This is a genomic window from Ditibartonella apis (assembly GCF_001952075.1).
GTDB lineage: Bacteria > Pseudomonadota > Alphaproteobacteria > Rhizobiales > Rhizobiaceae > Bartonella > Bartonella apis.
Genome location: NZ_LXYU01000003.1, coordinates 57672 through 288357, shown reverse-complemented (window position 1 = coordinate 288357; position 230686 = coordinate 57672). Strand labels below are relative to the sequence as shown.

The window sequence follows — 230686 nt, the reverse complement described above, 5'->3', positions numbered from 1 at the left end:
TATTGTTGTCGCGCGGAAAACGGTTATTGCCGCTTGTCAGAGTTGAAACAGCACTTATCGGGAAACAAGCCGAAACTGCCAGTCTTTCTGCTTTTTAACATCCAGCAGTTAAAAGCACCTGCGTACCGTTATTTTCTTTGGAAGTTTAACTGGAAATAGTCCCGTTTACTATCTCTCACTGACAAAAAGAAAATCTCATGCAGACCAGCCGAAAGAATAAAACAGAAAAAGCAAAAAAAAAGCCGGACAAATGTCCGGCTGAAGTTTGAAGGTTTCAGAGACTAAAGTCGATCTGACAAAACCTCCAGAGGGGAACACTCAAGAAACGCAATGGGAGGAGACGTCTTCTTGAGATGCGTGTAATATGCACTTTTTTTAGGCATTCAACAACCAAATTTTAAGCACGACAGCTATGCATTGAGTGCATAGCTCAGCCTTGAAAATGCCACAAAAAAGCAAACCTCTATTTTTTATTATTGAAAAACAACAGTTTATTAAATCACATTCATTGATGTGATCACAAATGGCATAAACAGTGCGGCTAGACGTCCGACACAAAAATATTCAGAATATTGCATAGAAAACAATCAATTCAAGCTTAAAGAAGCAGCACGTATCAGAACGGGTTCATTGCTATTTTTATTCAAGCCACGCTGATTTTAGTTAAAACGCACTTTCCAAATAACATGACCGCCCCCTCTTCCAAAACCGAAACACTTCAAAGTCGAAAATGATTGCAAGTCGCGAAACTATCCTCGTACTTTGTATGAAGATGTGGAATTTCCAAGAAAACATCAGGTGGTTTTTCTTGGAACACATGTCTTATTATGGAATTCGGGTTGCCCGATTAAAATGACCAGTTACGCGATTTTGCAAAGATGTAATCGCGAAATGCGTTAAGCTTGGCCGAGTTTTTGAGCGCTTCCGGATAGCAGAAAAACGTGTCAAAGGAAGGTATTTCTGTCAGATCGGGGAAAAGCCTTATCAACCCGTCATCAGGCGCAATGATATAATCCGGTAAAACGGCGATACCAAGATTTTTCATAGCCGCTTTTTTAATAGAAATCACATTATTGATTTGTAAAGACGGAATACGTTGTGACCCGTCGTTACGGCCGGCACTTTCCAACCAGTTCAAACCGGCAAGATAACTCGGCGCCGATTCACCAAACGACAGAATACGATGATTATCAAGTTCTTCCAACTGTGTCGGTTTGCCGTGATTGGCCAGATAATTGGCCGATGCATAGACATGCATATGAACGGTAAAAAGCCGTCTCTGGATGAGGTCTGGCTGCTGGGGCTGGCGCAAACGCAAGGCGCAATCTGCGTGGCGCATTGTTAAATCGAGTTCCTCGTCATCCAGCAAAAGCTGAATCTGGATATCGGGATAAAGATTGACAAATTCCGGTATACGCTGGACAAGCCATCCGGAGCCCAAGCCGAATGTCGTTGTCACACATAAGTGGCCTGTCGGCTTTTCGCGACTTTCACTCAACTTGGAGCGGACATTTTCAAGTTTCATCAACACATCATGGGCGGTGCGATAAAGAATTTCGCCCTGCTCTGTCATGATAAGTCCGCGTGCGTGGCGCTGGAAAAGCGGAACGCCAACATCCTGTTCAAGCGCCGAAACTTGCCGCGAGATTGCCGATTGAGACATATGCAGCGTTTGCGCAGCATGTGTAAACGAACCCGCTTCGGCGGCGGCGTGGAAAATTCTTAACTTGTCCCAATCCAACGGCGCAGCCACCGGCATATCTCCTCAATTGTTAAAACCGCTTCTCAATGTTTTAACGGTTACATCTGCTAATCTTAACGGCGTGAGCGTGACTACCACTCACCCGACCAGAGCTATTTTCCGGCCACTTTCAAATCGGCTTTCCCGACCGCCTTCAAATCGGCCTGTTCATCCAGAAAACGTTCCGCTTCAATGGCAGCCATTGCCCCGCGGCCGGCAGCTGTCACCGCCTGACGGAATGTATCATCGGCAACATCGCCGGCGGCAAAAATGCCTTCGACACTGGTTGCCGTTGAATCCGGTGCTGTCCATAAATAACCACCGGGTTTCTGGCGCAATTGTCCTTCGAAAAGCTCGACCGCCGGAGCGTGACCGATAGCAATAAAGACACCTTGCGCTTCAATTTCGCTGAATTTTCCGGTCAAAGTGTCTTTAAGACGCACACCGGTAACTGTTGCCCCCATAGGTGGTTTTGGCGGATTACCGACAATTTCGTCGACCACATGATTCCAGATCACCCGTACATTATCACGTTTTAACAAACGCTCCTGCATAATTTTTTCAGCACGGAAAAAATCCCGCCGGTGCACCACAGTTACGGTTTTTGCAAGGTTTGCAAGATAAAGCGCTTCTTCAACGGCTGTGTTGCCCCCACCGACGACAACCACATCCTTACCGCGATAGAAAAAACCGTCACATGTTGCACAGGCTGAAACACCACCACCCATAAAAGTTTTTTCGCTTTCGAGCCCCAGCCAACGGGCTTGTGCACCGGTTGCAATGATGAGCGCGTCACAGGTGTAGACAGCGCCTGAATCACCATGAAGAGTAAAAGGACGCCTTGAAAGATCGGCCTTGGTGATAATGTCATAAACAAGCTCTGTTCCCATTTTTACTGCCTGTTTGGCCATTTTCTCGACAAGGTCGGGCCCGCCAATCGGATCGACAAAACCGGGGTAGTTTTCAACCTCGTCGGTAATGGTCAATTGGCCACCCTGTTGCAGACCGGTGACAATGACAGGTTTAAGCATGGCACGTGCCGCATAAATTGCAGCCGTATAACCGGCAGGGCCTGAACCGACGATCAAAACAGGAATATGGCGCGCTGACATGAAACTCCACTTTCATAAATCGATTTAGGAAAAAGCCGGGAACTAGCGTTTCTCCGAAGTTGTTTCTGCCAATTGATTTATGGTTTAAAATCGACTTTTGCAAGGCGGTCGAGAAGATTGACGAATTAAATCACAACGCATGACATTTTGTGAAACTTAGCGATTGTCAGTCGGGGTAAAGTTTATATAAAATAGTAGACGATTGCATAACACACTTACTTAAGCTTCATTTCAGTCCCGAGGTTCGCCATTTTTCGATTTGTCAGCAATGTCTGCGCACGTTTTGCGCTGATCCTGGGTATAACCATGTTACTCCCTGCTCTCGCCGATTTGCGGGCAGGAAACAGCGACTGGGTTGTATTCATCCGGTCGGCTGCAACAACCATTGCCTTTGCAACGCTGATCCTGCTTGCAACCAATGGAGCGAATTGCCGCTTTTCGGCACGACTCGGATTTTTGCTGACAGTCTGCTTGTGGGTTACCGGCTGTGTGCTCGGTGCGATGCCACTTTATTTTTCTCGACTGCCCTTGTCACTTGCAGCAGCCATTTTTGAAGGCGTTTCCGGCATTACCACCACCGGTGCTACTGTGCTTACCGGACTTGACCGGTTGCCGCGGGGTATTCTTCTATGGCGTTCACTTTTATGCTGGATTGGCGGCATCGGGTTTATCGCCTTGGCCTTACTGCTTTTACCTTCGCTCAGAGTTGGCGGTATCCAGCTTTTCAATATGGAGTCATCCGACCGTGCAGAAAAAGTTTTGCCACGCGTCAACCAGATCGCCAATGGCATTATCATTGCCTATCTCGGGCTCACGCTTTTATGCATGCTATCTTATTTTGCAGTCGGCATGACTATGTTCGACGCGGTCAATCACGCAATGACAACAATTGCGACGGCCGGTTTTTCAACCCACGATGCGTCTCTCGGCTATTTTTCCAAAACGCCTTCGGTGCTGGTCATTGCGACAATTTTTATGTTGCTCGCCTCGCTCCCCTTTATTCTTTATGTCAAACTCGTTTTGCCTGAACGTTCAAGGCGTTTGGCCGACCCGCAGGTTGTTGTTTTTCTGGTCATCGTTCTTGTCGCCAGTTTTGCGCTCGCAATCTGGCTGCGCTTCCAGTTCGGATTTTCGTTTCATCACGCATTTCTTGATGCGATTTTCCATTTCGTTTCGGTGATTACCACCACCGGTTACGCTGCTGAAGACTACCTGTTGTGGGGCCCCTTCGCTATCGGTCTTTTCTTCATTGCATCATTTATTGGCGGTTGTGCGGGTTCAACATCGGGTGGCATCAAAATTAACCGTCTTATAATTCTTTGGCGTTTCACACGCGTTGCCATGACGCGGCTTCTCTCACCGAACACAGTTGTCAAAGTGCGCTATGGCGGGACCGATATTTCCGGTGACCTTGCCCAGACGGTTTTACTTTTTTTAAGCCTCTATATGGCTTCACTTGTGATCGGAGCCATGTTGCTTTCTTTCACCGGCCTTGATTTTGTTTCGGCTTTTACCGGTGCATTGACCGCCCTTTCCAATGTCGGCCCCGGTTTTGGTGATAGAATTGGCCCCGACGGGAATTTTTCCACAGTCGGAGACGCCGCATTGTGGATTTTAAGTGCTCTTATGTTTGCAGGACGCCTCGAAATTGTTACGGTTATTATTCTTTTCACGCCGGCATTCTGGAGAAAATAATTTTACCACGTGACGTTTTTCCTAACCGGTGATAGACAGACACTCAATTGAACAATAGTGAAGTAACGCCCAATGCAGATTAAAGCCGATCTCGATTCAATCGATTGGAAAATACTCAAAGAACTCCAGAGCAATGGCCGCATGACAAATGTCGAGCTTGCTTCGAAAGTCGGTATTTCGGCACCGCCATGTCTGCGTCGTGTCAGACGCCTTGAGCAGGACGGCATTATCAAAGGCTATCAGGCTATTCTGAATGGTGCCATGATCGGTCAGGATCTCGTGGCTTTTTGCTTTGTCGGTTTGCACCGCCAGTCCGATGCGGATTTACGTGGTTTTGCGGCAATGGTCTATAAGTGGCCACTCGTTAGAAAAGCATGGATGGTGTCAGGAGAATCGGATTTTCTGCTCCACTGTGTGGCACCCGATCTTAAAAGCTTCCAGACTTTTGTCATTGAACAACTGACAGCTGCCTCCAATGTCGGTTCAGTGCGCACTGCACTTACCATTCGCGTGATCAAAGACGAGCCACCGCTTATTCTTTAAAAAACGCCAAGCGACACACGAAAAACATCACTTTTCTTTCTCATGCAGCGCTCGAGGCTATTTTTAAGCTATAGTCCCGTGAATTTCAGCGCGAACTAAAGAACTATTGCATTATTTTTGCGTGAAAACTTCCTGATAAACTTCGTCTATCGAGCTTGCTTCTTTATTAAGCGGAAAATCTTTTTGCACATGCTCTAAGGCTTTTTCACCCATAGCAATTGTCTTTTCAGGGTTTGCCAGATAGGGCTTTATCGCTTCTGTCAAAGCTTTTCCATCACCGGCCGGAACGACTGTTCCCGTGCCTTCTGTGACAAGTTCCTGATAAGCCCCCGCATCGCTTGCCACAACAGCGGTTTTGGAAGCCATAGCTTCAAGCGGTGTCAGCCCGAACCCTTCGTTCCTTGATGGTGCAACGTAAAGCGTTACGCGCCGGTACCAGACGCGGATATCATCAACCTCGCCCAATATGAGAATGCGCTTTTGAAGACCGGCGGCGGCAATTTTACGTTCCAGCTCTTTTTCAAAATCTTTGTGCTCGGCAGTGGTACGGCCGGTAATAATGGCTGTCCAGTCAGGATAATGGGGCAATAACGCAATCATCGCATCAACAAAAAGATCGGTTCCTTTCTGGTGGCGTACGCGCCCGAAACAACCGACTGCATATTTGCCGGGAAGTTTTGTCGATTGGAATGTATCTTCAAATGTTGCAGGCGGGGTAAACCGGTCAAGGTCTATGCCATGCATGATGACCCGATAGGGCACTTCAAGAAACGAGCCGGAACGGGCACTTGTCGCGATAACCCTGTCCATTCTTCTGATAAGCCAATTGGTAAAGGGCTTATGATGGCGTTGCGCGGCAGAAGTAAAAATAAGCTTCAGCTTCATGCGCAAAAGATCGCGCAGCAGAATACCCGCCACCATTTCGACATTGCGCCGCGCATGCCAGATGCGAAACGGTTTGCCATCAGGCCGTTTCCAGAGTTTCAGTAAGCTTGAATAGCCAAGAGATGGCAAACTATCCGGCAGACCGGGTCCAATGGTAGAAATGCGTATGCCTTTTTTGCGCTGCAAGGGAATGAGTTGCACAATTGTCGATGTCACACCCGACAAACGCTTTTTGAAATTGGGCGCAATAACGTCCGTTTCGTCAATCGACACACGCATTGAACAACCGATCAGATAAACTCAATGGATAAAATCTCGTAAGAGCGTGAACCACCCGGTGCATTCACTTCTATAGAATCGCCTTTTTCCTTGCCGATCAATGCACGGGCAATCGGCGAAGAAATAGAGATTTTGCCCAATTTTACTTCGGCTTCCTGTTCACCGACGATCTGGTAGGTTTTTTCCTCTTCAGTGTCTTCATCAATCAATTTGACAGTTGCACCGAATTTGACTTTGTCTCCGGTGAGTTTTGAAACGTCGATCACTTCGGCACATGTCACATAGTCTTCAAGTTCTGCTATGCGGCCTTCGTTATGGCTTTGGGCTTCTTTTGCAGCATGATATTCGGCGTTTTCCGAAAGATCGCCATGGCCCCTCGCTTCGGCGATTGCTTCAATGATACGGGGGCGTTCTTCATGTTGACGCCAGTGAAGCTCTTTTTTCAACTTTTCGTAGCTTCCGGTCGTCATCGGATATTTTTCCATTATCGTATCCTTTCCTTCCCGCGTTTTCGCGTCGAAAACAAAAAGAAACGGCCTCCGGAACTCCTCCCGGAACCCGTCTCTAAACTTTTAGCTTCTCATTATATAGCATAGGAAAAAGATTTTTCATCCAAAAATTTCTTTTGATTGTGCCCTGATTATTGCCTCGCCCGACACCATATAAAACAGCTATCGCTTGCGGCGGAATAAACATTTCTTAACAAAACTTGATTTTCGGATTTCCTGTCGGGCACTTTCTCTTCGCTACAATTTTGCTTAAATTACCCTATAATAGTCGGCGAAGAAAACGCCATGACAAATTCACCCCTTGAACGTGAGGGTAAAATGCGAAAAATACTCGGTTCCTTGCTGTTTGGTACTTTCTTGTTGACGACACAGGCAGCGCAGGCATTGGATGCGCTTGTAACCGCGCCTTTGAATTTCAGAGATGGACCAAGCACAGCCTATGCTATCCGCGGCACAATTCCGCCGGGTGAAATCGTCGGCGTGCGCGGATGTTCGGGCAATTGGTGTGAAATCAATTATGGCCCGCGTATCGGTTGGGCTTCTGCCTCATATCTTGCGTTCCGCAATGGCGAGGCTGTTTATAACAGCTATAATCGTCCTTCTCCGACATATAATGTCATTATCGGTGGTGGTTATTTTGACGACGATGATGACTGGTATTACCGTCATTATCGCAGGCATCACTGGCATGGAGATCATCGTCCGCCGCCACCACCTCCTCCACATTGGGGATTTGACAGGCCGCACCGCCCGCCTCCGGGCATGCGCCCGCCACCTTTCAGACCGGGACCGGGGATGCCGCCCCCGCCTCCTCATGGCGGTCCAGGTGGGCATTACCCCGGTAGCAGACCGGGAGGCCACTTTCCGGCAGGTGGGCCTAGTGGTGGCTCCGGTGGACCAGGCTTCCCGCCGCCTTCTCATGGTGGATCCGGTGGTGGTTTTCCCGATATCAAACCCGGTGGGGGTAGACCGGCAACTCCACCGCCTTCTCATGGCGGAGGCTTCCCCGATATCAAACCTGGTGGGGGTAGACCGGCAACTCCACCGCCTTCTCATGGCGGAGGCTTCCCCGATATCAGACCCGGCGGGGGCGCACCTGGTGGCGGGTTCGGGGAAGATTTTCCCGATATCAAACGCTAGGTTTATCCGTTACGTTGATTATACCGGCCGTTTTGGTGACAAACGGCCGGTTTTGTTGGCGACCGGTTTTTTACCGGCCGATTTTTGGCGACCTGATTTTCCGTGTGGGGCATTGTTTACCCTCATGTCAAACACTTTGGCGCTTATCGTCATTCAACATCCGATCTTGAAAACACCTGTTTTGACCATCTTACCTAAGCCCGACACAGTAAACCGGAGCGTGGAAAAGAAGCCCCTTTATGGTTCCATCCTTTATCGTTACCTCTTTGAGAGCAGCAGATATCCCACTTACCAAGCGCGGTCTGCACCAAGCGCGGTCTGAAGGAATTCTAATTAAACTTTACTATGGCTGCGCTTTACCCAAGCCGCATTTTACAGGACTATTCAAAGTTTATTGTTACACCTTGTCCTGCAACATCCGGTTTTGGCAAAATTCGGGTTCTTATGAACCGTGTTCAATTTTGATGGAAGTGAAATAAGTCGTCTGAAAACTTTACGGCGCAGAAACATGGAACGGAATTTCTTTTTGCTTTACGAAAACAAAACATCTTCCAGCCCACTTTTGATTGTTAAATATCAAGAAAATCAAAAGGTAAAAAATCGTATGAACATAACAAACAAAATTAAGCTTTTACCTTTTATTTTCCGGCTGAAATACCATATTGTTCTATCATGACGTCATCAGCTAAAAACCATCAATCCGCAGGGGCAAAAAAGTCCCCCACGAAAGCCGGCAAGCAAAATATTGCAGCGGCAGCAACCGGGTCTATAGCAGACTGGGCAGCCGATATTGATAAGGCTGCCGAAAAGCCAGTCAAAAAACCGGTAAAGGCCAAAAAAGCCTCGACAAAGGGGGCTCGTACAGCGCGCGGCACTTCGATTGGTGGCAAAGCGACAGCCAAGCAGCGTGCTGCGGCCGGCCTTAACCCCGTGGCCGGACTTGATGTCGGGCTTGAAGACGCGTCAAAAATTTCCACCGGCGGTGCAACGGCGACCGTCGAGGCATTGTCCAAGCTCATTTCTTCAGGAAATCCGCTGTTTAAAAACGGCAAATTGTGGACGCCGCATCGCCCTGTCCGTCCGGAAAAATCGGAAGGCGGGATTCCGTTCAAAATGGAGACATCGTTTCTTCCTTCCGGCGATCAGCCGACCGCGATCAAAGACCTTGTGGAAGGCATCAAAAATGGTGACCGCACACAGGTTTTACTCGGTGTGACCGGCTCGGGTAAAACTTATACAATGGCGAAAGTCATCGAAGAAACACAACGCCCTGCCCTTATCCTTGCACCGAACAAAACTCTGGCAGCACAACTTTATGGCGAGTTCAAGAATTTCTTCCCGCACAATGCCGTAGAATATTTCGTTTCCTATTATGATTATTATCAGCCGGAAGCCTATGTGCCGCGTTCCGACACCTATATCGAAAAGGAATCGTCGATCAATGAACAGATAGACCGGATGCGCCATGCGGCAACCCGTGCGGTTCTTGAACGTGATGATGTTATTATCGTCGCGTCTGTTTCCTGCATTTATGGTATCGGTTCGGTCGAGACCTATACGGCAATGACATTCCAGATGCAGGTGGGCGACCATCTCGACCAGCGCCAGCTTCTCGCTGACCTTGTTGCGCAGCAATATCGCCGGCAGGATATCAATTTCGTGCGCGGCTCGTTCCGTGTGAGAGGCGACACAATCGAGATTTTCCCTGCCCACCTGGAAGATCGCGCATGGCGCATTTCCTTGTTTGGTGACGAGATTGATGCAATTACCGAATTCGACCCGTTGACGGGGCAAAAAACCGGTGATCTGAAATCGGTTAAAATTTACGCCAATTCGCACTATGTTACGCCGCGTCCGACACTTAATCAGGCCATCAAATCCATAAAAGTAGAGCTTCGTGACCGTCTGGCCGAATTGAACAAGGCAGGACGTCTACTTGAAGCCCAAAGGCTTGAGCAGCGCACCACATTCGATCTTGAAATGCTGGAAGCAACCGGTAGTTGTGCGGGCATTGAAAATTATTCGCGTTATTTGACAGGTCGGCAACCGGGTGAACCGCCGCCAACCATGTTTGAATATATCCCCGATAATGCCATAATCTTTACCGATGAAAGCCATGTCACCATTCCACAAATCGGTGGCATGTATCGCGGTGACTTCCGCCGTAAAGCAACATTGGCCGAATATGGTTTCAGGCTACCTTCCTGCATGGATAACCGCCCGTTACGTTTCGAGGAATGGGACGCCATGCGCCCCCAAACCATTGCTGTTTCGGCAACGCCGGGGGCTTGGGAAATGGAACAGGCTGGCGGCGTTTTTGCCGAACAGGTCATTCGCCCGACAGGGTTGATAGACCCTCCGGTAGAAGTGCGCCCTGCCCGCAATCAGGTTGACGATGTGCTTGGTGAAATCCGCAAAACCACAGAACAAGGCTACCGTAGTCTGGTAACGGTTCTTACCAAACGTATGGCGGAAGATTTGACCGAATATCTCCATGAACAGGGTATCCGTGTTCGTTATATGCATTCCGACATTGATACATTGGAAAGAATCGAGATTATCCGCGATTTGCGTCTGGGCGCATTCGATGTGCTTGTGGGCATCAACCTGTTGCGTGAAGGCCTTGATATTCCGGAATGCGGGTTTGTTGCCATTCTTGACGCCGACAAGGAAGGGTTTTTGCGTTCGGAAACGTCGCTTATCCAGACTATCGGCCGTGCTGCAAGAAATGTCGATGGCCGTGTTATCCTTTATGCCGATAACAAAACCGGCTCGATGGAAAGAGCGCTGGCGGAAACAGAACGCCGTCGCGAGAAACAGCAGGCTTATAATATCGAACACCACATTACGCCATCAAGCGTGAAGAAGAACATTGCCGATATTCTCGACTCGGTTTACGAGCGCGACCATGTTCGTGCAGATATTTCCGAATTTGCCGAGGCTGGCAATATGGTTGGCAACAACCTTGCTGCCCATATCGAACATCTGGAAAAATTGATGCGCGACGCGGCTGCCGATCTTGATTTCGAGGAAGCGGCAAAATTGCGCGACGAGATCAAGCGCTTGCAGCAGACGGAGCTTGCTATTTCAGATGATCCGTTGACCCGCAATGTCGAAAAGACTATCGAAAGTGGCCAACTGTCGCGAGACAAAGCCAATAAAAAGGGGCTCTTTGCCAAACCCGACCTTGACCATATGGGGCCGAATATGGATGTCGGAATTCTCCAACCAAACCCGAAAAGCGGAAAATTCAGAAAAAATACGCTTGATGAAATGACGGTAAAACGTACGGAAGTCCCGCTCGGTGAAAGTGCAAAACCGATCAAGCGCGAACGTATTGGTTTGGGCTCTTTCGAAGACCCTGTGGAAGTTGCACGCAAACGGCGTCGTCCCGGAAAAACCGGAAGGCCGGGGCGTTAAGCGCCCTTGGCCTCTTCTCCTACACGAATAGGCATAGTACCGAGAGGGTGAATTCTTGTGTAAATCTTTCCTTTTGCCACTTTGAACAGCCGCTTACCGTAAAAAATATTTTAAAAAAAGATGAAAAAACGCATTTATCGTATAATTAGATCGATTTAAAGAATTGGATAATTCTTCATAAGAAAAGGCATAATTATACTTATTTTTTATCAATTTTGATTGGGACGTTTTTGATCTCCCGCGCTTTTTCATGTGAAAAATATAATTATCCGGCTGATTTCATTATATATTTTATTCTGTTCAAAAATTCCGGAAATAAAAACAATTATTTGAAATTGATTTCGGTCTGGCATCATCGCTGTTGATACGGGTTTTTAGAAAAGCGCTCAGATTAAAACGCTTCTTTTTTCCTGTTTCAGCGCTCAAAAAGCGCAATTATCGGTAAAATAAGTGGATAAAACCGGACAAGCTTTACGACTTTTAAAAAGGGCAAATCGCCTCTCTTGATGGTTTTATAACGATTTAAAAAACTGGTATGGAACTGCGTCTCTTTATGTTTAGACAAAATTTAAACTGTTAATTTCAATCAATTTAAAGAATAAATTCAAAAAACTCTTGCAAATTTCAAGAATTTAATACAATCTATGCGGGTTCGGGCATTTTACGAACATTGGAAGACTATTAACAGGCGTGCCAAAACCGCTATAAGTTTTGGGCTGGTAACAACCGGATTTCCGGTAAAACCGGAGCCACTTTGCCAATAGAAATATTGGTTTCAATTGGTAACCGTCGGTTGCAAGCTGGTAAATAGAGTGCTTTCCAGACTTCAAGAACTGCCTGCATGAGCCGTTTTGCGCATGGTGTGTGGGGCGGCGTTTATTATGAAACCTGTTGCGACAGGTAACTGAATGAGGAAACATTCTATGGCACAGACCGGGGAAGTAAAGTTTTTTAACAACGATAAAGGTTTCGGGTTCATCAAGCCGGATGATGGTGGCGCTGATATTTTCGTGCACATCTCGGCCGTTCAGGCTTCGGGTTTGACTGGACTTACCGACGCACAGAAAGTGTCATTCGACACCGAGCCTGACCGTCGTGGCAAAGGTCCGAAAGCGGTCAATATCACAGTTATCGGATGAACCCGGACCGTTCATCCATTAAACCGGGTCTCGCGATCCGGTTTTTTTTTGACAAATTTTCTGTAACAAAAAAATATAAATTGTGATGGAAAAAAATGTTAAATATCTTATTTACCATAAGAAAGTCACAAGCAGCGTTCAGGCTGCGTTCAGAAAATGAGAGATAGAATTGTTTTCATGAACCGAATTCAAAGGAGTTCAACCATGAAAAATTTTGCAAAATTGGCAATGCTTTCTGCCGTATCGGCAGTGATGGTTGTGGCCCCGCTTGCTGGCGCATCAGCACATGACCACTATTGGGGTGGTCCGGGTTATTGGGGTGGTCCGCGTTATTGGGATCACCACCATCATCATCACGATCACGGAGACGCAGTTGCTGCCGGTGTCGTCGGCCTTGCAGCCGGTGCGCTGATTGGCAGCGCCTTGTCGCAACCGTCACAACCTCAGGTCATTTATCAGGCTCCGCCCCCGCCTCCGGCCTATTATCCGGCAGCACCAAGATATTATGCACCTGCCCGTCCCTATTATCCGCCGGCACCTGCCGCTTACAAACCGATTTATCAGCCTTGGACACCAGGTTGGCGCGCCTATTGCTCGCACAAATACCGCTCGTTCAATCCGCGGACAGGAACATATCGTGGCGTTGATGGTCTCAACCATTTTTGTAACGCCAATTGATTTGAAGGCATCCGATTAAAAGAAAATACCCGGCCTCGCGTCGGGTATTTTTTTACCCCTCTTCGAAACAATGCTTGATCTCAAAATAGTGCCTGAAAAACAATATCAATTCGACCTTACCTCCCAAGCAGATGAAGTTATAATTTTTAAACGAAAAGGCATCAACCGTTCAATCAATCGTTGGAAGGCCTCTGGAATGATTGAATGCGGGCGCGAGTAAACGCGGGATATTTTCCGCCATCAAATGATTACGGATGCTATCTGCCGGGGAAAGCTACGAGACTCGCCGATTTTTATAAGTCCGGTGTCAGCAGAGGACATAGCAAGTGCAAAAGCACTTGCTATTTGATCTTGAAGCGAGGACTGTTTCACATCTCACATATCTTGTAAGAACGGATTATGGCGTTTTTCTTCGCCGATCGTGCCCATTTCACCGTGCCCGCTGATGAACACAACATCATCCCCCAATCGCAAAACCTTTTCTTTCAACGAGCGCATAAGATCCGGATAGGAACAAAAGGGAAAATCTGTCCTGCCGATCGAATTATGAAAAAGCACATCGCCGACGAAGGCCAATTTTGCTTCTTTATTGAAATAGATGACGTGACCGGGTGCATGACCGGGTGTGTGGAAGACTTCGAATTTATGGTCACCACAATCCACAACATCACCTTCTTCAAGCCAATGGTCGGGAACACAATTACGCACGTCTTTCATTCCATAATCCCGCGCTGTGATAACCAGATTTTCCATGAGCGGTTTATCGGCAATATTGGAACCGTAGATTTGAACACCAAGAGCTTCCTTGGCCTCCATCGCGCCACCTGCATGGTCGACATGGGCGTGGGTGATCCATATGGCTTCAACATGGACGCCAGTCTCTTTTATTGCTTGGGCGACATTCGGCCAATCACCACCGGGATCAACAAGCACGCCACGCATTGTTTCACCATCATAAAGGAGAGTGCAATTTTGCCGGAACACAGTGACCGGTATGATTGTTGCTTTCAAGTTTCCCATTCAATTACTTTCGACAATCGGTTGCAGGAAATTTAAATTTATATCGACTTCAAGCTTTAGAATATCAAGAGCTATAACGGGACAGTCCGAAACACCTCTCGCCCGTCTTCCCGAGCGATTACCTATATTTTGCCTTTAACAGTACCGTGCGGGCGCTTCACAGTTTCGAGCCTTTCCAAACCTGACAAAAGCGATTTTAAAAGCCAAAGGCGAATGGTAGGTGAAGACATAATCATCGTTTTTTGAAATTCGTTACTGAACAGCCCTCTTTCCCGCCCCCTTACCAAAGAAATTCACATAGAAAAGAAGTCGGACCACGCAACGTAAAATTAACAGACTTGCAATCGTTTTTGGCCTGTCACGTAAAAGCCTAAAATTGGGAGCAATAAAAAGCCGGTTCTCTCGACAGAGGCGGATTCTTCCGATAAACTCTTTTCAATTCGGATAGGTAAAAATGACAGAACAAACAACAAAGCTTTCTGATGACGCCCCCCATCTTCTGGTTATTGATGATGATACGCGTATACGCAGCCTTTTGTCGCAATATCTTGTCCAGAACGGTTTTCGTGTCTCGGTTGCTGCAAACGCTGATGACGCACGCCGCAAATTGGCCGGACTTGATTTTGACCTTTTGATTGTCGATGTCATGATGCCGGGTGAAAACGGCATTTCGCTGACGCGGTCACTACGCGAGACAAAAACCGTGCCCATTCTTATGCTTACAGCTTTGTCTGAAACTGATAGCCGTATTGACGGGCTTGAGGCGGGTGCTGATGATTATCTGCCGAAACCGTTCGACCCGCGCGAACTTTTGCTGCGCGTCAATGCAATTTTGCGTCGCGGTAATACCCATGGACAGCCGAAGATAGAGCAACTGGTTTTCGGCCCCTATACATTTTCGATTGCCAAGAAAGAACTGAAAAAATCCGGCGAAGTCATAAAGCTCACAGATCGCGAACAGGAAATTATGTCAATCTTTGCCGAACATGCGGGCACAACCATTCCGCGCCACAAACTCGCCACCGGTGAAGGGGAAGTTGGTGAACGCACAATTGACGTGCAGATCAACCGGTTGCGCCGCAAAATCGAAAAAGACCCTGCCAATCCGGTTTATTTGCAAACGGTGCGCGGCGTCGGTTATAAACTTTCAATCGAGTAGGATGATCAATGGCCGGGCCTATCAATAGTTTTGGGCGTTGGCTGGCAAAAAAAATGCCAAAGCGCCTTTATGCGCGCTCGCTCATCATCATCATTGCGCCAATGGTGTTGTTGCAATCGGTTATTGCCTATGTTTTCATGGAACGGCATTGGCAGATGGTAACCGAACGCCTGTCTACGGCCGTTGTTCGTGATATTTCCGCCATTATCGACATTATCGAAACCTATCCGCAAGACGATAATTACAACAATATTACGCGCATTGCCCAGCAACGCATGGGGCTTAACATATCAATATTGCCGCCTGAACCATTACCACCCCCCGGCCCGAAACCTTTCTTTGCTATTCTCGATTATTTCTTAAGTGAAGAAATCACCCGCCAGATCAACCGCCCGTTCTGGATTGACACAGTGGGAGATTCCGACCTTGTGGAAATCCGCATCCGGCTTGATAACCATGTCTTGCGCGTATTTGCCATGCGCTCGCAAGCCTATGCATCAAACACCGGTATTTTCTTGAGCTGGATGGTTGGCACAGCGCTTGTTTTATTGATTATTGCTATTTTCTTTTTAAGAAACCAGATCAAACCGATCCAGCAGCTGGCCGCTGCGGCCGACAGTTTCGGGCGAGGCTTGCCTTTACCGGAAGGGTTCGAACCGAGAGGTGCCGAAGAAGTCCGCCGTGCAGGCACTGCATTTTTGCGCATGCGCAAGCGCATTGAACGCCAGATCGAGCAACGCACAATGATGCTTTCCGGTGTCAGCCATGATTTGCGCACCATTTTAACCCGCTTCAAATTGCAACTGGCTTTGGCAAAGGGAAGCTTCGATACAACACCCCTTGAACAGGACGTGGCCGACATGCAGAACATGCTGGAAGGTTATCTTGCCTTTGCTCGTGGCGAGGGAACCGAAAATGTCGGCGAGCTCGACTTGAGCGAATTGATGAAGACCCTTCAAAAGGATGCGAAACTGCGCGATCGCGGCTTTGTCTATCACATAGAAGGATCGCCTCTCGTGCAATTGAAGCCGAAGGCTTTTTCAAGGCTTGTCAGCAATCTTGTCTCGAACAGTTTCCGTTATGCCAAAAACGTCGATGTGGCCATCGTTCATGGTGACGATGACCTCGTCATCATTATCGACGATGATGGGCCGGGAATTCCTGCCAATATGCGGGACGAAGTGTTCAAGCCGTTCTTCCGGCTTGACGAAGCACGCAATCAGGATGCCAGTGGCACAGGCCTTGGCCTTTCGATTGCACAGGATATTGCCCGCAGCCACGGCGGCAATATTGTACTGGATGATAGCCCGACTGGCGGCTTGCGCGTCATTGTTGAAATTCCTCTCTAGCGCCCGATATGAACAAGAACAGGCATTTCATTTCGAAACAGTTTTGAAGAAAGTGAGATCGGCTTTCTTGTACTGTTTCAATCTCATGTATCTGTTCTTTTCAGAAAGGAAATCATCATGCCAGCACGTTCCAAAGTCCAACAGAAGGCAGCCGGAGCAGCCCTCGCGGCCAAACGCGGCAAAACACCGGTCAGCTCTTTGCAGGGGGCTTCCAAAAAAATGGAGCAATCCATGACAGAAGACGAGCTTGAAGATTTTGCTTCGACCAAGCGCAAGGATTTGCCTGATAACATCGGCAAAAAATCAAAAAAATAAGAGGCGGCACTTCGTTGCACGCTTTGGCTCGAGCTTATCAGGAAATAATGGCTATCAGAGAATAGAAGCTCGGGCTTGGCTTCAGCTTAACGGGCAAAAAACCGTTTGCGCAACTATTTCCTGTTACCCGCTTGTGACCACGTGATGGCAAGCGGTGTCGGGAAGAACTGTCGCACCAGCAACTAAAATTATTCCCTGACGACCAAATTAATATTTTTATGAATGACGAAGGCCGTTTGCCCCTGTCATTAAACGTTCCTTGTTAATATCAGGCCACGCGTGCCATGAAGAGCAGTTCGTATGCCGTTCGGCAGTGGTTACCGATGGCGGGCTTGTTTGGCAATGACGAGAACCGTTTGCCCGCAAACCACTTATCCTTGCGCCACTCATCCTTACATTCGAATGTTATTTCGGATAGTGAAAACTGTTATTTTCGAAGCGCTGATAGAAAAAATTGGCAACTGGAAAATGTAGCGACCGATTTTTTAAGCACCCCAAAGACACAAGACCACCACCGCTTAGATCAATCGTTGTGCTATGCCGATCATTGACCTTCGACTATCATCACAAAGTGTAATCGGTTCACTCGGTCACAAGCAAAATGCTAGTGGTTCAAGTGTTGGTCATTCAAGTGGCACGGTTGGCTGGATTAACCCGCTTTGCATTGCAAAAATCCGATGCATTGCTGTTTCTAGAATATGCGCCCGCCAACGGGAACTTCTTTTGACGGTTCAAGAAGCACAACAGCGCCATTTTCATCAGGCAGACCAAGAGTGAGAACTTCCGACATGAACGGGCCGATCTGGCGCGGCGGAAAATTGACAACACATAGAACTTCACGACCGACAAGCTCGTCGAGCTTGTAATGCACAGTTATCTGAGCTGATGAAAGTTTGACGCCGATCTCTTTGCCGAAATCGATTTTGAGTTTGTAGGCAGGTTTACGTGCTTCAGGAAAAGCCTTCGCTTCGATAATTTTCCCGACACGGATATCAACCTTTAAAAAATCATCAAAACTGATTTCTGCCACCTTACAAACTCCTTGTATTGCCTGCCAAACACTTTATCCGATCAAGCATTTCCCTTTGTTTCAAACAAAGCAAATTGCAGTGCATTTTCTGCCGAAAGCGAAGACCACGCCACCATCTGGAAAGCGCTATAATGCGTTTCACAAACATCAAGAGCATTGACAAGCAGGTTTTCCACTTGTGCGTTCGACGGATGCAAGCCACCCGAAAGCAACAATGCCTGCCGGAAAATGACCGACGAAGAATCTTCCCAGAAATCAAAATGCCCCATCAGCAATTTTTCGTTGATTGCCAGAACCAGTTTGAGAAGTTCTTTTCGTCTTTGTTGCGAAACAGACATATCGAATGCACAGGCAAGATGCAGTGCTTCCTGATTTTCCATCCACGAGAACGCAATATGGTAAGTCGCCCAATGGCCCTCGACACAAATTGTTATTTCGTCTTCGGCCGTTCTTTCAAATGACCAATCATGACCATTGGCTACCTGCTCGATCAAATCGACAGGGTGGCGATCCCGTTCCAAGTTGCCTACGGCAAGCCTCATTTCATTCCTCAATTCCAAAAGCGCATTTCCGCAAGAAAAATTCCGGCGAAAAATACCACCCGTGCGTTGCCACACGGTTCAAGTTACCCGCAAAAATCATAAACGCATAAAACGCACAACAACTGCATAAAACGCAAATATTGCCATTTGTTCTGTTTCGGCTTCTTTGCGAATCATCTTTAATTTTCAGTGTATTGATCTAAATTGCGAACGCTAGTCCCCCTGATTCAAAAAGCTGTTCAAGAATAAAAAAACGGGCCGGAAACAAAAGTCCGACCCGTCCTAACAGATTCTGGATTAAGCGTTTTTCTGACTTATTCACAGCCAATAAAAACTGGGGATTATTTTTTCTTTTCGTGCTCTTCTTGTGAAGTCGAAGCGGTTTTTGCCTTCGAACCCGATTTGTTTTCCTGTTTATCCAGACGTTTTTTCAGTTCCTCGACTTCTTCGCGTGCTTTGGCGGCCATTTCCTTGACAACCTCGAACTCGTCACGATGAACAAAATCAAATTTATTGAGAACACGTTCCGCCTGGGCACGAAAAGCGGTTTCGGCTTCTTTGCGCACACCTTGTGCAGCACCGGCTGCATCGGTCATCAACTTTGCAAGTTCATCAAGAACACGATTGGGTCCATTATTCATTTGGCCTATCCTTTTTAAAACTGTTTAGACGCCCATTAAAAAATCAATTCAGGCTAACATATAGAACATTTTTTAAAAATGAGGATAGGCGATTTGTCATCTCTTTGTCCCCACATCACGAAACATAAACATAAAAACACTTTTTAGCTAAAAAACATAAAAGCTTTTAACCACATAATTTTAGAGCCTAAGTTGCAACTGTCCTTTATGCCACTTCCTATGGTTTCAGATTTTTTTTAAAAGCTGACAATTGACTTTACAAGCAATAGAGGGTTGACCGGAACCCGTTCCTCGGTCATCTTCGGCTGCAAAAATTCAGGATTGAATAGTTTGTCATGAACGATTTGCCCAACTGTCCCGCCATTGCATTTCCCGATTTTCTCAATCCAATCATTGTAGAAATCGGACCTGTTGCACTTCATTGGTACGGCCTTGGCTATGTTATCGGCATCCTTTTTGCCTGGTGGTATGGCACCTTTTTGTTAAAACACAAATCGCTCTGGTACAATGAAACCCCGCCAATGACCCCGCAATTATTGGGTGATTTTGTGGTTTGGGCAGCTATCGGCGTTGTCGTTGGCGGGCGTCTCGGGCAGGTTTTATTCTGGGATCCGCAATATTATTTCAGCCATCCGGCTGAAATCATTGCCGTCTGGGACGGCGGCATGGCCTTTCATGGTGGGCTGATCGGCACCATTATCGCCATGATCTGGTTTGCCGTAAAACACAAAATCGGCATTTGGACGATGTTTGATACAATCGCTGCGGGTGTGCCTGTCGGCCTTGGTGTGGTGCGCATTTGTAACTTTATCAATCAGGAGCTATGGGGCAACGTGACAAATGTTGCGTGGGCGGTGTGTTTTCCGCGTGATCCCGATTATCTTCCCCGCCACCCGAGCCAGATTTATGAAGCGCTGATGGAAGGGCTCATATTGTTCATCGTGCTTGCCATTCTTGTTTTTGCATTCAAAGCCTTGCGCAAGCCCGGCATTGTTTCAGGCACCTTCATTTTCGGCTATGGTATAGCACGCATGATTTCGGAAATATTCCGCGTACCCGGTGAAGATCCGGAATGGTTCAGCAGTGTTTTTTCCAACACCGGCTTTACCTATGGCATGGCATTGTCGCTTCCCATGGTGCTATTCGGCCTTTATGCCATTTGGCGGGCTTTCAAATACGCTCCAAAAAACAAGGCCGATCTTCATTCGATAAAAAACGATGGCTGATCTTAAAACAAAAATTTGCGAGTTGATTGCCCTTCAGGGACCGATGCGGGTGAGTACCTTCATGACGCTGGCCTTGAGCGACGATCAAAACGGCTATTACAAACATGAAACACCGTTCGGTAAAGAAGGTGATTTTATTACCGCACCTGAAATAAGCCAGATGTTTGGCGAACTTATCGGTGTCTGGGTGATTGAAACTTTCAATCGGTTGAACAAACCGTCATCCTTCAGCCTTTGCGAGTTGGGACCGGGGCGCGGCACACTCATGCAGGATTTGTTGCGTGTTGTTGCAAAACTTTCGCCCGAATGTTTTAAAGCGTCGAAAGTATTCATGGTCGAAACCTCCGACAAGCTTGTAGAAGCACAAAAACAGGCTCTTTCTTCTTATGATGATAAAATCCATTGGCTAAAGGATTTCAATAAACTCCCCGACGATCCGCTCATCCTTGTAGCAAACGAATTTCTTGATGCTTTGCCGATAGACCAATTCGTCAAAATCGACAGTCAATGGCACGAACGGCTTATTGGAATAGACGACAACGATCAACTGGAGTTTGCCGTCGGTAGCAATGTGCTTGATCAAACAAGCTTGCCGAAGAAATATCAGGATTTGCCGGATGGTTCGGTCTTGGAACTTTCGCCTGCAAGAATGCAATTTGTGGAACAGGTTTTAAAACACATTTCAACGGCGCGTGGCTCGGCACTGTTTATTGATTATGGCAGCACCGGTCTTCCCTATGGGGATACGTTACAGGCTATATCCCGTCACAAATTCAAAAATGTTTTTTCCGCTCCGGGAAAAGATGATTTGACCAGCCATGTCGATTTTTCTTCGCTAGAAATAGTTGCAAAACGCCACGGCATTCTATCGGGCGTCATCACACAAGGCGCATTTCTGACAGGCATGGGACTGATCGAGCGTGCAGGCCAGCTCGGCGCGAATAAAAGCCCGATCGTACAGGAAAAAATTCGCCTTGATGTTGAAAGATTGGCAGCCCCCGAAGAAATGGGAACACTTTTCAAAGTACTTTCCTTAAGCGACAGTAAAACAGGTCTTCACCGGTTGTTTACTGCCAATAATACTTCCCATAATTGACAACCGGTTTTGAAAACGCCACGATAAGCCGACGAAATAACAATGGTCGCTCACATGTTACTATCACCATCGCCTGTTTTTTCACCATCCCTTAAAGTCTTGGAAAAAGAAGGCATCCGCCACGCTTTTTTTACCCGTCAGGGCGGTGTATCACGCGGCATTTACGAGAGCTTGAACCTCGGGCGCGGCTCTAATGACGATAAAGAAAACATCGAAAAAAATCGCGCTATTGTTGCCGACTATATGGGGGTGAAACCGGAAAACCTCGTTAATCTCTATCAAATCCATTCCCCGCATGCCTTGATCGTCAATGAACCGATAAAAGGCGAACGCCCCCGTGCCGATGCATTGGTGACCAACAAAAAGGGACTGGCGCTCGGCATTTTATCGGCAGATTGCGGGCCGGTGCTGTTTGCCGACCCGAAAGCCCATGTGATCGGTGCTGCCCATGCCGGTTGGCGGGGTGCTCTTGCCGGCGTTGTCGAAAACACCGTTGCGGCAATGGAAACATTGGGTGCAAAACGGAATGATATTGTTGCAACATTAGGGCCGTCGATTGGCCCGAAACATTATGAAGTTGGCAAAGAATTTTATGAGACTTTTGTCAATGAACATGCTTCTTACGAGAAATTCTTTGTTCCATCCGGCCGTTTCGAGCATTTTTTCTTCAACCTTTGGGACTTCGTTCAAAACCGTCTTGATGATGCCGGCGTTCATGGCAATTGCCTGAAGCTTTGTACTTATGGTGACGAGAAAAGGTTTTTCTCCTATCGTCGCAAGACACATCGTGACGAGCCGGATTATGGCCGCCAGATATCGGTCATCACACTCGAATAAACTTGTTCCTTGTTGAGCCTGTGTTCATTCGTTGGTGCGGGTTCAACGAATTCCAATTTTGCATCAACCCCATTCCGGATCTTGTCTGGCTATTCCGTTTTTTCAGCCTCTGATGAAACGTCAGCATTCAACAATCAATTTTGCATCATTCGGACAAAGATTGGATAATGAAATTCCGTCGTTGGTTCCGGCCATTTTTCTGCTATGAGGCACCGGAAAAATAAAGCAAGGCCTTTAGCCGGCCTCAATGGCGACCAATCAAAAGCCGATTATTGGCACGGTCACGCCTCATCTTTATGATCGGGTTCGTTTTTAATGGTTGCATCGGTTCAAATCTTTTGTCTTTAAAGAAAATCCGTTTTTTAAAAATTCCGCGGTAAAACGCATCCGTTTTTCCTCTCAAGCCGTTTAATGCGGATAATAACAGTTTGCTTTTCTACAGTTGATTATTCAATCATCATAGAAGTGAAGATTGTTTGCAACTTGTGAATATCATTTGATAAACGGTGCAAAAACAAAACAGTCAAATAGAAAAAGGCCGAAGTGACAATTTGAACCCTTGCAATCTGATAACAAAAAGTTAAAACCGCACGCAGAAAGTCTGTTTTCTTTAGAGCCAGAGGCCAAGCCATGAAACTTTTCTGCGGCAATTCCAACCCACGCCTTGCCGAAGACGTAACAAAATATCTCAACATTCCCATGGGTAAAGCAACGGTGAGACGCTTTGCCGATCAGGAAATTTTTGTTGAACTCCACGAAAATGTTCGCGGTGAAGATGTGTTCCTCATCCAGTCGACATCCTATCCCGCCAATGACCATTTGATGGAACTGCTCATTATGATTGATGCGGTTCGTCGTGCATCGGCACGCCGTATTACAGCCGTTATTCCTTATTTCGGTTACGCAAGACAAGACCGCAAACCCGGCCCCAGAACACCGATTTCGGCCAAACTGGTTGCCAATCTTTTGACAGAAGCCGGTGCAAGCCGCGTTTTGACGCTTGATCTTCATGCCGGCCAGATACAAGGCTTTTTCGATATTCCGACCGATAATCTTTATGCGGTTCCCGTCATTGCACGCGATGTCAAAAACAACTATTCCCTCAAAAATGTTATGGTTGTGTCGCCGGATGTCGGTGGCGTGGTTCGCGCCCGTTCTCTTGCCAAACGTCTGGATTGCTTGCTTGCCATCGTCGACAAACGCCGCGAACGGCCGGGCGAATCGGAAGTTATGAATGTTATCGGTGACGTTTCAGGAAAAGATTGTCTTTTGCTTGATGATATTGTCGATTCCGGCGGCACGCTTTGCAATGCAGCCGAAGCCCTTTTGAAAAAAGGCGCAAAAAGCGTCACCGCCTATATAACTCACGGCGTTCTTTCGGGCGGGGCTATTGCCCGCATCACTGCTTCAAAGCTTAAAGAACTGGTCATTACCAATTCTATTATGCCGACCCCCGCGGTCGAGCAGGCACCCAATATCCGTGTTCTGCCCATTTCTGACCTTATCGGCGAGGCTATTTCGCGCACAGCAGCCGAACAATCGGTTTCAAGCCTGTTTGATTAAAAGTTTCATTTGTTAACGAAAAAAAGGGTCGCAGAGATTTTGTTTCTGCGGCCTTTTATCAACACCGGACTGTTTTATCAGCTGAACTTTTTCCGGTTCATTAGCACTCTTTTTTCCGGCTCATTGTTACATTTTGTTAAACCGGTTTTGCCGGATAGTCCGGATATTCTTGCTTTGTCTCCAACCTCTTCATAATTTTGTTAAAATGCCTAAACTTTCTCCGATAAGTCAAAAAGCTTGAAGAAAACCTCTTCCCTTTTATCTCTTCCCTTTTATCTCTTCCCCAATTATCTCTTCTCCCCAAGCCTCCCGCCATTTTTTTTAAATTTCAATTTTTCATCCGTTAAAAGCTTTTTACGTGATAAAAAACAAACATCTGACGATATGCGACGCTGCTTCAAATAGAGTCCGTCATCATTGAAAAATTTTTTCAGCCTCTTTTTGCCCTCAGTCATCAAGACCAGATAATCGGCAAACATTATTCCCGATTTTCCCCACGACAAAACTTTGCTTATCACCGCATTTTTTTTACAGTGTTATCATGATTGCGCCTATCGTGCCCGTTTCCGAAAAAACGAACAACCGGAATAGCAACCAGAAATTTCTTCAAAAATCCTCGTCCTGAACTACAAAAAAATTGTCGACTGATTATCAGCTTAAAAAATTGCTATTCTGCCGCATCTTCCCTGCTGACGAGATTATCGGGGGCTTCGGGATCTCCCGGCAATGTTTCAAGTCCGAGTTCGGGAAAAGCAGCAATGCGTTTACCGCCGAAATCGGTTCTTACCACCAAAAGCCCGCGTTCTTCGAAATAGGTCAGAAGATGACGGGCGCGGCTTAGCGAATGGGTACCATAAAGGCGGGCAAGCGTTGCATCGGAGGGGCAAGGCTTGCCGCTTACCGCAGCTTCAGCGACATTCAAAAATACACCCTGAATATCATCCGTCAGCGTTTCGGAAAGTTGCAAAGCCTTTTGCCAGGTTTCACTTGCAGCCATATCTTCGTCAATAGCAGCCTGTGCAACAGCAAGCTTGCGCCTGAATTGGGCAAGATCAAGCGGTTCACCCTGAACACGATGAATTCGACAACGCACCAGAAAATCCTGATAAAGCACTGCAATCGAGCGGAAAGAGGCATCCTTGTCATCAACGATTTCGCGCAGCACCACATCAAGTTCGGCTTCGCGTTCCTTTTCGTCAATTTCAGGAAAGAGGCTTTGCGGTTCTTGCGGCTCTTCCTGTTTCTGGCGCACCAGCTCTTCCAATAATTCATTGGTGGGTTTGGGAGGTGTCGGCGGCGGTGTACGGCGCACCGGCATAATCATTTCTTCAGGTGAAGGCGTAAAAATCAGGTCTTCGGCGTCAACCGGCGCTTGCGGCAAAGGAACAAGCTTCGGACTTGTCGAACGGGCAGCCGTTTCCACGGGGCCAATGACCACATGAAGCGGGCGACGCGACAAGGCCGGACCGAGCGCTACAAAATGACCGCGTTCAAGATCGCGGAACATTTCCGCCTGACGGCGCTCCATACCTAAAAGATCGGCAGCACGCGCCATATCAATGTCAAGAAATGTGCGCCCCATCAAAAAGTTGGAAGCTTCGGCAGCAACATTTTTTGCAAGCTTTGCAAGACGCTGGGTGGCAATAACACCGGCAAGTCCGCGTTTTCTGCCACGACACATGAGATTGGTCATAGCACCAAGCGAAAGCTTGCGCGCTTCGTCCGAGACGTCACCAGCGGCAGCGGGTGCAAACAATTGCGCCTCGTCAACCACCACCAGAAGCGGATACCAATAATCGCGTTCAGCATCAAAAAGCCCGCCAAGAAAGGCCGCAGCAGCGCGCATTTGCTGCTCGGTATCAAGCCCTTCCAGATTCAAAATGGCGGACACGCGATGCTGGCGCACACGCGCGGCAATACGTGTTAATTCAAGTTCGGTGCGTTGTGCTTCAACAACCACATGACCGAACTTGTCGGCAAGCGTAACAAAATCGCCTTCAGGGTCGATCACGCATTGCTGAACCCAATGGGCACTTTGTTCAAGAAGCCTGCGCAACAAATGCGATTTTCCCGAGCCGGAATTGCCCTGTACCAATAAGCGGGTTGCCAATAATTCTTCCAGATCAAGGCTCGCCACTTTCGAGCCCTTGAGCGCTCCGCGTTCAAAGATGGTTCCGAGATTGATATCGACCGTCATTGCCGACCCATCACATGACAAATGGGATTTTGAAACAGAAATAGACCCGCTTTAAAAAATGTGGTTGATTCTTTTCGCATGGTTCCTTTTACCATTTCCTTGCCGAAAGGTGGAAAAAACGTCATTTTTTCCCACAACTCTTGCAAGCTCGCAATCTTTCCATTATAGCACCCCAATCCGCGTCGACACCCTTGGAGGCAACGCGGAATGGATTAAGGGATAATCTTTGCCTTTTTCCATATTCATGTCCGGAGCTGTTGAAAGTTCCCCGCATGGATCTCCAATTTTTGAAAAGGACTTAAGCCATGAGTAAAGTTTACACACTCAAGGCCGAAGCACGCGAACGGGTTGGTAAGGGGTCCTCTCGTCACCTTCGCCGCAACGGTCTTGTTCCAGCAGTTATTTACGGCGACAAAAAGCCGGCACTTTCTATTGCTCTTCCCTATAAGGATATCTTTTACAAGATCCATGGTGGCGCATTCTTCACAACGATTGCCACAATCGAAGTCGGCAACGAGAAGATTGAAGTTTTGCCGACCGATTTCCAGCTTGATCCGGTTCGTGACTTCCCGATGCACGTCGATTTCTTGCGTGTTACAGAGAAATCGGTTGTTCACGTCAATGTTCCTGTTCACTTCCTCAACGAGGAAGAAGCTCCCGGCATCAAGACCGGTGGCGTTTTGAACATTGTTCGCCACGAAGTCGAACTTGCAGTTCCGGCTCACCACATTCCGGAAGCTATCAAGGTTGATCTTACCGGTTTGGAAGTTGGTGATTCCGTCCACATTTCCGACATCAAATTGCCGGAAGGTGTTACGCCGCTCATCAAAGACCGCGATTTCACCATTGCAACCATTGCAGCTCCTGTTGCATTGCCTGTTGAAGATGAAACACCGGCAACTGATGAAGCCACAGCAGCAACAGAAGAAACACCTGCTGAGACAACTGAAGAAAAAGCTGAATAATTTTTTTAAAAAAGGCGGGAAAATTTTTTCCGCCTTTTCTTTCCAAGTGAGGTTTATCCATGTTGCTCATTGCCGGTCTCGGCAATCCCGGTATCGAATATCAGGATAACCGGCACAATATCGGTTTTATGGCGGTTGACGAAATCAATCGCAAATACAAGTTCTCATCGTGGAATAAAAAGTTTAACGCACTTATTTCCAGTGGAACGATAGAAGGCGAAAAAGTCCTTCTTCTCAAACCTCAAACCTATATGAATCTTTCCGGTCAGGCTGTTGGCGAAGCGATGCGCTTTTATAAGCTGCAACCGGAAAACATCATTGTCATTCACGATGAACTCGACCTTGTGCCGGGCAAATTGCGTGTCAAAACCGGTGGCTCCAGCGGCGGCCACAACGGCATCAAATCGATTGACGCCCATTGCGGCAATAATTACCGCCGCATTCGTATCGGCATCGGCCATCCCCCATCAAAGGAACAAGTGACAAACCATGTGCTCGGCAATTTCTCCAAAACCGATCATGAATGGCTTGATCCCCTTCTCCAATCGCTTGCTGACAATCTCGGCTTGCTCGTAAACGGCAAAGACAGCCTGTTTATGAACCGTATATCATTGGCTCACGAGAGTGAAACAATAAACGAGCACAAAACTGGAAACGAGCACAAAACTGGCGGCGACAAGCCCAAAAGCCAGAGCCACATCCGGCAAGCCCGCCCGCACAAGGCAAAAGAGCTTCCTGCCACCGGCCCGATGGCCGACATGTTGAAAAAACTGTTCAAAAATAACGACTAGATCAATTCGCTTCACTCATCTAAAAGCGAATACACCCGATAAAATGTGCGGCTTGGCTTTATCCAAAACTAAGCCAGTGACTCTGTTCAAGCAAATAATCCCACCGACCATCAACGAATGTATCCGGCCTGTCATACTCAAGCCGGATAATCTTTTATCCGGATAATCTTACGCTGCGAGAGGAACACTCTTTTAAACGCAAAGTGCCGATTTTTCAGGTTCTTATAGGTGCAAGGTGCAGGTTTTCCGGCACCATTTCAGGAAAGCCCCTGCTCGTTATGTTGCAGAACAATAACATGGGTGCCTTCGGGTACCCGGCCATAAAGATCGATAATATCCTGATTGAGCAAACGGATACACCCGCTCGAAACTGCCTTGCCGATTGACCATTCTTCATGGGAACCATGAATTCTGAACAATGTGTCCCGACCATCTTTGAAAAGGTAAAGTGCGCGGGCACCCAATGGATTATCGGGGCCTGCGGGCATGCCATCGCCGAGATGTCCGTAACGGTCGGGTTCGCGCTCCATCATATCCTGTGTCGGATGCCATATCGGCCACATGCGTTTATATTGAACGACGGCTTCACCTTCGAGTGCCAGACCGGCTTTTCCGACGCCGACGCCGTAACGCAGTGCACGCCCGTTTTCCTGAACGAGATAGAGGAAACGGGCCTGCGTATCAACAACCAGCGTTCCGGGTGAATAAGGCCCGTTAAATGCCACTTCCTGGCGCCAGTATTTCGGGTTGATCTTGCTCATATCAACAGCCGGAAGCGGATAAGGTTCGTTCATCACCGGACCATAGAGCGCTTTGATATCGGCCGGAACCGGCCATGACTGTTCAACTTGAGGTTGATTGCTTACGCAGCCCACAAGAGCCAAAGGTGCTGCAATGATGAATGTACGCCGAGACAGTTGCCTCATGATAACTCCATACAAAATATCGGATTGTTGCTAACACTGAAAGTTTAGCCAATGGTTAAAATAGGCAAGTTTTTGGCAAAAACGAGAAGCCTTGGAAAAATCTATGAGCTGTATCTTTTTCGCATCATAATCGGCTCTTTAACTGGTTTCTGTTAAAAAACGTGCTATAGAACCAGTCATGTTGAAAAGCTTACCGGATTGCGAGAATTTCCATGGGTTTTAAATGTGGTATCGTCGGATTACCCAATGTGGGCAAATCCACACTGTTTAACGCTTTGACAAAAACGGCTGCGGCTCAGGCTGCCAATTATCCTTTTTGCACAATCGAACCGAATACCGGCGAAGTTGCTGTACCCGATCCGCGGTTAAAAAAGCTTGCAGCGATTGCCGGTTCAAAAGAAATTATCCCGACGCGCATCAGCTTTGTCGATATTGCCGGCCTTGTTCGCGGCGCTTCCAAGGGCGAAGGACTAGGCAACCAGTTTTTGGCCAATATTCGCGAAGTCGATGCCATTGTGCATGTGCTGCGCTGTTTTATTGATGAAGATATCACCCATGTCGAAGGCCGGATTGATCCGGTGTCGGATGCAGCAACCGTCGAAACAGAATTGATGCTTGCCGATCTTGAAAGTCTCGAGCGGCGTATTGTGCAAATGAGAAAACGCGCAACCGGCAAAGACAAGGAAGCTTTGACTGTTCTTCCGATGATGGAAGCGGCTTTGAAGCTTTTACAGAATGGCAAGCCGGTGCGGCTCCTTATCAAAGACATTTCCGCCGATGATAGGCAAATTCTTGATTCCTTCAATTTGTTGACTTCAAAACCGGTGCTTTATGTTTGCAACGTTGCCGAAAGCGATGCTGCAACAGGCAATGATTTTTCGAAAGCTGTCGAAAAAATGGCCGCCGAACAAGGCGCTGAAAGTGTTATTATTTCGGCTGAAATCGAGGCAGAAGTTGCCCAGTTGCCGGAAGAGGAAGCCAAAGAATATCTCGAAGAGTTGGGGTTACATGAACCGGGGCTCGACCGGTTGATCCGCGCGGGCTATCATCTCCTTGATCTTATTACCTATTTTACCTGTGGCCCCAAAGAAACCCGCGCATGGACCATCAAACGTGGTACCAAAGCCCCGCAGGCGGCGGGTGTCATCCATTCCGATTTTGAACGCGGTTTTATCCGTGCGCAAACGATTGCCTATCAGGACTATGTCGATCTTGGTGGTGAAGTTGCGGCAAAAGAAGCAGGCAAGGCACGCGACGAAGGCAAGGATTATGTTGTTGAAGATGGCGATGTCATGCTTTTCAAGCATAATTCCTGATCTCCTGACAACCAATCGCACCTGTTTTGCTCATTTTCCAGCCGGTTTTTGATAAACAATCCGGTTTTAATATTTTCGGGAGAATTTCGAAAACTGATAATATAAAAGCCGTCCGGAAACTTTTCCGGACGGCTTTTATTCAACTCTTGGCCATAGAAAACCGATAGGCTTTCGATAGAAAAATAACCTTTCGATGAAGATAGCGTTCTCGCCTATCGAACTGTTATTTGTAATCAGAGCTTCTTATGCTCTTCATATTTGAATTCGGGAGCAGCCATCAGACTTTCTTTGGTAACGTTCACGACAACCTTCCATGCCCCGTTCTCGTGGCGCATGTAAATGCTTGTCGGGTCAACCACAACATAACGTTCACCAACACCAAGGAAACCACCAACACCCACAACGATGCCAGCAACATTATTCTGGCGAATGATAATGTCCTTGATCTGGCCGATTGCCTGATCTTGCTTGTTCAAAACTTTTGTATCAATCAAGCTCGAAGCAATAAAATCTGTTTCGGTCGGTGTGACATAACGCACAACGACGTCACCATTCGGCAGCTTGACTTCCGAAGCCGGTTCTTTCGGTGCTTCGATTGTAATTTTTGGAGATTGTGCAAATGCAGTTCCAGCGAGTGTTGCAGCCAAAACAGTGATAAGTGCCAGTCTTTTCATTTAATACGCCTCATTAAAAAATTGAATTACTTTAATGAAACGTATAAAAATTCGAATGGTTCCAATTTTTATTTATTTTTTGATTTATTTTTCATTATAATAATTCTTTTAATGAGTATTTCATTGTCTATTCAAGTATATTTTATGTATTTTTAATAATGTTCTACTCAAATGAAGTTTTAGTCTTTTTCTTGATTTAGTTTCTGTATTTTTGGATAATTTGTGTTTAAAAAAACAAGCTCCGCAAACGTTTTCTGTTTTGAACGTTATATCTTTTTAAGACCGTCCGGCTTGAAACGTCCGTTTCTCTCACCGTTTGATTTTTTGAATCCCACCGGTAAACATTGCAAAAGAGCTTCAAAGCGAAGCCAAAAACACATCGAATGTGCGGCGAGAATGAAAAACCGGCATTATTTGATTGCTCTATTGGATTTGATTGTTCTGTTGGTGACCGGCCGTTAGCCACCCACGAATAGAAATTCAAAACCGGTTTGAAAGAAATAAAATCAAAACCAATCAGGCGTTTTAAAAAACGCCTGCTCTATGAAATTGATTTATTTGAAAGGATCGAAGCAAAAAACAGCTCTCGTTGAAAACATCTGTGGTTACTTTTAAATGCGCCCCCACATTTTAAAAGCGAACTACATTTTCAAGAGGTGAAGCTTCAATCGCCTTCATAAGAAACGAGTGTATGGACATCAACCCCCAATTGGCGAAGCTTGTCGGCGCCACCATGGTCGGGCAGATTGATGACAAAACAGGCTGCAACGATTTCCGCATCTATCTGGTGCAACAGCTCGGCTGCAGCAATGGCCGTTCCACCGGTGGCGATAAGATCATCAACCAGTACCACGCGTTCACCCGGTTTCACCGCATCGCGGTGCATTTCCATTTCGTCAATGCCATATTCAAGGCTATAGGCAATACGCACCGTGTCATAAGGCAATTTGCCTTTTTTCCTGATTGGCACGAAGCCTGCCGAAAGCTGGTGGGCAACAGCCCCGCCCAGAATGAAACCGCGTGCTTCCACACCGGCAATTTTATCGACTTTAAGCCCTATATAGGGGTAAACCAGCGCATCAATGGTGCGCCGGAAAGCACCGGCATTGCCCATCAACGTTGTAATATCGCGAAATTTAACTCCCGGTTTCGGATAATCCGAAATCGTGCGGATCGCTTTTTTCAGTGTTTCTTCAAGAGTTTCATTTGTCATCAATTTTCAATCCAATTCATTCCATATGCGTCTTTTCACGGCATAGGTAAGGCCGGCAAAAACTATCAAGAACAAGATGACACGAAAACCGGTCTTCTTGCGTGTTTCCATATGCGGATCGGCAGTCCACATCAAAAAGGCCGATACGTCACGGGCGTAATTTTCAGTTGTTTCCTCTGTACCATCATTATACGCCACCATGCCATCACTTAAAGGGGGCGGCATGGCAAGCGCATTTCCCGAATTGAAATAAGGGTTGTACCAATTATTTTCCGCTACTTCCGTCCCCTCCGGCGCGTCGCTATAACCGGTAAGAAGTGCGGTAATATAATCAGGCCCTGCTTCGTTATAATTGGTGAAAATATCGGCAATGAAGGAAGGGAAAGGCAACGACACCGCGCGGGCTTTTGCCATTAGCGAAAGGTCGCTCGGATTGGCACCATTATTGGCAAATTTTGCCGCCTCGACGTTCGGAAACGGTGAAGGAAAATAATCGGTCGGCAAGCCTTTTCGAACAAACATTTCCCCTTCGCTGTTCGGCCCGTCCTGAATATCATAGGTTTTGGCAAAAGCTTTTATTTGTTCGTCGCTATAGCCAAGTGCCTTAAGATCGCGAAAAGAAACATATTTCAAGGAATGGCAGGTCGAGCAAACTTCTTTATAAACCTTGAGGCCGCGTTGCAATTGCTGAAGATCATAAGTACCAAAGGGGCCGGAAAAGCTCCAGTTCTGTTTTTCGGGAAGCTTCAACGGGTAATGCGCCTCGCCGCCCTCTTCGGCAAAAACAGCAAAAGGCGAAAGAATAAAGGCGATAACAACAAGGCAAAAGAGAGAGAGTTTTCTTACCATAGCCGCCACCCCTCTTTGGCCTTTGCTTCTTTTTTTTCGAGATCTTCGCTAATGGAAGAAGGAACCGGCAAAGTTTTTTCAAACTTTGGCAAGAACGGCATGATGACGAGGAAAAACACAAAATAATAAAGTGTGGCAATTTGCGACCAGAATACGCTACTTTCTGTAATCGGGGATGCCCCCAATATTCCAAGTGCCACCACATCGACAATAAACAGCCAATAAAACAGTTTGAAAGCCGGACGATAGCGCGCAGAACGCACTTTCGAGCGGTCAAGCCATGGCACGAATAACCAGATGAGAACCGCCGCCATCAATATCAGTACACCGCCGAATGTCGAGCTGATCGGCCCGAAATCGAATGTAATTGCGCGCAGCATCGCATAGAAGGGCAGAAAATACCATTCCGGCACAATATGCGGTGAGGTGGTCATAGTGTCACCGACAATATAATTATCGGGGTGGCCCATATAATCGGGCATAAAAAACAAAAACCATGCAAAAAAAATCAGAAACACGCTGATTGCAAAAATATCTTTGATCGTTGCATAGGGCGTGAAAGGTACAGTTTCCGAGGACGATTTCACCTCTACCCCTGTCGGGTTGTTCTGCCCGACATGGTGGACAGCCCAGATATGCAAACCGACAAGAAAAACCAGAATGAAAGGAAAAAGATAATGCAAAGAATAAAAGCGGTTGAGTGTCGGCTGGCCGACATTGAAACCGCCCAATAATGTTTCATGAAGCCAGGGGCCGATAACCGGAATGGCCTTGAAAAGGCCGGAAATGACCGAAGCTGCCGAGGTCGACATCATGCCCCAGACAAGTGTATAGCCCAGAAATGCGGTTGCCATCATCACCAGATAGATCAGCACACCGATGATCCAGATGAGTTCGCGCGGCTTTTTATAAGAGCCATAATAAAGGCCACGGCCGAGATGGATATAGGCAGCAATAAAAAAGAATGACGAGCCGACAGCATGCCATGGCTCGAAGAGCCAACCGAATTGGCCATCGCGCATGAAACGTTCGCGCGCATCGAAAGCCAATGTCACATCCGGTATATAATGCATCGACATGACAATGCCGGTTAGAATTTGCGATACCAGCATCAATGTGAGGATGCCGCCAAACGTATAGAAATAATTGAGATTTCTCGGCACCGGAAAAGATACACCGAGATTATAGAGAAAACGCAAAATCGGAAGCCTTGCGTCAAGCCAGCGTGTCAGAGCATATTTCGGATTATAGGATGAAGGCTTTGTCATCATATCTATCCGATCTGCAACAGACTGTCAGACAAAAAACGGTAAGGCGGTATTTCAAGATTGCGATTGGCAGGGCCTGAACGCACCCTTCCGGCCGTGTCATAGACCGAACCATGACAGGGGCAGAACCATCCGCCAAAAGCACCCGACTGCCCGAGCGGCACACAACCAAGATGTGTGCATATATTAATGAGAACAAGCCATTGTTCTCGCCCCTTCCCCGCCGAGCGGGCAAGATCGGTTGCCGGCTGCTTCCCTTCAAGATTGGGATTTGCCGCATCCTTATCCTTGAGCTTTTCCAAATCGACATTTTGCGCATCGGCAATTTCTTTTTCGGTACGGTGGCGAATGACCACCGGCTGCCCGCGCCATTTGACAGTAACCGACATTCCCTCTTCAATGCCGGAAATATCAACCTCGATTGTGGCACTTGCCAGAACCTTTTGATCAGGGCGCAATTGGTCGATAAATGGCCAGGCTACCGAACCGACGCCGAGCGCACCGGCAACGCCGGTCGCAAGAAAAAGAAAATCGCGTCGTGTTTTTTCGCTGCTCATTGTAAAAGGTTTTGAACCTGTCGGAAAAGGTTGGTGCCTGTTGGTCAAACGTATGTTTTTTAACACACAGCACCAATTTGTCCACGCTTTAAAATAATGATAGCCGGAACGCGACTGTTTTTGCAACTTTAACGGCCAATTGCTGCACGATTATGAGTAACTTTTCTTCAATTGTTTCAAATAACGGCAGCTTGTTGTTTGTCGCCCATAAAACGCTGCAATGTTTTGAAAACATGGGCTTTTTAAATATGGCTCGCATTTCTAACATATGCGGCATATTTCGGCTTTCTTTTTCTTCGCTTTTGCAGCGCTCTTCACTATTTCCGGCAATGAAAAAGCTTTGTTAGAACCGGTTTTTTGTGATGGAGCAAGCTTAAAAACCCCAAAAAGCCCGTGCGGCAAATTTCATCCGAAAATTCCATGCGAGAAAAAGACATTAAAAGCATAAACTTCAAACGGGTTGGACAGAGCTTCATTGACAAAACCGTGGGCAAAGACACTATGCTCTTTTGCCACCCGCAACGAAACGCTTGTTTTCCTGCGGATAGCTATTTTCAAAGTGATTTCAACCTTTTCGAAACCGGATATGCTTTTTTAAGCCTCTTCATCAAGATCGAGATGTCCGCCAACCTGCCGGTTCCACAAATGGGCATAAATACCATGTTTCGAAAGCAATTCTTCATGCGTGCCATCTTCGACAATTTTTCCCTTATCCATCACGATCAAGCGGTCCATTTCGGCAATGGTCGACAAGCGGTGGGCAATGGCAAGAACGGTTTTTCCTTTCATCAAGCGCGCGAGATTTTCCTGAATGGCAGCTTCGACTTCCGAATCGAGTGCCGAGGTTGCCTCGTCAAGAATAAGGATCGGCGCATCTTTAAGCATGACCCGCGAAATGGCGATGCGCTGGCGCTGACCACCAGAAAGGCGCGCGCCGCGTTCGCCGACAAAGGCATCATATCCCGTTTTGCCATTCTGGTCGCGCAGACTGTCGATAAAATCGGCAGCTTCGGCATCCCTCACCGCTTCAAACAGTTCGCGATTGCTGGCATCAGGACGGCCGTAGAGAATATTGTCTTTAAGCGAACGGTGTAAAAGCGAAGTATCCTGTGTCACCACGCCAATGGCCGCGCGCAAGCTTTCCTGTGTGACATCGGCAATATTTTGCCCGTCAATCAATATGGCGCCCTCTTCGACATCGTGAAAACGCAAAAGAAGATTGACAAGGGTCGATTTACCGGCGCCGGAGCGCCCGACAACGCCGACTTTTTGCCCGGGCTCGATATGAAGGTTGAAATCTTTCAAGATTCCTTTGCCCTTGCCATAATGGAAGCCAACATTTTCAAACCGGATATCACCCTTTTTGACGACAAGTTTTTTGGCATTTTTCTTGTCTTCGACCATTCTTTCCTGTGCAATGGAATGCATCCCGTCTTCGACAATGCCGATATTTTCAAAAAGTGCGGCCATTTCCCACATAATCCATTGTGCCATGCCGTTAAGTCGCAAAACAAGGCCGATGCCAACTGCTACAGCGCCGACAAGGATTGCTTGCTGTTGCCACAGCCAGATGCCAAGTGCTCCCACAACAAACAATAAAATACAGTTCGACACATAAACGCTGATCGAAAATTTCGAGATGAGCCGCATCTGTTTGTAAACAGTGCCTTGAAAATGCTCGAATCCTTCGCGCGCAAAGCTTTCCTCCCTCGCATGGTGGGAAAAGAGTTTGACGGTTGCGATATTGGTATAAGAATCAACAACCCGTCCTGTCATAAGAGAACGTGCATCGGCTTGCGCTTCGGATGCGTCGCGCAATTTCGGGATAAAATATTTAAGTAGCCCGATATAGCTGATGATCCACAAAAGAAACGGTACCATCAACCGCCAGTCGGATGAGGCGGCGATCACCAGCGTGCCAAGGAAATAGACAATCACATAATTTAAAACGTCAAAAAGCTTCATCACCGTTTCGCGCACCGACAAGGCCGTTTGCATGACTTTCGCCGATATGCGACCGGAAAATTCGTTCTGGAAAAAGCTCATGGATTGGCCAAGCAGATAACGATGCACAAGCCAGCGTATCCGCATCGGATAATTGCCAAGCAATGTCTGATGCATGACCATACTGTGCATGGTGACAAAAAATGGCAGGATGAGAACGACCAGCACACCGATGAGTGCAAGTTTTACGCCTTGCGTTTCAAAAAATGTTGCCCGCGAATTGGCATTGAGCCAATCGACAATACTGCCCAGAAACCCGAAAAGCGAAACTTCTGTGACAGCGATCAAGGCCGTAAAAACCGCCATGAAGATCAACCACGGCCAAACGCCTTCCGTATAATAAAGGCAAAATCCCAAAAGGTTTTGTGGCGGCCTTTTGAGCTCCTTTTCGGGAAAAGCGTTCAATCTTCGTTCAAACCATCCAAACATGGTCGAGCTCCTCGTTATTGCTTTTTAGCTGTCCAGTATTGTCGGTCCGGTAAAACCGGAACGCGTCATAAATGCAACGATTTTGACGTTAATGTGTTGCATCCGATAGAATGCGGCATTTCTTTTCTGCCATAAGAGGGCAAATTTTTCAAAGTTCGCGCCTTACCTGTTTACGACTTTTGTCCAATTGCGACTTTTGTTGAGGGCAAAGATATTTTTTCAAAAAAAGACATACGAAAACCGGTTTGATGACAACAACAAAACCGGATGCCTCACTCAAGTTCGCTCCCCCAAGATAATTTATCATTTTCCCGCTTCAATAGCGGAAACAAGCACATAAGACTTATGCCATTCACAATTTTGCGTTTCAAAAAATATCGAATATCGTTTGCAAAGAAAGACGTTTGCGCGCTTCGCGACAGAAGACAATTTGCAAAGAAAGATGATGTGCAAAAGAATATAAATCGACGGGAAGTCCAATTTTTTGAGGATTGATAGAATCGTTCACGTTTTGAATGCCCGCTCCCCCTTTACAACGGCAGGGTGACAAGCCTATTCAACAGGCATGACACTTCATATTGCACTTTTCCAGCCTGATATTGCCGGAAATACCGGAACGATTTTGCGTTTGGGCGCCTGTTTCGGCGTACCTGTCGACATTATCGAACCGGCAGGTTTTGACCTTTCCGACCGCCATTTGAAGCGTGCGGGAATGGATTATCTCGAAATTGCAACATTGAAGCGGCACATTGACTGGCAGCATTTTCTGGCTGAACAGAAGGCTGAAAACCGCCGTCTTATCCTTTTTACGACCAAGACAGATGCTCCCTATACCGATTTTTCTTTTCAAGACAATGACGTGCTTCTTTTCGGGCGGGAATCAGCGGGTGCACCCGATTATGTCCATGAAACGGTGGACGCCGAAGTGACGATTCCAATGGTCAAAGTTGCGCGTTCTCTCAACCTTGCGGTCAGCGTTGCAATCGGCATCAGCGAAGCATTGCGCCAACTAACGCGGCATAAGGTGGTTAATTTGTCATCTCGTGATTAAGAGGTAGACAAAGCGGTCTTCACCCCTTATCTCTTTTCTAGAGTTATTCTAAACGAGTTTACAGATTTAAGACGGATTATGACGAATAGAGATATTCCCGATGACATGCCTTCCGATCTCGAAGACAAGAAAAAACGGGCAGAAGAGTGGTTCCAATCATTACGCGATAGAATTTGTAATTCACTGGAAAAACTTGAAAGGGAACTGACGGGCCAATTTTCCAATTTTTCTGCCGGATCATTTGTCAGAACACCTTGGGAAAAACCTGGTGGCATGAATGGCGGCGGTGTCATGTCGGTGTTGAAGGGACGGGTTTTTGAAAAAGCTGCTGTCCAGACATCAACCATTTATGGTGAATTTTCGCCCGAATTCAGAAGAGAAATTCCCGGTGCGGAAGATGACCCTCGCTTTTGGGCAAGCGGCATCTCGCTTATTGTGCACCCGCAAAGCCCGCATGTACCGACAGTTCATTTCAATACACGTATGATCGTTACAACCCGCCAATGGTTTGGTGGTGGTGCCGATCTGACACCGATGCTTGCCGAACGGCGCACCCAGTCGGATGTTGATACTCAAACTTTCCATAAGGCGTTCCAATATGTCTGTGAACGCCACCAGACTGTTGCCGATTATCCGAAATTCAAAAAATGGTGCGACGAATATTTTTATTTGAAACACCGCAAAGAACCGCGTGGCGTTGGCGGCATATTTTACGATTGGCTCCACAGCAGCAAGGAAGCTGGTGGTTGGGAAGCCGATTTCAGCTTTACGCAGGATGTCGGACGCGCTTTCGACATTGTTTATCCCTCTATTGTGCGTGAAAATTTCAATAAGCCATGGACGGACAAACAAAGAAATGCCCAGCTTGTCCAGCGTGGCCGCTATGTCGAATTCAACCTTATTTATGACAGGGGCACCATCTTCGGGCTCAAAACCGGCGGAAATATCGAGAGCATTCTCTCTTCCCTGCCGCCGACCGTTAAATGGCTTTAGCCATTTAACCAAATAAAAACGCTAAGTGTCTTTAGTCATTTAACAAAATGAAAACCCGAAATGGCTTTAGTCATTTAACCGAACAAAACCAAATCGGTTTAGCCACAAATAAACAAAACGACCTGAACGGCTTTCACTATTTTATAAAACAACACGCTTGAAATGCATTGTCATCACATCAAGCATGAAAGCAAGCTTCATGACAATTGCGCAATAGCCGGTCAGGCTGTTGCCAAATCAAGGAGCGCTTTCCGGTCCAGTAAAAAGCCGCTTTCCACCCAACGTTTTTCCAGCGCTTTAAGTTTGTGTCCGATAGCCGGCCCCTCGGTAATGCCAAGAGGTAACAGATCCTTTCCTGTTAACGGAAAAACCGGAACCTCATAATGCTCGGCCAATTTTCTAAGCCGTGTATAATGGCTGGCCTCGACAAGTGCATTATCATTACTCAAAGCATGGGCACGTGCATTGGAAAGCGCCAATGTCAATTCATCAAGAACGGCCTGTTTGCCATGATGATAGACAAGTTTTTTAATTTCGATATCGGAAGAATTATATTTGATCGGAGAAATACGGGCAAAATCCATCAATCGCGTTTTTTCTAACTTGGAAAAACGCAAGCGCTCGGCCATTTTTTTCAAACGCACTTCATCGCGCGGCACAATGGAAAAAAGCCGCAATAACGGGTCGGGCGGAAGCCTCATAACACGTTCGGTTTCAATCAGCGGGCGGAACGCATCAATCCCCCATTTTTCTGTTTCAGGAAGAATAATTCCCAAAATCGCAGCTTGCCGCATCCATAAAAGCGCTCGCGTCGGGTCGGGAGCGGAAAGCATTTTTTTAACTTCCGACCACACCCGTTCGGCCGATAATTGCAAAAGTCCATCTTTTAGGCGTGCGCATGCTTTGATAGCCTCGGCATCGGGACGCCCCTTACCAACCCACGCATAAAGGCGGAAAAACCTTAAAATGCGCAAATAATCCTCGCGAATACGTTCCTCGGCCGTGCCAATAAAACGCAATGTCTCGGTTTCAATGTCGGCAAGCCCGTTGACATCATCATAAATTTTACCGTTGGCATCGGCATAAATGGCATTGATTGTAAAATCGCGCCTTTTAGCATCGGTTTTCCAGTCGCGACCGAATATGACCTTCGCCCGACGCCCGTCGGGTTCGATATCGGCTCGAAGTGCCGTCACCTCATAGGAGTGGCCATTCACCACCACCGTGATTGTGCCGTGTTCATAGCCTGTGGGCACCGCTTTGAAACCTTTTTCGCTTACCCGCTTGATAATTTCATCGGGCACACAGGTTGTTGCAATATCAATGTCGTTCACCGGATAGCCCAAAAGCTGGTTGCGCACAGCACCGCCGACTACGCGCGCTTCCTCGCCATTTTCCGAAAGACAATGAAGCAGTTGTTGCAGCCCCTCATCGTGAAGCCACAAGGCTTTTTTGGCGATATTAAGCGTAGTCACCGGGATAACCTTTCTGCGAGCGAACGAATCATTGCAGCCGTCGCACCCCATATATAATGGTTCTCGTAGGAAAGTGCATAGAAGCTCCGCTTTTCAGCGCCAGCCGTCTTTGAAACGATCACATAATTTTTTAAATCAAGTACAAAAGATAACTGAACAGTAAATATTTCATCAACCTCGTTATCATTTTTAACAAATTGTGCCCCTTGCCCGATTAAACCGACGACCGGACGGATCTCGAATCCTGTCGAAGTATAATGGAAGCAAAGTTCACCGAGTTTTGTAAAATAATCCGGTTGAAGGCCGATTTCTTCGCGCGCTTCGCGCAGTGCGGTCATCTCGTCGCTTTTATCCTGATCTTCTCTTTTGCCACCGGGAAAAGCAATTTGGCCTGCATGGTTATGAAGTTTCGATGTTCGTCTCGTCAAAACAAGATGCGGGGCATTCGACTTTTCAATAATGCCGATAAGGACAGCCGAGCGCTGCCATGACGGGCGATCGGATTTTTGGCGCAGAATAAGCGAATTTGAAAATGGCCGGTTCAAGTTTTGATCGCCGTTCAAAGCCTCTGGTGCTGGCGACAGAACTTCCGGTTCATTGAATTTTTTGACAATGTCAGCAATTTGAATTGCTATGCTTTCGGCCACCAATTTTAAAAAACCTTTTCTTCAAATTGTCTGTGAGGACCGTTTAAACGCTTCATTTCTGTTATTTTTCTGTTACAAGCCATGAAATAGTCATTGTTCAGAGATGAAGGTGGTGACAAATTCTCTCACCGTCAATCGCATTTGGCCACGTAGCCAAAAAGTTCTGGGGAAAAGCCATGAGAAGCGCTTCTAAAACAACAGCCGGGCTGGAAAAGAATAAAACAGGCGCATCCGCCCTCAAGCCTCGAAAGAAAGTAGCTCCCAAACCGGTTGCAGCGAAAAAGACTGCAACTGAAGATGCGGCAGAGATAGTCGCCGATTTTGACAATGTCGGAAAGCTTTTTGAAACTTTGCGCGCCACCATCGACAAAGTGGTTTTTGGTCAAAGCGATGTTGTCGAAAACAGCATTATTGCCATTCTTTCCGGAGGGCACGCACTTCTTGTTGGTGTGCCGGGGCTTGCAAAAACCCGCCTTGTCGAAACATTGGGCACTGTTTTAGGACTGGATGAAAAACGCATCCAGTTTACCCCCGACCTGATGCCATCCGATATTATCGGTTCGGAAGTCATGGATACCGACAAAAATGGTAAACGTTCTTTCCGCTATATCAAGGGTCCGGTGTTTAGCCAGCTTTTGATGGCTGATGAAATCAACCGTGCCTCACCCAGAACCCAATCGGCACTTTTACAGGCCATGCAGGAATATCATGTCACGGTTGCCGGTGAACAATATGATTTGCCGAGCCCCTTTCATGTGCTTGCAACACAGAACCCGCTTGAACAGGAAGGAACCTATCCGCTTCCGGAAGCCCAGCTTGACCGTTTTCTGATGCAGATCAATGTCGATTACCCCGATATTGATACCGAACGGCGTATTATCATCGAAACAACCGGCGCCGGACAAGAAACTGTCAAACCGGTGCTTGATGGCAAAAAGCTAAAAGTCATTCAGAACATGGTACGGCAAATGCCGATTTCCGAAAATGTCGTCAATGCCATTTTGAAACTGGTGCGTTCTGCCCGTCCCGATGCCGATAACGAGCATGCCAAAAAGCATATTGCATGGGGACCGGGGCCACGTGCCTCGCAGGCGCTTTCCTTGTGCACAAGGGCACGCGCGCTTTATCAGGGAAGGCTCGCCCCTTCGGTTGATGATGTCAAAGCGCTGGCACTTCCGATTTTACAACACCGTATGGCCTTGAATTTCACAGCACGTGCCGACGGGCTTACAATTTTTGAAGTGATCGACGATCTTGTTAAAAACATCGAATAACAGGAATAGAAGATAACGGGACACATTACCCCCCGAAAAGAACGGACAGCGAAAACAAATAATGGCTATTGCTCGCGACATCAATGTGGAAGCACCAACCGACCTTGCGGTGAAAGCCCGCATCCAGTCAGCGAGATTGCCTGATCTGCTTGTCGAGGCACGCCACATCGCCAATACACTGATGAGCGGCTATCATGGCAGAAAAAAACGCGGCAACGGCGATAATTTCTGGCAGTTCCGCCCCTATGTGGAAGGCGAACCGGTTTCACGCATTGACTGGCGCCGTTCGGCGCGCGACGATCATATCTATCTTCGCGATCAGGAATGGGCCGCAGCTCAAACCGTGTGGATATTGCCTGACCAATCACCATCAATGCACTATCAATCACGCTTTTCCGACATGCCCAAGGATAGTTATGCCATGTTGATGGCGCTGACTCTTTGCGAGCTTTTTGCCCGCTCCGGCGAACGTGTTGCCGTGCCCGGTCTCATGGCACCGACACGCTCGCGCAATGCAGCCGAGGAAATGGCACTCAACTTTACAACGCTCAAAACGCAATTGACATTTGGCAATTTTCCGGACGTAAGCCGCCATTCGCATATTATCATATTAAGCGATTTTCTGGATGATCCGGTAAAAATTGCCGGAAATTTTGCAAAACTTGCAAGCGCCAATGTCACTGCACATTTTGTCGAAGTCTGCGACCCTGCCGAAGAACGTTTTCCCTATCATGGACGGGTCGAATTCATTGATCCGGAAAGCCACCAGCGTTTCCTTGCAGGGCGTGCGGAAACATTTCACGACGCTTATTTGCTGAGTTATAAAGCGCGCCGCCAGAGTTTTGCCGATCTCGCTAAAAACACCGGTGCAAGCTATCATGTCGCGCCAACCGACAAAAAACCGAGTTCAGTCATTCTGGCGCTTGCCACCATGATCGGTCAGGCTTCCGGCTACAGGAGAGGATAGGCATGGGCTTTGCTGCACCGTTTCTCCTGCTTTTTCTGATTGCTCTACCGGCAATCTGGTGGCTTCTTCATGTCACACCACCGGCTCCGACGGAGGAAAAATTTCCGCCGCTTCAGCTTTTGTTAAAAATTGCCAATAAACAGGAAACACCGAACCGCACGCCATGGTGGTTGCTTTTGTTGCGCCTTTTGATGGTAGCGATTGTTATTTTTGCCTTTGCCGACCCGATCTGGCGTCCGTCAACAACTGTTTTGAAAGGCAATGCCCCCCTTGTTGTTGTTATTGATAATGGCTGGTCATCGGTTCACGACTGGGAAAAACGCGTCAATGCTGCACTTGATCTTGTAAAACAGGCGGAAGCGGCAAAAAAGACAATCTACATTGCGGCGACTGCCGACAATGACAATCAGGATATCCGCCCTCTCAATAGCGAAGAATCAACAAAACGCATTTACACAATGCGCCCGCTCCCCTTACCCACCCACCGGTTATCTGTCATCAAGCGGCTTGAAGCCGCGCTTAAGGGTGAAAAAGCCGATATTGCCTATCTGTCGGACGGATTGCGCATGGTTGAAGATGGCGATGCGTTTCACAAACTTCTGGCCAATGCCGAAAGCAATATCTTGCTTTATGAGGAAAGCATTTCAAACCTTGTCGGTGTTACATCAGCCAAGAACGAAAGCGGATCATTGTCTGTCGACCTTGTGCGCGGAAAAGCGGATGGTGAAAAAATTCTCTCTCTTGGCGCCTTTGACCGTGAAGGGCGGATGATTGCAGACACAGAATCCCGTTTTGAAGACGGAGAAACCTCAACTGTTTCGGCTTTCAATTTACCGCTTGAAATGAAAAACGATATCGCTGCAATCAAGGTAAACGGCCAACAGGACGTTGCAAGCACATTCCTTTCCGATACAAGAAACCACGTCTATCGGGTGGGAATGGTTGCCCCTTCTTTAAATGAATTGACACAACCCTTGCTATCGCCGCTCTATTATGTCGATAAAGCCCTTCAGGGACATGTCGATATTGTTGCGGTCAATAGCGCCAGTTTCGACGAGGCTATAAATAAACTTACGCTCCAGCATCCCTCGACAATTATTCTGGGTGATGTTGTCAATATGCCCGAAGCGGCACAGCAAAAACTGAACCGATTTGTCGAAGACGGTGGCGCGCTTATCCGCTTTGCCGGTCAAAATCTTGCAAGCAACGATAATGAAGACATATTGCTGCCGGTAAAATTGCGCCATGGTGAGAGGCAATTGGGCGGGGTGATGTCTTGGGCAACACCACAAAAACTTGCGCCTTTGCCGAAAAAAGGCATTTTTGCCGATCTTGCCTATCCGGAGGATGTTACTGTTTCGCGGCAAATTCTCGCCGAACCAAGCCCCGAACTTTTTGATCATACATGGCTCAGTCTTGCCGACGGCACGCCTCTTGTTACCGCTCGCGCGCGCGGTAAAGGTATGTTGATTTTTATTCATACTTCAGCCGATCCGACATGGTCAACGCTGCCGCTTTCCGGCTTTTTTGTCGATATGATGCAGCGACTTACAGAAACCGGCGGTCATACCGGTGACGACAACAGTGCCAAGAAAAACGATGAAAATATCGCGCGTGAACCGTGGCAGGTGATTGATATAAACGGCGAACTTGTTCCCGCACCCTCGACAGTCTCTCCGCTTACTTTGAATGATAAAACGGAAGCTCTCCCCTCTTTCAACCATCCCCCCGGTTTTTATGGGCAGAAAGACAATCTCTATGCGGTTAATCTCCTTGATAAAGAAGACAGTTTCATGCCGCTTGAAACCGAAATTTTTGCTGGAAAAGTACGTTTGATGGACTATTCGGATGATGTTGAAAAACACCTGACCGGTCCGCTTTTGGCAATTGCTATTGCGCTTTTTGCACTTGATACGCTTGTCACGCTCGGTGCTTCGAGACTGTTTAGCCCGAAATCGGGCTTGCGCTTTAGCAAAGGCAAATTTCTTGTTCTTGCTCTTGCCGTAACAGTTCTTTTTGCGATCGGCCAAATGTTTGTTTCCAAACCGGTCTTTGCCGAAAAGCTTTCTGCCAATGATGCGGCCATGGTGCAATCGGCAGGCAAAACCCGCCTTGCTTACGTCATAACCGGCCTTGATGAAATTGACGACACAAGCAAAACCGGTCTTGAAGCGTTGAGCCAATTTCTCCAAACGCGTACCACAATTGATCCGGGGCCTGTTGCCGGTCTTGATCTTGATAAGGATGAGCTTGCCTTTTATCCACTCATCTATTGGCCGGTCGACGCAAATTCGCCAATGCCGACACAAAGAGCCGTCGACAAAATCAACACTTATATGCGTCAGGGCGGCACAGTTTTGTTTGACACCCATGACCAGATTGAAACCGGCATGGATTTGAGTGGTAAAACCACCGCCAATAACCAGCGCCTGCGCGATGTTCTCAATGGTCTCAACATTCCCGAACTCGAACAGGCCCCGCCCGACCATGTAATTTCGCGCTCGTTTTTCATTATGCCGGATTTTCCCGGTCGTTACAGGGGCTCGCCTTTGTGGATTCTATCATCGGCGCTCGGAGGCAACGACAAGCGCCCGATCCATGCAGGCGATGGCGTAAGCTCGATTCTTATCACCGCCAATGATTTTGCCGGTGCCTGGGCACATGATGGCAAAGGCGCATGGAAATACCCGCTTGTACCCGATGATGAAATGCAACGCGTCTGGGCTTTCCGCGGGGGGCTCAATATTGTTATGTATATTCTTACCGGAAACTACAAAGCCGATCAGGTGCACGTGCCGGCACTTCTTGAACGTTTGGGACAGGAAAAATCACAATGAACCAGTCACTTGCGTTTGAACCGTTTTTATCCTGGACATCAAGTCTCGCACTGATCGGCGTGGCATTTTTATTTGTCGTTGTGGCACTTGTTTTGCGTAAACGCGGTGCAATTTTGCGAACTCTTGCGCTTGCGGTTCTTGCACTTGCCCTCCTCAACCCTGTCATGGTCGAAGAACAAAGAGAGCCACTAACAAGCATTGTCGGCGTGGTGGTGGACAAGAGCCAGAGCCAGAATTTCGGCAACCGCACCAAAGATAGCGAAGAGGCACTCGAAGCATTAAAACAAGAATTTTCAAAACATCCGGAATTCGAACCGCGTTACATTGATACAAAAACCGTTTCCGACAATAGTAACGGTGGTGAAACAAGGTTGTTCACACCGTTAAACGAGGCAATTTCCGATGTACCACCTGCCCGTTATGCAGGCACAATCCTGATTACTGACGGACAAGTCCACGACATAGAGGCGGCAAATGCCAATACGTCGGGTGAAAAACCTGTCAACGCCCTTATTACCGGTGAACCCGACGAATATGACCGGCAGATCAGGTTTGTCGATCCGCCACGTTTCGGAATTACCAACAAACCGTTCAAAATCAGGTTTGAAATAGACGATAAAGGGAAGGTCCCCTCTTCCGCCGATAAGGCAATGGTGGAACTTAAAGTCAACGGCAATGTTGTTCTCCATCAAGCCCAAGAAACAAACAGGGAAATTGAAACCGAAATTACGCTCCCCCATGCCGGAAAGAACATTGTCGAAGTTTCAACATCTCCGCTTGAAGGCGAGCTCACCAATGTCAACAATGCGGCAGTTACAATTATTGACGGCGTGCGCGAAAATTTGCGCGTCCTCCTTGTCTCGGGGGAACCGCATAATGGCGAACGCACATGGCGCGACCTGTTAAAAAGCGACCCCAGTATCGACCTTGTGCATTTCACAATTTTGCGCCCGCCGGAAAAAGCCGACAACACGCCGCTAAGCCAACTTTCCCTGATTGTCTTTCCGACGACCGAACTTTTTGTCGACAAAATCAACGATTTTGATCTGGTAATTTTCGACCGTTACCAGCACTATAATGTATTGCCTTTGATCTATTACGACTATGTCGCCCAATATGTGAAAAATGGCGGTGCACTGCTGATGGCAACAGGGCCTGAATTTGCCGGCGAAAATTCTCTTGCCCGTACACCACTGTTGAGCGTTTTACCGGCATTGCCGAGCGGCGAGGTGATAGAAAAACCGTTTACTCCGGCCGTTACCAAAGCCGGAATGCGCCACCCTGTTACACGCGGTCTCACCGGCATAACGGCAAAAGACGAATCTTCCAAAACGCAGGATGCCATAAAGGGCAATTGGGGGCGCTGGTTACGCCAGCTTGCTGTCCAGGACACCTCGAAAAGCACTGTTGTCATGAATGGCGCGGATAACCGCCCGCTTATGTTGCTTTCCCATATGGGAAAGGGACGCGTTGGTATGTTGCTATCGGATGAAGGGTGGCTATGGGCACGCGGTTTTGAAGGTGGTGGCCCCTATGCTGCGCTTTATAGACGCATGGCCCATTGGTTGATGAAAGAACCGGAGCTTGAGGAAGAAGCGCTGACAGCATCGGGTGAAGAAAACCGCCTTACCATTCGCCGTCAGACCATGGCTGACAAACCGGAAATTGCAAAAGTCTATTTTCCCTCAGGAAAAACTGTCGACGTTACTTTGAATAAAGTCGAGCCGGGCGTATTTGAAGCAAACCTCGACACGGATGAAACCGGATTGTTCAAGGTTACCAATGGCGACAAGGAAGCTTTGACACATATTGGCCCGATCAACTCGCCCGAATATGCCGAATTGATTTCGACAGGCGAAAAGCTTTCACCCCTTGCCGAAACAACCGGTGGCGCAATCACGCGACTCCACCAGAAAGCGGGTGCCACAATCAAACTGCCCACCATCGACATTATAAAGGGTAAAAGCATTGAATCCGCAAATAAGCAAAACCGCATTTTGCTCAATGCGCCGACGGAAACGAGGCTTACCAACACATCTGCCTTCCCGCTTTTTAATGGTGTTCTGGCACTTGTCGCTTCGCTGCTTTTGCTCGCAAGTCTCTGGTATAGAGAAGGCCGCTAGGGGCTCATCCCACCCGCCTTCTCTCCTCAGCCTGATAAAACTTGAAACAATGATTTTTAAAACACACCCCATGGTCTTGAAGGCCAAGACAATTAAAAATTGCTCTTATGCTTTTTGAATAAGCACGCGTTATAGTTGCAAATAATGCCTTTTTCTAACGATCAAATGAAAGCAATATCTCTCGAAAATTTGCTCTTTTAATCAAGGTCAAAATAGTCGACACCAAGAAAACTTTTCTTGCAAGGTCATACAAAACGTAACTTAGGATTTCTTCGTGCCTTAAAAATATCAGCCTTTCCGCTTTGCCTGACTTTTATGACATACAAGACCTTTTACACCGGCAATTGTTCCATCAACGAGTTCAAGAGCCAATAAACGTTCAGGATTGACCGGACGAGGCATAACAAAATCGGCAGCCGACACTTTGGAAAAACCGAAACGGCGGTAATAGGGCTCATCCCCTACAAGCAGAATAAATGGCACACCCGCTTTTCTAGTCTGCTCTATTGTGTGGTTCATGAGCAGGCTTCCGAGCCCGAGACTTCTGAATTTCGGTGAAACAACAATTGGCCCCAGAAGATAGGCATCAATCTCTCCCACTGCAATCGGCGTCATGCGGATTGTTCCGACAAGTTTACTATTTATGAGTGCAATGAACGAAAGAGCCATGTCGTGCCCCCCTTCCTCACGAATAAGATGGGCAGCACGCGTAAAACGGGCAGGGCCGAAAGCCTCGCTATTCATAGTTTCGATAATGTCCTGATAATCCGGAGTCTCGGAAATGATCGTAATATCATTTCGAGACATCGGGGACGAGGATGAAACTGTGCAAACGTTTGAATGTTTTTCCATTTTTGTTACCGGCAAAAAAACGCGAACAAAATCAATAGGGCGAGAAGCAGAAATCAAAACTTGTTCATCGTCGTTGAACCGGAAAAAACATAAATTTCAACCTGTTTTTATGAAGCCCGTTCGGGCAGTTGTGTTATCGTCAGCTTCTTTGACGTCTTTTGAAAATTGACATCTTAAGCCCGATCCAATTGAAAGAAGTGAAGCAAAATATGCAACAATAAAATTATTGAAAGAGGAGAAAAAGTAAAAAAATTCGTTTTATTGTGGGTATTGCGTGTCGGTTCCCCGCTCGAACACAATGATATATTTTTAAACTGTCACATTTGTTCAAAGTTGGAACAGAAAAATTCTTTTAAAAACCGGTTTTATAACTTGGCGTTGATTCGACTTGGTTAATAATGACTTAAAATGAACCGCGGTTTTCGCCGTTGTTTTTCCACAGGTAGCGGTTTTTGTTGCAATAATGATACAGTGGGCCTTCAAACAAGGCGATAAAGCGGCAAAAAGGCGATTGTTTGATTCAAATCAATGGATATTTCGGCTTAAATGGTTTTGAAAGTAATCCAACTACTGATGTGAATAACGCACCACTTATTGATTTAGGAGACGTAAATATGAAGAAATTGATCGGTAGCAGTATCGTTGCGATCGCTGCAGCACTCAGCTTCTCAGGTTCAGCTTCGGCTGCCGATGTTCAGAGTGCCAAGCCTGTTGTTCAGGAAGCCCAAAGCCCATGGCAGATCCGCGTTCGCGCTCTTGGCGTTGTTCCGCGTGACAAAGGCCGTGTTCACCAGATCCCTGGCTCTGAAATGGATTTCTCGAGCACTGTCATTCCTGAACTCGACATCACCTACTATTTCACCAACAACATCGCTGCCGAATTGATTTTGGGCACAACCTATTCGTCAATCGATGGTAAAGGTTCGTTGCATGCAGCAGGTGCCGGCAAGCTTGGTAAAACATGGCTCTTGCCTCCGACACTTACTGTTCAATACCACTTCACAAACTTCGGCGCATTCAAGCCGTATGTTGGTGCCGGTGTTAACTACACAATCTTCTACAATCAGGACGCTGACCACAACTCCGCTGGCGTTGGTTTGAAAGACCTCGACATCGACAATACATGGGGTGGCGCTCTTCAAGTTGGTTTCGACTACATGCTCGACCAACACTGGGGCTTCAACTTTGATGTCAAGAAACTCTACCTCCGTCCGGATTTCGATGCCAAGCTGAACAATGCAACTTCTGCCGCTTTGGGTATGGATGAGCACATCAGCGGTAAAGCAAAGCTTGATCCGTGGCTGATCGGCGCTGGTGTAACCTATCGCTTCTAATAAAGGCGGGGGCTTGAAAAAGTAAATTGAGGGGGCTTGGTTTACTTTTCACAAAAAAAGGACGCTTTTTAGCGTCCTTTTTTGTTACTTGAACCTTTGGTGCCCGAGCCTTTTGTTGCTTGTTCGATTATTGCCCTTTCGATTTTCGCCTGTTCTGGCGTTGTCTGTTCTCTAGTGTTGTCTGATCTTTTTTTGTTACCTTTTGAATGCCTAATCAGCCTTGAGCGGGATTAGAGGTGAATCACATTCCGGTTTTAGCCAATTGCTTTTTCCATCTCGATAAAGCAGCTTTTATCCGTGTAGAATGGCGACACTATATGGCATAAATTTACGCACTCTTCTCCGATAGGTTGCCCCTTTATCTGCTCCGTCATGTGCATTGATAATCGGAAAGCGAAGCGTTACTTGGTGTAAAAGCAACGTTTAGGCTCCTATTTTCCTTCGCTACCCCGCTTGGCGTCGGTTGTTGCCCAACGTTCCCCTCTTCCTGATAAACCTTGCCGTTTCATGTTATAAGTCGCCTCTATCTTTGTTTGGTCGGCTGTGTCGCGATGCTCGATCCGCAGATTGAATAGGAAGATTGCTTCATTTCCTGAAGTCCAGTCGGTCATTGACCTCATCAACCGACTAAAGCTGATTTTAACCACTTATCTTCTTGTGTCAGGCACAGAATGATGACCTTGCTTTATGGTCGCGAATGCATGTATTTGCATAAAAGCGTGCTCCAATGCGCTTTATCCGGTGCTTGCAAAAACACTTGGGCACCCCCCTTCGCTTGGGCGTGCCCCTTGTGCCTCTTCGCTTGGGTCAAGTTTTCAGGAAAATGCTTGAGCCAGTTTTGGCAACCCGTTTTGTTTTGTAGGATATGTTTCCCACCCATTGCTTTCACCGGTTTACCCTTCACCTTTGATTGTTTCATCCATCCGAATGGTATCGTGATTTCTTGACAGTCGAAAAACTTGGCTCTTTTTTGGTATTTTTCCCGTTTTTTTACAAAACTTTACAATAAATTTGCCATTTTTCCCTTCCTATCCTTTTGTTTTTCAAGCTCTTTTGTTTTTTTGTTGCCTATTTTTATTGTCTCGCTATGTTCTGTGGGATGTTTCAGTTGGCTCATATATCCGACATTCATTTGTCGCCGCTACCTACCCCTCGTCTCTACGAGCTCATGGGCAAGCGTTTAACCGGTTATATAAACTGGAAGAAAAACCGCACCGGTGAAATGGGAAGGCAAACGCTTGATGCTTTGATGGAAAGTCTCAAACAGAAGCAAGCCGACCATCTTGTTATTTCGGGTGATCTTGTCAATCTTTCTTTGCCACGGGAATTTGCTGCGGCAACAGATTGGCTTGTAGCGCAAGGTCCTGCAAGCGATATCTCGCTTACATTCGGCAATCACGATGCCTATGTCGGGGGTGCATTCAAAAAAGCTTGCAAAACTTTCCGCCCCTGGATTACGAGCGAAGAAGCGCATGCTTGGAATGCTGTTTTTCCCTATATGCGCATTCGCGGTCAAGTTGCCATTATTGCTGTTTCTTCGGCAATCGCCACGCCACCTTTTTTTGCTACCGGCCGTTTCGACAGCGCGCAAGCCTATCATCTGTCCGACCTTTTACGCGAAGCCAAGGAACGCAATCTTTTCAGATTGGTGATGATTCATCATCCGCCATACAAGAATGCAACCTATTGGTATAAAAAATTATGGGGTATTGAACGTTTCCAGCGCGTCATCAAGCAACATGGTGCCGAGCTTATTCTTCACGGTCATACCCATGTTCCGTCTCTTGAACATATAGATGGTAAAGACCGTGATGTGCCGGTGGTTGGCGTTGCTTCTGCCTCGCAAGCTTTCGGAGGCAAAAAGCCACCAGCAAATTACAACTGGTTTACGATCGACGGTGACTGCGAGAGTTGGCATTGCGGGCTTGAGCGTTATACGGTGGTAAACAGCGAAAACGAAATCAACTGCACTGAAAATATCCCGCTTTTTTAAAGCGAAGGTAAAAATATCAGCGTTTCATTTTTCTGCTAAGCGCTTCTCCGAAAGACATGAATTATAAGGTTTGTTGACATAAAAAATCGGGCTTGGTGTTTCCCACCTCACCCGATTTTTAAATTTTCAACAATTCGCGTTGAAGGTTTTTTAAAAATCTTCAACTTTGTTAAAAGGCTCAGCGTTCCAACCGGTTTACTGCCGAAACAATGGCATCAAGCGATGCGGTTGCGATGTTTTCATCAATGGCAACACCGAAGATTTTGCCTTCCGGATAGGCTATTTCCATATAGCAAATGGCTTTGGCATCCGAACCACGTTGCAATGAATGTTCCGAATAATCGACAACCGAAAGTTTTTCGTTCAGATATTTGGAAAAAGCGTCGATAAAGCCATCAACCAGACCGGTACCCGTTCCTTTAATGGTTTGTTCTTTTCCATGATCGGTAATCGTTGCCGTCACATTAATGCGTCCTTTTTCCTTCGGATCTGCTTTGGTTTTATAGTCGACAAAGCCGAAGCGCCCATTATTCTGTTTGACATAAGTTTTGACAAACTCGTCATAAATCCGCTTGGAAGGCAGTTCCTTACCTTCTTTATCGGTGATGTGCTGGATGACATCACGAAATTCGATTTGCAAGGCGCGTGGCAGATTAAGACCGTAATCGGATTGCAGAATATAGGCGATGCCACCTTTACCCGACTGCGAATTGATGCGGATAATGGCTTCATAACTTCTGCCGACATCTTGCGGATCAATCGGCAGATAAGGCACTTCCCACAAAGTCTTGTTCGACTTTTTCATTGCCTTCATGCCTTTATTGATCGCATCCTGATGCGAACCCGAAAAAGCGGTATAAACCAATTCACCGACATAGGGGTGGCGTTCCGGAATTTTGAGCTGGTTGCAATATTCGTAAACTTCCTTGATCTTTTCTATATTCGAGCAATCAAGTTCAGGGTCGACACCTTGCGTAAACATATTCAACGCAAGAGCGACAACATCAACATTACCTGTGCGTTCACCATTGCCGAACAGTGTGCCTTCCACGCGGTCGGCACCGGCAAGCAGGCCCAATTCGGTGGCCGCAATGCCACAACCGCGGTCATTATGCGGGTGCAAGGAAATCAGAACACTGTCACGGCGATCAATATTGCGCCCCATCCATTCGATCTCGTCGGCATAGATATTGGGAGTGGACATTTCCACTGTCGAAGGCAGGTTCAAAATCATTTTGTTGTCAGGCGTCGGATTGACAATTTCGATCACTGCATTCGAAATTTCCAGCGCAACTTCGAGTTCGGTACCGGTGAAACTTTCCGGCGAATATTCAAAACGGTAATGTTTGCCGGCTTTTGAAGCCATATCCATGACCATTTTTGCCGCATCGGTTGCTATTTTCTTGATACCGGCAACATCTTTGCCAAACACCACCCTCCGCTGTAATTCGCTTGTCGAATTATAAAAATGCACAATAGGATGATTGGCGCCCTCCAATGCTTCGAATGTACGGGTAATCAATTCCGGACGACATTGCACCAGCACCTGCAAACTTACATTTTCCGGAACATTGCCTTGTTCGATACACCAGCGCGCAAAGTCGAAATCGGTTTGCGAGGCTGATGGAAAACCTATCTCGATTTCCGGAAAGCCCATTTCAAGAAGCATGCGGAACATACGCTCCTTGCGGTCCTGCCCCATCGGGTCAATCAAAGCCTGATTGCCATCGCGCAGATCCACCGAACACCAGATTGGTGCCTTTTCAATACGCTTGTCAGGCCACGTGCGGTCTTTCAATGAAACTTGCGGGTAAGGTTGATATTTTTGCGATGCTGTCGGCATGCCTTTTTGTGAAAATTCTGGTGAAATACTCATGGTTTATGCTCGTCTGAAATACCGGTTACCGGTTGATATTTTAAAATGATGATTGTTGAAGAGGAGCATTTACGCCGGCGGGAAACGACCGCCGGGCGCCCCTCACCGGCCCCGGCAGTCGCTCATAAGCCCGAGAAGAAGCAAGTTTGATGGCAAAGCACAAAAGCCCGCATCCGTGACGCGGCAAAAATCAAACAGCTTTTGTGAATCAAACTTTTCCATGGTCGAAAATATGACATAGCTTTTTTTCAAGCGCAACCCGTTTTATAAAACACGCACATGCTCTTCATCAAGAGCCTTGGTAACCCTTGTCTTAAAAGGTTCGTTACCCTTGTCAGGATGGCAAGATTTTGGCAATCAAGGTTCGTATTCATAAGCGTGGCGCTAGACGACAGTCATGCCGACGCTGGTTCAAAGCCCTGATAACCTTTATTACCCTTATCCGGATGATTACACTTTTCTTGATATCCCGCTTGTGGCAATCAAGGCTTTGTCGGCTCTTATTGAAAAGTTGTGCCCACGCGGCTTCAAAGACGAGCAATTGACCTTATTGAATAGCCTCGTCCCCCTTCCTTTAAGGCTCGAAAAGCCTTGTGACCGATCAAAGTTTCAAGCGGTGGCGCAGCAGGTTTATAAGCAGAGCTGTTTTCATGTCGTTGATCTGTCCTTTGTCGTTAAGCTTTATTGCCTCTTCAACGGACATTTCGACAATTTCGAGATTTTCGCCTTCCTGAACAAGCCCGCCGCCAGCAAAATGGTGATCCTGCGGGCGGTAACGCGCAAGGTAAAGCCAAAGCTGTTCGGTTGAAAACCCCGGAGTTGTAAAGCCTTTGAAAACAAGTTCGAGATTGTGGATTTGGTAGCCTAATTCCTCTTTTGCCTCGCGCAGCATGGTGTCATCGGCCGACTCGTCTTTTTCAATGTGACCGGCGCAGGCTTCCAGAACATACATGGCACCTGTTGCAAGGAAGACAGGCGCACGAAACTGCTTGACAAAAAGCACAGTTTTTCTTTCCGCGTCATAGGGCAGAACCGCAGCGCCATTACGATTATGATAGGTTTCGCGCTTTAGCGTTTTCCACGTGCCATCCGCATCCTGCTGCTCATAGGAAACGGCTGTCAGTTTTGTCCAATGATCGGACAAAACAGTTTCTTTCAAATTTCTGATTTTTAACATAATGCTCCTCATGCAATGGGAACGGCAGTCGTCCCCTTTGGCAGTTTTGCCTCCTCTTCCGGCTCGATGTGAATAACGATACGTGCGTTTTCGACTTCTTTTTTAAGAGCATCTTCGATTCTGTTGCATATATCGTGGGCATCTCCCACCGTCATTTTGGAAGGAACCACCAGATGAAATTCTATAAAGGTGACCTGACCGGCCACACGTGTGCGCAAATCATGCGCTTCGATGGCACCGGCCGCATGGCTTGAAATAGTGTCTCTGATGCGCATCGTCTCTTCAAGCTCGACGCCGACATCCATCAGCCCTTGTACCGAATTGTTGATGACTTTCCACCCTTGCCAGAGAATATTCAAGGCCACAATAATGGCAAGCACCGGATCAAGAATGGCCCACCCTGTCAGAATCGCCGCAAGAAGGCCTGCAAGCACGCCGAAAGAAGTAAAAACATCGGTCATCAAATGCATACCGTCGGCTTTCAATGCCGGAGAATGCGAAATCTTACCCTGCTTTATCAGAATAAAAGCCCAGATTGCATTGATGGCACTCGCTGCAAGGTTGATCGCCAGCCCATATCCGGGTTGTTCCGGCAAATGGCTGGACGTCAGTAAAGGCCATGATTCACGCAAGATCATGATGGCCGCGACAAAAATCATCGCACCTTCAAGAATTGCCGAAAAATATTCTGCCTTGGTGTGGCCGAACGGGTGATCATTATCGGCCGGTTTCATGCTGATGATAATAGCGATGTAAGCGGCGATTGCCGCAATGACATTGACAATCGATTCCAGTGCATCCGAATAGAGAGCTACAGAACCGGTTACATAATACGCGAAATATTTGAGTGCAAAAACAACAATGGCAACAGGGATAGACCATATTGCCAATTGTTTCAGCCTTGAATCCGCATCTGTCATCGCCATGCTTTCCTGACCAATTTTGAAACGACATTTTCAATGATTGCCATACCGACATTGCCACCAAGACTCATGATTGATTCAGGATGGAACTGGACAGCCGCAATCGGCAGGCTTTTGTGTTCGATTGCCATAATAACACCATCAGCGGTTTCTGCTGTCACATCGAATTCGGCAGGCAAACGGCTCGGGTCGGCAAAAATCGAATGATAGCGTCCAACCGTTATTTCTTTTGGCATATCCTTGAACAACAAGCTTTTGCCAATGATATGGATGCGCGAGGGTTTGCCATGCATCGGTTTATCAAGAACACGAAGGCTTCCACCGAACGCTTCTGTCAAAGCTTGCAGTCCCAGACAAACTCCGAAAATCGGAATTTTACGCGCCCTTGCTTTATTGATTGTGTCTTCGCAGTGGAAATCTTTTGGCGTTCCCGGTCCCGGTGACAAAACAACGAGATCGGGATTGACCGTTTCAAACACTTTGTCATCGACAGGGCTTCTCACCGTTGTCACTTTCGCGCCTGTCTCGCGGAAATAATTGGCAAGCGTATGCACAAATGAATCCTCATGGTCGACAAGCAGAATATTGACACCAGTACCTGGCTTTTCTTTTTCCTGCCTTACGGCTTTCGGTAACGGTTTGGCGCTGTCACGAATAGCAGCAATCATGGCAGACGCTTTCAATTCTGTCTCTTTTTCTTCGTCTTCCGGATTGGAATCGTAAAGTAAAGTTGCGCCTGCTCTTACCGATGCCACGCCATCCTTGATGCGCACAGTGCGAAGTGTTAGCCCCGTATTCATGTCGCCATTAAAGAAGATCATACCGATAGCGCCGGCATACCATGCGCGCGCACTTTTTTCATGATTTTCGATAAAACGCATTGCCCACAATTTCGGTGCACCGGTCACAGTCACTGCCCATGCATGCGACAGAAAAGCATCGAATGCATCAAGGCCATTCCGCAAGCGTCCCTCAATATGATCAACCGTGTGAATAAGGCGCGAATACATTTCAATTTGCCGACGCCCGATGACCCTGACCGAGCCCGGTTCACAGACCCGGCTTTTATCATTGCGGTCAACATCCGAGCACATAGTCAATTCCGATTCATCCTTTTTGGAATTGAGCAATGTCAAAATTTGCTCGGAATCGGCAATGGCATCCTGCCCGCGTTTGATTGTTCCGGAAATCGGGCAGGTTTCAACCCGCCTTCCGGTCACGCGAACATACATTTCAGGCGAAGCACCGACGAGATATTCTTCCTGCCCCAGATTGATAAAAAACGAATAGGGCGAAGGATTGGTGAGTTTCAGCCTTTTGCTGATTGCCGAAGGACTTGCCGGACATGGCTCGTAAAATGTCTGCCCCGGTACCACTTCAAAAAGATCGCCGCGCTTGAAACTTTCCTTGGCTTCTCTGACCAAAGCGGCATATTCGCCCTTTTTGTGATCGCCTTTTTGCGGAATGGTGTTTGCCGCTTTGAATGGTTGTTCAACAGTTTTGCGGCTTAAACCTGCAGTCGACATATCGGAAAAAGAAAAATCGTAATTCTCTATCCATGCGCGCGCCGAATAATGGTCAACAATGAGAATGGAATCAGGCAGGTAAAGCACCAGATCGCGCTGATCTTCAGGCCGTTTGATTTTAAATTCGATGGGTTCGAACTGGAACGCAAGGTCATAACCGAAGGCTCCGTAAAGCCCGAGGCTCTGATCTTCCGTTGAATGAAAAATATCGCAAATTGCCCGCAAAAGAGAAAAAACCGACGGCATACGGGAACGTTCTTCCTCGTTGAAGACGCGCCCCGATTTTTTGACCGTAAGTGTCAATTTGTTGCCAGTGCGTTCGGTTGCTTCCACCGCGTCAAGAATCTCGAGGCGCGGCTCGATCATATCAAGAATGACTTTGCCGCGCTCGTTCAGCGCCTCGATTTTCATAACCCGCCCGCGCGACGTAATAGCAATTGGTGGGTCGATAATGCCCGAATCCCACCGCGTATAGCGCCCCGGATATTCATAGTTTGAAGAAAAAATGGCCCCGCGGCGGCTATCAAGTGCTTCAACCATTTTGTCGATTGCACCCTCATAGGCAATATCCTTGCACGAACGGCGAACCTTTATGTCCCCTTTCGTGAGATATTCAAAAGTTTTTCCACCAACCATGTTTTTATCCATTTTTAAACTCCGCTCTGTTTTTAAGGTCACCACCGGAACGGAGTATATAAAAAAGGCCGCCCGGTTTTTCCGTCGCGACCTCGTCTTGAATTTTACGCACAAGCAATCAGGGCCGCTAGAAGCAACCCCACCACCAGATCATGAATGTGCGTTTATTGTTCATAAGAATTCTTTTAACCTGTCCGTCATATCAAGGCAACAGAAAACATTATGATGAAAAACGCTTATTCTTTTCTGCAACCGAAACGGGCATGGCAATTTTCGTGGTGCTCCAACCTATTTGTCATAAATGAAACGAAAAACCGGACTGTTTTTTCCAAAACCGCATAACCCGACGACTTGCTTTGATACGTCCTTGACTTACCCGACAAACACATCAAACACCACTTTCCGAACTACCCTCGTTGTTTTATGCCCCTTATTATATTCAAATAGAGTTTTAGTAAATAAAAATTCTTACTTCGATTTTTTGGTAAAAATAATTCTTAAAAAAAATTTTAATGTTTAACGACGACTTTTATTGAGCTGAGCATCCAATCTTGAAATTTTTATGGATTTATCAAGACTATAAAAATTCGATTCGTTTTTATGATTCCACTAAAACACTTGAAAAGCGTAAATTCTGAAGTTTTCAAAACTTGGATATACTCGATATCAGAACAATAGATCAAATTGTTTAAAATATTGAAAGATAAAGAAAAGTCCGGGCATTGGGAACCCGGACTTTTCTCCCCCTCTTAAGAAAGGGGGCACAGGTGTAGGAAATAGCGGGGGACCTAGACACCTGTCGCCTGCACTGCAAGAACCGAAGTTCTGTTGTGCGGCAACCACGAATATAGGTGAGGGTTTATAATAGTCAACAAAATTCTACAACCTTAGGTTTTAGATTTTTAGGCTGTCGCCCCAATCCGAACGCCGCATCACAGAATAATTTTTTTTGTCTTTGCGCGTGGAAGTGACGGCTTCCTTTTGCCCCGCAGGGGTGCAAAGGTAGCAGCTTATTTTGCCGCTCGAGCGTAGCGGACGCGAAAGGATGCGACAATATTGCACATCTGGCTTTTCATGAGCGCAAGCAAGATAACAGAATTTTTCGTCTTCAAACGGAACAATCGCCTGTTTGGCAAGCCGGTGGGTGCGCGAGCGTTCGACTCTTACCGAAAAATGGCACCAGTCAGGAGGCACGACCGGACAAGCCAATTCATGCGGGCAAGGTGCAACAATATGGGCGCCTTTTTCAATTAGCCTGTCACGTTGGCGGATCAATCTTTGAAAACCGGCAGGCGTACCCGGTTCAACGAGGAAAAGTATGTCTCCGGTCTTGTTCCATAGGCCATCAACAAGGCGGTCCTGTATTTTTTCAGAAAGTTCATCCAGCACGTAACTTGCTGTGACAAGATCCGCTTTGCCGAAATCTTCAAAATAAGCAGAAGAAATATCCATATTCTGCCAATCTGTTGTCACCTGTTTTTTCTCGGACGGGTTGCTATCGTCATGGGCAAGGGTCGCTGAAAACAGTTTTTTACCGATAGCGATAATATCATTGCTTTGTTCAATGAGCGTTGCATTTTCAAGTGCAGGAAAAAGTCTTGTAGCCGCAAAAACTGCTGTTCCCGGACCGGCACCGACATCAAGCTGGCTTGATGGTGAAAAGGATGGAACAATATCCCGAACTTGTTGGAGTGCTGAAAACACGGCGGCATAAGTTGCCGGAAAACGCGCAGCAACATAACCGAGAGCCGCATTTTTGTTACCAATATGCATTTTCCCGTCGCGCACTTCATCGCGGTAACGTTTGGTAAGACGGCTTGAAGCTTTTTCGAGGTCGGCCGTATTTGTCGTTTGAAAAATTTCGTCGAGCGCACTTTTTAATTGAGCAGGAAGTTGCATGGCAGGATTCCATTATACAAGGCTTTTCTTGTGAACCTTATTTCATTCTTTGTTGAAATAGTCTAACCCCGTCCTTAAGCTGGATGATGTGTAATCATGGAGTAGCCCGAAACTTTGTCAGGCATTTTAAAAAACATAGCGATTTTTTTCTTAAGCCTGTTTCTCACAATAGAGGCAGGAATTGCTCCTTCGCATGCAGCAGAACCGCAAGCTTGTAAAACGGTCCGTTTTGCCGATACCGGATGGACCGACATTTCCATTACAACAGCCATAGCAACCACGCTTCTTGAAGCGTTGGGTTATGAAACAGAAACGCGCATTTTATCGGTTCCGGTTACCTATGCCTCGCTTTCCAATGGCGATATCGACGTTTTTCTCGGCTATTGGAATCCTTCCATGACACCGGATTTTACCCCCTATCGGGATGACGGCAGTGTCGAACTTTTAGGCTATAATCTTGAAGGCGCCAAATATACCTTGGCTGTGCCACAATTTGCCTATGAGAAAGGCTTGAAAACTTTTGAGGATATCAAGAAGTTCGGGCCCGAGCTTGGTTACGCCATTTATGGTGTTGAACCCGGAAATGATGGTAACAGGCTTATCCTGTCGCTCCTTGATGACAAAGATTTAGGGCTTAAAGATTTCCACATTGTCGAAACCTCCGAACAGGCTATGCTTGCCGAAGTAGAGGCGCGTATTCACGAAAACCGGCCAATCGTATTTTTGGGCTGGGAACCGCACCCGATGAATTTGCGCTTCAAAATGGCCTATCTTTCCGGTGGTGACAAATATTTCGGGAAAAATTTCGGCAATGCCAAAGTTGGCACCAATATCCGCCGCAATTACAGTCGGGAATGCCCGAATGTAACGCGCTTTCTTGGCAATCTTGCTTTCGATGTCGACATGGAAAACCGGTTGATGGATAATGTTCTTGACCGTGGTGAAGATCCTGAACACGCTGCCCGTTCATGGCTTTCAGCCAATAGGGAGAAAGTTGCAACCTGGCTTTCGGGTGTTACCGCTTTTAACGGAGGCAATGCAGGCGAAGCTGTCGACAATGCATTAAAACTACAAAACGAGAACACGGGTTTTTCCTATAAAATTCCTATCGGAAAAGGCGCAAATACAATCGTCGAATTTTTGAAAGAGCATGGCGGGCTCTTTTTTACGGCTGTCCGTTTGGGGCTGGATAGCCTTCTTAAAGGAACACTGGCGCTGTTACTATGGCCAAATCCTTTGTTGCTCATCGGTTTTTTATGCGTTCTTGCTTTTGCCATCCAGAGAAACTGGCGCGTCGTGGTGCTCACAGCACTAGGCTTTCTTTTCGTCATCAATCAGGGTTATTGGATTGATACGATGGAAACAATAACCTTGTTGTTCTGGTCGTGCATTCTTTGCATGGGAATAGGTGTTCCCGTTGGCATTGCCTGTGCCCACCGACCAAAAATCTATCGTGTAATCGAGCCGATTCTCGACCTCATGCAAACATTGCCGACCTTTGTCTATCTGATACCGGCGATCATTTTCTTCCGTATCGGCATGGTACCGGGGTTGATTGCAACGATTATCTTTGTGCTTCCCGCCCCTATAAGATTAACCCAACAGGGTATCGTTTCGACGCCGAAAGCGCTGATCGAGGCAGGCAAGGCATTCGGCTCCAACCGGCGGCAGATATTGTGGAAAATCGAATTTCCCCACGCTATGCCGGAAATACGTGCGGGCATGACACAAACCATTATGCTATCGCTTTCCATGGTGGTTATTGCAGCAACTGTTGGCGGCAACGGACTTGGCGTAAAAGTTTACCGTGCGCTCCAACAACATGATGCTGCCATGGGCTTTGAAGCGGGCTGCGTCATTGTGGTGGTGGCCATTGTCCTTGACCGCCTGTTCCGTCCGGGAAAGGCACGCTAATGGCCAGAGTGATTATCGATCATGTGAGTGTGGTTTTTGGCAATCGGCGCAAGCAGGCGCTTGAGCTTGCTGCTCAGGGGGCATCACGGGCAGAAATCAAGGATTTAACCAATACGGTGCTTGGTGTCCATGAATGTTCACTCGACATTGCCGAGGGTGAAACGCTGGTTTTAATGGGATTGTCCGGTTCGGGAAAATCGACTTTGCTGCGCACCATCAACCGTTTGATAAAGCCGGTTGAAGGCAATATTTATGTTGGTGATGTCGGAAACGAAATCAACGTTACCACCGCTTCCAGCGAAGAATTGCGTTATGTGCGCACCCGCCTTGTTTCCATGGTGTTCCAGCAATTTGGCCTCTTTCCTTGGCGTACAGTTGCCGATAATATCGGTTTTGGCCTCGAAGTGGCGGGAGTACCAAAGAAGCAACGTCAGGCCATTATTGCCGAACAGCTTGATCTTGTCGGACTGAATGAATGGGCAAACCGCATGGTGACCGAGCTTTCCGGCGGTATGCAACAAAGAATCGGCCTTGCCCGTGCTTTCGCAACCGGTGCACCGGTGCTGTTGATGGACGAGCCGTTTTCCGCCCTTGACCCGCTTATTCGCAACCATCTACAGGACGAGCTTCTGGAACTGCAAAAGCGGCTCAATAAAACCTTGGTATTTGTGAGCCATGACCTTGATGAAGCCATCAAAATGGGCAACCGCATTGCTATTATGGAAGACGGGCGAATCTTACAATGCGGCACAGCGCAGGAAATTGTGCTCACGCCAGCCAATGAACATGTGGCCAACTTTGTGCGCCACATCAATCCTTTAAGCTTCTTGACGGCAAGACAGGTTATGCGCCCCTATAATTATGAAAATAGCGATATTTCTGTTGCAGCCATGGCAAAACCTGATACCAGTTTACCTGATCTCATCAGTGCTTGCGACCGCAAAAACGGCGCCATAGGCGTTGCCGAAAACGGACGTGTCATCGGTGTGATAACCGGGGAAGACATTATCCACCATCTGGCAGAACACCAGAAACGGTGATAGGTGTGTTTTATGAGTTTGGATATTACGACAATCAGCGATGTTGATGACCCGCGGCTGCTCCCTTATCGGGATATTCGCGAACGGGATCTGGTCGGCCGCGAACATCATTTTATCGCCGAAGGCAAGGTTGTGCTTTCGGTGCTTTTGCGTTCGGACCGTTTTCAGGCTCAATCACTGCTTGTTGCCGCAGCCAAGCTTTTGGGGTTAATGCCGGTATTGGAAGCAACAAAGCCCACCTGCCCGATCTATTGTGTACCGCAAAAGATTATGGACGATATTGCAGGCTTCAATGTGCACCGCGGAATTCTTGGCATCGGAGAACGGATAAGCACCCCGACACTTGATGAATTTCTGGCAAGTTTACCGGAAAAAGCATTGGTTCCGGTTTTATGCGGCATTTCCAACCATGATAATATGGGCTCGATCTTCCGCAATGCTGCGGCTTTTGCGGCCGACGGTATTATCATTGATAAAACAAGTTGTGATCCGCTTTATCGCAAAGCCATTCGCGTGTCGGTGGGGGCGGCACTGAAAGTGCCCTATACTCAAGGTGAGGATATCAAGCATATTCTGGATGCGCTCGAAAAAGCCGATTTCCGGATCTACTCGCTTTCGCCATCAGCACCGAACTATTTGAAAGATGCGGAAGTGGCAAAAAGAACTGCTCTCGTTTTCGGAACAGAAGGTGAAGGCCTTCCTGAATTCGTGCTTAAAGATACCGAGACCTTACGCATTCCCATTGCATATGATTTCGACAGCCTGAACGTTGCTACAGCAACAGGATTGGCACTTGAACATTTTGCCGACTTTGACAAACTGAATTGAGAGCTTCGGGAAAATATTGTTTTTCTACTCCTGAAACGCAATTGTTCTTCATCAAAAGATAAAAAGCAGCTTCGACTATTTTTTTCGGCAACAACGGCTGAAAAATAAAAATAACCCGAAACATTCAGGCAAAATCACGAGAGACAGCCAAGGCTTTCTTCAGACACAACCGACGAGGTTTTCTCGAACATAGCCAATAGGGTTTTCTCTTGAACACAAGCCGGACGGGCTAAGCTGAACAAAGTCCACAAGCCATTCGTAAGCACAAGCAACAAGACCTTTCTTGAAAACTTTCGTCAAACCTTCCTCAGACACAGCCGGTAAGATTTTCCTGAACAACGCCACACGGTTTTCCGTAAACACCGATAACAAAGTTTATTCGGACACGGCGGGCTTTCTTCCTATACAATCGACTATGCTTTCTTGATAAGAGTCGGGAAGGCTCGCATCAATACATCTTGGTGAAAACTTGCATTGTGAAAAGCAGATATGTTTCGCTATGACAAATGCAAAGAGCCTTAAGCCTGGAGATGCAAAAATATTGCCGTGGGCAAATGGTTTTGCCAGCGGTTTTTTATCTGTTATTTTGAAACGCCTTGAGTTATCAGGCTGCGGTGTTTTCACGTGTTTGATTGAGCAGGTTTTTAAGCATTGCCTCGGCACGTGCATCCCGTTCGGAACGGGTGATAAAGCCGCCACCAAGAACCCGTGCGTCATTGCTGTCATTATCATAAAGAACACAAGCTTGTCCGGGGGCAACGCCGGTTTCGCCTTCCAGCAGTTCAACCGTCAACACACCGTCTTCGACTTTCAAAATTGCTGGACGTGGCGGGCGTGTGGAGCGTACTTTTGCAGCAACAACGATACCATCCTTCGGAAATTCGTCGATATTTTCGTCGCCCAGCCAATTGGTATCACGCAAAAACAATTTGCGGGTTTCAAGTGCTTCTCTCGGGCCGACAATGACGCGCGCATTTTCCGCATCAAGATAGACAACATAGAGGGCTTCGCCGGTTGCAATACCGATGCCCCGCCTCTGGCCAATGGTAAAATTGACAATTCCTTCATGGCGACCAAGAATGCGCCCGTCAATATGGACAATATCACCCGGATTGGCAGCTTCGGGACGCAATTTGGCAATCACATCCGAGTAACGCCCCTGAGGAACAAAGCAAATATCCTGACTGTCATGCTTGGAAGCAACAGACAAACCCATTTCGGCGGCAATTTCACGAACATGGGGTTTTGCAAGATTGCCAAGCGGAAAACGCAGATAATCAATCTGCTCCTGCGTTGTGGCAAAAAGGAAATAGCTCTGGTCACGATTGGCATCAACAGGCCGGTATAATGCACGGTGTGCACCATTCGGACGGCTTCTTATATAGTGACCTGTTGCCAATGCATCAGCACCGAGATTTTTCGCCGTTACAAGAAGATCGGCAAACTTCACTGTCTGGTTGCAGGCAACACAGGGAATCGGTGTTTCACCATGGGCATAGCTATCGGCAAAGGGATTGATGACGGCTTCACGGAAACGGGCCTCATAATCCAACACATAATGGGGAATACCCAAAGTTTCCGAAACACGGCGCGCATCCTCGATATCCTGACCGGCACAGCAAGAGCCAACGCGATGGGTTGCCGCACCATGATCGTAAAGTTGAAGGGTGACGCCGACCACATCATAGCCTTCTTTTTTCAACAATCCTGCAACAACGGACGAATCGACACCACCCGACATGGCAACGACCACGCGTGTGTCTTCAGGACGTTTTGGAAGATCAAGACTGTTGAGAGACATAAGCTTACCTTCTAACCCATTGGCGGCTTGTTGAAATTATATTGTGTTTTGAAACGCACAACACAACCGCCGCTTCGAAAAAGAAACTCTAAAACGGGGCAATTTATGAAAACCCGTTTTCTCCAGTTTATAAAAAAACAAAAAAAAATAAAGTAGCGTTTTGTGTTCAAGTTTGTTTGATTACCGCATTTTTTAGTTAACCTACTGATATTTATCAATTTTAAATAAAAAACACAATTTCGCGCCTCGCTATTTGTTAAATTTCCGTTTCCACCTGTTTAGCTCTTTTTTAAAGCTCGGCGTTTATTGTCGCTTCAGGTCCTTGAATAAGAGTAGAGAGTACAATGACCGAGTTAGTAAGAACACGAGTAAAATACGTTATTGGCCCAGATGGGAGTCCGCTTACGATCACCGACCTGCCGCCAAGCAATACAAGGCGCTGGGTTATCCGTCGCAAAGCCGAAGTTGTTGCCGCTGTCAGAGGTGGCCTGCTGAGTTTGGATGAAGCTTGCCAACGTTATACTTTGACGGTGGAAGAGTTTTTATCCTGGCAATGCTCGATTGATGAACATGGTCTTGCGGGCTTACGCACAACGCGTATTCAGCAATACCGGCATTGATATGCTTGACCCTTCTTGCCTTGAAATATCAATAAGACAACCGTTTCTTTCATTTTAAGAAACGGTTGTTTTATATTAAGGCGAATTCAAGAATGCGGGATAAAAATTTTTCCTGAAAATGAACACATGCGGAAAAGCGGTTTCAAGTTCCAAACCTTGTTTTAAGACTCGCTACCACATTTTAAAAAACGCTTTTTGCAAGACGCAATTCTGAAGAAAATTACACGCCTTGTAAAATTCAATTGTTGCAGCACTGAAATCGCCTGTTTTTCCGACTTTTTAAAAATTTAACTCTTCTTTTGTTTTTACAGTTTCTTTTCGTTCTTAACTTTTAGAATTCGGATATCATTCCCTGCCTGCTTGATGACTCTTTGTCATTATTGCGGTCATTATTGCGCAAGTTTTCTCTGCCGGCTTTGGAACCAAAGAAAAGACCATTCTGGCAGATTGCAGTTCTTCACTTTTTTTAAAACTTTTTTTAAAGCCCCTCCGGACGGGTGAGCGGTTCTTTTCCATCTTAGGGTCGTCCCCTCCTCCTCTTTTTGCTGCTTAAGACTCATTTTCTTCTCAAGCCTGTTTGGCAGGCGAAAGGGATTCCAAGGCTCTATTTCCGGTCAAGTATGAGGCTCCCGCAACAAAGAAGTGATTTCAAAACTTCTTCTTAATTTAAGTGCGAGGCTTGTCTTCAACCTTGCACATCAAGCAGGCAATCATGTGTTTGAGCTTAATGCCTGGCGGGTAAAATCCTCAGCGCAAAATCGAAATAAATTCCCTGCTGATCGGCTGATTTTTGAGAATGACACGTTGATATAATCGGAAAAATCGCGCGACATGACCGGAAGGATGATGTTCGAGTGCTCACAAAGCCCGCCTAAAGGTGAGAAACTGTTGCGAGGAACAATCCGGATGTAATGGGCAAAGATCAGAAAAAGCATAAAGATAAGGAAAGCACGAAAAAAATGGCCGGTTCTTCAACCGACCATTTCATGCCCGCCATCAGTAGGCACTGGAGAATAGTTTCGGGTTTTGTCCACGCTGTGTTGAAAGCGCGTTTTCATGAAAAATTAGTGCTTTGCTGGAGGTCCCGATTTTTAAATATCGTCAAAGAAACGGGAAAAACCGTTTTCCGTTAAAACGCTCTGTGCCCTTAACGACCGAAAGGTCAAAATATCCGCAACGTGTTTCCTTGAAGATGTTTATTTTCGCCCACGACCGTCGAATTGGCGTCGAGGTGGAATTTAAAACCGCGGTCTTAACCGATCATCGAGCGGCTTTGGACAAACACTGCATCTTCATCGGGCAATGCCTTGCCGTCGCGTTCTTCCAAAGCTTTTGCACGCTCAAGTTCGGCTTCGAGCTCATGCAGCTTCATTTCGCCGGATGCTTTCTGGATTTGCAAATCACGAATGGAATTCATGAGGTTTTCGCGCCGTTGACGGGCAGCACGTGCAAAAGTGGGATAGGCAAAATGGTTGACATCGGTAATACCGGATTTGCGCTCTTCATTAACAATCTGCGCTTCCAACTCGCTTGCCATACGATTGAACTCGCCCATCATCATATCAAGTTGAGAAATCTGGCGACGTTTTTCGCGCACCTGGAACATCTTCAACCGAACCACACTTTCACGCGGTTTCATACGCAATACTCCTTGACTACCGTGAACAAAAACACGTTCACACCTTGATACTCATACACTCACCGGACAAACGGTTTATCTCCTTTTGTTAAAGGAACCATGAACGCTCCCCGAAGAGATGGCAGGTTTGTTCACGGCGTTCCCCACCCGACGCTTATAACGAACGAAATCGGGCAGGATTTTTAACCATTTGTTTACGGTCTTTGAGCACTATAGCGGATGTCCCTTAAAGCTCGGTAAACAAAAGGCCATTTTCCAACACAAAAAAGCCTTTTTTGAAACCGGAAACAGTGAGTCTGTTGAATCGGTTAGAGCAATTTCTTAAAGTAAAAATTAAGCATATCTGTTCAGTTTTTATCACCTTGAATCAAGGTAATACAAGGTTTTTTTCATAAAATTTTATTAACTTCTTGCCAACGAGAATCATATTTTGTTAACCATTTTGATGCAGATTGGTTAAAGAGGCAACGAATTGTTCTGAGTGCTGCCGAAATGTAAAATCATGGTTTCGGTTAAAATCATGATTTTATGGTGTTTTTTAAATCAACTGTGCACGTTCATGGCGCAGTTGTTTGCATTGACCGCGATAACGCCTGATTCGGCTAGTGGAAAGGGGATATAGGATATGCGCGTTTTATTGATTGAAGATGACCACGCGACAGCGACAAGCATCGAGCTTATGCTCAAATCGGAAAGCTTTAACGTCTACACAACAGACCTTGGAGAGGAAGGTGTAGACCTAGGCAAATTATATGATTACGATATCATTTTGTTAGACCTCAACCTGCCTGATATGTCGGGTTACGAAGTTTTGCGCACTTTGCGTCTTTCCAAAGTCAAAACGCCAATCCTCATTCTTTCCGGCATGGGCGGCATTGAAGATAAAGTGCGCGGCCTTGGCTTTGGCGCCGATGATTATATGACCAAGCCATTTCATAAAGATGAATTGGTTGCCCGCATTCATGCTATTGTTCGCCGTTCGAAGGGACATGCCCAATCGGTGATTGCGACCGGTGACCTTGTTGTCAATCTTGATGCAAAAACCGTTGAAATCGGCGGTCATCCCGTTCATTTGACCGGCAAAGAATACCAGATGCTCGAACTTCTCTCCCTGCGCAAGGGAACAACTTTGACCAAGGAAATGTTCTTGAACCATCTTTATGGTGGCATGGACGAGCCGGAACTAAAAATTATCGACGTTTTCATCTGCAAACTGCGCAAGAAGCTGGATGCTGTTTCCGGTGGCGTCAATTACATCGAAACTGTTTGGGGTCGCGGTTATGTGCTGCGTGAACCGACAGAAGAACCGATGCGCGAAACTGCTTGATTTTTCTTAAAAATTTGGTTTCACGACAGATGATTTGAATAAATGCGCCGGAGACTTTTCCGTTTGGAAAAAAGTCTTCGGCTTTCTTTTTTGCTTCACCTCTAATGTTTCACCTATCATATTGGTGCACCATCATTTTTGTCGGTGTTAAGGCACTGTTTTCCGGCACCCGGGTTTCTGCCTTTGCTTCAAGTTCCCGGCTATAAATTTTGCGGTTTTTATCACTCATTATCAATCCTGCTAATCAATAAGGTGATCTTCCGCCTAAAGAAGGAAAATCCCTTTAAACAATTCTTATAAAAACCCAGAGTTTGTTTAACGACCGGGCATTTTCAAACTGGAGTTTTAAAAAATGCGTGAAAGCACTCTTCAAAGCATTTTTTAAATGACAATTGTTTAACGGGTGGAAATTGCTTGGCTGTTCCAACTTTTAAAACGCACGTTTTAATACTGGAAAAGAAAAATGCTTGAAGCTTTTTATTCATTCGTAAGCGCGGCTTTGGAGATCGAACCAAAAGAAAAATTTGATAGGCAAAGCAAAAACCATTCGGCACGGGAAAATTATTTCGCCCTCGCCCGGCTTAGCGTCCGTTAACATCCGCGTTTTTTCTACAAGAAAAGGGGAATGATAGCATGAGAGAAAAACGTTTTGCGCATGCCGATTTTTTAACCGGCATGTTTTTTTAAAAAAACCAAGTATTTTGCAAAAACAATGCAAAATGCGATACAGAAATGACCAAACAGTTCTCTTATCAGCTGGCTGTAAAAGTGATGATTTCCGGCTGGGCCTGAACACCGATTGTCATATTGGCCATTTGTGCCAAAAGCAAAGTGTAATAAAATTGTACGCTATGGGCATCAATCGGTTCTTCAGGAACCTGACCATTATATAATTCAAGGAATTTCGGCGGCACACGCAACATTTTTCCGCTTACCTTGAGTTGGAAAGCGCGTTTACCATTTTCTTCACCGATCTCGACGACAATATCGCCACCGCGTGGAATGGAAAGGTTTGCCACCAGAACAAGATTGAGCAACAGCTTCACTTCATTCTTTGGCAAAAGCAGACGCGGTGCCTTCCAATCAAGATTGCCTTTTTCGTTTTCCATGTAATTTTTGGCAACTGTTTCGGCATCACCGCTATCAATCTCGCTTCCGGCTGATCCGGCCGCACCGAAAGCAATGCGGGCAAACTGCAGTTTTGACGATGCATTGACCGCCGACATGCGGATGAGTTCTATGGCATCTTCCTGTGCGTCACTTTCGTCATAAAGTTCGACACCGTTATTGATTGCCCCGACAGGCGAAATAAGGTCGTGGCAAATGCGGCTGCATAACAATGCGGCAAGATCGGCGGGGCTCAAAGTGACAGCTAAAGGCATAATGAAAAACTCCAAAAACTACGTTTTGGCCTTGCTCTAAATCAAAACCCTTAAGATTCCATGGACAGAACTCAAAAAATATGAACAGTTGGAAATTACATTTATCCCCGCTTTCTCCGGCTTTTTGCAAATTATCCCGCCTATTTTTAAGCGTTTTTATGGTTTTTAAGAATTTAAACAACTTTGCCCGTTAGAATCAGAAGAAACCGGGTCTTTACATCATGAAAGACCCAACCATTGAGTGACCAGAAGAGGTGAAACACTATGACCGGTTCCATCCGTATTCAGTGGCGTAAAGTCGTTTTTCTCTTTGCGTTGGCTTTGTTTACAACATTGTTCGCAATTGGCGGATTGACCCCGTTGCAAGCTCAGCCCCAACAGCAAAACGGGCGCTATACTGCTCAGGAAATTATCGATTCCGGACATCGCTTTTTCGGCGATGCTGCCGGCAGTATGGCCACCGCAATTGAAAAAGTATTTGCCAAATATGGATTGCCGAACGGTTATATCCTCGGCGAAGAAGGTTCCGGCGCTATTATCGGCGGGCTTACCTATGGTGAAGGCACGCTTTACACAAAAAATGTCGGCGATCACAAGGTTTTCTGGCAGGGGCCGACAATCGGTTGGGATATTGGCGGCCAAGGCTCGCGCTTGATGATTCTTGTTTACGAGCTTGACAGTGTCAACAATCTTTGGGGACGTTATGCCGGTATTTCCGGCTCTGCTTATTTTGTTGCAGGTGTGGGCTTTCATGTGCTTAAGAAAGGAAATATCCTTCTGGTACCGGTCAGAACCGGTGTTGGCGCACGTTTGGGTGTCAATATCGGTTACCTGAAATTGACACCGGCAGCCACCTGGAATCCGTTTTAAACATTTGTCGGGCATCCGAGGCCTTTTATGCTTATCCAGTCGGTACTGTTTTTCATTCTTGGCATAGCTGCCACGACACTCGTTCTTATCCTGCTTGCTCCGGCAATCTGGCGGCGCGCGCTTTATCTTGCCCGCAAACAGATCGCGCAGGGTGTGCCGCTTTCGCTCACCGAAATCGAAGCAGATAGAGATTTTTTGCGTGCAAAACAGGCAGTAGAACTCGTCAAGCGCGACGAAAAATTCGAGCGTCTTAGCGAAAAATATGCAAGCCAAAAGCGCGAACTCGATCACGCAAAAGAAGAGCTTTGGCGCCTGAGCGGTGCCGATGAACGCGCAAACTTGTTGTCGGAACAATTGGCAGACGGGCAAGAGGAACTTGAAACCGAAAAACAGCTTGTTGCCACACTCGAAAGTAATAAGGGAAAGACCGTGGAGGAAATTCGCGACCAATTGATTGAAGAGCGTAAAGCCCGAGCGGCAAACCGTGTCGAGGCCAACGAAATCAAACGTCTGGAAGATGAAGTTGCAACTTTGAAAAGCAAGCTTGCCGAAGCAACACAAGACTTGCAACAAAACAAAATCACCAAAGCCGATATGGATAAGCTGCGCGAAGAGATCATGGATACTGCGGCAAAATTTACTGCCAACGTTGCAATATCCGAAGGTGCATCTTCTCCCATTCCCGACCTTGTCAAACAGGCTCGCGGCAAAAAAAGCCTTGCAGCCCGCATCAAAAACGATTTGAAGGCAGAAAAACAAAAACAGAATAAAACATCTGCCCCCAAAAAGCCTGCAAAACGCAAAACTGCAACAAAAGCCAATAAAATCTGAAAGCCCGAGAAGCCCCAAGCAAATAGTATGGAACAGCCAAACACAATTGTTTCAGAAAGATAGCGCCTCATCGCGCATCTGAAGCTGAGTTTGTTCGCCAAGCCTTAAGACTATTTTGTTTTTGGTTTCCAAACCGAAAGCTCGAGTTCTGCGAGAAGCCTTAAAATCTTTGCTTGAAACAATTCCAGGCTTGAATTCCGGTTGCGCTCGATGATTTCCGGCACGCTCCCCAATTTTATTGTTGTGGCCTTTTCGTTGTTAAAAACTGTTGTTACGCTATTTTGGAAAACCGGCTTTCCGTCAGCAGAAAGCCTTCAATTCTTTGTTCGTAAGGGTTTTGAACTAAAACCCACCCCGACTGATGTTTAAAAGTGTCCAATTGCCGAAAAAACAAAGCACAGCGCTTTGAAAACGTCATGGCGTAAGCTTTTTTTGATTTGCCGAAAAAGCCCGAAGGTTTGTTTTAAAAAACCGGAAGAAGCAGTTTTTTCTGATAATGAAGCCTTTTATTGCTCTTCGAGGAAGTCTGCATCTAAAAATTACAAAGATCCGGATTTTAAAATATCAGAACCTTCTGTTCAGCTAACCGGCTTTAAACTTTGGCGAACTGTTTTGAAAAAAAATGCGTTGGCCACAACTGATACGCATGCAGCCGCATTTTTGTGAGGAGATGTTCTTCCCCGCCCGAAACCGGCAATGATTGGCGAGAAAACTGTGAATCAAAGTCGATATGTTTGCCTTGAACACTTTTCCCCTTATAGCCTAAGGCCGACAAAATGGTATAAACGTAAAGCCGGACAGGTAGCGGCAATAAAACGGCAAAACCACCTTTAAAAGGTGTTCAAATAGGGATCGGCAGGATGCTTGAGAAACTATTTCACTTGAAAGCAAACAATACGCGCATCGGCATTGAAATCGGCGCTGGTCTTACAACCTTCCTCACTATGTCCTACATCCTTGCGGTTAACCCCACCATTCTGGGGGCTGCCGGAATGGATAAAGGGGCGGTTTTTGTTGCAACCTGTATTGCTGCCGCAGTCGGCTGTTTCATCATGGGGTTGCTTGCCAATTGGCCGATCGGCATGGCGCCCGGTATGGGGCTCAATGCATTTTTTGCCTATTCGGTTGTCATTACTATGGGCTATAGCTGGCAACAGGCTTTGGGGGCAGTTTTCCTTTCGGGCGTTGTCTTTCTTGTTTTAACAGCAACCGGCGTCAGGCAATGGCTGATTGCCGGCGTGCCGAAGTCGTTGCGCAGTGCCATCGGCGCCGGTATCGGCATGTTTCTTTCTATTGTGGCGTTCCAGAGTGCGGGCATTATCATCAATAACGATGCCACTCTTGTGGGGCTCGGCGATGTAACCAAAGCGGGGCCGGTCCTCGCCGGTATCGGGCTTTTTATTATTGTTGCGCTTGATGCTTTCAAAATACGCGGCGGCATTCTGATCGGCATTATCGCGGTGACAATTCTCTCTTTCATCTTTACCGATGACGGCTACAAGAGTTTCCAGTCACTGGTAAATTCCGGCGGAATTGCACTTCCCCCCTCTGTTGCACCGACCTTTTTAAAGCTCGATATTGTGGGCGTATTACATACCGGCATTTTCCATGTGCTTCTGGTTTTTGTACTGGTTGAAATATTCGATGCCACCGGCACACTTGTGGGCGTTGGCAAACGCGCCGGTCTTATTCCCGACGATAAACCTAATAATCTCGGACGCGCACTTTTTGCCGATAGCACGGCCATTCTTGCCGGTTCCCTTATCGGCACCAGTTCGACCACCGCATTTGTTGAAAGTGCCTCCGGCGTTGCTGCCGGCGGGCGCACAGGGCTCACGGCAATAACCGTCGGTGTGTTCTTCCTGCTCGCTCTGTTTTTTGCGCCTATCGCGCTTTCTATCCCCGCCTATGCCACCGCTCCGGCATTGATTTTTGTTGCCTGTCTGATGATGCGCGAATTTGCCGAAATCAACTGGGACGACATTGTCGAGGCAGTTCCGGCAGCACTCACTGCACTTTTGATGCCGTTTACCTATTCCATCGCCAATGGCCTTGCCTTCGGCTTCATAAGCTATGCTATTTTGAAAACAATTACCGGTAAATGGCGCGAGGTGCACCCGGCAACGTGGATTATCGCTTTCCTCTTCATCATACGTTTTTTGATTGAAGGCGGAGTGTTCTAGAAAGGCTGTGCCGTTCTTCCCTTATCAAGGCAAGAAGATTCAAGAGCGGATATGCCGTTCATCCCTTATTGAAACGAGGGATTCCAGAAGGCTGATACCCTCTCCCATTCTTTGCAATAGAACACTTGCCGATTGTAGCCTGTTCAGCATTTCCGGTTGTCAGGCAGATAGCGCGGTTTTTATTCGAGTGCTTGGTCTTTTCTTTTCCAAGCTTTTACCTTTCATCCATTCATTGAACAGCTTGCCCGAATTCTGAATTCAATAAAGCTGAACAAATTTTTTTGGGACCAAAAGCCGAGGCTTGAGATTTGCGGCCAATGTTTTGTTGAATAAGCGATCTCGTCCCCTTTCCTTTCACACTGGATAAAGACATGCGTGAGGATAAAATCATCAAGCGGAATTGAAAAGATAAGCTCAATCAGAAAGACGTTTTTGAGACGAATAAATTTCTTACTCTATAAATTTGTTACCTGATAAATTTGCTACGTTTTAAATTTGCAGTCCGATAAATTTTTTTCAGGCAAAAAAAGACCGGCACGAAAACCGGTCTTCTTCTTTATTTCTGATTGCTATTGCCGATCGTCTGGTTGGCAGTAGCAAAGCTTTTCTCACTTGCCACAAAATTCTCTGATCAAGCCGATAATTTTATCCTGATCGCTTTCCGGCAAATAGGGATGCATCGGCAAGCTCAAAACGTGATCGGCTGCATGTTCGGAAACCGGCAGGCCACCTTTGGCTTGCGGAAAATGACGGTAAGCAGTCTGCAAATGCAACGGCTTGATGTAATAGATCATGGATGGAATACCGGCATTTTTCAGATGCGCCTGAAGCCCATTACGGTCTTCGACAACGATTGTGTATTGGGCAAAGGCCGAGCGTGACCCTTTTTCGATTTTCGGAGTTTTAACAACGTCTTTCAAACCGTCGCTATAACGTTTGCCGATAACGGCGCGTTTTTCCATCTCGTCTTCAAGAATATCGAGTTTTTGCAACAAAATAGCAGCCTGAATGGTATCAAGACGCGAGTTCAAGCCGATGCGGACATTGTCATATTGGGATGAACCTTTGCCGTGGAAATAGATTGAACGCAGACGTTCGGCAAGGTCATCATCATCGGTAAACATTGCGCCACCATCACCATAGCAGCCGAGCGGCTTTGCCGGATAGAAGCTGGTTGCACCAACATTGCCGAAAGCGCCGCACATGGCATTTTCATGTTTTCCGCCAATGGCTTGCGCGGCATCTTCAATGATAAACAGGTTTTCTTTGGCGGCAATTGCCGAAATTCTGTTATAGTCGGCAGGAAGACCGAAGAGATCAACCGGAATGATCGCCCGAGGTGTCAGGCGGCCTTCTTTTTTGATCATTGCAATGGCTTCTTCAAGTTTTGCCGGATCCATATTGAAAGTATCGGGCAGGATATCGACAAAAACCGGTTCTGCACCGGTTAATGCAACAACTTCGGCGGTTGCAGCAAATGTAAAGCTTGGGCAGAAAACAGCATCTCCCGGTCCGATATTTTCAGCCATAAGCGGCATCAACAATGCGTCAGTGCCGTTCGAGCAGCCTATCACATGTTTGACGCCGATATAATCGGCCATACGTTTTTCGAATTCTTCGACTTCCGGCCCGAGAATATATTTGCCACTTTCAATCACATGGGCAATAGCCGTATTGATTTTATCTTTAATACGCGCCCTTTGCGCTCCAAGATCTATAAATTGCATATTCACTCCGTTGCTATCAATTGTTTAGCTGGCCGAATCATTCACTGGCACGGCTTGCCTAACATAACGCCTTAGACGAACAATATGTAATCAAAGTTCTATGACGCATGTAACAGCTTTTTACATTATTTCTTCGCCGTATCTTTATTTTTTGCCTGCGTTTTACCGGCAATTTCCTTTGCTTTATGGTGGACACTGCCGGCCGTCAGAATACGCAGAACGGCAATGGCTTCATCGCCATTGGTGCGGGGTTCCTCACGGGTTTCGATGCAGTGCAGGAAATGCTGCAATTCGCGGGTGAGCGGCATTGCTTCCTCAACCGGAATATATTCCGGCTCATCCGCAGTAAATGCCCATTGATTATTATCCTGCCAAACCTCGAAACGATAAATGGCAAGCTTTCTCCCCCACGGCTCGACATCATCAAACACGGCCATGGCTTTGGTACCAACCACCGTCAAACGACGTTCGCGATAGGGATTGAGGCGGGAAGCAAAAAGGTGGCTACGCATGCCATTGGGAAACTTCATATGGACATGGGCAAAATCGGACAAGTTGTCGATGATCGCCGCGCCCTCGCCATGAATTTCCGACGGTTCGCATTTTGTTATAGCCAGAATCATTGAAAGGTCGTGGGGCGCAAGATCCCAAAGTGCATCACTTTCGGTATGGAATTTGCCAAGCCCGAGACGGTGGGCATGAATATAGCGCACTTCGCCCAATGCCCCTTCATTGACAAGTTCAAGCAATTTTTCAAATGCCGGATGGTAGCGCAAAACATGCCCCACCATAAAAATACGCTTATGTTCCTTTGCAATGCGCACTTCGCGCTCTGCATCCTCGACATTGAGCGCAATCGGTTTTTCAACCAGCACATCCTTGCCGCCTTCTATCGCTCTGATAGCGTTTTCCGCGTGAAACTGCGGCGGCAGTGCCAGAACCATTGCATCTATATCTTTACGGGTAAAAATCTCGTCAACGGGGATTGCCTCGACATCGTGTTCTGCTGCAAACCCTTCCGCACGATGAACATTCACGTCGGAAACGGCTGCGAGCGCTCCCAGACTTTTCAAGGTACGTATGTGATTGCTCCCCCAATAACCACATCCCAAAACTGCTACGCGTGGAGCCATTGTCTATGCCTTATCCTTATTGCTGAACTAAAAAGCAATATCTTATCTGTTCAATATCGGTCATGAACGCCATTGACAAGAGAAAAGCTCAAAAACGATGCTTGACAGAGTGGGATTGAACCCCTTATATCGCCGCCACGGCTAAATGTTTTTTAAAAAGACATTTTTTGTGGCGGAGTAGCTCAGTAGGTCAGAGCAGAGGAATCATAATCCTTGTGTCGGGGGTTCAAATCCCTCCTCCGCTACCAAAGCCGCCGTTTTTCCCCTTTTTTGATCGCTTCCCGCATAATCGCTTTTAATAGCTATCCGCTTGATCGCTTCCTTCATAACGATAAAGTCTCTGGTGACGGCTTTCGTTTCGGGAAACAGGGTTTTTTGATTTTTTAAAAAATTTGGTCCCGAGGTGCTGCCTCCAAGTCTTGCTGTTTCATCTTAAAAAATGCCGCGCCACCGTACTTTTTGCTGATTAAAAGCACAAAACCGGTCGCCGTGGCGCATCAATATTTCATCGGCTTTATGGGGAAAGCAGCACGTTTAGCGCAAAAACAGCACGTTAAGCGAAAAAGCAGCGCGATTATTTGTATCCTGCACGAGAAAGTCTATTAAATCCGGCTAAAACGTCCTTTTAAAAACTCTCTTAAAAAATCCGTTCAACTATTCAAAAAAGCGGTATTCTTTTTTGAATGGAAAAATTGCCTATTTTTCTTTCCTCATCAATTTTAAGTAATCTCTGTATCATTATGGGACAAAACAGCCGGTTTTGATATTTCCCGCTTGAAGCGTTCAACCATTTGCGCATTGCGGCGCTGTTCACCGCTTGTCTTGTGATTATCAGATTTCCGACTTGTTGCCCTTTTTCTCCACCTCACTTTTGATACATTTCCAAGGCAGGCTGATCCGGTTTTATTAAAACAAGCTTGTTTTATCCCCGAGCTTGAAACGCTAAGTTCAAGATTTTGGAGACTATGCCTGTAAAAACGCCGGCAAAATGGATCAACAATCCGGATGGCCTTGTTTCTCGATTCGTACTGCCCCTTTTTGCGGCTGTACTGATGTGACGGATTGTGATTCGCTTTACTTTCCTCGTCTGTCGTCAAAAATATGCGCTTCGGGGTGGAAACCTTTGACCTTTCATTTTCTCACCATTACTCTTCATTTTCTCCCTCCACCGATTTCCAGCTATTTTTTGACCTGTTTCCGTCTGGCATATGATTCTTCCAGAGAGAGGCTTCCTTCAAAAATAAATTGTCAGAAAAGAACAGTGCCACTGCGGAGTTAAATTTTTGGCAGTCGAAATATCAAAGCGGTTTTCGCGCAATTTTGCTGTTTTCTTGCGGTTTTTGTTTAAAATTATTTCCATTCAATAATTTTGCGGAATTAAGCTTGGTCCGGCCGATCAAGCCCTGTAAAGGCAATTTGTCTTGATTAAAGCCCAAGAGAAAAGACAATTTTTATTGGAGTGTCATGTTTATTGCCGGTTAAAAATGGCATTATTGTTAAATGTGGGGTAAAAAGCCCCCATTGATTGACAAAATGGCGATCATTTTGCCAAGGCGAAAAGAATGACCGCAATTTTTACCTGTTGCGCCTGATAATAGAGAATATTGATGAATCTTTCAGATATTGAAATAGCCCGTCAAGCAACCAAACTGCCTATTCGTGACATTGCCGCCAAGCTTGATATTCCTTACGAGGATATTGTTCCTTATGGTCATGACAAAGCAAAAATCAGCGCAAAATACATCGAGACGCTCAAAAACAATAAAAACGGCAAACTCATTCTGGTGACTGCCATTAACCCGACACCGGCAGGTGAAGGAAAAACCACAACAACAATCGGTCTTACCGATGCACTCAACCACATCGGCAAAAAGGCTGTCGCATCGTTACGCGAACCATCCTTGGGCCCGAATTTCGGACAAAAAGGTGGAGCCGCCGGTGGCGGACGTTCTCAAGTCATTCCGATGGAAGACATCAATTTGCATTTTACCGGTGACTTTCATGCGATCACATCGGCCAATAATCTTCTTGCTGCAATGGTAGACAACCACATTTATTGGGGCAATGAACAGAATATCGACTCCCGCAGGATTACATGGAAACGCGTTGTCGACATGAATGACCGCGCGCTTCGTGACATTGTTCTTTCCCTTGGCGGGGTCAAAAACGGGTTTTGCCGCCAAAGCGGTTTCGATATTACGGTAGCGTCCGAAATCATGGCAATCTTCTGCCTTTCCGAAAACCTCGCCGATCTCACAAAGCGTCTCGGTAAAATTATTATCGGTTACCGTTACGATAAAACGCCGGTCACCGCTTCCGATATTCATGCAGAAGGCGCAATGGCGGTTTTGTTGCGCGATGCATTGGCGCCCAATCTGGTGCAGACAATCGAACACAATCCCGCTTTTATCCATGGTGGTCCTTTTGCCAATATTGCCCATGGCTGCAACTCGGTCATTGCCACCAAAACGGCATTGAAGCTTGCCAATTATGTGGTCACGGAAGCGGGTTTCGGTGCTGATCTCGGAGCTGAAAAATTTTTCGATATCAAATGCCGAAAAGCCGGATTGAAACCCGACGCAACGGTGATTGTTGCAACAATCCGTGCATTGAAAATGAATGGCGGCGTTGCAAAAGGCGATCTTGCCCATGAAAACGTTGCGGCATTGAAAAAAGGCACCGCCAATTTGTTGCGCCATATTTCGAATATGGAAAAATATGGTGTGCCGGTCATTGTGGCAATTAATCATTTCAATTCCGATACCGACGCGGAAATAGACGTTTTAAAGAAAGCCGTTGCTGAAACCCACCATCAGGCCATTATTTGCCGCCATTGGGAAAAAGGTGGTGAAGGTGCCGAGGAGCTGGCGCGCGCTGTCGTGCAGTTGATTTCAGAAAATAAAAGCAACTTCCACCCTCTCTATGCCGACGACTTGCCATTGGAAGAGAAGATCAACACCATCGTGCGCGAGATTTATGGCGGGCGCGGTGCCGATATTCCGACCAATATTCTGAACCAATTGAAGGCCTGGGACGAGGAAGGCTATGGAACTTTACCGGTCTGCATGGCAAAAACGCAATATTCATTTTCTGCCGACCCGAAATTGTTGGGCGCACCGGAAAATTTCACTATTCCTGTACGCGAGGTCAAATTGAGTGCCGGTGCCGGATTTGTTGTGGTGATTTGCGGTGATATCATGACCATGCCGGGGCTTCCCCGCCACCCTATGGCCGAAAAAATCCATCTTGATGAAAACGGGAATATTGAAGGTCTTTCATAACCCCCTCAACCATTTTCATAAAAACTTTCAAACCATCGGCTTATATGTTTGGCTGACGGTTTTCATATTTTTATAGAACACGATTGCTCAAGGCTTTAAAACGCTCAAACGCTTTAGATTTTTTGGATTCACCTGATTTCGGGCTGCCTTTCCTCATTTCAACTCAAAACTTTCAGGTTTTTGCCTGATTTTCGGCTGCCTTTGCCTTCTATAGCTTCTATAAATGCCATCGCGCGGGTCTCATGGCGTTGCGTTCCCGTGTCTTATTCTTCCGTTCCTTCGCTTTTCTATTCGTTCTCCTTCCCGTTCCTTCATTCGTCAGTTTTCACCTTTTCGTTTCTCCCCTATCAAGCCGTACCTGTCCCGAACGGCTTTTGCCTTTTTCTGCCTCCCCTTCTGTTCGACACTTTCAAATTTTCCCCTCAGGACTTTGCCTTTGTCCTGCACTTTTCTTTGTTCCATTCGCTGTTTTTAGACCATGGGAACGATTGCAACACTTTAACCGGATAATAAAAAACCCCGGTTGGAGACCGGGGTTTTGTTTTTGGCTTTGTCAACAAGCAATCATGCTTGCTGGACATTATTGCCGGACTGTTTGTCGGGTGCGGATTGAGCTTCCGGTGCATCGCCGCCATTTGTCGGCTCTCCACCAGCAGTTCTTCCGGCACGGTTTCCGCTAAACAGCCTGTAGAACATCGGGATAAAGAAGGTTGCAATACATGTTGCAGCCAACATACCGCCGATAACACCGGTACCAATTGCGTGACGGCTAGCGGAACCGGCACCGGTGGATCTTGCCAAGGGGACAACACCAAGGATAAACGCCAAAGATGTCATCACAATCGGACGGAAACGAAGACGAGCTGCAGAAATCGCCGCATCAATGGCCGATTTGCCGCTTTCACGCTCGAGCACAGCAAATTCGACAATCAAAATAGCGTTTTTCGCAGCCAGCCCCACAAGTGTAACGAGGCCGATCTGGAAATAGACGTCGTTGCTGAGGCCCCTTAAATAGGTGAATGTCAACGCGCCGGCAATCGCAAATGGCACAGCCGTCACAACTGCGAAAGGCAGGCTCCAGCGTTCATATTGCGCAGCCAAAATCAGGAACACCATAATGATACCGAAGATCATAGCAGTTGAACCGGCACCACCGGCCACAACTTCCTGATAGGCCGAACCTGTCCAGGCGATCTGGTAGGTATTGGGCAAAACCTTGCCGGCAATTTCAGTCATAGCCTTGATCGCATCACCGGAGGTAAAGCCGGTACCCGGATCACCCATGATCTTGGTGGCATAGAAAGCGTTGAAGCGTTCAAGCTGATCCGAACCGGTAATACGCGTTGTTTGAACCAGCGTGTTCAACGGGATCATGCTGCCGGAATTCGACCGCACAAAGACCTGCTTGATGTCTTCTGCACTTTTACGGAACTCGCCTTCAGACTGGATTTTAACCTGATAGTTACGTCCATAAAGGGTGAAGTCGTTGATATAGATGTTACCGAATGTTGCCGAAAGGGCATCATAAATCGAGTTGATCGGCACATCCATCGCACGGGCTTTGACACGGTCGACATGGAAGTCATACTTCGGCACATTCGGGTCAAAGGTTGTGCGGACATTCTTCAATTCCGGACGCTGGTTGGCAGCCTGAACGAGTTTCATCGTCATTTTATAGAGGTCGTCAATCGAGCCACCGGCGCGGTCCTGCAGATACATTTCAAAACCGCCGGTTGTCGAAAGGCCGGTAATCGGAGGCGGGTTGAAAGCAACGGTGACACCGTCCTTGATGCCTGATGTCATACCGATCACTTGCGGGGCAATCACACGCGCATCATCCTTCGGATCGGGTCTGTCTTTCCAATCCTTGAACATGACGAACATGGCGCCCGAACTTGTCTTCAAACCACCTGAAAGCAGGTCATAACCGGCAAGCTCTGCAATGTTTTCGACCGCAGGGTTCTGCTTGAGAATTTTATAGGCCTTGTCAACCACACCTTGTGTTCTTTCAAGCGAAGAAGCCGAAGGCAGGAACGAAACCGCAAGCACATAGCCCTGATCTTCATCCGGAACGAGGGAGGAAGGAACCTTCTCGAACATGAAGACGGCAAAGACACAAACCAGCACGAAACAGACAATGCCGTACCAGAATTTATGGACGAAGAAGCTGACGCCCGAAACATAAAGATTGGTGATCTTCTGGAATGTTTCGTTAAACCAGCGGAACGGTGCAATCGGTTCGCTATGGCGCGGCTTCAACAACAGCGAGCACAAAGCCGGTGTCAGTGTCAAAGCAACAGTACCGGAGATGACGACCGAAATCGCAATAGTAACAGCAAATTGCTGATACATAACACCGGCCATACCGCCCATGAACGACACAGGAATAAACACGGCGCACAGAACGAGCACAATAGCAACAACCGGCCCTGTAACCTCGCTCATCGACTTGATAGCAGCATCATGAGGCGAAAGTTTTTCTTCCGACATAACGCGTTCGACGTTTTCCAACACCACAATCGCGTCATCAACCACAATACCGATGGCAAGCACCAGCCCGAACAGTGTCAACATATTGATCGAGAAGCCGAGCACGTAAATGCCCGCAAACGTCCCGATAATAGAGATTGGCACCGCGATAATCGGAATAAGCGTCGCTCGCCAGTTCTGCAGGAAGATGAACACAACAACGATAACAAGCAGAATAGCTTCGATGAAGGTGTGGACAACTTCCTCGACGGAAACCTGAATGAACTTGGTGGTATCGTAAGGTACCGAATATTCGATCCCCGGAGGGAAGGCAACTTTCAATTCATCCATACGTTTCTTGATCGACTGCATGGTGGCAAGCGCGTTGGCCCCAGGTTGCAGGAAGATCAGGATCGGCACCATCGGGTTGCCGTTCAAATTGGATTCAATGAAATATTGCTGGGTACCGAGTTCGATACGCGCAACATCTTTCAGACGCAGAGAAGCACCTGTGTCATCCGAACGCAGAATAATTTCGCCGAATTCTTCTTTCGTTACAAGACGACCTTGCGTCGTTGCCGAATAGGTGAAAGCACCATTGATATCCGGCTGCTCACCGATACGACCGACAGGATACTGGTTATTCTGTTCCTTGACCGCATTGATAACATCGGTCGGCGTCATGTTATATTGGGCAAGCTTGTCAGGCCGCAACCAGATACGCATCGAATAATCGACGTGTCCGAGAACCTGCGCATCGCCGACACCGGGAATACGTTTCAAATCGTCAACAACGTTAAGCAATGCATAGTTGCCGACATAAATCCGGTCATAAGCACTTGTTGTCGAACGCATGGCAACAAGGCCAAGGATGGATGAAGAGCGTTTATCGGCAACAACACCCAGACGTTGCACTTCTTGTGGCAAAGTTGTCAAAGCACGCTGAACGCGGTTATTGACGTTAATGGTTGCCTGATCAGGATCGGTTCCGAGCGCAAAAGTAACAGTAATCTGCAATGTACCGGACGCATTGCTGGTCGATTGCATATAGATCATGTCTTCAACGCCGTTGATCTGCTGTTCGAGAGGAACAGCCACGGTCTGGGCAACTGTTTCGGCACTGGCACCGGGGTACTGCGCCGAAACGACCACCTGCGGTGGCAACAGGTCAGGATATTGGGCAATCGGCAATATGCGCATACACATAAAGCCGGCCAATACGATGATAATGGATATAACCGACGCGAAAACCGGTCGGTTAATGAAGAAACTATAGCTCATTGTGCGGGCCCCGAAGCTTTTGCATTGCCCCCGTCAGGTGCCTGTTGTGGCGCATCGTCGGTGACATTGACCATCAGGCTTTGCCCCTGAGGAATACGCATCAGACCCTGTTCGATATAAACCTGGCCTTCGGTGACAACTTCCTCTCCGTCACGAAGCCCCTGAACAACCTTGTTTTTGTCTTTTTCATCGAATTTGACGCTGTCAATCAGCCAGTCGCCGTTTTGCATTTTACGCACGGCTTTGACCGGACGTTGCTCGACAACCATCAAACGGCCAGCCACCTTTTGCGGCTGTCCATTAGCGGCGGCCGGTGCGGCAGGTTGTGCACCTTGCGGAGCATTCTCGCCGGCTTTCGGTGCCTCGGGCTTTTTCAACAGATAGACAAACTGGCCACCACTGTTTTGGACCAGAGCGGATTCCGGAATGGTCATGGCATTGGCCATTTTGATACCGGTAACTGTTACGCGTACAAACATACCCGGAACCAAACGACGATCGGGATTGGCGATAACCGCACGTGCACCCAAGGTTCCTGTCTGCTTGTCAATTGTCGGTGAGGTAAAATCGACCGTACCTTGTTCGGGATAATCAACCCCTTCACCAAGACGGACGGTAACTTTCAGATTATCAATCTTTTCGCCGCGTTGCTGCATTTCGTCCATCAAATGGCGAATCTGGTCATATTCACCATCGGCAAACGAGAAGTTGACATAGATCGGGTCAAACTGAGTGATTGTGGTGAGCAGGCTTGAAGACGGGTCGGTTCCGATAAGAGAACCTTCCGAAACAGCCTCGCGACTTGTCAGTCCACTGATTGGCGCTGCCACTTTTGTATATTCGAGATTGAGTTCGGCGGTGCGCAACTCGGCTTTTGTCTGCATCAATGTTGCTTCGTCGGCATCGCGCTTGGCAAAAGCCTGATCGCGCAATGAAGTTGACTGGACTTTTTGCTTGACCAGTTCCTCGGCACGGTCGGCATCACGAACCGACTGGTCGTAATTGGCTTGCGCCTGCGCGACCTGTGCGCGTGCCGAAGCGACAGCAGCCTCGTATTTGTCCGGATCAATCTCGAACAATATTTCGCCCTGCTTGACTTCCGAGCCTTCAACAAAGTTGCGGTGCAAGAGAATACCACCGACACGGGCACGGACTTCGGTTTCACGATAGGCAACAACACGGGCTGCATATTCGTAATTTAACGGAACCTCTGCCTGATGAATAACCTTGCCGCTTGCCTGCGATGGAGGCGGCATATGCTTTTCCTGTTTGCCACAGGCAACGAGTCCAAAAGACAGCACGCCGACAACAAGAGCGGCCGATAATTTCCTTAATAGTGTCATAGGATGTCAGACCTTGATATTTTTTTCGTGTCCGGTAAAATATACATACATGGATGTTTGTAAATAGCCAATCAGCTAATAACCACTTAATAGCAGCAATAATAAGGCGTCACAACCGGCAGAAAACACTTAATTGAACATTTTCCAATCAAGATTTCGCGTTTTTCAAGACAGGATTTCGTGTTTTTTTAAAACAGAATTTTATGTTTATGGTGTCATGACGGGACAAAAAGGGGAAATAATATGCGCCGGACAAAAGCCGAAGCGAGCGAAACACGTGAATCGATCCTTGATGCGGCAGAAATGGCTTTTTTAACCAAAGGTGTTTCCAAAACTTCGCTCAATGAAATTGCCGAACGGGCTGGCGTCACGCGCGGCGCAATCTATTTCCATTTTCGTGATAAACCGGCCATTTACAATGCAATTATCGACCGCATCAAATTTCCGCAAGAAGACCTTATTGATGAAGTAAGCCGCAATGATTCGATCAATCCGATTGATGTATTGGAAAAATCGGCTTGTGCTTCGCTCAGCCGTTTTGCCGAAGACGAGCACCAGCAGCGTGTCATGACAATTATTACTTTGCGTTGCGAATATGTCGATGATTTTTCGCAAATGATATTACGCTTGAGGGAAGCCCATGACAGCATGCTCGACCTTTTTACGCGCATGCTCTACGTGGCGCGAAGCCGCGACATGCTTTCCGAAGACTGGGAACCGGAAGATGGCGCGCGTGTGCTTGTGTGTGTGGTGGGCGGCATCCTTCATGAATGGTTGAATTCGGCAAAAAATTTCGATCTTAATGCGCTTGGTACAAGATTGATTCTAAGCCAGACAAAATCTTTCCGGAAAGATTCCCGACAGCTTATGGGATGAAGCGCTTTTACCCCTTGAGCCTCCTGCCCTCAAAACAAATGTGCCACGCCATCAAAATTTCCAACTTCAAAACAATTCCCCTGCTCTATAGATAAATTACCGCGCTTTTTAAAAATCATACTGGCTTATAAAAATCTCTGCGCTTTTTAAAAAGTAAAGCAATCACCCCATTTCCCGTTTTTTGCCACCCCCCCGTTTCCGGCTGTTTCACTCGACACTTTTTTCCAGTGCCCCTTAGTTTTCGGCTTTGCCATCAAAAAAGGGATAATCGGAAAAACACTTTTCTACTTTTTCCTTTACTTAAACCCCGCTGCATCGAAATGTGACAAAACAAAAATACCGCTCTTTGGGCGAGATTTGTTCACATGGCTTTCAAGTTTTCTCTGAACCGGAGTTTTTCAAAACCGGAATTTTAAAAATATACGCCGATCACGACTGTCGGCCATTTGCAGACCATTTTTTGCCTAACCTAAAAACGGGAAAAAGCCCTCGCGGGAAACAGCTTTGGCAAAAGTCATCTTTGTTCATTGCACAATCACGTGGCTCTTTCAAAGGCCGGATGAGTTCATTTTGTAAAGCGTGATCGCCAACTCGCGAAACGCAACCGGAAAGCCGATCTGTCAGATAGGCCGACATATCGACAAAACGAAATATCGCAAAAGGCTTATTGGACAAAACGGGATGTAGGCGTGAGCGGGATGTCACAAATGAAAGTAAAATGTGACGGAAAAGAAAAATAGGATTTATAGACAAACCCGATTTAAAGGCAGCGCCTTCTTGGATACGCTGCTTTCTATCTTTTCAGATTCTCGTTTTCAGCGCGTGCGACGCTCTTTGACATAAGCAATCAAACCGCTTGTCGAACTATCGTGGCCGTCGGCACTTTCATGTCCGGAAACCATGGGTAACAATTCATTTGCGAGTTCCTTACCCAATTCCACACCCCATTGGTCGAAGGAATTGATGTTCATGAGTGTGCCTTCAACAAAAACCCTGTGTTCATAAAGTGCAATCAACCGCCCCAATGTGAAGGGGGTGAGTTTGTCGTGAACAAGCGTCAATGTCGGACGGTTGCCGACAAAGCTTTTGTGCGGGGCTAGCCTTTCGGCTTCCGCTTCACTCATACCGCCTTTCATTAACATTGCTTTTGCTGCTTCTTTGCTGCGACCACGCATCAGTGCTTCCGATTGGGCAAAGCAGTTGGCAAGAAGCATATCATGCTGGTGACGCAAGTTTTCTTCGTGCCCGTTCACAGCAACAATGAATTCGACCGGAATAATATCGGTTCCCTGATGCAAAAGCTGGAAGAAAGCATGTTGCCCATTGGTTCCGGGCTCTCCCCAGACAACAGGGCCTGTCGGCATTGTAACCGGTTTGCCGTCAATGGTCACATGTTTGCCGTTCGATTCCATGTCGAGTTGCTGGAGATAGGCGGGTAGACGCGACAAACGATCCTCATAGGGAATGACAGCGCGTGTCGGATAGCCGCAGATGACGCGATTATAAAAGCCGATAAGCCCCAGCCGGACGGCAAGGTTTTCAGAATAAGGTGCTGTGCGGAAATGTTCGTCCATTGCATGGCCGCCAGCGAGAAACTTTCTGAAATTTTCCGGTCCGATTGCCATCATCACCGAAAGGCCGATTGCCGACCAGACGGAATAACGCCCGCCAACCCAGTTCCAGAAGCCGAAAACACGCGACGGGTCAATGCCGAAATCAGCCACCTTATCAAGCGCAGTCGAAACTGCGGCAAAATGTTTTGAAACGGCCATCTCGCCCAGTTTTTCAGCAATCCACTGGCGCGCAATATGCGCATTGGTCATGGTTTCGGCTGTGGTAAAGGTTTTTGAAGAAACGATAATCAGTGTTGTTGCGGGGTTAAGCCCCGACAATGTATCGGCAATATCGGCGCCATCAACATTGGAAACAAAATGGCTATCCGGCCCGTCGTGATAGGGCTTCAAAGCAAGCGTTGCCATTTTGGGCCCAAGATCGGAACCGCCAATGCCAATATTGACAACATCGGTAATTTTACCACCATGTTCGCCTTTGAAGGCACCGGAGCGCACCCCTTCACAGAATTTTTCCATATGCGAGAGAACCGATTGCACATCCTCGACGACATTTTTGTCGCCAAGCATGATTGTGCTCCCCTTCGGCGCCCGCAAAGCAACATGAAGAACCGCACGATTTTCGGTCAAATTGATCGGCTCGCCGGAAAACATCGCCTCTCGCCGCTCCTTCAAACCGGCAGCATCGGCAAGATTATCAAGAAGCTCCAAGGTTTTCGCCGTAACCCCGCATTTGGAAAAATCGAACAGCAAATCGTTAAGCCGCAATGAAAAGTGCTCGAAACGCTGCGGGTCATTTTTAAAAAGTGAGCGAATATCGCCAAGCTCCGGATCTTTTGCATGGGTTTTCAATGCGTTAAAAGCGGCGCGGAATTTTTCTTCGTTGCGGAACATGGCAAGCTACCCTCCATTGTGTAAATAGAATTTAAGATGAAACACATTGAAGTGAAAGAGGTAAAATTGCCTTTATCCATTTCGCTCATAAGAAAGTTAAACGAGGCCTTATATCACGGCATTATTATCGGCTTTTCTTGAGGCTTGTGAGAAATCGCATGCCGCCAATAGATTAGCAAAATGGCTTATCACTTGCGGCTATTCTCTTGACCGCGCAAATTTTGTTTTTTCGTATGACGCTCATATGTCATCCGGTTGTTTTGGCATTTTGTGCGGCATTGAGTTCTTCTTCCAGTTCGGAATCTTCTTCGGCTTTCGGGCGGATAAAGCGACCAAGCAAGAGATAGGTAACCGGTGTGACATAAAGCGTTGCAATGGTTGCAAGGCCAAGCCCGCCGACGATGACAAAGCCCAAAGAAATTCTGGCTTCCGCACCCGCACCGCTTGCAAGAATAAGCGGTACACCGCCAAGAATGGCGCAGATCATTGTCATTGATACCGGCCGCAAACGTATATTGGCAGCATTTTCCACCGCCTCGCGCAAAGTCTGGCTGCGGTTTCTGAGCTGGTCGGCAAATTCGACAATCAGAATGCCGTTTTTGGCCATAATACCGACAAGCAGCACAAGCCCGATCTCGCTATAGACATTCAGGCTTACCCCGCTCACCATCATGGCAAAAACGGCACTGCCAAGGCCAAGCGGCACTGTAGCCATAACAATGAGGCCGGAAATGAAACTTTCAAACTGTGCGGCAAGAACAAGAAGAATAATGACCAGAGCAAAGCCGAAGACGATAATGAGACCGGAAGAGGTTTCGCTCAATGTGGCAGCCTCGGCAAGCGGGATGATATAGCTTCCCGCCGGCAATATGGGTTTTGCAAGTTCAAGCGCCTGCTGATAGGCTTCACCGAGGGCAAAACCCGGTGCAAGACTTGCCGTCAAGGCAATAGAGCGCATACGCGATTCCCGTCCGAGTTCCGGCGGAACCGGCTTTTCTTTAACTGTTGTTACCACAGACATCGGCACAAAACGGTCATCTGCCGTTTTCATGAAAATATTTTCAAGATCGGTCGGATCATTGACGGGTGTGCTATTCGACACAAGCTTCACATCATAGGAACGGTCGCCAATATAGACCGAGCCGATTTTGCGCCCGTCAAGCATGGATTGCACGGCATTGGCAAGGCCGGTAATGTCAATACCGAGATCGGTTGCCCTTTCGCGATTAATGTCGATGAACAATTGCGGCTGCGTTGCTTCAACACTCAAGCGCGGCTGCACAAAACGCGGGTCTTCCTGCATTTTTCTGACAAGTTGATCGGCAACCGGCTGGAGTTTGGCATAATCGGTGCCGAGAATTGCAAATTGCAAGCCTTGTCCTGCCCCCCTGATGCCGAGCGAATTACCTTCCGCCGCAATGACACGCACAGCCGGAAAACCCTTCATAATTTGATTGATTTCCTGAACAATTTCCTGCTGGCTACGGTTGCGTTCCCCCCAGGGAGCAAGATTGAGCATAAGAAAACCGTTATTGGACGAGCCGAAAGTGCCCGATACCGCATAGGTATTGATGATTTCGCCCCTTTCTTTGAAGGGCAAAAGCGCATCCTCGATTTTGCGCATTTCATCATTGAGATAATCGACAGAAATTCCTTGTGGCCCGTTGATGCGCAAAAACACCTGTGCGCGGTCTTCCGACGGGGTCAGTTCCTGCCGCAAGGTGAGGTATCCACCCGCACTTAGGATAACAAAGCCGATCGAAAGCAAAACCACAATCCACGGATGGTCAAGAGCACGGTGCAAGCTGCGGGCATAGAAATTTTGTAATATATGGGCAAATTTCAAAAGCAATGCCGGTTTGGAATGCCCGTCGCTTAAGCCCTCCTGCCCGTTATTTTCCTGAATGCGCCCGTTTTCCTCACCGTTTAAATTTTCCTCATTATCGGCAATGGCTCCGGCAGACTTTTTGACATCTTTCAGAAATCTTGAAGCAAGCATCGGGCAAAGTGTCAAAGCCACAATTGCCGAAAGCAGAATGGCAATTGCCAGCACAAAACCGAATTCGCGGAAAAGCCCGCCTGCTTGTCCCGGCAAAAAGGAAATCGGCACAAAAACCGCAACAAGGGTGAGCGTTGTGGCAATCACGGCAAAAAACACTTCTCTTGTGCCGATAACAGCCGCAGCCCTCGGCCCTGCGCCAAGATTGCGGTGACGTACGATATTTTCCAGAACGACAATCGCATCATCGACCACCAGACCGGTTGCAAGAACAAGCGCAAGGAGAGTCAGAATATTGACTGAAAAACCGGCAAGATAAATGGCGGCAAATGTGCCGATCAAGGCGACGGGAATAGAAAGTGCGGGAATGAAAGTGGCGCGCAAATCCCACAAAAACAGAAAAATGATCACCACAACGCTTAAAACCGCAACAATAAGCGCCACCTCGACTTCGTGAATAGCGCCTTTGATAAAGCTTGCATCATCACTTGTAATGGTAATATGCACACCTTCAGGAAGCGTTTTGTTGAGATTGTCAACGGCAGATCTTATCCCTTCGGAAATATCGAGTGTGTTTGATTGTGCCTGCCGCACAATACCAAGCCCGACACCGGGTTTACCATTGACCCGCACAATCGAGGTTTCCACATCCGGCCCCAGAGTGACATTGGCAATATCACCGATACGCACACGATTATTGAGATAAACATTCTCGAATTCTTCCGGCGTAGAAATATTAGCGGTTGCTCTCACCACCAGCGCCTGATTGGAACTTCTGAGCGAACCGGCCGGCGCATCAAGTGCCATATCGGAAAGTGTTCGCGTGACATCGGCAATGGTCAGGCCATAACTTGCAAGTTTTGCCGGATTGATATCAATCCTGAAAATCTTGTCACGGTCGCCATTGACTTGCACATCCGCAACACCGGAAACCGCTGAAAGTGTGTCGACAATCTGGTCTTCGGTCAAAACCGTCAAATCATCAACACTCATTGTTGTTGACGTCACGGCAAGGCGCATCACCGCGTCGGCATTGGAATCGGCCTTGATGATGCGGGAGGCATCGGCATCATCGGGTAAATCATTGGTAACACGCGAAATGGCATCGCGAATATCGGCTGCCGCCACATTAAGATCAACACCATCATTAAATTCGACCGTTACCCGCGAACGGGCAAAAGAAGAACGCGATGATATGGTTTTGACACCTGAAACACGCGCCACCGCATCTTCAAGCTTCTGAGTGATTTCACGGTCGATTGTTTCAGCCGCCGCACCATCGAAATCGGTTGAAACGGTGACCACCGGACGGTCGACATCCGGCAATTCGCGCACATCAATGCCCTGAAGTGCGGCAAGCCCCGCCACCAGAATAAGCACATTGAGCACAAAAGCCGAAACCGGCCGGCGGATGAAAAGCGCAACCAGCCCGCCTTTATCCTTTTCGCGATCCTTTTCGCGTTCACCGGATTTTTGAAAAGCGCCCGCCATTACCGGCTTGCTCCGTCAAGAGTTTTCTTTTCGTTCCCCTTCACCTCATGAGGTTCACCGGCTGCTTTTTTGTCGTTTTCCGAATTTTCTTCCACTGCTTTTTCACGGACTTCGCTATTGCCAGCAGATTGACCCGAATGACTATTTTCATTGCCAAGAGAAACGTCTTTTCCGGCCTCTTTTACGCCCTCATCCGGCATAATATCGACAGCACTTTTATCTTGCAGATTTTGCACACCCTTGGTGACAACAAGATCTCCTTGAAGAAGTGCGCCGGTGACCAGCACCGAATCCGCATTGCGCTGGACAATGCCGACACGCACATGTTCGACAACTCCATTTTTTACCCGCCAGACATAGGCACCCTCGGCGTTCCACTGGATTGCAAGCGGGTCCACCGCCGGATAAGGGTCACCCGGAAAAGCAAGCGACACAGAAAAAGACATGCCCGATTGAAGCACACCGGAAGCATTATCGACTTCCGCACGAATGCGCAAAGTACGGCTTTGCTCGTCAATCATATTGTCAATGGCGCTGATGCGGCCGACAAATTCTTCACCAGGGCGGGCAATAGATGTGGCTTTCACTTGTTGGCCGATTTTAATGAGTGGTGCAAAACGTTCCGGCACCCAGACATCAATCAGAATATGGTCGCGATTATCAATGCGGGCGATTGTTGTATCGGATGTCACGTAATTTCCCGCGTCAACGGGTAAAATACCCACAATCCCGCTTACCGGCGCGCGGATTGTGCGGCGGTCGGCTGCAAGCTCGGCATCACGCAGTGCCAGCCTTGCCTTGTCGAGTGCAAGTTTTGCCGACAATTCCTGCACTTCGGTTGCCGTATTGGAGGCACGCAACTTGACCGTTCTTGCCATAGTCAATTCCGCATCATTGACTTCCACTTTGGCGCGCTCGACGGCGATCTCTTCATTATCGGAATCAAGCTTTGCAACCGGATCACCAATATTGACGTGCATTCCCGCACTCACATAGATCTTGTCCATCACACCGCTAGACCATGGGGTCACTGCAACCGTTGCAAGTGCCCTTCCCGTGCCGATTGCGCTTAAACGGTCATTGATCAGCTTTTGGCTTACCGGTTTTACAACGACCTCGTTTGTTTTCGGGGTCGATGCGGAGGTGTGCCCGACATTTTTCCCGTTCTTTAAGCCCTGCCAGACAAACAGGCCGACAATAACGAGACCAATAATGACAACGATGGTAATTTTCGACGAGCGTTTCATCGCGCTGCTTTCATCAAAGGATGAGAAAACCGGACAGATTATTATCCGATACTGTTTTTTGTCACTCTGTTTTTAAAGTCTTCTACAATTTTTAACGTTCATCAAAGCCGCATCAAACGGGTTCCAAAAGTCTTTAATGACGATTCTTCATTGTATTTCATGCAAAATTTGCGTTTTTTCGTCCAGTTAAATTTCGGTAATAATTCGAACCGGAAAATAACCAATTGGATAAGCGCAAAAAACAATTTGTTCTTGATCAATGATTTTTATAAACTGGATTTAAAATGCGGGTTTTATAAGGCAGCACTGACTCGTTATCGGTCAAAACTGACGCGACATTTCGCTAAAAATGCCGCTCGTCTGAAGAGGTTGAATGGCTAACGAAGGAATAACCGGCGAACCGGCGCCTATAACAACGGGTATGTCGCTTGATCGCGAACATGAGAAAATACCCTTCTATCGGCGTATGCGTGTCCGGCTGTTATTGCTCATTACGCTTTCGGTTTTCATCACGGAAATTATGGTTTTTATGCCCTCTATTGCCAGCATGCAGGAAAGCTGGCTTGAAGACCACCACCAGTCGGCCAAAGCGATCAGCATGATTCTGGCTTCAAGCCCCGAAATCACCCTAAGCCCGAATTTGCAAAAAAATGTTCTGACGGCCACTGATGCCTTGGCTATAAGCATTATCAGAAATGACGAGAGAATGAACCTTGCCACTTCGCCGGACTTGAAAAAGGTCAATGAAACCATTGATCTTCCCGATTATAGCGAAACCAAAGCTTTGCTTGATTCTCTCACAACGCTCTATTTCGGAGGCAGCAATATTTTGCTCCTTCGCGGTCCTATCGAAGGAACAGACATCACCCTTGAAGTCATCGTTGCCGACAGGAAATTGCGGCAAGCAATGATCGATTTTTCGTGGCATTTTGTCGTAATTTCTCTCACCATCGCAATTGTCGCAGCAACAACGATTTACCTTATCGTGCACGAACTGCTGGTGCGCCCGTTGCAGAATATCTACACCAATATGCTCGATTTTGTGATAGAACCGCATAATCCCAGCAAAATTCTGGTTCCCGAACCCCGCAGGGATGAACTCGGTATGACGCAAAAACGCATTTCGGTTATCGAAAGCGAATTGCAAAAAAGCTATGCCCACCAGAAACACCTTGCCAATCTCGGGCTAGCGGTTTCCAAAATCAATCATGATATGAGGAATATTCTCGCTTCCGCGCAATTGATGTCGGATCACCTTGCCGACGCAAAAGACCCGATGGTGAAGAAAATTGCTCCGAAACTTATCCGCGCTATCGACCGTGCGGTCACTTATAGCCAGACCGTTATCACTTACGGGCGCACGCAGGAAGAAGCGCCAAAGCGTAAAAAACTTCTTCTTCATGACCTCGTGGCGGATCTCCTTGAATCGCTCACCCTTCCCGGTTCCGATCAGGTTGAATTTGTTAATGAAGTACCGGTTGATATGACAATCGACGCGGATGAAGAACAGCTCCACCGCGTCATCACCAATTTATGCCGCAATGCTGTTCAGGCAATGCTGGAACGGGAAGACAATACAAAACTTCAAAACAAGCTCACCATTAGCGGACATCGTATTGATAATGTAGCCGTTATTGATGTTGTAGATACAGGCCCTGGTCTGCCGGCAAAGGCCAAAGAACACCTGTTTTCACCATTTCAGGGTTCAACCAGCCGCAACGGTTCGGGCTTGGGATTGACCATATGTGAAGAGCTCGTCAACGCCCATGGCGGCAAAATTACATTGATTGACGAAGAGCGCGGTGGCGCGCATTTTGAAATCCGCATTCCCGATCTGCCCTCGCATGGAGAAGATCGACAAAAGAATGAAAAAACCGCCTGATCACGCTGTCGGAAAAAAGCGACGCTTAACGCACGAGTTCTTTCAATTATTCACGAGTATTTACGAGACATTTTCCTGAAAAGGTTTTTTCACCAGAACGAATTCCAATTAACGAATATCAATTGATGCCATAAAGCCAAAACGAGCGGGCAAAGTTTCGCGTGTAAAAAATTTTCAGCTGGCCTTTTCATGCTGCCTTTCAACAGATATCTCGGCAGGCTGTTTCAGCCGGTATCTTCCGTAGACATTCAGGCAATGCATAACCACCGTTTTGGGCGGAGTTTCCGCCTTTCAAGCTTTTTTGAGCGTCTTGATTGAAAATGCACGGTTTTTGAGTAAACACCGGTTTTTCAAAAAACATAAATTCGGCTTTATAAAATTTTCTAAAAATGCGGTTTTGTTATTAAAGCAGTTTTTTAAAACCTCTTGCTTCTCCTCAACCGTTGTTTTTTAGCTCCCTTCATTTTGAACATAAAAATTTCCGACAGAGATTTTCCGGTTTCAAAGCGCTTAGCCGCAAAATTCGCGACACAAATGAACAAAAAAATAAAATCTTCTCTTGCATTTCTTTCGCGAACCAATTAGGAAACCGCTTGTCAGTCGATTGAAGATGTTCAAATCCGGATGTCGTTGATGGAACTGGCTGGAAACATCATTTTGGTGTTTTTCAAAAGTGCACCCGTAGCTCAGCTGGATAGAGCACCAGACTACGAATCTGGGGGTCAGGAGTTCGAATCTCTTCGGGTGCGCCATTTAAAATCTGGCATTTCACCATAGCTTCCAAACATCAAACTTTTTCATTTTTTAAAAACAAACACCAATCCGTACTATTTTTTAAAAATATGTGAGGGAAATTGTTTTTGATCGATAATGCTTTCAATCAAACATGATTTGAAACCATCCTTCAAATTTCCTTCGAAATGCTTGCATCCGAAATTCTGTGGCCTTTCTGTTTTAAAGTAGAAAAACAGCATTTTGTCTTTGAAGCTTTATAAACAAACGAGACTGATCAATCGCACTCATCATGAGTGCCTTTAAGTGGATATTCCCCCTTCCTTTTTATGACGGCTCATGGTCGAAATGGCCTCCCTCGCCTTGCCTTAAACCCCTGATCAATGTGAGCCGATTTCAAAAACTGTGCTATAGTACTCTCGGCCAAGTGACGTACAGAGATCTCATCATGAAATAGGCTTTAACCGCTTTGTTCAAAATGGATAAACCTCTTTTCCTTTTCCATAACGTCTCGCCAGAGTTCCTGAGGATAGCGCTTTTATGCCAGCCGTTTTTTACATCTGTGGCGCCTATGACTATTGATGAAATACGGTTGAAGATGCGTTCTTTCTCGTCTGTCCCCCAGAAGAAAATCCCCCGTTATTCAGGCTCCTTAAAATAAAACCTCAATCACTGTTAAAAACATAAATCACCGGCTGTTTAGCAAGAATGACAGTCCTTTACGCACACGGAGAAATGAAGGTCGGTAATAAATTCGTGGGGACATCGATTATTGATACCGAATTCCATTGCAGAATTGATCGTGTTGGAGAGATCAAAGCTAAACCAACAATAAACCCGATCATATCCGGCCGGAATTGGGGTATCAGAATAGATTATCTGATTTGATTGCAGCCCGATTGGTTTATAATTCTGCTCAAAAACGGTAGAAAAAACCGGAAAATCTACTTTCTCTGCCTAAAGAATTTTAATTTATCATTTTGTTACACAAAGATGTTTCTTGAATAAATTTTGGTGCAATAAATTGTTGTTTGACTATGTTACACTCTATAAAATAAAGATTGCACTTTTCATTCCAAAGGAGAGAAAAGCCAATGCGTAAGTTTCTTATTCTGGCACCGCTTTTCGTGCTTTTGGGCGGCTGTTGGTTTTCAACCAATATCCCTGCTGAAACACAAGCTGCATGGCGAGGTCGGCCAATCAGTGATTTATAAAAAGCCATCGGGTCAGGGGGAGGTTTCAGCGTGGATGAAAAGGGTGAAAAGTAGTATTATCGACAAAAGGAAGGCAACTTCTTGGTAAGTGGTTCAGGCAGTCCCACTCGGGGATTATGTTACTAAATCATGTGAATTGCGTGTATATGTTGATAATGAGGACAAGATCACAAGATTTGACACTTATAATAAGGACTGAATTGCGCCCATTATAGTTCAGATTTGAAATAGTGGATTTATCTACATTTATAAGGGCTTTCGCGTAGCAACATGCAGTTGCGCGACTTCACCGCGCTAAAGTCACCACCGTGAATGTGTCTCGACTTTAAAGGGTTAAGTCTTCGCCGAAGTACAACTTTATTCTGACAACGCCTCTAAAGGCCATGAAAATAACTCAGAATTATGGGTGATATGTCACATGACACCCTAATCGTTCACAAAGCTTTTCGCTTTTTTTTACCATAGCCGGTTTTTCTTGAGACGACGTCGCAGTGGTTTGTTGACAAGCGGTGAGGAACAGACCCGAAACGATGAAAACAAATATAGTTATTGCACGTTTTTTCATTTTAACAACAGTCCTAATAAAGATAATTTTTCTACATGCTGAATAGGTTAAAAACCAACCGATAACAACTGTTTTACTTTAGCGCGTCACTAAAACCAAAAGCGCAATTAGCTCCTCTCGAATAAGTATCCAGCCTTGTGATTTTGCCGTGCTCGTCATAAAACGCGCGGGCTTGACAATAAGCTAACTCATATCCTGTAGGTGTACTTTTTTGAAAAGATCGTTCCCAGTATACATATTTTTCTCCCTTTTTATTTTGTGCAACATGGAATGGACCTAACCGTTTAATGATATTTTCGATAGGTTGCCCACGCCATTTATCTTGAATTTCCTGACTAAAGTTCAGAGAAAGCCAACAGCCACTCAGCATAAAGACGACACATAAAAGAGAGAGAAACTTTTTCATTGAATCCTCACCTTGGATTATTTTTTGATAATATCATTTTCATGCATGAACGCCACTTGTAAGAACTTTCGCTTTTTATCTCATTGACCTTATCGGCATCAGTAATGAGCAAAGTAGCACCTTCATGGCTTGAAATTGCGCACTCGATAAATACCATAACCGTGGACAGAATATTGAATTCTACTTGTTATTTCTTGTTAATTGGCTCATAAGCCTCAAAACAGTAATTAACGCTCAATGCCAAACAACCGCCAACCTTTATCCCTAACCGAATGATTAGCGGTTGTTTTGTTTTTCATTTCAATTTCCTCAAAAAATATACGAATTGTAAAATACAATTTATACTTTTTTAATAAGCGCCCCTCGCCTCACAAATGGGAACTTTTGGATTATGAAAGTTTCTACAAGACTTTATCGCTCTGGTTCCATCCTTAGGCAAGTATCCTTGATCTTCCATACAAAACAATTTTTGAAAGACGATATTCTCTCTAACATGTATGTCAAGTTTTGGATCATCTCGATAGCGTTCGTCACATTTGTCATATGCTTCAGATATTTCTTTTGGTGTTGCGCCTGGCTTTTGATACCATTGACTAGCAGATGGTGGGCCGTGATCTATATAACCAGGCTCAAACACACTACCACACCCACTAAAAACACTTAATGACGACAAGCATAATAATAGAACAATTTTTCTATTCATATTTGTTTCCACATTTTTAAACTAGCGTCCTTGAGCTTTTGTATTTGTAGATATTGTACGAAAATAAGTATCACCACAATCAAGCTGTTAGTCTCTAGCAGCTATGGATGGAGAAGCCACGCTTCCCATCAAAACCGCCAAACATATTAGGCCATTCCAACAGCATACTACTACCAGAAGCCCCCACATCGTGGCCGAATTGCCACCAATGAGCAGACCAACAAAATCCCGATTATGAAGTTACAAAGTCATTTCATCTTTTTTACCAACACTCAATTTGTTCAATAAATTGACAGTTGGTTATGCATGAGCTTCTGGGCCAGAGCTCAATAATTACTCAATTATTTTAGTTATAAGCGCCTCTCGCCTCACAAATGGGAACTTTTGGATTACGAAAATTTTTACACGCATCCATCGCTCTAGTTCCATCCTTAGCAAAATATCCTTGATCTTCCATACAAAATATTCGTTTAAAAATGATATTCTGTCCAACATTTGGGTCGAGCTTTATATCATCTGGATAGCGTTTTTCACATTTGTAATATGCATCAGCTATTTCTTTCGGTGTTGCGCCTGGCTTTTGATACCATGCAGCCGCAACTGGTGGAGCGTGATCTATATAACCAGGCTCAAATACAGTACCACAACCACTAAAAACACTTAATGAAGACAAGCATAGTAATAGAACAATTTTTTTCTTCATTTTTGTTTCCACATTTTAAAATTAGCGTCCTTGAGCTTTGATATTTGTCGATATTGCAGAACTATAATTATCACACCAAAGCCGGGTTATGGGGGTTAAGCGCCGAAGAGCTGCAGAAACTTTTTAATTGCCTCAAAAACTCGGCATAAAGCACTAGCAAAAAACCAAGGTGTCAATCTATAAAAGTAAAAATGCCTCAAATATTTTTTATTATGCGAGGCTATAATAATGGCATGAACAGCCGACAGAAGACGAACGTTAAAGCGGTTTCATACCAACATTTTTCCTTATTGTCATAAGCTATAACAGCGAAAGCACACAACAAAACAGGTCCATAATAATGAACATCAGTATTGGATAAGACTCCTGTCTCTCCACGTTTATCAAGTGCTGCTTTTTCCATAGCATCCTTTAGATGATCTTCTACTTTTTCCCTCGCTTTATCTGTAATGAGCGGTTTGATCGTCACATTCTCTCTAAAACCGTTACCGACTTTGAAGGCGGCAATGCGCTCACTCGGCTAACTTCCATTTTCACATCAGCCGCGCAGGTTGCATCGATATTTTCGCTCTTTTCAAGCTTTGCAATGTTTTTGAGACCAAGTCTCAACTATCGGTGTTAATTCAAGAAAACTCACACTTCTTTGCTGATTAACCAAGCACACTGGCATGCATTTTCCATGAATGAGAAAAGATCTCGATAATCAGCTATCGAGAGCCGAAAAATGGATAAAGGTTGCGGAACAAACATCAACAAAAGATAAACAAATGATTGTGGAGAAATATGATCGTCTTGATACCGAGCCGCGACGTTTTTTGCGACTTCATAAATTTCATAGAAAGAATGAAAGACAAGCTCTTATAGACCTTTTGCTCGAGCACTGGTCATTTCTGTTTCAAGATAGATCTCCATCCCTATCCTGATTAAACGCTTAAAGCTTTAGAAAAGAAATGACCAGCGCCTCAACTATAACCCGTAAAATGACTTACGAGTTCCTTCACTCAACTGTTCAACATAGAACGTAATGCGCCTCACTGCCGCATGGAAATCGCAAGTCTGTTCATTCCATTCATCAGCGATATGGCAAATGTAAGGTCTGATATTTCTTTGTCACTAAAGACCTTTTTTAATGCCTCGTACGACTCGTCATCGGCGTGGCTTGTCGATATGTTTGTTAACTGCTCTGCCCAGTTCAGTGCTGCCCGTTCTTTTTCAGAATATTGGTCACTCACACGCCATCCGGCCACTTCGGATATGCGGCGCTGTGTTTCGCCATCTTTTAGCAGGGAATTTGTATGGAGATTGAGACAATATGCGCATCCATTGATTTGAGAAACTCTGAGATAGACCAGTTCAATCAATTTTTGTTCGACTACGCTTTTCTCGAGGGCGACTTTCACGGCTCTAAAACCGCTCATCAGCTCCGGCGACAAGTCAAAATATTTCAATCTGAGATTTTTCATATTCTCTTCTCCTTATTCTCATTATTGTCTGAAAAATATATTAATAACGCAGCCGATAAACAAACTATAACATTAAAATTAATCATCATTTTTATGCTTTGAAAAAGTGACATACTAATAATAAATAATATTAATAAAAATATATTTGCGTAATTAATTATTTTGTTCTTTGCGTTAATAATATACGCCAAAGCGATTAATGCCTCTAAAACTGTGACCATCCAGCCAATAACAGGAATCATGTTTTCCGGAGCCCAAGGACACAGAGTCGAGACATGTTTAAAAAATTGGGTCATCGTACCCCATGAAACACCTGTTTCACCAAGATGACCCCAAAAACCAAAACGGTCGAATACAGCCGAAAGATAGCTGATAGCCAAACCGACTTTAGCAAAATATATGCCCCGCCTTTGCGTCGACGATTTGCAAAAGTCAAACATGCTTCACCATTATAAAATTCCAGAAACGAAACAATGTCGCAAAGGCGCTTACTGCGATAGGGACATATCGGAACAATTTGATAGTGACATGTGCATTTCGGTTTCAAACACAAAGAATGCATTTCTATGGGGCGTTCTTCAAAACAAACGTATAATATGTTTCTTATGTTTTCTGACTTGGAGCACTGTCATGGAAATTGTAAATCCACATGCCGCCGATCAGGATATTTATCAACACTTGGCATCGCAAAATAACATAGAGAAAAGTGGCTCCGGCTGGTTGAACAATTTGGCATGTTTTTAGCAGTATTCGTGACGCGTTTATGCAGCATTATTATCTGTGGTCGTATCAACGTAAAACTTGTTCAGGGCTTGTGGTCAAGAAATGAAGGTAGGCATCGGCTTTTATAAAAATTCAGCCATTGGATAAAACCGGCATGAGCCACAGCCACGGCTTCGCCCGCATGAAGATGAACCTCCTTATATTTGACAGAACACCAAAGAATTGACGGATCGTCAAAGTCACTCGAAAAAGATATTGTTCCGCTGTTTTCCCCTGCCTATCAAATAGTGACAACGGCGGCTAAAAGAATACCTGTTCCTCCAAGCGATGCCGATAAACCGGATTGTGATGAGCCGTGATCGCCTCGGCATGATTAACTTCGGTTCAATGCATTAAAACCAAAATCGCGCAGAAAATTCATTCTCATGAATGCCTCAAGTTTTTTCGCTCTTCTGTCGCCGGTTTGACTATCCTATGTTAATAACTATTGATTTCTTTCATCAATTGTTATGAATGATGAGGTTTCCGGGGGCGAGGAAACGAATGTCAAACGAGCTTATAAACATAGACACGACCAGAACAGGCTATCCGCCCAAATCGTCTCGCACAGGAATTGGTGATAGCCTCTACCAACAAATCATTGCATTAATTGATAGAGGTACTTTTAAAATAGGACAGCGCGTTCCCTCGATCAGGGCACTTTCGCTTGAAATGGGAGTTGGTAAAAATACCGTAGAAAGTGTATATAGTCGCCTCATTGGAGATGGTTATCTCGTCTCCAGAGGGCCTGCCGGCACATATGTCGCGAACCACTCCCTCCCCCATGAAAGCGTACACACGAAGACTGCGACCAATTCCTTAAAACATCGGTCGATTTATGCCGAAGGAACGGCCTTCAAAAAGCTCCAGATCGGTTTACCGGCCATTGATTTATTTCCCGCAAAATATTGGAGTGGCCTTTCAAAGCGCAAGATTGCTGAAACGCATAATGCGTTGTTTTATCCTCATTCAACGGGGCTTAAAAAGTTAAAAGAAAGCATCACCCGTTACGTTGGGCTGTCCCGTGGAATCGTTTGCGAACCTGATCAGATCTTCATCAGCAGCGGCTTTCGCGGTGCCTTAAATTTGCTCATGCAAGCGCTTGGTGAACCGAAAGACACAGTATTTTTAGAAGACCCGTGTTTTCCGCCCGCTTTGGATATTGTCAAAAGCTCAGGTGCACATATTGTTGCTGTTCCTGTCGATCATAACGGGATGCAAATTTCCGATGCTTTAAAAAACCATCCCGACGTTAAATTTATTATCGTCACAGCCAATCATCAAAGCCCTCTCGGCTACGTCCTTGGAGATGATAATCGAAATACATTATTAGATTGGTCGGAGAAAAACGGTACATTTATCATAGAAGACGATTACGATAGCGAATTCAGATATGATAACAAACCGCTGCCGGCTCTCGCTAGTCTCAATAACCATAGGAACGCCAATATGATCTATATTGGTAGTTTCAGTAAATTAATTAATCCCGACTTACGGTTAGGCTATTTTATTGTTCCAAAGTATATGATTTCCAAAATCACCGATTTTTATCAAAGATTGATAGATGGATTTCCAATATTAACCCAATCTGTATTATACGAATTTATGGATTCTGGTAATTTTGCCAAACATTTGAACAAAATGAGGGTGAATTATAAAAAAAGACAAATATTTTTGCAAAATGCCTTGAATAGATATGTTTCAGATATATTCCATGTAAAAAATTTCAATCACGGACTTAATACATTATTGCTATTCAAAAATTGCTTTAAATGTAACGATCTTGAATTAATGACAATTGCACAAAAAGAAAATTTTGGAATTGGATGCATTTCAAACCGTCAAATAGAAAGAAGAGATTTGAGCGGATTAATATTATCCTTTTCTAATTTGAAAACCCAAGAAGAGGCCTATAAAATAATCTCGGATTTTAATCAGGTCATCAGACCATATGTCTCTTCCAAATAAATATTTTTATATTTCAACATATGCTCCATTTTTAATTTATTTAAAAAAGTTATTCTGTGTGACGTTTTGTCAAATTGTCGTTGCAATTAAACAGAATTTCGAGACTTTCATCTGTCGAAGCAGCTTTTTTCGAGAATCTTGTGACCTCATGAGAAGCTTTTCAGCCTCTAAAGCGTGGCTTGATAAAAATTCTGTTTCTCCCCGATCATTCATGATTTTCATTCATTTCATGAATGAACAATAATACCTTTTTCGTTTTTGAAAGCTCGGCTATACTTGCTCTCTACAAAAACAGGAAAGGCGCTAGAATGGACATAACACGTCGACAATTTACTATCGCCTGTGGTGCAGCTTTAATGGTTAGCCCGACAATTTCGGCAACTACACAAGCCACAGCTATAAAAAACCCTCCAATCCGTCTTAAAACCGGCCGGATGATCCCGACGCTTGGCATGGGAACATGGACGCTTGCAGCCGGTCAACGCCCTCTCGAACAAGAAGAGGAAGCGCTTACAACCGGTCTCGATCTTGGCATGAATCTGATTGATACCGCCGAGCTTTATAGTTCCGGTAGAGCTGAAGAAATGGTTGGCCGTGTCATCAAGAAGGCCGGAACAAAACCATACGTGGTTTCAAAAGTCATGCCTTCGCACGCAACAAAAGCCGAAGACATTCGCAATGCCTGCAAAAACAGCCTTCAACGCTTGGGATTAAAGCAAATGGATCTTTATCTTTTGCATTGGCGTGGCGGAATTTCAAACCTCAAAACTGTGGTTGATACGTTTGAAGAGTTAAAAAGCGAAGGTGCCATTGTCGATTGGGGCGTTTCCAATTTTTCCGTTAATGACATGAATGATCTTTTCAGCCTTGAGAAAGGCGACCAATGCGCAACCAATCAGGTGGAATATTCACTTGTCGACCGCTCTATCGAAGGTGGCCTTCTCAATTGGTCAAAAAATAACGCTATGCCGATCATGGCCTATTCACCGCTTGGTTCCGGCAAAACCCCGCTTTTGCAAAATGCGGTTTTAAAAGACATTGCGCAAAAACATCATATGACTGCTGCGGCAATCGCAATCGGCTGGACAATCAGAAACAATTTTACCATTTCCATTCCCCAATCAGGTTCGCCCGCACATTGCCGTGAAAACAGCGCCGCACTTTCTCTTCATCTCGATGAAGAAGATCTCGCCCGACTTGATAAGGCTTTCCCGATTTGAGCAAAAAAGGTTTCCCTCTCTGGAGAACAAGGTTCAAGACAAGAAGGTTCAACATGTCTCTTGATCGTCGTTTTATATTAAAATCTGCTTTAGCTCTGTCTCTTGCCGAGATTTTTTCCCTGTCGCAGGCTTTTTCACAAAATACCGAAAATTCAGTGGGGAAGACTTCAAATTCATCCAAAGCGGAAACAGTAAACGATAGCCCCGCAACAAAAACGGAAGCTGATGTCAAAAATCTTAAAATCGGGGTCATTGGCGCCGGCTCGCTTGGCGGAACTGTTGCAACCCTCCTTGTAAAATCCGGCCATTCGGTGATGTTTTCTTCGCGCCATCCGGATGAGTTGCGACGCTTTACAAACCCGCTTGGAGACAAAGCTTCAGTCGGTACACCGCGCCAGGCGGCACAATTTGGTGATGTTATCCTTGTTGCAGTGCCGTTTTCAGCCTGGCCTCAAATCGGCAAAGATTTTGCCGCCGAAATGAAGGGGAAAATTGTTATTGACGCGACAAACCCGCCTTTGTGGGGAGGAGATTTAGAGCCTCTTTCAATCGAAGCAAAGAAAAACGGCGTTGCCGAAACGGTAAAAAAATATGTGCCGGATGTGCGCCTTGTCCGTGCTTTTTCGGCAGTTGACGCTACGGTGATTGAAGATTGTTTCAATAAAAAGATAGAAGCTGTGGGTATGCCGATGGCAAGTGACGATGAAAAAGCATTGGACGTTGTGGCCGAGCTCGTGCGCGAAACCGGTTGCGAACCTGTCATCACCGGCAAACTTGAAACAGCGCATATTTTCGCCCCCGGCGAGCCGGGTTTTCGTGCCCACCTCCCGGCAGATAAATTGCGAAAACGCCTTGGCCTATAATGACAAACAAGCTGCAACATATATTTGAACGTCTGTTCGCGCTAAAAGCGCATGAAACAGTTGCTTTTTTGGGCGGCTTTTTCACGCTTTTTCTCGTCTTTTGCAGCTATTTCATGTTGCGACCGGTGCGTGAAACATTCGGCATTGCCGGTGGTGTCGATCATCTCTCATGGCTTTTTACTGCCACTTTTTGCGCCATGTTTCTCGTTGTGCCCGTTTTCGGCTTTATCAGCCAGAAAATTAAAAAGACCAATCTCTTCATCTATTCGACGCTTTTTTGTAGTCTTATTATGCTCGGCTTTACGCTAAGCCTTTATTACAATAGCGGCAGTGTCTGGGTGGGGCGCGCGTTCTTTGTCTGGGTTTCGGTTTATAACCTGTTTGTTATTTCGCTGACATGGAGCTTTTTGGCCGAGGTTTTTACCAAAGAACAGGCCCAGCGCCTGTTTGGCCCCCTATCAGCAGGCGCAAGTCTTGGCGGCATAACCGGCCCGCTGATAAGTGCATTTATGGTTGAAAAAGTGGGCTATGCGGGACTGCTTTTAATTTCGACAGCGCTGTTTTTATCTACGCTTTTTCTCTGGTTTTTTCTTGTGCACTGGCGAAGTGATTTTGGCCGCGGCAAAGACCTGAAACAAGACAACCCCGGAATGACCGCGTCGGAAAAAGAAAAGAGTGAAACCTATTCCGGCATATGGATTGGCTTGAAACTCATCGTAAAATCGCCTTATCTCCGCCAAATTGCGGTTTATGCTATTTTCACCTCGGCCGGAACCACCTTTCTTTATTATGCGCAGGCGCGCCTTGTTCAGGCTACCTTTACCAATCCCAATGAACAGACACAGTTTTTTTCCATTATGGATACGGTTGTGCAAACCTCTTCCATTCTTATCCAGATGTTCGTTACCGCCCGCATTGCAAAAAAATTCGGCGTGACATTCCTGCTTGTGAGCTTGCCTGTCATGATGGTAATCCTGTTCGGACTACTCGGCATATTCTATTGCTTTCCGATTTTGGCAATCGCGATGATATTGCGGCGTGTGGGAGAATATGCACTTGCCCGCCCTGCCCGTGAAATGCTCTTTTCGGCGGTTGATGAAAATTCGCGTTTCAGTGCAAAAAACGCCATTGATACTTTCGTCTATCGCGGGTCGGATGCATTCTGGGGCTGGGTTGATACGCTTATCCGCAACGTTGTCTCCCCACCAGTCATTATGCTGCTTGCACTTGTTTTATCCTGCATCTGGGCCATTTCCGGAAAGAAAATCGGCAAACGTTACGACGAACTTTAAACCTAAGAGCGCCAGAAAATATTCAACAAGATTGGAAAACTTCTCATAAAGTTATGCCTGAAGGCGGCGGCGAGAATGATGTGCGCGTCTCATTATATCCGGTCATAATATCCAGCCTCATTTTAATATCCGGCCTGATTTTTACTCCCTATCCGGCCTCGTTTTTCAACTGCCGCGATAGGTCGAATAGCTCCACGGGCTTACAAGAAGCGGCACATGATAATGGGCGGTGTTATCGGCTATTGAAAAGCTTATGGTGATTTCATCAAGAAAAGGCGGGTTATCAAGTTTTGCGCCCTGGTTTAAAAAATAGGCTGCCGTGAAAAAGTGCAATTCATATTGCCCTTTTTCCATTGCCTTTTCATCAAGAAGCGGTTTTTCCGTTCGCCCGTCCTGATTGCTCTTTGTCTCAACAAGCAATTTTTTGACAACGGATTGCGTTTTTTCCCCCGCTAAATGCGTTTTTTCGGCCGTGCTAAGGGGGTTGTTTATAGTCCCGTTATTTTCATTTTCCGGAACATTTTCCGCGCAAAGCTTGTAGAGCTGAATTTTAACGCCGCTAGCCGGTTTACCGGATGCTGTATCAAGAATATGGGTTGTCAAACCGGTCATGTTTTATCCCTCGCTGTCGATGAGATCTTCAAGCCGCAAGCGCGCAATGCGGAAGATTTCCGTCAACGCCGTGGCTTTTTCTTCATCTTTATCATTGTTCAAGCGCTTTTTCATATTGGCGAGAATGGAATATTTGTCATGGGCTTTGCCACCATGCCCCCGCACCGCAATGATAAAGGGAAAGGAAAATTTTGCCCGATAGGCTTCATTCAATTTCTGAAATTGATCGAATTCATCTTCACTCAAACGATCAAGCCCTGCCCCTTTTTGTTCTTTTTCCGATTGCGCCGTCAATTTTGATGAACGGGCAAGCTTACCCGCAAGATCGGGGTGAGCCAAAATCAACTTGTCTTTCAACTCTTCCGGAGCTTGCCGGACCGCTTCGACCATGGCTTCATAAAGCGCATCGAGATTTTCAAACGGCCGTTTTCCTGCAACACTTTCCCCCACCCAAGGGGAATGCTCGAAAATACCGCTTAAACAATCAACAAAAGCGGCGGCTGGAAGAGTGTTCAATTGTTCAATTTTCACGGGGTCTTTTTTCCTTAATTTGTTTGCCTGTATTTATGTCTTCTCAATTTTGATATTTTGCTCAATTCGGTTCTTTAAAACGCAAGTTCGCGAAGTCTCTTCGTCATTTGCCAAAATCCGGCAACCGGCTGATTTGCCAAGCCTCGTCTTGATAAAAATATTCTTCAAGATTGTTTTCGACACCACCGCGATCAACCACATAGAAATCGCTTGTCTTGAAAAGTGCAAGAAGCGGAAAATGCCAGACATTTTTATGATAATTAACGCCGACACCTGAAGGGCAATAAAAGGCTTGCGGGGCGGAAGGTTTGCCCCCTTCATCCTTTGCCACAACAACGAGAAACGGATTGTCGCCCGCTGGCAGAAATGCCTGCGAGCCATAAGGGTGACGCTCCATCATATCAATCTCAACAGGAAAGTTGATCGGAAGAGACCGGAAGACATTGATGAGGACGCGGGGCTTTTCCCCCTCCGCTTCAACCTTTGCAAGATCATGAAAACGGGTGGCGCGCCCCTGATTGATCGGGATTATAACCGGATTTTTCTTGAAAGCCGAGCCTCTATTATTTTCTTTAGCCATTTGGTCGGGCGAAATTGTTTCTTCCCTGACGTCGATTACATCGCCAAAAGGAGAAAATTCGGCTTTTCCGATTTTTAAAACGGCAAGCTCGTGCAATTGTTTTTTATGATTTTCCTGCTCGACCATTGTTTTCTGTCCTCCGGTTTTTCTTTAATCTGTTTCAGGCTTATTTGGCCGGATGCACTTTTTGCCAATGGCGGGCAATATCTATGCGCCGTGCAATATAAACCGACTTTTTGGCTGCCACATAATCAAGAAATTTTTCAAGTGCCTTTGCCCGCCCCGGATGGCCAACCAAACGACAATGCAAACCGATCGAAAGCATTTTCGGCGCGCCTTTTTCACCCTCTTCATAAAGAACATCGAAACTGTCTTTCAGATAGTTGAAAAATTGTTCGCCACTGTTGAAACCTTGTGCGGTTGCAAAGCGCATGTCATTGACATCCAATGTATAAGGAATCATGAGAAACGGCTTATCAATGCCTTCTACCCAATAGGGAAGTTCATCAGCATAACTATCTGACGAATAGATAAAGCCGCCCTCTTCCATGGTAAGCCGCAAAGTATTGATCGACGGTTTTCCCTGATAAATTCCATATGGGCGCTCACCCGTTAGTTGTTTCTGGATGCGTACGGCTTCGCGAATGTGAAAACGCTCTTCCTCTTCATCAACATCCTTATATTCAAGCCAACGAAACCCATGGGTGGCAATTTCCCAATCGGCCTCGACCATGGCTTTCGCGACAGCCGGATTAAGCTCCAAAGCCTTGGCCACGGCAAATACCGTAAGCTTCATATTTCTTTCGGTAAAAAGCCGGTAAAGCCGCCAGAAGCCGACACGCGCACCATATTCATACAAGGATTCAATATTGAGATTGCGCTGCCCTTCCCAAGGAACTGCGCCAACAATTTCGGATAATAAATGTTCGGAGGCTTTGTCGCCATGAAGGATATTGCTCTCTCCCCCTTCTTCATAATTGATGACAAATTGTACCGCAATTTTTGCCCCGCCCGGCCATTCCGGGTCCGGCGGGTTCGGCCCATAGCCATAAAATTCGCGGGCGCGATAGTCTTTTAGTGATTGCATGGATTTTCTTCCCCAAACAACAAAATTGAAATCACTGTCCGGAAAACACTTAGGTTTAAAACCGTATGGAATGTCCGTTGCTGAAAATATGAAAAGCAAAAGCCATGCCACTTAACTTTTGAACAATAATAACGCCGACATTTCAGGAAAAACTTTTGTGCGTGTTTTTCCTTTCCGGCAGTGCTTTTTTATGAGAACTTAATGTCCTTCCGGCGTTTCACTTGATTGTCGGAGCCTCGCTTAATTGCGGCGCACCGCACTGATTGTTTCCGTCCCTTTATTTAACCTCCCACAAAATCAATAATATTGAACAAGCGATGAACTAACTAAAAATAAAAAATAAAACGGAAAACGAGCAAAATAGAAACCTATTTATACGTGCTGACCAACGCGTTATGCTTGAAATAACAGCAAATTATATTTGATTTTGCCTAATTTTTAATCTTGACAATTTTTTGCCTTATATTTACCCTCTCAACCACCGGCATAAAGCGTATTGCAGATCGATCGGGTCGATCCGGACAGAAAGTGTCATCCCCGTTTTAAACCGGCAGCCAAGGTTCTTTTAAAAAGCCGGAGCTTGTTCCTTGGGCTGTCTTTGATGGGGAATAGACATGCCAGAAAATAGCGAAATAAATCTTGCCAAGCTTGAGCGGCAGGCAAAATATGATCTTGAATGTTTGAACTACCCTGCCCGTCAATGGGTAAAGCCGAAGACTTATCGCGGCAATCCGGTGAAGGATGTTGTGATTATTGGCGGCGGACAAAGCGGTTTGACATTGGCGCTACAATTGCGGCGGGAAAGCGTTACAAACATTGCCATTCTGGATAAAAATGAAGCCGGTTTTGAAGGGCCGTGGCGCACTTACGCCCGTATGCACACATTGCGCACGCCGAAATATGTGACAGGACCCGATCTCGACATTGGCAGTTTGACAGTGCGTGCCTGGTGGGAAGCGCGTTTCGGGCACAAATCCTGGGAAGAGCTTTATAAAATCCCGACCAATCTTTGGGCGGAATATCTCGACTGGCTGAAAAAAGTCACCCATATAGAGGTGACAAACCGGACAGTTGTAACCGATATAGAGCCGGTGCAAGATGATGTTTTTGCAGTTCATATCGAAAGAAACGGCAAAGCCGATATAATCTATACGCGCCTTGTGGTTTTAGCGACCGGTATTGAGGGAAGCGGCCAGTGGATTGTGCCGGATATGTTCAAGGATAATCTTGACAAGAAAGTTTATGCACACACGGCCGAAGCAATTAATTTTGACAAACTTGCCGGCAAGCGTGTTGCCGTTGTGGGTGGTGGCTCGTCTTCTTTCGACAATAGTGCCACAGCTTTGGAACACGGTGCAAAATCGGTAACGCATTTTGTCAGACGTTCCGTTTTACCGACAGTCAACCCTTACCGTTTTATGGAATATAGCGGGTTTTTGCGCCATTTTGCCGATCTTGATGACAACAAGAAATGGCAGTTCATGAAATATCTCTTTGATGTCAACCAGCCGCCAACACAGGATTCCTATTTGCGGTGCACAAAATTCGATAATTACGAATTGAAACTTGCAAGCCCTATTAAAAGCTGCCGGATGGATGGGGAAAAGCTTGTTCTTGTCACACCGCATGAAAGTGATGAATTCGATTTTCTGATTGTCGGCACAGGCTTGATTATCGACCTTAAAACGCGGCCGGAAATTGCCCGTTTTGCCGATAAAATCGAAACATGGGGCGACCATTTTACCCCGCCAGCGGGCGAAGAACATGCGGTGATTGCAAGCTGCCCTTATCTTGGGCCAAACTTCCAGTTTCAGGAAAAGGTGAAAGGGGATGCGCCATATCTTAATCGCATTTTCACCTACACTTTTGCCGGTATGCCAAGCCTTGCCGCATCGGCGGGAATTTCGGCTTTGAAATTCGGCGTGAGAAGACTTGCCTATGGGGTGAGCAGTGAATTGTTCTGCGAAGATGCCGATTATCACTATGATCTTTTGAGAGCATTTGACGAGAAGGAACTGACAGCACCCCAACCGGTTGCCATGGGGAAAGCAGGTTAAAAGCCATTCGGGTGAACGGTTAATTGGCGATTGTCAAAACCGGCTTTGCCCGACAAGCAGGATTTTTCATATTCCTTTCACGATCATCGAGAATCGCGCCCTTTGTGGCGCGATTTTTATGTTTTCCTGTTTGATTTTTTAAGCCCTGATTTCACTGTTTCTCCTCTGAAAAACTGAAAGCAGTATTAAGAGAATTTAGATCAACCCGTGCGAATTTTAAGAACGCTTAATAAAAGCGCAGAGGCTGCACGAGAGCCGGTCAATAGTGTTTTTTCAAGTCATTGAATTTATTTATACTTTTTATTCTTTCATCATTTCTTACCAAAAATTGCATAAAATTTAATCAATAAATAAAAACGCCTAATTTTTAGGTTTTTTCTCTTGTTTTCACTTGTTGTTCGTGTAAATCTTGAGGTGTCGGAAATAAAACCGGTGTTCTTTTTTGAAGAAGACAAAGTTAGAGCTTTAAAGAGAAAGAATAAGGTTTTCCGGCAAATACAGGATGACACTACAGGTTAAAAAATACGCTTGGTTTCGTAAGTTGAATGTCTATACGCCGCCTTTCTTGTGCTGATTATCCGGTTTTTTGAAAACGGATAATACCCGACAGCACAAATGGCAAAACCGGAATTTGTTCATAATGCCCGTTCGGTTTTTCGGGGTTTTCAAAAAACCGGAATGCTTTTTAAGCGGGAGAGGAAAAGTTCATGCAGGTAAAATGTCGAAACAACAGCGACAATGCTTTTTATTCCTTTCCTCGCAACGGTTCTTCAAGTGACCGGACTTCTTACCTCAAAGGCAAAATGAAAATTGCAACTTCAAAAATACTGCGCTTCGAAAGGGCGGAAATAAAAAACTTTATTCGCAAGCAATTCAAACAAGCATTTTCTACTTTTAAACAAGCTTTTCCGATTGCGACTTTTTCGGCCGCCAAAGTTGCTTTTAAAAGTCTTTTTCTAAGAAGACTTCTTTCGGCCAGTTTTCTTTCATCAAGCCTTCTTTCGGCTAATCTTCTTTGTGGGAGTTTAGCACTTCTGTTATGTCCGCAAACGCTTGAGGCCAAAGAGGTTCAAAAAGCCCCTGACAAAGTGCGTTTTCAACTCGACTGGTTACCCGGTGGCGATAAAACCGCCATTTATGTTTGTGTGAACAAAGGGTTTTGCCAATCCGAAGGGCTTGATGTTGCGATTGAACCCGGGCGTGGCGGCAATGACGCGATTACCCGCATTGCTGCCGGAGTGAGCGATGTGGGAGCAGCCGACATCACCGCGCTTATGGCCGCGCGTGTAAGCGCAAATGTGAAGGTGAGCGCGGTTATGTCGATCTTCAACAAAACACCACATGCGTTTTATGTGCTTTCCGATAGCCCCATTCACAAAATCGCCGATATAAAGGGCAAAGCCGTCGCCACCTCGCCTTTTACCGCTTCCAATCTTTTCCTGCCGCCTTTCCTGAAGACGCAAAATTTATCCATGGATGATATTGCGCTTACAAGGGTCGACTCCGGTGCTTTGGGGCCAATGTTGATAACCGGAAAGACCGATGTAATTATTGCGTGGCTCACCGACTACACGCGTTACGAAGAACAGGCGAGAATTGCGCATAAAGAAATCAGAGCCTTTCCGTGGGTGGAAAGCGGACTTGATCTTTATGGCAGTTCGCTGATTGCCTCAGACAAATTCATTTCCGAACGGCCCGAAGTTCTGACCCGCTTTATCAATGCCTATCGCCAATCAATCATATTCATGCATGAACATCCCGATGAAGCGGTCGATGCGGTGATGGAAAGTGTTCCCGAACTTGATCGCCAGAGCGTTAAAGGGTCGCTTCAGGATACATTGAAGCTCATTTACAATGACGAAACAGATCAATACGGCCTTGGCACTTTCCGTCGCGACAAACTTCAACGTACATGGCAAAAAACTGCCGAAGCTTTAAACCTCGACCCGAATGCGGTGACCGCTGAAAGTGCCGTTAAAACCGGTTTTTCCGAAAATCTGGAGGGCTTCAAATGACAACAAGCCAATTGCAACCCATAGAAATGAAATCAAGCAATGCGATTTCTCCCCCCTCTATCCGCTTTGAAGGACTAAGCCAGTTTTTCACGACATCGACAGGGCGAACACAAGCCCTCCACAATATTAGTTTCGATGTTCGCTATCACGAATTTCTTGCGGTATTGGGGCCTTCCGGTTGTGGCAAATCCACGCTTTTGCGGTTGATTGCCGGACTCTTGAAACCGACACAGGGCAAGGTGGAAGTTTTCGGTATGCCGGTCAAGGAGCCGCGCGAAGATGTCGGCATTGTTTTCCAGCGCCCGACATTGCTGCCATGGCTCAATATTGTGGACAATATTACTTTTCCGATCAAACACAAATTCGGCAAGGTCAATTCCGCCGATATTGATAAAGCCCACGAACTTGTGCGTATGATCGGCCTTACCGGTTTTGAAAAACGTATGCCGGAAGAATTGTCGGGCGGTATGCAGCAGCGTGTCGGCATTGCCCGCGCGCTTCATCTCGACCCCGATATTTTGTTGATGGACGAACCGTTTTCCGCCCTTGATGCGCTAACCCGCGATGAAATGGGTTTTGAACTTTTAAGAATTTTTGCCGACCGGCCGAAAACCGTGATGTTCATTACCCATTCTGTCAATGAAGCTGCCATTCTTGCCGACCGTGTGCTGGTTCTCGCCGGCCGGCCGGGAACTGTTTTAACCGAACTCGACGTGCCGCTCGGACGGCCGCGCAATGCCGAAACTGCAAACCAAAAGGTGGTCCATGACTTCGCTCACACCCTCAGAAACCTCCTCATCAAGCCAAAGCTCGCTTAAGAGGAAGAAGATAAAGCTGTTTCACCTCTCCTCGCTGCTCTCTGGCTTACCGGCAGTGTTGCTGATTGTGGCTATTCTTGTGATCTGGCAATTGGCGGCGGTGTTTTTTGCCATTCCTTCTTTCATTTTACCGGCGCCGGTTGAAATTTTCAAAGCTTTCCATGTGATTGATGGATCGCGTTGGGCTGTTCATATATTTGCAACCTTGCGGGTAGCACTACTCGGCTTCTTCGTATCCATTCTGATTGCTTTACCGCTTGCTGTCTGTCTTATCCGCTCGCCGCTTTTATCGAAAACGGTTTATCCGTTATTGGTCATTATCCAGTCGACACCGGTTGTCGCCATTGCGCCGATTGTCATTGTCGCCTTCGGTTCGGGTGACTTTCCGCGTATTCTCATCACCTTTCTTATTTCGTTTTTTCCGCTGGTTATTGCCACTTCGACAGGGCTTCTTTCTACACCGCCCGAATTGATCGAGCTGTCAAAATCACTCCGCGCACCGGTTCGCCGTGAAATATTGCAAATCCGCCTACCTTATGCCGTGCCCTATATTTTCTCGGCCTTGAAAATTTCCATTACTTTATGCGTCATCGGTGCGGTTGTTGCCGAATTTGTTTCGGCCGATAAGGGCATAGGTTTCTTCCTCCAGCTTTCCACTTCAATTTATAAAATACCGCAAGCCTGGGCGGGGCTTTTTGTGTTGGCAGCCATGTCGCTTATCTTGTTCCAACTTGTTATTCTTACCCAGAAGCTTCTCTTCCCGTGGAGTATCAAAAAGGGTTGAAAATAAAAAAGCTCCAAAACTTAAAAAACGGACAAGGGGGACTTCAACATTTTGCAACACCGTTTGATGAAATATCTTGACGAGGTAGCGCGTTCCGGCTCGATACGGAGTGCCGCACAAAAGCTTCATGTTGCCGCTTCTGCCATCCAGCGGCAAATAAAGCTCTTTGAAGAAGAAATCGGCACACCGGTTTTTTCCCGCAGCCATAAGGGGCTCGAACTCACGGCCACCGGCGAACTGGTGCTTGGCCATATCCGCGAAACAATGCGCAATGAAGAGCGGATGTTGAGCGAGATAAAGGCTCTGAACGGCGTTATCCGCCAGAATTTGACAATTGTTTGCGAAGAAAATCTCGCTAGCACCCTTCTTTTTTCGGCAATTGTCGACTTCCAGAAAAACCACAAATCCACCAAAATCAACGTGTTGACCGCGCAAAATGAAGATGTGCAAAATGTGCTTCTTGATGGCAAAGCCGATCTTGCTTTGGCTTATGACATTGAAAAGCAGCCCCGTTTTGCCATTGATAAAGAGGTGAAATGCCCGCTTGGGCTTTTTCTTCGTAAAGGTCATAGTCTCGAAAAACGCTTGCAAGGAAAAAACAAAGTCAATCTTGCCGAAATGATTGGCGAAGCTTTGGTGCTTCCCGAAAAAGGCACAAAATTGAAATCGCTCATCGAAACGCTTGGGCCTCCGCTTGTGACCGCCGTTCCGATTGTCGAAACATCATCCATCCCATTGATTGTTCAACTCGTTGCAACCGGAAACTATGTTTCCATTTTAAGCCGCACAGAATTGCCGGAAGGGTTTGATAATGAATTTCTCTTCATCCCCGTTATTACCCATCCGGCCTATCGCATTTTGACATTGTTCCACCAGACAAACCGCGCGTTAAAACCGGTTGAACAACAGTTTCAACATGTATTGACCGGAAAAATGAAAGAAAGTCTTATCCGACGCAATCAAAGCTTTTCCGGAGAAGAAAATCAAACAGATTGAATATTATGAAATCTGTTTGCGATCGCCTAAAAGAAGTTAAAAGATCATCTGATAAATTTTTAAAAACTCTGGCAGACGAGACAGGCAAAACAACGATAAATCGGAATAAAACATCCAAGCGGTTTTAAAAGCTTTTTGACGAGAAAAATTTTTTGAAAAAGCTTTCACAAAAGAGGAGACAACAATTCGATGAATGAGAAAGACTATTATTTTCCGCTTGGCGGATTACAACCACGTTCCGAACTTTTAAGCAGCAAAGCCACCTTCAAAGACGCTTATATGGTGATGCCCGCTTCTGTCATGTCCGATATTGTAACAAGCCAATTGCCGTTTTTTATAAAATCCCGCTTCTGGGTTTTGGCGCGCCCGATGACAGGTTTTTCAGAAACATTTTCCCAATATATAGGCGAAATCGAACCTTCGGGCGGGTCAGAACGTCCAGAAAATGACAAGCGTGCGGAAGCCGTTTTCTTTGTGACTGATGGTGCACTCACCATCGTCCTTGAAGGCGAAAAACATGTTCTTCACAAAGGTGGCTTTGCCTATCTTCCTGCCGGTCACGATTATCAATTATTCAATGAAGCAAAAACCACCGCGCGCTTTCACTGGATCCGCAAGGCTTATGAAAAAGTGGAAGGGCTTGATAAACCTGATGCAATCTTTTCTTCCGACCAGCAAATAACGCCTGCCGAAATGAAAGGCCATGAGGGTGTATGGATGACAAGCCGTTTCATGGATATGAACGACATGCGCCATGACATGAATGTTGCCATTGTCACCTTTATGCCGGGTGCCCATATTCCTTTCATGGAAACCCACGTTATGGAACACGGGCTTTATGTCTTGCAAGGCAAAGGCGTTTATCGGCTGAATGATGATTGGGTGGAAGTCGAAAAAGGCGATTTTATGTGGTTGCGCGCATTTTGCCCGCAAGCCTGCTATGCGGGCGGCCCCGAACCATTCCGTTATCTCCTCTATAAAGATATAAACCGGCACGCAAAACTCTGGTAAGGCGAAACTCTCGTGCAACTTTGCAAAGTCGAAACTTTAGTAACGCGATACTTGGTGAGGCAAAATTTTAGTGGGGCAAAGCTTTGCTCATATTTTAAAAGCGGAAGTTTTGAATAGCAAACAGCCTTAAAGCCGTCCATGCTTTAGAATGCTCCTCATCGTCGTGAGGATTTTGTCGCATTTGTTCGTCAAGCTTTTGGCGGCATTCTGCCGCCCTTCTCGCGCCAGAACCAAGCCCGCTCTATTCATGTTTCTTTTGCGTTTTCCCTATTGTTAAACCCGCCTCTCCCGACACAAGGAAAACTATGTTTGGAGTGAGCAGAAAATAGACACGAAAATTCCACGATAATCAAACTTTTGTCAGTTGCTGTTTTAAATCTCTATAGTGGCGTATAAGAATAATGATCTGAAAACACATTCTGATAAGGCAATTTTTATGGCTGAAACACTCATCCAATGTTTTGACGGGCACAATGACATTCTCTCCAAAATCCGCGACGAGAAAAACCTTGACCCTTCGGCTTTTATCAACGGTTTTGAAAGCGCAGAACTTGACCTGCCAAAGGCTGAAAAAGGCGGCCTTATTGGCGGGCTTTGTGCGGTTTATCCGCCATCGGTTGATCTTCAGCCCGATAAAAACGGTGTCTATCCCGAATTATTGTTAAAAGATGCAACAAAGCCGACCATGGAAATGGCAAAGCTTCTCCATGATATTGAAAAGCTGAAACCCGACCGTTTCAAAATTTGCAAAACCGCGCGCGATATTAAAGACGCAATCAAGGAGCACCAATTTGCTGCGGTTTTTCATATTGAAGGTGCGGAAGCCATTGGCGAAAATCTGGAAGAGCTTGCCCGCCTTTATCAGGATGGATTGCGCAGCCTCGGTCCTGTCTGGAGCAGACCCAATATATTCGGTTTCGGTGTTCCCTTTAAATATAACTCGACCGGCGATATCGGACCGGGCTTGACAGAAACCGGCAAAAAACTCGTTCGCGAATGTAACAAGCTCGGCATAATGGTTGATCTTTCGCATATGAACGAAAAAGGCTTCTGGGACATTGCAAAATTGAGCGACGCACCGCTTGTTGCTTCCCATTCCAACGCCTATCACTTGAGCCATCAAAGCCGTAACCTCACCGATGAGCAATTGCGCGCTATCGGAAAAAGCAAGGGGCTGGTCGGCATTAATTTCGGTGTCAAATTCCTGCGCGAAGATGGCGAACGCAACCGCGATACACCGCTTAAAACCATTATCAACCACATGCGCTATATTGTCGATATTGTCGGCGTGGAACATGTCGGCCTCGGTTCGGATTTCGATGGCACAACAATTCCGAATGAATTGCATGATTGTTCACAATTGCCGAAGCTCGTCGCCGAAATGGAAAAATCCGGTTTCAACCATGACGAGATCGAGAAAATCACCTCGAAAAACTGGATCTCGGTTCTGGAAAGGACATGGGGCGAATAAAGCTTTTTAAAATGCCAATGCATTCGGCCAGTTAATAGCATTGGCTAAATATGTTTTTGCTATTTACGGCATAAAGAAAAAGACAAAAGACAACACTGGTACGTGAACCGGCTTTGCCTGCATTGAAAAACCAACGCGCATGAAAAAGCTACCGTTTTAACGGGAATATTTTTGTCTCACCAAAGTTCCGGCGAAGATACATTTTCCTTTAGCAATCTTGAGGCTCACAACACTCGCCCCGTTCAGGAAAAGAATTTTTCCAGCATAGCTTTCAAAGCCCATTGTGGCAAATCTTTCCGGATGAATTCAACGTGCCCTTTATCCCTATGCAACACGACCGAATAAGTGCATTATATTTACATCTTTCCAATAAATCGAATGGGACTGTCGCGCTTCTTTTTTCTTCCCGCAGATAGTCTTGGCAAAATGGTCAGGATTTTAAGCCATCAATCGGGTTCTTAAAATCAATCCGGATGTTTCAAGCGGAATTGATGACGCGCTTCATTTGAATGATACGCGCTTGGCTTGCACTCATATTTTTTGAGATAATTTTGCTTTTCCCCTGCCAATCAGGCAGAATGGATAAACAGTTTTTCAAGCAGCTATTCATCCCACAATAAACGGCATTCATTTAAAGGCTGCAGAAATTGACATAAGCACGCGATGTCAATAGATGAAGGAAACGCCTTTTAAGGGCGCTTGAGGACATTTGTCATGGCCAATATATATCGCGAATTGTTCAGAAAGCCCGGCACTGTTGCCTTTTCGGTAACGGGGTTGTTGGCACGTATTCCGATATCAATGATTTCAATCGGCATTATGACAATGTTTGCCATTGAAGGCTTGGACTATGCTACCGCCGGTCTCGTTTCGGCAAGTTATGTCCTTTCCAATGCCATTATTACGCCGCAAATATCGAAACTTGCCGATGAATACGGGCAAGCCCGCGTGGCGCGTCCGGCAATTCTGGTTTCTTTTTTGTCGCTCTGTGGCTTGTTGATTGCCGCACAATATAAAGCGCCACTTTTCATCTTGATTATTGCCGCAATTCTCGTCGGTTTTATGCCGAGTTTCGGTTCTTTCGTGCGTACACGCTGGTCGCAACTCTATCATGGTTCGCCGCTTTTGCGTTCGGCCTTTGCCTATGAATCGATTGTCGATGAATTGATCTTCATGGTCGGCCCTATTATTGCTATCGAGTTCACAAACCATCTGTTTCCCGCCGCCGGTCCGCTTGCCGCCGGTCTTATCATGCTCTTTGCAGGCCTCGTCTTTACCTTGCAAAAATCGACCGAGCCGGTCGCTCATGGCAAGCGGCAAAAGGGTTCCACTTCGGTTATCCGCCTTTTTTCCATTGCGCTTCTCACCGTGATTATGTTTTGCGTCGGCACCATTTTCGGCACTGCGGAAATTTCTGCCGTGGCGATCGGCAAATCGCTACAACAGACAAATTACACCGCTCTGCCGCTTGTGCTTTACGCGGCTGGCTCTTTCATTGCCGGCATTGTTTATGGTGCACTGCCTGCCCGTATAAAATTGACGAAGCAGCTTCTTGTTGCCACCATCGTTGCTGCGGTTACGACATTGCCACTCTTGCTTGTTACAAACTTATGGAATTTGAGCATTGTGCTTTTTATTGCCGGTGCCGCCTGTTCACCCACAATCATCATTGCCATGTCATTGATCGATACAATTGTCCCGCCAGAAAAACTCACCGAAGGCATGTCGTGGGGAATTACCGGAATGGCAATGGGTGTTGCGGCCGGGGCTGCCATTTCCGGAAAACTGATTGATGCTTTTAGCCCTGAAACCGGCTTTTATGTTTCCATTGTCGGCGGCTTTCTTGCTCTGATTTTAACAGTGTTCGGGCAAAAATATCTAAACCCCAAAACACCAAAGCCAAAAACCATTCTTGAAAATTCCTGAACGGTGCGCGCTTCCCTCATCCAAGTCTAGAGCACTTTTTGCTTTTTCCATGTGCCCGAAAGATAATAGGAAAGCGCCAGAATGAGCGAGGCAAAAGCGCCGACGGTGAAACTCCACCAGATGGCATCTGCCTTTATGGAACCATAAAACATGTAATAGAAGCCAAGGCGTACCGGATAGACAGCAATGAACAGGCAAATGAGCGGCACAAGAACTGCGCCATTGGCACGAACTGTTGAAAACAGCACCATTGCAAGGCCGAAAAACAGAAAGCTCCAGCTTGCAATCGCCTGAATATGCTGTGCCATTGGTACGGCCGCGCTATCATTGCCCAAAAACAGGATAATGACCGGACGGTCGAAGATGAGCAATAACCCGAGCAGAATAGCTGTCATGACAAATGTTGCCGCGCAGCCGATCAATGTGGTTTTTGAAATCCTGTTCCAGCGACCGGCACCAATATTTTGTGCAACCATTGCACTGACTGCCGCACCCACTGCCATGGAAGGCATTTGCAGATATGTCCATAATTGCTGCATGATGTTATAGGCGGCAATGGTGGTGACACCTTCCTGATTGACAAGACCGATCATGACAAGGCCGGATGTCGCAATGATGACCATTTGCAGGCTCATCGGGAAACCTTTCAGCACGATAAAGCGCATCAGGCTGAAATCCGGCCAGATATAGGTGAGTTCCCGTCCTTTAAGCCGCAAAGGCAATTTCTTGACATAGATATAGATAATCATGGCAAAAAGCGCGAGATAGCCCGAAACAGATGTCGAGGCGGCAGCTCCCGCAATGCCCATTTCAGGAAAAATCCACAAGCCCAGGATCAGTACGGGGTTGAAAATAATATCGAGCACAACATTGACGCACATGAAAATGAGCGGCGTCATGGAATCTCCCGCCCCGCGAAGCCCCATCATAATCATGACCATCAAAAGATCGGCCGGAGCAGCAAGGAAGATAACCCGCAAATAATCTTCAGCCAGCGTAAAAGCATCAGCCGGTGTTTCAAGAAAGCGTAAAATTTCGGGCGAAAAAAACCACCCCAAAACCGCAAGAACCACCGAGAGAAACAGACAAAAGCCGATAGAAGCGCCGAAAGCCTGTCGTGCACGGTGCAAATCTTTGCGCCCGATGGATTGGCCAACCATAATGGTTGCCGCCATACCGAAACCGAAAACAAGGGCAAACAAAAGAAAGGTGATGATATTGGCATTAGCCGTTGCCGCAAGTGCACTTTCACCTAAAAACCGCCCCACCCAGATTGTGTTGATCGAACCGTTGAGCGATTGAAGAACATTGGAAAGCAATGTCGGAATGGCAAAGAGAAGCAACGTTCTGGTGATCGGCCCTTCAGTCAGATTATTGAGAACAATTGTTTTTTTATGCGGCAAGTGAACGCTCCATCAGCGCATTTTATTGATCGACCCGAAGCGGGTAAAATTTCATTTTTTAAATGATGATATAAAACATATAGGTGTCGTAAATGTTATGTGTAGCCCTTTCAGGGCAATCGCGGAAAACAACTGATGAAGAATTTATTTTTCTCTCAAGGTCAAGAATGAAATGAAAAACCACGATAAAGTGAAGCCGGTTTTGTCGCTCTCACAGTTCTTCACAATTGAAACCGGTCAGGATAATGTCGGCCTGAATGATGATGTGAGGCGCATCGCGATTTTCTGTCACAAACACCTTTCAAGTTTTATCGGTTTAGGCCATATCAGTTTTTCATGTATAAGGTTTTAGAGTCATAAAGGTTCTTCGCGCTATATAGGCACACTGGTTTTTAAGGTTCCATCGTTTTAAAAAAGTCGGGTTCGGGTTATTTAATGCACATTCTTCCTATGGTTCTGGCTGTCGCTTTGTTTATGGAACATGTGGATTCCAATGTGATTTCCACGTCCCTTCCCGCCATTGCCGCCGATTTGAACACAAGCCCCATCGCGCTCAAACTCGCCATGACTTCCTATCTCGTGGCACTTTCGGTTTTCATCCCTATAAGCGGGTGGATCTCCGACCGTTTCACCGCACGCATTATCTTCCGTGTTGCCATCGTGGTTTTTCTTGCCGGATCTCTTTGCTGCGCTTTTTCCTTTTCGCTCCATTCCTTTGTTTTGTCGCGCTTTTTACAAGGCATTGGCGGGGCAATGATGACACCCGTCGGCCGTCTATTACTCGTCAAATCCACCCCGAAAAACCAGCTTGTCATTGCCTTTCAATGGTTTTCCATTCCCGCCCTTGTCGGCCCGCTTGTAGGCCCGCCGCTTGGCGGCTTCATCACCACCTTTTTTACCTGGCACTGGATTTTTCTTATCAATATCCCGATCGGTTTTATCGGGCTTCTTCTTTCGTCAATCTATCTGCCAAAAAATGAAAAGAGATATATCCGCCCGCTTGATTGGACAGGCTTTTTCCTTTCGGCAATCAGCCTTTCCGGCTTCATTTTCGGCCTTTCGATTGTAAGCCTTCCCGCCTTGCCGCAAAGTGTCGGCATCAGTGTCACCATTTTGGGCGTAATTTTCGGCGCCATTTATATCAAACACGCAAAAAACCGCAAAGCACCCCTTCTTGACCTCAGGCTTTTTTCCGATCCGGTTTTTGCACGCGCCATTATCGGCGGCAGCGTTTTCCGGCTTGGCATTGGCGCCGTGCCTTTCCTGCTTCCCATGATGCTGCAACTTGCCTTCGGCCTTTCACCGATTGAATCCGGCCTTATGGTTCTTGCCGCGGCCATAGGCTCGCTCGGCATGAAGTTCGGTGCCAAGGAAGTTTATGCCCGTTTCGGCTTTCGCAAAGTGTTGATGGCGGGGTCTCTCGTCTCGGCAATGTTTACCGCTTCCAATGGCCTGTTTTACCCCACCACACCCTATTTGTTGATGATTATCGTGCTCCTGTCCGGCGGCTTTTTGCGCTCGCTTTTCTTTTCCGGTGTCAATGCCCTTGCCTTTTCCGATATTGCCAAAGAAGACATTAGTCAGGCAACGCCGATTGCCGCCGTTGCCCAACAGGCTTCAATGGCGCTCGGCATTGCAATTGCCGGCGCGGTTCTGGAAATTGCCAGCTCCTTTCACAACAATATATTGAAACTTGAAGATTTTCATACGGGCTTTTTCGTCGTCGGCTTCATCTCGGCACTTGCTTTCTTCATCTTCCGCACATTGCCCCGTGATGCAGGCCATGCTTTGAACGAAAAAAGCAAACAATCCGCGGCACAACACTGATGAAACCAAAACATATTCGCTAGCGGCTTGACCGCATTTTCTAATCTGTTACAATTTATGTTGTCGTTTATGAGAACATTTTAATGTTGCGGCTTGACCGCATTTTCTAATCTGTTACAACCGCGCCTTGAACACTTAGCGTGGGACGGTTGTTGCGGCTTGACGGCATTTTCTAATCTGTTACAACGGACTTGTTTGGTGGTGAACAAGCCAAGGAGTTGCGGCTTGACCGCATTTTCTAATCTGTTACAACTACGCCTATCTTTAATTACCCATGCCATTAGTTGCGGCTTGACCGCATTTTCTAATCTGTTACAACTGACGCACGGGCGGGTATTGAGTCCTATACGTTGCGGCTTGACCGCATTTTCTAATCTGTTACAACAATTCACTACATCTATCTATCTCCATTCTTGTTGCGGCTTGACCGCATTTTCTAATCTGTTACAACTGCCGACATAATGCTGTTCTGGATTATCAATGTTGCGGCTTGACCGCATTTTCTAATCTGTTACAACAGACGAAGATCGCGAAGGTGAAGACGCGTTTGTTGCGGCTTGACCGCATTTTCTAATCTGTTACAACCCTTCTGCAATCTGCTGGAGCCATCATAATGTTGCGGCTTGACCGCATTTTCTAATCTGTTACAACTCAAATGCTTTTTGATCGGGTTTAATGACGGTTGCGGCTTGACCGCATTTTCTAATCTGTTACAACAAATGTGCTAGTTTATAAATGTAAACACGTGTTGCGGCTTGACCGCATTTTCTAATCTGTTACAACTATAGTTTAACCAGATCAAGGCCGTTTACGGTTGCGGCTTGACCGCATTTTCTAATCTGTTACAACCAATGCAACGAAAAACCGTGCTTCAAGATCGTTGCGGCTTGACCGCATTTTCTAATCTGTTACAACCGTTATCGAAGTCTTCAAAGGTTATTCGGTGTTGCGGCTTGACCGCATTTTCTAATCTGTTACAACACGAATAAAAAAGACAATCGCTGCTTGGCAGTTGCGGCTTGACCGCATTTTCTAATCTGTTACAACTATAGGTAGAAAAGTACGTAACCTTGTCTTGTTGCGGCTTGACCGCATTTTCTAATCTGTTACAACATAAGCTTGAATGTGGTAACGATCAGTTTTGTTGCGGCTTGACCGCATTTTCTAATCTGTTACAACCTTTTTCGTTTTTGTGTTGAAAATGAAATTGTTGCGGCTTGACCGCATTTTCTAATCTGTTACAACAATTCTCGCAATTGATAATCAAGCCGGTAAGTTGCGGCTTGACCGCATTTTCTAATCTGTTACAACCCTGTCATGAGGGTCGACACGAAAACGATAGTTGCGGCTTGACCGCATTTTCTAATCTGTTACAACCGATGTCCACTTAACCCTTTGTTTTATAAGGTTTAAGTGGATATTTTTTTGTAAAAAAATGCTGTTTTTCATTAAAATAACACCGGTAAATTTCGATTTTTTTGACTTGTCGTCCACGTTTTCTCTAAAAATCTAACAATATTTTCACATAAGCAAAATCTAACAATATTTTCACATAAGCACATGAACAATTTGCTTGTCCCACCCTTGAAAAAATATCGAACTTTCATCATTCGGTATAACGACTTTACAGCAAATTTACATCAAACATTGCCGGAAAATTTGAGAAAGCAAAAAAGGAAAAACGGAAAAATTTGACGACACCGTTGGGTCGGAAACCCCCAACACCAAAAAGGTGGCGCTCCGGATGGCTCGGTGTCCAAGAAAAATATAATGTAATTGAAAAATAAAATCAACAAACAGCATCATGAAGGAAGTAAAGATTTAGTATAACGACGTTTTACCAACGTTCTGTTGCGGCTTGACCGCATTTTCTAATCTGTTACAACCCTGCTTATTCAAAGCAAAAGCCAAAGCGAGTTGCGGCTTGACCGCATTTTCTAATCTGTTACAACTAAGCATCAATAACCGCCGCCGGTATGTCTTGTTGCGGCTTGACCGCATTTTCTAATCTGTTACAACCATCATTGATATTGCTTGTAGTCATCGGGGGTTGCGGCTTGACCGCATTTTCTAATCTGTTACAACGACACCGGATATGCTCACGATTATGATTTTGGTTGCTGCTTGACCGCATTTTCTAATCTGTTACAACCGATGTGCGCTTAACCCTTTGTTTTATAAGGTTTAAGTGGATTTTTTTAAAAAAAGCCGTTTTTCATTAAACTAACACCGGTAATTTTCGATTTTTTTTGACGTGCTTCCAAGCTTTTCCGTAAAAATCCAACCATTTTCAAATGGCTTGCCAATTCAGAAAGGTGGTTAGTCTCTCACCGCTTGAAACACCTTCTAAATTAGCATTTGCTAACAACTAATAACCTATAATCAGTCCTTATCGTCTCTGCTGTCCCGGAAGTCACTCACATGCCCCATGAAATCGGGAGATTGACGATGATGAGCGAGCATCAAGGCAAAAAACGTATAATCGACATTCGATAGAGAAGAAACCTGCCGCAAGCCATTACAATTCACAACGTATAAAACGCACAAATCACGGTAAAGATAAGCAAAAGAAGTATATCACAGAATGGGAATTAACACGCCGGGGGGCCGGAAATGCAATCCCCACATCGCTAAAAGCCATGGCGTTCCTTACTCGGCGCACACCCAATATAACAAAACGAGAGAAACAAATCAACGAATAACGTAATTAACAAAGTAAATATCAAGTATAACAAGGTTTTAGCGGCTTTCCGTCGCAACTTGACCGCATTTTCTAATCTGTTACAACACATGTCTCGGGTGACAAGCGCGCGCGTCAGTTGCGGCTTGACCGCATTTTCTAATCTGTTACAACTATTTGCGGTCGAATAGAAGCAGACACAAGGTTGCGGCTTGACCGCATTTTCTAATCTGTTACAACAACGGGGCGCAAATTATATAACGCACAAGTGTTGCGGCTTGACCGCATTTTCTAATCTATTACAACTCTTGATGATACTGACCGGCGAGGCTGGTGGTTGCGGCTTGACCGCATTTTCTAATCTGTTACAACCTAAACATTTTTTCAACACTTCGGGCAGCGAGTTGCGGCTTGACCGCATTTTCTAATCTGTTACAACTCGTCGCAAGCCATATAAGCCACCGTGTCAGTTGCGGCTTGACCGCATTTTCTAATCTGTTACAACCATGATGAATGCGGTGAGTGGAAGCCCACGGTTGCGGCTTGACCGCATTTTCTAATCTGTTACAACCGATGTCCACTTAACCCTTTGTTTTATAAGGTTTAAGTGGATATTTTTTTGTAAAAAAATGCTGTTTTTCATTAAAATAACACCGGTAATTTTCGATTTTTTTTGACGTATCTTCCAAGCTTTTCCTGAAAATCTAATCATATTTTCACATAAGCACACGATCAATTTGCTTATCCTTTAAGGCAAAAAAATATCGAAATTTCATCGTTCGGGCAACGTAGTTGCGATCTTACCAACACAGGATCAGCCGGCATGGCCGGGCTTTTTTTAGAAAGACCTCAAGCAATTTAGTGAACCGCTGTTTCGATTTTTTAAGAAAGCTTTCCGTTGTTAAAATGCTGGTGAATGCGCCGTGCTACCTAACAAGCAGCCCGCTTTGATAAAGCAGACTTTAAGACAGCATGATAAACCTTAAGACAGCGAGTTAAACCGGTTTGTCGCATCCGGTTTGCTTTCGTCAATTTTTAAGAGTGGCTAAAACCGAACGAGCCTGGCCCACTCGGCCAGTCTCACCCAATCGGCCCGATTAAAACGGCCTCATCAGGCCTTTTTTATAAAAGGCCTGATTGTTCAACCAAGCTTTTAAGGCCTGCCAGTTCAAACGAGCTTTTCAGGCCTCATTATTGAAGCGGGCGTGTTCAGGCACATTTGCTCAACTGGCCGATCCATTTTTCGCGTTCGAGGATATAATTGTCGGCGATAACCAGACCGGAAACCAGCGAGTTTTGTTCGGATGTTCCGATATATTCAAAGCCCTGTTTTTCGATAACGCGGCGGGAAGCTTTATTGGCCGCAAAATTCGAGACATAGAGCGCATCAATATCGGTTGCACGGAAAGCGGCATCAATCAGGCTGCCAACCGCTTCTGTTGCATAGCCCATATTCCAATAGGGTTTGCCAATCCAGTAACGCAGGCTCAGGCCTTCGCCTTCTTCGCGGTCCTTGATATGACAGGCGCCGATAAACGCGCCATCCTCGGCTTTTGTAATGGCATAGGCGCAATAGCCCATCTCGCCCGCCACCGAACGAAGAATGTATTCTGCCGCATGTTTTCGTGTGAATGGAAAAGGCATAGATTGAAGCATGGCAGATACATTCCGGTTGTTGGCGAGATCGGCAATGGCGTCCATGTCTTCTACATTGGGTGCGCGTAAAACAAGCCTTTCAGTTACCAAAACCGGGCAATCCAAGGTTCTGGGCGGCCTCTTTCTTATTTCTTCTAATAATTCAGTGCTCATAGTTACCTCCTGGAGCAATAGAAAAAGGGAAGGATGGTGTCCCATCTTTCCCTTTAATTTGCTTTGGAAGCTAACCGGGGTCCAATGGGACGCCGGTTTTATTTAAGAGCTCCGGCTTACTCTGCTGCCTCCGCCATCGGAATCACCGACACATAGGAGCGGTCATTCGCTTTGACGCAGAAAGATACTTTGCCCGCTTTAAGGGCAAATAATGTATGGTCTTTACCCATGCCGACATTTTCGCCAGGGTGCCATTGTGTGCCGCGTTGCCGGATAATGATGTTACCCGGAATAACTGCTTCACCACCAAATTTTTTAACGCCTAGGCGTTTTGATTCTGAATCGCGACCGTTACGCGAGGAACCACCAGCTTTTTTGTGTGCCATGGTTGTTCTCCTTTAATCTCTCTTACTTTTCCGACTTTTTAGCGGCTGCCTTTTTCGGCGCTGCTTTTTTTTCGGTTGTTTCTGTTTTGGCTTTCTTTGCAGCCGGTTTTTCAGCCTTTGGTGCTGCCTCTTTGGCGGCTACCGGTTTTGCTGCTTTTTCAGCCGGCTTTGTTGCAGCCTTGGAAGGCTTTGCACCACCTGTAAGAATTTCGGAAATGCGAATTGTGGTGAATTCCTGACGATGACCACGAATGCGCTTTGAATTCTGGCGGCGGCGCTTTTTGAAAGCAATAACTTTGCGTGCACGTGCCTGTTCAACAACCTCTGCTGTTACCAACGCATCGGCAACGACAGGAGTTCCGATTGTTGCTGTTTCACCTTCGCCAACAACGAGAACCTGATTGAACTCCACAATATCACCGGCATTGCCAGCGACCTTTTCAACTTTCACAAGTTGGCTGGGGGAAACACGGTATTGTTTACCACCCGTCTTGATGACTGCGAACATTTTTTACCCTTTCGTTCCATCCGGATCTTGTCCAACACTTCAAAGCGATGAGACAGCCCGTCTTTTTATCAGTCGTTAAAACTATCAATCTTTAAAATTTGCCAGCCCTAGAAAACCGACCGGCATAATTTTAGACAAGTGCAGATACACTTTTTCACACAAATGTAGACACACTACGCCTTTGGCCGATTTATGCAGAAGTTTTCTTCACTTGTCAATCGACCAGCTTTAAAAAACCGGAAAGCTTTTTGTGAATTAGCCGGCAATCATGGCGAAAAACCGGATGCACTTGACAACAAACATTTTTTGTCGGGTAAACAGCAATAGGCCTGAACAACTCTGATGCTTTTTAAAAAATCGCGCCCGTGGCCCCGCGCAAAAATGAACAAAACAAAGTTGAAAGGGTGAACGGAATTTTCCAAAAATTAAAAAAAGGGGCTTGTGTCAAAGCTAATTGCCAGCTATTTAGCCGCTAACGCGCTCGGATATTTGTTTATCAAATAAAGTTCGCCTTTTATGGAGAGGTGGCTGAGTGGTTGAAAGCACCGCACTCGAAATGCGGCATAGGGGCAACTCTATCGGGGGTTCAAATCCCTCCCTCTCCGCCATCGTTTTCCTTTTCTTTGAAACGACTTCTTTAGTTATGCGCCCGCTTGGAATGGCCGCGCTTGACCGCATTTTCTAATCTGTTAGAATATTGCCTGTTAATTTATTGACACTTTTAGTTGCGGCTTGACCGCATTTTTTAATCTGTTGTGTTCAGGCTGCAATATTGGCTTTATTGACCATGCTTGCAGCCTGATCACGTTTTATATAGGCTGATACAACGAGCAAAGCGCGAGGAAAAGCAAAACGAAAGTTGCGGCTTGACCGCATTTTCTAATCTGTTACAACCAAGCGGGCTTTTTTATTGGAATGTGTTATGTTGCGGCTTGACCGCATTTTCTAATCTGTTACAACCACAACCGGTAACGATCAAACAAGAGAACATGTTGCGGCTTGACCGCATTTTCTAATCTGTTACAACCAGCGAGATGAAAATCCGCCAGCGGGTTAAGTTGCGGCTTGACCGCATTTTCTAATCTGTTACAACACACCTGAAGGTGCTTTTCGCGGCAACATGTTGCGGCTTGACCGCATTTTCTAATCTGTTACAACCTTCATTCTTGCGTATGATGTAATGAATAAGTTGCGGCTTGACCGCATTTTCTAATCTGTTACAACGGTCTTCCGGATGAATGCACCGCCGAAGCTGTTGCGGCTTGACCGCATTTTCTAATCTGTTACAACCCTTCGATAAAAACCTTCGCGCCTTTCTTGTTGCGGCTTGACCGCATTTTCTAATCTGTTACAACCGGTTAGGCTTGTGGCATTTGGTGAAGACTGTTGCGGCTTGACCGCATTTTCTAATCTGTTACAACACAAGCCAGAAGTGAGTACGATTTAACAGGGTTGCGGCTTGACCGCATTTTCTAATCTGTTACAACTCTTTTAAAAACCTTGTCCAGTTGTCCAGGTTGCGGCTTGACCGCATTTTCTAATCTGTTACAACTCTTTTAAAAACCTTGTCCAGTTGTCCAGGTTGCGGCTTGACCGCATTTTCTAATCTGTTACAACAAAATGGGTATCCAAGGAACTGGAGATGTTTGTTGCGGCTTGACCGCATTTTCTAATCTGTTACAACACGCGAATAATCAACCTCGCCCATTGGCATGTTGCGGCTTGACCGCATTTTCTAATCTGTTACAACCCCCGTTGAGATCGGTGACGTTACAGATGAGTTGCGGCTTGACCGCATTTTCTAATCTGTTACAACATTTCTCGACATGCAAAAGCCGCCAAGCTAGTTGCGGCTTGACCGCATTTTCTAATCTGTTACAACGGCGGGGAAAGACGATGCGCTGCTTTTGCAGTTGCGGCTTGACCGCATTTTCTAATCTGTTACAACGCTGACGCGAGCGGATGGCCGCGCCACTTTGTTGCGGCTTGACCGCATTTTCTAATCTGTTACAACTGACGCGGGGAACGAATAGCTTGACTTCCTGTTGCGGCTTGACCGCATTTTCTAATCTGTTACAACTCGCCGGAAGTTCAAGACCTAGCGAAACAAGTTGCGGCTTGACCGCATTTTCTAATCTGTTACAACAGGTCGTTTTGACGACGGCGCATCTAAATCAGTTGCGGCTTGACCGCATTTTCTAATCTGTTACAACATGTGATTGAGGCGGTATTCTTTACCGTTTTGTTGCGGCTTGACCGCATTTTCTAATCTGTTACAACTGATGTCCACTTAACCCTTTGTTTTATAAGGATTAAGTGGATATTTTTTTAAAAAAAATGTTGTTTTTCATTAAAATAACACCAGTTGGGCGGGATTTTTTTGACGTTTCCTACGTGCTTGATCGGAAAATCTTACAATATTTTCATATTGCTTGTCGGTAAATTGGAAAATATAGATGTTTCCTCGTTCAGGCAATGAGGATTCGATCTTCCTGACATAAGATTCGAATTGTTCTTTTCCGTTACAGAAACGCAGATAGTTCGAGAACTCGCTCATCTCAAAGCCAATATCCAACAAAAATTGTCTGAATTTCGTTGCGTCGTGGCGCTGTTTTCTTGTGTCTACCGGTAAGTCGAAAGTAACTCATATCCACATTAATCGATACCCGCTTAAATGTTTAGGACCCGATGTTGCACGCTCAAGATAGGCTGTCATAATTGTTATCTTCTCCCCATGCCTCATCAATTTGGACCGGATCGTTTTGCAAAGAAAAAATTGAACGTTCATCGGGTAAAGCCAACTTGACCTTGCCCGTTTCAAAACTTTCCGCAACCGAATGTACAAAGTATTGAACTTGCTGGCTGACAGGCGACGTTCCAACATGACTTTTCAAATCAAGTGATGAAAGTGAAGCAAGATAAGTTTTTACCTCGGCATCAACTTTTGTTTTTCCTTGAGTAAGCAGGTGGAAGACCATGCGATCAATAAAAGGACGATAAGGTTCCATCAAATCATCAGCAAGCGCGAAGGCATTGGCACGATGTGAATGAAAAACGCCCAATGTTGGATGGAGGCTGCCAGCACAAATGGCGCGTGAAACAAGTGCACACAGAACGATGTAACCATAATTTAAAAGGCTGTTGATACCTTCTTGTGCTATGTCACGTTTGAACGCGGTTCCGAATAATGTTTTCCAATATTTGCGGGCGGCCTGTGCTTCCTTATTTTCCGGGTCACCGCTACGCACCTGACGGGCAATGGAGACAAAAGCCGCCCCCTCTTTGCCACAAGCTTTGAGCACTGCGCCTTGTAGCCTGATTTTACAACGAACGATTTCTGCCCAAATCTGTTTTTGTATCGGCTTTGGTGCCGAAGCCTGCGCTTTCATCCGCACAGCTTGAACAGAATGGCCTTCTACCGGACAAACGATAGCAACCGGACGGTGGTTATTTCCACATAACACGATTGGAATAGAGCGTTCGGACAACTCGATAAAGACGTGATTTGTCCAACTTAAACCATAAGAATGAGTAATTAAGGCTCCAATATCATCAAGCGCAACCCGCCCCACTTCCGCTTCTCGACTGGAAATGGTTAAAAAACCTCTTTTTATGGCAAGGTGTAAGCCTTCAGCAGGTATGTCAACTATTCTTTTCATAAAAAGAGCATGCCGCAAAACGGCATGTTCTCAACAGTTTTTTATAAACAGGGTTCATTTCCTATGATCTTGCTTGTTTGGACTCTCTGTCCTGCGCACCGGGGTCGAAAACGCGCCCCATCTCATCCACACGAATTTGCCGGAATTGCATTTTTTTCAAACCCGTTGCTGTTTTAACAGTCAATTTAAAGGGGTCGTTTTTGTTGGAATCCCTCGCCGATACATCCGCTTCATTATGGGGAGCAAAAAATATCAGGCCGTTTTGACCGAATTTGACAATGCGTGCAATCACACGCCCTCTTTCCGGATCATTATAAGCGACCATATCATTTTGTTGCAGGCTCAACACTTTGCGTGCTGTCGGGTTATTTTTATGAAATTCCGAACTCCATTTTGGTTGGTGCGCATCAAACATTGAAACAACTTCGCTAATCCATTTGCCTTTCAATGTTTCCCAAACATCATAGCGATAGTTTGAATTTCCCATATAGCCTTTATAGGGTTCACCATTTTTGTCTTTTATTTCAATGACATTACGAGGCAGGAGCACCCTGACATGGCGGATACCCTTATAAAGCTTATGGTCACGTGCAAAACGGAGCAAAGCTTCCTGATATTCCTTTTTGTCCAAACCTTGCGTTGCACTATAAAGTTCGGCTTGTAAATTCTCGTCACGAATTGTTGGAATATCTTCACTCTCGAGTGACAAGAAATTCTCTCTCGTGACAACAACTTTATTGCCCTTGTCGTCCATTTCACCGGTTAGTCCATAGGCTGTTTCATTGTGCAACTGTCCGGCGGTTTTGCCCTTGCCTTGAGCGTAACCGGCACGGTTTATTGTGCCATGATCCTGCTTATGGCTGACAATGATTTTGTCTATAATGTTTTTAACATCGTCATAAAAGTTGGGCCACGGCAAGGCATCGGAAACTACTTTTTCTACAAAAGCATCGAAATCCTCCTTTTCAAATTTTCCGGCTGCCGTTGCAATGCTCTTCAAAAGAGAACGCGTCGTGACACCGATTACAATGGCATCAATGGCATGATGACGATGATCTTTACGGTTTTTCTTATAATGGGTTTTGAACTTCTCAAAACTCGACAATCCCGGGTCAAGTGCCAGAATGAAATTCAAATTCCACTTACTCCGCAACAATTCGGTCAATCTGCCGGGAGTTACCCAAACGTGTTGAATCTTTTTGAACTCGCCAACAGAATCCGCCTCTTCCCCCGGATAAAGACTATCAAAATATTCGCGGGCAAGCTTTGCCAAATATTGGGTATCCGTCAATTGACGGGCAAGAAATTGCCGATTGTCCTCGAACTTTTTCATTGCATCGGGCCTAAAACGTTTTTGTTTGTTCTCTGGCAATTTTTTTGACCGCCCGATGATTTCATCATAACGATCTTTCCATTCTGTAACGTCGGCAGGAGCACGGTTGCGCTTTATTCTGTTTTCTTCGCGTAAGCAGAGAATTTTATTGGCATAACTATCATCATAGGTGAGTGAAAAAGGCAAAATGTGATCGATTTCCACTTCGCCCGAAAACAGCATCGGTTCGGTTATCCGTGTTCCCGAATAAATGGACTTTCTATCGTCAGGATCCTTCCCAAGCTCTTCCCAAAGCTTCAGCAACAATCGGTTATTGGCGTTGTCTTTTTGTCCTAGTCTTTCAAGTTTTTGAGTACGTTCAAAACCGGCTTTAATGTTGTCATTAAGCGTTTTGTTATGTTCTTTTCTCTCTTCTGACGACATTGGTAGGTCGCGCGCAAGCTCGACCACTATTTGCCACGGTTTGCCATAAGCCTTGATGAGCCTGTTGGTGAGGCGACGAACCTGATTAAGCCCGATATGAACGGTCGGATTGGTAAGCCTACCCTTATAAATGTCATAAATATCATTCTTGTCGCCGGTTCCCGGAACGATGTGGCGTTCCAGAACCTCCTGATAGCGTGGCAACTCGTCCAACCCCTTCCAATTGCGATTTGCCAATGAATGATCGAAGCCGCAACGATGGGCTGCTTCGGCTTCGCTAATTACATCCTTCTTCAATTGCTCCAGAATTTTCGATGTTGCTGTAATGCCAAAGCGCCCATAACCGTCGGGCAGATTGGCGTTGATAATTTCAGACCGCTGTTCATCCGACAATTTCGGGAATTTGTTCTTCAGCCATTCTTCAAGTTTATCGGGATTTTCTTCGTTATTGAGCTGATCAATAATTTCGCGCTGTTGCTCTATTGAAAATTTGGCCCAATCACCCCCGAAAAGTTCCGGTTTTGAAAAGACCGAATAGACTTCATCACCCGTTAACTGCTTGCGATTTTCGGTTTCTTTATTAAAGCGCCCGCCGGCCGGAATTTTTAACGCTTTGCGAAGTGCCGCAAATGTTTTTGTTTTTGCCGGACGCATCAATGTGATGAGCGTATCGCGCTCTTCCATGGTCAATTTGCGTTGTGACAAATCGGGAAGGATAATCGCCAATTCATTGATTTCTTTATAGAGGCGGAATTGTTGAAAAAGCGGGTCGGATTTGGGGAGTCTCAATTCGCCTTCAACCAAAGTACACAAGCCCACCTTTTGTTCTTTAAGCGGGCGCTGAAAAAACATGACATGGAACAATTCTTCTTCCCGCTCTTTTGTCAAAACATCGGGATAATATTCCGCCTGCGCTTGCCAGATTTTGTGAAACTCGTCTTCAAGCATGGCGCGTTCGGGATAAAAGGCGTAAGCCTTATTTGTCAATGCTTCGGAACTGGCGCGAAGGCGCACGACATGCCCCTCTTCCCGCCGTTTGGCAAGATAAGCGCCCAAAGTCGGCGCGTGGCTCTGGTGCATCAAGCCTGACAATTCTTCAATACCGGCAGCAATTTTGCCTTTTTCATTGCTTTTACGATCGGCTTTACGGTTGGATTTGAAGCCGCGCCTTTGCCCGATATGGAAAAGCGCGCGCGCCACATAGGCCAAAGGCAATTTTTCTTCAAGTGCCCGCGCTCTTAACGAATAGGGGTCGGTCTTTTTGTCTGTAGAACCGGATGGTTTGTCATTGGTTTCAAGGAGTATTTTATCACGCTCGGCTTTATCTTCAGGTAGAAGGCCATAGCCTATCAATTTATCCAATGTTCTTTTTCTGCGACGGAGGTAACGGTCGCGCATACGGGAAGCCGAACGAACGTTACGCCGCCTTACCGCCAAAGGTTCAAAAGTTTTCGGATCCCGACCATCACTAAAAATACGTGCACCGGCATTCAGAATGCTTGTCGCTTCCTGCTTGTCATTTAATTGAAAAACCGCCCAACCGATGGAATTGGTGCCAATATCAAAAGCAAAACGAACATTGGAATAGTTTTCAGCAGTCATAACCGCTCCCCTCACGCAAAATCGTTGAAAAATTTAACCAAGAGGAAAAAATAAGCAAGAATAAAAAACTATTGACAGCTGGTTATTTTCATATATTTTCACGTTTACAGATTAGAAAATGCGGTCTGGCTGTTAACAAGCTAGATATGCACCAAATAAGACAGCTCCTCCGGGGGCTGTTTTTTATTGTACTTTAGTTTATTTTCTTAAATTTGTTTTCGCACGAACTTGGTGCTTATTGACGTATTATTTGTTTGGCGGACTTGTCATCATTCCAGCTATTTTGTGCTTGGTGACGGCAAAAAAAAGATGTGATTTTTTAACACTGCTTGTGATTTTACCGGACGCAACAGGCGGGAAATATCCGGCTTTTTTTTAAATTCTTTCCTGTCAAAAAAGCGCGTAATGACTATTTTCGATAGATGACAAATTTTTTGAGTAAAACGACAATTTTTTAAAGCCGGAACCGACAGGCGATCACACAATGAAAAAATCAACCGACATGTCTATGACAACAATCCGTTTTTTGTGGGCTAAAATATGCCGCTTGATGGCGGTTTTCATTGTCGTTTTGCTAACGAACTTTTCTATATCGAAGCCGGAAGCGATAGCCGGTGAGGATTTTTCCGATTACACATTGGACAAGGTGGTGGTTTTGATGCGCCATGGCGTGCGCCCGCAAAACGACACCGCAAAACTCGACCAAGCAACCGGCAGAAAATGGCCTCAATGGATAGTGCCCGACGGAAATTTGAGCGGTCATGGCTATGCCGGTATTGTCGACCAATCCCGCTATATGTTTGAAAACTGGAAAAGCGAAGGGCTTGCACTCTCCTCCCCTTGCCCGAAAAAAAATGAAGTCTTCATCCGGGCAAGCCCGATCGAGCGGACTGTTGCAACAGCGCAAGCTTTAACCGACGGTATGTTTCCCGGATGCGGTATAACGCCAAGCCATTTGCCGCTTCAAAAAAAAGACCCGCTTTTTCAGGCTGTGGAAATGGGGTTAGCGCAACCGGACCAGAAAAAAGTTGAAGATGAAGTGATGGAAGCCATGGGTGGTTCGGCCGAAAAAGCGGCACAAAAATATGCCGATGATGTGGAGTGGTTGCGCCAAACCGTGTGTGGAACCGGCGTGACAGACTGCCAATTTCTTGATGAAAAATGGGGCTTCAAAAAAACAAAATCGGGAAAATACAAATTGACCGGCCCCGTCTCGTCTGCCAGTGCAATTTCGGAAACAATCCGCTTGCAATATAGTGAAGGATTACCCGTTCAAGAGGTTGCATTCGGGCACGTAAAAAATGCGGGCGATGTGTTAAAACTCATGAGCCTTCATGCAGCAAAATATGATCTTCTTGACAATACAATGGAAATTGCAAGAACCGGCGGCAATATTTTAATGCATGAAATAACCGATAGCCTCCTTGCCGATAAAACGTCGGGAGGCGAACCGAGCTTTCCGGAACTTGCCGCACCCCTTGTTATATTTGTCGGCCACGACACCAATATTTCACAAATCAAAACCATATTGGATTTTCATTGGAAACTTGCTTCCTATCCGGCAGACGATATTCCCCCCGGTGGCATGTTGATATTCAAGCGTTATAAAAATAACAAAACCGGCCGCTTAGCTGTGCAATTGTCATTTGTCGCGCGAACACTTGACGAATGGCGGTTTTTAACGCCGCTTTCAGAGAAAAACCCGATTGCCCACGAAATTTATACCAATCCGGAATGCAGTTTATCCGGAAAAGACGAAAGCGCGAAAAATAATCCTTCTAATCTTGAAAGTCTTTGTGATCTTGAAACTTTTGTAAGCCTCTATCGCGATAAACTAGACAAGATTCCCGATGACCTTCCGCTGTTCAAGTGAGGCTTTATCAGTTTGAAGAGGCGTTGCACGTTTGGCAAAGAGGAGCGTATTTTGCTCACGGTCATTTTATTGCGGGCTCTTGAAAAGAGGTAACTATTGGTCGCTCTTTTTTGCACGGACTTTTCGCGGCTGTTTTTTATGATAGAGCAGATTTTTAAGGGCAGAGCGTGCGGCAACAACATCAATATTGGCCTTGATCACCTCTTCAAGCTTGCTCCCTTCCGAATAATTTGCCGGTAAAACGCATTGGACACGGCCATCATCAATATATTTCGACGCCGTTTCGTGTGCGCCATTTTTATTGGCTTTATAAACCGCAATAGAAAGCCCGCCCTGATCTTTGACAAGGCGAAAACAGGGAACATCTGTTGTCCCGTCACCGATATAGACCATATTTTCAAAGGGGACGGGACGGTCTGCCTTGTTCACATATTGATTGACTTTGACATCATCGCTCAGATCGAACTCGCCTTTATTGATGCGAAAAAGATATTGTGTTTTGGTTGTGTAATTGACAGCCAAGGCCGGAGAAAAAGCAGCCCCACTGGGGTTAAACAAAAATTTGGAGGCGTAAATTTTGTAAAACTCTTTTGCGATCGCCGTTCCGACAATAATTTCATAATTACCGGCCGAGAGCAGGTAATGTTTGACCTCTACCCCTTTTGATTTTCCGTAAATGTTGATGCGTTGAAACCAGCTTTCGACACCTTTGAACAATTTGACCGTTTTGCCAAATTTCTTGAAATCTTTACGCCGCACAGAAATGCCTGCCTCATCGGCTTTGCGGAGCATCTGTGTCATATAGATGAGCACGTTATCGGCCTGATTTTTCTTTGCCAGTTGATTGACCTCTTCCCAAAATTCTTTCGGTTTCATACCAATATTGGGCAAAAACTGCGCTTCCTGCATGTTACCGTCGGCCAATGTGCCATCAAAGTCATAGGCGATTGCCATTTTCGGTTTGCTATTTGTCATCAACCTTGCCTTTCAGATTGCCTTTCTGGCTTGCGTTTCGAGAAGCTTTTTCAAAAGCCCGCCACGGTGTGCACCGATTAATAAAATCTCTCACCGGAGAAAAAGCAAGTAAAGGCAATGTATTTATTGCATGTCTTTAGCGAACAGTGTTTCCACAACTTAAGATTTTAAAATGAATATTTTTAATGTCAGTCGTAAACTTTCGCGTCCCAATTTAAAAAACAAAATGCATCAGTTGCAAATAAGCGTTGTTTGTTTTTTAAAGCAAGTCTGACGGGAGAATGGCTGTGAGCATTTCACCGGCAAGTGTTTTTCAAAAGAGCTGTTCCGGTTTTGTGGCTTCAAGCCCCTTTTGTGGCCTCGCGCTCCAAGCAAAATTTTGCAAAGCTCGTTTTATAAAACCGCTTTCCGCCATAAACCATATGGCGGAAAGGAAAGTATAGTGTTCAGGCCTTTTTTTCTACCGCAACAATCGGTTGTTTCAAAATGCCAAGCACAATCGTGGTGACAATTGTCCCAATAATAAGTGCTGCAAAATAGCCGACATAATTGATGACGACACCTGGAATAAAGGCAAGAAATATGCCGCCGTGGGGTGCACGCAAGCCCGTGCCGAGCCCCAACGCGACCGCACCGGCAACGGCAGAGCCCACAACCAGCGCGGGGATAACACGGAACGGGTCGCGTGCGGCAAAAGGAATGGACCCTTCGCTGATGAAAGCAAGTCCCAGAATGAAGGTTGATACTTTCGAGGAGCGTTCATCGGTTGTAAAGCGGTTGGGGAAAATCCATGCGGCAAGTGCCAAAGCCATGGGCGGAGTCATACCGGCAATCATGGTTGCAGCAATCGGCCCGTAAACGCCCGATGAAATGAGTGCAACCGAAGTTGCATAAGCTGCCTTGTTGACCGGCCCGCCCATATCAACCGCCATCATGCCGCCGATAATGGCGCCAAGGAGATAGGCATTGGTTCCTTGCAAGCCTTTGAGCCATTCGGTGAGGAAATTAAGAAGCGCTGCGACCGGCGTTCCGATGGCAAACATCATCAACAGGCCGGTTATCAATGTGGCAATGAGTGGCAAGACCAGAACCGGCATCAAGCCTTGCAAGCTTTTGGGCAATTTGATCCACTTGATGGCAAGGCGAACCGAATAACCGGCAATGAAACCGGCAAAAATACCGCCAATGAAACCGGCGCCGATATTTTGCGACAGTAACCCGCCGATCATCCCCGGTGCAATGCCCGGCCGGTCGGCAATCGAATAGGCAATAAAGCCCGCAAGTGCGGGCACCATCAAGGCAAAACCGCCCTTGGAGCCGATGACAAAAAGTGCATTGGCAAATGTGCCTTCCTGATTGGTGACACCAACGCCGCCAATGGCAAAGGACAACGCAATCAAAAGCCCGCCGGCAACAACAAAGGGAAGCATGAAGGACACACCGGTCATCAAATGCTTGTAGACACCGCCAGCAGTTTCGCTGCTTTCAGAACTTTCCCCGTCCTGAACCGCTTTCTGCTTTTGCACTTCGGCACTTTCAATGGCTTTTTTTATTAAAGTTTCGCCATTATTGATGGCCGGTTTTGTCGGGCAGGAATAAACGCGTTTTCCCGCAAAACGGGTGCGGTCAACCTCGCGGTCTGCGGCAATAATAACAAGATCGGCCGCGGCAATTTCGGCCGCCGTCAAAGGTGTGCCGGCACCAACAGACCCTTGCGTTTCAACCCTGATTTCATGGCCTAAAGCTTTGGCCGCTTCTGTAAGCCCCTCGGCCGCCATGAATGTATGGGCAATACCGGTCGGGCAAGATGTAACACCGACAATTTTAAGGCTGCGATTGGCATCATTGAGTTCCGGATGAAGTTGATCAGAACCTGCCATTTTTTCTGTTCCGTTTTCTACCGGATCATTTTCGCCATCTCCCGAAAAAATAATGGCAGAAGGGTTTTTGAAGAGTTCTTCAAATGTCAGTCTTTGTAGTTGTCCTTTGAAGCTTTTCAAATGATCGTTTTGCCAATCATGATTGTTGCTCACAAGCAGCAATGTATCGGAACCGGCATCTTTGGGAATGCGCGGCAAGGTTCCTGTCTCGACGATTTCAAGGCTTAAAGATTTGCCCCTTTCGCTTGCGGCTTTTTGAAGAACTTCGCGGGCAAGCAAACTATGCACACCACCGCCCGCACCATCTATCAAGGCTATCAAAGTCATGTTGTTCTCCTCGTTCAAATGCGGCGATCAACCGACCCGCCGACATTCTACCTTTTGAGCCAAATTTTCGATTATCGTTTTTTCCGGCAAAGCCGGTCCGAATTTTTGAAGTTTGCCAACCGCAAAGGCTGTACCAAGGCGTGCAATATCTTCGAGTTTTGCGTTGTCGGAAATGCTTTTTGCAATGCCTGCAACCATGGCATCCCCCGCCCCGACTGTGCTTTTGACGCCCGAAAGCAAATATTGCGCGTGGATTGCCCCTTCACGGGAAACAAAAAGCCCTCCTTTTTCGCCCATAGAGACGGCAACAAGTGCCATTCCACGGTCAATCAACGAGCGGGCAATGTTTAAAACTTCTCCCTCATTTTCAAGCTTTTGGCCGCAAAAGGCCGAAAGCTCGTCAATATTGGGTTTGATAGCAAGGGGAAGTTTTTCCGCTTTCAACAATTCCTGAAGCGCTTTTCCGCTGCAATCGACAATAATTTTTGCGCCACTTCCTGCCCTTTCAACCTCGTTTCTATAAAAACGCGGATCCATTTTCGGGGGAAGGCTGCCGCTCATGACAATAAGCGCGCCTTCGGCAAGAAAATCATCGACAATATTTTGCAATTTTGCGATTTCTTCCACCGTCGGGCTTACCCCTTGCAAATTGATGTCGGTGGTTTCACTCTCGTCAACGATTTTGATATTGGTGCGCGTTTTACCCTCATAGCGGATAAAGCGGTCTTCGATATGGTGACTTTGAAAAAGCTCTTCAAAAAGTCGGCTATTGGCGCTTCCAAGAAACCCTGTCACCGCCGTTTCAACAGAAAAATCGGCAAGGCAGGCTGCCACATTAATCCCCTTGCCGCCCGCATTGAAACGTGCCTCTTCGGCACGGTGGACATGCCCGCGTTCAAGCTTTTTCAAATGGATTGTTTCATCAATTGCCGGATTGACGGTGAGTGTTGCAATTTTCATGACTTGGCCTCGTCAAGGGCGCGAACCTCTTCGGCGGTTTCACATTGCAAAGCCTTGTTGGCAAGTTTGCGCATATCGGCAAGGCTTTTTGCCCTGAGCCTTGCCTTGACGGTTGCAATATCGCGCGGGGTCATCGACAATTCATTGACACCAAGGCCCGAAAGCAACATCGCCCCGAACGGGTCACCGGCAATGCCGCCGCAAACCCCTACCCATTTGCCTGCTTTTTCCGCCCCTGAAACGGTTCTTTCCACCATCCGCAAAACTGCCGGATCAAGGCTGTCGGCTTCGGCTGCAAGATCGGGATTTTGCCGGTCAACCGCCATGGTATATTGGGTCAGATCATTGGTGCCGATTGAAAAGAAATCGACATGGGGAGCAAAAATATCGGCCATAATGGCAGCCGCTGGTACTTCGATCATAATGCCGATTTTTAAAACCGGTGCGGCAAGATCTTTGCGGATTTCTTCGGCAAGCGTTTTCAACTCTCTAATTTCGTTCACCGACATAATCATCGGAAACATAATCCACGGATCGCCGCCTTCTTTGGCGGCGCGATAAATTGCGCGCAATTGCGGCACCAGCAGGTCTTTTCTGCGTAATAAAAGCCGCGCGCCCCTCACGCCCAAAAACGGATTATCTTCTTTCGGCAAATCAAGATGGGCAACCTGTTTATCGCCACCAATGTCGAGCGCCCTGATAATAAGCGATTTGCTACCCAATGCCGAAAGCATATCGCGATAAACCTTATATTGCGTCTCCTCGTCGGGCGTTTCGGTGCTTTCCAGAAACAAAAATTCCGTGCGCATCAGCCCCACACCTTCACCCCCTTCATCCAATGCAAAGGCAACCTGATCGGGGCGGTTGATATTGGCGGCGATGTCGATTACATGTCCGTCGGTGGTTTTTGCAGGCTTGGCACGTTCGGCAACTTCTTTTTCACGCTCTTCTGCCAATTTGACGATTTGCTTTTGTGCAGTCTCGACATCTTCCTTCGTGGGCGAAAGATATAAAATGCCGTTATAGCCGTCGACAATCGCGCTCTCGCCATTCTTTGCTTCAAAAACCTTGTTTCCCGCTGCAACCAGCGCAGGGATTCCCAAAGTGCGCGCAAGAATGGCGGTGTGCGAGGTTGGCCCGCCCGATGCCGTGATGAGACCGTGGACTTTTTCAGGGTTGAGATTGGCCGTATCAGAAGGTGTTAAATCTTCCGCAACAATAATTGCCCCTTCACCGATATTCTCGAACGAGCCTTTGGCATAAAGCGGGTCGATCTCGGCAAGGACACGCCCGCCGACATCGCGCAAATCGACCGCGCGGGCGGCAAGCAAAGGATTATCCATATGTTGAAGGGCATTGGCCGCCTCTTCGACCGCCTTGTTCCAGCTCCATGCCACGCCATGGCCTTCCGCCATCAAATGGCAGGCAGAAGAGATAAGATTATCATCATCAAGAAGGGTGGCCTGTGCCTTGAAAATGGCAGCATCCGACGCGCCGATACGACGGGTCACATCATCGACAATCGCTTTCATCTTGTCTTTGGTGCGCCCCAAAGCGTTTTCAAGCCGTGCGGCATCTTCAGAAAGTTTGCCGGGCTTATCTTCGACTTCACCCGCCCCGTTTTCCAGAATGAAAATTGTACCGACTGAAAGACCGGGGCTTGCCGACAGGCCGTCAATGCCCGCTTTTCCTGAAGGTGGCCGGAAGCCATAAATTTTCTTCGGTTTCACTTCGGCTTTTTCGGCTGCTTCCTTCTCGCTCAAGGTGATTTTTCTTGCCATTAAAACCGCTTCCCCCAGAAGCTGTTCACCATTTTCCGCGTCGGTTGAAAAAACGAGCCTGTCACCATTTTTTCCGCCAAGTTGCAAGAGACCGGCAAGGCTTGTCATATCGGCCTGACTATTGCCATTGCGGACGAGAATTTTTTGCCCGCTTTTTTTGGCAAATTCCACCCAGATCGACGCCGGACGCGCATGAAGACCGGACGGATAATCAAGAACCCATTCTTTGGTCACCCGAAGATCGGCGGCTTCACTTTGCGGTGCTTCGTCATTTTCGACAAGGGCTGCCATAATGACCGATTTGTCGGTGGTCGTTTCAAGTTTTTGCAGCGCATCGGGATGGCTAAGTAGTCGGGTCAACCTTTTTAAAATTTCGATATGGCCGTCGGAATTGGCGGCGATGGCAAAAATCAGTTTTGCCTTTTCGCCATTTTGCCAGTCCACCCCATTTGGAACTTGAATAACCGAGATCGCATCACGGTTGACAAGGTTGCGGTCTTCCACCATGCCATGGGGAATGACAACGCCTGAACCGAGCCACGTATTGGCAACCTTTTCACGCGCCAACATGCTTTTCCCGTAAGCCGGTTCAATTGCGCCTTCATCAACAAGAAGTTGAGCGGCGGCAAGAATGGCCGACTCCTTGTCGGAAAAATCCGCATTCAACAAAATTGCATTTTCGGAAAGAATTGCTGTCTTTTCAGATGCTGCTGCCACGGGTTTCCTCCCTTGGGCTTTTCAAAATGAATTGAAAACGTTTTCTTGAAATATATCAAGCAACTGTTTAATTCTGTCATATAATTCTACAGCAAATTCTGGAAACGTTTTCAAGGAAAAAACGTCTATTTATCGTATTCGCGCACTAGGAAAGAAAGAAAATTCGAATGGCTGCCACAATCAAGGATGTTGCAAAACTTGCCGGTGTTTCGGTTGCCACCGTTTCGCGTGCGATTTCCGGCAAAGTTGTGAGCCATGAATTGAAAAGCAAAGTGGAGGAGGCAATCCTTGCCTCGGGTTACCGGCCGAACCTTGCCGCCCGCCGTTTGCGCGGGCATAGCAATGATATGATAGGCCTTATCATTGCCGACATCAGAAACCCGTTTTTTACCCGCTTTGCCCGCGCAATCGACGACATTGCAAAAACCCGCAACCAGCATGTGATCTTATGCAACACGGATGAAAATCCCGAGCAGGAAAAGGCCTATCTCGACCTGATGGAAGAAGAAAACGTTGCCGGTATTATTCTTGCTCCCACGCTTTTAACAAGCCGCAAACACATAACAAGCCGCAAAACGAGACCGGCAAAACTGCAACGCCCGCTTGTTCTTGTTGATCGCAAGCCCGATGAAATGATTTATGATTCAGTGCTTATCGACAATCTTGCAGCCGCCAAAAAGCTTGTGCACCACCTTTACGAAAATGGCAGAAAGCACATTCTTTGCCTTTATGGAGCTGATAGCCGAACCGGTTTTGAACGGCAAAAAGGCTTTGAGGAGGCAATCAACGCACTTCACCTTTCCGGTGAAAGTGTAGCCATAAAACACGAAAAAGATAATGTGGCGAAATCTTTAAAAAATGCGCTGGCAAATAATCCCGAAATCGATGCGCTTATTGTCACCAACGGGGTTCTCGCTTTGAAAGCGGCGGCATTTTTAAACAAAGCCGGTATTGTTGTGCCCGATCAACTGGCTTTGGCAGCCTTTGACGACGAACCATGGATGGAACTCGTCTTTAACGGCATTACAACCATTGCCCAGCCGGTGGGCGACATTGCCCGCGAAGCCTATCACTGTTTGATGGAAAGGCTTGAAAACCCGCTAAAACCGGTGCGGCAAACCGTTTTGAAAAGCAAATTGATTGTTCGCGGTTCAACTTTGAAAGCCCGCACGACCACTCAATGAAATAAGGCAGGAGCTTTCTTGTTTTGGCACATTTGGAGCTTCCGGAATTGGGTTCACGCCCCCGATGCTTCACGTCAACCCACGCTTTCAATGAAATACGCGTGAGTGTTGAACCGGCCGATTTTGCTGCGCGGGTTCAAACGGCAAATAAAGCTGCTGCTTGCAAGAATGGTTCAGGCAAAGCAGGCGGCTTGTTATTTGACCGGCGATGAACGCGTAGCGCATTCACCGGAATGCCACGAAAACAACTGCAACAGATGAATGATTGTCGCGCGATTATTGCGGGAGCCGCTTGATCAAGCTTGACGTATCAAGCCGGCCGCCATTTTCTGCCTGAATATCGGCATAAAACTGGTCGATCAGAGCAGTGACGGGCAAAACCGCGCCGTTTCCCCGCGCTTCGTCAAGGCAGATGCCGAGATCTTTTCTCATCCAGTCGACAGCAAAACCGAAATCGAATTTGCCTTCAACCATAGTGGTGCCGCGGTTCGACATTTGCCATGAACCGGCCGCCCCCTTGGAAATGACATCAAGAACCTCGTTCATATCAAGACCGGCTTTTTTACCGAAAGCAAGCCCTTCGGCAAGCCCCTGAACAGCACCGGCAAGGCAAATCTGGTTGACCATTTTGCACAATTGCCCGCTACCGCTTTTTCCAAGCCGCTTTACCGAAATGCCATAGGCTTTCATCACATCGGCAGTTTTTTCAAATATATCCTTCTTGCCACCGCACATAATGGTGAGTTTGCCGTTTTCGGCACCGGCCTGACCACCTGAAACAGGCGCGTCGATGAAACCGATACCGCATTTTTCGGCTTCCCCTTCAAGCTCGCGGGCAACCTTTGCAGAATCTGTCGTATGGTCGACAAAAACGCTCCCCCTTGCCATTGTTTTGAATGCGCCATCCTTGCCGGTTGTGACTTCCCTTATGTCATTGTCATTGCCGACACAGGCAAAAACAATATCCTGCCCCTTTGCCGCTTCGGCCGGTGTATCGGCTTTTTTACCGTGAAATTCCTCTACCCATTTTTCAGCCTTTTTTGCCGTGCGGTTATAAACCGTTACATCATGACCGGCTTTTTTCAAATGCCCTGCCATAGGATAGCCCATTACACCCAAACCGATAAAAGCCACTTTTGCCATTTTGCTACTTTCTATTTTGCCGTTCGATGATTTTTCCATTCGATTATTTTCATTTGTCGGGTTTTATGAAAAATATTCATAAGCCCAATGATCCTGATAGAGTTTATCAAATTCGTCTTGAAGAATATAGTTGTTATCAACCGGAAAATGATAAAGCAAAATGAAGCAAAACCGATAGCACAACAAATATTCAAAAGGAAATTCCCTATATGTTTACATGTGATGCATTTGCCGTTGACGGCCCTGATAAAACGTTCCACCCTTTCACATTCGAGCGGCGCGACCCGCTTGACCATGATGTGGATATTGAAATTCTTTATTGTGGCGTCTGCCATTCCGACCTTCATACCGCGCGCAGTGACTGGGAGGGCACAATTTACCCTTGTGTGCCCGGTCATGAAATTGTCGGCAAGGTGCGCCGCGTGGGCAAAAAAGTAACGCGTTTCAAAGAAGGCGACACGGTGGGCGTGGGTTGCATGGTCAATTCCTGCGGAACGTGCGATTGCTGCCGTGCCGGACTTGAACAATATTGCGAAAAGGGTAACACGCTTACCTATAACAGCCCCGACCCTGAAACCGGAAAAGACCGTTATACGTTCGGCGGCTATTCCAAACGCATTGTGGTGAACGACAATTTTGTTTTGTCGGTGCCGGAAAATCTTGATCTTGCAGGAGCAGCACCGCTCCTTTGCGCGGGCATTACCACCTATTCGCCCTTGCGCCACTGGAAAGCCGGAAAAGGTATGAAAGTGGGGGTTGCCGGTCTTGGCGGTTTGGGCCATATGGCGGTGAAACTTGCCCACGCTATGGGGGCGGATGTGACGATGCTCACCACCTCGCCTTCCAAAGAAGCCGATGCGCGTCGTCTTGGTGCCCATCATGTGGTTTTGACACGCGACAGCGAAAACCTCGCAAAAGCTGCAAAAACGCTTGATCTCATTATCGACACCATTGCCGCCAAGCACAATATCGACGCTTACCTCAACCTTCTTAAAGTCAATGGCACATTGGTGCAGGTCGGTGCACCGGCCGAACCTTTGCCGGTCGGCGTTTTCAACCTTATTACAGCACGTCGTTCGCTTGCCGGTTCGTGCATTGGCGGCATTGCCGAAACACAGGAAATGCTCGATTTTTGTGGCAAACACAACATTACCGCCGATATCGAGCTTATCAAAGCACAAGAAATCGACAAAGCTTATGAACGCATGCTCAAAAGCGATGTGAAATACCGCTTTGTCATCGACATGGCCTCATTCTGAAAACTTCATTGTTCGGGAAAATTCATTCCGGAAAAAGGTTTTCGAGTTGAGAAAGCGGGACTTGTTATTAGCCCCGCTCACAACAAGCAACGCTCACAACAAGCCCCGCTCACAACAAGCCTTGTCGGCGCTGCTTTGGTCGAACAAGCGAAAGCACCAACCGGCAAAGCCCATAAGCTTTCAAACAATCATGTTCATGTGCTTTCAAAAAATGCTTGGAAAAGTGTTTTTACGGACAGCGCTTGAATATTCAAATCCAAAGCAAAACCGGAATTCATAACCAACTACATTTCAGGGAAGAAAAACAATGGAAATTAAAAGAAGTGGCAGCCGCCCTTCCGGCAAGGTTCCGGAAGAATTTTTTACCGGTCGGGTGAGACTTGATCCGGCAATTGACCCGCATGAGGGGTCAAACCTTCTTGCCGGTCATGTCACCTTCGAGCCTGGAGCACGCACGCATTGGCACACCCACCCGAAGGGGCAGGCTCTGATTATCACATTCGGGCGCGGGTTTATCGGCCGCGAAAATGGAGAAGTGAAAGAAGTTTTTGCCGGTGATATTGTCTGGTTTGAACCCAATGAAAAACATTGGCATGGAGCAGCGCCCGACACGGCAATGTCACATTATGCCATACAGGAAACGGTGAATGGCAAAAGTGCCGACTGGATGGAAGAAGTGACCGACAAGCAATATAAGGGAAAATAAAGAAAGCTGAATTCCAAAACCTTGCACTCCATCACACCTCTGCATTTCAAAAAATGCTGAAATTATAAAATGCTACAAAACCGGCAAGAAACTTGATTGCCCCCTTTGGGCAAATGGTGCGCAAGTTTTCTTGAAAACTGTGACAAAGTTTCTTTTTTTCCTTGGAAACTGTTAGAAAGTTTCTTGCCGGAAATGAAAATCACCCATCGAGAGCCAATTGCCTTCGGCGGGCGTGCATAAAACCAAAGCAGTTTTTTAAAACCGGTTTTTTTAAAAATTCGGGCTTTTTGAAAATTCAAACTTTGAAAAGCCGCTTTCCAGTTTTCTATTCCGCACGCCTGTTTTTAAAAGCCAAATCATTATCAATTAAACCGGCTTTCAGTGACCTTCTCTCACCAATTGAAACGCCCCGACGGGGGAGAAAAATATAGAAAAAGGCTGGTTGAGTTCACGTCATTCGCGGCCTTTTCAAGGCTGTATACGAGAATATTTCTCTTTATTTTTTGCTTTATTCGACGCTTTTATTCATAACTACTTAAAATAATTATAATAATATAGCGATTATTTTAATGCCTATTTTATAATATTGAAACAGAAAATCTGCCTATATGAAATTGCGATTCGCAAATATATTTTATTTCACCCCTATAAATAAATAGTATAAGGTGATATGAAAAACTTTCCACATGCCGATAGTTGCATTCTATATTTTTGAATTTTATTTTTTTTCGTTTCTAAGTGATTATTATTAAATGTGTTTTACTCAAATTTTGAACTATTCTAAAACTTGAGTGTTGACATTAGGTTTAAATATTTTCTAACTGTTTCTCAATTCTATACCTTTTTTATCAACTTTAAATTCGAGGGATTGAGTATGCCGACCGGACGCGTTGAGGGTGAACATTTTTCAAACGATCAGGAATTCTTGGCTTGTCAGAATTCGATGACGGCTGAGAAAATTCAAAAAAGCCAAAGGGACATGGCTGCCCAAAGCTTCAAAGCGAAAACCGAAACCGGTTGGAACCAAGAATTCGGTGCGGATGAGAGTTTCTCGGGGAGAAAAGGTTTCGACGCAAGCCGAAAAATATTGGTTGCACTTAGCTGCAGCACGATTTTTTCAACGAGCCTATTTTTTGATGGCACAGCTTTTGCCGAGACAGTCAATGACGACATAAAAATTGCCAATAATGGCAAACAAAGCAAACCCTCTATTGCGAATAAAAAGCAAAATGCGACAGGGGAAAAGGCGGCAACAGAAAATAGTGAAACCGCTTCGAATTCTGCTGCCTCTGCTGATAATCCGGCTCCACTTGCCAATGAAGGCACAATGTTACGCCAAGTGGTGGTAAGTGCGACCGGTTTCGAACAGACTGTGAAAGATGCGCCTGCGAGCATTTCGGTTATCCCGCGCGAGGAAATCGAAAAAGGGTCGTTCCGCGATTTGACCGATGCCTTGAGGAATGTTCAAGGTGTTGCTGTGACGGGAACGGCCGCCGAACAGGATATTTTCATTCGCGGGCTTCCCGGTGCCTATACGCTTATTCTGGTTGACGGCAAACGCCAGAGCACACGTGAAGCACGCACCAATGGCAATTCAGGTTTCGAGCAGAGTTTCATTCCGCCGGCTGCCGCAATCGAGCGGATTGAAGTTGTGCGCGGGCCGATGTCTTCGCTTTACGGTTCGGATGCGATGGGTGGTGTTATCAATATCATCACCCGCAAAGTGCCGCAAAAATGGACCGGTTCATTTACCATTGATGGCACGGCAAACCAGTACAGCAAATTCGGCAATACCGCACAAGGAAGCTATTATGTTGGCGGCCCTCTGGCGCCCGAGGTTGTTGGAATGCAGCTTTGGGGAAGAGGCTTGGGGCGCGAGGAAGACGATATTATTTCCGGTACTCCGAAGAAAAAGGAAATCGACATTACCGGCAAGGTTACTGTAACGCCGAACGAAAACAACGATTTAACGTTTGAAGCCGGTCACACGAGATTGCGCCGCTATAGTTCGGTAGGCCACAATATCGAGAGAACCGAAAATATCAGCCGCAAGCCGGTTGACACCTATAACAAAAATGATCGTGACCATTGGGTTATCGGCTATACCGGCCGTTACGGCTTTACCACTGCCGATTTTTCCGTGTTGCAGGAAACCGCAAACCGCACCAATTACACATGGGACACACCGACCCACGATTATGTTGCCAATTTGCGTTCGCCGGAAATAAGAAACACTGTGGTGGATGGAAAATTTACCACCCCGTTCGACATTTTCGGCCGCCACACATTGGTAACCGGCGGGCAATTCAACCGTGGAGCATTGACCGACCAGAACCCCGGCATGCGCACCGGACTTGATGAAGAGTTCACCATTGAACAATGGGCAGGCTTTGCAGAAGATGAATGGTGGCTCACCGATACATTCTCTTTGACCGGCGGGGTGCGTATGGACCACCACCAGATTTATGGCGAACATTGGAGCCCGCGCGGTTATGCTGTTTGGCATGCGACCGACAATCTTGTTTTTAAAGGCGGTGTTTCAACCGGTTTCAAAGCACCGGAAATTCGTGAAATTGCACCCGGTTATGCTTATACAACCGGAGGTGGTAACTGCTTTTATGGGCGCAATCCTCCGAAAGGGCGCAACCGTTGCGGTGTGATTATCGGTGCCGACAATCTGGAAGCGGAAAAAAGTACCTCTTATGAATTTTCCACCATTTGGGACAATCTTGATAATCTCGAATTGGGGGCAACCTATTTCTATACAGATTTCAAAGACAAAATCACCAACCGGCAGGTTCTCGATGCCAATGGCAAGCAGGTCGAATGGTCGGTTGATCCGAACTATGTGCTTTATGAAAACCTCAATATCGACAAGGCTGTGATGCAAGGGGTGGAGCTTACCGGTTCATGGAAACCGATAGATGTTTTGACTTTCCGTTCCAACTACACCTACACCCATTCCGAACAGAAGAGCGGCGATTATGAGGGGCTGCCTTTGGCAAGAACGCCAAAACACATGGCCAATCTGCGTGCCGAATGGCAAACACCGATTGAAAAGCTCGAAAGTTTTGCTGCCGCAACCTATCACGGCAAGGAAACCAATGCGGGTTTCAGAACCGGTACTGCCGGTAAGGCGGTTTACAAAAACGGTAAAATTGTCGGCCGTGAATATGATGATTATGTCACCTTCGATATTGGCGGTTCTTACGCTTTTTCCGAAAATGTCAAACTGAATGCCGCAATATACAACCTCTTTGACAAAAGTGTCGGTGTTGACCAGTTCAATGATGTGGTGGAAGGCCGCCGCCTGTGGTTGAGCATGAACTCGCAATTTTGAAGTCAGGATGAATTCTTGAAGGACAGAATTAATTTTGAAAGCTCATAGCTGATGAAAAACATCAAAACCATTATGCGCCGGTTTTTTAAAAACCGGCCTTCCCTGTTTCCGGCAAATGTGCTTTTTCCGGCAAAACGGGCGGGCGCTTGCCACTTGCAAGTCTTACCATTTTCCCGCTTTTCATTTTCCTGCTTGAAGATGTCTGCTCTTTTTGTTGCCAGCCTTTTTTTCGGCCTTTCCTGTGGTTTTGCCAATGCGGAAAACGACAATACAGAAAAAATGCGCATCCTCACCAAAGATATAGAAGTTTCTCTTGTGGATGGACATAGTGCTTTGTTACCACCGGAAGCGGCAAAAATTCCGGCCGGTAGCAAAGAAGATGGAAAGGAAAACACGGCCGAAAAGAGCCACGAAAACGACGGGATAAGGCGCTATCGCCTGTTTATTGCTGTGCCGGAAAAGCCGGCACCAAGAGGGGGGTTCCCGCTTGTTTTGCTCCTTGATGGCAACACAACCTTTAAACCGGCAATCGAGAAAGCACCCGATGCCGTGATTGTGGCGATCGGCTATCCGACAGACGAGAAAAAAGAGATTGTGAAACGCCGTTTTTATGAACTCACCTCTTATGCACCGGCTGATAAAATTCCGCTGCGTGAAGGCATGGAAGCGCCAAAAACCGGCGGTGATAAAGAATTTCGAAGCCTTATCGAAAAAAAGATTTTGCCGGAAGTATTCAAGCACCTGCCGGTTAATCGCGACAATATCACCTTCTTCGGCCATTCGCTTGGCGGGCTTTTTGTGATGAAGAGTTTTTTATCGGCGGGCAATCACGGTTTTGCTACCTATTGCGCTGCCGACCCGTCAATCTGGTGGAACGGGCATGAATTTATGGAAAAACTTGCCGCTTATAACAAGCCGGAAGGGTTAAAATCACGACTTTTGATTGAAACATCGGGCATTAAAACCCATCATAAGAGTGTGACTGAAACGAATAAAAAGCCGGTCAAGGATTTACATTCCGGCCCGAATGGCAAAGATGTTTCAGAGATTTTGAGAAAGGCAAAGGCAGTTGACAACACGTTTTACAGCTTTTCCGATAAAAACCACGGCACAATGCTTGCGCCTGCGATCAAAGACTGTCTGCAATTCGCGTTGAACGCAAAAAATTTCAAACCACAAAGGTCTCCCGCAAACTCCCTTCAACCAGTCGAAAAGAAATGAGGTAAAAATGATTAATAGACGTAATACTCTCGCCGCACTGCTCTTTGGTGCACTGGCTTCCGTTTTGTCATTTCAATCACCGGCAAGTGCCGATGTTGTCATTAAACATGCCGCCGGTGAAACCTCTATTCCCGATAGTCCGAAACGGGTTGTGGTGTTCGACCTTGCCACGCTCGACAATATGAACCGGTTAAAAATTGATAATATTGTGGGTGTTCCGGAAGGGATAAAGCCGAAATATCTCGAGCAATATAATGATGCAAAATACACCAAGGTCGGAACCTTGTTCGAGCCCAATTACGAGACAGTGGCAAGCTTGCGCCCCGATCTTATTATTATTGCCGGCCGTTCGGCACCGAAATTCAACGATCTTGCAAAAATTGCCCCGACAATCGATTTGTCAGTCAACAACAACCATTATCTTGCCGATGTTGATCGTAATGTGACAATTTTGGGCCAGATTTTTAACAAACAGAAAGAAGCCAAAGACGAAATCGACAGCCTTAACAAAAAGCTTGAAGAGGTAAGAAAACTTGCGGCTGACAAAGGAACAGGTCTTCTTGTTCTGACCACCGGTGGCAAAATTTCCGCCTTCGGACCGGGTTCGCGTTTCGGCCTGCTGCATTCCGGTTTTGGCGTAAAACCCGCCAATGACAAACTGGAAGTAGGAAATCACGGGCAGATGATTTCACCCGAATTCATTTTGGAAACCAATCCGGACTGGCTCTTTGTGATCGACCGTGATGCAGCCATTGGCCGTGAAGGGGAATCGGCAGCAAAATTGCTTGATAATGCCCTTATCAACAAAACCAAAGCGGCAGAGAACAAGCATATCGTTTATCTCGACCCGCAAAACTGGTATCTTATCGGTGGCGGACTTTCGGGTCTTCATGAGACAGCCGATCAACTTGATGACGTATTTTCAAAAGCAAAATAAGCATTTAGCCTGTTGTTGACTTGAAAAGTCATGAAACGGGTTGATTGTTTTTAGCTTTAACGCTTAAACATCGGAAGCAGCAGATTGATCTGCCGGCTTCTGATGTTTTTTAATCGGGTAAAGATTGAAGTGCGCTCTCTTATTATTGGCATAACGGTTATTATCGTCCTGTCGATTATCAGTATGTTTCTGGGGTTTTCCAGTGTTACCCTCTCCGGCCTTCTTGCCGGTGACGAGCACAGCTTCCTCGTATTTTTCCAAACCCGTGTTCCGCGCACCATTGCGCTTATTCTTTCCGGCGCTTCACTTGCCCTTGCCGGCATGATTATGCAAATGCTGACAAGGAACCGTTTTGTCGAACCTTCGACAGCCGGAACCGTTGAATCGGCCTCGCTCGGCATCCTTGTGGTGATGATATTTGCCCCCGGTCTCGACGTGATTTTAAAAATGCTGGTGGCCGCCCTGTTTGCTCTTTTCGGCTCGCTGATTTTCATGTTTTTGTTGCGGCAAATACCGCTTAAATCCGTGTTGATTGTGCCGCTAACGGGTATCATGCTCGGCTATGTGATTGGTGCGCTTACAAATGGCATTGCCGATCAGGAAATGCTGTTGCCTTCGCTGCAATCCTACCTTTTCGGCAGCTTTTCCATGGTGGTTGAAGGCAAATATGAATTACTGTGGCTATCGCTGCCGCTTTGCCTTGTTGCCTATCTTGCGGCCGACCGTTTTACCGTTGCCGGTTTTGGCGAGGATTTTTCCAGTAATCTCGGCCTTGATTATAAAAAAGTTATGCTTTTCGGCCTTGTGATTATTTCCATGATAACGGCAACCGTTATCTGCACGGTCGGGCGGATACCCTTTATCGGCCTTGTGGTGCCCAATATCGTTTCTATTGTGATGGGCGACAATATGCGCCGCACTGCGCCTTTTGTCATGATAACAGGTGCGGGACTGGTGCTCTCCTGCGACATTCTCGGCCGGTTGATGAGCAAATCGGCAGAAATACCGGTTGGAACCATTATGGGCGTGCTTGGCAGTGTGCTTTTCATCGCACTTCTCTTGAAATGGAGAAAGCGCCTTGGCTAGAAGAACACCGGACAATAAAAAGCCCGCTCTCAAAGGTGAAAAGCCACAAAATGCTGCCGGCAATAGCGTCACCGAAACAAGTACGGTTGAGCCCCGCATTGCCACAGCCGGCCTTCTTGAAAGAGATCAAATCGAAACAGCAATTGGTGAGAATAATTTCACAAAAACAGAAATTATCGAAACGGATGCCAGCGCGCCGGATAGTCAAAAAAATGATATTGGCAAAGCCGATATTGTCGAAGCGGAAATTGATGAAAAAGATATTGGCGAAGCCGGAATTGGCGAGGCAGGCTTTGACGAAGTCAAAATTCCGGCTAAGAAAACAGACAAGGATTTAGGCAAAGAAACAAGCAGGGAAAATGCAGCTGTTCAATCCGGATTTATCAGCACGGATGAAGCAAATTCTTCCAAAACGGCTATTACCGGCACAGGTGCTGCACGTTTGAGCATCAGCAAAACCGGACATTCGAGAAAAATCCGCTCGACACTGCCGCTTGTGATTGGCCTTGGTGTTGTTGCTGCCATTTTTATTGCGCTTTATCTTTCATGGAATATGTCGGTTGTGATCTGGCCGTTCCGTTTGGGTAAACTCGTTTCGCTTATCCTGATTGCCTATACCATTGCTGTGTCAACGGTGCTTTTCCAGACGGTTTCCAACAACCGGATTCTCACCCCCTCGATTATGGGGTTTGACCAGCTTTATATCCTCATCCAGACGGTGGTTGTCTATTTTGTTGGCTCGACTGTTATTTACGGGGTGAGCGACGAAGTGCGTTTCATTGTTGTGGCGCTTATTCTCACACTGTTTTCGACAAGCCTTTTCACATGGCTCTTTTCGGGAACCATCAAGGGACTGCACATGACACTCCTGATTGGCGTTGTGTTTGGCGGCCTGTTTTTCAGCTTGCGCATGTTGTTGCAACTGCAACTGAACCCCGACGAGGCGGTCAATCTCACCGATGTGATGTTTGCCAATTTCAACCGCTTTAACACCAATCTGATCGGCATTGCAGTGATTATTGTTGTGATTGTTTCGCTGATTGGCTGGCGTATGCGCTATCTTTTCGATGTGCTGGCGTTAGGCCGCGATATGGCAATCAATCTCGGTGTCGATTATAAACAGGCCGTTACACGCATTCTTGTGCTGGTTTCGATTATGGTTGCCGTTTCAACTGCACTTGTGGGACCGGTCACCTTTTTCGGCCTTCTGGTTGCAAGCCTTGCCTACCAGTTTACACCGACTGCCAAACATATGAGCGTGTTACCGGTTGCCATTCTGCTTTCGATTATTTTCCTTGTCGGCGGCCAATTCATTCTTGAACAGCTTTTCAATATGGCAAGCCGGTTGAGCTTTATTATCGAATTTGTCGGCGGCATTGTGTTTTTGACCCTGCTTATCAAGGGAAAATTGAGATGATTGAAATTAGCCATGTATCAAAAAGCTATGACGACAATAGCATTATCGAGGATTTGTCGCTTCAAATTCCGAAAGGTGGAATGGTTTCGATTATCGGCCCGAATGGTGCGGGTAAATCCACACTTCTAACCATGATAAGCCGCCTGCTGCCAATCACAAAGGGTAGAATTACGGTTGACGGAATTGATGTGACAAAGGCCAAAGGGGCCGATTTTGCCAAACGGCTTTCTATTCTGCGACAGGAAAACACGCTCACAGCGCGCATCACTGTGGAAGATCTTGTAAGCTTCGGCCGCTACCCCTATTCGCATGGTGTCTTGACTAAAGAAGACAAGACATTTGTCGACAATGCCATTAGCTATCTGGGGCTTGACCCCTATCGCAAACGTTTTCTTGACGAATTGTCGGGGGGGCAAAGGCAACGCGCTTTTGTTGCCATGGTGATTTCTCAAAATACCGATTACATCTTGCTTGACGAGCCATTGAACAATCTTGATATGCGCCATGCCGTTTCAATGATGAAGCGACTTCGCAATGCGGCAGACGAATTGGGAAAAACCATTATTATGGTGATGCATGACCTCAATTTCGCCTCATGCTATTCCGATCTCATCATTGCTTTGAAAGAAGGAAAACTCGTCTATTCCGGTGCCCCCGAAAATGTCATGAAAGATGAAATCCTTTCGGCAATTTATGATATCGACATCAAGGTCAAAGATATAGACGGGCAGAAAATCGCTGTTTATTACCGCTAGACCGACCTCAAAAAAACTCTGCCACCCTTAAACTTTTAAAGGTGAGAAAAATAAAAGTCTTTAAAAAGCGACCGGTCAAAGAAATTAAAAGCAATGACGGAAAAAAGCGAAGAAAAAACAAAAATCGTGTAAAATAAGGACGAAAGCAATTGCCCGAAAAATGTGTTGGAATGCGTTTCTTCACAAAAATATTCTTATGCTTTTAGAGCCGGTTCATGTTTATAGTCATGTCGAAAAAGCTTGGCCGGAAAGACGGCTGACACAAGGTTGAAGTCCGCATTTTTAAAGAGACGTTGCAAGTGAATACAAAAGCTGAAGTAACGAAATCCTATAAATTGGCCGCTATTTTTGCAATTTGCCTCGGCGTTATTATGGCAATGATCGACACCGGTATTACCAATACCGCCCTTCCCACAATTGCACAGGAATTCAAAACCAGCGAAGCTTCAACCGTTTGGGCGGTGACAGCCTATCTTCTCGCCATGGTTGCAATGACACTTCCCTTCGCAAGCCTTGGCGAAGTGATCGGTTTTCGCATTATTTTCATTGTCGGGCTCATGGTTTTCACCCTCGCTTCGCTTCTTTGCGGGCTTTCATGGTCGCTTCCAACACTGGTTGGCGCACGCATTTTGCAAGGTATTGGTGCGGCCGGAATATTGAGTACCAACCTTCCCCTTATCCGCTTTACCTTTCCGCCGCAAAAACTGGGTGTCGGGCTTGGTATCAATGCCATTTGCATGGGAGTGGGCTTTTCTTTGGGACCGACACTCGCCTCGCTTATTTTGTGGTTTACCACCTGGCACTGGCTGTTTTTGATGAATGTTCCACTTGGCCTTGTGGCGCTTGCCATATCCTTCCATTCACTCCCTAAAACGCCCTTGAGCCACTATCGTTTTGACAATCTTGCCGCCTGTTTTTGCGGCATCGGTTTTGCCGCTCTTATTTTCGGCATTGGTGAATGCGCGCACCGCCAGCCGCTTTCCATGATTATTCCGACCTTTGTCATTTCATTTGTTGCCATTTCCGCCCTTATCATCCGCCAGAAAAACCACCCTGCCCCGTTTCTGGCCTTTGATCTTTTTTCTTCGCGGATTTTTACCCTGTCCATTCTTGCAGTCCTTTTTGCCTTTATTGCGCAAGGGATTGCTTTTGTAGCGCTTCCCTTTTCGTTCCAGATGTTGATGCATAAAAGCCAGTTTGCCACCGGCTTTCTGATTGCTCCGTGGCCTGCTTGTGCGGCGCTCACCTCAACTTTTACCGGCCGGCTTTCCGACCATTTTTCACCGGTTCTGCTTGTTGCTATCGGTATGCTTTTATGTGCAAGCGGCATGTTTTCGTTAAGCCTTCTTGGTGAGGGAACGCCGGTTTTTGTGATTGTGATCTGCATGATGGTGTGCGGATGCGGCATGGGCTTTTTCAACGCCCCCAACCAGCGCGTTATCATGCTTTCCGCGCCTGCCGACAGAAGCGGTGCAGCCGGTGGTATTATGGGCATAGCAAGGCTTATCGGCCAATCGGTGGGAAGCACACTTGTTGCATTCTTCCTGATTATGTCTTCCCATTACGGCTCGCGCTATGCTTTGTGGTGCGGCACAGCCTGTTTTTTACTCGCTGTGCTGACTGGCGGCTTGCGGCTAACAAGCGGAAAAGCCAAAAAATCATAAAGTCTGTTCACTATTTTTTGGCTGGTCTTTTTTGGCCAGTCTTTTCTGCCATTCAAGCCACAGCCCGCAGGCCACACGGTTTGAACCGCTCGGGCAATAAAACCGTTTCAAAATTTCGCTCAGCCGTTTGAAAAACGGGTTTCCAGAAGATCGACTTCGCGGATCAATTTTGCAGTTGTTTCTTCCGAAAGCTGGTGACGACGGCCGAAAGCGAAATAGGTCTGGCGTTCGGCTTTCAAAGCTTCAAGGCGCAAACGCCGCTCGATTTCTGCAACCTTCTGCGTATTGATCGCATCGGCATCCGAAACATTCTGGTCGGCCAGTCTTTCACGATAGTTCGACATGACGCGCGCACCGGCTGTTGTATAAAGGTCGGCATCGCTGCGGCCTTCGCCCCAATTGTGCACCGCCTGTTCAACCGCTTTGATGGCCGCCTCGGCAGCGGCAATATGGGCACGTTCTTCTTCCTTTTGATGGGAAGGTTCGGGCGGCAATTCCAAACCTTTGAGGAGATAGGGAAGCGAAACGCTTGCCATGACAAGCGAAATCAGGATGACGCCGGTTGCCAGAAATATTGCAAGGTCGCGTGCAGGAAATGGTGAACCGTCGGGCAAGAAAAGCGGCAAGGTCAAAACACCGGCAAGAGTGACCGTGCCACGAACACCGGCAAGCGATGTCACAGCAACCAGCCGCCAGCTTGGCACAAACGGTTTGAAACCGCGCCGATAGGCACGTGCAAGCGTAAAACGCAGAGAGACCCAAACCCAGATAAATCTGAGCAAAGCCAATGCCAGATTGATCGCTATGACATAGACCACAAGCCAGATCGGTTCATGATGGCCGGTTTCCTGAACCACAATTGCCGCGCCGCTCACAATATGGGGAAGTTGTTCACCCAAAATGACGAAGATGACACCATTGGCAACAAATTGCACCGTGTCCCAGACAGCAAGCCTGCGAATGCGCGTTAAAGCAAGGTTGCGCAAACTGTCTTCGGTAAAGCTCATGGAAATACCGGCAGCAACAGCGGCAAGGATTCCCGATGCATCCACCTGTTCGGCAGCAAGATAGGCAGCAAAAGGTGTAAGCAGGCTTACGACAATGTGGGAACCGGTTTCTTCACCGAATTTATTGTTCCAGAAAGTGCTGACCCAAGTGACACAAAAGGTCGTTGCTGCCCCGATAATAAGACCGGCAACAGCTGTCCATAAAAAGGTTCCGAAAGCGGCAAGGAGCGAAAACGAGCCCGTCATGGCAGCAGCGACAGCAAAGCGCATACTGACCAGACCCGATGCATCGTTCAACAGCGATTCACCTTCAAGAATGTGCATCAGGCGCTTCGGGATAGGCGAACGTTTGGCAATTGCTGTAACGGCCACAGGATCGGTTGGCGAAACAATGGCGGCAAGTGCAAAAGCCACCGAAAGCGGCATGGCTGGAATCATCCAATAAGTGAAAAAGCCGACGCCAAGAACTGTAAAAACAACAAGCCCCAAAGCCATTTCAAGCACGGTCCAGCGGTCGCGTCTCAAACCGTCTTTGGGAATGCGCCAGCCGTCAAGAAATAAAAGTGGCGGCAAAAACAGCAGGAAAAACATTTCCGGCCGCAGTTTTACGCCCATGTCACCGACAAGTGAAACCAGTACACCGACAGCAATCTGGATAAGTGGTAACGGAATGGGCAAAGGAAGTGCGCGCGATATTGCACCGCTGAAAACAACAGCAACAAGCAATATCAATATCACAACAACCGATTCCACCCTTGAACCCTTTCACAGACAAAACGTTTCGATGCAATTTAGGCAATGAACAGTTTCAATAAGATAAACAAAAAACCGGAACTCATGAAAGAAGCCTGAAAAAATTCTTCTGCTTGATCCGGATCCATGTCATGAGCGGCAATAATGGTAAATTGTAGGCAGTCTTTCTTCTATTCAATGAAAAATAATGGTACTTCATCAAAATTCTGTAACTCTTTGAAATCTGACTGTTACCCGAAAAAACATCCACTCAAAGAAACGCGCCGTCAGTTGCGGCTTCTTCAGACTTTTCAAAAAATGCTTAATCATGATGTTTTTATGTTGAGAAGAGTTTGCCCGACTTTTTAAAAGCAATGCGCCATGTTCCATATTGTTGGCTTGCTGTGCAACGTTGCGGATGTTTAAAAAACCCATAATTGGAAAAGACTTTTATCATCTTGGGCTTTTATATTTTGAATAAGTCTGCACTCCCTTCAATCAAAAGAATGGAACACAAAAAAACGGCTGAGTTCGCGGCTTGCGGGTCAAAGCCATGACGGATTTTAAAAAACGAAATCGTAATATTTCCCCTCTTGCCGACACCCTGTTCAAACTTTTTAAAAAGACCGATAAAATAGGAAGCCCGTTAATCGGTCTTCCCCTTCCCCGTCATCAAGAGGTTTTATCGTCCTTGGTGCGTGGGGAAAAGACCGGTTTTTACAGGGAATGCAGGCTATTTTCACTTTTCTATTTCTTTTTTATTTCCCGCAATTTTTCACCTTCAAAACAAAACAGATGAGCGTGTTTAAGGCTTTATCATAGAAATGCCGGTCTTATTATCCGCACAATAGCTTTGAGTGAACAGTAATAAAGAACTTCATTTCATAATTTCGGCATGCTTGTTCAAGTGTTAATTTTATTAAAAACGTATTTTATATTTTATACTTTGTTATAAAATTAAAATATGATAGTATTTATCAGATGTTTAGAGGTTTAACAATATTGTGTAGCATGTAAATTCGGGTAACAATACGGGAGAAACAGTGATGGCGATGACACCGGTTCAGAATTTGAAATTCGCTTCTGTCCAAATCTTGCAAGAGAGGATTGACCAGAACGAACAACAGGCCAAACGCGCTCCCACGACGACGGAACAAATTTTTAAAGCCAAAGAAACAGGCTCTCCTTTAAAAGCGGAAGAAAAGTCGACCTATGACAAAATACGGAGCAAGATTGCAGGCGCTACAGTATTTGATAATAGCCGCATGAGCAAAACCGAATTCAAAGCAAAAATACTGAAAGAAATAGCAAAGAGCCTTGACATTGATCTTGATAAAGGTGGAACAGATCTCAAAGATCTGGCCAATTTTATCCACTACAGATTGGCTTACATGAAATCTCAAGACCCGGTAGCTTATGAAGAATTTATGGATAGAATCAATAAAAGGCTCGGCCTTGATAAATTAGGCTTGAAGGCGGAAGACATTGTCAAGGCAATGGCTGACCCATCTTCACAAAAGGCGGAAGAAGTTGACCAAATGCTTGATGTCTATTTCGGGAAAGATGGTGAAGCCTCTTCTGAGGTTGACAGTGAACTCAACGATATCAAAGAAGTTCTGAACCGGAACGGCGGCACTTCAGCAAACGAAAAAGCAGCCGAACAACTTGCCACTGCTCCATCCAATGCTTCACGGCCAAACGAGATTTTGACTGACCAGCCGACCGGCACTTATATGCCGAAAAGCTTCCCACCAGCGCGGAGATAATTGCTTTTAGCGTTCATCACGCAATTACTTGTTTTTTAAAAAACTGAATTTCCGAACGCTTGTGTTTTCGGATGAAAAATCGGCGTGAGGAATGGCAGCAAGCGATAATTGCGATGGTTGAAGCGTTAGTCGAGAGCCAAAAAAAGCCCTGAGAACTGACCACAACCGCCTCGTTCATTCTTCGATCGTTTTTTACAGAAAAGTGCCAAAGAGCGGTAAGCTGTTTTATTTATTTTGCGCCGGTTGTTGCTCGCAAAAGCGTTAAGATTGCAGCGCGCACATCTGGTGAAGCCCGTGAAAAAAGCTCGAGAAATTCTTCTCCTTCGGCAGAAATATCAAAGCCGTACAAAATATAAGAAACGCTTGTACCTATTTCTGCGCATATTTCCGCAAGCGTTTCCGCTGTAGGGTTTTTCTTTTCTTTCATAATCGAAAAAACATACCCAGCCGCTCTCCCACTAGCGATAGAAATCGCTCGCATTGATTTGCCGCTCTCTTCGATTTTTTGTGTCAAACGCACACGCCAATCAACAGAAGTTTGTGGTTGTGACAAAATTTCCTCCTACACATTCATAACAGAGTGTCAGCAAGGGCTGTGCTCTACACCCGTTTTTAACCCGCCCTATAGCCTACATTTTTATCAACATGGCGCAGTGCTTGACGTGGTAAAACTGCGAATATCTCGCCTATCCATTTCAGCTTAACGTCTTCTATCGGTGTGGCATTCCACGAAATAAGATTGACGCCATTTACACCGCGCATAATCGTTTTAATGAAACGGCGACCATCGCTTGTTTGAACAACAGCTTCTTCGCCATAAAATGCTTCAAGCGGCTTCGTCTGGTTTCGGCATACGATAATGATATGGCCTTCCCGATAAACCGGTAGCATCGAATCCCCGCGAACCCGAAAAGCCACCATATCAGCAGGCATTGGAAAGGGGATCTCGATGAAACCTAATCCGTCGGGTGGCATCTCCCCAAAATCCGGTTTAATTTTTGCCCCTGCTCCGACATATCCCATCAAAGGAACATAGCTTTTTGAAGAAATTTGCGTATTTCCGGTAATCTCCGTTTTTCCGGTGATAGCGTTAAAAATTTCAGTTATTTTATCGCGGTGCTCCCCACGTGGATCTGCTCCTGAAAACCACCGGCTGATACATGCTTGCGTCACAGAAAGCTTTTCTGCGAGATCAGCTTGCCTCCAGCCGGTTGCTTCCATAATAAAACTTAATTTTTCGTCGATTTTTCTTTTATAGCGATTGGTTACAGAACCTTTTCTTCCGCTTAATAACCAATCTGTTGTAACACCAAACCGCTTTGCATAGAGCTTTAACATTTCGCGGCCAATCCCGCGGTTACCATTTTCGTGCGCAACATATGTCGGATAATTGATCCCCAAAGCAATGATTGCATTTTTAGCCGAGGAAAAACCGGCAGCTTTTCTCGCTGCTTTTAGCCTATTGCCGATTTCTTTGTTCTTCTCTTCTTTCATGCCCCACTCCCACATTAAAATTTATAGATAGACTGCCACTAAAGCCCTTCGCCTGCCAAGGCTATACAATGCACTGAAAGAACGTGTTGATGTGGAAAAACCAGTTCTTTTGCCGGATTTAATTGTGTAAGCACCAGCTCTTTTTCATTATGGCGAATAAAGCGTTTTATGAATGCCGTTGGAAAGCTATCCTCTTCTTGCATCATTATCTTTGCAACGACATAATCGCCTTTTTTTACTCTTCGCACTGTGTCGATATAAACAATTTCGCCATCTTCATAGCGCGGGGACATTGTGTCGCCTGAGACCTCCACGCCATAAGCGTTTTCCACATTCAATAATTGGGGCGGGCAAGGCACCTCAAACAACTTTTTACCGTCAAAAGCAAACTCGCCGTTTATTCCTGCTACCGCTTGCCCATAAACGGGAATGAGCTTTATTGCTGGTCTGCCAGATATCTGCCGACTATCGTATTCACCCGCATTTTTATCTCCAAGTAGAAGCCATTCTAGCGAGACTTTAAGTGCTCCGGCAATATCTTCTAGGGTGTTCGGGCGCGGATGAGCCGTTCCAGACTCCCATTGGGCAACTGCGTTACGCGTCTTGCCAACGGCTTTTGCTAACTCTTCTTGCGTCATCTTGGCTGCCATGCGCGAATTTTTTATACGTTCTTTCAAATCCATAGTTTTGTTTAGAAAAAGTACATTTTGCACCATCAGTTTTATTTATATCGTGTAGAATGTCATGACACTACTAAAATATCCAGTGAAAGCGATTGGCGTTGTTGGCTTTTATAAAAGTATTCAAGCAAAAATAATATTAGACGTAATTATCTGATAAATCCGGTACTCCGTTCAGGCTTAACGAGGTAACAGGCGATTAAGATACCGGCGGAACGCATAATAAACCTATGATAAAAGTTGGGAACACTGGCGCAATATTCGTTCATTTTTAAGCCGGTCTGTTTGGTTTTATCAGTGAACCAACTGTGTGATGAAACAATGCAATCTCTTTAGAAAAGACTATCCAGCGTAATTTCTCTAATCTGCACAGAGAGCGGAGAGACACTATTGGTTAACGTTCGTCCGGTCTGGTGGCGCAATCGGAACCGATAAAGAGGATTTCTTCACGTGTCATGGTAATTGGCGGGTCGTTTTCGTGCTCCACTTCGCCTTGAGCCGTTTTCATGAAAAGAGCAAACCGCAACGGGTCGAACGTCTCCTCGGTCATCGGGCTTGAACGATAAAGTTTCCATGCAAGCACCATCACTTTTTCTGCCCGCGAATGGTTTTTCAGGCTTTTCAAAAAAGGCTTTATATCGCCCCACGAGAAGCGCTCTTTTTCCTTGTGCTTTTTTCCTGCCTTTTCGGCTTGGTTAACCGGATTTCTTTGATCTATCCCTGCAGATTTTAGACCATCCAAAGTTTTCCCCGCCATACCGGCAAATTTGCTTTGCTCTTGATCTATTTCTGCGTGACCTGTTTCTTTGCAAGAAACATCAGTTTTACCGAATGGCGGTTGTATTTCTTCGTCAACGCTTGAACGATTGTCGGGCGAGCCTTTTTGGTCATCAGCGTGGCGAAGAAATCCGGCTTGCGGCTTTAAAGTTTTTCTATAATTTTTAGGCATTTTCATTCCGCCCACCCCTCGCCTGTTTTGACAGAAACGCATTAAGCTTCAACACGTTTAATGAGGGAATCGTAAGAAATTGACATGAATAATGTCAACATTTTTCATGTTGAAATATTCGGAATTTTTGAGGATAGCGAATCGTTTGCCGATTAATACCTGGTTGTTTTAATGGTTTTTCTTTGGACTTTTATATTTGTTAAAAAAACTGGATGGTTGCTGCAAAACATCAAAGTTGAACCGGACAATCAATTGGAAAAGACGAAAAATACCGCCGGAATTTCCCTCGAAATAATGGATTTTATAAATGAATTTTACTTCCAATTAGAGCGACAAGCCAATCAGAACAACAAAAAAGTCTTATAGGCTCTGGTGTTTTGAAGATTGATCGAAAAAGATAGCCCGTGGAGAGTAGTGAAATTAGCGGTCAACAAAGCATTTTTGAGGACTAAACTTCGGTTCATCAGATCAGCCCGACAATTATTACACCGTCAAATTGGGTGAGAGAAAATTGTTGGTCTTGGATATTCAGCTTTGATGACATTTCCTTGATTATTCGGCCATGGAGACTGTCTTGAACAGAGATAAGCATTCGACATGTCGATGCTGTTGACACCTGTTTCATGCCAATTTCTTAGCGCGTAAAACGGCCGATATAGCGGCCAAGAATGGTGATTTCGCTTAAATTCAGAATGCGCGGTTTGTGGTGGGGATTATCCGATATAACCTCGACCTCGATTTCATCGGCACCGGGGCGGGAGACAACTTCCAGACGCTTGATGATAACCCCGCCAAGCTCGTCAGCCAGCGCATAAATTCCCGGAGGCGATGGAACACGGTGCGATATGTCGATAAACACCGCATCGCCATCGTGAATGGTGGGCGACATGCTATCCCCATAAGCGGGAAGAACTGCAACATTGGACGCGACAACATTGAGTTTTGCCAACAGGCTTTCCGGCAAACGCCAAAAATCTTTTATCACTTCTGTCGAAATCTGGACGGCGTTGCTTGCACCGTTCACAATCATAATTTCCCCGCCTGCGCCCATGCCTGCTTTGACATCAATTTCGGGAATTTCGCCGTCTTTCAATTGCGATCTTATTTTAACATCGCTATCGATCCGGTCAGGAATATCAGGATCAAAACTTGATACGATCTTGTGTTTTGCGCCGTTTTCACCTGTCAAAAGATAGGATGCGCTCACGCCGAATTTGCGGCCATAAATGGCGGCCTCTTCAGGCCCGAAATCATTCTGCCCGTTTTCATGAGCCCGATAGGTCGAATGACTCACACCAATTGCATCCGCAGCTTTCGTTGCAGATGAAAAGCCCGCTTTCAGCCGTGCTTCGCGCAATCTTTGTCCCATCGTGTTCATAACATGCATTATGTCAGAATAATAAACATAAATCATGTTGACAATCTGCTATAAATGATGTTGTTATACAACTGTTAGCTACTTTTGAGTGTATTATAACATTATTAGTGTTCAAAAGTGGCGGGTAAGAGATGGAAGGTGCAGTGCGCGCTTTCCTGTGAGTTTTTTTAGACGGCGTATTTGCCATGTTTCGGGGTGGAACAAATGGACAAATCAGATATTTGCGTGTTGTCAGATATTGGCGTGTCACAATTATTAGACACTTATGTTTTGCACATAAAACAGCTGGTGAACTGCTTTAACCGCAAGCCCGCACTGCTGACGTGGCCTTTAGAAGCTTCAACCGAGAATAAAGCGGCAGATGATGAAGCTGCATGGGTAAATGTTTTTAAAAGCGGACAGGCCTTGAAGTGCGGCTTTTGCGTTGCGCCTTCTTCCGGCATGCTTCAAAGCGTATTTAAACTTCAAAGCGTATTTCAAACCGCTAGAGAACGCGTCGATTGCTTACCGATTGTGCTTGCGCCCCGATCATTATGCCGAACGTTTTGTTCCCGCTCTTTTTCTTTATCCCGATCTTTTTTAAATAAAAGCAAATTAGGCTTATTCGGCTTTGGCACTCCCGGAAGAATTGTCTGGCGAGCCTGTACCTTCTGCGGAAGCCTTTCTGGCATTGGTATTTTCGAGTGTCACATCATATTTCTGGGGCTCGGAAAGGAAATTTTCCGGTTTGCCGACAGCGATCATACACTTGGCAAAAAGCGGAAGAACATCCTTGCTATCAATCGTATTTTCAGAAGCACCGGCAATAATACTGAACAAACGGAACGCGACTTCTTCCGGTGTGGCTGCTGCATTGACAGTGGCAGATCTTATCGGGTTAATAACGGGCATTCTTTTTCCTTTGTCTTTCATCAATCACTTGATGAAATAGTTAAACAACTTGTTGTTTTTATCAAGGCAACAGCAACCGCCATTTTTAAACCGGTGAGCCTCACCGCTTTCGGGAAAAGGCTTTGTGTGAGCGCGCCTTTTTTTGCGCGTGCAGGACAACAAAAATCAAACCGAATTTTTAAAACCATTGTTTCGAGCGCAACAAAAGTCTGCTTGTCGGCAAAAAGCGTCAGCGGAAAAATCAAAGATATAACCCGAAAAAGCAAGGCTTTGGCACTTCAAGGTGGAAGCGTTTTCAAAGCCGTTTTTTCTCCAGAATTATCGGAATTTTTTGCGCGTCAGGCTTGCGGCCAAACAGCATTTTTCAAGGCAGAGAAGAGAGTTTTATAAAATGGATTCGTCAACACTACGCCGCCTTGCCGGTTTGAACCTTTCTACCGAACAAATGTCGGCCATTTTGGAACTTCTTGCCGATATAGACGAGCGGGAAGACCAGCGCCGTGCCCGTACGCGCGAACGTGTGCGTCGTTTCAGGCTGACACGGAAAAACAATGTAACGTTACAAGAGGAAAATTGTAACCGCGAGGAAACATTACCCCTTTCCCCTAAAAGAAAGGTTCCCCCACACCCCCTTAAAGAAAATAACCCCTTTCCCGCTTCCTCTGAAACGTGTTCGGATGCGCTTGTCAAAGAGCCAACAGACAAAAAAGGCGGGCACGTTTTTTCCTTTTGCGGAAATAGAAATTTACCAGAACTTCCCGCGGGGTGCGAGCAGAACAAAGCTTGTTCTTTGGCCGTGAGTTTGCCCAAGGGCAAGGCTTGTTCCTTTTCTGAAAGTTCAGCTTTTCCGCAAGCAGAAAATGCGCCACTTTCAGCGATCACCGGAACGTTGTCTGCGGCTGAAAGGGACGAGGCTTCCGGCGCAATGTCAGCTTCCGGCATAAGCGCGGGCGTGCCGCTTTTGCCTTCACCTTCGGGAATTTTTGGAAGCTGGAATTTTGGAAAAAACGAAGTTCCAGAGCTTGCAACGAGCCGCCCTGAAAAACGGAGTTTTGAAGTCGAATTTCATGAAATTTTCTGGCCTGCTTTCCCGAACAAATGCGGCAAGCCGAAAGCACTAACGGCGTTTTTGAAAGCGCGCAAAAAAGACAGTCTCGCCGCCATTATGGCGGGGCTTCAACGCTATATCGCCGACAAACCGCCCGACCGCCCCTGGCTTAACCCGACAACGTTTCTCAATCAGGAACGCTGGAATGACCAACCTGCCCCCGTAATGGAGCGAAAAAATGCAAAATTCGGATATGATAAAAGATCGACAGCCAGAAAAGTTACCGATGCGATGGCCCGTCTCGCACCTCGATTTGACGCTTGCCAAACTCGTTTCCCTCACGACAGTTGAAGGCTTTCCGCCCCGCTTCAAGGCGGGAAAGAAACCGACAAACGCTCAAATTGCAACAATCAGGCACACGCTTGAGGAAGCAAAAAATACACTTTTAAAAAAGGCGCGAAGCGACGAAATCATGGACCAGTTTTTGCTGCTTTCGGGCGGTATGCGCCTGCCGCGTGATTTAGACGGGGAAAGTGCTGCCAAATCCTATATGATTGCTCTTTCCGGCTTTTGCAGCTTTGCCATTATGCAATCGGTGCTTTTGATTATTCGCGGCAAGGCGGAAGGCTTCAACAAAACCTTCATGCCGACAGCGCCGGAACTCGCTGCTTTTTGCGAACATATCGAAAAAACCGAATGGTTGAAAATCGACACTGTGGAGCGGCTTTTAAGAGCCGGTGAAGAAGAACAAAACGACGTTTTAATTCCGGAGGCGCGGGAAGAAAAACCGGCTTGTGACCACCAAACCACGGACGCAAGCAAAAACAAAACAACAGAACATGAAACAGGGCGGCTCGTTTCCCGCCCGCAAGAGAAATGCGCGTTCAATGAAGCTGAATGAAACGGAATGGGACAGCAAGAGACACCACGGGACAATGTGGGACGGTATGGGACGGTATGGGACGCTATGGGACGACATGGAACATCTGTGAAAAGCCCAATGGTTTTTTGGGCGGCACAAACGCGAACCACAAGATTTCAAACAACAACACTTCAAACTCAAGACTTCAAACAACAACCCGATAAAAAGCGATCATGAAAGGCTTTAACCATGCAGGAAGTTGAAATTATCAGATTGAAAGCCCGTTCAAAGGCGGGAAAACTCCGGCTCAAGCGCGGGCGCGGAAGGCCACGTATCGAAGGTATTGTACGGGAACCGAATGGCAGGCGCAGCCGCGCAAAAAAACCGCGTGAGGCGATTGATCGTCTTGCTATTTTGATGCGTGCAAAGCACACGGGCCTTTCCGAAAAACAGGCAAAAGACCCGCGCGCTTCCACCTATATTGGCAGACTTTTTTTGGCTGGTCCTGAATGCGGCGGCATTAGCGAAGACCAGTACAATGCCGCGCTGAAATTTATCGAGGTTGATAACAATTATAAAAAAGCACTGCTTTCGCCTGCCGCCTATTATGACGATTTTAACAGCACGCCGAATCCCGAACTTTATGAAGCGTTTTGCAAGCGCGCAAAAAAGCAATATCTCGCCGCAAGAGAAGCCATTCAGGAAGCGCAATTCGATAACAGAATTGATAACCTTTATGCCGCCTTGCAATATATCGTGCTGGAAGATCTCGAATTGCCGCACCTTGTCGGCGCAACAAGGCTTGTGCTCAATGCGCTAAACCGGCATTTTTTCCTTGCCAATAAAGGTCATTAAATTTTTAATGACCCTTATGGCGCAACGGGAATTCTATTTTTCAAACGGATTTTCTTAGGCAGCGGAAAATTCATATTGCGACCGGAATTTTATGATTTTGTTGCAATTTGTTATGCGGCGGGAAAGACTATTTTGTTAGCTAGGTCTATTTTTAGCAAAGATTACAGCCTGAAAGAGCAAACTCGGTTTGCAACTTATGCGGGGCGGCACGCAAAGAGGCAGTTCAGCCCGCCGTTTTTATTCCGACCTGCAACACTATTTCTAAAAGGCAGGCACTCCCCTGCCTTTTCATTGACACCTTGCGCAATTTATCACCGTGCAATGACGGGGAAAGCGAAAATGCGCAAGATAACCGCTTGCCTTGCGGTGATAGAGATAGCATCGATTTAAAATTTAAAGGAAATTCAATTATCTTTATGCGCACGCGACCGTTTGCGCTTATTTTTTATCGTCCGGTGGGGAATAAGGTAATTGTTCTTCGTTGAAAAGCTCTTCAAATTGTTCTTTTGAAGTAATTTCAATCAATAAATCTCTATCTTTTTCTTTATCAAAACCTTTAGGGGCATGACCTGAATAATAATAGCTCTGGTCGAAGGCCTCTCCCAAACCACCTTTACATTCGAGCCAAAATTTAACTTCACCCCATGATAAACAATCACTAAAATCACATTTTACGAACTTATTGTTCTCGAAATCGCCATTTTCCCAATATCTATCGGGTACATAATTTATATCAATATATCCTTCCGTTGAGCGATCATATAGCCTAACAAAAAGTGATGCATTAAGCTTTTTAATCTTGCAATACGTGAATTCACATTTCCACGCTGATATATTAGTTATATCTATCGTGCTTTCTCTGAAGTTCGACCCACCCAGATAACAGTCAAGAAATGCAACCTGATTGAGTTTATTAAATAGTATTTTTTCTAGCAATGACGGCTCATCAATTATATATCTGCTGTATGCAACATATAACTTTTTAATATTAATATTAATATTATCTATATAATCGTATCTCGCGCGTGGACTTGATATTTGTATAAATTCATTGATTTGAAATTTATCAGGATTATTTCCGACCAAATCATCCGCATAACGAATAGCTCGCATTCGAAATTTATTCGCCGTTGTGACATCGCTGGCATTTATGATAAAATCCGTTAAAATATCAAATGCTTCTTTTCTGAAAGTCCCTTCGCTATCGCTGGCAACTCTATTCAAAAAAGAAAGGCCTGCATATTTTTGCGCGTCATTTTCGCTGCTTAAAAGCTTCGATGCTTCGGCGATAAGCTGGGCGGTGTCACGCCGTTTTGCCATGGCGATTTCATTGTCATGACGTTTGCCATCCTGTTTCTTTTCTTCAAGCTCGATTGATTTGTTTTTGGTCGCTTTGGCCGCCCAGAAAAAGGTAACAAGACCGGCGGTGGCGAGGGCTACATTTTTAATATCAATGCCACCGAAAAAGGTTGAATTGTCTTTATCCGGATAAAAATAGAGAAAAGCAATCGTCCCGAACAATGTGCCGAGAATTAAAGTGACGTTCAAAACATCAACGGCAAAACGGTTGCTGGCAAAATCGACACTTTGGCGAATATTGGCATTTTTCGACGGGAAAAAGACTGCATTGATCCAGCTATTCAAAATCACGAATAAAAGCGTTGCAACAATCGCGACCAAGGAAATAACTTTCAATCTATATTGAAAGTCCTGAAATGGATAAAAAACCGAGAGGCAAAGGAAAAGAATACATAAAATAGTCGAGACAAGAAGCGCAAGCCAGTTTGTTTCTTTCGTGATGATTGCGGGAAGCAAGATGAATATGTCTGCCGCAACAACAAAAAAGAAAATGACCGCACCAACAACATTGTCACCTTTTTCACACGTAAAATAATTCGGGAGAGAGAGAGCTATCGCCGCAATTAAAGGGAAAACACCAGACCAGAACATGTGCTTTTTAAAAGCAATGAATTTTTCATCTGCTTCATTTGATTGTTCAAGATTATCGTTTTGTTTATCGACGTTTGTATTTGAAGGCATTTTCCGCTTTTTCCACTTTCTCACCCTAGCGATTTATGCCAAAAGTTCAGACAAAAGCAATGATAGGATGTGGTTTTCCCCTTTTTGCAACCGCTATTTGTGTGATGTGTTTGTTTGTCAATTGTTTCAAACTTCCGCAAAAATGAGAAAGGGAATAAATGACGGCTATTTATGGCATTATCTCGTGGAGCGAATTTTTCATGGTCAAAGCCGAACTTGTCGTTTCCGTTTAGAATGTCGTTTAAGCGCAAGAAAAAAGCGTTCAATTTCGTGAAGTGATAAAAGGCAAAGCTATTTTTGAACCACAGAATCTGTTAGTACTTGAACATTCCAAAGACATTATATTTTCACTATTCAAAAGAACGTATGACCTTTTAATTATGAGCGATTCTACTGACGATCTTCCATTTTCCCAACGCTACGGCTATGCGCCGGTTATTCAACAGCTTGCGTTAGAAGACATACCAACCGCATTCAGAGAAGAGATAAAGGCTCTTCTGGACGAAGTTATTCCGGAAGAGGATTATGAATGTATTCCTATCTCCTCAATAGACATTTTTTGCGATATTTTCATAAATATTTGCGGGGGAACCTATCAGAAATTTTCTGAACATAAAGAGGTTAATAAAATATATCATTATGAGTACATGGAATTTAGTGAAGTAACTTCCATACAGAAAAGATTTATTATGAATTTTTTATTTCGTTTTATAGATGATTGTAATTTTTTCAATTTATTTGATTTATTAGAAAAACTTATTTACAATCAAAAACAGTTAAACTTATACGCACATAATTATAATGGTAATAATCGAATATTTGGGGATGTTTTAAAAGAAATTTTTAAAAAGCACCACTTAGCCTACACTATTTACAATGGGAAAATTGAACCTATCAGTAATGAATTTGAGGGCAAGACCTATGTTGCTGCACTTGATGAGACCAGAGATACAGCCCAGCTTGGTGCCCATAGCCATTTACTCAAAGCCGGAGAACAAATAAATCACCAGAAGTGGGCAGATAGCGTTCGGGAAAGCATCAGCGCAGTGGAAGCGGTTTGTCGCCAAATTGTCGGGGAAAATGCCACTCTCGGCTCGGCACTGAAAAAAATTGAAAAGAATTATCCTCTACATCCGGCATTTAAAAAAGCGTTGAGCGAACTTTACGGCTTTACTTCTGATGAAAACGGAATTCGACATTCACTTTTAGACAAGTCGAATGCAGCAGTTGACGAGGCCGATGCGCTTTTCATGTTGGGGGCTTGCGCATCCTTCGTTTCGTACTTGCTTTCCCGTACAAGGTTGAAAGACAATAATTAATTTTTTTGAAAATGATCGAGATAAACCGTTTGGTGCTCATAACTTCAAAACACTTTGCAACATCTTAGAAGTGCCCAGACGTAAGAGAGTAACTCTATGCCGCCATACCGCAAAAATTCCGGCAATGTTTTTCATTTTCAAGAGGGATAGAAAATGCAGGAAAGGTGTTTTGCTTTTCAATTGACGGAAGAAATTCCAAGAAACACCAGAACGATAGTCAATTAAAAAGCTGGCGTAGCGCGATGCCGCCAGCTTTTAAACTTAAAACTAACCGATTAGGGAATTTGATAAATGTGCCTGCGAAACGGCAGGCGAATATTCAGGCTTCAAATTTCCACAACCGGTGCGTTATAAGAAGATTTTACCAGATCAATTGCATGAAGAGCATCAGCCTTGTTCTTATAGCCTTCGCCGCTTATTGCGATCTTCTCGTGGTTAGCCGCTTTCAAATGCCAACGCCATTCGCCGTTTTTATCTTTATAAATTTCAAATCTCATAATTTTTTCCTTTTTTAGGTGGATTATTTATAATTTAGAAACATTACGCAAAAAACTTTAGATGAATTGGGGATTTTATTTTATTATTTCAAGATAATAATTATCTTTAAGCAAGATTATTTTTGACTTTTATTTTTTATGAGTGACACTCTTCAACGCAATAAGACAGCGCTCCCGTCTTTATTCTGAATTTTCGTTTTGATTTTTAAGAATTTCTGTATTTTTCCAAAAGGACAAAATCACTTATCCAACAATTAAAAACGCGTGGCGATTGGTCTGTAACAGGAGCGACCAATAAAAATTCACGCGTCTTTCGACCACCTGATTTTTAGAAAAATAAATTTTTAAATTTCCCATTTATTTTTTTCTTGCAAAAATGTGTCACTAAATATTAATTGACAAATACGGCACAACAAGAATTGTATCTATCGTTTTGTTGACGTTTATAAATATAAAAAACAGTTTTTGATTTTTAATATATTTTAATGAAGCGGTTTTGCTGAATTTAAATTCTGTTTAAAACGATATTATTTGAAATTACTGAATTTTATTCATGAATATTTCCATTGGCTGTTCATGCGTTTGTTGAATGCTTTTAAAAAGCTGAATGAAATAATTTGAGCTAAACAGATGTGTGGCAGATGCTTTCAAGCCCATGGCGCATTTAACAGTTAAAATTTTTATCCTTGAAAAGGAAAAGGGACGTGGTCGGAACCAAAAAGCTAACACCTCCTGAAACAGAAAAATCCGTGAAAAAAACCGTCGTTAAGAAGGTGCGTCAACATAAAAACGCTGCGCCTTTTATGGAAAAAATTGGAAAAGAAACTGTGCAGGATAGTGATGGGTTCGAGGAAAAGGCAGCACGTTCGAGAGTGAGGCGTGAAAAGGAAATTAAGCAGCAAGTGCTTGGCAACGATAAGCTAACTGCGCATTCAAGCGGAGCAGTTGAAACAAAAAACGTGCAGGATGAGGATGATGGAAAGGGAAAATCGCCGCTAGAGAGTAATGCAGTTTTGAAAACAATGCCGACTGAAAAAAGTTTGACAAAGAAGGCCGAGCAAAAAAAGCGGGAAGCTGTGCGAGAAAAGAAAGCTTCCGGAATTTTGAAAGAGGCTATTTTAAAAGCTGCTATAAAAGCCGGTAACCAGTTGGGAGAAGACGGGCTTGTTTCCTATCTTGAAGCGCAGGCTTTAAAAAATGCTTCTTCCTTTCTGACACTACTCGGCAAGGTATTACCTGCCGAACTTAATTCAGAGGGACAAGAATTAAAAACCGTTACAAAAATCGAACTGGTTGCTTTATCTCCGTCACCGAAAGATTTGACAATGGCAAATGAACCAGCCGGAAAAAAGCGCACGACTTCTAAAAAGCGAACAGGCGGAATTCACGAACCTGGGATAAATCAGGAACTTTCGGAAATCCTTAAAAAAGACGATTGAAGAACCTCCGGTGAAAAAGTGTTTAAAAAAGCGAACCGGTTTTGCAATTGTTCAACGAATTTGTTTTCGATGCGAAATGAAGAGAGAGTTTTACTGTTTTTCGTGTCTCGAAAATTATTTCAAAAAAACGTCGTGCCCGTTTTGAAATGGTGGGCTTTTTAAAAAGCTTGACGTGCTGTTTCTCTTATATTGGCCTTATCGTGATGGGATCTTTTATTACCTGAAAGTGTGGTTCTTTGCGTGTGACAATACTTGTTTAAAACAAGCGTTTTCTTTGCATATCCGTCAAGGTGGTGAGGAAGGTTTTCAGAACAGCTTTTTAAGCTTTTTTAGGCTAACGGATTTGGTTTGGAACGTAGCAAACGTCTTCTCCGGTCTTTTTGTTTCGGTGGTTTTGTGGTGGTTCATGACAACAGAAAAAATAGAATTGCCGGAAAAGCTCATTACCCTTTTCGACGGGCCTGCCGATGTCAGGGCGGCCTATGGCGGGCGCGGTTCGGGAAAAACCCGTTCCTTTGCCACAATGAGCGCAGTGGTGGGCTATTGTTTGGGAAAAAGAGGAATTCGCGGCATTATTCTTTGTGCCCGCCAGTTCCAGAACTCGCTGGCCGACAGCTCACTGGAGGAAATCAAAAGGGCTATTGCCTATTATCCGTTTTTACAAAATTATTACACCATTGGTGAAACCTATATACGCTCGAAAGACGGGCGCATTACTTACGCCTTTTCCGGTCTTGACCGGAATATTGCCAGTATCAAATCGAAGGGGCGGTTACTTCTCTGTTGGGTGGATGAAGCCGAACCTGTGACCTCCCACGCATGGAACACATTGATACCGACTTTGCGCGAAGAAGGTGACGGTTGGAACACAGAACTATGGGTAACATGGAACCCGCTCAGAAAAGAGGCAGCCGTTGAAAAGCGTTTTCGCGACAGTAAAAATGTGCGTATCAAATCTGTTCAATTGAATTGGCGTGATAATCCGAGATTTCCCGATCTGTTAAACCGCGCCCGCCTTGATGATTTGAAGAACCGGCCGGAAAGTTATGACCATATATGGGAGGGTGGATTTCTTGCCCAAATGGAGGGAGCCTATTTTGCAACCGGTCTTGCAATTGCCAAAGAAGAAGGGCGCATTTCCAATGTTCCGGCGGATCCGTTAATGACGTTTCAAGCTTTTTTCGACATTGGCGGCACCGGCGCCAAAGCCGATGCAACCGCTATCTGGATTGCGCAATTTATCGGAAAAGAAATCCGCGTTCTTGATTATTACGAAGCGCAAGGGCAGCCTTTGAGTGCCCATATCAACTGGCTGCGCGAAAAAGGTTATGGACAAGCAAGAATTACATTGCCGCATGATGGTGCAACCAAAGATCGCGTGCGGGATGTGAGTTTTGAAAGTGCGCTTCAACAAGCCGGTTTCGAGGTGGACATTATTCCCAATCAGGGAAAAGGGGCAGCACGCGCCCGCATTGAAGCGGCAAGACGGCTTTTCCCCTCTATCTGGTTTAACGAAAAAACCACAGAAGCAGGACGTGATGCTTTGGGTTGGTATCACGAAAAGCGTGACGACAAACGCGATATAGGACTGGGGCCGGAACATGACTGGGCAAGCCACGGGGCTGATGCTTTCGGCCTGATGTGTATAGCCTATGAAGCACCAAAAATTTCTAAAAACCGGCAGCGCAATTTCATGAGACATGATTTCAATACGTCATGGATGGCAGGATAACAAAAAGCAAAATTGTCGACCGTCTAACCGGATGCGCAATGTGGCGGCTTTTGTTTTTCCGGCAATGGCGTTTGTTTTATGTGACCTGACTTTCTTGTTTCTTTATGACGATTGCCTTGTGCTTGCCCCCTACCCGCTTGCGCGTTTTCTTTTTTAATTTTTGGGCTTTTCGGCTTTTCAGGATTGAACTTTCAAGTTGTGCGGGCCGCGCGCGACCAATTTTAACCAATAATTTTACGGGCTGATGATGATGCTAGAAAACGAGACTTTAGAACATGGCTCTGCGGAAGGCTTTGACAGTGCAAAAAGAGATATTCTTTTCCAGTCATTGCTGAAGCTTTTCCGGCAGGATATGGCGCATGTTGCCGAATGGCGCAAAAATGCCCGCGAAGACTATGCCTTTTATAATGGTGAACAGTGGGAAGCCCAGGACAAGGCGGCGCTTTTCGAGCAAAAACGCCCTGTCATGACGTTCAACCGCATTGCACCGCTTGTCAATGCCGTTATCGGCTCGGAGCGCAACAACAAACGCGAAGTGCAATTCATTCCGCGTGAAATCGGAGATGCGAGAGCCAATGAAATATTGACGGGTGCGGCGGAATGGTTTCGCGATCAGGCGGAAGCGGAATATGAGGATTCGGAAGCTTTTACCGATACCGTCATTTGCGGCATGGGGTGGACAGATACACGCCTTGACTTTGACGATGATGAAGCGGGTAAACCGGTTGTTTGCCGACTTGACCCGCTAAAAATGGTGTGGGATGCCTCGGCGGTGAAAGCCAATCTGGTGGATGCGGAGCGCCTCTGGTATATTGACGAAAAGCCGCTTGCCGAAGCGCGCCGCATGTTTCCCGATATTGACCCGTCATTGCTTGATGCGCGCTGGGCAAAAAATGGTGTTTTTGACAGTGGCGAACCTCTTTCCCATGTAAATTCCGACACATTCTATGGTGAAGACCTGACGGGCGCTTCGGAGGGGCAAGGCTTGGGGCTTTCTTCTGCCGCAAGCTCTCTGGTGACGCTTGTCGAATGCCGTTGGTTCGAGCGCGAGGCTTTTTACAAGGTTTTTGACCCGCTGACGGGTGAAACACAGGATTATTCGCTTCACGACTATGAAGAAAAAAAGAAAATTTCGCCTGAAATACAATCGGTAAGGCTTACAAGAAAGATTGTGAAAAGGGCTTTTCTGGGCGAGGCTCTGCTTGCCGAACCCGATCAGCCGATGGTGCCGAACGGGCAACTTGGTTGGGAATGCATTACCGGCTATTTTGACAAGATGAAAAAGCACCATTATGGCATTGTGCGCCCCACAAAAGACCCGCAGCGTTGGGCGAACAAATTTTTTAGCCAGGTGATGTATCTTTTAAATAGCCAATCGAAGGGCGGCATTCTTGCCGAACGCGGAGCTTTTGATGATGACAGGCAGGCAGAAGAAAGCTGGGCGCGCGCCGATGCCATTACCTGGACAAAACAAAATGCGCTAGCCGGACAAAATGCCCGCATTCAACCGAAACCCGTAGCACAATTTCCGGTGGTTTTTTTTGAGCTTTTCAATGAAGCCAAAGAAGCAATTTCCGATGTAACGGGCTTATCTTCAGAATTTATCGGCACGAGAGAAGTAAACCAGCCCGGTGTTCTGGAAAGCCAGCGCCGGCAATCTTCTTTGAATTTGCTTGCCTCGCTTTTTGATGAGCTGCGTCGTTATCGGAAAAGACAGGGGCAAATTATGCTTTATCTCATACAGAACTATCTTTCCGATGGAAGGCTTATCCGCATTGTGGGGGATGACAACAAGAAATATGTGCCTTTGACACATGAAGCGGTCGCCAATAGCCAATATGACATTATTGTTGATGATGCACCGACAAGCCCCAATGAAAAAGAACGGACATTTGCGATTATTCAACAGATGTTGCCGATGTTGAAAGATTATCTCACACCGGAAATCGGGCTGGAAATTCTGCGCTATTCACCGCTACCTGCCTCGCTTGTTGAAAAATGGACAGCCAAGGCACAAGAAGCGGCTCAACAAAAAGCAGAACAGGAGATGGCCAGAGAACAGATGACGAGCCAAGAAGCAGCAATGGAAAAAAATGCCGTGCCGGAACAGTCAACAGGGCAACAGGCCGAGCAATTGAAGTTGCAAGCCTTGGCAAACGAGCTTGATATGAAAGCAAAAGCCCGTGAACTCGACCTTAATGCCAAAGCGGCCGATCTTTTTTTAAAAAACCAGAAAGCACGGCTTGAGACCGAAACAGCCAAAAACCGCGCACTCATTGAACAATTGAAAATTGAACAATCGCAAACGGGGCGAGCCAATTCCTGAAACAGGCTAATCACAAAGCTTGGACGGGATGAGGTTTTAAATTTGTCAAAGCGGCATTTCAGCTTGTCGCTGCTTTTCAACTCCCGCAATCGCAACTTTTGTCTTTCCTGCCGGAGGAACCGGCTTCGCCTCAAGCATCGGCGTTTTGATGCTCTGCTGCCCGTTTTTTTAAAGGGCATGTTTAAAGGATAAATTTATGGATATTGCACCCGAATTTTCACCGGAAGAACAGGATGTTCTTGGCCACCAAAATACCGACAATAACGGATTTGACGATGAGACCGCTTTACCGGAAAATTTTTCCGACAGTAATACTATGACCGAACCTTCCGAAAGTCAGGAAGGGGAACATGAAAAACCGCTAGCGGAAGAAGAAGACGAAAGAACCACAAAAGCGCGAAACCATATGGTTCCGCATGGTGCACTTCACGCCGAAAGGGAAGAACGCAAAAAAGCGCAAGCCGAGGCGGCAGAGGCAAAAGCCAAACTTGCCCGCATTGAAGAACGTTTCAAAATTGCACGTGAATTCACAGAAAATCATGCCGGAAGAGAGAGCTTCTCACCGTTAAAACAGCCACAACCAGAAGCGCCTGACCCGGAAAAAGATTTTGTCGGCTATGTCAAATGGATTGGCACGAAATTGCAAAACGAGGAAGCCGAAAGACAAAAGAGAGAAGCCGAAGAGCGGCAATTTATTGAAACTGCGAGAGAACAGGAAGCGGTGAAGGATTATTTTGCCACTTCTGTAACCGCACTCAAAGCCGAACTGCCGGATTTCGACGAGGCGGCCGATTTTCTTTATAAAGCACGGGTGAACCAGTTGAAGGCGCTCGCCGATGCCTACCCTGCTTTTAAAAATACCGATGCGATCAATGCGCAGATTGGCAACGAGCTTGCAGCCATTGTCAAAGGTGCTTTGGAAAGCGGTACAAATCCCGCGCAAACAATTTATAATTATGCAAAAAATATCGGCTTCAAGGCGAAATCCGCAACTGGATCTATGGCGGAATCTATGGCGGGGGGTGACATTGCCGCAATGCGCGCCAAAAAAAACGCCGCACGCACGCTCACCGCATCAAACGGGCGCGCTATTGCCGACCCGTTGAGCCTTGAAGCCATAGATGCCATGAGCGACCGGCAATTTGCCGAATGGATTTCCAATCCGCGAAATGAAAGAGCCTTCAACATTCTGATGAGGGGCGAATAAGGTTTGTGCTTTAAAAACCACCGCCTGCAAAAAGATGGGGCTTGCAAAATGCATGAGGCTTTCAGAACTGTGAAGCAAGTTTGTGCCGGTTTGTTTTAAAACTTTCAACTTTTTCTTTTGCGGATTTTCGTTTGAAATGGACGTTATCATTTTCACCCACCGGAGGTTTTCCGGTTTCGTTGGTTCGCTCGCGTTAAAGCGACAAAAAGCTTGAAAATCAATTGAATTTTAGGAGGCCATAATGGCTATTACATCCATCGGGGTGAACGACCCTCTGGCTGTTCGTGCCTGGTCGAAGAAACTTGCCGTCGAAGTATCGAAAGCTACCGAGATTGCGCCTTTGATCGGAACCGACACCAACAGCATTATCCAGCTTAAAGACGAAACCCAGAAAGGCGCGGGTGATACTGTCCGTTTCGGCTTGCGCACCCAGTTGACGGGCGAAGGCGTTTCGGAAGGGGTTAAACTGGAGGGCAATGAAGAAGCCCTTTCAACCTTGAATGATGCTGTTATCATCAATGAACTTGCCCATGCTGTGAGAGTGAAAAACGAGGGCACAATCGACCAGTAGCGCGTGCTTTTCGATTTGCGCAGCGAAGCCAAGGACGGTTTGACCGACTGGTATGCCGACCGTTTGTCGCTCATGTTTTTTACCCATGTTTGCGGCTATACCGCCACACAAATGAACTTTGAAGGCCGCACCATTTCATTGTCGCCGGTGCATTACGGTTTTAACCAGCCGACAGCCCCGACCGACAAGCGCATTATTCGCCCGAATGGCAAAACCACTGACGAAAGCCTTGATGAAAAAGATGTGTTCAATCTTTCTCTGGTTGATAAAGCGGTGGAGCGGGCAAAACTTGCCAATCCGCGTTTGCGCCCTGTGCGTGTCGAAGGTGATAGTGTTTATGTGCTTTACCTGCACCCGACACAGGTGACGGCATTGCGCACCAACACAGCAACCGGCCAATGGCTTGATATTCAAAAAGCGGCCTATCAGGGTTCGCGCGCCAAAAACCCGATTTTTGACGGCTCGCTCGGCATGTATAACGGGGTGGTTCTGCGTGAAGCCGAACATATTACCGAAGGTGTCAATTCTGCCGACCCGACCACGCCTGTTTCAAACACCCGCCGTGCGGTGCTTTTGGGGGCACAGGCTTCCATCGTCGCTTTCGGCAAGGACCGCGGACCAACGCGCTATAAACTGGTTGAAGAATTCTTCGACTATGAACGCGAACTCGGCGTTGCGGCAAAAACCCTGATCGGTATGAAGAAAACAAACTTCAAACTGAAAGACAGCACGATCGGTGAACAGGATTTCGCAACCATCGTCATTTCAACCTATGCCGAGCCGCTTTAACAACGGCATTTGAAACAACAGAAAAAGGGGCAAGTGCTCCTTTTTCTTTTTGTTCGACGAGCTGTTTAAAGCGCGTTTTTCCCCTTTCCGTGTTTTTTAAAAAAACCGGTGATTTTGTCAGAAACAAAAAATGACCCATGCTTATTCTATAGACATGCCTTCAAGCGATGATACCGACTGGATATTGATGGATTTCAATGAACCTGTCGCAGAAAGCGGGAAGGTGCGAGACACAAATGTGCCTGATACCAATGTGCGAGATACAAAGTCTACGCCCCTTTCCCGAAAACCGGCAAAAAAAGCGAGAGTGAAAAAACCGCAAGCACATCTCGAAACAGTGCGGAAAAAGCCGGAAAACTGAAAGCCGCGCCTTCCATACCGGCGCAAGCAACAACAACGCAATCAACAGCCGCCGATTTGAAGACCGCAAGCGGAAAGAAGCGGCTGAGAACACTTGACCTGAACTCGAAGAAAAACCGGAAAACAAAGGTTTAATATTATGGCCATTATCATTACCACGACAGGGCCGATTACAAGTCTTCCCACTTCTCTCCAGCCGAAAAACAAAAACTTTTCGGATATGATTGCCGTTATTCAGGATGAAATTGACGACACGACAAATGAATATTTCAGCCAAATTCAGGAAGCAATCTATTCGGCCATCCGCTTTTCAGCACGAGAACCGCTTTATTTCAATGAAACGCGCGATATTACCTTTTTGACGACTAAAAATCAGGACTGGTATGGCACAACAACCGAAAAGGCGATTGCGAGTGCGGCCGGTATCCGCTTTGTTTTTCTTGAAAAATCTGATGGAAATGCAAAAAGGCTTCATCTCAATTCCCCGCAAGAACTTGAAAGCGCGGGTTCAGCCCATGGCGAACCTTATGCCTATTGTTATTTTTCAAAAAAACTGCGGCTCTTTCCCTGCCCTGACAAGGTTTACAAAATACGCCTGATGATTGAGCCTTACCGGCTTGAAGAAGTTTTGAAAGCCGACGAGGAAAGCCCGTGGTTTCTCGATGCGTTCGACCTTGTCAAAGCGCGGGCAAAATACGAGCTTTATAAAGATATTTTGAAAGATGCCGATGGCGCTCGAACAGCCTTTAACGACTTTAACGAGCAGCTTTCAGCGCTTAAAGCGGAAACTTCGCGGCGCAATGGTAGCGGCAAAATCAAAGCAACGGTGTTTTAAATGACATTTTTAACCATAGCCGAATATCGCCCCGACATTGCCGACATCAATAGCGACTATAGCGATGATATATTGAATGTTTTGCCAGCCGACGGCAGTTATATTCCAATGCCCGGTTTCAAAGCGTTTTCCAAACCGTTTCCGGAAAAGCCTTATGGAGCCTATGCCGCACGGTCGCTTGACGGAACAACCTCGGTTTTTGCCGGAACTGCAAAAAAACTTTTTGTCCTAGACAATACCGATCTTTCCTGGCGCGACATTACTCAAACGGGAAAAATCTATTCCGCTTCCGATGAGGCACGCTGGTCTTTTGCTTCTTTCGGCAATTATATTATCGCCGTCAACAAAAACGACCCGCCACAGGTTTTCGAGCTCAACCGTTCGGCAAAATTCCGCAATCTTGGCGGCAATCCGCCACGGGCGGGAGCTGTCAAAGTGTGGGGCGATTTTGTTTGTCTCATGCAATTGCCGGATAATCCCAACCGCGTTTACTGGTCGGGCCTTAATGATGCGGAATTCTGGACAGTGGGAGAAAAGTCTTGCGACTATCAGGATTTTCCGGATGGCGGCAGTGTTCAAGGATCGAGTGAAGCAACCAACCCGATTATTTTTTTGCAATCAGCGATTTATCGCGGCACATTCATTCCCGGTTCCGACATCATATTTTCATTCCAGAAAATTCATGACAAACGCGGTGCAAAATCATCCAATTCGATCAGCAGTCGCGGAGAATTTTCCTTTTATGCCGATGAAGGCGGTTTTTTCCAGATTACGAGCGATGGCGCGGTGATACCTATCGGTTTTGAAAAAATCGATCGCTCGGTCTTTACCCGCATGAATGCCAATAATCTTGCCGAAATGTTTTGTGCAATCGACCCTTTCTATAACCGTGTCTATTGGGCGATGGATTATAACGGTTCGGGCGTGATGAACGAATTGATGGTCTATGACTGGGGCCTGCAAAAATGGACGGTTATCAGCATTGCGGCAAGCAGCATTATGCCGATTTATACAAGCGGTTACACGCTCGACGGGCTTGATAATATTTCAACTATTCTGGAAAATTTGCCGTTTTCGCTGGATAGCAAAATCTGGCAAGGCGGTGCGCCCATTCTCGGCGCTTTTTCAGTTGATTACCGTTTGGGCTCCTTTTCGGGAGAAGCAATGGAGGCAATAGTTTCCTCGCAGGAAGTTGCTGCCCCCAATGGTGATATAAACCGGCTGGAAAATGTTATTGCACAAATAGACAGCAATGAAGCCTTGCTTGCAATTGGTGCAAGAATGCGAAGAAACCCGCAAGAACCGGTAAAATGGTCGGCAGAGAAAACCGCCTCTTATAATACCGGCCGTTACCATGGCCGCTCACGGGCGCGTTTTCACAAATTCCGCCTGCGTGTTCCGGCGGGGGAAAAATGGTCGCATATTGCAGGCTTCAATGTCGATTTTACAAGAGCCGGAAAAAGATGAGCTATAAAATCTATCTCACCGAAAACTGGCCTTATGAACGGATGAAACGCTATAGCGGCGATCTCACAGAGGCGATGACAAAAATCGCCCGTCGTTTTCCCGACGACATATCGTTTCAAACAATGGCAGAAGAAATTGCAAGTGGCGAGCGGCAATTATGGATCATTGTTGACGAGAAAGAAAACTTTGTAGCCTTCGTCACCTCGCATATCGAAATTCTGGCGAGCGGGAAAAAACGTGTCGAACTCCTCGAACTTGCCGGTCACGGCGGCGAGAAAATAGCCGATATGATCGAACCGATAGAAGAATGGGCAAAAACCATCGGCGCATCCGAAATTTGCCCCATCGGTCGCATCGGCTGGTCAAAAATCATGCGCGCACATGGCTATAGGCCAAGCGTGGTCAAATATCGAAAGGAATTGAACAATGGGCGGAAGTAGCGGAAAAGGTGCAAAAACCACACAAACGAAGACCGAGACATCAGCCCCGCCGGAATGGGCGGCACCACTCTTCAAGCGCTCGGCCAAAGATGCCATGGATCTTTATAATTCCGGTCAGGGTGGCAATGTTTATCAAGGCTCGCGGGTGGCCGATTTAAGTGACACAACAAAAAATGCCATTAGCGGGCTTGGAAACGCCACCGCCAATTATGGCAACAGCTATTTGCAAGGCCTTGCAGGCGGCAAAAATGCAAGTGGCCAGAACCTTGCCGATATGGCTTCGGGAAAAATGGTGGGGGGAAACAGTGCCTATAATCAGGCTTTGCAAAACACACTTGATAACACCGCCACCACCATCAACAGTCAAATGAGTGGCGCTGGTCGTTACGGTTCGGGCGCCCATAGCGGTGTTCTGTCTCGACAATTGGGACAGGCTGCAACAACGGCACTTTCCAACCAGTATAATCAGGATGTTGGAAATATGCTCAATGCCAATGAACTTATCGACAGGGCAAACAATAACCAGCTTTCGGCCGCAAGCAATTATTTTCAAGGGCAAGGCAATAATCTTCTCAATGCTTTGAAAGGCGGCACAATCCTTGACCAGAACAACCAGCAAAAACTTGATGCGGCACGTGACCAATGGAATGAAGAAGATAACCGTGGCTGGAACCGGCTTGCCATGCTTTTAAGTGCGGCTCAGGGAGCGGCCGGAAATTACGGAACGTCAAGCGGAACGCAGACAACGAGACAACAGAATGGTGCGCTCACCACAATAGGAAACGGTTTGGGGGCTCTCTCATCGCTTTTTGGCTTGTCGGACAAACGTACAAAAGAAAATATCCGCTATGCGGGCAAACGCAACGGCTACAATGTCTATAATTTCAACTATATCGGAAGGGCTGAACGCTATCGCGGTGTTATCGCACAAGAAATCCTTAAAACCGACCCCGATAAAGTGATGACCCACCCCGAAAGCGGGTTGTTAATGGTTAATTACAACAAGCTCGGATTTCCAATGGAAAGGCTTCTATAAAGGTAAGCCATTCGGGTGTTTCAAACGCCCCTCAGTGACATGGGAGACAAGAGGCTTGTCCCCACCCGCCGCTTGAGCATGAGCCGCAGAAATTTAACGACAAATCAATCAAGAGACATTGCGTGACCCTTCCTGGGCCGACCGGAAACGCGAAGGAAAAATTGCACCCGAATGGAGGCTACCTCATGAATTCACATTCTTTTTTTAATTTTTGGGCTAACCGCCCATCCAATGACAATGCGCCTGTGCTCGGCTCGATTGGCCCCTCGGGATATGGTGGTCAAAACTTTAAAACCGGCCTATCCGCCCCTTCCCTCGTCACCGGTGATAACAATAGAGATAATTCTCCCACACCCACCACCGCTTACGGATTAGTGGAAGACGGGCAAACGGAAAAAGGCCTTGAAAAAGGCGCCGGTTCACTTGCCAATGCATTGATCGCTTTAGGCAATGTTGATGCACCACAGACAAGCTCGATGCAGCTAAAACCGGTGTGTGGCCCGTCAACCGAGCAATCGCAGGCACTTTTGCGCCTTTTATCAAACATGCAGTCGAAGACCAATAACGGGGGAATGTTATGAGTTCGATTTATGATTGGTCACTTTCGGCGGCAAGCAATGCCAATGCCGACAATATTATCAACTGGACAGAGGGGCAGCCGCCAAGCACGGTCAACAATTCCGCCCGTTCGATGATGCAGCGTGTGCGCGAATATATGTGCGATATCGGCGGCGATGTTACCGTCGAAGGATCCTCTTCACGCATTGCCATACAGTCGAAAACACCGGTAACTGCTTATATCAACGGCATAACATTGCGGTTTCGCGCTCTCGGGATGAATATCGATCAACCGATGATAAGCCTCAACAATATTGATTATAAGCCGGTTTTCAAAGCAACTTATCAAGGGGTAAAACCCTTGGAAAGCGGGGACATTCAGGCTGGCGCTCTCTATGAAATTGTCTTTTGCAGTTTACTGAACAACGGGAGCGGCGGCTGGTTTTTGTCTTCGCCGACACCTCAACAATCAACGCCGGCCGGTGTTATTTCAATGTTCGGTGCGCCGACAGCGCCTTCCGGTTGGATACCCTGTGACGGACGCTTATTATCAAGAACACAATATGGCGCATTGTTTTCGGCTATCGGCGAATGGTGGGGAAAAGGCGACGGGCAAACAACCTTTGCCGTGCCGGATTTGCGCGGTGTATTTCTACGCGGAACAGATGCAGGCAGAAATATCGACCCCAATCGTGCTTTTGCCTCTTTTCAGGATAGCCAGAACCGGTGGCACAGCCATTCGGGCTCGGTCGGTGAAGCTGGCGAACACAACCACAGCTATACCACATGGAAACGCAACAACGGAGGAGCAGACGGCAAAAATGGCTGGGATTGGTATTCACAGATAACCGAAAACACGGCGATATCCGGAAGACACAGCCATAGTCTCAACATCAATGCCGATGGCGGCAATGAAGCTCGCCCGGTCAATATTGCCATTCAATATATTATCAAGGCTTGAACAATGGATGAACACCCTTTTGCAATATCCGGCATAAAAGAGCCGGAGAAAATCCGCATATTGATTTACGCGAATAATCAAATGGCGCATGTTGCCCTTTCCGCACTTCTTATGCCGTTACAGAACAAGATTACCGAACTCGACAACTGTTTGAAGAAACTGGGGGTTTAAATGGCTGTACCCTATCATACACACACTTTCGAAATTCCGACTGCAACGCCACAGGATATGGCAGCACGTGCTTCCAATGACAAAGCCGTAACGCCTTCGGTTCTGGGTACGGCTGCAACAGCCGATAGAAGCGAATTTGCAACGGCCGAACAGGGGAAAAGAGCCGATAGTGCCGTTCAACCTGAAACGCTCGGCACTTTGGCCAGAAAAGACAAAGTCGTTTTAACTGAAATTGAAACAAGTGGTGCGCCTTCAAACACCACTTTTCTATCCGGCAATGGTTGGCAGACCCTTACCGGTGGCGGCGACATGACCGTCGCAATCTATGACCCGTCGGCCAAGCGAACCGACGCGTTCGATATGGGCAATATGAAAGAGGCGTCGAATGCCAAAATTATGACAGCCGACGAACGCGAAAAAATAGCAAATCTTGACAAGACCCATCTTCCCAAAACCGGCGGCACGATTACCGGTAATCTAACGGTAAAAAATAGTGCAGAAACTACTTTTGTTCAGTTTCCGCCAGGCACAATATACCCGATGCTGCGTCTTGGTTACACGGCAGAAAACGAAAACTATTCGGATTTGGCCTTTGTTGGAGAATCGCTGAACATCCATGTCCATAAATTTGGCGATGTTGCCAAATTCTACACCAACGGGACAACGTATTTTGCTAATGAAATAAATATTCAGGGAAAAACATACTTTCAATCCGATGGTAATATTACCGGTCAAACCTGGATAAACGGAAATCTCGCCAGTCATATTGAAAGCCGCTGCGTTGCATATCAAAATGATTGTGTAAAAGATAGCCGGGTTGTGGGGTGGGCAGATGTCCCAATTCAAGTAGGTACCGTAACTAATATGCCATCCGGATATGTTGTTACAACCATCCTCAAAGAGGATAATGGACGATCTCGTATGGGCGGGCGTCAACCGCAACTTTTCATCACAAATCGTGGCTGGTTTCCTTTAGGGACGTGGTAAAAAAATGAAAAATTTTGGTAAACTTAGAGCTTCAAAAGAGGAAATCACATTAGGTGAAGATATCAAGGATGACAAAGGCAATATCGTTCAGCCGGCTAACACAGCAAAAATCAACGTCCTGAAAGATAAGGACGGTGTCGAGTGGCATGAGCTATTCAAAAGATATCCGCATAAATTTTATATCGCTGTTGACGATAACAAGCACATTATTTCCATGACGGATGACCCCGAACAGTCGCAAATTGCCGGATTTGATATTATCGGCATTGACGATGATTATGGCGAAACATTCGGTCAGGGCGGGAGTGTCTATGGCAAACTATGGGACGGCGAAAAGATTGTTGCAGTTCCTCCGGTATTTCCGCCTTTAACTGCACGGCAATTCTGGCAGGCGGCTTTAGCCATTGGCGTAAAGGAAGAAGACCTGATTGCTGATATAGCCAATAAGGATAGCCCTTTTTACATTGCAGATGAAGAAGAACGTGAAAGCGTGTTAATCGACATCAAAAAAGCGACAAGCTTTACCCGTGATTTTCCGCTTTTGAAAAAAATGGCCGAAGTCAACAAAATTCCGGACGCGCAGCTTGATACTTTATGGAATTGGGCTGCCAATATCCGGTAGATATTGCCGTAAAGCCACTCGAAAACCCCGCATCTTTTGCGAGGCTTTTTAGTTCCTTGAAAAATTATTAAGGTTGTTTATACTTTTCAAGAGTTTCGTTGGCTTTTTTTATGTCATCCTTGGTAAAAAGCGGATGCCATTTTTCATTGTTTGCAACAAGCGATTCAACAGTCAAATCAAGTCGTTTATTCACCCAAAGTTTGGTAAAACCGCTAGTAGCATGAGTAGCAGAATTAGAGTGTATCAGCGTTTTCGCCGTTCGAAAGCCACCATCCCGATCAACCATTTGTCTAAATTTGGAAAGTTTTATTCCTAGTGCATCAAGAGCTTTATCATAAATAGCCAGCATTTCTTTATGAAATTCATCTTTCAGACTTGCCATTTTATACTCCTCCTGAATGAAACTCGACCGAGGTTTATAATATCATAAGCTGCCACCTTTTTTAAAAGGAAAACGTGAACAATTTTCATGTTTTGCACAAGCGATCGCGGTTTAAAGCAAACGAGAACACGCTTCTAAATGAATTTAAGGTAGCGGCGCATGAGCCGCGCTCATCCGGTTTTTTAACAAAAGCAAAATTAATGAATTGAATATTGAACCACCACCCCGCTTTTTGCGGGGTTTTTTATTGCCTTCATTTATCATTGATAGGAAAACACCATGACACGACAAATAAGCCTCCACGGCCTTGAAAAACTGAAACAATGGGAAGGTCTCAAAACCAAAGCTTATAAGGATGCTGGCGGTGTCTGGACTATCGGCTATGGGCATACGGCCATGGCCGGTTCCCCTCAGCCATATCAGGGCCAAGTTATTACAGCAGCCGAAGCGGAAAACATTCTTTTGAAAGATCTCGCACAGTATGAAGCGGCTGTCGAGAACAACGTCAATGTCAAACTCAACGACAACCAATTTGCTGCTCTGGTATCCTTTGCTTTCAATGTCGGCATTGGTGCTTTTAAAAATTCGACACTTCTTAAAAAATTGAATCAAGGCGATTTTAATGCGGTTCCGACCGAATTGATGAAATGGACAAAAGCGGGTGGCAAAAAGCTTCAAGGCCTTGTCAACCGGCGGCGGGCAGAAGGGTATCTGTGGATGGAAGGCGCTTTTGTGACTTCCAAAGATGTGGTGCCTGAACAAAAAACTGTTCATCCGGTGTTGAAACCGGAAGTGATCGGGCCGGTTATCAGTGCCGCTTCCGGCTTGACCGGTTTTGCCACCGGTTCGGGACCATTCCAATGGGCGTTAGCAGCCATCATGGTGATCGGCGTTGCAATCGGCAGTTTCTATTTCATCAAACGGTTTAGAGAGGCGGAATTATGATCACATTCGAACGCCTGACTATGACCATTGTCGTCATCATTGCCCTGATTGTTGTTGCTTTTTGTATCGGGCAAGAGGCGGAAAAACAAAAGTTGCTAAAGGCTTCGATCACAGCCTTTGAAAATTCTCACGAGGTTGAAAATGAAGTTGAAGCTCTTACTCCTTATCAGCGCTGCCTTGCTGTTGGCGGGCTGCCATACGACTGCAGGGTTCTCCTGCGCGGGTTGGACAAAACCACCCATGGCAAATGATGCAGCGCGCCTTGTCGAAACCGAACCTGCAATCACCAAATGGATTATCTCGACTGATCGGTTTGGGCAGAAACAGAAATGTTGGAAATGAAAAAACTCATTATCCTTATGCCAAGTGGCATTCATTAACAGTCGATAAATTGGCGGTGCGTTGATGCCAATGTTTTTATACTGTTTATCTGAACAATCGGAAAGAAACACTGTGACAGAAAACCGAATGCCGTTTTCCGACCAAAGCCCGATCGCTTATTTTATAACATATGAAATGCGGTGCTTTTCAGTTTCCAGCAAATATCATTGATGAAAAATCCCGCCGGCATTCGATCTCTCGGAGAATTGCAACCTTCTTCGATTTATTAAAGTTCTTCTTAGCCTTCCTGTCGACACAGCTCGCGCCCGCTTATCATAACATTAGCCGACTAACTTGTGAGAGCGAATAATATTCGAACAGCGGCTCGCACCTTTCATGGAATAATCAAATGTCTGAAAATAATCCCCCACCCGACTGGCTTGCTTATCTTGTTAGGTTCGGACTTCTTGCTCTTGCCGGTGCATGTGGCAGTTTTTTAAGCCAGCTTAACGGAGCGCCAAAAAAATGGCCGCAACGCGTAATGGAATGGGTTGGCGGTGCTTTATGTGCCATTTACGGGGCAGAACTTGCCGCCAATACCCTTTCTCATCTGCTTGATAAATTCGACCTGATCGACGGTTCCTATATTGTGCCGGAAAAATTTCTCGGCCTTGCCGGTTTTTTATGCGGTGCTTTGGGTGTCGCGATTATCGATAGCGTCATAGGCCTATTGAGAAGAAAATTCAGTTCATAACCAAGTCTTCGTAACCAATCCTCATGCACCCGCTAAACTAGCTCTGAAAAAAGTAAAAGCAAAACTCTAACGCACACCCCACGCGGCATAGAGACAAAAACAGCCGATCTATTCAATCGGCAATTTCGGTTTCCACCCCCGACCATAGCCGACAGACATAGCGGAAGCGGCAACTTCGATTTGGTGGATAAGCATTTTCCGTTCTTCAAGCAAAGCTCTAATGAGGGCTTTTGCATCCCCGTCATAGGCTGCAATGAGGCCATCAATATCGTCTTCACAACTATCGTTTGAAACAGCTTTGCTCACTTTACGCGACTCCATTTTTGTTCTCGTATTGTTCTTATTTTTCTAAAAAGAGTCAATGAAAAAATCGTTCAAACGAATAGTCCGAACGCACCTATTATATAAATTATATGCGATTGATGAATGTCGGTTTCAAGCCGCACTTCCTTTTCAGTTCAACTGCAAAATCCACTTTATTCAAGAAATTAAATTCTCATTACTGATGGACTTTTCTACTTATTTTTCAACGAGTTGATAAAATACAAGTCAACGCAGACCAGAAACAGGATGCAGGCTCACGCTTGGGTTCCCTTTTGCTTGAAACCGCTTTGTTTTCCCGATTTTCCGGATAACCAAATGTGGAAAAAGAAAAATAATTGAAACTATCAGCCGTCCCGAAAGACATAAAGCAATTTCCTATCAGCAATCCCTGTCATCACGAGCTTCTGAGGATGATTTCAGAATATCGGCGATAGAAAGAACAAGCTTCATATCCATTGCTTTTTATTGGAAAAAATCCGGAATGTTCATAAAACCTCGTGGCTTGTTCGCCCACCCCATCAACGACAACAGCACGGAAAGCAACAAGCCGGAACGAGGAGATGACCAAAAGAAGGGCATTGCGCAAAAGCACTGCCCCCTACCTCGGTGATGTCTATCAACCGCCATGCGTGAGAAGAAGTGCTACCGGAATTTCATCAATCGCTCGAGCCCCTTTGATTTTATGAGAGCGCAATAAACGTTTTATTTAACAGATTGGCCGCGTTTTAGAGCCAGAGGTTTGGAAGCGCCTCCGACTAATGATGCGTTTCCATTCAATGTTCCGTCCGAAAACGGGCAAGAAGTGTCTTCTTCATTCCATATTTTAATAAATTTCTTCATCTAGGTTGTTTTAAATCACAACCTAGTTTGATTTCAAAATGGAACGAAAAGAAAAAACACCTCGTTCTAAATAATTTTATAATGAATTCTGTCATTATATATAAAAAACTCATTTTTATTCCTTTAGCAACTACCGTTGCGTTAATAATCTTACACCGCCGCAATGAATGGAACCATGCGATTACGCGTTTCTTCTCATTTCACAAATTGATATTTTCAAAAATGAAAGATATAATTGTGCTTTGACCATTAAGAAAAATTCGCAATCTCGAATAACCAATTCGCGAGTTTTTTATTTGCTAATCAAACCTTGGTTAGTACCTAGGCTTGATCGTTAGTGGCTGAATTGTCGCTAACGGATTAAATATAAATTTAACCTCTAAAAGTGTCAATATGTGAATTAAAAACGCCTCTATTTTCTATTATATTATATAGTAACCCGGCTAATGATTACTTTTCGGATCATTGAAGAAAAAATAAATATTTGAAAATGCTATAGAAATTCCCTTTTTAAAAAAATCGAGAAGGAGTTTGATTACTCGAATACAATGTATTGTTTCGCTGAATTTTTTGAAATTTAAAACATTAATTTTTAAGAAAAATAGAATGAATTCGATATTTTTACCGAATCAATTCTTTTTAGGTAGCAACCGCAAATAACCAGAAACATTTTATTATAAGCTCCGCATGTCATCTTCAGCTTATGCTTTTCCGTCAAAGATATAGATAAAATATCCGGTTGTTCTGGTGAGCATTTTATGCGAGCGCGGGTATTTTATTCGAGCGGAGCATTCCATTCACGCGCGGGCATTCGCATTGACGCAGTTGAGACTTATGCAGCCTAACTTTTAAAACGATAATAGTTGATAAAATCACGCACAAAACACAATAAAATCAGGCGCAAAACAACATTGCTTTTTCAATATTTTGAAGCTTGGAAATTAGGCGGTTTGCCGCTTAAATAACAAATTTTGATGAAAAATGGTCGGAGTGAGAGGATTTGAACCTCCGACCCCCTCGTCCCGAACGAGGTGCGCTACCAGTCTGCGCTACACTCCGACTAACTGGTGTTGGCGGGCTTATACCGTTATGACAGACTTCTCGCAAGTGTTTTTTAAAAAAACCCGCTCAACAATTATTCATTTCCTGTCTGTTCCCCCTTTTTCCCTCGGCTCGCAATCGCCTTTTTTCTAATCCGTTTTTCCCTCTCATCCGCTTTTATCCCCTCGCGCGACAGCGTTTTATTATCTTGTTCTTGAAATTTTTTCGCCAAAGCATAAAATTTTTGCCGATGGCGCGACAAATCTTGCCGCTTTAAAATGCCTTCTTCCCTCATCTCGAAATTTCTGTTGCAAGTTTGACCGATTTTTCCTCTTTTCCTGTTTTGTGAGCATTCGGGGGCTTTTCTCGTTTATCCAATCGGCCAAAGATCACAGGGGGCATTCAATGGCCGGTTTTAAAAATATATGCCGGTTCCCTGAGCCATCGCCTCATCGCTTGGAAAGTCGCGCACTATCGGTCTTCATTTTAATGATTTTCATTTTAACGGTTTTAATATTTTTTAAGCGACGGGTGGCAGTCACTTGACCTAAACCCTTGAAAAGCGATAGCAAGAATATGCTTTTTAAGTTCAAGCCGGAAAAGAAAAAATGGCCGAAAAAATCATCAGTTTCATTATGAGTGGCGGCGTTGGCACCCGCCTTTGGCCATTATCGCGTGAAGATTTTCCAAAACAGTTTCACGACCTTTCCGGCAAAGGCTCGATGGTATCCGGCACTGTCAAGCGCATGAATGCCCGGACAAGCGGCCACGGGCCGATTTTTCTGATTGCTTCGGAAGCCCATGAATATCGTTTGCGCCATGATATTGCCGGTTTGCCATTAAATGGCGGACGCCCGATTTTTGAACCTTTGGGGCGAAATACGGCGGCAGCGGTTGCTTTGGCAACAGCAATCACACTTGCCGAATATGGCGACAGGCTCATTCTCGTTGCTCCGTCAGACCATGAAATTTCAACCGATGACGATTTTTGGAAAACCATTCATGAAGGGGAAGAAGCCGCAAGGAGCGGCCGCATTGTGGTTTTCGGAATTCATCCGGATAAGCCCGAAACCGGCTATGGTTATGTAGAGACAGGACAGGAAAAAAACGGCGTTTATGACGTTATCCGCTTTGTTGAAAAGCCGGATGTTGAAACGGCCAAGAAATATTTGCAATCGGGCAATTTTTTATGGAATTCGGGAATATTCCTCTTTTCCGCAGCAACCATGAAAAAAGCCTTTCTCGAGTTCCAGCCGGAAATCTGGAAGAAGACTGTCGAAGCACTTAAGACCGCTCATACAGACATATCGGGCACATGGCTAAATTACGAGCATTATGCAGCTATTCCTTCCGATTCAGTCGATTATGCCATTATGGAGCATGTCAAAGACATTGCGCTTGTGCCTGCCCGTTTTCACTGGAATGATCTCGGCTCGTGGCAATCGCTTTTGAACCAGCAATCAAGCCCCACACCGCCAGATGAGAACGGCAATGTGATTATGGGCGATGTTGTGGCGATCAATTGCCATGGCAGCTATTTGCGCTCGGAAGCGGGGTTACTATCGGCTGTCGGGCTTCACAATATGGCGGTTGTCGCGACAACGGACGCAACTTTTGTGGCTCCCGTTAAAGAAAGCCAGAATGTGCGCGACGTGGTGGCAACACTTGAAAAAGCCGGAAGGCTTGAAACCAAATTCACTCCCGCTGCCGATAAAATACCGCAAAGCGGCGCCTATCTCACCCGTGTCGAGCATTGGCTTTTTGATGAGGCGCTGCCGCTTTGGTCAACCCGCGGGGTTGATGAAAAAGGCGGCTTTTATGAAGCCTTGGGCTTTGATTCCATGCCGGTATTGCGCGCCAAACGCATGCGCACAATGGCACGCCAAATTTATGCTTTTGCCATGGCTGGTGAAATGGGGTGGGACGGCCCTTATAAAGAGCTGATCGACCATGGCCTCGAATTTATCGGCAAAAATGGCAGAACAGACCGTGGCGGTTGGGTTTTGCAGCTTTCACAAGATGGCAAGGTTCTCAACGCAACCGAAGACAGTTATGATCAGGCTTGTGTGTTGCTGGCACTTGCCCATGCCCATCGTGTCGGCAATAAAAAAGCATTGCCGCTTGCTATGGAAACCTTTTCTTTCATCGACCTTCATCTTGCCGATAAAAATGGCAAAGGCTTTTTTGAAAATGCCAAAGCCGACGGGGAAAAAACATTTCGCCGTTCTAACCCGCATATGCATTTGTTTGAAAGTTTCATGGCCTGGTATGATGTGACAGGTGACAGAGATTATCTTGAACGGGCAGAACGCATTGTCGACCTTTTCAAGGAACATTTCTTTGATGAGGATAGCTGGACCCTTGCCGAATATTACGACAAAAACTGGCAGAGAGCTCCCGCCCCCGATGGTGACATTTGCGAACCCGGTCACCATTTTGAATGGTCGTCGTTACTTGTCGATTTTTCCAAAAAAACCAATGACCGCAGCGTTATAAAACTCGCCAAAAAGCTCTATGCCTCGGCCATTGCCAATGGTTTGAACCGCAAGACGGGGCTTGCTTATAACACGATTTCACGCCACGGAATGCCGATCGACACCAATTCGCGAAGCTGGCCGCAAACCGAAGCGATCAAAGCAGCGCTTGCGCTTGATGGTAATGACGGGCCGGATCTGAAACCTGAAATCGAAGCGCGTGTGGGAAGGCTTTTCCGGTGGCATATCGACGCCGCCCCCAAAGGTTTATGGATTGACCTTATTTCGGAAAACGGCCGCGCGATTGCCGAAGATGTTCCGGCTTCCATTTTTTATCATATGATAACGGCTTTGACGCAATATCAGAAATTTGCCCAACATTGGAAAGTGGCTTGAAACCTCGCCGGTCATTTCCTTAAAATCTGCCTGCCCCATTCAACGCCGCTCATGATTTTCATATTCGTCGTCAAAACGGGGACAAGAATTGCCACGTTTAAAACCGGACGATCCGACTTCAGGCGGAAAAGTGTGAGACGCAAAATTCAAGAAAACAATAAAAAACCCGTCCGGCGTGTGTTGCCAAACGGGCTTTTATCGGGGTTCCGGTGATTGATTGTTTTATGACAACATATCAATACCAATGAGGATGCGGGTGCCAGGGCCGCGGGTCATAATGGGGCGGCGGTGGCGGCGGAGCCGGATAAAAATGCCGGTGCTCGAAATGGCGACGATGCGGCGGATAGCGATGATGATAGCGGTCATAATGATGATGACCGTCCTCAACGATGATGACAGGATAAACATCGGCCTTTGCAGAAAGTGCACCACAAAGGGGCACTGTCATTGCGAGACTTAAAAGAATAACAATCAGTTTTCTCATGCGAGATATCCTTTTAACGATTCTTGAAACACATCTTGCGCCTTGTTAGCTGAACTTATCCTGAACATTTTGTTAATCTTCCGTTCATCTTCGCTTTGATGAGGAATGAAAAAACCGGCTTTAACGATCGGACAGAGTTCGGATAAACGCTAATAGAACAAATGATTGCGGCTAAAAAATTTTAAAAAGCCGGAACGGGTAACTATTTCGGATAGCATTTCATAGCCGGAAATAACGACCACATTATTGAACAATTTTTGCAGAAATCCCGCTTTTCTCCCGTCAAAATCGAAATTGATTGCAAAAAAATTATTTCGAGTATTACGATATCCCCACGGGGGAATAGACTATGAAATATATTTTGGTGATCTTCATTGTTTTCACGGCTTCATTGCCGGAACTTGCTGCGGCAAATACACCGTGTTCAGGCCGGAAAGGCGGCATTTCCCATTGTGTAGGCAGAACCTTTATCTGTAATGACGGTTCAACCAGCGCATCGACCAAAGATTGTTCGGCCTATATGGGCGGCAGTTCAACAAACAGCCAATCTTTGGAAAGCAGCCCGTCTCTTATGGAACCATCATCGGGAAATTGTTCTTGCCGATCGGGAACCTATTGCGTTGGCCCCAGAGGTGGACATTATTGCTATTCGGATAGCGGACGGAAAAGCTACCTTCCCCACTGAAAGCAATTCTTGAAAAATGCAATGAATCGCGAAAACCGGCCGCAAAAATTGCTGAAAGCCCTGAACCAACAGCTTTTTAAATAGGCCGTAACTATGCCCGCGGAGCTTTAACACGCGGGCATTGTTATCAACCTGCTTTCGCACTGAAACGGAGCTTGATTGCTTTCAAGCGCCTTACTCGCCCTTGATACGTTTGAATGCTTCATCAAGGCCGCCGGTTAAGGCTTCTCTGCCACCATGATCGGTGAAATATTGGGAGACCAGCTCGTTCGTACCTTTTTTGGTCGAATATTCGGCTTCCAATTTAGTAAAATCGGGCTTCTCTACTTTTCGCGCCTCGTCGGCAAGATTGCCAAACATTGAGGCAAGAAATGGTGCCGACTGGCTTTCATCAAGCCCGTTTTTTTCAAACCAACGGTTTGCTGTTTCGATGAAATTGAAATAGACGCCCATCAGAGAGCCGGCCGTCATCATCAATGCAAACTGGCTTTCATCCTTGACAGCGATTGCCCCACCCATTGCATTGAAAATTTTCTTCAATTCAGGATTATCGGGATAAATTGCCGTAACGCCTTTGGCTTCGGCAACAAAGGGAAGCGGCATTACGCGAAAAACCTTTTTGCCAATCCATTTTTCGGTCTCGGTTGCCGTTGCCATAGCAATAACCGAAATAACTGTTTTTGTTTTAGAAAAATCGAGCTTTTTTAATTCTTCCTCGGCAATCTGGCTTCTTAGACAAATGAAAACATCATCGCTCTGGTCGATGACATCCTGATTGTCTTTGCCGATTTTCACCTTGTCATAAAGTTTGGCAAGATGTGCCGCGCGGTCGGCATTTCTGGGTGAAACCGTAATTTGTTCCACCGGAGGATCGCTCTTCATCAAGCCTTCCACCATGGCCGAGGCAATGGTTCCTGTACCGATAAAACCTAGTTTCATTTGTCTCTTTTAACCTCGTAATTCAATATCGGGCCAAGCCAGCGTTCGACTTCGCTCACCGGCATTGCTTTTCTTTCTGCATAATCTTCAACCTGATCGCGTTCGACCTTGGCAACGCCGAAATAATAGCTGTCGGGATGGGAAAAATAAAGTCCGGCAACCGACGAGCCAGGCCACATGGCGTAACTTTCGGTGAGTTCCACACCGGTATTTTTTGTCGCATCAAGAAGCTCGAACAATGTGCCTTTTTCGGTATGATCGGGCTGTGCGGGATAGCCGGGAGCCGGACGTATGCCACGATAATTTTCGGCAATCAGGTCTTCCTTTGTCGAATTTTCATCGGCCGCATATCCCCAATAGACTTTGCGAACGCGTTCATGCAGACATTCGGCAAAAGCTTCGGCAAAACGGTCGGCCAGAGCTTTGACAAGAATGGAGGAATAATCGTCGTTTTCGCGTTTGAACCGTTCGGCAATTTCGTCCTCGCCAAAGCCGCTCGTTACCACGAAACCGCCGAGATAATCGGGTGTGCCGACAGGAGCAACAAAATCGGCCAGAGCAAGATTGGGCTTTCCCTCGCGCCGCTGCAATTGCTGGCGCAAAGTGAAGAAAGTTGCCCGCTCGTGTTTTCTTGTTTCGTCAGTATAAATGCGGATGTCGTCACCAACGCGGTTTGCCGGCCAGAAGCCGATCACCGCTTTCGGGTGGAACCATTTTCCGGCAATGATTTTTTTAAGCATTTTTTGCGCGTCGTCATAAAGCTGGCGGGCTGTTGCGCCCTGCTTTTCATCATCAAGAATTGCCGGAAAACGCCCACGCAATTCCCAGCTCTGGAAAAACGGTGTCCAGTCGAAATAGGTGGAAAGTTCGGCAAGATCCCAATCGTCGAATTTTTTGACACCAAGAAATGTCGGCTTGACCGGTTTATAATTCTTGAAATCGAGTTTCAACGCATTGGCGCGCGCTTCGCTTAAGGAAACGCGGGTCTTTTGTTGTTCGCCCTTTTCATGGGCGGCGGCAAGCTTGGCATATTCCTCACGGATTTTTTTGATTGTTTCGGTTTTTGTTTGCGGGGAAAGAAGCGATGAAACAACTCCCACCGCCCGACTTGCATCAAGCACATAGACACTCTGCCCGCGGTGATATTGCGGGTTGATCTTGACGGCCGTGTGAACGCGGCTTGTTGTTGCCCCACCGATTAACAAGGGAATGTCGAAGCCCTGACTTTCCATTTCATGGGCAACATTGACCATTTCATCAAGTGAAGGTGTAATGAGGCCGGAAAGACCGATTGCATCGGCCTTTTCACGCCGCGCCGCATCGAGAATGGTTTGTGCGGGAACCATCACACCAAGGTCGATAATCTCGTAATTATTGCAGGCAAGCACAACGCCGACGATGTTTTTGCCAATATCGTGAACATCGCCTTTGACAGTTGCGAGAATAATTTTACCCGCACTCTGGTGGCCTTCCCCACCGTTTTTACGCTTTTCCTCTTCCATATAGGGAAGAAGAATGGCCACAGCCTGCTTCATCACGCGGGCGGATTTCACCACCTGCGGCAAAAACATTTTGCCCGAACCGAATAGATCGCCCACCACATTCATACCGGCCATAAGCGGCCCTTCAATGACATCAAGCGGGCGTTCGGCTTTTTGGCGTGCTTCTTCGGTATCGGCGTCGATATATTCGGTAATGCCGTTGACAAGAGCATGTTCAAGGCGCTTTTCCACCGGCAATTGTCGCCAGCTCAAGTCTTTTTCCTTTTTAACGCCGCCACCGGCCTTGCCGCGATATTCTTCCGCTAGAGCAAGCAGGCGTTCGGTTGCGCCTGCGTCCTTATTGAGGATCACATCTTCACAGGCTTTTTTAAGCTTCGGTTCGATTGTATCGTAAACCGCCAATTGTCCGGCATTGACAATGCCCATATCCATACCGGCGGCAATTGCCCGATAAAGAAAGACCGAATGCATCGCCTCGCGAACCGGCTCGTTACCGCGGAACGAGAATGACAGATTGGAGACCCCGCCGGAAATATGGCAATAGGGCAATTTTTTGCGAATTTCCTTGGTCGCTTCGATAAAATCGACGGCGTAATTGTTGTGCTCGTCAATGCCGGTGGCAATGGCGAAAATATTGGGGTCGAAAATAATATCCTGAGGCGGAAAACCGACCTTGTCGACAAGAATCCTATAAGCGCGCTCGCAGATTGAAACCTTGCGTTGTTCGGTGTCGGCCTGGCCTTTTTCATCAAAAGCCATAACCACAACGGCCGCCCCGTAACGGGAAGCAAGTTTTGCGTGTTCGATAAACTTTTCTTCGCCCTCTTTCAAGGAAATCGAGTTGACGATGGATTTTCCCTGCACACATTGAAGACCGGCTTCGATAACTTCCCATTTTGATGAATCAATCATGACAGGAACACGGGAAATATCGGGCTCTGAGGCAAGAAGATTTAAGAATTTGCGCATGGCCGCAACGGAATCAATCAAGCCTTCATCCATATTGATGTCGATGACCTGCGCGCCGTTTTCCACTTGATTGCGCGCGACATCAAGAGCAGCCGTATAATCATTATTGGTTATGAGTTTGCGAAAACGTGCCGACCCCGTAACATTGGTGCGCTCGCCAATATTGACGAAAGGAATGTCGTGGGTGAGTGTAAACGGTTCGAGACCCGACAAATGCAAAAGCTTTTCTTGCGGTTTGGGCTTCCTCGGTTTGAACGGTTTGACCGCTTCGGCAATGGCGCGAATATGATCGGGCGTGGTTCCGCAGCAACCGCCGACAATGTTGATGACACCTTCCCGCGCATATTCTCCAAGTTCTTTTGCCATAATTTCCGGCGTTTCATCATAACCGCCAAAGGCATTGGGCAAACCGGCATTCGGATAAACACAAATCAGTTCTTCTGTATTGGCGGCCATTTCCTTGACGAGTGGCAGCATGGCCTTTGCGCCCAAAGCACAATTAAGCCCGACAGAAAACGGCTTGGCATGGGCAACCGAATAAAGAAAGGCTGTCGGCGTCTGTCCTGAAAGTGTGCGCCCCGACATATCGGTAATCGTGCCGGAAATCATGATCGGCAATTCGATATTTTTTTTGGCAAAAACTTCTTTGGCAGCAAAAATAGCCGCTTTGGCATTGAGCGTATCGAAGATCGTTTCAATGAGAAGCAGGTCAACCCCGCCATCAATCAGTGCATTGATCTGCTCGCCATAGGCAATACGCAATTCATCAAAGGTAATGGCACGAAAACCCGGATTGTTGACATCTGGCGAAATCGACGCGGTCTTATTGGTGGGGCCAATGGAGCCGGCAACAAAGCGCGGCTTGCCGTCTTTCTCTTCGGCCTGCAAGGCTGCACGACGCGCAAGACGGGCGCCGTCACGGTTAAGCTCGTAGACCATATTTTCCATGCCATAATCGGCTTGTGCAATGGTGGTTGAAGAAAATGTATTGGTTTCCAGAATGTCGGCGCCGGCCAAAGCATAGCGCAAATGGATGTCTTCAATGGCTTTCGGCTGGCTCAATGTCAAAAGGTCGTTATTGCCTTGAAGGGCGCAGCTACAGGCGACAAACCGCTCGCCACGGAAATGTTCTTCGTCAAAATGGAAAGACTGGATTTGCGTTCCCATCGCGCCATCAAGAATAAGAATGCGCTCGCGCGCCAATTGGCGCAATTCTTCCGAACGGTTTTTCGGCTTTTCCGTTTGACCGAACAATTTTTCTACGGGATTTGATTTATCGGGATTTGATGTCTTGCCCGAGGCTTTCTCTTCGCCGGAAGATGACTTTTCGACAATATGCGACATAGCGGGGAAACCTTTCATATCAGCCGGTCATGAGTGACATAAAGATTTCTTTATGTCAATAAATTCCAAGAATAGAAATAAAAAACGCCGGTAAAAACCGGCGCCTTTTTAATAAAACTTTTTGTGATCGTCACCGGACAAAAATACCGATAGAGCAAGCGACACACAAAACTGACAGAATTATCAAAATAAGATAGGCTTTTTTCTTGTCGAACAGAATTGCGAAAGCAGAAAACCAGCCCATAATACCGGCGCTTAATGCAAACATAAAACCGGCGCGGTTCAAGGCAACAAGATGGGCAGCCATCAGGCCACCGATAATCAACGCACCAAAAACTATTATAAGACCGGTTGCGAACTTCTCATAATCGTCCATAATCAATCCTCTTCAAGCGGGCTTGCAATTCTTCTTAAATCAAAGTCCGGCTACTCGATGTTTCTTTCCTTCTAACGCATGAAAGAGAAAAACAAAATGTTTTTTTCGTTCGTGCCTCTTCAACAATGCGTCTCTTCGCGAAGTGTCTTTCATGGAACCGTTTTTCCTCTCCCGAACTTTTCGTCGTTAAAGCTATTACACTCTATTTATTGCAGAAGCTTTTATGAACAACACCGTTTATGCTGAACAAACTGAACTTGCCAAACCGCAATTGCCGGTTATCTTTCCCGCTTGTTGTTTTTCAATTTTCCGGTTGAAAGAACGACTCTATATGACGGGGAAATTTCCACGGGCTGATCGCAATCAAATCATAGCGCAGCCGCAATTTTTTGCGGTCGGGCTGACGCGCGAGAAATATATTGGCTGCATTGTCAAAACGTTTTTCACTTGCTGTTTTAACCGCTTCCATCGCCTCTTTGATGGTGGGGCGGGCTTTCACTTCAACAATGGCAATGACATTGCCGCGCCGCGCTATAATATCAATTTCGCCAAAACGGGTTTCAAACCGGCGTGCCGCAATATGATAGCCCTTCATTTGCAGCCATAAACCCGCAAGCCTTTCAGCATAAATTCCGCGTAAATAGGTTTCCTGCTTGCGTTTTTTGTTCATGATCCTGTTTCATGAAAAGGAGAGACAAATGACACATCTATTTACTCACAAGAATAAAGATTTATACAGAAATATTTTTGAAAAAACACAATGCTTTGACCGTATCCCCGAATATTTTAAAGGTGAGAGAACCGATACTTTAAAAATTGACCAGAGAAATTTAACAGATTTTGTTAAGCCCCACATCTCTTTCAGTTACTCGGGCTTTTTCATTGCCCTTGTCTTTTTCGGTTAGGCGGGCTTCTTATCCTCTGGCCTTCTTGAGCCTCTCAATCTTTTCGAGCCACCTTAAGCTTTTTCAAGCCTTGATCTTGTTTTAAAAGCTTAATCCTTCAGCGATAACAGGCGCTTATAGAGATCGGCTTTTTTGTGTCCGGTCATTTTCGCTGCTTCTGCGGCGGCTTTTGCTGCCGGATAATCTTTTGCAAGGTCGGTCAGAAGCTTGTCGATTTCTTCCGTGTCGAATTTTTCTTCCTGTTTTGACGGTGGTTCGACAATGATAACAATTTCCCCTCGTATCTTTTTGCCGTCGCTATAGCGTTCCTTCAATTCCGAAAGTGTCGCAACATCAACCGTCTCGAACTTTTTGGTCATTTCGCGACAGATCGCGCCACGCCGATCTTTCCCGAAAATTTCAACCATATCGGACAAAGTTGAGGAAACGCGGTGCGGGGATTCGTAAAAAATCAATGAAGCGGGAATGAGCCCAAGTTCTTCAAGGCGGGCTTTTCTTTGCATGGACTTTGTTGGAAGAAAGCCGGAAAAGAAAAAACTGTCGGTTGGCAGGCCTGTTGCAATCAATGCTGTCAAGGCAGCAGAAGCACCTGGCACCGGCACAATTTTGATGTTTTTTTCGCGCGCCTCGGCAACAAGCCGGAAACCGGGGTCGGAAATAAGCGGCATACCGGCGTCACTCACCAATGCCACCGAGCGATTATCTTCAAGAACACCAAGAAGCTTTCTGCCTGCTTCCTCGACATTATGTTCCTGATAAACAACCGGCTTTTGATGGATACCATAACGCTCAAGCAATATGCGTGTCACTCTGGTGTCTTCGCAGGCAAGTTCATCGGCAGCGGCAATTGTTTCTATTGCCCGCAAGGTGATATCGCCGAGATTTCCTATCGGTGTGGCCACAAGGTAGAGCGCCGGTTCAAGGGCTGGTGCTACATAAGCATTCGCCCCGATGATGTATTTCCTGTCTGTCAAAAACTCATCCTAACATTGAACCCGTTCTCTTGAACTTTTCGTGAAACGAAAAGGCTTCTTCAAGAATATGCGGGGTCTGGCCTCCGGCCGTTTTGCAAGCACGGTCGAAATAATCGCGCAATACATCCCGATAGTCGGGATGGGCACATTTTTCGATGATAAGCGGCGCGCGTTCACGTGGTGCAAGGCCGCGCAAATCGGCATAACCCAATTCTGTCACCAGAACATCGACATCATGTTCTGTATGATCGACATGGGCAACCATCGGCACAACGGAGGAAATCTTGCCACCTTTGGCAACCGATTTTGTTACGAAAACCGAAATATAGGCATTCCTCGCAAAATCGCCAGAACCGCCAATGCCGTTCATCATATGGGTGCCACCGACATGGGTCGAGTTCACATTGCCGTAAATGTCGAATTCAAGCGCAGTATTGATCGCAATAATACCGAGCCTGCGAATAATTTCCGGCAAATTCGATATTTCTTGCGGCCGCAGGATCAACCGGTCCTTATAGCGTCCGATATTCGGAAAAACACGCGCGGCGCAGGCTTCACTCAAAGTAATGGACGAGGCCGACGCAAAATCGAGCTTGCCGGCATCGAAAAGTTCGAAGGTGGAATCCTGCAACACTTCGCTATACATCTGCAAATTATGGAACGGGCTATTCACAAAGCCTGTCAGAACTGCATTGGCAATGGTGCCGATACCTGCCTGAATGGGGCTCAAAGTCATATCCATGCGCCCTTGATCGACCTCTTTTAAGAAAAATTCGGTCAAATGGCGGGCAATGGCATTGGTTGCATCATCGGCTGGCGAAATCAATGACGGGCTATCCGGCACATCCGAAATGACAATGGCCGCAATTTTGTTTTTATCGACCTTGATTGCTGTAGTGCCGATGCGTGTATCCGGTTTCAAAACCCCGACGGGCTCGCGGTTTGGCCGTGGAGAAGGAATATAGATGTCGTGTATGCCTTCAAAATCCGGATTGAGACTGGTATTGAGCTCGATAATAATTTTATCCGCCCCCAAGGCAAAGCTTGCCGAATTGCCGACAGATGTTGTCGGCACAATCGAACCATCTTCATGAATCATCATCGCTTCGATAATGGCAATATTGACCGGCGGTAACTGGTGGGCGCGCAATTGCTCGACCATTTCCGACAAATGTTCGTCAATAAACATAACCTCGCTGCGATTGATTGCCGCTCTTAAAGCGGTGTCAACCTGAAACGGCATACGACGGGCAAGCACGCCTGCCTCGCTCAATATCTTGTCGGTGTCATGACCAAGGGAAGCGCCCGTCAACAGGCTGATTTTAAAAGGGTGTTTTTTTGCCCGTTTTGCCATTGCATGAGGAACAAGTTTGGCGTCGCCCGCGCGGGTAAAGCCGCTCATACCAACGACCATTCCATCTTTGACAAGGCTTGCCGCCTCGTCTGCCGAGACGATCTTTGCTCTTAATTCCTCGCTCTGAATACGGTCTTCAAACATTTTTTACTCCCATCTCTCGATAGCAACAAGGCCAACCTCTCCCGCCAATTTTGAAAAATTCAAGTGAAGACTATCGAACTTATGCTATCAAGCCTCTTTCATTTCATCCAAGATTTTTCTTGCCGCTTCCAACGGATTATCGGCTTTGATAATAGGCCGGGCTACCACAAGATGGCTTGCACCGGCCTCAATTGCTTCTTTCGGGCTCATGACACGTTTCTGGTCACCTTTATCGACCCCTTTCGGGCGGATACCGGGGGTAACCAAAGCCATGTCAGGGCCAATCACTTCCCGCAAAGCGCGTGCTTCTGCAGCAGAGGCAACAATGCCTCCCATTCCTGCTGAACGGGCGTCTTTTGCCCGCTTCAACACCAATGTTTTGGCATCGTCAAAGTAGCCTGCCGCTTTAAGATCATCGTCATCCATCGAGGTGAGCACTGTCACACCAAGAAGACAAAGATTGCTTCCTTTGGCCGCGCTCACAGCTGCCCGCATTGCTTTCGGATAAGCATGAACCGTCAACATATCGACGCCGAGCTTGACGATATTTTCAACCGCACTTTTTATCGTATTGTCGATATCGAGAAGTTTCATATCAAGGAAAACTTTTTTGTTTGCCTCTTTGAGTTCACGGGCAAATTCAAGCCCGCCTGCAAACAATAATTGATAGCCTATTTTATAAAAGCTGATGGTATCGCCCAATTCCTGAACCAGCTTTTCTGCCTGCCGAATATCAGCGACGTCCAACCCGACAATCAACCGATCCCGCATAACATTCGCCATCAATCAAACTCCATTGCAATGCCCTTTTCGGACAATCTTTTTTTAAGTCCCCTTTTTCGGGCGACCTTTTTTAAAAACCTGATTGCATGTTTAAAAACCTGCAATCACCGAACCCGCTATTACGACTTGAGAAGCCATAAACTTCCCGTTCAGCTTCTGCCTTGAGCGCTTGTTTTAAAAGCAAACGACCGGTGAACGGATAAGGTTCCCTTTAAAGCTCATTATCAGGCATAAACAAAAAGCACAACTTGCCCGTCTTTCCAATCAAGCAATTGTGCTTCCGTTTTTCTATAATATTCACTGTTTTCATTGCTTCAAAACTTCAAAACCCGACTATCAACCATCGTTTACTATTATCCCCGGTCGGTCACATAGACCGGCGTTCAAAAGAATGCCGTATGTTTTATCCGGCAATTCCACCCCGAACACTCGGGTAAACAGTGGTCAATCTTTTTAAAATCGACATCATTTCCCTCAAAACGATATCTATTGCCGTAAAACCGATATCAAATCATTGGCAAATGAAATATCAAAAGAATTGCATCATGAGCAACCTTCATGCTTTTGCTCTTCAACAAAAGCACGTGTTACAATGAAAATGGCAATCAAACAGCGTTTCGTCTGTTTTTAAAAAACTCATGTACCGCTGTTTTTGAGCTGTGGGATCGGAATATTGACAGTGCCGTTACCTGTACTTGCATCGGTCTTTTGTCTGGTAACCGATTCAACTGCGGCTTTGGCATCATCGGAAATGCCGGAATTGTCACCAAGCCCCGTCTCGTCAAGCAGCCCTTTGGCCTTGGCGTCATAATAATAACCACGGGCGTAAAGGCGCACTGCCTGCGCTTCGTTACCATCGGCAACCTTATAGGCACCGGCCAGATATTTTACCGCGAAACGCAAATTGGTTTCTGCGTCAAGCAACCCCTTCGGGTCGCCCTGATAACCCATGCCTTTGGCCGTCGGATGGCTGATTTGCATCAATCCGAGATATGGGCCATTACGAATATTGGGATTGCCGTTGCTTTCGCGTTTGACAACGCGTCTTACAAGACTTTCCGGCACATTATAGGCCATTGAATATTTGGAAATGAGTTGTTCGACTTCCGGACTTGCATGGGCAAGTTCAACAGGACCGGATTGGCTTTTCAATGCATTGGGATTGGCCGCATTGGAATTTAGTGCATTTGCTTTGGCAAGTGCTGCCGGATTTGCTTCCTTGCCGGTATAGGAAAGTTCCTTGAACACCGGCACCGGAATTTTTTTATCGATCAGATAGCCATACGATAGAGGTGTCGTCATTGTTCCGACACGCGCTATAGACGTGGTCGCATCGGTGAGTTCGGTCTTCGGTTTGTTCTGCTGTGTACAGGCACCCAAAAACCCCGTTAATACGATAATACTACCGCTGACAATCAAACGTCGTTTAGTCATGCACCACCCGTTTTTTATTCAAACTTATGCAAACTTTTTAAAGAAAGCCAAAATCACGGCTGTCAAAACGCACATACACAGTACAAAAAGTGCGTTCCAGCCTTTATTTGCCGATTTCATGGCAATCCTGTGACCAAAGTGTCATTTTCTTGTCATCAAAGTGGATAACCCCTTAAAAACTTAATTCAAACAGGGGATAAACCCGTTTTTAATGACACCTTGAAGCATTGCTTCAAACTGTTGAAAACAATATCTTCAAGCTTCCCGAAACGACATCTAGGCACGTCGGTTGCAAAGTCAACCTAGCACAACTTGTTCGACTTGGCAAAACATGGTTTACGAAAGGTTATTTGCGAGCTTTTCTGCAATCTCCCGATAAAGTTTGGCAAAAACGCTTTGCGGCTTTTCAATAAAGACAGGCGTGCCCGCATCCGACAAGGCGCGAACGTCCGGATCAAGCGGGATTTCGCCCAAAAAGGGCACCTGCCGGTGATGGGCTTCGTTGCGCGCCCCGCCATGGCCGAATATGTCATAGCGTTTGCCGGTATCGGGAGCGATAAAATAGCTCATATTCTCGATCACACCCAAAATCGGCACGCCGACCTTGGTAAACATTTCGATTCCCTTGCGCGCATCGACCAATGCCAGATCTTGCGGAGTGGAAACAATCACTGCACCGGTCATCGGCACTTGCTGGGCAAGTGTCAATTGTGCGTCGCCGGTGCCGGGGGGCATATCGACAACCAGCACATCAAGCGGCCCCCACAAAACATCACGCAAAAATTGTGTAACAGCCGACATCACCATCGGCCCCCGCCAAACCATCGGGCGGTCTTCATCCACGAGAAAGCCCATCGACATCAATTTCAGGCCGAATTTTTCAAGTGTTTCAAGCTTGTTGCCTTCAACTGCACGCGGACGCTGATTGATAAGGCCGGTCAATCTCGGCAATGACGGCCCGTAAATATCGGCATCAAGAAGCCCTGTTTTAAAACCCCTGTCGGCAAGTGCCAATGCCAGATTGATTGCTGTTGTCGATTTGCCAACGCCACCTTTTCCGGATGCAACCGCAATAATATGTTTGACCCCTTCGATCGGCTTTTTTTCACCAATGCCGTGGCTCGCACGCGCAATCTTCGGGCTCGCGTGCCCCGGTTCGACAACAATTCTTTTTGCCGGTGCTTTATGGGGCTCATCGCTAGTTGTTGTTTTACCAGCATTGGCCGAACCCTTTTTCTCGGCGGTCAATGTGACAATTGCGGCTTTGACGCCATCCATTGCCTCGACCACCTTCTGGGCAGCCTGTCGCAACGGCTCCAGTTCTTGTGCCCTTTCATCCGGCACAGTTATCGAAAAGAACACTTTTCCATCGGAAATGAATATTTCCGAAACCAGCCCGAGCGAGACGATATCGCTTTCAAAATCGGGCCCTTTTACTTTTCTCAATTCGTCGATAACAGCATCGCTTGTGATATTGGACACGCGCATTTCCTTCCTGCAAATCTGCTGGATTTTTGTCTTTCCTATCGCGACGGAAAGCCTTTGGTCAACCGGCTAACGAGCAGTTTTTTAAACTTTTGTATTGGCCGAAATACGATCCGGATTCTGTTCTTTGATCCATTTGACAATAACATCCCGATCAGCTTCGCCTATCATATGGTCACTATCGACCATTGCTGCATCAACCTTTGCACCATTTTTCTTGAAAACCGACAATAAAGCCGGTGCGAAAGGCGAATAAAGCGCATCTTTTTTACCCGAAATAATCAAAATCCGATTTTTCGACAAATCCTCTTTGTCGCTATTGTCAATCACCGGCATGGAACGCATAAGAATGGCGCGTCGGGCAAAACCGGGATGGCGCATCATAATCACAGCAAGCAAATTCGCGCCATTGGAATAGCCGACAAAAGTTACCCGCGACAAATCAAAATGATGCTCTTCGGCAAGGTTTCCCATAAATTTTACAAAAGCATCGGCTTCACTACTTGCGTCTTTCTCGTCGAATTTTGTCGGCGTTATCTTTTTGAACCAGCGCGTTTCACCATTCTGCACAATGCGCCCGCGAATGCCGATGAGTGTTGCCTTCGGCCATATCGGGCGGGCAAAAGGAAAAAGCGTCGTTTCATCGCCACCCGAACCATGAAGCAGAATAACAACCTCCCCCGAAGGATGATCGCTACGGTCGATGCGATAAGTAAAATCCGGCAAATGAACAAGGTTCATTCGGCCTTCGCTGTTTTCCTGCATGACAGTCTCTCCTGATGGTGGGGTTTTTCCTGATGGTGGGGTTTTTCCTTTTGAAGCGTCGTCTTCATTTCCTCTTGAAGCGGCTCTTCCTTCCTGTTTTTGCATTTGCGGCATTTTAAAAAGGCCGGATTCGAGCGGCCGCGGAACCTTTGTGTTCACCGCTTCGGGCAGCGTTGCATTGATCGTAATGAAAGGTGCTTTTCTTTTACTGTCGGGCGCATTTCCAATAGTCCCCATTGCCGCTGTTTTAACCGGCAAGCCCTTCTTCGAGACAATATGTAAATTTGTAGGCGTTTGCCTTTCAGCAGATTGAATGGCTGAAGTTTTCATGTTCCTTGGGGGCAAGCCCATTTGCCTGAAATTGTTCTCTTCGGGCATTTTGGCAGCAAGGGCAGAGCTGTTTTTCAAAAATTTATTGTCTGGTACAATAAGTCCGGATGTTCCATTTTGTTGAATTGTTTCCTGCGGCTCTACGGCCGCGGCCGAAAATGCGCTGTCACAAATAAAATTTGTTAAAACCAGCAACAGAAATGCAAGAATAAAACCTGATCCCTTTTTCATAAACATCATTTAAAAAACACGTTATCAGACTTTATTAATATAGGTATTTCTTACGATTTCGGCAAAACAATTGGCAGTGATAACCTCGTTCACGGGTAAGGTTCCATCCGCCCCAAGAGGGCAATCATCACGCATTCGGGCGGCAATCATCATGCTTTCTTGGAGTGACTGTTTCTTTTTCTACCAATGATTGACCAACTTTTCCCGCTTGCTTCCTATATTTTCTGAAACTCTTTCCCCACCCCTTAACTTTCTGTTTTCCGGTTTTTTCCTTCCCTCCCATGTCCTTCTTTTCTCCTCCATTGCGTCTCTATCTTCTCCTTATCGTGTTGCCGCTTTCACCTTTTTCTCCCACGGCCTACTGCCCGCTCGTATTCTTCATGCCTCACATCTTTTCTATTTTTCCTCTTTTCTATTTTCCATCTTTTTTGTTTTGCCTCGCCTTCCGGCATCCTCATCGTCGTCTAATCACTGCAACCGCATTGCAAGATTTGGTAATCATCAAGCACGCGTGAACGTTGCCACCTCCCCGCCCACTGCTGCTCCCGCCTGTTTTGCTCCCCGCCCCATTGCTTTTACTTTTTACCTCCGCTTGTTTTTGCTCTATTCCCCTGTTTTCCAATTTTTGATTGGCCTTTCTTTTTTATTGTTCGCCCCCGCTTTTCAGTTTCCTTATTTTTATTGCCATATCTTCCGTCTGTTCTTTTTTTTGCTATGGGCTTGATCTTCTGTTGACCTTGCTCATGCAATTTTGAGACACTTTTCCACAACTTTCCCGTGTAATTTATTTACAAAACAATCGACAAGCGTTGACGCAAGTTTCCTTTGCGCTATTGTCTTTTTATGGGTGGCATGCTCCTAAGGGTGGGCAACTTCTTTTCCGGTTCCTTCTTCTTTCCGGCTTTCTCCCTTACCCTTTTGCCACCTATCATTTTTTCTTAACCTTTGTTTTGTCTCTCGTCTTTTCCCGTTTCACCCGACCTTCCTTTTTTCCTCGTCGCTCCCGTTGCCATGGTGATCTTTTTAATTTTCCGCCCTTTTCTTGCCGCTCTTTTTTCCCTGCGCTTCGTTTTAAATTTTTCTCACCCCCTTATTCACCTCTCTCATTTCTCATATTTCCAGTACCTTTATGTTTTCCCCGATTTCGGATATCAGCGGATTTTTTCCTGAAAACTCCAGAGCCCTGTTTTCCTTTCGCCACCTCTCCGGCTTCTTCTTCCTCTTTATTGCCTTTCTTTTTTCAACACCCCTTTCGCTATTATGTTGCTCGCCACTTTATGAAACATTGCAATTTTCGAGGCAGGTTATCTTTCGCCGCCTTTTCGCATAGAACTTTTTCACACACTGTCAGACTTGACGGCCAGACGAAAAGCCAGACGAAAAGAATACGATGAACCATGTCAGGCAAACCGGACTTTTCGCCTATTTTTCTCGCATAGGTTGTATTTTTTTAAAATATTTGGGAAATACATTGCAACAAAGCAGCCCGATTGACGGTTAGCCAAATAAATTAATGGACTGACAGATAACAGTCTTTTTCAAGCTTGAAGGTGTCTCATCCTGTCGCACCTCCCAACAATCGCCAATAAAATTTTATTTCAAAATTTGCTCTGACATTTTTGTCGATCATCCGGCAACGGGTTTTGAAATGACGCTGACACAAAAGCCCGTTACAGAGAAAAAGCCGTTTCTCACAGAAAGGTGAATTTTTACCCCCTCGGATATAAGGCGAAAATCCAACAGGCCATTAAAAAATTAAATTTTCCAAAGAGTTAAATTTCTTTACCGAAATGCAAAGCCATGCCCTTGCGCAAGGCTTCCACACACAACATCTCGCGCAAAAATTCATCATTCACATCGCATTCGGGATCATAAAGATGAAATTCTCTAACCGCCCGTTCGACCTCGAAAACACCATTGGACGAACACTCCATAACGTAACTTTCCGATGAAAGATATTGACGAATCATAAAGATCAGTCGTTGCATATTGTTGCAATGGTCAGTCATCCTGAAACTCGCTACACTCACTCCCCAAAAACTGCCTTCGGCAATCATAGGTTGTTTTGATGATGAACACAACCAAATTCTTCTCTCTTGGAATTTTTCGTCTAAAAAGTTCCGGATACATTGTTTTTCAATAAACGTCTATCTGAAACCTGAAAAACCGTGAAAGTTCTACTTGAAACATTCTGCTATAGATTGAAAATGGAGAGTTGATTTTTTAAAAAATCGGGGTGACCAAACGGGTGCACAACCAGATAACCAGTCGGATATTTTATGCAAAAACTTCATTCCACTAACGGGCATACATCAAAACATATTCTGACACGCTTTTTCGGGCAGATTGCGCGTGCAATCTGGCTTATCTTTGCCTTTTTCATGCTGGTTTGGAGTCTGTTTGCTTTTTTCTACCAGTTGCCGTTCAATATGGCGGGCTTTGTTCTTGTTGCTGTTTTATGGCTGGTTGTCGGCATTTATGCGCTCGTCCTCGAATTCAAAACCCCATGGAAATCGCGCATTCTTTTAGCGCTCATGTTTATCGGCGTGATCATATGGTGGTCGACAATCAGGCCGACACTGCACCGCGATTGGGCACCCGAACTTGCGCGCAGTGTGGAAGCCACATTCGACCCCATCAATCCCGATATTGTCCATCTTCAAAACATCCGCAATTTCGACTGGATTGCGCCTTACGAGGGAAGGGAAAACTGGGAAAACGGGACTTATAATGTCGATGATCTTATCGGGCTTGATGTCTATTTATCCTATTGGATGGGGCCCTATATTGCCCATACGCTTGTGGGCTTTACATTCAAAGACGGACGCCATCTGGTGTTTTCTGCCGAAATCCGGCGCACAAAAGAGCAGAGCTTTTCTGCCATTGGCGGTTTTTTCAAAGAATTCGAATTGATTATGATTGCCGCTCCCGAAGAAGATATCATAAAACTGCGCACCGATATCCGTCATGAAAATGTTTATCGCTACCCGATCAATGTGGGCAAAGAAAAGATAAAAGACCTGTTTTTGAACTATCTTGAAACAGCCGACAAACTTGCCCATCAGGCGCGCTTTTATAACACCGTCACAGCCAATTGCACGACAGTCGTTTTCGACATGGCGCGCATCCTTGACCCCGGTATTCCGCTTGACTGGCGCATTCTCTTTTCAGGACAGCTCCCCTCCTATCTTTATGACCTCAAAGTGGTCAATACAGAAAAATCATTAAAACAGCTTGTTGACGAAGCCCATATAGAGCCCCAGATAAATGGCCGTCGTGACCAATATTCTGTTGATATCAGACGGGTGCGAAACACGAACGGCAATTGACTCGGCGAAAACTAAACCGTATAAGCGCAAAAATTGACCTGTCCTTTATTCGAAGTACTTTATTCAGAGCACTTTGTTTAGCAGCACAAGGTTTGAAAACTGTTCAACCGGCGGGAAACCGCACATAGAACCAAGAAGGGCCGCACGCCGCGGTATGTTAAATAAATGAAACGTACATATCAACCGTCCAAACTTGTCCGTAAACGCCGCCACGGTTTCCGTGCGCGCATGGCAACCCTTGGTGGCCGTAAAGTTGTCGCCGCTCGCCGCAACCGTGGTCGCAAGCGCCTTTCAGCCTGATTTTCAATTTTTTCAGGTTTTTTCAATTCTTCCGGTTTCAATTTTCCGGTTTTTCAGGGATTTTACAACGGCCGGAAAGATGGGCTTTTTGACTAGCTATTTTTCCCTTTTCCGTTGCAATAGGCCAGTGTTGAGACACCCGTTAAAACCCGCTCTTTCAAGGCAGAGTTTTGTTAGAGGTTTTTCCGATGAGTGAGAAATCCTTCCTCCGCCTTCGTAAAAGGGCGGATTTTTTGGCATTAAGAAACGGTGAAAAACGGCGCGGACCGTTTTTTCTTCTCGAATCGAAAAGCCGGGATTTACCGGAAGAAATCAAATCCACAACTTTGCCGCGTGTCGGTTTTACTGTCACGCGCAAAAATGGTAATGCAGTCAAGCGCAATCGCATCAAGCGGCGTTTGCGCGAAGCTTTCCGGCTTTCATTAAAGCGTGACATTGCCGCCGGGACAGATTATGTCATTATTGCGCGGCCCGATGCGCTTCTAGCATCATTCGACAGTCTGACCGGAGAAATGGAACGCCGGTTCAGGCAAAAATTACAAAACTCGAAACGGTAACAGGACAATCGCTCATGGAATATAATCGTAATTTTTTCATTGCTATTGGATTGTCGCTCCTTATCATTCTTGCATGGCAGTATTTTTATGTTGCGCCGAAAAATGCCGACCAGCAAAAGGCTCAGGAAATTGCCCGCCAGATCGAGAAAGATGAAAACGCGCAAAATCAGGCCGTTCCGACTGCCGAAAATGGCACTGTAACACCACCGCAAAACAAAGATGAAATAAACCCCGCCGGTATTGAAATGACACCGGACGCAAGGGATGCAGCGCTTAAAAAATCCAATCGTGTTGCAATCGACACGCCCGAGCTTCAAGGGTCAATCAATCTTGTTGGCGCCCAGTTCGATGACCTGTTTTTGAAAAATTACCGCCTGACGGTTGACAAGAATTCGCCGGAAATTGCCCTTCTTAATCCGAACGGGTTCAACACAACCTATATTGCCGAATTCGGTTTTACCGGCAAGGGATTGCCTGCCGGAAGCCTGCCGCAATTCAACACTGAATGGAAAGTGGATGGCGAAAACACAACCTTGACACCCAAGACACCTGTCCATCTTGTTTATGATAACGGTCAGGGGCAGGTCTTCCACCGTGTGATCTCGGTTGATGAAAATTATATGTTCACCATTTCCGACAGTGTCACCAACAATGCCTCTTCGGTTGTAAGCCTTCTGCCTTATGCGCGCGTTGCCCGCGCTGCTCCTCCCGAACACGCAAGTGCCACCTATCTTCTTCATGAAGGCATGATCGGCGTTGCCGGCGATGATGGCCTCAAGGAAGAAAAATATTCCGCATTGAAAGATTTGAAACCCGATGCGGCAAATGAAAAGAAAATGGTTTTCGACAAGGTCAAAGGCGGCTTTATCGGCATTACCGACAAATATTGGGCTGTTGCTGCTATTCCTCCGCAGGATGAGGAATATACGAGCCGTTTTGTCTATTTCGATCGTCTTTCCACCCATTACCAGTCGGATTTGACCGGCAAGGCCATCACCGTTGCCTCCGGTGCAACCGAAACCATTACCAATCATTTGTTTGCCGGTGCAAAACGCGTTGAAACCATCAATGCCTATCAGGATAATCTGAAGATTTTAAAATTTGAATTGCTGATTGACTGGGGCTGGTTCTCGATCATTACCAAGCCGATGTTTGCTTTGATCGACATTCTCTATAAGCTCACCAACAATTTCGGTGTTGCCATTCTGCTTGTCACTGTCATCCTGAAGGCGGTTTTGTTCCCGCTTGCCAACAAGTCCTACAAGTCCATGGCTCGCATGAAGGTTGTACAGCCGGCAATGATGGAAATCCGCACCAAATATGCCGATGACAAGGTCAAGCAACAACAAGCCATTATGGAGCTTTATAGAACCGAGAAAATCAATCCGCTCGCCGGTTGCTGGCCGCTTCTCGTGCAATTCCCGATTTTCTTTGCCCTTTATAAGGTGCTCTATATCACCATTGAAATGCGCCATGCGCCGTTCTTTGGCTGGATTCAGGATCTTGCAGCCCCCGACCCGACATCGCTTTTTAATCTGTTCGGTTGGCTTCCCTATAATGTTCCGGCATTTTTGATGATCGGCGCGTGGCCTGTCATTATGGGTATCACCATGTTCTTGCAAATGCGCATGAACCCGACACCACCCGACCCGACACAAGCCATGATTTTCACCTGGATGCCGATTGTCTTTACATTCATGCTTGCCTCGTTTCCTGCCGGTCTTGTTATTTACTGGGCATGGAACAACACGCTGTCGATTTGCCAGCAGGCAATCATCATGAAAAGTCAGGGTGCAAAGATCGAACTTTGGGACAATCTCAAAGCCATCTTCAAAAAGAAACCGAAGAAAGAGACCAAATAAGTGACAGATAGTCCTGCATTGGCGGGACTTTTTGCCCGTAACTGGATTTTTATCCGCGGTGTACCGGCAATGAAGTTTCTGCCGCCCGAAGGGCCCGCCGAGATTGCCTTTGCCGGCCGTTCCAATGTCGGCAAATCCTCGCTCATCAATGCGCTTGTCGGCCATAAAGGACTCGCGCGCACGTCGAACACCCCCGGTCGCACACAGGAGCTCAACTATTTTGTGCCGGACGGCTTTGCCGGCACTGTTGATGATTTACCACCGCTCGCGCTTGTCGATATGCCGGGCTACGGCTTTGCCGAAGCACCGAAAGCGCAGGTCGATCAATGGACAAAGCTCATTTTCGACTATTTGCGCGGCCGCACTACTTTGAAACGCGTCTATGTGCTCATTGATGCCCGCCATGGCATTAAAAAGAATGATCAGGATGTGCTCACCCTTCTTGATAAAGCAGCAGTTTCCTATCAGATTGTTCTCACAAAAATCGACAAAATCAAAACCACAGAGCTTCAAAAACTGATTGATAACACCCATAAGGTGATCGTCAAACGTCCTGCCGCTTTTCCGCATATCATTGCCACCTCTTCCGAAAAAGGCATTGGCCTTGATGATTTGAGAGAAACCATTTTAGAGGCCGCCAATCCGCTTGCCCGATAAGTTTTGCGCGTTTACGTTTTGCCCGCCCGATTCAGTTTTTCATTTTCAAATTTTTCCAGACTTGGTTTTTTAAAAATGGTAGGCAAAAATGCGCTACAATAAACAATGAAATCCGTTTTCACACCCGACACCGTTTGCACTCAACGTCTCATCATCAAAACCCCTTTCATTTAAAAGCCGGCTCCTGAAAAATTGCTTTCTGCTTTTTAAAAAAGATCCGGTTGCATTTTTAAAAAATCTTTTCGAAAACCATCATCCCCTTTTTAAAAAACAGCTTTGGCCCTTGTCCGAAAAACACTTTTTACGGGCAATACTGCTACTTAAAGTTGAATTTTCAAGGAAATTTTGGCGAGAAAAACAAAACATCCGTCACTTCAAGACATTCCATGATCGGTTTTTTTAAGTTCACCGTTTTGTTCATTCCGTTTTAAAAATTATTAACGTTGCAGAACGATTTTTTGGCGTATTTTACAATTGATTAAGCATGACTATTGCAACAGCTCAGCTTGGTGTTTCCCTTTCTTGTTCTTCGTGCGAATGGGTTCTATAAGGTCTTTTGAAGTTTGTTAAAAACCCAGAGTTGTCATGCTAACGCTTTTTCATCATCCGATGTCCTCTTCTTCCCGTTTTGTGCGGCTCATCCTTAACGAATATGATGTTGCCACCAACCTTATCGAAGAGCATGAATGGGCGCGTCGGCGTGAGTTTCTTGCGCTCAATCCGGCAGGCAGCGTACCGGTATTGTTAGCCGAGCGGGAAGTGCCGCTTTGTGGTGCCTATGTCATTTATGAATATCTTGATGAAACGCGTGGCGGCTTGCGTCGTGACCAGCGCTTTTTTCCCGAAAACCCGCTCGAACGCGCAGAAGTACGCCGTCTGACCGAATGGTTTTTAACGAAACTTGAAAGTGAAGTCACACGTCACATTGTACGCGAGCGTATTTATAAACGTGAAATTCCGCTGGCTCAGGGAGGTGGCGCACCCGATTCACAAACTTTGCGCTATGCCCGTGCCAATATCCGTCCGCATATGAAATATCTGGAATGGCTTTCCGCCTCACGCGATTGGCTTGCCGGAAATTCCATTTCCTATGCCGATCTTGCGGCCGCCGCTTCACTTTCTGTCCTTGATTTTATGGGAGAAATCGACTGGAAATCTTTCCCTGCCTCGCGCGACTGGTATATGCGCATCAAATCGAGACCCTCGTTCCGTCCGCTTTTGAATGATCGCATAAGAGGCATTGCTCCGAGCACGCATTATGCCGATCTCGACTTCTAGCGACAAAGCAAAACTGAAGGATTTACTGGTCCTCAGGGATTTTCTTACCAAAGAAGCCGCAGCCCTTGGTTTTGATGCCATTGCGATCACCGGTTCCAACAATCAAAAAGCAGCCCATCACCTTGTTGAAGCCCTGCAGCACGGCTATCACGGCACCATGGAATGGATGCTTGAGACGGCCGAACGGCGTATGGAACCCGCCAATTTATGGCCGGACGTCAAATCGGTCATTATGCTTGCGATGAATTACGGGCCGGACGCGCATGAATTCCACCAGAGACCCGACAAAAGCTCGGGAAATATTTCCTATTATGCCCGCCATCGTGATTATCATGAATTGATAAAGGGGCGTCTCAAGCAGATAGCCTCGCGCTTTGTTTCGCGTTTTGGCGGCGATGTCAAAGTGTTTGTCGATACCGCACCCGTTATGGAAAAACCGCTTGCCCAACTTGCCGGCCTTGGTTGGCAGGGAAAACACACAAATCTTGTGAGCCGCGAATTCGGTTCGTGGCTATTTCTCGGTTCCATTTTCACCGATGTCGAACTTCCTGTTAATGAGCCGGAAGTCGACCATTGCGGTTCCTGCCATGCCTGTCTTTCCGCCTGCCCTACCCATGCCTTTCCCGCCCCTTATCAGCTTGATGCACGCCGCTGCATTTCGTATCTTACCATCGAACTCAAGGAGCAAATTCCGCTTTCTTTCCGTAAAGCCATCGGCAACCGCATTTATGGCTGTGATGATTGCCTTTCCGCCTGCCCGTGGAACAAGTTTGCCCGAACGACACGCGAAATCAAACTCAAAGCACGTGAAGACTTGATTGCCCCGAAGCTCGATTTTCTTTTGAAGCTTGATGATGCAGCTTTCCGTTCATTTTTCACCGCTTCTCCGGTCAAACGTATCGGGCGCAACCGCTTCATCCGCAATTGTCTGATTGCTGCGGGTAACAGCGCCGACCGCTCGCTTGTCAGTGTGGTGAAGCCGCATTTACAAGATCCCGACCCACTCGTTGCTGGTATGGCTGTCTGGGCCTTGAAACAACTCCTCCCAAAAGCCGAATTTGATGAATTGGCAAAGCGTTCTATAACATTCTCTTCAAACCCCGATGTGTTAAAGGAATGGAAAGATTGAAACAGGAAACGAAAGCAAAAGCACCCGAACAATTCATGATGCTTGGAGCGGGCTATTCTGCTCGCGCCTTCGCCTCTCTTTATGGCGCCCATGTTGCCAACACATCAGACACCGCGCCTTCTGCCACAAAAAGCCGGATTTGCGGCACAACACGCACAAAAGAAAAATTCGCCTCTCTCGAAAGCGCCAATATCGAGCCCTTTCTTTTTGACGAGCCGACCCCGACTTTTTTTGAACGGCTTGAAACAACAACAAATCTTGTTATTTCGGTTTCACCCGACGAGACAATGAGCGATGCGGTTTTGAACCGGCCCGACATTCTTGGATCTATGCCGCAGTTAAAATGGATAGGCTATCTTTCCACCATTGGCGTTTATGGCAATCATGACGGTGGGTGGATTGACGAGGAAGCCCCCTGTCACCCCTCGCTCGAACGCAACATTTCCCGCCTTGAAGTGGAAAAGAAATGGCAGGCCTTCGGGAACAAGCACAATATCCCCGTTGCCATTTTGCGCCTTGGCGGCATTTATGGTCCTTCGCGCAACCCTTTCATGAAATTACGTCAGGGCAACAAAACACTTGTGATCAAAAAGGGGCAGTTTTTCAACCGCATCCATGTCGATGATATTGCCGGTGTCATCAAGGCATTTTCTTCGGCAAAACGTGAAGGCATTTTCAATATTGTCGATAATGAACCGGCACCGCCCGAAGCTGTCATGCATTATGCGGCAAAATTGATGGGGGTAACCGATCTTGAAGAAGTTCCCTTTGAAAGGGCCGATATGTCGCCCATGGCACGTTCTTTTTATGGTGATAATAAAAGAATATTGAATCATAAACTTTTAAAAACAGGATATAATCTGAAATATCCCGATTATCGAACCGCGTTGGAAGCAATGTGGAAAGATAATCTTTGGGATAAAAAGCTCTAGTGCTCGCACGCCTTTTAAAAAAGGCGGCTAGGCGCTTGAGATGAGTGACACGTTTTTAAATTGTTGTGCTTTTTAAAAAGATTTTGCGCGTTCGAAAGGCGTTAGGGATGTCTTCAAAGTTCAAGTCATTCAACCGGATTTTGGCAACAACATTGGCAGCGGTTTTTCTGCCTGTCGCGGCTGCCCATAGTGACGAACCGGCAAAACAGGCTTTTGGCGATGTCAAATTGCCTTCGACCGGTCAAGCACAATCCATCGGCTTTTATTCCAAGGGTTGTCTTAATGGGGCGGTAGCCCTGCCGATCGACGGCCCCAACTGGCAAGTCATGCGCCTTTCCCGTAACCGCAATTGGGGGCATCCTGCAACCATACGCTTTATCGAACAATTATCGCGACAGGCAGCAAAAGATGGCTGGTCAGGCCTCCTCATCGGCGACATTTCGCAACCTCGCGGCGGCCCGATGTTGAACGGGCACGCATCCCACCAGATCGGTCTTGATGCGGATATCTGGCTCACCCCCATGCCCGATCATCGTTTAAGTCGGGAAGAAAGAGAAAACATGCAGGGCGTATCTATGCTTAAAAAAGATTCGCTTTATGCCGACCCGAAAAAATGGACTCCCGAACGCACCGCGCTTATTCGTGACGCGGCAGAAAACCCTGAAGTCGAGCGCATTTTTGTGCATCCGGGCATCAAAAAACAATTATGCGACACGGTGACCGGCGACCGTTCGTGGCTACAGAAGGTGCGCCCCTATTGGGGGCATTTCTGGCACTTCCATGTCCGGCTAAAATGTCAACCGGGTTCGGGCAATTGCAAGCCGCAACCGAAAGTGACAGCCGGCGACGGTTGCGACAAATCGCTTGCCTGGTGGTTTACCGATGAGCCATGGGCCGACAAAAAGCCCAAAAAGCCCACGACCGCCACACCACCGAAACCGCATATTATGATGGTTTCGGAATTGCCTAAGGAATGCACGGCAGTTTTGAATGCACCAGAAAAACCGGCCAAATAAAACGTGCTTTGCAATTTAGTTCCGGTTAAAAAAATTATAACGGCCGACACAACCATTACGACGTCAACCACAAAAACGGCAACCACAAAAACGGCAACCACTAAAACGGGGAATAGCTTATGCAAAATCGGAATCTGGAATTTCCTGTTCTTATCGGCGATATTGGTGGCACCAATATGCGGTTTTCGCTGATCCTCAATCAGGCCGGAGAACAAATGGCAATTGCAACCGGTAAAGTTAATGATTTTCCAACGATCGAGGACGCTATCGGTTCGGCTATTCTGCCGCTCATAAAGACACATCCGAAGTCGCTATTTCTCGCTATTGCCGGTCCGGTTACCGGCAAAGAAATCAAGCTCACCAATTGTAACTGGATCATTTCGCCGACAAAACTCATCGAACAATTCGGTTTCAATGAAGTTTTCTTAATCAACGATTTCGAGGCACAGGCACTTTCGACTATTGTTCTGCCAGAAAAATATCTTGAACCGATCGGCAAAATAACCACCGCGACAGATCAGACGAAAGTTGTCATCGGCGCGGGATCCGGACTTGGCATTGCCGGACTTATCTATTTGAACGGCCGTTATATCCCGATTGAAGGTGAAGGCGGGCATATCGACTTTGCCCCGCAAAGCGACGAAGACCTTGCCCTCTACCCGTTTTTGAAAAAAATCATCGGTCGGGTCAGCGCCGAGGAATTATTAAGCGGGCGCGGACTTTTAAACATTTATCGCGCAATTTGCGCTATGCGCAATGTGAAAGCCCCTATCGAATTGCCTGAAGAAATTACAGCCGAAGCACGTCTTGTCCACCCCCATCGCGCCATCGAAAATCAGGCTTACGAAGCAGTGCAATTTTTCATCAATTATCTGGCGCGATTGGCGGGTGATTTCGCCCTTGTTTTCAAAGCCGAAGGTGGCGTTTATATCGGCGGCGGCATTCTGCCGGAAATGCTGCCACTTATTGATGAAAACCTGTTCCGCCGGAATTTTATCCATAAACAACCCCATGAAAAGCTTCTGGAAAACATTCCCACTTTTGTCTTAACCCATCCGCGTGCTGCTCTTGTGGGTATGGAATCCTATGTCCGCCATCCGGAACGTTTCATGCTTGATATGGAAGGCCGCTTTTTTGTCAAACATGCCGGTTAAAAAACCGGAGTAAACAGGAAATACCCCGAATATAGTAACCAATCCGAATTTAGGTCTATAAAACCAATTCCCGCGCAATAAAGCCCTTTACAACGATCAAGCGGAATGATCGGCACTGTTAACCACTAGAAGGCACTTTTCCATTCTGTCGCGACAGTCTTCTTACCCTTTGCAATGCTCTCATAACTTGCCTTTTACCTGACAGTTTTTATTTAACCAGACAGTTTATTTAAACAGACAAAGTTTTTTCTCGTTCCGTTTTGGGTTTCATCTGATCAGCCGGGAAAAAATGTAGTTTCGTTCTATAAATTTTAAAAATAAAAACGCAAAATATTATTCCTGTATTAACAATATGCATGGTGTATGCCATATTAGCCTTGCTTTCCTGTTTGATAACTCTTAAAAAACCAACCCGACGAATTGCCAAATTTCTTTGGCAAGAGCTGCACTTTCATTTGCTTCTCGGGGGTTTACTAATGTCATTCAAACTGAAATATCTGCATTCGGTTTCTCTATTTGCCTTTTCTGCGGTAATCGGCGTAACCGCTTCCACAACCCTTGTTGCAAATTGCGCTTTAGCCGGCGAGATAAGCTATAATGGAAGTGATAATAGCCTGCTTCTCAAGGACCCCACATCAAATTCCGATCAATATAAAAGCCTCTATTCGCAAACAAACCTTTCCGGAAATACCATCACCGTCATTGGCGGGGAAGACAAGCGGATAGAATGGTCGACAACAGATGGCGCCATTGCACCCTATATTATTTATGGCGGGGTCGATATCTTCGAAAAAAATAAAGCGGCTTCCCACCCCCTTAGCGATAATATCTCCGCTAACACCCTCATCATAAAAAATGTTTCCTATGACTGGTCAGCCGTTACTGCGGAAAATAACCATTCTTATTTTCAACCCGGTCAATTCGGCGGCGGTTCCATAATCGGCGGGCTGAGCTATGGCAATGGTTCAAATACAAACGGCAATGAGGAGCAAAAGAACGGAGTACATGGCAAAAGCATTTCCGGAAACTCCATTATCCTTGAAAATGTCAGCGTGACGGGCGGTAATGGCGGTCATGCGGCGAATGAACGCAATGTGATGTTAACCGTTGCAGGGAGCAGTATCGGAGGCATGGGGGGAGCTTCTATTTTTGGTGGATTGAGCATTGGAGTTACCGAATACGCATTCGACCATAATGGCGCTGAGGGCGAAAGCGGAAACGGCGGTGACGTATTCAATAATACAATAAGTTTGAAAAATGTAACCCTCATTGGCGGTAATGGTGGAAATGGCGGAACTAATCTTTATTTGGGAAGTAGCGCGGGAGGTCTAGGTGGTTTCGGCGGCGGCTCCGTCTTTGGTGGTGTCAGTATCGGTGCTGCAGGTGGACCTTTTGAAGCCGGTGATGGCGGTGCAGTCCATGATAATGAAATTACTCTTGTCGATGTCACATTGATTGGCGGAAATGGCGGAAATGGTGGCTTGGCGAATTATGATGCCGGTTCTGGCAATGGTGGCGTGGCTGGTGGCTCTGTCTTCGGCGGTTTATCCATTTCCAGTGCCAATGGTCTTGGTACAAAAATATCTGGCAAATGCGGAAACGTTTACAACAATCATATTCTTCTCGACAATGTCACTTTAAATGCCGGCAATGTCGGCAGAAGCGGAGGAAAAGGTAGTAGGGGTGGTGCCGGAATTGACGGGTTTGAAGGCGGCTCTGTTTTTGGCGGGGCCAGTATCAGCGGAGCAAGCGGAGATGGTGATGGAAGAGAAAGCACGGCCGGAAAAGGTGGCGATGTTAAAGACAATACAATCGTCATTTCCGGAAAAACCTCTATCTCCGGCAATGTTTATGGCGGCTTTTCGCAAGGTGGTGCAGCCGGTAAAGACGCGAAAACAGGTTTGTCTGGCGACATAACAGGAAATGGCATTACGCTTGAAGGTGATGAAATTACCATCGGCAAGCGCGATCAAAACGGCAATATAGTAAGTTACGGCGCAATTTATGGCGGTTACAGTCTGAAAGGCGACGGCACAATCAATGAATTGGCCAATGTCTTTACCGGTAACACTCTCACTCTTGACGGCTATCGCGGTAAAGTCTCCGGCATTTATAATTTCCAGAATTATCACTGGATTTTGCCGACCGATGTGAAAAATGGTGATACCTTGATAAAAATTGCCGAAGGTGGCAAGGCTGTTGATCTCACCAATACCAACCATACAATTGCCGATATGGCTCCTTCGGGTAACCGCCTTGAAACCGGCAATATCGTCACTTTGATCGACAAAACCAGCGGAACACTAAACGCACAAAGCCCTTACACCATCCATCAAGGGCAATTCATTGTCTATCAGGCAAAACTTCAACAGACGCACGACAGCGATAATGCTCTTGTTCTGAAAATTGCCAGAAGACAAAATGACGGCAAAACCGGCATCAATACCGGTGGCGATCACAACAATCCGGATCAATCGGCGGCACAATTGAACCCGCAGTCGAAGGCTTATTCGGAAGGTCGTGCAGCAAGCCTCGCCTTTGTTTCGCAAGGCTCCGATGTTATTGCAAACAGCATGGGCACAATTGCCGGCCTTGCAACAACAGCGGATAACCGCTTCAATCATCCGCTCTATGTTCCCTTTATCATGACCGGCGGTTCTTCCTCCCGTTATCAGACAGGAAGCCATGTCGAGATTGACGGTTTCAACATGATTGCCGGCTTTGCTTTCGGCTTTAACCTTGAAGCTGGTCATAAAGTCACAACCGGCGCATTTTTCGAATATGGCCGCGGCACTTATGACACTTATAACAGTTTCGACCGTTTCGCTTCCGTCCATGGTGATGGTGACAGCGATTATAAGGGCGGTGGCATTCTCGCCCGTATCGAATTTGCCGGCACCGGTCTTGGGCGGGTCAAAGACCTGAAACCAGACGAAACTGACGGGCTTTATGCCGATGCATCTTTGCGTTTTGGCCAGTCGGACGGGAAGTTTACTGCCGGTCGCGAATTCGGTCTTGAGGAACAGGTGGTCGACTATCACGGTTCTTATAACAGCACGGCCAATTATTTCGGCGGTCATATCACAGGCGGCTACGTCTTCAATTTTGATGATCGGCGTGCCCTTGATGTCTATGGCCGCTATTTATGGACACGTATGGAAAGCGATACGGTAAAAATCGACCAAGAAAAATTGCATTTTGACAGTGCAACGAGTTCGCGTATCGAGCTTGGCTCCCGTTATTCCTATCAATATAATAACTGGTTCAAGCCTTATATCGGCGCAACCTATGATTACGAGTTTGAAGGCGATGTCGGTGCAAAAGCTTATGAATTCAATTTGCACAAACCGTCACTTGAAGGCTCGACCGGTATTTTTGAAGCAGGCTTCAAGATGAACCCGTTGAGAGACAACAAGGCTTTGACAATCAATGTAGATGGTCAGGGTTATGTCGGCGCCCGCCAAGGTGGTGGCGGCGGTGTCAAACTCAAATACGAGTTCTGATAAAACAAGGCTTGGCAAAGAAAAATCTTAAGCTCTGGCGAGACAAAGTTTCGGGCTTTGGTAGGGCAAAGTCTCCAAGACCACCTGCCTTGCCGGAGAGATTGCGTCAAGCAAGGCTTTATTAGACCGGTTTTTCACTCGAAATAAACCTGCCTCATGGGGAAACTCCCTTCTCGGCTTTACGGCCTTTCTTGCCTGTGACTTTTTTCAATACCCCCCTCCCCTTTTCTTTTCATTCCGGTCTTTTCATTCCGGAAAATTTTGTTTTTGATTTTCCCGAACACCTTCCTGTCACTTGGTCATGAGAAACATTTACCGAATTTGAAAAGAAACCCGCTATAAAATTCTCTAAAAGATGTTTTGTCTTTTTAATTGCCGCGCTATTTCGGAATTATTTTATATTTTATTCGTCTTCTTTGCCTGCAAAAATTTTCTGCCCATTTTTCGACAAAAGGTTTTTTAGAACGTCTTTTCCCATCACCAATTTTTCTGCAACATTACGATGGCCCGTTATTTAAGAAACCGGAAAATCCGTTATAACGCAAATCACCAACCCGATTCCGTGACGTTTTTTCAATCTTTGTCAAAAAGCAAATTATTGAATTTCCAACCGGTTTTTAAACAATTTTGCTAAGGTCCAGACATTGTCTTTAAAAGCGGTAAAGAAAAACAAAGGTAAAATTCTGATATTCCCTTTTGATTGACGCTGAAACCGTCATTTTGCGAATAGCATTCTCATGTTTTTTCTTCCTGAGAATCTATTATAGGAAACATATTTTTACTTTTATTCATATAGAGAATTATCATAAAAATAT

The 230686-nt window shown here is 46.3% G+C and carries 181 protein-coding genes, 4 tRNA genes, 3 pseudogenes and 4 CRISPR repeat arrays; of the genes and pseudogenes, 104 read left to right on the top strand and 84 right to left on the bottom strand.

Translation table 11 applies throughout. The features are described 5' to 3' along the window. Nucleotides 1-847 precede the first annotated feature (847 nt). Nucleotides 848-1753, bottom strand: a complete 906-nt coding sequence (locus PEB0122_RS08175; RefSeq protein WP_075914308.1) for a LysR family transcriptional regulator — start codon at nucleotides 1751-1753, stop codon at nucleotides 848-850. Between the two features lie 101 nt (nucleotides 1754-1854). Continuing rightward, nucleotides 1855-2853, bottom strand: a complete 999-nt coding sequence (gene trxB / locus PEB0122_RS08170; RefSeq protein WP_075868867.1) for a thioredoxin-disulfide reductase — start codon at nucleotides 2851-2853, stop codon at nucleotides 1855-1857. A gap of 306 nt (nucleotides 2854-3159) precedes the next feature. Between trxB and PEB0122_RS08165 the strand changes: the two genes are divergently transcribed. Next, a complete protein-coding gene (locus tag PEB0122_RS08165) occupies nucleotides 3160-4548 on the top strand; it encodes a TrkH family potassium uptake protein (RefSeq protein ID WP_075868869.1) in 1389 nt (462 codons plus the stop codon). A gap of 72 nt (nucleotides 4549-4620) precedes the next feature. After that, on the top strand, nucleotides 4621-5091 hold the full coding sequence (locus PEB0122_RS08160; protein ID WP_075868870.1) for an Lrp/AsnC family transcriptional regulator: 471 nt from the start codon (nucleotides 4621-4623) through the stop codon (nucleotides 5089-5091). A gap of 111 nt (nucleotides 5092-5202) precedes the next feature. Here the strand turns inward: PEB0122_RS08160 and PEB0122_RS08155 are convergent, their stop codons facing one another. Both PEB0122_RS08155 and greA read right to left on the bottom strand, forming a co-directional pair. After that, the gene (locus tag PEB0122_RS08155) at nucleotides 5203-6255 is read right to left on the bottom strand and encodes a glycosyltransferase family 4 protein (RefSeq protein ID WP_075868872.1); all 1053 of its coding nucleotides are present in this window, start codon (nucleotides 6253-6255) and stop codon (nucleotides 5203-5205) included. Nucleotides 6256-6266: 11 nt separating this feature from the next. Continuing rightward, a complete protein-coding gene (greA, locus tag PEB0122_RS08150; RefSeq protein ID WP_075868874.1) occupies nucleotides 6267-6740 on the bottom strand; it encodes a transcription elongation factor GreA in 474 nt (157 codons plus the stop codon). 309 nt (nucleotides 6741-7049) lie between these two features. Between greA and PEB0122_RS11900 the strand changes: the two genes are divergently transcribed. The 4 genes from PEB0122_RS11900 to PEB0122_RS08125 all read left to right on the top strand — a co-directional run bounded on the left by PEB0122_RS11900 (nucleotide 7050) and on the right by PEB0122_RS08125 (nucleotide 13141). Next, nucleotides 7050-7904: an SH3 domain-containing protein gene (locus PEB0122_RS11900; RefSeq protein WP_075916627.1), complete on the top strand. Its 855-nt coding sequence runs from the start codon at nucleotides 7050-7052 to the stop codon at nucleotides 7902-7904. A 672-nt stretch (nucleotides 7905-8576) separates the two neighbouring features. Then, nucleotides 8577-11324, top strand: a complete 2748-nt coding sequence (gene uvrB / locus PEB0122_RS08135; protein WP_075868881.1) for an excinuclease ABC subunit UvrB — start codon at nucleotides 8577-8579, stop codon at nucleotides 11322-11324. Between the two features lie 923 nt (nucleotides 11325-12247). Next, a complete protein-coding gene (locus PEB0122_RS08130) occupies nucleotides 12248-12463 on the top strand; it encodes a cold-shock protein (protein WP_075868883.1) in 216 nt (71 codons plus the stop codon). Between the two features lie 204 nt (nucleotides 12464-12667). After that, nucleotides 12668-13141: a BA14K family protein gene (locus PEB0122_RS08125; RefSeq protein WP_075868885.1), complete on the top strand. Its 474-nt coding sequence runs from the start codon at nucleotides 12668-12670 to the stop codon at nucleotides 13139-13141. A gap of 375 nt (nucleotides 13142-13516) precedes the next feature. Here the strand turns inward: PEB0122_RS08125 and PEB0122_RS08120 are convergent, their stop codons facing one another. Then, nucleotides 13517-14161 carry an MBL fold metallo-hydrolase gene (locus tag PEB0122_RS08120; RefSeq protein ID WP_075868887.1) on the bottom strand — a complete coding sequence of 215 codons (645 nt, stop codon included), beginning with the start codon at nucleotides 14159-14161 and terminating at the stop codon, nucleotides 13517-13519. Between the two features lie 454 nt (nucleotides 14162-14615). Here PEB0122_RS08120 and PEB0122_RS08115 point away from each other — a divergent pair, with 454 nt between their 5' ends. The 3 genes from PEB0122_RS08115 (at nucleotide 14616) to PEB0122_RS08105 (ending at nucleotide 16984) form a co-directional block, all read left to right on the top strand. Continuing rightward, nucleotides 14616-15320: a response regulator gene (locus tag PEB0122_RS08115; RefSeq protein WP_075868890.1), complete on the top strand. Its 705-nt coding sequence runs from the start codon at nucleotides 14616-14618 to the stop codon at nucleotides 15318-15320. 8 nt (nucleotides 15321-15328) lie between these two features. Beyond that, nucleotides 15329-16669 (top strand): ATP-binding protein, encoded by a 1341-nt coding sequence (locus PEB0122_RS08110; protein ID WP_075916625.1) that lies wholly within the window; start codon nucleotides 15329-15331, stop codon nucleotides 16667-16669. Nucleotides 16670-16786: 117 nt separating this feature from the next. Further along, nucleotides 16787-16984: a DUF3008 family protein gene (locus tag PEB0122_RS08105; protein ID WP_075916623.1), complete on the top strand. Its 198-nt coding sequence runs from the start codon at nucleotides 16787-16789 to the stop codon at nucleotides 16982-16984. 691 nt (nucleotides 16985-17675) lie between these two features. Here PEB0122_RS08105 and PEB0122_RS08100 read toward each other — a convergent pair. The 3 genes from PEB0122_RS08100 to PEB0122_RS08090 form a co-directional block, all read right to left on the bottom strand. Beyond that, nucleotides 17676-18014, bottom strand: a complete 339-nt coding sequence (locus tag PEB0122_RS08100; RefSeq protein ID WP_075868895.1) for a tRNA-binding protein — start codon at nucleotides 18012-18014, stop codon at nucleotides 17676-17678. Between the two features lie 41 nt (nucleotides 18015-18055). Beyond that, entirely contained in the window at nucleotides 18056-18556 is a 501-nt protein-coding gene (locus tag PEB0122_RS08095; RefSeq protein WP_075869838.1) for a type III secretion system chaperone family protein, read from the bottom strand. Nucleotides 18557-18897: 341 nt separating this feature from the next. Further along, entirely contained in the window at nucleotides 18898-19197 is a 300-nt protein-coding gene (locus PEB0122_RS08090) for an accessory factor UbiK family protein (RefSeq protein WP_075868897.1), read from the bottom strand. Nucleotides 19198-19532: 335 nt separating this feature from the next. On the opposite strand from PEB0122_RS08090, the gene lgt reads away from it, so the two are divergent. The 4 genes from lgt to PEB0122_RS08065 all read left to right on the top strand — a co-directional run bounded on the left by lgt (nucleotide 19533) and on the right by PEB0122_RS08065 (nucleotide 23919). After that, entirely contained in the window at nucleotides 19533-20423 is an 891-nt protein-coding gene (gene lgt / locus PEB0122_RS08085; RefSeq protein WP_075916621.1) for a prolipoprotein diacylglyceryl transferase, read from the top strand. Further along, nucleotides 20416-21519 carry a class I SAM-dependent methyltransferase gene (locus tag PEB0122_RS08080; protein ID WP_075916619.1) on the top strand — a complete coding sequence of 368 codons (1104 nt, stop codon included), beginning with the start codon at nucleotides 20416-20418 and terminating at the stop codon, nucleotides 21517-21519. Before lgt ends, PEB0122_RS08080 begins: the two co-directional genes overlap by 8 nt. A 54-nt stretch (nucleotides 21520-21573) precedes the next feature. Further along, nucleotides 21574-22356, top strand: coding sequence for a peptidoglycan editing factor PgeF (gene pgeF, locus PEB0122_RS08075; protein ID WP_075916869.1), 783 nt, complete (start codon nucleotides 21574-21576; stop codon nucleotides 22354-22356). Nucleotides 22357-22986: 630 nt separating this feature from the next. Continuing rightward, nucleotides 22987-23919, top strand: coding sequence for a ribose-phosphate pyrophosphokinase (locus PEB0122_RS08065; RefSeq protein ID WP_075868906.1), 933 nt, complete (start codon nucleotides 22987-22989; stop codon nucleotides 23917-23919). A gap of 667 nt (nucleotides 23920-24586) precedes the next feature. On the opposite strand, the gene PEB0122_RS08050 is transcribed toward PEB0122_RS08065, so the two are convergent. Next, entirely contained in the window at nucleotides 24587-26116 is a 1530-nt protein-coding gene (locus PEB0122_RS08050) for a helicase HerA domain-containing protein (protein WP_075868908.1), read from the bottom strand. A gap of 305 nt (nucleotides 26117-26421) precedes the next feature. On the opposite strand from PEB0122_RS08050, the gene PEB0122_RS08045 reads away from it, so the two are divergent. Together PEB0122_RS08045 and pth are read left to right on the top strand one after the other, a co-directional pair. Then, nucleotides 26422-27081 (top strand): 50S ribosomal protein L25/general stress protein Ctc, encoded by a 660-nt coding sequence (locus PEB0122_RS08045; protein WP_075868909.1) that lies wholly within the window; start codon nucleotides 26422-26424, stop codon nucleotides 27079-27081. A gap of 59 nt (nucleotides 27082-27140) precedes the next feature. Continuing rightward, nucleotides 27141-27872, top strand: coding sequence for an aminoacyl-tRNA hydrolase (pth, locus tag PEB0122_RS08040; protein ID WP_075916611.1), 732 nt, complete (start codon nucleotides 27141-27143; stop codon nucleotides 27870-27872). 257 nt (nucleotides 27873-28129) lie between these two features. Here the strand turns inward: pth and PEB0122_RS08035 are convergent, their stop codons facing one another. Further along, nucleotides 28130-28798, bottom strand: coding sequence for a L,D-transpeptidase (locus PEB0122_RS08035; RefSeq protein WP_075868911.1), 669 nt, complete (start codon nucleotides 28796-28798; stop codon nucleotides 28130-28132). A gap of 212 nt (nucleotides 28799-29010) precedes the next feature. On the opposite strand from PEB0122_RS08035, the gene ychF reads away from it, so the two are divergent. Continuing rightward, nucleotides 29011-30114, top strand: coding sequence for a redox-regulated ATPase YchF (ychF, locus tag PEB0122_RS08030; RefSeq protein WP_075868912.1), 1104 nt, complete (start codon nucleotides 29011-29013; stop codon nucleotides 30112-30114). 233 nt (nucleotides 30115-30347) lie between these two features. On the opposite strand, the gene PEB0122_RS08025 is transcribed toward ychF, so the two are convergent. From PEB0122_RS08025 to PEB0122_RS07990, 6 genes are all read right to left on the bottom strand, one after another. Continuing rightward, the gene (locus PEB0122_RS08025; protein ID WP_075868913.1) at nucleotides 30348-30788 is read right to left on the bottom strand and encodes a PRC-barrel domain-containing protein; all 441 of its coding nucleotides are present in this window, start codon (nucleotides 30786-30788) and stop codon (nucleotides 30348-30350) included. Between the two features lie 664 nt (nucleotides 30789-31452). Next, nucleotides 31453-32001 (bottom strand): adenine phosphoribosyltransferase, encoded by a 549-nt coding sequence (locus PEB0122_RS08015; protein WP_075868915.1) that lies wholly within the window; start codon nucleotides 31999-32001, stop codon nucleotides 31453-31455. A 6-nt stretch (nucleotides 32002-32007) separates the two neighbouring features. Beyond that, entirely contained in the window at nucleotides 32008-32850 is an 843-nt protein-coding gene (locus PEB0122_RS08010) for a cytochrome c1 (RefSeq protein ID WP_075916607.1), read from the bottom strand. Beyond that, a complete protein-coding gene (locus PEB0122_RS08005; protein ID WP_075916867.1) occupies nucleotides 32844-34118 on the bottom strand; it encodes a cytochrome b in 1275 nt (424 codons plus the stop codon). Before PEB0122_RS08005 ends, PEB0122_RS08010 begins: the two co-directional genes overlap by 7 nt. Before the next feature lie 5 nt (nucleotides 34119-34123). Next, nucleotides 34124-34675 (bottom strand): ubiquinol-cytochrome c reductase iron-sulfur subunit, encoded by a 552-nt coding sequence (gene petA / locus PEB0122_RS08000; RefSeq protein WP_075916865.1) that lies wholly within the window; start codon nucleotides 34673-34675, stop codon nucleotides 34124-34126. 594 nt (nucleotides 34676-35269) lie between these two features. Next, nucleotides 35270-37108 carry an ABC transporter ATP-binding protein gene (locus PEB0122_RS07990; protein ID WP_075916603.1) on the bottom strand — a complete coding sequence of 613 codons (1839 nt, stop codon included), beginning with the start codon at nucleotides 37106-37108 and terminating at the stop codon, nucleotides 35270-35272. 565 nt (nucleotides 37109-37673) lie between these two features. Here PEB0122_RS07990 and PEB0122_RS07985 point away from each other — a divergent pair. Together PEB0122_RS07985 and hemF are read left to right on the top strand one after the other, a co-directional pair. Continuing rightward, entirely contained in the window at nucleotides 37674-38159 is a 486-nt protein-coding gene (locus PEB0122_RS07985; RefSeq protein ID WP_075916601.1) for a tRNA (cytidine(34)-2'-O)-methyltransferase, read from the top strand. Nucleotides 38160-38237: 78 nt separating this feature from the next. Further along, nucleotides 38238-39152, top strand: a complete 915-nt coding sequence (hemF, locus tag PEB0122_RS07980; protein ID WP_075868920.1) for an oxygen-dependent coproporphyrinogen oxidase — start codon at nucleotides 38238-38240, stop codon at nucleotides 39150-39152. A 221-nt stretch (nucleotides 39153-39373) separates the two neighbouring features. On the opposite strand, the gene PEB0122_RS07975 is transcribed toward hemF, so the two are convergent. Further along, nucleotides 39374-40627 carry a CCA tRNA nucleotidyltransferase gene (locus tag PEB0122_RS07975; RefSeq protein WP_075914130.1) on the bottom strand — a complete coding sequence of 418 codons (1254 nt, stop codon included), beginning with the start codon at nucleotides 40625-40627 and terminating at the stop codon, nucleotides 39374-39376. After that, a complete protein-coding gene (locus PEB0122_RS07970) occupies nucleotides 40624-41274 on the bottom strand; it encodes a CoA pyrophosphatase (protein ID WP_158025428.1) in 651 nt (216 codons plus the stop codon). Before PEB0122_RS07970 ends, PEB0122_RS07975 begins: the two co-directional genes overlap by 4 nt. A gap of 176 nt (nucleotides 41275-41450) precedes the next feature. Here PEB0122_RS07970 and PEB0122_RS07965 point away from each other — a divergent pair, with 176 nt between their 5' ends. The 4 genes from PEB0122_RS07965 (at nucleotide 41451) to PEB0122_RS07950 (ending at nucleotide 48475) form a co-directional block, all read left to right on the top strand. Then, nucleotides 41451-42548 carry an AAA family ATPase gene (locus PEB0122_RS07965; RefSeq protein ID WP_083650288.1) on the top strand — a complete coding sequence of 366 codons (1098 nt, stop codon included), beginning with the start codon at nucleotides 41451-41453 and terminating at the stop codon, nucleotides 42546-42548. Between the two features lie 61 nt (nucleotides 42549-42609). Continuing rightward, a complete protein-coding gene (locus tag PEB0122_RS07960; protein ID WP_075868922.1) occupies nucleotides 42610-43515 on the top strand; it encodes a DUF58 domain-containing protein in 906 nt (301 codons plus the stop codon). A 2-nt stretch (nucleotides 43516-43517) separates the two neighbouring features. After that, nucleotides 43518-46352 (top strand): DUF4159 domain-containing protein, encoded by a 2835-nt coding sequence (locus PEB0122_RS07955; protein ID WP_075916599.1) that lies wholly within the window; start codon nucleotides 43518-43520, stop codon nucleotides 46350-46352. Beyond that, on the top strand, nucleotides 46349-48475 hold the full coding sequence (locus PEB0122_RS07950) for a glutamine amidotransferase (protein WP_075916597.1): 2127 nt from the start codon (nucleotides 46349-46351) through the stop codon (nucleotides 48473-48475). The genes PEB0122_RS07955 and PEB0122_RS07950 overlap by 4 nt, the downstream gene beginning before the upstream one ends. Before the next feature lie 288 nt (nucleotides 48476-48763). On the opposite strand, the gene PEB0122_RS07945 is transcribed toward PEB0122_RS07950, so the two are convergent. Then, a complete protein-coding gene (locus tag PEB0122_RS07945) occupies nucleotides 48764-49327 on the bottom strand; it encodes a GNAT family N-acetyltransferase (RefSeq protein WP_225867831.1) in 564 nt (187 codons plus the stop codon). A gap of 614 nt (nucleotides 49328-49941) precedes the next feature. Here PEB0122_RS07945 and PEB0122_RS07940 point away from each other — a divergent pair. Further along, nucleotides 49942-50661: an OmpW/AlkL family protein gene (locus PEB0122_RS07940; protein ID WP_075916595.1), complete on the top strand. Its 720-nt coding sequence runs from the start codon at nucleotides 49942-49944 to the stop codon at nucleotides 50659-50661. 431 nt (nucleotides 50662-51092) lie between these two features. On the opposite strand, the gene PEB0122_RS07935 is transcribed toward PEB0122_RS07940, so the two are convergent. Next, entirely contained in the window at nucleotides 51093-51272 is a 180-nt protein-coding gene (locus PEB0122_RS07935) for a hypothetical protein (RefSeq protein WP_075916593.1), read from the bottom strand. Nucleotides 51273-51748: 476 nt separating this feature from the next. Between PEB0122_RS07935 and PEB0122_RS07925 the strand changes: the two genes are divergently transcribed. After that, complete coding sequence (locus PEB0122_RS07925) at nucleotides 51749-52654, top strand: metallophosphoesterase family protein (RefSeq protein WP_075916589.1); 906 nt, start codon at nucleotides 51749-51751, stop codon at nucleotides 52652-52654. A gap of 178 nt (nucleotides 52655-52832) precedes the next feature. Here PEB0122_RS07925 and leuA read toward each other — a convergent pair whose 3' ends face one another. The 5 genes from leuA to PEB0122_RS07900 form a co-directional block, all read right to left on the bottom strand. After that, the gene (gene leuA / locus PEB0122_RS07920) at nucleotides 52833-54530 is read right to left on the bottom strand and encodes a 2-isopropylmalate synthase (protein ID WP_075916587.1); all 1698 of its coding nucleotides are present in this window, start codon (nucleotides 54528-54530) and stop codon (nucleotides 52833-52835) included. A 601-nt stretch (nucleotides 54531-55131) separates the two neighbouring features. Continuing rightward, nucleotides 55132-55707 (bottom strand): NUDIX domain-containing protein, encoded by a 576-nt coding sequence (locus tag PEB0122_RS07915; protein WP_083650286.1) that lies wholly within the window; start codon nucleotides 55705-55707, stop codon nucleotides 55132-55134. An 8-nt stretch (nucleotides 55708-55715) separates the two neighbouring features. Beyond that, on the bottom strand, nucleotides 55716-56627 hold the full coding sequence (locus PEB0122_RS07910) for a cation diffusion facilitator family transporter (protein WP_075914303.1): 912 nt from the start codon (nucleotides 56625-56627) through the stop codon (nucleotides 55716-55718). After that, nucleotides 56624-58804, bottom strand: a complete 2181-nt coding sequence (locus tag PEB0122_RS07905; RefSeq protein ID WP_075916585.1) for an anthranilate synthase — start codon at nucleotides 58802-58804, stop codon at nucleotides 56624-56626. Before PEB0122_RS07905 ends, PEB0122_RS07910 begins: the two co-directional genes overlap by 4 nt. Before the next feature lie 882 nt (nucleotides 58805-59686). Continuing rightward, nucleotides 59687-60691 (bottom strand): small ribosomal subunit Rsm22 family protein, encoded by a 1005-nt coding sequence (locus PEB0122_RS07900; protein WP_075916583.1) that lies wholly within the window; start codon nucleotides 60689-60691, stop codon nucleotides 59687-59689. A 114-nt stretch (nucleotides 60692-60805) separates the two neighbouring features. On the opposite strand from PEB0122_RS07900, the pseudogene choX reads away from it, so the two are divergent. From choX to PEB0122_RS07885, 4 genes and pseudogenes are all read left to right on the top strand, one after another. Further along, nucleotides 60806-61741 (top strand): annotated as a pseudogene (gene choX, locus PEB0122_RS11895) (choline ABC transporter substrate-binding protein); the annotation flags it as partial. A gap of 51 nt (nucleotides 61742-61792) precedes the next feature. Next, nucleotides 61793-62605, top strand: a complete 813-nt coding sequence (gene choW / locus PEB0122_RS11890) for a choline ABC transporter permease subunit (RefSeq protein WP_225867838.1) — start codon at nucleotides 61793-61795, stop codon at nucleotides 62603-62605. Further along, the gene (locus PEB0122_RS07890; protein WP_075868932.1) at nucleotides 62605-63645 is read left to right on the top strand and encodes a quaternary amine ABC transporter ATP-binding protein; all 1041 of its coding nucleotides are present in this window, start codon (nucleotides 62605-62607) and stop codon (nucleotides 63643-63645) included. Before choW ends, PEB0122_RS07890 begins: the two co-directional genes overlap by 1 nt. A gap of 12 nt (nucleotides 63646-63657) precedes the next feature. Beyond that, nucleotides 63658-64473, top strand: a complete 816-nt coding sequence (locus tag PEB0122_RS07885; RefSeq protein ID WP_075868933.1) for a TrmH family RNA methyltransferase — start codon at nucleotides 63658-63660, stop codon at nucleotides 64471-64473. A 604-nt stretch (nucleotides 64474-65077) separates the two neighbouring features. Here the strand turns inward: PEB0122_RS07885 and mnmA are convergent. Next, nucleotides 65078-66274, bottom strand: a complete 1197-nt coding sequence (gene mnmA, locus PEB0122_RS07875; protein ID WP_075914122.1) for a tRNA 2-thiouridine(34) synthase MnmA — start codon at nucleotides 66272-66274, stop codon at nucleotides 65078-65080. Between the two features lie 344 nt (nucleotides 66275-66618). On the opposite strand from mnmA, the gene sciP reads away from it, so the two are divergent. After that, the gene (sciP, locus tag PEB0122_RS07870) at nucleotides 66619-66894 is read left to right on the top strand and encodes a CtrA inhibitor SciP (RefSeq protein WP_075868936.1); all 276 of its coding nucleotides are present in this window, start codon (nucleotides 66619-66621) and stop codon (nucleotides 66892-66894) included. A 911-nt stretch (nucleotides 66895-67805) separates the two neighbouring features. Further along, complete coding sequence (locus PEB0122_RS07865; RefSeq protein WP_075916579.1) at nucleotides 67806-68027, top strand: hypothetical protein; 222 nt, start codon at nucleotides 67806-67808, stop codon at nucleotides 68025-68027. A 119-nt stretch (nucleotides 68028-68146) separates the two neighbouring features. On the opposite strand, the gene PEB0122_RS07860 is transcribed toward PEB0122_RS07865, so the two are convergent. Beyond that, entirely contained in the window at nucleotides 68147-68533 is a 387-nt protein-coding gene (locus tag PEB0122_RS07860; protein WP_075868938.1) for a flagellar export protein FliJ, read from the bottom strand. Between the two features lie 625 nt (nucleotides 68534-69158). On the opposite strand from PEB0122_RS07860, the gene ctrA reads away from it, so the two are divergent. Continuing rightward, on the top strand, nucleotides 69159-69860 hold the full coding sequence (gene ctrA, locus PEB0122_RS07855) for a response regulator transcription factor CtrA (protein WP_075868939.1): 702 nt from the start codon (nucleotides 69159-69161) through the stop codon (nucleotides 69858-69860). 752 nt (nucleotides 69861-70612) lie between these two features. Here ctrA and chpT read toward each other — a convergent pair. Next, a complete protein-coding gene (chpT, locus tag PEB0122_RS07850; RefSeq protein ID WP_075916577.1) occupies nucleotides 70613-71242 on the bottom strand; it encodes a histidine phosphotransferase ChpT in 630 nt (209 codons plus the stop codon). Nucleotides 71243-71506: 264 nt separating this feature from the next. Between chpT and PEB0122_RS07845 the strand changes: the two genes are divergently transcribed. The 3 genes from PEB0122_RS07845 (at nucleotide 71507) to PEB0122_RS07830 (ending at nucleotide 75126) form a co-directional block, all read left to right on the top strand. After that, nucleotides 71507-72112 carry a DUF1134 domain-containing protein gene (locus tag PEB0122_RS07845; RefSeq protein ID WP_075868942.1) on the top strand — a complete coding sequence of 202 codons (606 nt, stop codon included), beginning with the start codon at nucleotides 71507-71509 and terminating at the stop codon, nucleotides 72110-72112. Between the two features lie 27 nt (nucleotides 72113-72139). After that, complete coding sequence (locus PEB0122_RS07840) at nucleotides 72140-72943, top strand: hypothetical protein (protein WP_075916575.1); 804 nt, start codon at nucleotides 72140-72142, stop codon at nucleotides 72941-72943. Nucleotides 72944-73803: 860 nt separating this feature from the next. Next, on the top strand, nucleotides 73804-75126 hold the full coding sequence (locus tag PEB0122_RS07830) for an NCS2 family permease (RefSeq protein WP_075914116.1): 1323 nt from the start codon (nucleotides 73804-73806) through the stop codon (nucleotides 75124-75126). A gap of 608 nt (nucleotides 75127-75734) precedes the next feature. Here the strand turns inward: PEB0122_RS07830 and PEB0122_RS07825 are convergent. Both PEB0122_RS07825 and PEB0122_RS07820 read right to left on the bottom strand, forming a co-directional pair. Beyond that, the gene (locus tag PEB0122_RS07825; RefSeq protein WP_075916571.1) at nucleotides 75735-76853 is read right to left on the bottom strand and encodes a DegT/DnrJ/EryC1/StrS family aminotransferase; all 1119 of its coding nucleotides are present in this window, start codon (nucleotides 76851-76853) and stop codon (nucleotides 75735-75737) included. A gap of 125 nt (nucleotides 76854-76978) precedes the next feature. Further along, nucleotides 76979-77986 (bottom strand): Gfo/Idh/MocA family protein, encoded by a 1008-nt coding sequence (locus PEB0122_RS07820; protein ID WP_075868948.1) that lies wholly within the window; start codon nucleotides 77984-77986, stop codon nucleotides 76979-76981. A gap of 171 nt (nucleotides 77987-78157) precedes the next feature. Here PEB0122_RS07820 and PEB0122_RS07815 point away from each other — a divergent pair. Together PEB0122_RS07815 and PEB0122_RS07810 are read left to right on the top strand one after the other, a co-directional pair. Then, a tRNA-Met gene (locus tag PEB0122_RS07815) sits at nucleotides 78158-78234 on the top strand. A gap of 1359 nt (nucleotides 78235-79593) precedes the next feature. After that, nucleotides 79594-81267 carry a formate--tetrahydrofolate ligase gene (locus tag PEB0122_RS07810; RefSeq protein WP_075868949.1) on the top strand — a complete coding sequence of 558 codons (1674 nt, stop codon included), beginning with the start codon at nucleotides 79594-79596 and terminating at the stop codon, nucleotides 81265-81267. Between the two features lie 564 nt (nucleotides 81268-81831). Here PEB0122_RS07810 and PEB0122_RS07805 read toward each other — a convergent pair. Both PEB0122_RS07805 and PEB0122_RS07800 read right to left on the bottom strand, forming a co-directional pair. Further along, nucleotides 81832-85017, bottom strand: coding sequence for an efflux RND transporter permease subunit (locus PEB0122_RS07805; RefSeq protein ID WP_075868950.1), 3186 nt, complete (start codon nucleotides 85015-85017; stop codon nucleotides 81832-81834). Further along, a complete protein-coding gene (locus PEB0122_RS07800) occupies nucleotides 85014-86360 on the bottom strand; it encodes an efflux RND transporter periplasmic adaptor subunit (protein ID WP_075868951.1) in 1347 nt (448 codons plus the stop codon). The genes PEB0122_RS07805 and PEB0122_RS07800 overlap by 4 nt, the downstream gene beginning before the upstream one ends. A gap of 243 nt (nucleotides 86361-86603) precedes the next feature. Between PEB0122_RS07800 and PEB0122_RS07795 the strand changes: the two genes are divergently transcribed. Next, nucleotides 86604-87236, top strand: coding sequence for a TetR family transcriptional regulator (locus tag PEB0122_RS07795; protein WP_075916569.1), 633 nt, complete (start codon nucleotides 86604-86606; stop codon nucleotides 87234-87236). Nucleotides 87237-88051: 815 nt separating this feature from the next. On the opposite strand, the gene pgi is transcribed toward PEB0122_RS07795, so the two are convergent. From pgi to PEB0122_RS07775, 3 genes are all read right to left on the bottom strand, one after another. Next, nucleotides 88052-89701, bottom strand: a complete 1650-nt coding sequence (pgi, locus tag PEB0122_RS07785) for a glucose-6-phosphate isomerase (protein WP_075916565.1) — start codon at nucleotides 89699-89701, stop codon at nucleotides 88052-88054. A gap of 247 nt (nucleotides 89702-89948) precedes the next feature. After that, complete coding sequence (locus tag PEB0122_RS07780; protein ID WP_075916563.1) at nucleotides 89949-93191, bottom strand: efflux RND transporter permease subunit; 3243 nt, start codon at nucleotides 93189-93191, stop codon at nucleotides 89949-89951. Then, entirely contained in the window at nucleotides 93191-94438 is a 1248-nt protein-coding gene (locus tag PEB0122_RS07775; protein WP_075916561.1) for an efflux RND transporter periplasmic adaptor subunit, read from the bottom strand. Before PEB0122_RS07775 ends, PEB0122_RS07780 begins: the two co-directional genes overlap by 1 nt. A gap of 373 nt (nucleotides 94439-94811) precedes the next feature. Between PEB0122_RS07775 and PEB0122_RS07770 the strand changes: the two genes are divergently transcribed. The 3 genes from PEB0122_RS07770 (at nucleotide 94812) to PEB0122_RS12020 (ending at nucleotide 97940) form a co-directional block, all read left to right on the top strand. Further along, the gene (locus tag PEB0122_RS07770) at nucleotides 94812-96320 is read left to right on the top strand and encodes a sensor histidine kinase (protein WP_075916559.1); all 1509 of its coding nucleotides are present in this window, start codon (nucleotides 94812-94814) and stop codon (nucleotides 96318-96320) included. A gap of 675 nt (nucleotides 96321-96995) precedes the next feature. Then, a tRNA-Arg gene (locus PEB0122_RS07765) sits at nucleotides 96996-97072 on the top strand. A gap of 667 nt (nucleotides 97073-97739) precedes the next feature. Further along, on the top strand, nucleotides 97740-97940 hold the full coding sequence (locus PEB0122_RS12020) for a proline racemase family protein (RefSeq protein ID WP_404801509.1): 201 nt from the start codon (nucleotides 97740-97742) through the stop codon (nucleotides 97938-97940). 964 nt (nucleotides 97941-98904) lie between these two features. On the opposite strand, the gene PEB0122_RS07755 is transcribed toward PEB0122_RS12020, so the two are convergent. The 6 genes from PEB0122_RS07755 to PEB0122_RS07725 form a co-directional block, all read right to left on the bottom strand. Continuing rightward, nucleotides 98905-99237 (bottom strand): membrane lipoprotein lipid attachment site-containing protein, encoded by a 333-nt coding sequence (locus PEB0122_RS07755; protein WP_075916555.1) that lies wholly within the window; start codon nucleotides 99235-99237, stop codon nucleotides 98905-98907. A gap of 349 nt (nucleotides 99238-99586) precedes the next feature. Continuing rightward, the gene (locus PEB0122_RS07750) at nucleotides 99587-99940 is read right to left on the bottom strand and encodes a hypothetical protein (protein ID WP_143238817.1); all 354 of its coding nucleotides are present in this window, start codon (nucleotides 99938-99940) and stop codon (nucleotides 99587-99589) included. A 346-nt stretch (nucleotides 99941-100286) separates the two neighbouring features. Further along, nucleotides 100287-100643 carry a hypothetical protein gene (locus tag PEB0122_RS07745; protein WP_075916551.1) on the bottom strand — a complete coding sequence of 119 codons (357 nt, stop codon included), beginning with the start codon at nucleotides 100641-100643 and terminating at the stop codon, nucleotides 100287-100289. A 220-nt stretch (nucleotides 100644-100863) separates the two neighbouring features. Continuing rightward, the gene (locus tag PEB0122_RS07740) at nucleotides 100864-101112 is read right to left on the bottom strand and encodes a hypothetical protein (protein WP_075916549.1); all 249 of its coding nucleotides are present in this window, start codon (nucleotides 101110-101112) and stop codon (nucleotides 100864-100866) included. A 562-nt stretch (nucleotides 101113-101674) separates the two neighbouring features. After that, complete coding sequence (locus PEB0122_RS07730; protein ID WP_075868962.1) at nucleotides 101675-102106, bottom strand: carboxymuconolactone decarboxylase family protein; 432 nt, start codon at nucleotides 102104-102106, stop codon at nucleotides 101675-101677. Beyond that, nucleotides 102103-102546 (bottom strand): hypothetical protein, encoded by a 444-nt coding sequence (locus PEB0122_RS07725; protein ID WP_075916545.1) that lies wholly within the window; start codon nucleotides 102544-102546, stop codon nucleotides 102103-102105. Before PEB0122_RS07725 ends, PEB0122_RS07730 begins: the two co-directional genes overlap by 4 nt. A gap of 826 nt (nucleotides 102547-103372) precedes the next feature. Between PEB0122_RS07725 and pdxR the strand changes: the two genes are divergently transcribed. The 4 genes from pdxR to PEB0122_RS07700 all read left to right on the top strand — a co-directional run bounded on the left by pdxR (nucleotide 103373) and on the right by PEB0122_RS07700 (nucleotide 108211). Further along, nucleotides 103373-104836, top strand: a complete 1464-nt coding sequence (gene pdxR / locus PEB0122_RS07715; protein WP_075916541.1) for a MocR-like pyridoxine biosynthesis transcription factor PdxR — start codon at nucleotides 103373-103375, stop codon at nucleotides 104834-104836. Nucleotides 104837-105144: 308 nt separating this feature from the next. Next, nucleotides 105145-106056, top strand: a complete 912-nt coding sequence (locus PEB0122_RS07710; protein ID WP_198935998.1) for an aldo/keto reductase — start codon at nucleotides 105145-105147, stop codon at nucleotides 106054-106056. 53 nt (nucleotides 106057-106109) lie between these two features. Further along, on the top strand, nucleotides 106110-106919 hold the full coding sequence (locus PEB0122_RS07705) for an NADPH-dependent F420 reductase (RefSeq protein ID WP_075916539.1): 810 nt from the start codon (nucleotides 106110-106112) through the stop codon (nucleotides 106917-106919). Beyond that, on the top strand, nucleotides 106919-108211 hold the full coding sequence (locus tag PEB0122_RS07700) for an NTP/NDP exchange transporter (RefSeq protein ID WP_075916537.1): 1293 nt from the start codon (nucleotides 106919-106921) through the stop codon (nucleotides 108209-108211). Before PEB0122_RS07705 ends, PEB0122_RS07700 begins: the two co-directional genes overlap by 1 nt. 165 nt (nucleotides 108212-108376) lie before the next feature. On the opposite strand, the gene uraH is transcribed toward PEB0122_RS07700, so the two are convergent. From uraH to puuE, 4 genes are all read right to left on the bottom strand, one after another. Then, nucleotides 108377-108823 (bottom strand): hydroxyisourate hydrolase, encoded by a 447-nt coding sequence (gene uraH, locus PEB0122_RS07695; protein WP_075916535.1) that lies wholly within the window; start codon nucleotides 108821-108823, stop codon nucleotides 108377-108379. 3 nt (nucleotides 108824-108826) lie between these two features. Further along, nucleotides 108827-109354: a 2-oxo-4-hydroxy-4-carboxy-5-ureidoimidazoline decarboxylase gene (uraD, locus tag PEB0122_RS07690; protein ID WP_075916533.1), complete on the bottom strand. Its 528-nt coding sequence runs from the start codon at nucleotides 109352-109354 to the stop codon at nucleotides 108827-108829. Nucleotides 109355-109457: 103 nt separating this feature from the next. Further along, nucleotides 109458-110060: an ureidoglycolate lyase gene (locus PEB0122_RS07685; RefSeq protein WP_075916531.1), complete on the bottom strand. Its 603-nt coding sequence runs from the start codon at nucleotides 110058-110060 to the stop codon at nucleotides 109458-109460. Between the two features lie 40 nt (nucleotides 110061-110100). After that, the gene (gene puuE / locus PEB0122_RS07680; RefSeq protein WP_075916529.1) at nucleotides 110101-111021 is read right to left on the bottom strand and encodes an allantoinase PuuE; all 921 of its coding nucleotides are present in this window, start codon (nucleotides 111019-111021) and stop codon (nucleotides 110101-110103) included. Between the two features lie 614 nt (nucleotides 111022-111635). Here puuE and PEB0122_RS07675 point away from each other — a divergent pair. From PEB0122_RS07675 to PEB0122_RS07640, 8 genes are all read left to right on the top strand, one after another. Continuing rightward, the gene (locus PEB0122_RS07675) at nucleotides 111636-113078 is read left to right on the top strand and encodes an FAD-dependent oxidoreductase (RefSeq protein ID WP_075868973.1); all 1443 of its coding nucleotides are present in this window, start codon (nucleotides 111636-111638) and stop codon (nucleotides 113076-113078) included. Between the two features lie 707 nt (nucleotides 113079-113785). Further along, complete coding sequence (locus PEB0122_RS07670) at nucleotides 113786-115093, top strand: ABC transporter substrate-binding protein (RefSeq protein ID WP_225867830.1); 1308 nt, start codon at nucleotides 113786-113788, stop codon at nucleotides 115091-115093. A 44-nt stretch (nucleotides 115094-115137) separates the two neighbouring features. After that, complete coding sequence (locus PEB0122_RS07665) at nucleotides 115138-115911, top strand: ABC transporter ATP-binding protein (RefSeq protein ID WP_075869848.1); 774 nt, start codon at nucleotides 115138-115140, stop codon at nucleotides 115909-115911. Then, nucleotides 115859-116695 (top strand): ABC transporter permease, encoded by an 837-nt coding sequence (locus PEB0122_RS07660; protein ID WP_075868974.1) that lies wholly within the window; start codon nucleotides 115859-115861, stop codon nucleotides 116693-116695. The genes PEB0122_RS07665 and PEB0122_RS07660 overlap by 53 nt, the downstream gene beginning before the upstream one ends. 51 nt (nucleotides 116696-116746) lie before the next feature. Continuing rightward, nucleotides 116747-117691 (top strand): LysR family transcriptional regulator, encoded by a 945-nt coding sequence (locus PEB0122_RS07655; protein WP_143238465.1) that lies wholly within the window; start codon nucleotides 116747-116749, stop codon nucleotides 117689-117691. A gap of 189 nt (nucleotides 117692-117880) precedes the next feature. Next, complete coding sequence (locus PEB0122_RS07650; RefSeq protein WP_075868976.1) at nucleotides 117881-118702, top strand: bifunctional allantoicase/(S)-ureidoglycine aminohydrolase; 822 nt, start codon at nucleotides 117881-117883, stop codon at nucleotides 118700-118702. A gap of 436 nt (nucleotides 118703-119138) precedes the next feature. Beyond that, nucleotides 119139-120173 carry a dipeptidase gene (locus tag PEB0122_RS07645; protein ID WP_075916859.1) on the top strand — a complete coding sequence of 345 codons (1035 nt, stop codon included), beginning with the start codon at nucleotides 119139-119141 and terminating at the stop codon, nucleotides 120171-120173. Between the two features lie 714 nt (nucleotides 120174-120887). Beyond that, the gene (locus PEB0122_RS07640) at nucleotides 120888-122099 is read left to right on the top strand and encodes an MFS transporter (protein ID WP_075916526.1); all 1212 of its coding nucleotides are present in this window, start codon (nucleotides 120888-120890) and stop codon (nucleotides 122097-122099) included. 26 nt (nucleotides 122100-122125) lie between these two features. On the opposite strand, the gene PEB0122_RS07635 is transcribed toward PEB0122_RS07640, so the two are convergent. After that, nucleotides 122126-123502 carry an MATE family efflux transporter gene (locus PEB0122_RS07635; protein WP_075916524.1) on the bottom strand — a complete coding sequence of 459 codons (1377 nt, stop codon included), beginning with the start codon at nucleotides 123500-123502 and terminating at the stop codon, nucleotides 122126-122128. Nucleotides 123503-123674: 172 nt separating this feature from the next. Here PEB0122_RS07635 and PEB0122_RS07630 point away from each other — a divergent pair, with 172 nt between their 5' ends. Together PEB0122_RS07630 and PEB0122_RS07625 are read left to right on the top strand one after the other, a co-directional pair. Beyond that, nucleotides 123675-123854, top strand: coding sequence for a hypothetical protein (locus PEB0122_RS07630; protein ID WP_075916523.1), 180 nt, complete (start codon nucleotides 123675-123677; stop codon nucleotides 123852-123854). An 83-nt stretch (nucleotides 123855-123937) separates the two neighbouring features. Further along, nucleotides 123938-125329, top strand: coding sequence for a DHA2 family efflux MFS transporter permease subunit (locus PEB0122_RS07625; protein WP_075916521.1), 1392 nt, complete (start codon nucleotides 123938-123940; stop codon nucleotides 125327-125329). A gap of 19 nt (nucleotides 125330-125348) precedes the next feature. Continuing rightward, nucleotides 125349-126706: a CRISPR direct-repeat array (repeat unit 36 nt; unit sequence GTTGCGGCTTGACCGCATTTTCTAATCTGTTACAAC). Between the two features lie 472 nt (nucleotides 126707-127178). Beyond that, nucleotides 127179-127481: direct repeats of the CRISPR family, unit length 36 nt; unit sequence GTTGCGGCTTGACCGCATTTTCTAATCTGTTACAAC. Between the two features lie 599 nt (nucleotides 127482-128080). Continuing rightward, nucleotides 128081-128580: direct repeats of the CRISPR family, unit length 36 nt; unit sequence GTTGCGGCTTGACCGCATTTTCTAATCTGTTACAAC. 638 nt (nucleotides 128581-129218) lie between these two features. Here PEB0122_RS07625 and PEB0122_RS07620 read toward each other — a convergent pair. From PEB0122_RS07620 to rplU, 3 genes are all read right to left on the bottom strand, one after another. Next, nucleotides 129219-129818 (bottom strand): GNAT family N-acetyltransferase, encoded by a 600-nt coding sequence (locus PEB0122_RS07620; protein WP_225867827.1) that lies wholly within the window; start codon nucleotides 129816-129818, stop codon nucleotides 129219-129221. A gap of 116 nt (nucleotides 129819-129934) precedes the next feature. Further along, nucleotides 129935-130204: a 50S ribosomal protein L27 gene (gene rpmA, locus PEB0122_RS07615; RefSeq protein ID WP_075868982.1), complete on the bottom strand. Its 270-nt coding sequence runs from the start codon at nucleotides 130202-130204 to the stop codon at nucleotides 129935-129937. A gap of 22 nt (nucleotides 130205-130226) precedes the next feature. Beyond that, nucleotides 130227-130712 (bottom strand): 50S ribosomal protein L21, encoded by a 486-nt coding sequence (gene rplU, locus PEB0122_RS07610; RefSeq protein ID WP_075868983.1) that lies wholly within the window; start codon nucleotides 130710-130712, stop codon nucleotides 130227-130229. A gap of 518 nt (nucleotides 130713-131230) precedes the next feature. On the opposite strand from rplU, the gene PEB0122_RS07605 reads away from it, so the two are divergent. After that, nucleotides 131231-131320, top strand: a tRNA-Ser gene (locus PEB0122_RS07605). A 249-nt stretch (nucleotides 131321-131569) separates the two neighbouring features. Then, nucleotides 131570-132992: direct repeats of the CRISPR family, unit length 36 nt; unit sequence GTTGCGGCTTGACCGCATTTTCTAATCTGTTACAAC. Between the two features lie 70 nt (nucleotides 132993-133062). Here the strand turns inward: PEB0122_RS07605 and cas2 are convergent. The 3 genes and pseudogenes from cas2 to cas9 all read right to left on the bottom strand — a co-directional run. Next, nucleotides 133063-133344: pseudogene (gene cas2 / locus PEB0122_RS07600) on the bottom strand (CRISPR-associated endonuclease Cas2); the annotation flags it as partial. A gap of 67 nt (nucleotides 133345-133411) precedes the next feature. After that, the gene (gene cas1 / locus PEB0122_RS07595; RefSeq protein WP_075916517.1) at nucleotides 133412-134371 is read right to left on the bottom strand and encodes a type II CRISPR-associated endonuclease Cas1; all 960 of its coding nucleotides are present in this window, start codon (nucleotides 134369-134371) and stop codon (nucleotides 133412-133414) included. Nucleotides 134372-134432: 61 nt separating this feature from the next. Further along, nucleotides 134433-137729, bottom strand: coding sequence for a type II CRISPR RNA-guided endonuclease Cas9 (gene cas9, locus PEB0122_RS07590; protein WP_075916515.1), 3297 nt, complete (start codon nucleotides 137727-137729; stop codon nucleotides 134433-134435). A gap of 484 nt (nucleotides 137730-138213) precedes the next feature. On the opposite strand from cas9, the gene PEB0122_RS07585 reads away from it, so the two are divergent. Next, nucleotides 138214-139602: a histidine-type phosphatase gene (locus tag PEB0122_RS07585; protein ID WP_075916513.1), complete on the top strand. Its 1389-nt coding sequence runs from the start codon at nucleotides 138214-138216 to the stop codon at nucleotides 139600-139602. Between the two features lie 93 nt (nucleotides 139603-139695). On the opposite strand, the gene PEB0122_RS07580 is transcribed toward PEB0122_RS07585, so the two are convergent. The 4 genes from PEB0122_RS07580 to ptsP form a co-directional block, all read right to left on the bottom strand. Next, nucleotides 139696-140577, bottom strand: a complete 882-nt coding sequence (locus tag PEB0122_RS07580; protein WP_075916511.1) for an HAD family hydrolase — start codon at nucleotides 140575-140577, stop codon at nucleotides 139696-139698. A gap of 446 nt (nucleotides 140578-141023) precedes the next feature. Beyond that, nucleotides 141024-142784 (bottom strand): PTS fructose transporter subunit IIC, encoded by a 1761-nt coding sequence (locus tag PEB0122_RS07575; protein ID WP_075916509.1) that lies wholly within the window; start codon nucleotides 142782-142784, stop codon nucleotides 141024-141026. 27 nt (nucleotides 142785-142811) lie between these two features. Next, complete coding sequence (pfkB, locus tag PEB0122_RS07570; RefSeq protein WP_075916507.1) at nucleotides 142812-143744, bottom strand: 1-phosphofructokinase; 933 nt, start codon at nucleotides 143742-143744, stop codon at nucleotides 142812-142814. Next, nucleotides 143741-146242, bottom strand: a complete 2502-nt coding sequence (gene ptsP, locus PEB0122_RS07565) for a phosphoenolpyruvate--protein phosphotransferase (RefSeq protein ID WP_075916505.1) — start codon at nucleotides 146240-146242, stop codon at nucleotides 143741-143743. Before ptsP ends, pfkB begins: the two co-directional genes overlap by 4 nt. Before the next feature lie 167 nt (nucleotides 146243-146409). Between ptsP and PEB0122_RS07560 the strand changes: the two genes are divergently transcribed. Together PEB0122_RS07560 and PEB0122_RS07555 are read left to right on the top strand one after the other, a co-directional pair. Further along, the gene (locus PEB0122_RS07560; RefSeq protein ID WP_075916503.1) at nucleotides 146410-147426 is read left to right on the top strand and encodes a LacI family DNA-binding transcriptional regulator; all 1017 of its coding nucleotides are present in this window, start codon (nucleotides 146410-146412) and stop codon (nucleotides 147424-147426) included. Between the two features lie 23 nt (nucleotides 147427-147449). Continuing rightward, nucleotides 147450-147638 carry a hypothetical protein gene (locus tag PEB0122_RS07555; protein WP_075868992.1) on the top strand — a complete coding sequence of 63 codons (189 nt, stop codon included), beginning with the start codon at nucleotides 147450-147452 and terminating at the stop codon, nucleotides 147636-147638. A 64-nt stretch (nucleotides 147639-147702) separates the two neighbouring features. Here the strand turns inward: PEB0122_RS07555 and PEB0122_RS07550 are convergent, their stop codons facing one another. Then, nucleotides 147703-148569: an NAD(P)-dependent oxidoreductase gene (locus PEB0122_RS07550; RefSeq protein ID WP_246787453.1), complete on the bottom strand. Its 867-nt coding sequence runs from the start codon at nucleotides 148567-148569 to the stop codon at nucleotides 147703-147705. A gap of 209 nt (nucleotides 148570-148778) precedes the next feature. Between PEB0122_RS07550 and PEB0122_RS07545 the strand changes: the two genes are divergently transcribed. From PEB0122_RS07545 to PEB0122_RS07500, 9 genes are all read left to right on the top strand, one after another. Next, nucleotides 148779-149828 (top strand): NAD(P)-dependent alcohol dehydrogenase, encoded by a 1050-nt coding sequence (locus PEB0122_RS07545; protein ID WP_075868994.1) that lies wholly within the window; start codon nucleotides 148779-148781, stop codon nucleotides 149826-149828. 307 nt (nucleotides 149829-150135) lie between these two features. Beyond that, the gene (locus PEB0122_RS07540) at nucleotides 150136-150534 is read left to right on the top strand and encodes a (R)-mandelonitrile lyase (protein WP_075916499.1); all 399 of its coding nucleotides are present in this window, start codon (nucleotides 150136-150138) and stop codon (nucleotides 150532-150534) included. A 979-nt stretch (nucleotides 150535-151513) separates the two neighbouring features. Continuing rightward, nucleotides 151514-153874: a TonB-dependent receptor domain-containing protein gene (locus PEB0122_RS07530; protein WP_083650304.1), complete on the top strand. Its 2361-nt coding sequence runs from the start codon at nucleotides 151514-151516 to the stop codon at nucleotides 153872-153874. A gap of 51 nt (nucleotides 153875-153925) precedes the next feature. Beyond that, the gene (locus PEB0122_RS07525; protein WP_075916495.1) at nucleotides 153926-155095 is read left to right on the top strand and encodes an alpha/beta hydrolase; all 1170 of its coding nucleotides are present in this window, start codon (nucleotides 153926-153928) and stop codon (nucleotides 155093-155095) included. Between the two features lie 7 nt (nucleotides 155096-155102). Further along, the gene (locus PEB0122_RS07520) at nucleotides 155103-156032 is read left to right on the top strand and encodes a siderophore ABC transporter substrate-binding protein (protein ID WP_075916493.1); all 930 of its coding nucleotides are present in this window, start codon (nucleotides 155103-155105) and stop codon (nucleotides 156030-156032) included. 129 nt (nucleotides 156033-156161) lie between these two features. After that, nucleotides 156162-157118, top strand: a complete 957-nt coding sequence (locus PEB0122_RS07515; protein WP_075916857.1) for an ABC transporter permease — start codon at nucleotides 156162-156164, stop codon at nucleotides 157116-157118. Nucleotides 157119-157671: 553 nt separating this feature from the next. After that, a complete protein-coding gene (locus PEB0122_RS07510) occupies nucleotides 157672-158535 on the top strand; it encodes an iron chelate uptake ABC transporter family permease subunit (protein WP_083639774.1) in 864 nt (287 codons plus the stop codon). Then, nucleotides 158532-159290 (top strand): iron ABC transporter ATP-binding protein, encoded by a 759-nt coding sequence (locus PEB0122_RS07505; RefSeq protein WP_075868999.1) that lies wholly within the window; start codon nucleotides 158532-158534, stop codon nucleotides 159288-159290. The genes PEB0122_RS07510 and PEB0122_RS07505 overlap by 4 nt, the downstream gene beginning before the upstream one ends. 299 nt (nucleotides 159291-159589) lie before the next feature. Continuing rightward, on the top strand, nucleotides 159590-160954 hold the full coding sequence (locus tag PEB0122_RS07500; protein WP_075916491.1) for an MFS transporter: 1365 nt from the start codon (nucleotides 159590-159592) through the stop codon (nucleotides 160952-160954). Nucleotides 160955-161073: 119 nt separating this feature from the next. Here the strand turns inward: PEB0122_RS07500 and PEB0122_RS07495 are convergent, their stop codons facing one another. Next, nucleotides 161074-162714 (bottom strand): Na+/H+ antiporter, encoded by a 1641-nt coding sequence (locus PEB0122_RS07495; protein WP_075869001.1) that lies wholly within the window; start codon nucleotides 162712-162714, stop codon nucleotides 161074-161076. A gap of 1025 nt (nucleotides 162715-163739) precedes the next feature. On the opposite strand from PEB0122_RS07495, the gene PEB0122_RS07480 reads away from it, so the two are divergent. After that, entirely contained in the window at nucleotides 163740-164459 is a 720-nt protein-coding gene (locus PEB0122_RS07480; RefSeq protein ID WP_075916485.1) for a hypothetical protein, read from the top strand. Nucleotides 164460-164688: 229 nt separating this feature from the next. Here the strand turns inward: PEB0122_RS07480 and PEB0122_RS07475 are convergent, their stop codons facing one another. The 7 genes from PEB0122_RS07475 to PEB0122_RS07440 form a co-directional block, all read right to left on the bottom strand. Then, on the bottom strand, nucleotides 164689-164973 hold the full coding sequence (locus PEB0122_RS07475) for an XRE family transcriptional regulator (protein ID WP_404801507.1): 285 nt from the start codon (nucleotides 164971-164973) through the stop codon (nucleotides 164689-164691). Nucleotides 164974-165071: 98 nt separating this feature from the next. Continuing rightward, nucleotides 165072-165953, bottom strand: a complete 882-nt coding sequence (locus PEB0122_RS07470) for an XRE family transcriptional regulator (RefSeq protein ID WP_225867826.1) — start codon at nucleotides 165951-165953, stop codon at nucleotides 165072-165074. A gap of 38 nt (nucleotides 165954-165991) precedes the next feature. Next, nucleotides 165992-166669 (bottom strand): XRE family transcriptional regulator, encoded by a 678-nt coding sequence (locus PEB0122_RS07465; RefSeq protein WP_083650282.1) that lies wholly within the window; start codon nucleotides 166667-166669, stop codon nucleotides 165992-165994. 358 nt (nucleotides 166670-167027) lie between these two features. Continuing rightward, nucleotides 167028-167588: a hypothetical protein gene (locus tag PEB0122_RS07460; RefSeq protein WP_075916481.1), complete on the bottom strand. Its 561-nt coding sequence runs from the start codon at nucleotides 167586-167588 to the stop codon at nucleotides 167028-167030. 628 nt (nucleotides 167589-168216) lie between these two features. Then, nucleotides 168217-168951 (bottom strand): S24 family peptidase, encoded by a 735-nt coding sequence (locus tag PEB0122_RS07450; protein WP_225867825.1) that lies wholly within the window; start codon nucleotides 168949-168951, stop codon nucleotides 168217-168219. Nucleotides 168952-169223: 272 nt separating this feature from the next. Next, entirely contained in the window at nucleotides 169224-169403 is a 180-nt protein-coding gene (locus tag PEB0122_RS11840; RefSeq protein ID WP_075869012.1) for a hypothetical protein, read from the bottom strand. A gap of 157 nt (nucleotides 169404-169560) precedes the next feature. Continuing rightward, nucleotides 169561-169851: a hypothetical protein gene (locus PEB0122_RS07440; protein WP_143238468.1), complete on the bottom strand. Its 291-nt coding sequence runs from the start codon at nucleotides 169849-169851 to the stop codon at nucleotides 169561-169563. Between the two features lie 391 nt (nucleotides 169852-170242). Between PEB0122_RS07440 and PEB0122_RS07430 the strand changes: the two genes are divergently transcribed. From PEB0122_RS07430 to PEB0122_RS07420, 3 genes are all read left to right on the top strand, one after another. After that, on the top strand, nucleotides 170243-171250 hold the full coding sequence (locus tag PEB0122_RS07430) for a hypothetical protein (protein WP_075916477.1): 1008 nt from the start codon (nucleotides 170243-170245) through the stop codon (nucleotides 171248-171250). Beyond that, nucleotides 171186-171800, top strand: coding sequence for a hypothetical protein (locus PEB0122_RS11670; protein WP_143238816.1), 615 nt, complete (start codon nucleotides 171186-171188; stop codon nucleotides 171798-171800). Before PEB0122_RS07430 ends, PEB0122_RS11670 begins: the two co-directional genes overlap by 65 nt. Nucleotides 171801-172010: 210 nt before the next feature. Then, entirely contained in the window at nucleotides 172011-172616 is a 606-nt protein-coding gene (locus tag PEB0122_RS07420; RefSeq protein ID WP_075916473.1) for a hypothetical protein, read from the top strand. Between the two features lie 438 nt (nucleotides 172617-173054). Here PEB0122_RS07420 and PEB0122_RS07410 read toward each other — a convergent pair whose 3' ends face one another. Further along, the gene (locus tag PEB0122_RS07410; RefSeq protein WP_143238473.1) at nucleotides 173055-174656 is read right to left on the bottom strand and encodes a YibE/F family protein; all 1602 of its coding nucleotides are present in this window, start codon (nucleotides 174654-174656) and stop codon (nucleotides 173055-173057) included. A gap of 380 nt (nucleotides 174657-175036) precedes the next feature. On the opposite strand from PEB0122_RS07410, the gene PEB0122_RS07405 reads away from it, so the two are divergent. Beyond that, the gene (locus tag PEB0122_RS07405) at nucleotides 175037-175975 is read left to right on the top strand and encodes an AbiJ-NTD4 domain-containing protein (protein ID WP_143238474.1); all 939 of its coding nucleotides are present in this window, start codon (nucleotides 175037-175039) and stop codon (nucleotides 175973-175975) included. A gap of 326 nt (nucleotides 175976-176301) precedes the next feature. Here the strand turns inward: PEB0122_RS07405 and PEB0122_RS07400 are convergent, their stop codons facing one another. After that, nucleotides 176302-176472 carry a YegP family protein gene (locus tag PEB0122_RS07400; RefSeq protein WP_075869020.1) on the bottom strand — a complete coding sequence of 57 codons (171 nt, stop codon included), beginning with the start codon at nucleotides 176470-176472 and terminating at the stop codon, nucleotides 176302-176304. Nucleotides 176473-177176: 704 nt separating this feature from the next. On the opposite strand from PEB0122_RS07400, the gene PEB0122_RS11665 reads away from it, so the two are divergent. From PEB0122_RS11665 to PEB0122_RS07330, 15 genes and pseudogenes are all read left to right on the top strand, one after another. Continuing rightward, nucleotides 177177-177911 (top strand): hypothetical protein, encoded by a 735-nt coding sequence (locus tag PEB0122_RS11665; RefSeq protein WP_075916469.1) that lies wholly within the window; start codon nucleotides 177177-177179, stop codon nucleotides 177909-177911. Between the two features lie 406 nt (nucleotides 177912-178317). Next, entirely contained in the window at nucleotides 178318-179643 is a 1326-nt protein-coding gene (locus tag PEB0122_RS07390; RefSeq protein ID WP_075916467.1) for a phage terminase large subunit, read from the top strand. Nucleotides 179644-179890: 247 nt separating this feature from the next. Further along, a complete protein-coding gene (locus tag PEB0122_RS07385) occupies nucleotides 179891-181969 on the top strand; it encodes a portal protein (RefSeq protein ID WP_404801508.1) in 2079 nt (692 codons plus the stop codon). 196 nt (nucleotides 181970-182165) lie between these two features. Next, complete coding sequence (locus tag PEB0122_RS07380; protein WP_075916463.1) at nucleotides 182166-183176, top strand: hypothetical protein; 1011 nt, start codon at nucleotides 182166-182168, stop codon at nucleotides 183174-183176. 241 nt (nucleotides 183177-183417) lie between these two features. Then, nucleotides 183418-184536: pseudogene (locus tag PEB0122_RS07375) on the top strand (N4-gp56 family major capsid protein). Between the two features lie 130 nt (nucleotides 184537-184666). Beyond that, nucleotides 184667-184897, top strand: coding sequence for a hypothetical protein (locus PEB0122_RS07370; protein ID WP_075916461.1), 231 nt, complete (start codon nucleotides 184667-184669; stop codon nucleotides 184895-184897). Between the two features lie 138 nt (nucleotides 184898-185035). Continuing rightward, nucleotides 185036-185731, top strand: coding sequence for a phage adaptor protein (locus PEB0122_RS07365; protein WP_075916459.1), 696 nt, complete (start codon nucleotides 185036-185038; stop codon nucleotides 185729-185731). Further along, entirely contained in the window at nucleotides 185732-187198 is a 1467-nt protein-coding gene (locus PEB0122_RS07360; protein WP_075916457.1) for a hypothetical protein, read from the top strand. Next, on the top strand, nucleotides 187195-187638 hold the full coding sequence (locus PEB0122_RS07355; protein ID WP_075916455.1) for a hypothetical protein: 444 nt from the start codon (nucleotides 187195-187197) through the stop codon (nucleotides 187636-187638). The genes PEB0122_RS07360 and PEB0122_RS07355 overlap by 4 nt, the downstream gene beginning before the upstream one ends. Next, the gene (locus PEB0122_RS07350) at nucleotides 187625-188674 is read left to right on the top strand and encodes a tail fiber domain-containing protein (protein ID WP_075916453.1); all 1050 of its coding nucleotides are present in this window, start codon (nucleotides 187625-187627) and stop codon (nucleotides 188672-188674) included. Before PEB0122_RS07355 ends, PEB0122_RS07350 begins: the two co-directional genes overlap by 14 nt. Before the next feature lie 185 nt (nucleotides 188675-188859). Then, nucleotides 188860-189255 carry a hypothetical protein gene (locus tag PEB0122_RS07345; RefSeq protein WP_143238815.1) on the top strand — a complete coding sequence of 132 codons (396 nt, stop codon included), beginning with the start codon at nucleotides 188860-188862 and terminating at the stop codon, nucleotides 189253-189255. Beyond that, nucleotides 189252-190193: a tail fiber protein gene (locus tag PEB0122_RS07340; RefSeq protein ID WP_075916449.1), complete on the top strand. Its 942-nt coding sequence runs from the start codon at nucleotides 189252-189254 to the stop codon at nucleotides 190191-190193. The genes PEB0122_RS07345 and PEB0122_RS07340 overlap by 4 nt, the downstream gene beginning before the upstream one ends. A gap of 3 nt (nucleotides 190194-190196) precedes the next feature. Continuing rightward, a complete protein-coding gene (locus PEB0122_RS11745) occupies nucleotides 190197-190364 on the top strand; it encodes a hypothetical protein (RefSeq protein ID WP_158025426.1) in 168 nt (55 codons plus the stop codon). Then, on the top strand, nucleotides 190365-191351 hold the full coding sequence (locus tag PEB0122_RS07335; RefSeq protein ID WP_075916447.1) for a hypothetical protein: 987 nt from the start codon (nucleotides 190365-190367) through the stop codon (nucleotides 191349-191351). It begins immediately after the preceding gene. A gap of 4 nt (nucleotides 191352-191355) precedes the next feature. Beyond that, nucleotides 191356-191973, top strand: coding sequence for a hypothetical protein (locus PEB0122_RS07330; protein ID WP_075916446.1), 618 nt, complete (start codon nucleotides 191356-191358; stop codon nucleotides 191971-191973). A gap of 67 nt (nucleotides 191974-192040) precedes the next feature. Here PEB0122_RS07330 and PEB0122_RS07325 read toward each other — a convergent pair whose 3' ends face one another. After that, nucleotides 192041-192355, bottom strand: a complete 315-nt coding sequence (locus PEB0122_RS07325) for a hypothetical protein (RefSeq protein WP_075916444.1) — start codon at nucleotides 192353-192355, stop codon at nucleotides 192041-192043. Nucleotides 192356-192634: 279 nt separating this feature from the next. On the opposite strand from PEB0122_RS07325, the gene PEB0122_RS07320 reads away from it, so the two are divergent. The 3 genes from PEB0122_RS07320 to PEB0122_RS07310 all read left to right on the top strand — a co-directional run bounded on the left by PEB0122_RS07320 (nucleotide 192635) and on the right by PEB0122_RS07310 (nucleotide 194375). Then, a complete protein-coding gene (locus PEB0122_RS07320; protein WP_075916442.1) occupies nucleotides 192635-193300 on the top strand; it encodes a lysozyme in 666 nt (221 codons plus the stop codon). After that, a complete protein-coding gene (locus tag PEB0122_RS07315) occupies nucleotides 193297-193551 on the top strand; it encodes a hypothetical protein (protein ID WP_075916440.1) in 255 nt (84 codons plus the stop codon). Before PEB0122_RS07320 ends, PEB0122_RS07315 begins: the two co-directional genes overlap by 4 nt. Before the next feature lie 479 nt (nucleotides 193552-194030). Next, complete coding sequence (locus tag PEB0122_RS07310) at nucleotides 194031-194375, top strand: hypothetical protein (protein ID WP_075916438.1); 345 nt, start codon at nucleotides 194031-194033, stop codon at nucleotides 194373-194375. Nucleotides 194376-194483: 108 nt separating this feature from the next. Here the strand turns inward: PEB0122_RS07310 and PEB0122_RS07305 are convergent, their stop codons facing one another. The 3 genes from PEB0122_RS07305 to PEB0122_RS07290 all read right to left on the bottom strand — a co-directional run bounded on the left by PEB0122_RS07305 (nucleotide 194484) and on the right by PEB0122_RS07290 (nucleotide 196875). Continuing rightward, entirely contained in the window at nucleotides 194484-194696 is a 213-nt protein-coding gene (locus PEB0122_RS07305) for a hypothetical protein (protein ID WP_075869039.1), read from the bottom strand. A 1825-nt stretch (nucleotides 194697-196521) separates the two neighbouring features. Next, nucleotides 196522-196598, bottom strand: a tRNA-Pro gene (locus PEB0122_RS07295). Nucleotides 196599-196674: 76 nt separating this feature from the next. Next, nucleotides 196675-196875 carry a hypothetical protein gene (locus PEB0122_RS07290; protein WP_075916434.1) on the bottom strand — a complete coding sequence of 67 codons (201 nt, stop codon included), beginning with the start codon at nucleotides 196873-196875 and terminating at the stop codon, nucleotides 196675-196677. A 313-nt stretch (nucleotides 196876-197188) separates the two neighbouring features. Between PEB0122_RS07290 and PEB0122_RS07285 the strand changes: the two genes are divergently transcribed. Beyond that, a complete protein-coding gene (locus tag PEB0122_RS07285) occupies nucleotides 197189-199450 on the top strand; it encodes an AGE family epimerase/isomerase (protein ID WP_075916432.1) in 2262 nt (753 codons plus the stop codon). Nucleotides 199451-199685: 235 nt separating this feature from the next. Here PEB0122_RS07285 and PEB0122_RS07280 read toward each other — a convergent pair whose 3' ends face one another. Further along, nucleotides 199686-199934, bottom strand: a complete 249-nt coding sequence (locus PEB0122_RS07280; RefSeq protein WP_075916430.1) for a hypothetical protein — start codon at nucleotides 199932-199934, stop codon at nucleotides 199686-199688. Nucleotides 199935-200283: 349 nt separating this feature from the next. Between PEB0122_RS07280 and PEB0122_RS07275 the strand changes: the two genes are divergently transcribed. Further along, on the top strand, nucleotides 200284-200619 hold the full coding sequence (locus tag PEB0122_RS07275) for a YdcA family protein (protein ID WP_075916428.1): 336 nt from the start codon (nucleotides 200284-200286) through the stop codon (nucleotides 200617-200619). 174 nt (nucleotides 200620-200793) lie between these two features. Here the strand turns inward: PEB0122_RS07275 and PEB0122_RS07270 are convergent, their stop codons facing one another. From PEB0122_RS07270 to PEB0122_RS07255, 4 genes are all read right to left on the bottom strand, one after another. Then, on the bottom strand, nucleotides 200794-201558 hold the full coding sequence (locus tag PEB0122_RS07270) for a pyrroline-5-carboxylate reductase (RefSeq protein ID WP_075916426.1): 765 nt from the start codon (nucleotides 201556-201558) through the stop codon (nucleotides 200794-200796). After that, nucleotides 201555-205373: a methionine synthase gene (gene metH, locus PEB0122_RS07265; RefSeq protein ID WP_083650301.1), complete on the bottom strand. Its 3819-nt coding sequence runs from the start codon at nucleotides 205371-205373 to the stop codon at nucleotides 201555-201557. The genes PEB0122_RS07270 and metH overlap by 4 nt, the downstream gene beginning before the upstream one ends. Nucleotides 205374-205503: 130 nt before the next feature. Then, on the bottom strand, nucleotides 205504-205749 hold the full coding sequence (locus PEB0122_RS07260) for a hypothetical protein (RefSeq protein ID WP_075869046.1): 246 nt from the start codon (nucleotides 205747-205749) through the stop codon (nucleotides 205504-205506). A 301-nt stretch (nucleotides 205750-206050) separates the two neighbouring features. Next, nucleotides 206051-206419, bottom strand: a complete 369-nt coding sequence (locus PEB0122_RS07255) for a YraN family protein (RefSeq protein ID WP_075916424.1) — start codon at nucleotides 206417-206419, stop codon at nucleotides 206051-206053. A gap of 28 nt (nucleotides 206420-206447) precedes the next feature. On the opposite strand from PEB0122_RS07255, the gene PEB0122_RS07250 reads away from it, so the two are divergent. After that, nucleotides 206448-206654 (top strand): hypothetical protein, encoded by a 207-nt coding sequence (locus tag PEB0122_RS07250; protein WP_143238814.1) that lies wholly within the window; start codon nucleotides 206448-206450, stop codon nucleotides 206652-206654. Between the two features lie 89 nt (nucleotides 206655-206743). Here PEB0122_RS07250 and rsmI read toward each other — a convergent pair whose 3' ends face one another. The 8 genes from rsmI to PEB0122_RS07210 all read right to left on the bottom strand — a co-directional run bounded on the left by rsmI (nucleotide 206744) and on the right by PEB0122_RS07210 (nucleotide 216184). Then, complete coding sequence (gene rsmI / locus PEB0122_RS07245; protein ID WP_075916420.1) at nucleotides 206744-207628, bottom strand: 16S rRNA (cytidine(1402)-2'-O)-methyltransferase; 885 nt, start codon at nucleotides 207626-207628, stop codon at nucleotides 206744-206746. A 4-nt stretch (nucleotides 207629-207632) separates the two neighbouring features. Beyond that, nucleotides 207633-209126, bottom strand: coding sequence for an acetyl-CoA hydrolase/transferase family protein (locus PEB0122_RS07240; RefSeq protein ID WP_075916418.1), 1494 nt, complete (start codon nucleotides 209124-209126; stop codon nucleotides 207633-207635). 87 nt (nucleotides 209127-209213) lie between these two features. Further along, nucleotides 209214-209909, bottom strand: a complete 696-nt coding sequence (gene pyrF, locus PEB0122_RS07235) for an orotidine-5'-phosphate decarboxylase (RefSeq protein ID WP_075869051.1) — start codon at nucleotides 209907-209909, stop codon at nucleotides 209214-209216. Between the two features lie 636 nt (nucleotides 209910-210545). Further along, nucleotides 210546-211343 carry a lytic transglycosylase domain-containing protein gene (locus tag PEB0122_RS11970; protein ID WP_083639727.1) on the bottom strand — a complete coding sequence of 266 codons (798 nt, stop codon included), beginning with the start codon at nucleotides 211341-211343 and terminating at the stop codon, nucleotides 210546-210548. A gap of 336 nt (nucleotides 211344-211679) precedes the next feature. After that, entirely contained in the window at nucleotides 211680-212831 is a 1152-nt protein-coding gene (locus PEB0122_RS07225) for an Mrp/NBP35 family ATP-binding protein (protein WP_075869052.1), read from the bottom strand. 81 nt (nucleotides 212832-212912) lie between these two features. Continuing rightward, nucleotides 212913-214154, bottom strand: a complete 1242-nt coding sequence (locus PEB0122_RS11880) for an alpha/beta hydrolase (protein WP_225867824.1) — start codon at nucleotides 214152-214154, stop codon at nucleotides 212913-212915. Nucleotides 214155-214281: 127 nt separating this feature from the next. Further along, nucleotides 214282-214437 (bottom strand): hypothetical protein, encoded by a 156-nt coding sequence (locus PEB0122_RS11740; protein WP_158025425.1) that lies wholly within the window; start codon nucleotides 214435-214437, stop codon nucleotides 214282-214284. A gap of 1489 nt (nucleotides 214438-215926) precedes the next feature. Then, complete coding sequence (locus tag PEB0122_RS07210) at nucleotides 215927-216184, bottom strand: hypothetical protein (RefSeq protein ID WP_143238813.1); 258 nt, start codon at nucleotides 216182-216184, stop codon at nucleotides 215927-215929. Between the two features lie 249 nt (nucleotides 216185-216433). Here PEB0122_RS07210 and PEB0122_RS07205 point away from each other — a divergent pair, with 249 nt between their 5' ends. The 11 genes from PEB0122_RS07205 to PEB0122_RS11590 all read left to right on the top strand — a co-directional run bounded on the left by PEB0122_RS07205 (nucleotide 216434) and on the right by PEB0122_RS11590 (nucleotide 229871). Further along, nucleotides 216434-217483, top strand: a complete 1050-nt coding sequence (locus tag PEB0122_RS07205; RefSeq protein WP_083650280.1) for an Lnb N-terminal periplasmic domain-containing protein — start codon at nucleotides 216434-216436, stop codon at nucleotides 217481-217483. 165 nt (nucleotides 217484-217648) lie between these two features. Continuing rightward, a complete protein-coding gene (gene rpmH, locus PEB0122_RS07200) occupies nucleotides 217649-217783 on the top strand; it encodes a 50S ribosomal protein L34 (RefSeq protein WP_075869057.1) in 135 nt (44 codons plus the stop codon). Between the two features lie 188 nt (nucleotides 217784-217971). Continuing rightward, nucleotides 217972-218340 (top strand): ribonuclease P protein component, encoded by a 369-nt coding sequence (gene rnpA, locus PEB0122_RS07195; protein WP_075869058.1) that lies wholly within the window; start codon nucleotides 217972-217974, stop codon nucleotides 218338-218340. A gap of 14 nt (nucleotides 218341-218354) precedes the next feature. Then, nucleotides 218355-220202, top strand: a complete 1848-nt coding sequence (gene yidC / locus PEB0122_RS07190; protein WP_075916412.1) for a membrane protein insertase YidC — start codon at nucleotides 218355-218357, stop codon at nucleotides 220200-220202. Next, complete coding sequence (gene yihA / locus PEB0122_RS11660; RefSeq protein ID WP_075869060.1) at nucleotides 220203-220859, top strand: ribosome biogenesis GTP-binding protein YihA/YsxC; 657 nt, start codon at nucleotides 220203-220205, stop codon at nucleotides 220857-220859. A 585-nt stretch (nucleotides 220860-221444) separates the two neighbouring features. Continuing rightward, nucleotides 221445-222137 (top strand): glutathione S-transferase family protein, encoded by a 693-nt coding sequence (locus PEB0122_RS07180; protein WP_075914019.1) that lies wholly within the window; start codon nucleotides 221445-221447, stop codon nucleotides 222135-222137. After that, nucleotides 222118-223266 (top strand): tRNA epoxyqueuosine(34) reductase QueG, encoded by a 1149-nt coding sequence (gene queG / locus PEB0122_RS07175; RefSeq protein WP_083650278.1) that lies wholly within the window; start codon nucleotides 222118-222120, stop codon nucleotides 223264-223266. Before PEB0122_RS07180 ends, queG begins: the two co-directional genes overlap by 20 nt. After that, nucleotides 223263-224198 (top strand): SDR family oxidoreductase, encoded by a 936-nt coding sequence (locus tag PEB0122_RS07170; protein ID WP_225867823.1) that lies wholly within the window; start codon nucleotides 223263-223265, stop codon nucleotides 224196-224198. Before queG ends, PEB0122_RS07170 begins: the two co-directional genes overlap by 4 nt. 107 nt (nucleotides 224199-224305) lie before the next feature. Continuing rightward, a complete protein-coding gene (gene mepA / locus PEB0122_RS07165) occupies nucleotides 224306-225214 on the top strand; it encodes a penicillin-insensitive murein endopeptidase (protein WP_075916408.1) in 909 nt (302 codons plus the stop codon). 119 nt (nucleotides 225215-225333) lie between these two features. Next, nucleotides 225334-226368: a glucokinase gene (locus PEB0122_RS07160; protein ID WP_075916406.1), complete on the top strand. Its 1035-nt coding sequence runs from the start codon at nucleotides 225334-225336 to the stop codon at nucleotides 226366-226368. A 476-nt stretch (nucleotides 226369-226844) separates the two neighbouring features. Beyond that, a complete protein-coding gene (locus PEB0122_RS11590; RefSeq protein ID WP_083650276.1) occupies nucleotides 226845-229871 on the top strand; it encodes an autotransporter outer membrane beta-barrel domain-containing protein in 3027 nt (1008 codons plus the stop codon). Nucleotides 229872-230686: the final 815 nt, after the last annotated feature.

Excerpts from the sequence above, each read along its gene's own strand:
- trxB (WP_075868867.1), bottom strand. The coding sequence starts at position 2,853 with ATGTCAGCGCGCCATATTCCTGTTTTGATCGTCGGTTCAGGCCCTGCC.
- PEB0122_RS08165 (WP_075868869.1), top strand. The coding sequence starts at position 3,160 with ATGTTACTCCCTGCTCTCGCCGATTTGCGGGCAGGAAACAGCGACTGG.
- PEB0122_RS08160 (WP_075868870.1), top strand. The coding sequence starts at position 4,621 with ATGCAGATTAAAGCCGATCTCGATTCAATCGATTGGAAAATACTCAAA.
- PEB0122_RS08155 (WP_075868872.1), bottom strand. The coding sequence starts at position 6,255 with ATGCGTGTGTCGATTGACGAAACGGACGTTATTGCGCCCAATTTCAAA.
- greA (WP_075868874.1), bottom strand. The coding sequence starts at position 6,740 with ATGGAAAAATATCCGATGACGACCGGAAGCTACGAAAAGTTGAAAAAA.
- PEB0122_RS11900 (WP_075916627.1), top strand. The coding sequence starts at position 7,050 with ATGACAAATTCACCCCTTGAACGTGAGGGTAAAATGCGAAAAATACTC.
- uvrB (WP_075868881.1), top strand. The coding sequence starts at position 8,577 with ATGACGTCATCAGCTAAAAACCATCAATCCGCAGGGGCAAAAAAGTCC.
- PEB0122_RS08130 (WP_075868883.1), top strand. The coding sequence starts at position 12,248 with ATGGCACAGACCGGGGAAGTAAAGTTTTTTAACAACGATAAAGGTTTC.
- PEB0122_RS08125 (WP_075868885.1), top strand. The coding sequence starts at position 12,668 with ATGAAAAATTTTGCAAAATTGGCAATGCTTTCTGCCGTATCGGCAGTG.
- PEB0122_RS08120 (WP_075868887.1), bottom strand. The coding sequence starts at position 14,161 with ATGGGAAACTTGAAAGCAACAATCATACCGGTCACTGTGTTCCGGCAA.
- PEB0122_RS08115 (WP_075868890.1), top strand. The coding sequence starts at position 14,616 with ATGACAGAACAAACAACAAAGCTTTCTGATGACGCCCCCCATCTTCTG.
- PEB0122_RS08110 (WP_075916625.1), top strand. The coding sequence starts at position 15,329 with ATGGCCGGGCCTATCAATAGTTTTGGGCGTTGGCTGGCAAAAAAAATG.
- PEB0122_RS08105 (WP_075916623.1), top strand. The coding sequence starts at position 16,787 with ATGCCAGCACGTTCCAAAGTCCAACAGAAGGCAGCCGGAGCAGCCCTC.
- PEB0122_RS08095 (WP_075869838.1), bottom strand. The coding sequence starts at position 18,556 with ATGAGGCTTGCCGTAGGCAACTTGGAACGGGATCGCCACCCTGTCGAT.
- PEB0122_RS08090 (WP_075868897.1), bottom strand. The coding sequence starts at position 19,197 with ATGAATAATGGACCCAATCGTGTTCTTGATGAACTTGCAAAGTTGATG.
- lgt (WP_075916621.1), top strand. The coding sequence starts at position 19,533 with ATGAACGATTTGCCCAACTGTCCCGCCATTGCATTTCCCGATTTTCTC.
- PEB0122_RS08080 (WP_075916619.1), top strand. The coding sequence starts at position 20,416 with ATGGCTGATCTTAAAACAAAAATTTGCGAGTTGATTGCCCTTCAGGGA.
- pgeF (WP_075916869.1), top strand. The coding sequence starts at position 21,574 with ATGTTACTATCACCATCGCCTGTTTTTTCACCATCCCTTAAAGTCTTG.
- PEB0122_RS08065 (WP_075868906.1), top strand. The coding sequence starts at position 22,987 with ATGAAACTTTTCTGCGGCAATTCCAACCCACGCCTTGCCGAAGACGTA.
- PEB0122_RS08050 (WP_075868908.1), bottom strand. The coding sequence starts at position 26,116 with ATGACGGTCGATATCAATCTCGGAACCATCTTTGAACGCGGAGCGCTC.
- PEB0122_RS08045 (WP_075868909.1), top strand. The coding sequence starts at position 26,422 with ATGAGTAAAGTTTACACACTCAAGGCCGAAGCACGCGAACGGGTTGGT.
- pth (WP_075916611.1), top strand. The coding sequence starts at position 27,141 with ATGTTGCTCATTGCCGGTCTCGGCAATCCCGGTATCGAATATCAGGAT.
- PEB0122_RS08035 (WP_075868911.1), bottom strand. The coding sequence starts at position 28,798 with ATGAGGCAACTGTCTCGGCGTACATTCATCATTGCAGCACCTTTGGCT.
- ychF (WP_075868912.1), top strand. The coding sequence starts at position 29,011 with ATGGGTTTTAAATGTGGTATCGTCGGATTACCCAATGTGGGCAAATCC.
- PEB0122_RS08025 (WP_075868913.1), bottom strand. The coding sequence starts at position 30,788 with ATGAAAAGACTGGCACTTATCACTGTTTTGGCTGCAACACTCGCTGGA.
- PEB0122_RS08015 (WP_075868915.1), bottom strand. The coding sequence starts at position 32,001 with ATGACAAATGAAACTCTTGAAGAAACACTGAAAAAAGCGATCCGCACG.
- PEB0122_RS08010 (WP_075916607.1), bottom strand. The coding sequence starts at position 32,850 with ATGGTAAGAAAACTCTCTCTCTTTTGCCTTGTTGTTATCGCCTTTATT.
- PEB0122_RS08005 (WP_075916867.1), bottom strand. The coding sequence starts at position 34,118 with ATGACAAAGCCTTCATCCTATAATCCGAAATATGCTCTGACACGCTGG.
- petA (WP_075916865.1), bottom strand. The coding sequence starts at position 34,675 with ATGAGCAGCGAAAAAACACGACGCGATTTTCTTTTTCTTGCGACCGGC.
- PEB0122_RS07990 (WP_075916603.1), bottom strand. The coding sequence starts at position 37,108 with ATGTTTGGATGGTTTGAACGAAGATTGAACGCTTTTCCCGAAAAGGAG.
- PEB0122_RS07985 (WP_075916601.1), top strand. The coding sequence starts at position 37,674 with ATGACACTTCATATTGCACTTTTCCAGCCTGATATTGCCGGAAATACC.
- hemF (WP_075868920.1), top strand. The coding sequence starts at position 38,238 with ATGACGAATAGAGATATTCCCGATGACATGCCTTCCGATCTCGAAGAC.
- PEB0122_RS07965 (WP_083650288.1), top strand. The coding sequence starts at position 41,451 with ATGAGAAGCGCTTCTAAAACAACAGCCGGGCTGGAAAAGAATAAAACA.
- PEB0122_RS07960 (WP_075868922.1), top strand. The coding sequence starts at position 42,610 with ATGGCTATTGCTCGCGACATCAATGTGGAAGCACCAACCGACCTTGCG.
- PEB0122_RS07955 (WP_075916599.1), top strand. The coding sequence starts at position 43,518 with ATGGGCTTTGCTGCACCGTTTCTCCTGCTTTTTCTGATTGCTCTACCG.
- PEB0122_RS07950 (WP_075916597.1), top strand. The coding sequence starts at position 46,349 with ATGAACCAGTCACTTGCGTTTGAACCGTTTTTATCCTGGACATCAAGT.
- PEB0122_RS07945 (WP_225867831.1), bottom strand. The coding sequence starts at position 49,327 with ATGGAAAAACATTCAAACGTTTGCACAGTTTCATCCTCGTCCCCGATG.
- PEB0122_RS07940 (WP_075916595.1), top strand. The coding sequence starts at position 49,942 with ATGAAGAAATTGATCGGTAGCAGTATCGTTGCGATCGCTGCAGCACTC.
- PEB0122_RS07935 (WP_075916593.1), bottom strand. The coding sequence starts at position 51,272 with ATGACCGACTGGACTTCAGGAAATGAAGCAATCTTCCTATTCAATCTG.
- PEB0122_RS07925 (WP_075916589.1), top strand. The coding sequence starts at position 51,749 with ATGTTCTGTGGGATGTTTCAGTTGGCTCATATATCCGACATTCATTTG.
- leuA (WP_075916587.1), bottom strand. The coding sequence starts at position 54,530 with ATGAGTATTTCACCAGAATTTTCACAAAAAGGCATGCCGACAGCATCG.
- PEB0122_RS07915 (WP_083650286.1), bottom strand. The coding sequence starts at position 55,707 with ATGTTAAAAATCAGAAATTTGAAAGAAACTGTTTTGTCCGATCATTGG.
- PEB0122_RS07910 (WP_075914303.1), bottom strand. The coding sequence starts at position 56,627 with ATGACAGATGCGGATTCAAGGCTGAAACAATTGGCAATATGGTCTATC.
- PEB0122_RS07905 (WP_075916585.1), bottom strand. The coding sequence starts at position 58,804 with ATGGATAAAAACATGGTTGGTGGAAAAACTTTTGAATATCTCACGAAA.
- PEB0122_RS07900 (WP_075916583.1), bottom strand. The coding sequence starts at position 60,691 with ATGCAACTTCCTGCTCAATTAAAAAGTGCGCTCGACGAAATTTTTCAA.
- PEB0122_RS07890 (WP_075868932.1), top strand. The coding sequence starts at position 62,605 with ATGGCCAGAGTGATTATCGATCATGTGAGTGTGGTTTTTGGCAATCGG.
- PEB0122_RS07885 (WP_075868933.1), top strand. The coding sequence starts at position 63,658 with ATGAGTTTGGATATTACGACAATCAGCGATGTTGATGACCCGCGGCTG.
- mnmA (WP_075914122.1), bottom strand. The coding sequence starts at position 66,274 with ATGTCTCTCAACAGTCTTGATCTTCCAAAACGTCCTGAAGACACACGC.
- sciP (WP_075868936.1), top strand. The coding sequence starts at position 66,619 with ATGACCGAGTTAGTAAGAACACGAGTAAAATACGTTATTGGCCCAGAT.
- PEB0122_RS07865 (WP_075916579.1), top strand. The coding sequence starts at position 67,806 with ATGGGCAAAGATCAGAAAAAGCATAAAGATAAGGAAAGCACGAAAAAA.
- PEB0122_RS07860 (WP_075868938.1), bottom strand. The coding sequence starts at position 68,533 with ATGAAACCGCGTGAAAGTGTGGTTCGGTTGAAGATGTTCCAGGTGCGC.
- ctrA (WP_075868939.1), top strand. The coding sequence starts at position 69,159 with ATGCGCGTTTTATTGATTGAAGATGACCACGCGACAGCGACAAGCATC.
- chpT (WP_075916577.1), bottom strand. The coding sequence starts at position 71,242 with ATGCCTTTAGCTGTCACTTTGAGCCCCGCCGATCTTGCCGCATTGTTA.
- PEB0122_RS07845 (WP_075868942.1), top strand. The coding sequence starts at position 71,507 with ATGACCGGTTCCATCCGTATTCAGTGGCGTAAAGTCGTTTTTCTCTTT.
- PEB0122_RS07840 (WP_075916575.1), top strand. The coding sequence starts at position 72,140 with ATGCTTATCCAGTCGGTACTGTTTTTCATTCTTGGCATAGCTGCCACG.
- PEB0122_RS07830 (WP_075914116.1), top strand. The coding sequence starts at position 73,804 with ATGCTTGAGAAACTATTTCACTTGAAAGCAAACAATACGCGCATCGGC.
- PEB0122_RS07825 (WP_075916571.1), bottom strand. The coding sequence starts at position 76,853 with ATGCAATTTATAGATCTTGGAGCGCAAAGGGCGCGTATTAAAGATAAA.
- PEB0122_RS07820 (WP_075868948.1), bottom strand. The coding sequence starts at position 77,986 with ATGGCTCCACGCGTAGCAGTTTTGGGATGTGGTTATTGGGGGAGCAAT.
- PEB0122_RS07810 (WP_075868949.1), top strand. The coding sequence starts at position 79,594 with ATGAATCTTTCAGATATTGAAATAGCCCGTCAAGCAACCAAACTGCCT.
- PEB0122_RS07805 (WP_075868950.1), bottom strand. The coding sequence starts at position 85,017 with ATGAGCTATAGTTTCTTCATTAACCGACCGGTTTTCGCGTCGGTTATA.
- PEB0122_RS07800 (WP_075868951.1), bottom strand. The coding sequence starts at position 86,360 with ATGACACTATTAAGGAAATTATCGGCCGCTCTTGTTGTCGGCGTGCTG.
- PEB0122_RS07795 (WP_075916569.1), top strand. The coding sequence starts at position 86,604 with ATGCGCCGGACAAAAGCCGAAGCGAGCGAAACACGTGAATCGATCCTT.
- pgi (WP_075916565.1), bottom strand. The coding sequence starts at position 89,701 with ATGTTCCGCAACGAAGAAAAATTCCGCGCCGCTTTTAACGCATTGAAA.
- PEB0122_RS07780 (WP_075916563.1), bottom strand. The coding sequence starts at position 93,191 with ATGGCGGGCGCTTTTCAAAAATCCGGTGAACGCGAAAAGGATCGCGAA.
- PEB0122_RS07775 (WP_075916561.1), bottom strand. The coding sequence starts at position 94,438 with ATGAAACGCTCGTCGAAAATTACCATCGTTGTCATTATTGGTCTCGTT.
- PEB0122_RS07770 (WP_075916559.1), top strand. The coding sequence starts at position 94,812 with ATGGCTAACGAAGGAATAACCGGCGAACCGGCGCCTATAACAACGGGT.
- PEB0122_RS07755 (WP_075916555.1), bottom strand. The coding sequence starts at position 99,237 with ATGAAAAAGTTTCTCTCTCTTTTATGTGTCGTCTTTATGCTGAGTGGC.
- PEB0122_RS07750 (WP_143238817.1), bottom strand. The coding sequence starts at position 99,940 with ATGAATAGAAAAATTGTTCTATTATTATGCTTGTCGTCATTAAGTGTT.
- PEB0122_RS07745 (WP_075916551.1), bottom strand. The coding sequence starts at position 100,643 with ATGAAGAAAAAAATTGTTCTATTACTATGCTTGTCTTCATTAAGTGTT.
- PEB0122_RS07730 (WP_075868962.1), bottom strand. The coding sequence starts at position 102,106 with ATGAAAAATCTCAGATTGAAATATTTTGACTTGTCGCCGGAGCTGATG.
- PEB0122_RS07725 (WP_075916545.1), bottom strand. The coding sequence starts at position 102,546 with ATGTTTGACTTTTGCAAATCGTCGACGCAAAGGCGGGGCATATATTTT.
- pdxR (WP_075916541.1), top strand. The coding sequence starts at position 103,373 with ATGTCAAACGAGCTTATAAACATAGACACGACCAGAACAGGCTATCCG.
- PEB0122_RS07710 (WP_198935998.1), top strand. The coding sequence starts at position 105,145 with ATGGACATAACACGTCGACAATTTACTATCGCCTGTGGTGCAGCTTTA.
- PEB0122_RS07705 (WP_075916539.1), top strand. The coding sequence starts at position 106,110 with ATGTCTCTTGATCGTCGTTTTATATTAAAATCTGCTTTAGCTCTGTCT.
- PEB0122_RS07700 (WP_075916537.1), top strand. The coding sequence starts at position 106,919 with ATGACAAACAAGCTGCAACATATATTTGAACGTCTGTTCGCGCTAAAA.
- uraH (WP_075916535.1), bottom strand. The coding sequence starts at position 108,823 with ATGACCGGTTTGACAACCCATATTCTTGATACAGCATCCGGTAAACCG.
- PEB0122_RS07685 (WP_075916531.1), bottom strand. The coding sequence starts at position 110,060 with ATGGTCGAGCAGGAAAATCATAAAAAACAATTGCACGAGCTTGCCGTT.
- puuE (WP_075916529.1), bottom strand. The coding sequence starts at position 111,021 with ATGCAATCACTAAAAGACTATCGCGCCCGCGAATTTTATGGCTATGGG.
- PEB0122_RS07675 (WP_075868973.1), top strand. The coding sequence starts at position 111,636 with ATGCCAGAAAATAGCGAAATAAATCTTGCCAAGCTTGAGCGGCAGGCA.
- PEB0122_RS07670 (WP_225867830.1), top strand. The coding sequence starts at position 113,786 with ATGCAGGTAAAATGTCGAAACAACAGCGACAATGCTTTTTATTCCTTT.
- PEB0122_RS07660 (WP_075868974.1), top strand. The coding sequence starts at position 115,859 with ATGACTTCGCTCACACCCTCAGAAACCTCCTCATCAAGCCAAAGCTCG.
- PEB0122_RS07650 (WP_075868976.1), top strand. The coding sequence starts at position 117,881 with ATGAATGAGAAAGACTATTATTTTCCGCTTGGCGGATTACAACCACGT.
- PEB0122_RS07645 (WP_075916859.1), top strand. The coding sequence starts at position 119,139 with ATGGCTGAAACACTCATCCAATGTTTTGACGGGCACAATGACATTCTC.
- PEB0122_RS07640 (WP_075916526.1), top strand. The coding sequence starts at position 120,888 with ATGGCCAATATATATCGCGAATTGTTCAGAAAGCCCGGCACTGTTGCC.
- PEB0122_RS07630 (WP_075916523.1), top strand. The coding sequence starts at position 123,675 with ATGAAAAACCACGATAAAGTGAAGCCGGTTTTGTCGCTCTCACAGTTC.
- PEB0122_RS07625 (WP_075916521.1), top strand. The coding sequence starts at position 123,938 with ATGCACATTCTTCCTATGGTTCTGGCTGTCGCTTTGTTTATGGAACAT.
- PEB0122_RS07620 (WP_225867827.1), bottom strand. The coding sequence starts at position 129,818 with ATGAGCACTGAATTATTAGAAGAAATAAGAAAGAGGCCGCCCAGAACC.
- rpmA (WP_075868982.1), bottom strand. The coding sequence starts at position 130,204 with ATGGCACACAAAAAAGCTGGTGGTTCCTCGCGTAACGGTCGCGATTCA.
- rplU (WP_075868983.1), bottom strand. The coding sequence starts at position 130,712 with ATGTTCGCAGTCATCAAGACGGGTGGTAAACAATACCGTGTTTCCCCC.
- cas1 (WP_075916517.1), bottom strand. The coding sequence starts at position 134,371 with ATGAAAAGAATAGTTGACATACCTGCTGAAGGCTTACACCTTGCCATA.
- cas9 (WP_075916515.1), bottom strand. The coding sequence starts at position 137,729 with ATGACTGCTGAAAACTATTCCAATGTTCGTTTTGCTTTTGATATTGGC.
- PEB0122_RS07585 (WP_075916513.1), top strand. The coding sequence starts at position 138,214 with ATGAAAAAATCAACCGACATGTCTATGACAACAATCCGTTTTTTGTGG.
- PEB0122_RS07580 (WP_075916511.1), bottom strand. The coding sequence starts at position 140,577 with ATGACAAATAGCAAACCGAAAATGGCAATCGCCTATGACTTTGATGGC.
- PEB0122_RS07575 (WP_075916509.1), bottom strand. The coding sequence starts at position 142,784 with ATGACTTTGATAGCCTTGATAGATGGTGCGGGCGGTGGTGTGCATAGT.
- pfkB (WP_075916507.1), bottom strand. The coding sequence starts at position 143,744 with ATGAAAATTGCAACACTCACCGTCAATCCGGCAATTGATGAAACAATC.
- PEB0122_RS07560 (WP_075916503.1), top strand. The coding sequence starts at position 146,410 with ATGGCTGCCACAATCAAGGATGTTGCAAAACTTGCCGGTGTTTCGGTT.
- PEB0122_RS07550 (WP_246787453.1), bottom strand. The coding sequence starts at position 148,569 with ATGGCAAAAGTGGCTTTTATCGGTTTGGGTGTAATGGGCTATCCTATG.
- PEB0122_RS07545 (WP_075868994.1), top strand. The coding sequence starts at position 148,779 with ATGTTTACATGTGATGCATTTGCCGTTGACGGCCCTGATAAAACGTTC.
- PEB0122_RS07540 (WP_075916499.1), top strand. The coding sequence starts at position 150,136 with ATGGAAATTAAAAGAAGTGGCAGCCGCCCTTCCGGCAAGGTTCCGGAA.
- PEB0122_RS07530 (WP_083650304.1), top strand. The coding sequence starts at position 151,514 with ATGGCTGCCCAAAGCTTCAAAGCGAAAACCGAAACCGGTTGGAACCAA.
- PEB0122_RS07525 (WP_075916495.1), top strand. The coding sequence starts at position 153,926 with ATGAAAAACATCAAAACCATTATGCGCCGGTTTTTTAAAAACCGGCCT.
- PEB0122_RS07520 (WP_075916493.1), top strand. The coding sequence starts at position 155,103 with ATGATTAATAGACGTAATACTCTCGCCGCACTGCTCTTTGGTGCACTG.
- PEB0122_RS07510 (WP_083639774.1), top strand. The coding sequence starts at position 157,672 with ATGTCGGTTGTGATCTGGCCGTTCCGTTTGGGTAAACTCGTTTCGCTT.
- PEB0122_RS07505 (WP_075868999.1), top strand. The coding sequence starts at position 158,532 with ATGATTGAAATTAGCCATGTATCAAAAAGCTATGACGACAATAGCATT.
- PEB0122_RS07480 (WP_075916485.1), top strand. The coding sequence starts at position 163,740 with ATGGCGATGACACCGGTTCAGAATTTGAAATTCGCTTCTGTCCAAATC.
- PEB0122_RS07470 (WP_225867826.1), bottom strand. The coding sequence starts at position 165,953 with ATGAAAGAAGAGAAGAACAAAGAAATCGGCAATAGGCTAAAAGCAGCG.
- PEB0122_RS07465 (WP_083650282.1), bottom strand. The coding sequence starts at position 166,669 with ATGGTGCAAAATGTACTTTTTCTAAACAAAACTATGGATTTGAAAGAA.
- PEB0122_RS07460 (WP_075916481.1), bottom strand. The coding sequence starts at position 167,588 with ATGAAAATGCCTAAAAATTATAGAAAAACTTTAAAGCCGCAAGCCGGA.
- PEB0122_RS07450 (WP_225867825.1), bottom strand. The coding sequence starts at position 168,951 with ATGGGACAAAGATTGCGCGAAGCACGGCTGAAAGCGGGCTTTTCATCT.
- PEB0122_RS11840 (WP_075869012.1), bottom strand. The coding sequence starts at position 169,403 with ATGCCGGAAGAAGGCGCAACGCAAAAGCCGCACTTCAAGGCCTGTCCG.
- PEB0122_RS07440 (WP_143238468.1), bottom strand. The coding sequence starts at position 169,851 with ATGCCCGTTATTAACCCGATAAGATCTGCCACTGTCAATGCAGCAGCC.
- PEB0122_RS07430 (WP_075916477.1), top strand. The coding sequence starts at position 170,243 with ATGGATTCGTCAACACTACGCCGCCTTGCCGGTTTGAACCTTTCTACC.
- PEB0122_RS11670 (WP_143238816.1), top strand. The coding sequence starts at position 171,186 with ATGCGATGGCCCGTCTCGCACCTCGATTTGACGCTTGCCAAACTCGTT.
- PEB0122_RS07420 (WP_075916473.1), top strand. The coding sequence starts at position 172,011 with ATGCAGGAAGTTGAAATTATCAGATTGAAAGCCCGTTCAAAGGCGGGA.
- PEB0122_RS07410 (WP_143238473.1), bottom strand. The coding sequence starts at position 174,656 with ATGCCTTCAAATACAAACGTCGATAAACAAAACGATAATCTTGAACAA.
- PEB0122_RS07405 (WP_143238474.1), top strand. The coding sequence starts at position 175,037 with ATGAGCGATTCTACTGACGATCTTCCATTTTCCCAACGCTACGGCTAT.
- PEB0122_RS07400 (WP_075869020.1), bottom strand. The coding sequence starts at position 176,472 with ATGAGATTTGAAATTTATAAAGATAAAAACGGCGAATGGCGTTGGCAT.
- PEB0122_RS07390 (WP_075916467.1), top strand. The coding sequence starts at position 178,318 with ATGACAACAGAAAAAATAGAATTGCCGGAAAAGCTCATTACCCTTTTC.
- PEB0122_RS07385 (WP_404801508.1), top strand. The coding sequence starts at position 179,891 with ATGATGCTAGAAAACGAGACTTTAGAACATGGCTCTGCGGAAGGCTTT.
- PEB0122_RS07380 (WP_075916463.1), top strand. The coding sequence starts at position 182,166 with ATGGATATTGCACCCGAATTTTCACCGGAAGAACAGGATGTTCTTGGC.
- PEB0122_RS07370 (WP_075916461.1), top strand. The coding sequence starts at position 184,667 with ATGACCCATGCTTATTCTATAGACATGCCTTCAAGCGATGATACCGAC.
- PEB0122_RS07365 (WP_075916459.1), top strand. The coding sequence starts at position 185,036 with ATGGCCATTATCATTACCACGACAGGGCCGATTACAAGTCTTCCCACT.
- PEB0122_RS07360 (WP_075916457.1), top strand. The coding sequence starts at position 185,732 with ATGACATTTTTAACCATAGCCGAATATCGCCCCGACATTGCCGACATC.
- PEB0122_RS07355 (WP_075916455.1), top strand. The coding sequence starts at position 187,195 with ATGAGCTATAAAATCTATCTCACCGAAAACTGGCCTTATGAACGGATG.
- PEB0122_RS07350 (WP_075916453.1), top strand. The coding sequence starts at position 187,625 with ATGGGCGGAAGTAGCGGAAAAGGTGCAAAAACCACACAAACGAAGACC.
- PEB0122_RS07345 (WP_143238815.1), top strand. The coding sequence starts at position 188,860 with ATGAATTCACATTCTTTTTTTAATTTTTGGGCTAACCGCCCATCCAAT.
- PEB0122_RS07340 (WP_075916449.1), top strand. The coding sequence starts at position 189,252 with ATGAGTTCGATTTATGATTGGTCACTTTCGGCGGCAAGCAATGCCAAT.
- PEB0122_RS11745 (WP_158025426.1), top strand. The coding sequence starts at position 190,197 with ATGGATGAACACCCTTTTGCAATATCCGGCATAAAAGAGCCGGAGAAA.
- PEB0122_RS07335 (WP_075916447.1), top strand. The coding sequence starts at position 190,365 with ATGGCTGTACCCTATCATACACACACTTTCGAAATTCCGACTGCAACG.
- PEB0122_RS07330 (WP_075916446.1), top strand. The coding sequence starts at position 191,356 with ATGAAAAATTTTGGTAAACTTAGAGCTTCAAAAGAGGAAATCACATTA.
- PEB0122_RS07325 (WP_075916444.1), bottom strand. The coding sequence starts at position 192,355 with ATGGCAAGTCTGAAAGATGAATTTCATAAAGAAATGCTGGCTATTTAT.
- PEB0122_RS07320 (WP_075916442.1), top strand. The coding sequence starts at position 192,635 with ATGACACGACAAATAAGCCTCCACGGCCTTGAAAAACTGAAACAATGG.
- PEB0122_RS07315 (WP_075916440.1), top strand. The coding sequence starts at position 193,297 with ATGATCACATTCGAACGCCTGACTATGACCATTGTCGTCATCATTGCC.
- PEB0122_RS07310 (WP_075916438.1), top strand. The coding sequence starts at position 194,031 with ATGTCTGAAAATAATCCCCCACCCGACTGGCTTGCTTATCTTGTTAGG.
- PEB0122_RS07305 (WP_075869039.1), bottom strand. The coding sequence starts at position 194,696 with ATGGAGTCGCGTAAAGTGAGCAAAGCTGTTTCAAACGATAGTTGTGAA.
- PEB0122_RS07290 (WP_075916434.1), bottom strand. The coding sequence starts at position 196,875 with ATGAGGGAAGAAGGCATTTTAAAGCGGCAAGATTTGTCGCGCCATCGG.
- PEB0122_RS07285 (WP_075916432.1), top strand. The coding sequence starts at position 197,189 with ATGGCCGAAAAAATCATCAGTTTCATTATGAGTGGCGGCGTTGGCACC.
- PEB0122_RS07280 (WP_075916430.1), bottom strand. The coding sequence starts at position 199,934 with ATGAGAAAACTGATTGTTATTCTTTTAAGTCTCGCAATGACAGTGCCC.
- PEB0122_RS07275 (WP_075916428.1), top strand. The coding sequence starts at position 200,284 with ATGAAATATATTTTGGTGATCTTCATTGTTTTCACGGCTTCATTGCCG.
- PEB0122_RS07270 (WP_075916426.1), bottom strand. The coding sequence starts at position 201,558 with ATGAAACTAGGTTTTATCGGTACAGGAACCATTGCCTCGGCCATGGTG.
- metH (WP_083650301.1), bottom strand. The coding sequence starts at position 205,373 with ATGTCGCATATTGTCGAAAAGTCATCTTCCGGCGAAGAGAAAGCCTCG.
- PEB0122_RS07260 (WP_075869046.1), bottom strand. The coding sequence starts at position 205,749 with ATGGACGATTATGAGAAGTTCGCAACCGGTCTTATAATAGTTTTTGGT.
- PEB0122_RS07255 (WP_075916424.1), bottom strand. The coding sequence starts at position 206,419 with ATGAACAAAAAACGCAAGCAGGAAACCTATTTACGCGGAATTTATGCT.
- PEB0122_RS07250 (WP_143238814.1), top strand. The coding sequence starts at position 206,448 with ATGACACATCTATTTACTCACAAGAATAAAGATTTATACAGAAATATT.
- PEB0122_RS07240 (WP_075916418.1), bottom strand. The coding sequence starts at position 209,126 with ATGTTTGAAGACCGTATTCAGAGCGAGGAATTAAGAGCAAAGATCGTC.
- pyrF (WP_075869051.1), bottom strand. The coding sequence starts at position 209,909 with ATGGCGAATGTTATGCGGGATCGGTTGATTGTCGGGTTGGACGTCGCT.
- PEB0122_RS11970 (WP_083639727.1), bottom strand. The coding sequence starts at position 211,343 with ATGACTAAACGACGTTTGATTGTCAGCGGTAGTATTATCGTATTAACG.
- PEB0122_RS07225 (WP_075869052.1), bottom strand. The coding sequence starts at position 212,831 with ATGCGCGTGTCCAATATCACAAGCGATGCTGTTATCGACGAATTGAGA.
- PEB0122_RS11880 (WP_225867824.1), bottom strand. The coding sequence starts at position 214,154 with ATGAAAAAGGGATCAGGTTTTATTCTTGCATTTCTGTTGCTGGTTTTA.
- PEB0122_RS11740 (WP_158025425.1), bottom strand. The coding sequence starts at position 214,437 with ATGGGAGGGAAGGAAAAAACCGGAAAACAGAAAGTTAAGGGGTGGGGA.
- PEB0122_RS07205 (WP_083650280.1), top strand. The coding sequence starts at position 216,434 with ATGCAAAAACTTCATTCCACTAACGGGCATACATCAAAACATATTCTG.
- rpmH (WP_075869057.1), top strand. The coding sequence starts at position 217,649 with ATGAAACGTACATATCAACCGTCCAAACTTGTCCGTAAACGCCGCCAC.
- rnpA (WP_075869058.1), top strand. The coding sequence starts at position 217,972 with ATGAGTGAGAAATCCTTCCTCCGCCTTCGTAAAAGGGCGGATTTTTTG.
- yidC (WP_075916412.1), top strand. The coding sequence starts at position 218,355 with ATGGAATATAATCGTAATTTTTTCATTGCTATTGGATTGTCGCTCCTT.
- PEB0122_RS07180 (WP_075914019.1), top strand. The coding sequence starts at position 221,445 with ATGCTAACGCTTTTTCATCATCCGATGTCCTCTTCTTCCCGTTTTGTG.
- queG (WP_083650278.1), top strand. The coding sequence starts at position 222,118 with ATGCCGATCTCGACTTCTAGCGACAAAGCAAAACTGAAGGATTTACTG.
- mepA (WP_075916408.1), top strand. The coding sequence starts at position 224,306 with ATGTCTTCAAAGTTCAAGTCATTCAACCGGATTTTGGCAACAACATTG.
- PEB0122_RS07160 (WP_075916406.1), top strand. The coding sequence starts at position 225,334 with ATGCAAAATCGGAATCTGGAATTTCCTGTTCTTATCGGCGATATTGGT.
- PEB0122_RS11590 (WP_083650276.1), top strand. The coding sequence starts at position 226,845 with ATGTCATTCAAACTGAAATATCTGCATTCGGTTTCTCTATTTGCCTTT.